Source organism: Clostridium sp. AT4 (assembly GCF_001517625.2).
GTDB lineage: Bacteria > Bacillota > Clostridia > Lachnospirales > Lachnospiraceae > Enterocloster.
In genome coordinates, this window is sequence record NZ_LN999827.1 from 1 (window position 1) to 230,686 (window position 230,686).

Sequence of the window (230,686 nt, forward strand, 5' to 3'; positions counted from 1 at the left end):
TTAAAACCGCTTCGCTCGACTTGCATGTGTTAGGCACGCCGCCAGCGTTCATCCTGAGCCAGGATCAAACTCTCATGTTTAAAGTTGATTCTTATTCAAGATTACTTAGCTTGGCTAATGTTATCTTAAACCGTTTTACTTGGTTTTTGTTCTGAATTTTCTCAAATCCTAAGGTCTAAACCAAACCTTTTGAATTGTTAGAATTTTCAGGGTTTTACATACTGTTTAATCTTCAATTTTCAAGGAACTTCTTTGTTGTTTGACTTTTCGTCCGCAACGGTTATTTATTATAACCGATCGTTTTTCATTTGTCAACAACTTTTTTAAATTTATTTTTTCTTTTTTTCAAACGCCCCTGCGCTCTCTCAGGCGCGAGATATATAATATCAAACATATCTTCATATGTCAACAACTTTTTTAAGATTTTTTATTTTATTTTTTCTCAACCAGGCGTTTCCCTGATTTGTGTGATCAAAAGCGAATATTTAGACAATTTCAGGCTTCCGAAGAAGCCTGAAACCCATCTGCGCCAAAGGCGTTTACAGAAGATATTTCTTTATATATCTCCCTGTATAGGATACCGGGCTTTCCGATACTTCTTCCGGCGTTCCCTTTGCGATCACCGTACCGCCCTTGTCTCCGCCCTCAGGGCCGATATCAATAATATAATCTGCCGTCTTGATCACATCCAGATTGTGTTCGATTACAACTACCGTATTCCCTCCGTCAGAAAGGCGGCGCAGAATCTCGATCAGTTTATGAACGTCAGCAAAATGAAGTCCTGTGGTAGGCTCGTCCAAAATATAGATGGTCTTTCCGGTTCCTCGCTTGGAAAGCTCTGTCGCCAGCTTGATCCTCTGCGCCTCACCGCCGGAAAGTTCTGTGGAGGGCTGTCCCAGACGGATATATCCAAGCCCTACATCATAAAGGGTCTGGATCTTTCTGGTAATGGAAGGTACATTTTCAAAAAACGTCAGGGCATCCTCCACTGTCATATTTAATACATCATAGATCGTCTTTCCCTTATACTTTACCTCCAGCGTTTCTCTGTTATACCGCTTTCCTCCGCAAACCTCACATGGCACATATACATCCGGAAGAAAATGCATCTCAATCTTGATGATCCCATCGCCGGAGCAGGCCTCGCAGCGTCCGCCCTTCACATTAAAGCTGAAACGCCCTTTGCTGTATCCCCTGGCTTTTGCATCACTGGTGGATGCAAACAGATCGCGGATCAGGTCAAATACTCCCGTGTAGGTGGCAGGATTCGATCTTGGAGTACGGCCAATGGGAGACTGGTCAATGGCAATAATCTTATCCAGCTGCTCTGCCCCCTCAATACACTTATGCTTTCCCGGTATGGTTCTGGCGCGGTTCAGCTTCTTCGCCAGAGCTTTATACAGAATCTCATTCACAAGGGAGCTCTTTCCGGAGCCGGATACACCAGTAACGCAGGTCATCACTCCCAAAGGGAAGGATACATCAATATTTTTCAGATTATTTTCCGCCGCCTTTCGCACTGTGATCCAGCCTGCTGGCGTCCGGCGCTTGTCCGGTATGGGAATACGGATGCGGCCGCTTAAGTAAGCCCCGGTAATCGAATCCGGATTTGCCATGATCTCCTCTGCCGTACCTACCGCTACGATCTTCCCACCATGTTCACCGGCCCTGGGACCGATATCCACAATACAGTCCGCTGCCCGCATGGTATCCTCATCATGCTCCACCACCAGAACACTGTTGCCCAGATCCCTCAAATGCAGCAGCGTCTTTAAAAGCTTGTCATTGTCCCTCTGGTGAAGGCCGATACTTGGCTCATCCAGAATATAGGCCACGCCTACCAGTCCGGAACCAATCTGCGTTGCCAGACGGATGCGCTGGGCCTCTCCGCCCGATAAAGTGCCTGTAGCCCGCGAAAGAGACAGATAATCCAGTCCCACATCAATAAGAAAGCTGATCCTGGCCCGGATCTCCTTTAAAATAGATTCTCCAATGGTCTGCTGCATAGGAGTCAGCTTCAGCTCATCCATAAACTCCTTAAACTTCACAATGGACATATTGGTGGCTTCATAGATATTCCTGCCTCCTACCGTTACTGCCAGAGATTCCTTTTTCAGTCTCTGTCCGCGGCACACCGGACAGGGCGTAATACGCATATATGTCTCATATTCCGCCTTGGACGCCTCAGAAAAGGTTTCCTTGTAACGGCGGCTGACATTTTCAATCAGCCCCTCAAAGGCCACATCATAGACGCCTTCGCCTCTCTGGCTCTTATAGCGTACCTTTACCTCATGTCCTCCGGTACCGTACAGCAGGATATCATGGATTTCCTTCGGATATGCCTCAAAGGGCGTATCCAGATCAAAGTGGTACTCTTTCGCCAGAGCATCAAGGATCGCCCTGGTAAAGCTTCCCTTATCCGTGCAGGACTGCCAGCCTAAAACCACGATGGCCCCCTGGTTAATGGACAGGGACGGATCCGGAATCATCAGGCTTTCATCAAATTCCATCTTATACCCCAAGCCAAAGCACTCCGGACAGGCGCCAAAGGGATTGTTAAAGGAAAAGCTTCTCGGTTCTACCTCATCGATACTGATATTGCAGTCCGGACAGGAAAAGCTCTGGCTGAAATTAACTGGCTCCCCTCCGATCACATCTACCGTCATCAGGCCGCCGCTTAAGGCCATAACCGTCTCAATGGAGTCTGTCAGACGATTTTCAATCCCTTCTTTCACTACCAGACGGTCTACCACGATCTCTATATTGTGTTTGATATTCTTTTCAAGATGAATCTCCTCAGAAAGCTCATAGAGATTTCCATCAATCCGTACACGCATATAACCGCTTTTTCTGGCCTGCTCCAGAACCTTTACATGCTCTCCCTTCCGTCCCCGGACCACAGGCGCTAACAGCTGCAGCCTTGTACGCTCCGGCATAGCCATAATCTGGTCTACCATCTGATCAATGGTCTGCTTGTGAATCTCCCTTCCGCACTTCGGACAATGGGGGATTCCCACTCTGGCATAAAGAAGCCTCATATAATCATAAATCTCTGTCACCGTACCCACCGTGGAGCGCGGATTACGGTTCGTGGATTTCTGATCAATGGAAATGGCCGGAGACAGGCCTTCAATGCTTTCTACATCCGGCTTTTCCATCTGTCCTAAAAACTGACGGGCATAGGAGGACAGGGATTCCATATAGCGTCTCTGTCCCTCTGCATAAATCGTGTCAAACGCCAGTGAAGATTTTCCAGAGCCCGAAAGGCCCGTCAAAACCACCAGCTCATCTCTGGGAATATCCACGGAAACATGCTTCAGATTATGTTCGCTGGCTCCCCGGATCTTAATGTATTGCTTTGCCATGGCGTAAACTCCTAAAATCATTTGATGCAATCAGTATATCACATCAAAGCCTGTTTTTCAAACATTTGTTCGATATTACAAAAAAGGAAATTCCTATCTGCACAGACATTCCCTTCCTTTAAAAACCTCGCACATAATTCCGGCTCCCAGACGAAATCCGTCACAGAAGGTCTGGCTTTTTTCTATATAAGTCAGCTCCAGATAATGCTCTAACAGCGCATCAAAACTCTTTCGGCTTTCATCGTCCAGCTTTTTTGAAAATTCCTCGATTTCCTGAACTGACTGTCTGCACAGCCGGTCATACTCCTCATTTCCCTGAATCACGTTTTCTGCCGGAGTTAAATCTCCCGCATACAGCTGCTCCAAAATACTGCTCATCTGTCTTACCTGCCTTTCTTAATTTAGTACATATGTTCGGGTATTTCATCATAACACAGCCCCGGAGCAAATGCAATCGAACAAAACCTTACGATTGCACCCGTCCGGGGCTGTAATCTTTCTTTTATTCTTCCTCTTTCAAGGTATTTTCCCCATCTGCGCTCTGTTTTTCAAAAATCTCCATAAACTCTTCCCCGGTGATCGTCTCCTTATCCAGAAGATAAGCCGCAATCTCATGGAGCTTTGTCTCGTTTTCCTTTAAAATGTGAATTGCCTTTTCATGCTGCTCCCGGACGATCTGAACTACCTTTTCATCAATCCGTTTGGCTGTTTCCGGAGAGCACATCAGAGAGGTATCTCCTCCCAGATACTGATTATTCACCGTTTCCATGGCAACCATGTCAAATTCATCCGTCATGCCATATCGCGTTACCATGGCTCTTGCGATCTTGGTTGCCTGCTCGATATCATTGGAGGCTCCTGTGGTAATAGAATGGAAAATAACTTCCTCTGCCGCCCGTCCGCCTGTAAAGGTGGCAATCTTATTTAACGCCTCATCCCGGCTCATCAGATACCGTTCGCCCTGATCAACCTGCATGGTATATCCAAGGGCTCCTGAAGTTCTTGGAATTATGGTAATCTTCTGAACGGGAGCGCTGTGGGTCTGACAGGCCGCTACCAGAGCGTGTCCCACCTCATGGTACGCCACGATCCGGCGCTCATCCGGCGGAATCACCGCGTTTTTCTTCTGGTAGCCTGCAATGACGGTTTCCACACTTTCCTGAAGATCCTCCTGGCACACCGCCTTTCTTCCAAAGCGCACCGCCCGCAGCGCAGCCTCATTGACAATATTTGCAAGTTCTGCGCCGCTGGCTCCTGCCGTAGCCCTGGCAATGGCATTATAATCTACATCATCGGACATCTTAACCTTCTGTCCGTGTACCTTTAAAATTGCCTCTCTTCCCTTTAAATCAGGCAGCTCTACCGGTACCCGGCGGTCAAACCGTCCCGGACGCAGCAGGGCCGGATCCAGGGATTCCGGACGGTTGGTTGCCGCGAGGATTACCACGCCCTTCTTTCCGTCAAAGCCGTCCATCTCTGTCAGAAGCTGATTTAAGGTCTGCTCTCTCTCATCATTTCCGCTCATACCGCCGCCGTCGCGCTTCTTTCCGATGGTATCGATCTCATCAATAAACACAATACAGGGAGCCTTTTCATTGGCCTGCTTAAAGAGATCTCTCACCTTGGCAGCGCCCATACCCACAAACATCTCTACAAATTCTGAACCGGAAATGGAAAAAAACGGAACATGGGCTTCGCCTGCCACAGCCTTTGCAAGAAGGGTTTTTCCCGTTCCGGGAGGGCCTACCAAAAGAGCGCCCTTTGGCAGATTGGCTCCGATATCCGCATATTTTTCCGGATTGTGAAGGAAATCTACAATCTCCTTTAAAGCGTCCTTGGCCTCTTCCTCTCCAGCCACGTCACGAAACGTAACGCCGGTTTCATTTTCCCCGTAAATCTTTGCATTGGACTTGCCAAAGGTCATGGCGTTTCCGCCGCCCATGCGCTTTGCCATCATCCGCGCCATAATCTGTCCGATGACTACAAACATCAGGATTGGGAAAATCCATGTCATCAGAAAATTAACCAGGGGGGATTCCTTGTGCGGGATCTGTTTGGTATAAACCTCCACCCCTGCCGCTGAAAGCTTGGCCTCCAGTTCATCTTCCGTAACCATATTTCCTGTCTTGTAGGTTATGGCAGACCACTGGGGTCTGGCTCCCTCCTCCGGCTTTAACGAATAAACAATCTCTGTATTGTCACTGCTTACATATGCCTCTTTGATATTTCCCGCATCCAGCTGAGCCGTAAACTCACTGAACGGCACCTCCATGGAGCGTTCCATCATAGACGGGAATACAAGTGCATTTAAAACCATCACGACCAGAAGGACGATGATGTAATAATAGAGAAACGGCTTTTTATTTCCGTCATCGCTGTTTTTTATACCCATACAGTTTCTTCCTTTCCCAGACCGGCTGCGCATATTTTACCACCGCCGCTGTATATAGCTAAGATAATACCAATTTTACCTTTTATCAATAGACTTTATCAAATATTCTCATAATTTATTGGAATTTAATCAAAAAATCCCGCAGCTGGCACATACAGCGCCGAAGCCGCAGGATTCCCTGTTTTATAATACCTTGCTTAAAAAACTCTTTAAACGCTCATTTTTAGGATTTGTGAAAAATTCCTCAGGAGCTGCCTCCTCCATAATATAACCGCCGTCCATAAACAGAACGCGGGTAGCTACCTCTCTGGCAAAGCCCATCTCATGGGTAACGACCACCATCGTCATCTTCTCTTCTGCCAGATCGCGCATAACGTTTAATACTTCTCCTACCATCTCCGGATCAAGGGCTGAGGTAGGCTCATCAAAGAGCATCACATCCGGCTTCATGCAGAGAGCTCTCACAATAGCGATTCGCTGCTTCTGTCCTCCGGAAAGCTGGCTGGGATAAGCATGGGCACGGTCTGCCAGCCCCACGCGCTCTAACAGCCGCATGGCCTCTTTTTCTGCCTCCTCCTGGCTGATTCCCTGAAGCTTTACAGGGCCGATGGTAAGATTTTTCATAATGTCCATATGAGGGAACAGATTAAACTGCTGGAATACCATTCCCATCTTCTGGCGATGCTTATCAATGTTTGTCTTTGGATCTGTGATATCGGTTCCCTCAAAGAAAATATGGCCTCTGGTGGGCTCCTCCAGACGGTTTAAGCACCGAAGGAAAGTACTCTTTCCGGAGCCGGAAGGTCCGATCACGAAAACCACATCGCCTTTATTGATATCTACACTGATATCCTTTAATACATCTACGGCTCCAAAGCTTTTCCCAAGACCCTGAACATGGATCAGCGCTTCTTCTTTCTTATTACCGCTCATTCTGACGCAGCCTCCTTTCCAGAATCTGGATCAGTTTTGTAAAGATCAATACAATCGTAAGATATACCAGCGCCACTGCGATCAAGGGCATAAATGCGCTGTAGGTCCTGCTTCGTATAATATCGCCGCCCTTGGTAAGATCCTGAATGGCAATATAACCCGAAACAGAGGTTTCCTTTAAAAGAGAAATAAACTCATTACACAGGGTAGGAAGCACAACCTTAAATGCCTGAGGCATAATGATGTAGCGCATGGTCTGAAAATAGTTAAAGCCAAGGCTTCGTCCTGCTTCCATCTGTCCCGGATCGATCGACATGATACCGCTTCGGAAGATTTCAGCTACATAAGCGCCGGAATTGATTCCAAAAGCCATAATCGCCACGATCACCTTGTCGATGCGTGCGCTGCCGAATACAACAAAATAGATGATCAGCAGCTGTACTACAACCGGCGTTCCGCGGATTACGGTCAGATAAATCTGACAGATCACATTGAGGAATTTAAGTTTTCCCGTTTTATCATGGGTGGAGCGGATCATTCCCACAATAAAGCCCAGCACAATACCCATAAGGCAGGCAAAGCAGGTGATGATCAGAGTTGTCTGCAGACCATCTGTAATATAACGCCACCGATCCTCAGATATAAAATTTAAATAAAATGCATTTGTAAAATTTTCCCACATTCCACTTTTCCCTTTCTTTTATGAATGTGTAAGCCAGAACAGTTCCTTCGTTCCGGAATCTGTCTCACCTCTGCTTGCTGCTCTGTGACGGGACGCAGACAGACAGCCGCCCGCAGCAGATTTCAGACAGGCTCCGGAAAAGACCCGGCCCGCACCTGGCGGACCGGATATTGGCTGATTCTTATTCTGCTGTGATGTATTTTGCTACGATCTCATCCAGAGTCCCCTCGGACTCTAACTCAGAAAGTGCGCCGTTGATCTTGTCAAGGAGTTCTGTATTTCCCTTCTTAACAGCAATCGCATATTCCTCCTCTGTAAAGGCCTCATCTAACATTTTGATGCCCTCAGTCTCAGCTACGAACGTCTTTGCCGGCTCGCCATCGATCACAACTGCATCGATCTTGCCCTGGCTTAATGCCTGAACAGCCTCAAAACCCTTGTTGTAACGCTCTACGGTCGTTCCCTCTGCCTCCAAATCGGAAACATAGATATCGCCGGTGGTTCCCAGCTGAACGCCTACTACAACACCCTTTAAGTCATCCGGGCCTGCAATCGCGCTGTCTTCTTTTACGATGATCATCTGGGATGCCTTTGCGTAAGTATCAGAAAAATCTACAGACACTTTTCTGTCCTCAGTTACGGTCATGCCAGCCAGACCCATATCGGCCTTTCCGGAAGTAATTTCAGGAATAACGGAATCAAATGCTACATCCTCGATCTCTAATTCCATGCCCATCTTATCTGCAATGGCTTTTGCGATCTCTACGTCAATGCCAACGATCTCGCCGCCGTCATGGTACTCATAAGGCGGGAACTCTGCGTTGGTTGCCATTACCAGAACACCGCCTGCTGCTTCGGTCTCTTCCTTAGCCGCTGTGGTCTCTTCTGCCTTTGGGTCCTCTGCCTTGGTATCCTCTGCTTTTGCCTCTGTCTTAGCTGCTGTGGTCTCTGCAGCAGAACCGCCGCAGGCAGTTAACGATGCTGCCATTAAAGCTGCTGTAAATGCAAGTACATATTTTTTCATAATGCTCTCTCCTCTTTCCGTTTTGCTTAATCATGCATATGTATGCATAAATATAAATTCAGTAACGTTTTATATTATAGACACTTTTTTCATTTTCGCAAGAGGTAATTTTTGATTCACCTCATTTTGTCCGGTTTTTACTGTAAAACATTGCTTCGGGCTGCCTGAATCAGATGCTTTGCCAGTACTGCAGTGGTTACGGCTCCTACGCCTCCCGGCACTGGTGTAAGGAGAAGGTTCCGGCTCTCCATGGATGCCTGATCCACATCACCGCAGAGTTTTCCGTTTTCGTCCACATTAATGCCCACATCGATCACCACCGCGCCATCTGATACCCAGCTTTCTTCCACCATTCCCGCCTTTCCTGCCGCAGCTACTAAGATCTCAGCCTGCCGGCAGATTTCAGGAAGCTCTTTGGTGCGCGTATGGCAGATCGTCACGGTAGCGTTTTCCTTAAGGAGCAGCATGGACAGCGGTTTTCCTATTACCATGCTCCGTCCGATCACTGCCGCACGCTTTCCTTCTATAGAAATGTTATTTGCTTTCAGTATCTCGATCACCGCCTCTGCAGTACAGGGTGCAAAGCCGGAAGGATCTCCTGAAAACACCTTTGCAATGTTTACCGGTGAAATACCATCCAGATCCTTTCCAGGATCGATCATGGCTTCAATCTCCTTCTCCTTTATCTGCCCCGGAAGCGGGCGCAGAAGCAAAATGCCCGTAACATCCGGATCCTTATTGATCTTCTGAAAGGCTTCTTTAAACTCTTCGTCTGAAATATCCTTCGGAAATACAAAGGTCTGCACCCTCAGCCCAAAGGCTTCCATCTTTTTTACAGCACTTCTTTCATAGGACATATCGTCCGGTTTTTCTCCTACCCGGATAATGGCAAGCTTGGGAACCGATCCCTGAAGCTGTTTTATTTCCTCCGCAGCCCACTCTCTGATGGCAGCAGAAACAGGAGCGCCCTTTAAAAATTCCATTTTCATTTCCTCCTCATGTTTAATGGTTCTGTGTCATCAGCCCTGAAGCTGCTTTACTATTTTTTCATAGATCCGATCCGCAGCGTCTGTCCCTTCTTTTGTAAGACGCTTCGCTTCACGGTTCAGTTCTTCTGCCCTTTTGCGATCCTTCATGGATCGGGTATTGATATACACGTTCATCACAGCCCCCAAAATGGCAGTACGGACAAACTGAACGCCTACTCCCACATCACTGACCGCCATAACGCTTCCCTTCTCTGCCAGCTCCTTTAAAATCCCCAGCATTTCTGCTGCCTTTTCCATGATTTCCAGAGGAACATAGCTGGCCTGTACAAGCCGTTCCTCCATTACCTTTTCCTTATATGCCTTTTCTTCCTCCGTTGATGAGGGGAGGCGGTAACATTCTGCCAGAGGGGCAAACACCTCTGCATCCTTATCTGCCAGCATCAGAAATTCCTGCTGAAGACGTTTCAGCTCTCTTTCATAGTTCAGCATATCCTGCTCTGCCTGCGCATACCTCTTCTTTCCCAGGGTCAGGTGTACCACCATCTGTCCCAGGCTGTCTCCCAGTGCGCCTGCAAGAGCAGAGGCTCCTCCGCCGCCCGGTACGGGGGCTTTAGATGATAATAATTCCAGATAATCTTTAATCTGTGCTTCTGCTGTCATGATCATATGCATCCTTTCTACTGTACTTTAATGCCTTAATCCTGTCCCCCATCATACCACGACCTGCCTCTGTGCCACAAGGACTTTTATACTTGAGTTTCCGCATTTTGCAGTGCGCTCTGGCATCTGGTGTTCAGGACGACTTTGAAGGCCATAAGAAAACCGGAGCCCTGAACACCAGACGCCGGAGTGCGGTGTAAAGTGTGGAAACTCAAGCTTTTATAAAAGAGATTTCCTTAAAAAAGCCCTCTGCGCAGTGTATCCACAACAGCCTTGGCAGACCGCTCTGCAGCCGGCAGCGTGAATCCCCGTTCGTTGATATGCTCCAGATAATGTGCGTCTGAATTACTGATGATGCGGCAGTGCTCCAGATAAGGGTGTTCCCGTTTCAGAGAATGAAGCTTCTTCATATCCTTCAGTTCCACAGTCTGAAAGGAGCTGTCCGGAGGAATAAAGCCCAGATTGGCAATGAGGCTGTTGGAATTTTTATCAATATGGGCCGGAAACATGACACCCCCGTAGGAAGCCGCCTTTTCCCACACCCCCTCAAAAGACAAATTAACGGCATTGATAAGCAGACAGGATTCTTCCCTGTAGACAGAATCATTTTCATCATAAATCTGCTGTTTTCCAAAAATTTCCGGGCGATTTTTTACCTTAATGAGACGGCTGTACACAAAGCGGTCAAATTCCATCGCCTGATAAAGCTCCGGAAACAGACAGACTGCGTGGACTTCCTCTGAAGTTGTCAGTTCCATCCCCGGAATCCCGATGATCCCGTATTCCTTCGCCGCAGCCAGGAACGCAGGGCAGTTTTTACAGCTGTTGTGGTCTGTGAGAGCCACTGCATCCAGCCCTTTTAACGCTGCCATTCCCGCAATATTGGCCGGCGTCATATCATCATCCCCACAGGGCGATAAGCAGGAATGGATATGAAGATCATATGCCAGCTCTGTCATTTTAACAGCTCCTTTACAGCCAGGGCCGTCTCAAATACCGGTTCCTCTGTCCGCAGCACCGTGATCCCCTGAAGAGCAGCCTTCTTCACAGCAGCCTCATCCAGCATGGCGCCCTCTGCCAGAATCACACAGGCCGCATCCGCAAGAGCTGCCACTGCCAGCGTATTTAAGTTTCCCATTACCGTAACCCAGGCACAGCCTGCCGGAGCCCGTCCCATGGCAATGCTTAAAAGATCGCAGCAAAAGGGCTTTGTGATGCTCCGGTCTGTATCGTCCCCTATATTAATCTCCTGAAAAACATTTTTATCAATCAGTTCCTGTACGGTCATTCTTCCTCCCCCTCTTCCCGGCTGTCCAGAGAAGACATCTCATCCGAAATCCGCCGTATGCACTCTTTTAATGTATTTAAGGTATCCTGGCTGCTTTTATCCTTGCTGTGAAGATCGTCTGCCAGTATGGCTACCTCCTCAGAAAGCCTGTGGAGATTTTCTCTCAGATAATACACGCAGTCGGTCTCACTGGCCTCTCCCCGGACAATGTCCTCCGCCAGGGCTTTACAGGTAGGAGCTCCGCAGGAACCGCAGTCCAGTCCCGGAAATTTCTTCACAAGCCGCTCCGCCTGATTTAAACGCAGAAAGCTTTCCATCATATTATTTCCCAGATTAAATACGGGTTCAAACTGGATCTGCGTTGTCCATTTTACCGCATCCAGCTCACCATCCTCCATATGGTTTCTGGCAACAGGCATATATTTGCGCAGGCGCTTTAGCTTCACCTCTGCCACATAGGGATTTTCCACCGTAAGCACACCGCCCACACAGCCTCCGTTGCAGGCGTTCAGCTCCACAAATTTCAGATTGGTAAACTTCTGATCTTCCATATCCTCTAACACACGGATCACATTTTCAATACCGTCCGCTGCCAGATAATTTTCCGTAAACAGCCCGCTGGCTTCCCCGCCGCTGTGCCCCCAGCTGATGCCGATTTTTCCGGAAGTTCCAATAGCTGGATAATCCTCTCCCGCTACCGACTTCATGGCTGCTAACAGTCTGGGATACACATCCTTGATAGCAAGCACCTTGTCCACCTGGCTCTTTTCCGTACCAAGAGGCGCTCTCACATAGGTTACCTTGGAGGGGCAGGGAGAAATAAACATAATTCCTATCTTCTCTCTGGGAAGCCCCGTTTTCTCCATGGCCCTTCTGGCCGCCAGAATAGCCGCTACCTCTACCGGGGGATTTAAAGGAAGCAGGTGAGGAATCAGGGATGGAAAACGCACCCGGATCAGCCGCACCACAGAAGGACAGGCGGTACTGATCAAAGGAAGCTGTTCCTCATGATCGGATATGTACTGTCTGGTGGCTTCACTGACCAGCTCTGCCGCCGCGCTGACCTCGAATACATCATCAAAGCCCATACGAAGAAGGGCCTTTAACACAATATTAGAGTCATCCAGATTGTTGAACTGGCTGTACAGAGACGGCGCCGGAAGCGCCACCGTATATTCGTACTGATTCATCGTATCCAGCTTATCGTAGGTTGCGTGTTTTGCATGATGAGGGCAGACGCGGATGCACTCTCCGCAGTCTATGCAGAACTTTTTATTGATGCTTGCCTTTCCCCCTCGGACGCGGATGGCCTCTGTAGGACAGCGCTTAATGCAGTTAATGCAGCCTTTGCACAGAGAAGGGTCAAGCCGCACGGAATGATAGAATTTATCCATTCCTCCACCCCCTCAGATATATACTGTCATGGTGATCTTTGTTCCCTCTCCGATCCGGGTATCGATCTCCATCTGGTCTGAATATTTTTTCATATTGGGAAGCCCCATCCCCGCTCCAAAGCCCAGAGAACGGATCTCATCCGGAGCCGTGGAATATCCGGCCTGCATCGCCAGCTCCACATCCTTAATCCCCGGCCCTTTGTCATCCAGGATCATATCGATCTTTTCCGGAGTAATCTCTACTGTAATCTCCCCTCCGTCTGCATGGATTACCATATTGATCTCCCCCTCATACATGGCGATGGCCACCTTCCGGATGGCCTCCGGATTCACCCCCATCTGCTTGAGCTTGCGCTTTACATCGCTGCTGGCTTCCCCTGCCCGTGTAAAATCCTCTCCGGATATGGGATATTTTAAAATAATTGCTTCTTCCATAGAAAATCTTTCCTTCCTGAATTTCCATATATCGTCGTATCAGCGCAGCACTCTCTAGATTGCCCCGCTGTTAAGCCCTGCCTGATAAAGCATTCCGCAGGAAGAAAACATCCTGTGTCCGGTGGCAAGAACCACAAGATCCCTCTCCCTTGCCATCTCAAGCATACTTTCATCCGGCTTTTTTCCTCTCACAAATATAATGCACACAATATCAAGCATCTCTGCTGTACGGATCACCTGGGGATTGCACAATCCTGTCAGCAGTACGGAATGATCCTTTGAAAATGCCAGCACATCGCTCATCATATCAGAGCCGCAGGCAGACCTTACCTCCCTGTCCAGATGCTCCTCTCCGGCCAGCACCCTGGCGCCTAATACCTCTCTTACATCTCTCACTGTCATACGCGTTCTCTCCTACCTGTTTGGTTCTGTGTTTCCGGCTACTGTCAGCATATCATTTATCCCCAATTCTTTCAATAAATATGTCTCTGTTTTTGCACATTTTATCCGCAATTCCACACAAAGTTTTTGACACATTTTCCCAGAAATGTAGATTTTTTTGACTATATGTGTTAGAATATTAACACATTGCATAATGTACAACGACGAGGAGGTAAAAACGATGGCGTGCAAAAAACAGACGGTTCCCTTTCGGGGAACACCTGAGCAGGAGGCCGCGCTGAAAGCGGTAATTGCTGATCTTAAAAGCCAGCCGGGCGCTCTGATGCCGGTGATGCAGAAGGCTCAGGAAATTTATGGATATCTTCCCATTGAAGTGCAGACCATCATCTCAGACGAGATGGAGGTTCCGTTAGAAAAGGTTTACGGCGTAGCGACCTTTTATGCACAGTTTGCCTTACAGCCCAAGGGACAGTATAAAATTTCTGTCTGTCTGGGAACAGCCTGCTATGTGAAGGGTTCCGGGGAAATCTTTCACAAGCTGGAGGAAATTTTAGGGATTACCAACGGTGAGTGTACACCGGACGGCAAATTCTCACTGGATTCCTGCCGCTGTGTAGGCGCCTGCGGACTGGCTCCTGTTATGATGATCAACGGAGAAGTTTACGGCCGTCTTACCCCCGACGACATTCCGGGCATTTTAGCCAAGTATAACTAGCCTATGATGCCGGAAATTTCCTTAAATATACTGGATGTAGCAGAAAATTCCACACGGGCAGGCGCCTCTCTTGTGACTATAAACGTCACAGCAGATACAGACGCCGACCGTCTGACCATACAGATCGGGGATAATGGCTGCGGCATGAGCGAAGAACAGCTTTCCCATGTAACAGACCCCTTTTACACCACCCGCACAACGCGGAAGGTAGGACTGGGCGTTCCTTTTTTTAAAATGGCTGCCGAAAGCGCCGGAGGGAGCTTTTCCATCCATTCCCAGATTGGAGAAGGCACAGAGGTGACTGCCGAATTTGGCTTATCCCACATTGACCGTATGCCTCTGGGGGATATAAACAGCACCATCCACAACCTGATCGTGTATCATCCGGACACGGATTTTTGCTATACATATACATACAACGGAGCTTCCTTTACCCTTGATACCAGGCAGATGAAGGAGATCCTTGGCGGTATTCCATTAAATACGCCGGAAGTATCCGCCTATATTTTGGAATTTCTGAATGAAAATCAGAAGGAAACCGACGGCGGCGCATCGCTGTGACCGCTGCCCCTTAGACAGAAGGAGGTTTATAACCCATGAAAACTCTTGCTGAATTACAGGCCATCCGCGAACGGATGCAGAGCCAGGTAAACCTGCGCGCGGAAGACCATAACCATACCCGCGTAGTAGTAGGCATGGCCACCTGCGGAATCGCCGCAGGTGCCAGACCTGTTCTCAATACCTTTGCCCAGGAGATCCAGTCCAGAGGCCTTACAGACCGCATCAGCGTAACTCAGACCGGCTGCATCGGGCTGTGCCAGTATGAACCCATTGTTGAGATCATGGAACCCGGCAAGGACAAAATTACATATGTAAAAATGAACCCTGACAAGGCCTTAGAGGTGATCGAGCGCCATCTGGTCGGCGGACACCCGGTTGAGAAATATACCATGGGCGCTGCAGGATTAAAATAAAGGAGGGACTATCTATGTATCGTTCACATGTGCTTGTCTGCGGCGGTACCGGATGTACCTCTTCCGGAAGCCCCCAGATCATGGATATATTAAAAAATGAATTAAAACGCCAGGGACTGGAGGAGGAAGTAGCGGTTGTAGAAACCGGCTGCCACGGCCTCTGTGCCCTGGGCCCGATTATGATCGTTTACCCGGATGCTACCTTTTATTCAATGGTACAGCCCGGAGACATCCCTGAGATCGTATCCGAACATCTCTTAAAGGGTCGTGTAGTAACCCGTCTTCTCTATCAGGAGACCGTAAGCCCCACTGGAGGCATCAAGGCCTTAAGCGACACAGACTTTTATAAGAAGCAGCACCGTATCGCCCTTCGCAACTGCGGTGTTATTGACCCTGAAAATATCGAAGAATACATCGGAACCGGCGGCTATCAGGCTCTGGGAAAGGTTCTTACGGAAATGACCCCGGAGGATGTGATCCAGACCCTTTTAGACGCAGGCCTGAGAGGCCGCGGAGGCGCAGGCTTCCCCACCGGCTTAAAATGGAAGCTCTGCCGTCAGAACGACGCAGACCAGAAGTATGTCTGCTGTAATGCAGACGAGGGCGATCCCGGCGCATTTATGGACCGTTCCGTGCTGGAGGGCGATCCCCATGCAGTGCTGGAGGCCATGGCCATCGCCGGCTATGCCATCGGTGCAAACCAGGGCTATATCTACGTCCGTGCCGAATACCCCATCGCAGTAGAACGCCTGCAGATTGCCATCAAGCAGGCCCGCGACATGGAACTTTTAGGCAAAAACATTTTCGGAACCGGCTTTGATTTTGATATTGACCTCCGTCTGGGCGCAGGCGCTTTCGTCTGCGGCGAGGAAACGGCTCTTATGACCTCCATTGAGGGAAAACGCGGTGAGCCAAGGCCCCGTCCTCCATTCCCGGCGCAGAAGGGCTTATTCGGAAAGCCAAGCATCTTAAATAACGTAGAAACCTACGCCAATATCCCTCAGATCATCTTAAACGGTCCAGAATGGTTTGCTTCCATGGGTACGGAAAAGTCCAAGGGCACCAAGGTATTTGCCCTGGGAGGCAAGATCAACAACACCGGTCTGGTAGAGGTTCCCATGGGAACCACCCTAAGGACCGTAATCGAGGAAATCGGCGGCGGCATCCCCGGCGGAAAGAAGTTCAAGGCCGCACAGACCGGAGGACCTTCCGGCGGCTGTATCCCGGCTGAACACTTTGATATCCCCATTGACTATAACAACCTGATTGCCATAGGTTCCATGATGGGCTCCGGCGGTCTGATCGTTATGGATGAGGATGACTGTATGGTAGACATTGCCAAATTCTTCCTTGAATTTACTGTGGAGGAATCCTGCGGCAAGTGTACTGCCTGCCGTATCGGCACCAAACGTATGCTTGAAATCCTCACAAAGATCACCAAGGGACAGGCCGATATGGCTGACCTGGATAAGCTGGAAGAACTCTGCTACTATGTAAAGAACAATTCCCTCTGCGGCCTGGGACAGACAGCCCCCAATCCGGTGCTGTCCACCCTGCGCTATTTCCGCGACGAGTACGAGGCCCATATCAAGGAGAAGCGCTGTCCTGCCGGCGTCTGCAAGGCGCTCTTATCCTACAACATTGACCGTGACAAGTGCCGCGGCTGTACTCTGTGCGCCCGCACCTGTCCTGCCGGAGCAATCATCGGCTCTGTAAAGAATCCGCACATTATTGATCAGAACAAGTGCATCAAGTGCGGTGCCTGCATGGAGAAATGTAAGTTCGGCGCAATCTACAAAAAATAAAAGGGAGGGAATAGACGATGGAAACGATCAAACTGAAAATCAACGGCATTGAAATCACTGCTCCCAAGGGCTCAACCATCCTGGAGGCAGCAAGACTGGCGCATATCGAGATCCCTACCTTATGCTTCTTAAAAGAGATCAACGAAATCGGCGCCTGCCGCGTATGTATTGTCGAATTAAAAAATGGAAAGCTGGTTACTTCCTGCGTATATCCTGCGGAAGACGGAATGGAAGTATTTACCAATACTCCAAAGGTCATGGATTCCAGAAAAAAGACCATCCAGCTTTTATTATCCAACCATAACCGCTCCTGCCTGTCCTGCGTACGCAGCGGACACTGCGAGCTTCAGGAGCTGGCACGAGAGCTTGGCGTAGAGGATGAGGGCTATTATGACGGCGAGACCACACCCTCTGAGATCGATACCTCTGCCGCCCATATGATCCGTGACAACAGCAAATGTATTCTCTGCCGCCGCTGCGTGGCAGTCTGCAGCGAGGTACAGGGGATTGGCGTCATCGGCGCCAACAACCGGGGCTTTGCAACTGAAATCGGCTCTGCCTTCGGTATGGGCCTTGGCGAGACCTCCTGTGTATCCTGCGGCCAGTGTATTGCCGTCTGTCCTACGGGAGCCCTTCAGGAAAAGGACTGCACGTCCGAGGTATTTGCAGCCATTGCAGATCCTTCCAAGCATGTGATCGTACAGACTGCTCCTGCTGTCCGTGCCGCTTTAGGCGAAGAATTCGGCCTTCCCATCGGCACCAATGTGGAAGGAAAGATGGCTGCCGCCCTGCGCCGTCTGGGATTTGATCGCGTATTTGATACAGACTTTTCCGCTGACTTGACCATCATGGAGGAGGCACATGAATTTTTAGACCGCGTGAAAAACGGCGGTGTCCTGCCTATGATCACCTCCTGTTCTCCCGGCTGGGTTAAATACTGTGAGCACTATTTCCCGGATATGACGGAAAATCTTTCCACCTGCAAATCCCCTCAGCAGATGTTCGGAGCCATTGCCAAATCCTACTATGCTGAGAAGATGGGCATTGATCCAAAGGATATCGTATCTGTCAGCGTTATGCCCTGTACGGCAAAGAAGTTCGAGATCGGAAGAGAGGACGAGGCGGCAAACGGCGTTCCGGATGTGGATATCTCCATCACCACCAGAGAGCTGGCCCGGATGATCCGCAAGGCAAGGATCCGCTTCCTGGATCTGCCGGATGAGAGCTTTGACGAGCCTTTAGGCCTTGGCTCCGGTGCAGGCGTGATCTTCGGCGCTACGGGAGGCGTTATGGAGGCTGCATTAAGAACTGCAGTTGAGACACTTACCGGCGAAGAGCTTCCAAAGCTTGAATTTCACGAGGTCCGCGGCACTGCAGGCATCAAGGAAGCCACCTATCATGTGGCAGATATGGATGTAAAGGTAGCGGTCGCCTCCGGCCTTGGAAATGCCAGAGAGCTGCTTAAAAAGGTAAAGTCAGGAGAGGCAGATTACCACTTCATCGAGATCATGGGCTGTCCCGGCGGCTGTGTCAACGGCGGCGGCCAGCCTCAGCAGCCGGGTTATATCCGCAACACGGTGGATATCTGCGGCTTAAGAGCTAAGGTTCTCTATGACAGCGATGAGGCAAATACCATCCGCAAATCCCATGAAAATACGGCGATTAAGGAGTTATATGCCACCTATCTGGGCGAGCCCGGAAGCGAAAAGGCGCACCATCTGCTCCATACCAGCTATGTAAAGAGAAGTATTAATCAGCACTGATCGGAACTAAAAACAGAGATGCCGGCGTCACTCCGGCATCCCCTTAAATAAAAAGCTTCCCCGCAGGACGAACCATCTGATCGTCTGCGGGGAAGCTTTTATTTATGGTTCATCCGTTTCCTTCTCTTCTTCCTGTTCCTCTAACATCTCATTTTTTTCAGGATCCCACCAGGTAAATGAGGCCGGAACCGGCGGACGTGAACCGGAAGGCTGCAAACCAGAGGGCTGCGAACTGACGGGCTGTACATCCGAAACCTGTGGATCAACAGGCTGCAAATCTGAAACCTGTGGATCAACAGGCTGCAAATCTGAAACCTGTGGATCGACAGGCTGCAAATCGGCAGATTTTAGGGGATCGGCTTCCTCCACCGGTTCCCTATGGACGGGAGGTTTTTCCATCTTTTCCTCCTTCCAGCGGACGGTAACCTTAAAGAGGTCATCCTCTGCTTCCAGCTTCATCGTACCGCCCTGGGCCTCAGTAAAGCTTCTTGCAATGGCAAGCCCCAGGCCGGAGCCTTCCGTATTGCGGGATTCATCCCCCCGTACAAAGCGCTCTGTGAGCTCATCCGGGGATACCGTTAATTCATGTTCTGAAATATTTCGCATAGAAACAGCCACATAGCCGTTTTCCTCCCGCCTGATCTGGATATAGGCTCTGGTTCCCTTCATGGCATACTTTGTAATATTTACCATGAGGTTTTCAAAGATACGGCAAGTTTTCTGGCCGTCCAGATGAAGGTATATTTTTTCCTCCGGCAGCTGGAAACGGAAGTCCACACCGCTCTTTTCAATCTTGTCGGCCAGCTCGCAGCGCACCTGCTTTAACAGGCTGACAATCTCCACCTCTTCCAGGTGGAGGGTCACGGTACCGCTGTTTGCCTTACTGACCTCAAAAAGATCTTCGATCAGCTCCTTCAAGCGCATGGCTTTGCGGTCCAGTACCTGGATATAGGAACTGCGCTCCTCTTCTGACAGATTTTCCTGCTTTAAGAGATTGATATAAGTGATAATCGCCGTCAAAGGCGTCTTTAGATCATGGGACACATTGGTGATCAGCTCCGATTTGGTATGCTCGCTTTTTACCTCCTGGGCCACTGCTTTTTTAAATCCGTCCCGGATATGGGAAAGCTGTTCCTTGAGAGGCTCAAAAATCCCCAGATCTTCATCAAACTCCACATCCAGATTTCCCTCTGCCATGGCATTAATGCCCTTTAAGAGAAGCTGATATTTTTCTTCCATTTTTCCCCAGTATTTCTTAAAAAGGAAAAACAGTACCAGAGAGTAGATTACTAACGCCCCAATCCCCCAGAACCACAGGCAGGAAATGAGAGCCAGAATAATAAAATTGGCAATCACAGCCTTTCCAATGATCCGCGTGGACTTTCCTTCCCAGTCTGTATTGGAAAAGAGATCCAGACCCTTCAGAGTCCAGCGCTTGCAAAAGCGCAAAAATCGTCCAAGCCAGGTGCGTTCCTTAAAATAGCGCCACAGTCCCAGAGTAAATACGGCCCGTATACAGGTAATTCCCCAGTAAAGAATACCGTAAATGATGATCCAGAACATGACATTGATCAGCAGCGTCATCATATGCGCCGCTCCATCTGTAAATCCGGCCTGCAGCCACTCTCTGGATAAACGGCCTTCCATGGTTGCATGGATCAGATCTACCGGAATACTGCTGATCACAGTAGCGAACCACAGCGTTCCACTGGCACATAGGGGTTCAAAGGACAAACGGCACAGTGCGCTGCGTCCTATCTCCAGGGAACGGATTCCCGGAAGTGCAAGAGCTGTGAGCGTAATCACTGCCGCGATCGCACATACAACGGAAAAATATCCGCCTCCGCTCTGGTAATCCCAGCTTCTAACCCCTGTTTCCTCTATATCACTGCCATAAAAACTGCTGCCCGCATTGGATAGATCACAGATAAAATGAATCTTCATATCCTTTGGCCCCTGAAACTCCACTCCGCTGCTGCGGTACTGGCTTCCCAGACGGGTCTCAATAGGATCATAAAACTCATAGGAGGTCATTGACTGGAACATACGGCTGCAGCTGTCCCCATCTCCCGCTATATCGGAAATACTTAATCTGCCTCCGGAAGCAAATTCCGCCGTAAACCGGATTTCATTCGCCCCGATTCCCCTTGAAAACACACTTTCTGCATCAATTACATTGCTGCGCAGACACTGTCCGTCAGGGCCTGTGACCATGTAACGGATCAGAGTTCCATTGTAGCGTTCATACATCTCTTCCCAGCGCCGTCCCAGTTCTTCGATCTGAGACTGGGCTTCATGCATCATTTCCAACTGATCCGTCTGCTCCGGGAGCTCATACTCACCCTCATAAGTGATGTCTTCTTCCATGTATGCGTCTTTCTCTGCTTTGGCTATCTTTTCATCCAGTCCCGGCAAAAAGGTCTGGGAATAGGTCAAAATCCCGCCCTTTTCCTCCTGCTTTTGCTGATGCCAGATCACATAGCTGAAATTCATAACCTGTGTTGCCAGATTGTCAAAGCGTCCGGTGTCATTTTTCCATTCCTGCCGGCTTAGGCTGCTCTGGTTTACAGCTTTTTGTTTCATATAGGGATAAAATCCCACAGTTGCTGCCGCAGATACGATTACCAGTATCACGATCAGCAGTACGCCGATCCAGTGCCTGCTACGGCTGTTTTTCAATCTTGTATCCAACTCCCCACACCACCTTTAAATATTTTGGTTCTTTCGGATTTACTTCTATCTTTTCCCGGAGATTGCGGATATGAACCATAACCGTATCCGTATTGATGGCCCGTTCGTTCCACACCCGTTCATAAATCTCATCTGCCGGGAATACCCGGCCCGGATTGCGTATCAAAAGCAGAAGGATCTTAAATTCGATGGGCGTTACCTTTACCGGCCGGTCATCAATGGTAACGCCTACCGTATCCTCATTTACCTCCAGGCCTCCGGCCCGGTAAATCCGTGCGCTTTCTTCTGCCCTTGAATGTAAACGGTCCATAAAGCGGTGATAACGTCTCAGATGGGAATTCACTCTGGCTAAAAGCTCCATTGGCGTAAAGGGCTTTGTAATGTAATCATCCGCCCCCATGTTCAGCCCCAGTATCTTATCTACTTCCTCTGATTTTGCAGATAGGAAAAGTACTGGAAAGTCGAAACTTTCCCGCAGTCTTGCTACCATGGTAATACCGTCCATCCGCGGCATCATCACATCTACAATTGCAAGATCGATGGGCTGATTTTTAAGGATTTCCAGGCCCTCAAGGCCGTCGGCTGCCTGAAAAACCTCATATCCCTGGCTTTTTAAAAAGATTTCCACACCTTCCCGTATCTCTTTATCATCCTCCACTAACAGGATCCGATCCCCACTCATATCTGTTTCCTCCTTACATCCATATGATAAAATATAAAAACAAAAATAAGGTGTATAAAATATAAAAGACTTTCTAAAGATTGATTGTAGCATTTTAAAAGGACAGAGTCACCCCCTAAACAGGGATTCTCTGTCCTCTTTTTATGGTTTATTTTCTCTCCAGAAGTCCGTTTAACAGGAGGGAACCATCCTCTGCCCGTTTCGGCATCACAGTAGTATCCAGGGATACGAACCAGTCGTCCGTTACCTTCTCTCCCTTGCTGTTTTCGTAGGCCTTCGTGTCCTCATGATAGAAATAATTGGTTTCGCTGTAAATGCTGCTTGCATCCTGACCCTTCAGCTGAATGTCCTCACTGTGGCCTTCCCCTGTGCCATAGGAAATATTCCCCTCTGCCACATAGGCCGTATCTGCCCGGTTGGCGGTATAGATGGCAATATTAGGGCCTTCATTGTTGAAAGAAACATTATTGTAGATTTCAATATCCGGACAGCTGTTGGAATCAATGCCCTTTGCTTTGTTTTCGTAGGTAATGCTGTTTTTTAACACATGATGGCCGCTGATGCCGCTGCCTCCCATTTTAAATCCGTTTCCGTTTCCTGCATCGATCACGCTGCCGGATTCATCATACACATAACCGTTTTTAAATGCCACGCAGTCCTCAATGGTCACTGCTCCGATTTTTCCTGTGGCGATCTTGGCAAAGAGATCCCAGCCGTCATCTGCATTATAGGCAGCAATGCAGCCTCGGAACACATTTCCTTCTCCGCAGGTCAGCTTGGCTGCAAAGCCATCTGCATCCTCCATGGCTTCATCGCAGTTATTATAGGAGGTACAGTTTAAGATCAGGTTGTCCGAAGGCCACATATCAATGGTCTCCTCGGATGTTCCGCTGACCTGAAGGCCGGTGTTTCCGTTATTATAGGTCTTAATTCCCTCTAAAATATTGTGATGGCCTGAAAGGCGGATTCCACAATTTCCGTCGGAGGCATTGCATACGTCAATATTTTTAATATGCCAGTAATCCCCCCAAAGCTGAAGGCCTGTGCCTTCCTTTGCAAAGTCCAGAACTGCCCTTTCTCCCTCTGCCGGAGCCAGAACAATGGGCGCATCCTCTGTTCCGTCTACGCCGCGCAGAACGGTCAGCCCTTCCTTAAAGGTATAGGTACCTCCTTCCATTACAAAGCTCTGTCCGGGAGCCCCATACCGGAACGCCGTTGCCAGATCAATGGGAGCTTCCTTTGTTCCCGTCCCATCGGGTGTGCCGTCTTTGGAAATAAAGATGGTATCACCGGATAAGATACGGCAGCTTACTGTCTCATCAAAAGAAACAGTTCCGTAATTTGCAAGCTCTGTATATTCATTGATCTTATATCCCTCTTTGGGAGTAAATGCGATGATAAAATGATTTTCTCCCTCTTTTACCGGATAGGAAGCCTTTACCGGAACCTCTGCCTTTACTTCCAGAGTATCCAAAGCATTTCCTTCTTTATCGGAGATCACAGCCGTACCGTCTGCATTCGTCTTAAAGGAAAGGGGATACTCGCTGGAACCGGACGTATTGGAGGAAAGGAAGGTAAAGCTTACATTTTCCTTTTCTACAGGACGTTCCTCTGCAGGCGCATCTTTTGCCGGGTCTGTTACCTCAAATTCAATGTTGTTAAAAGTGGCATTGCAGCCTCTGGCTACAGCAAATCCTGCATAAACTGAATTATCAATTACATTCAGGTTCTCAGCACCATACAGGGTGCGGGAATATTCATTTCCCTCTTTGTCATAATAAGCTGCCTCATAGCCTGTATTGGTCTTTCGCAGCTCCATGGTGTAGGTTTCTCCCGCTGTCAGCAGTGTTTCCTTGTCAAATGCCTCTGAATCCAGAGTCAGCTTTCCTGCCTCCGGCGGCGTAGTGTCCGATTCTACTCCTGTGATCATCCGGTATCCGATGCCGTCCTTCATGGAGGTCTTTGTGCCGTCCTCATCATAATAGCTTAAACTGCTTCCGATGACTGCCGCGGAATTTGTAAAAAAGGAGCAGTCTGCCACTGTATCCTCACCAATACTGTCTCTGGCAATAATGGCTACTCCCTCCTGGCCGTCCGGCTTGGGATTGATATAGTCAATGGTTACGTCTGCCTTTAAACGGAAATTCTCTGTTTCAGGGTCAATGACTGTATAATAAAAGGAAATGCCGTCATAGCCTTCTCCTGCTGCAAATTTTCCGCCTTTTTTGTCAATGCTTCCGTCTTCCTTTACCGTACAGGAGGTAAGAGAAATCCCATTTTTCAGGCTTCCTCCCTCTGCCATGGTATTTGACTTTTCGTTGGTAGATGTGCCGAAATATGTAAACTGCCAGGTGTGCTCTTCTGCTGTTTTCGTTTCAGAAGCTGCGTCCGTTTCTGCCTCTGTCTGTACCTGTGGTTTCTCTACGTCTGCCGCTGTTGTTTCCGCCGTCTGGCTGCAGCCCTGAAGGCCCGCAGCTGCCAGACCTATGAGTAGAAGCTTTCCTATGTCTCGTCTTTTCATGTCCTGTTTTCCTCGTACCCTGATGTCCTGTTTTATTTATCCTGTTCTAAAAATGCTCCAGCCATTTTTCCGCCAGAACGATCCAGCTCTGGCACTGTGGCTCTATATTGCTCTCCTGCCCGTCTGCCGTTTCCTCCGTCGCCAGGGCAAGTCCGTGGCGTCCAACGGGATAAAGGTGAAGCTCCAAAGAAACGCCGCTCTTTATCAGGGCCTCTGCCAAAATCAGAGCGTTTCTCACCGGAACCGTCTGGTCTGTTACGGTATGCCATAAAAACACAGGAGGCGTATGGGAACCGACCTGCTTTTCAAGAGAAATCAACTCTCTCAGCATTTCCTTTTCTTCCGTCCCGCGCTCCGGGATCATCTGCTCCTCTTCCGTAAGCATCTGTCCCCACAAGAGACGTTCCACCGAGCCTCTGTGGCAGCCTTCTCCTGCCGTCACTACCGGATAGCAGAGGATAAGCCCATTAGGGCGGATCTGCTCAGGCGTTAATCCCAGAGGCCCTGACAGCCATTCCTTATCCCAGTGAACCCCCAGGCTCAAAGCCAGATGGCCTCCGGCAGAAAAGCCAGATACGATGATTCCCTCTGAATCAATCCTCCATTCGTCTGCATGCTCCCGTATCTTTGCCGTAAGCAGAGCCAGCTCCCTTAAGGCTGTGGGGAATCGCTCCGGAGCCAGACTATAGTGAAGCACAAACACATGATAGCCCATGGCCAGATATTTCATGGCAATGGGTTCTCCCTCTCTGGGAGAAAGATGCTCATATCCGCCTCCCGGACAGATTATCACTGCTTTTCTCTTCTTTTCCTGTGTTTTTCCGGATTTTCCCAGAATCCAGGCTGTGTAGCTGGCCGGTTCCTTCTGCAGACGTTCCTTCCGCAGTTCTTCCGGCAGTACCAGATCCTCTGTCCACATGTTCATGGGTGTACCTCCTGTGTATGGATTCAGTGTTTTCTAAATATTCTGTATTGTAAGCGCTTACCTGAACTATCTTATATTTTTTTACATAAAAAGGAAACTGGTATCCTGCACAAAGATATGTTCTGTTTTTTGAGTATTTTGCCGGTAAGAAAAGACTTGACTTTAGAGATTAAAATGTTTCATACGTTCCCTTTACAAGCAGTTCTCCTGCCTCCATCATCACCCGCCCTCTGGCAATCACCGTATCCAGAGCAAGGGCTTCTCCCATTAAAAGCAGATCTGCGTCCGCTCCCGGCGCGATACAGCCTTTTTTCGGGAACAGCTCCAGGGCCTTTGCAGGATTGGAAGTGAAAAAGGAGAGAGCCTCTGAAAGTACAAACCCTCCGTTTAACACCAGCGAACGAAGCTGGGCATACATATTTCCCACATCCGTAACCCCCATTTCCACCAGGTTTCCATATTCGTCATAATTGGACCAACTTCCCTGTCCGTCTGAGCTTAAAGTCATCCGCTCCATGGGAACACCGGCCCGGCGGGCTTCCTCCAAAAGGCCGATCACAGGATCCTTTCCGTCTTCGATCAAACCATGAGGGAAATCCTCACAGGTCAGATCAATGGTTCCCCCAAGCTTCGCCAGCTTAAGGCTGTCCAGAAACAGCTCATGATTGCGGTTTACATGGGTGGGCTGAAAGGTTTTCACGGGAATCTCCGTCTCCTCCAGTGCCTCAAAAACCTGACTCAGCATCTTTTTTCCATCCCCCATATGAAGCACCACACAGCCGCACTTTCCGCTGATCATGCCTGCAGTCCGCACATCGCTTGCCAGACGGATCAGCTCCTCTGTGGAAATATTGGGTGCTCTGTGGTCGGAGACTGCCAGCTTTAAACCCAAAATCTCATCAATAAAGGCAATATCCTTCTTTATGCTTCCTGTAATGGCAGGGGAAGGCACACCATAAGCGCCGCAGAGGGCATACGCTGAAATTCCTTCCTCCTTTAAGGCCTTTACCTTGGCGATCAGATCCTCCGGCGTACGGCTTACATCATCTGTTCCCAGAAGGCCCACCAGAGTCGTGATCCCAGCTCTTATAACAGATGAAAGCTGTATCTGGGGCGTACGGGTATGAAAACTTCCCTCTCCGCCTCCTCCGGTCACATGGACATGGCGGTCAATCAGTCCCGGCGTCAGCTTTTTTCCCTCTGCATCTATGATCCGGCAGCCGCTTCCTCCTTCCAGACCTTCTCCCACCGCCTCAATCTGTGCTCCGCATATCAGCACATCCTTAATCCCCAGATGCTCCGGTGCATATACGTCTGCATTTTTTATCAGTATCATTCTGCATCCTCCTTTGATTCCAAATCAGCGAACTTTTCCGGTTCAGGCGCCTCCGGCTCCGGGTGCAGCTCACTCCATATCTCATACCAGTCCATGCAGGCCTGATGCCACTTCTCCCACAGAGGCGCTATATCCTCCAACGGCTGGGCTTCCAAAGCGGAAGCTGGCTGCTCCTCGGCCTGCTCCCACAGACGTTTCAGACGGTTCTCCTCCCATACCTTGATCTGCTCCTCTGCCTGCCCTGCCGCCTCTTTCATGGCATCCTCTGCCATTTTAAGCCTCCACTGGTCATAGGCTTCTTCGGTGGGAATCTCTCTCAGTCTGTGGCGTTCCGCCCTGGGAACCGCCTTTAAGCCGGCGATCAGAGCCTGCTCCTCCGCCTGAATCCGTGCTGCCGGTGAAAGTCCTTCTTTTTCCTTTTCCAGCCGTTCCAGATAGTGCTCATACCCAAAGGGGTAATACATAGCCCTTGCGCCCTCAAATATAAGCACCGACTTTGCCACCTGCCGGATAAAATACCGGTCATGGCTTACAAAAAGAATGGTTCCCTGATAAGCCTGAAAGGCAGATTCCAGAGTTTCTCTTGCCTGTATATCCATATGGTTGGTGGGCTCATCCAGAATCAGGAAATTGGGGCGGCTCTGCAAAAGCTCTGCCAGCACCAGTCTGGCCTTTTCCCCGCCGGACAGGGAGCTTACTTTTCTGGATGCCTCCTTTCCCGGAAAGAGATAGGAGCCCAGGATCGTCCGCACTTCCTTCTGGTTCAGGGACGGGAAAAGCTCTGAAAAATGCTCCGCTACCGTTTGTTCCGACTCAATGGCTGAGGAATACTGATCAAAATAACCGATGGTAATATTATTTCCAAGGGAGCAGACTCCATCCACCGGAGGAAGGAATCCGGCGGCTGTCTTTAAAAATGTAGTCTTTCCCGCTCCATTTTCCCCTAAAAGAGCGATCTTCTGCCCCTTTCTCATCCGTAGGCTCAGTTCCAAAAGCGGATGGCCTTCATAACCGATCTTTAAATGCTCCGCCTCAAGAACCCATTTGCTTCCGGGCACCGCAGGAAGGATCTCTCCGGTAAAAATGTGTGCCGTATCCTCTCTGGGCGCTTCCACCCGTTCCATGCGCTCTAACATCTTTTTTCTGGATCTGGCAAAGGAGGCCTTGGCCGGTTTATTCTTAAACCGGCGGATCAGCTCCTCCTGCCGGGCAATCTCCTCCTGCTGGCGGATATAGGCCTTTTTCTGAAGCTCGTAATCCTTTCGTTTCTTCTCTCGGTAGGCTGTATAATTTCCCGGATATTTTGTAAGCTTCCTGTCCTCCAGCTCGTATACGATCTGTGCCGTACGGTCTAAAAAGAAGCGGTCATGGCTTACCATAACCACCGCCCGATCATAATTTCTTAAATACCCTTCCAACCACTGAACTGTTTCCATATCCAGATGGTTGGTTGGCTCATCCAAAAGAAGGATATCCGGTTTCTCAAGAAGCAGTCCGGCCAATGCAGCCTTTGTCCGTTCTCCTCCTGAAAATGTGCTTAAAGGCCGCTTTTTATCTTCTTTTTTAAAACCAAGTCCTGTAAACAGGCAGTCATATTCCCGTTCGTATTCGAACCGCTCCCTGTCAAAAAGCCCTTTTGCCGGACAGCGGCTCATCAGGTATTCCTCCACGGTGCGCTCCTCATGGAGCAGCGCCTGCTGATGAAGCATTCCTATGGTCAGCGTTCTGGAGCAGCAGATTCCCGGCCCCTGGCGCCTGTCATCCCGTTCCAGCTCCAGCTCTCCTGCAATCAGGCGCAGAAGAGTGGTTTTTCCGGCTCCATTCCGTCCTACGACCGCAACTTTCTGCGCGCCCTGTATCTCAAAATCAATATGGGAAAGCACAGTTTCCCCACCCGGGGCAGCCGTCCCGTCTATTATCTGGTATTTCATATCGGTTCTCCGTTTACAAACTCTCCTGCTGCCTTTCCCGCAGCCTGTCCCACTTCATTGTAGGCCTTCTGATAGTAATGAAATTCGTCCTTCATCAGCCCACGCTCCTTCATGGTGTGAAACGCATCGCAGACCAGCTTCACTCGCGGATCCTGCTGTGCCAGTTCCAGCTGCGCCTGACGGATCCGGCTGTAGTCATATCCCTTTTCTCCATTATACTCACCAATCGTAATCAGAAAACAGGTTTTAATTCCATTCTCTCCCAAAATATCCAGCATATGGGTAAAACAGGTCTTGTATTCTTCCCCGGATGTTCCCAGATCGCCGTCCGTTTCTCCCTGACACCACAGCACAAACGGATGCGCAGGAACCATCTGCCTTCGTTTCAGATATTCCTGAGCCCGTTTAAGGCGCATCAGGGCATCTGTAAGATAATCCTCATTCCCCTGCCACTGGCCGATGGATGAACCGCCCTTGCTGGCGGAAACTCCGATCACACTGCGCCCGGAAGCCGCATAATACGCATTAACAAACGATGTTACCATGGAACCCGTTTTCATCCCCGGCTCAAAAATCCCCCCTGGATGATTCTCCGCCGCCCCAAAGGGCTCTTCTATTTCATGCAGCTGCTCCGGATCGGAAATTGCCCGGTATTCATATCCGGCTCCTGAAGCAGCCTTCGGCGCAGGCTCCGGCCACTGAGGCGACGTAATGCCCCGGCCCGCCATATTAGACTGTCCCATAAACAAAAATAAATCGTAGATCTTTTCCATTATCATTCTCCTTTTTCCCCATTATACAATGACTCAAACCATTGTCAAGAAGCCCGGACAAACAAAAAGAGCCCCTCTTTCCTGTCTTTCGGCCGGGAAAAGAAGCTCCTTTTGCTGTCTTTTTATCTTTTTTGTCTTTTATCAGTTAAATATGCTTTCTAAGTTTACGTCCTTCGTTCAGCCTGTAAATGTCAGGCCTTGGGGAAGATACGGCTTCCGTATCTGGCGGCAAATACCGTTCCGTTTTCATCTCTGAACGCGGTCAGATATACGTCGCTGTATTTCTTTCTTACCATTCCCTGCCATGGATAAACGGACTTCATCTCAATGGGCGTGCCGTTTACTTCCATGGAGAGCTCACCGTTTTCCAGCTCTTTGATGCTGAAACGGTCGCCTTCTCCGGAAATGTAATCGCCTGCAAGCTCACGTTTCTCCTCTTCACTCCAGAACCGTGGCATATGCTCTGTCCGCTCTGCCTCTAAAGGTAGGCCGCAGTACAGGCGGAGAGCCATAGTTCCGATGGAGTACACCGGCACATCCATAGTATTGCACAGTACGATCACTCCGATGCCCTTCTGGGGACAGAAGCACAGGTTTGAGGATACGCCCGGAAGGCTTCCGCCGTGCTCTACTAAAACCATGTCCTCCATCTGGCTCATTTCCAGACCGTATCCGTAGTAAACGCCCGGCTTTACGATCTGTCTGGGACGGCACATTTCCTCAATGGAATCACGGTCAATGACCTGGGTTCCGTCCTGGCTCTTTCCCTCGTTTAAGTACATGGAAACATACTTAAGCATATCGCCCAGAGCGGACTTTAAGGCGCCGCCTCCGTGGAGCACAAAGGCATCGTTTTCATAATCATGGTCTGCCCGCCATGTTCCATCCTCCAGAGTGTAAAGCGTGGCCGCATTTTCATCCAGAGAATTGCGCAGAAAGCTGATATTGCTCCGCTCCATGCCAAGGGGCTTAAAGATACGCTCCTTCAGATATGCGCTGAAGGAACCGTATCCGGAATGGCGGCGTACAATATCGGACAGAAGGCCGAAGCCATCGTTGCAGTAGCTCATGCGCTGTCCGGGACGGCCGGTAAAATGGGTCTGGCTGTCCAGACGGCCTGCCACCCTGCGGATTCCTTCCTCCGCAAAGTCTTCTCTGTCCACCAGTTCCTCTTCCAGACTGTCTTTTATCCCCATTTCCTGAGCAGTTTTATCCACAACGATTCTTGGAAGGGGGAAGTAGCCGCCACTGTGGCTCATCAGATGGCTTAATCGCACTGGCTCCTTCTGGTTTTTATTGGTAAATTCTGGAATATAAGCAAATACTGCGTCATCCACGGACAGAATCCCGTCTTTTTGCATCTGCATGATGGAAAGAGCAGTAAAAGACTTTGTCACAGATGCCATTCCGAAAATAGTATCCCGGTTAATGGGAAGCTTCTTTTCCTCATCCCGGTAACCAAAGTATTTCTCATAAAGGATCCTTCCCGTCCGGTCTACCACGCCTACGGCAATGCCTCTGGCCTTTGCCTCCTCCATGATCTGGGCGGTATGGGCTTCCAGACGGCTGATCCCCTGTGTCATTTCTTCCTCTGTCACTGCCCTGCTCATTGGAACATTTCCTCCTTTAAGCGGACAAGTCCCAGTCCTGGATTCTCGGACAGAACCAGATCTTTTGTATTTTCAATGGTAAATCCACCCTCATAAGGAAGCGCCTTTAAAGAGAAGCTTGCATCCAGGTCTGCTCTTGTGATGTTGCCGAGAGCTGCGCCCAATGCCGCTGCTGCATTGATGGCGATTCCGCTCTCCTCTGCCATACAGCCAAGCATGATTTCTACGCCTGCTGCTTCAGCAATATTTACGATCTTCTTTGCTTCCCACAGGCCGCCGCACTTCATCAGCTTGATATTGATGAAATCCACTGCTCTCTCAGAGACAAGACGGAGGGCGTCCTTAGAGTCCCAGCAGCTCTCATCTGCCATAACAGGCACAGGGCTGTTGGCAGTTACATACTTTAAGCCTTCAAAATCAAAGCGGCGTACCGGCTGCTCTACCAGCTCAATATCGTATTCGTTAAGGCGTTTTAAAAGTTCTACAGCCTCCCGTGCATGCCATCCCTGGTTTGCATCCAGACGGATTTTCACATCATCGCCTACTGCCTCACGGATGGCCTTTACTCTGGCAATATCGTCTGCGATATTCGTTCCAACCTTGGTCTTTATCACACGGAAGCCTGCAGCCACATGCTCCTTTGCGGCAGCAGCCATAAGCTCCGGAGTATCAATTCCCACGGTCATATCCGTTTCAATGGTATTGGAAAGTCCTCCAAGAAGCTTGTAAAGAGGAAGACCAGCTGCTTTTCCCAGAATATCGTGGCAGGCAATATCCACTGCCGCCTTTGCAGTTCCCGCATAAGCAACCGCACGGTTCATCACAGCATTGATTCCCTCAATGTCTCTTGGATCCATTCCGATGAGCTTTTCACGGAACACACGCAGGGTCTCTACCGTCCCCGGCAGGTTTTCGCCTGTGATCAGAGGGCCTGGAGAACCTTCGCCGTATCCGGTGATCCCTGCGTCGGTCTCAATCTCCACCAGGCAGCTCACCGCATGGGTAATTACACCCAGAGAAATGCGGAAGGGACGAACCAGGGGAACCTGCATCATGTGAACCTTCATGTCCGTAATCTTCATAACTGTTGCCTCCTTCTTTGATCCGGCCCGTGCTTCCTGCTTCGGGTCGGTAATTTACATCATTTACAGCTTAAATCCATTTTATTTCTGGCATCCCCCGCAGAAATGACAGGCGCACATATGGCCGCCGCCGATATCTTTAAGCTCCGGCTTCTGCACAGAGCAGATTTCCTGAGCCATAAAGCATCTTGTATGGAACACACAGCCGGAAGGCGGATCTGCGGGACTTGGAAGATCGCCCTGAAGCAGGATCTTCTTTCTGGTGCTGTGGCGCTCCGGCATAGGAATTGCTGACAGCAGAGCCTGGGTATATGGATGGGAGGGATTGTCATATAACTGGTGTTTATCAGCCAGCTCCACCACATGACCCAGATACATTACCATCACACGGTCGGAAATGTGGCGGATAACGCTTAAGTTATGGGAAATAAAAATATATGCCATTCCCATGGACTCCTGCAGATGGCGCAGAAGATTTAATACCTGTGACTGAATGGATACGTCCAGAGCGGAAACCGGCTCGTCACAGACAACTAAGGACGGCCCTAGTACAATGGCTCTTGCGATACCGATTCTCTGGCGCTGGCCGCCGGAGAACTCATGAGGATAACGGTTGTAATATTTCGGGTTTAAACCTACGACCTCCATCACCTCTAAAACATGGGCTCTCATCTCTTCCTTTGAAGCGAAACGCTTCTGGATCTTTAAGGGCTCCTCGATAATTTCACCGATGGTCATACGGGGATTTAAGGATGCGTATGGATCCTGGAAAATAATCTGCATTTCTGCACGCATTTTCCGAAGCTCCTGACCGGACGCCTTTTTAAAATCCTGCCCCTTATAGATGATCTCACCATCTGTAGGCTCGATCAGACGCAGTACGGAACGTCCCATGGTAGATTTTCCGCATCCGGACTCTCCTACCACACCAAGGGTTTCTTTTGGGTTTAAGGTAAAGGAAACATCATCCACAGCCTTGATAAATGTCTTTTCTCCGGACCGGAATGTCTGTTTCACCGGGAAAAGCTTTCTTAAATGCTTTACCTCCAAAAGGGGCGTTTCATTTATATGTTCGCTCATTTGGCGCTTTCCTCCCATCCTTTCATATATTTAAAGCAACGCACCCTGCGTCCATTTACTTCCTCTAACTCCGGCATCTGCTTTCGGCAGATTTCCTTTGCATAAGGACATCTTGGACAGAAGGCACAGCCCTCAGGCATATCGTCAAAGCTTGGCACCATGCCCTCGATCACACTTAATTCCTTTGTGTCATCGCCGTCCAGTCTGGGGATACAGCTCATAAGGCCTGCGGTGTAGGGATGCAGCGGTTCATCAAAGATCTGATCGCAGGTAGCATGCTCTACTACCTTTCCCGCATACATTACCATTACATCATCCGCAACCTCGGCAATTACGCCCAGATCGTGGGTAATCATCATAACAGAGGTGCCTGTCTCTTCCTTCAGCTCATTGATCAGATCCAGAATCTGAGCCTGGATGGTAACATCCAGAGCCGTAGTAGGCTCATCGCAGATCAGAAGCTGGGGATTGCAACATAAAGCCATGGCGATCATCACTCTCTGGCGCATACCGCCGGAAAGCTGATGGGGATACTCGTCAAAGCGCTTCTCTGCCAGAGGGATCTTAACCTTTTTAAGCATCTCAATCCCCTTTTCTCTTGCCTGCTGCTTTGTAACATTTTCATGGAGCAGAATGGCCTCCATCAGCTGCTGGCCGATGGTGAATACAGGGTTTAAGGAGGTCATGGGCTCCTGGAAGATCATAGCCACCTTATTGCCTCGGATCTGACGCATCTGATCCTCATTCTTCTTTAACAGATCCTCTCCCTCAAACAGGATCTCTCCTCCTGCATGGATTCCGGGAGGCGTCTCCACCAGTCCCATAATGGAAAGAGAAGTGATACTTTTACCGCAGCCGGATTCTCCTACGATCCCCAGGGTTTTTCCCCTCTCAACGGAAAAGGTTACGTCATTGACCGCCTTTACCAGTCCGGCATCGGTACGAAAATATGTCTTTAAATTTTTAACTTCCAGTATTTTATCTGCCATTGGGTCCTCCTTCATCAGTTTTTCAGCTTGGGATCTAATGCATCTCTTAAGCCGTCACCGAAAATGTTAAATGCGATTACCGTGATCATGATTGCCACACCAGGCATAATGCTGTAGACCGGACGGTAGCTGATAAAGGTCTGAGCTGCAGAAATCATATTTCCCCATGAAGGTGTAGGTGGCTGGATACCAATACCAAGGAAACTTAAGGATGCCTCATACATGATCGCATTGGGGATACCCAGAGTAACTAAAACAATGATGGTAGAGAGGCAGTTGGGAACCAGTCCCTTGGTGATGATCCAGAAGGTAGATGCTCCGCAGGCGCGGCTGGCCTCTATGTACTCCTTTTCCTTTAACTGCATCACAGAGCCGCGGATCATGCGGGCTGTGCGCACCCAGGTTAAAAGTCCCAGTGCGATAAACAGGTTTAAAACACCCTTTCCAAGGAAAGTCATAATCGCCATAGCAAAGATCAGATCCGGGAATGCCTGGAAAATTTCCATAATACGGGAAATCACACTGTCAATACGGCCGCCGTAGTAGCCTGCAACAGCACCCAGGGTAACTCCTACAATGGAAGCCACGATCTGAGCTACAATACCGATACTTAATGAAACACGGGAACCGTAAATAATTCTGGAAAGAATATCACGGCCGTATTCGTCGGTTCCAAAGGGATGAGCCATGCTGGGCTCTGCCAGTACGGCAGAATAGTCCTGATAGGTTGGGTCATAGGGAGCAATGACAGGTGCAAAAATAGCAACCAGCACTAAAAGCACCAGTATTCCTGCACAGAACATAGCCATTTTATTCTTCTTTAAGCGGCGGAGGCTGTCTCCGTAAAAACCGGAGGAATACTGCATCCCCTGCTCCATCATATCCTGTTCAAACTGTTTCTGTTTATTAAAAAAACGTATCATCGCTTACTTACGCTGCTCCTTTCCCATATCGAATTCTTGGATCCAGGAATGCATAGGAAATATCTACCAGCAGATTCACGATTACGAATACGAACGCAATATACATAACCGTTCCCTCAAGAAGAGGAAGATCGCGGTTTGACATAGCGTCAACTGCCAGCTTTCCGATACCCGGAATTGAGAATACCTTTTCAATCAGCATGGATCCTGTCAGCATATAGCCGAAATCCGTTCCCACCAGGGTAACAATGGGGATCATTGCATTCTTTAATGCATGCTTGAGGATAACAGACCAGCGCTTTGCGCCCTTTGCCCTGGCGGTACGGATGTAATCCTGATTTAATACCTCCAGCATACTGGTTCTTGTGATCCTGGCCATACTTCCCGCATATCTGGCGCCTAAAGCCACGCTGGGAAGGATATAGGAAGCAGCAGAATCAAAGCCGGAAATAGGAAGGATGTTCAACTTTAAGCCAAACACGATCTGAAGAATGATCGCTACCCAGAAGGCCGGAGCAGAAACTCCTACGATGGAGAGGATCATCACTGCCGTATCAATGCCCTTTCCTCTCTGTACTGCGGAGAAAATTCCGCAGGGAATACCGATCACTGCTGCAAATGCAAAAGACATGCAGGCCAGCTTCACTGTCACTTTAAAGCAGCGAAATAAAGCGTCTGAAACGACTTCTTTTGTAAAATAGGAAGTTCCGAAATCAAAGCGGACCGCTCCCTTTAAGAAATTAAGGTACTGGACATGGTAAGGAAGATCCAGTCCCAGTTCGTGGCGAACCTTGGCGATAGTCTCGGGATCCGCACGTTTCTCCAGCATCATGGCAACCGGATCTCCCGGAACAACCTGCAGCAGGATAAAGGTAATAAGACTGATACCCAGAAGTACGAAAATGGTCTGGGCCAGACGTTTTGCCGTATACGAAAGCATAATTTCCTCCTGATATAAAAAATAGGGGGCGGGAGCATATTACGCGCTCCTTTTGCCCCCCTGTTTCACATGGATTACTGCTGAATATCCGCATTCTTCCAGAACATACGGAAGGTAGCATCCATCTTAAAGCCAGTGATCTTCGGATTTAAAAGATAGAACTTTGTTTCATTGTACAGAGGTGTGGTTGCCCAGTCCTCTCTTGTCATGATGTGTTCTGCCTTTGCGTAAATCTCCTGACGCTCGGCCGGATCTGTAGTTGCGATTCCATCTTCCAGAAGCTGATCAAATTCTGCATTGTGCCAGAAGCTGGAGTTGGAATCTGTCTTAGTCATCGGATAAAGCATACTCTCAGGATCGGAGTAATCTACATACCAGTTGGCAATACCGCAGTCAACACCGCCGTTCTTCTTCATATCAGACCATGCAGCAGAGTCAACCTGCTCAACCTCAACCCGGATGCCGGCTGCCTTTGCCTGCTGCTGGAATGCAGTAACGATTGCAACGTTACCCTGATACTTGGTATTTACAGTCACACGCAGATCAATTCCGTCCGGATAGCCGGCTTCCGCTAAAAGAGCCTTTGCCTGCTCCGGATTATACTCGAACTCAGGAAGAGTCTCGTCATGTCCGATGATGCCTGCCGGAATGTAGGAAGTAGGAACGGTTGCTGTTCCGTGAAGGATGCTCTCACAGATCGACTTGCGGTCGATAGAAAGAGCGATTGCCTGTCTTACCTTTGGATCCGGGAAGGTCTTTGCATTTAAGGTCAGAGTATAGTTTCCGGTAGGCTGGAAGCCGTGCATCTGATCCTTGATCTGGGGATTACTGGAGTATACGGGGTAAATGGAAGGATCCACATCTACATAATCTACATTGCCCTTCTGGTATTCCAGTACCTGTGTATTTACATCTTCGATAAATTTGTAGTCCAGTCCGTCTAACTTCACAGCGCCGCCGTGGTAATCATCAAATCTTGACAGTACAACGCCTACGCCGCTCTGATAGCTGTCCATCTTGAAAGGACCGGTTCCGTATAATACCTGCATACCCCAGGTATCTCCTGCTTCCTCGCAGGCTGCCTCAGGATAAATCGCACAGTATCCGGTAGAAAGAACGGAAGCGAATGGCGCGTATGGCTTAACCAGCTTGATGGTAAAATGAGTATCATCCTGTACCTGAATACCGGACATCTCCTCAGCTGCGCCGTCAGCCAGTTCTTTATAGCCCTCTACATTCTCCATCAGAGTTGCCATCTTTGTAAGCTTTACCAGACGCTCAAAGGAATACTTTACATCAGAGGCCTTTAAAGTCTCCCCATTGTGGAACTTCACATCGGGAAGCAGCTCGAAGCTGTAGGTCATGCCGTCCTCGGATACCTCCGGAAGAGCGGTAAGAAGATTAGGCTCCAGACTTCCGTCTTCCATCGTAGTAATCAGAGACTCTGTTACATTGTCTGTGATCTTCATAACAATACTATAGGTATACTGCTGGGGATCCAGCGCTACCTGTGGGTCAACTGCAGCGACTCTTACAACCTTGCCGCCGGCCGGTACTCCTGCTGCTGGTGCCGCAGTAGTGCTTTCTGCTGCTGCCGTTGTTTCCGTCTGACCGGAACCGCCGCAGGCTGACAAAGAAAGTGCAGTTGCAATTAAACATACGGCTGCCGCAAATCTCTTTTTCATAATTACATCCTCCTGTGCTTTTGTATAAACATTCGATTTTACACTTTTTTTAGTATAATATTTCACTGACCGTTTGTCAAGGACATATGTTGCAGAAACAGCGACAATTCTTTTTATTAAAAATTTCCATTTCTCACAAAAAATCTCCCAGGAACTTCACCAGCCAGGGAAGCATAAAAAGGGCGCCGCAGATCAGGCTGGCTGCCAGACTGCATACAGTCCGCTCCTCTTCTGATAATTCCTCATAGGACACAATATGCTCATCTGCAAAATCCACAATGTCCGTATAGCTTTTTCTCACCAGCTTCTTTTTCTTCCGCTCCTCCAGCATATAGTGGATTGTTACCCCGTCCAGATGGAGATAGGAAAACCAGGCCATACAGAAAAATAAAAGCCCTGCCGTGAGACAGCCGTCTCTAAGCAGCGAGAACCGCCCCGCTGTATTTATAAATCTGTCCCACAGAAGAAGGGCAGTTACAGCAAGGGCGGCTCTTGTTACGCATTTGTATAAAACGGGCCGTATCATATAAGTTTTAAATAACGAACCTTTTTTATTCATTGCATTTTATCCTTCGATCTCTTTCCGATATCCTTCCAGTTCTCTCTGATTGCCCCAGACAAAATGGCCAGGCAGAATTTCTTCCCAGACAGGCTTATCTGTGCTGTAATCATGGATGGACGGATCATAAACCAGAAGCTTCTTTTTCTTTTCCAGTTCCGGATCCGGGATCGGCACCGCCGACAGCAGCGCCTTGGTATAAGGATGGAACGGATGAAGGAACAGTTCTTCTGCCTCTGCCAGCTCCACGATCCTTCCTTTGTGGATAACCGCAATCCGGTCGGAAATAAACCGTACCACGGAAAGATCATGGGCAATGAACAGATAGGTCAGGCCTCTGGTCTGCTTTAAATGATTTAACAGGTTTAATACCTGAGCACGGATGGATACGTCCAGAGCGGAAATCGGCTCATCCGCCACCACAAATTCCGGTTCCATGATCAACGCCCTGGCAATACCGATACGCTGGCGCTGGCCGCCGGAGAATTCATGGGGGAAGCGGGAAGCAAACTCCGGCAGAAGTCCTACCTCACGGAGCGCATGCTCTACCTTTCTCTTTCTGTCAGTTTCATCCTTGTAAAGATGGAAATTGATCAGTCCCTCTGAAACAATGTAGTCTACCTTGGCCCGTTCATTTAAGGAAGCCATAGGATCCTGGAAGATCATCTGGCAGGACTTAACCACCTTGCGGTCCAGTTCCTTTGAAATTTTTCCGCTGATGCGCTCTCCCCGGTAAAGGATTTCTCCGCCGGATACAGGATTGATCCGGGTAATAGCTCGTCCGATGGTAGTCTTTCCAGATCCGGACTCGCCTACCAGCGAAAAGGTCTCTCCCTTATAAATGTCAAAGTTTACATGGTCAACAGCTACAAACTTCCTTTTGCCGCTTCCGAAGGTAATCTGCAGGTCTTTGATTTCTATCAGTTTTTCTTTCTCTGCCATTGCGTCTTACCCTCTTCCTTTCATTTTTTCACGGAGTTTGCGGATGGAATTCGGCTGTTCGATCTTCGGAGCCCTTGGATCCAGATACCAGGTCTTTGCCTTGTGGGTAGGACTCACATCGAAAAATGGAGGCTCCTCCTCAAAATCAATGGCAAGCGCCATACGGTTTCTGGGAGCAAAGGCGTCTCCCTTGATCTCATTAAACAGGTTTGGCGGCGTTCCCTCAATGGTTGGAAGCTCCTCTCCCTTGATACCCAGCTGAGGCAGGGCGGAAAGAAGCGCCCAGGTATATGGATGCCATGCATCATAAAATATCTCATCCACCTTACCATACTCTACGATCTGTCCTGCGTACATAACAGCCACACGGTCGGCCACATTGGCAACTACGCCCAGGTCATGGGTAATGTAGATAACCGTCATGTTCAGTTCCTTCTGCAGATCGCGGATCAGGTTTAAGATCTGTGCCTGAATGGTAACATCAAGAGCCGTCGTCGGCTCGTCGCAGATCAGGATCTGAGGGCGGCAGGCAGCGGCTATGGCGATCACCACGCGCTGTCTCATACCGCCGGAAAATTCGTGGGGATACTGCTGATACCGGCGCTCCGGATCCGGGATCCCTACTTTCTTCAGCATCTCCAGAGCCATCTTCTTTGCTTCCGGCCCCTTGATGCCCTGATTTAATTCTATACTTTCCTCAATCTGACGGCCGATCTTTTTAAGAGGGTTCAGTGAGGTCATAGGATCCTGCATAACCATGGAGATTTTCTTTCCCCGAATGGTCATCCAGTCCTTTTCTGTCTTATATTTTGCCAGATCCTTTCCTTCAAACAGGATGGAGCCGCCGGTAATGGAACCGTTGGCATCCAGCATTCCCAGGAAGGATTTGGTAAATACCGATTTGCCGGAGCCGGACTCACCTACAATGGCAAGCGTCTCCCCCTGGTATAAATCCAGGGAGCATCTGCGGATAGCATTTAACTTTTTGCCCCGCAGGCTGAAGGAGATCTCTACGTCTCTGGCAGATAAGATCGGTTCTCTTTCCATATTTGCCATGAACATTTCCTCCGTTCTATACATGATTTCTTGGATCTGCCGCATCTGAGAAGGCGTTGCCCACCAGATAGAAGGTGATTGTAATAAGAGATACGATCACCGCCGGGAACACAAGAAGGTATGGATACTGAAGGAAATAGTTTCTGGCATTTCTTAAAAGAATACCTAAAGAAGGCGTATTTACATCCAGTCCCAGGCCCAGATAGGACAGTGTGGACTCAAGAGCAATGGTCTGTGGAATGGACAGGGCCAGACGAAGAATTACCACACTGATCAGATATGGGAAAATGTTCTTAAGCAGAATTCTCCATACGGGAGTGCCAAGACATCTGGAAGCCAGATTATATTCCCGGTCACGGTACATGAGCACCAGGTTCCGCACGTTTCTTGCCATTACCAGCCAGCCGAAGGCAATCATGGCAAGAGCCATATTGCGGAAGCTCTGTCCAAAGACAAGGGCTGCCAGAGTCATGTAAATAATAATCGGAATATTGTTAATTACATTGTAAATCTCGGTAAAGATGCGATCCAGGCTGCGCACATAGCCCCAGATACAGCCGATGATTACGCCGATGACGCACTCTCCTGCTGCAACGATCAGAGCCAGCTTAATGGAAACCTGAGCCGCATACCATACCTGACACCAGTAATCACGGCCCAGATTATCTGTTCCAAACCAGAATTCGCTGTTTGGCTTTGTAAATGCCAGAGACGAATTTGCCATGATCTGAGCCTCAGAGTAGTTATACTTTCCAATGCTCAGCGCAATAAAGGAAAAGATTACCAGTGCAAAGAAGACACCCGCCATAACAACGGCGGATTTCTTCTTGAAAAAGTTCTGAAAAACAGACTTCCAGTAGGAGTAATCGGAATAGCCGATTCGCTCTGCCGCATCTGCGGAATATTCCACAAACCGGAATTTATCCTTTTGTGTATCGTTGTTCATCAACGGCTGCCTCCTTTGTCTGTCAGTTTAATTCTCGGGTCCAGGGTCATCATCAGAATATCGCCCAGGAATACACCGATAATTCCCAGAGCGGCATAAATAATAACCAGAGTCTGAACTACATTTAAGTCGTAGCGTGTAATGGCGTCTGTCAGCAGGGGACCCATACCCGGAACAGAGAAGAAACGCTCTACCAGGAGAGAACCGCTGATGGTCAAAAGGAAAGACGCCGGAATATACTGTACCAGAGGGACAAAGGCATTTTTCAGAACATGTTTTACCATAATATTCTTAGAGGACATACCCTTGATCCTGGCAAGCTTAATATAATCCTTATTCAGCTCGTCTACCATATATCGTCTGGTCCACAGCGCATAGTGGGCAATGGAGGTTAACGCAAGGCATACGATCGGAAGGATGCTGGAGCGGGTGGCATTTCTGGTGGAATACAGCGCCGGAAGGTTCAGCAAATTGGCGCCAAAGGCCAGCACCAGCGAGTAGGATACCAGCGGCGGAACAGCATTTACAAAAACCGTGTACGCCGTTCCCACATGATCCAGCATCCGGTCCTTATTTCTGGACTGGATAATACCCATGGTTACGCCGATTAAAAGAGCAATCACCAGGGCAATACACCCCAGACGCATAGATACGGAAAATTTAGTTCCGATTACCTTAAGAACAGGAGCGCCGTTCTGAATTCTGCGGGATGTACCGAAGTCCAACCGCAGAAGCTGCCCATAAAAACGGCCCAGCTGCTGTTCCATCGGATCTAACAGGCCGGCTGCCTCCAGCTGCGCGTTCTTCTGCTCTTCCGTAAGCTTCATTACCTGATCCTCTGTAAAGTAGTAATCTGTGGGAAGCATACGCATAAGCAGGAACACGATGGTGGCGACAACCAGCACTGTAATCAGGGACTGAAGCAGTCGTTTGGCGGTATATTTTACCATATATTATTTCGCCTCAGATGCTGCCTGGAATTCCTTGTACTGTTCTGTAGTATAGGCGTCTACAGAAGTCTTCCAGTTCTTATACGTGTAGTTCTGAATACCGTACATGGCGTTCATCTTGGAGTAATCGTTGATCTTGGTCAGCTGCCACTGAATCTCATACTCCATAGGAATCGTAAGCGCATGCTGTAAGAGATAAACCTCAGCGTCTACATATGCATCATAACGCTTGTCAGGTTCATCATAGATAGCACCTGCTGCCTCTGCCAGAGCGGAGAACTCCTTGTAGGTTGCAATCAGGTCTTCATCCGTTGCATTATTAATTCTGGAATAGTTGTTGGAGTAGTAAGCGCCGTCATAGCCGTAACGTTCCTGGTCAATGAAGTTTGCAGGATCACCGTAGTCAGCTCCCCAGCCGCTGATATAGAAGGAGCCCAGACCAGGCTGTACGACCTCCTTGGTCTGACTGGAAACAAAGGTTTTGATGTTTAAGTTCACATACTCTGCTCCCAGGCACTCAGCGAAGGTCTGCTTTAATACGGTTGCCTTATCAAGAGCATCCTGATTGCCTGCGATGATGTAGTAATCCATCTCTACCGGGAAGGAAACGCCCTTAGCAGCCAGTTCTTCCATCGCCTGCTTCTTATACGCTTCTGCCTTTGCAGCATCGAAACGTCTTGGGTTCTCGCCGTCAGAAGGGGCAAATCCCATCTTCTCCTCTACCTTTGCAGCATAATCGGTGCCGTCAGAGTAATACAGGAGACCCTTCATAGTGTAGCCCACATTCTCGCAGTGAAGAGGCTCGATAAAGTTGGTTCTTGACCAGTAGTTTCTCAGATCCAGTCCGTAGTATAAAGAAAGGCGGAAGGCTTCGTTTGCAACTGCCTTGTTCCAGTTTTCATCTGCTGAACCGTCATCCTTGAACTTGTCAAAATTAAAGTGCATCTGGTAGGAATACTTTTTCGGTCTTGTCTCGCTCAGATAGGGCTTCCATTCATTGCTGTCATCATTGTAAATCGTTCTTAAGTCAGCCTCTGCCAGAGCGATGTTGTCCAGCTCGCCGTTCTGCCACAGCTGATATAACTGAGTGCCGTCTACCATACGGACGGTAACTGTATCAAACAGCTTTGCATCCTTATCAAAATAATTTTCATTCTTTGTAAGGATCTTTTCGTTGTTCATGGTAAAGGTTGTCTCAAAATAGGGACCTGTATACCACATGGTTTCGTTTGTCATGCCGACCATGTTATCAACGCCCAGCTCATCAATCAGAGCCTGGGAGATAGGATACATGCAGGCTGATGTACATACGGTATCAAAGTAAGGAGCGTTGAGCGCACAGTGATAGATCAGGGTATAATCATCCGGAGCCTCAATGCCTACCATCTCCAGCATCTTGGATGTATCAAGAGCCTTGGCCTCTTCTGCGGAAAGCTCCTTGGTATAATTGTAATAATCCTCAGCCCCCTTAATCAGAGCCAAAGGCATCGATGTGTTGTTGGATCCGTTCTTGTGGAAGTTTAATACCCACTCCATTGCGGTAATCCAGTCCTGAGCTGTACAGTCAGCCTTTACATTGCCGTTGATATCAACCCACTTAACATCGTCTCTCAGCTTAAAGGTCCAGGTAAGGCCGCCGTCCTCCGTTCCCCATTCCTTGGCAACTGCCGGTCTTAATTTACCGTTTTCATCTACCTCGATAAGTGGTGCATAGAGATTACAGAGTATATTTAAGTCAGCTGCCTTCTCTGTATTCAGAATAAAAAATCCTTCCTGCTCTCTATTTGGAGCTTCATAGGTTACCAGATCCTTAATTGCATTCTTATCACTTTCCTCTGCCTGAGTACTGCTTCCAGAACCTGCATTACCTCCGGCACTGGTGTTTCCCCCACCATTTCCAGTGCTCTGTCCGCCGCCGCAGGCTGTAAGAGCCATCGCTGCGCCCAGCATAAGAGCTGCAATTTTTGCTGCATTTTTTCTCATAGTGCATATTCTCCTTTCATAGATAAAAGACAAGGAGCCGTGTTCAAAAACTGTCCAAAACAGTGTGACCCTCTGCCATCTAGTGAAGTATTTTATCATTAAACACCGTCTTGTGTCAAGCACCGGCGTACATTTGACCGCGTACTATTTACCATCACAGACATATTCACGAAAACCGGCCTTTTTTTACCATTTTTGTTGTTCTTTTACCACAATAAGCGAATAATACCCTGCCTGGTCCGGAATTTGCTCCGTTCCCCTGTAAATCGTTTCATTTTCCAATCCGCAGTTTTCCACCATAACTGCCCCTGCTTTCTGTTCCAGCAGCGTTTTTTTCACCACGTCCATTTTAGAGGCTGCCTTCATAAGCACCTTTGTACCGGGAAGAGCAAGAGCCTCTTCCACGCCATAGGCGGAGGGGATGATATGGAGCTGCTCGGAGCGGTCCGCAAGGCTGTCCCCAAGACGGGCGCTGACCGCGCAGAAGGAAGGAACGCCGCTTATGATCTGCGTTTCGTAGCCCCTGGCCTTTATGATACGGTGAAGATAAATATAGGTACTGTATACCGTAGGATCGCCCAGAGTCAGGAAAGCTACATCCCTTCCGGCTTTTAACTGCTCCTCTGCCAGATCCGCGGCCTGCTCATAAGCTGCATCTAAAACGCTCCTGTCCTTTGTCATGGGAACTGCAAGGGCAATACACTCCTTTTGATCCAGCTCAGGCAGAAGCCCTCTGGCAATCTGGTAACTCACTGCCTGCTCTCTTGTCCGGGCAGGGACAGCCAGAACCTCACATTTTTTTATAGTGTCTGCCGCAAGAAAGGTCATAAGCCTTGGATCTCCCGGTCCTACGCCTACGCCGTATAAAATTCCATGCATAAATAATCATTCTTCCTTTCTCTTGTTTTTATTCTTTTAAAAAATCAAAATCCGGGAAGCATATCCGCCTCCCGGATTTCTTTTTAATGTCTGTGCATAGAGAACTGATCCATGGGATATTTCTTCAGATTTTCCAGAATTCTTCTGTCATCTGCCTCTCCGATCAGCTGGTCTCTGGCCTTCTTTGCCTCTGTCTCACCCTTATGCTTGCTGGGGCCACCGACACAGCCCCCTGCGCAGACCATGCCCTCGACAAAGTCCTCAGGCAGACGGCCTACCTTCATGAGAAGAAGCGCCTTTTTACACTCGGCTCCTCCGTTGCAGCGAAGTACCTTTGCGTCAAAGTTTTCTTCTCTCTCCTTCATGCACTCTAAAACAGCCGCCGTTACGCCTCCGCCGTTTCCAAAACGCTTTCCGAATACAGAGCCTTCCTGATACTCGTTCGTTGCAGGCTGCAGTTCTACGCCCTTGGCGCGCATCATGGCGCGGATCTCTCCAAAGGTCATAACATAGTCTGCATTTCCCTCGATATTCAGATCCAGGCTCTCGCTCTTTTTCGCAATACACGGGCCGACAAATACTGTCACTACGTCATGGTCCTGGCTCTTTAACATTCTGGATACGGCGCACATGGGAGATACGGTCGTAGACATATTGTCAAGAAGCATCGGAAAATGCTGCTTGATCATATTTACAAAGGCAGGACAGCAGGAGGTCGTCATCTTCTTTCCCTCTTTGTAGGCCTCTGCCCACTCCTCTGCCTCATAAGCTGCCGTCATATCGCCGCCCAGAGCCACTTCAACCATGTCTGCAAAGCCCAGCTGCTTTAAAGCCACGCGCCAGCTCTCCATAGTGATATCCGAGCCGAACTGTCCTTCTGTCGCAGGCGCCACCATGGCGACTACCTTCTTTCCTGCCTTGATCAGACGGATCACGTCTACCATAAAGGTCTTGGAACCAATGGCTCCGAACGGACAGCTGTGAATGCAGGCGCCACACTGGATGCACTTCTTTTCATCGATCACACAGATACCGTGCTCGTCATATGTAATCGCATCGACCGGACAGACCTTTTTGCAGGGGCGCTCCAGATGAGCGATCGCATTATACGGACAGGCCTGGGCGCACTTTCCGCACTCCTTGCACTTATTTGGATCAATATAGGCATGGTCGTGACCCATGGTGATGGCTCCAAAATTACAGGAATTCTGGCAGGCCTTTCCCATACACTTACGGCAGTTATCCGTAACAATGTAGGACGCAATGGGACACTCCTCACAGGCTGCATTAATGACCTGAACCACATTGGCACTGTCTCTGCCTGTAGGGCACTTGCCCTCTGCCAGACGGACTCTCTGCTTAATGATCTCACGCTCTTTGTAGATACAGCAGCGGTAGCTGGCCTGAGGGCCGGGGATCATATCATAGGGGATCTCATCCCTTTTTTCCTCCAGATTTCCCTCCCATGCGGCTTTCGCGACCTCATAGAGCACGTCATGTTTCAGGCGCAGGATCGTTGCATCATTTGTTACCATTTTTCATTTCCTCCATTCATAATCCCGGACGCCTGTTTTAAGCGCCCGGACAGCAAATATATATCTTGGAAGGCCCAAAGGGCCCATTGCCAACTTAATAATAGGTGATAACCACCTTTTTTCCCATATCCTCGATCAGATGGCGCAGCTGCTCCACCAGATTCTGACGGATTCCCAGATCGAACGGAAGGCCCGGATTCTGATAGGCACTGTTGACGGCCTTTCCCACATACAGATGAACCTCCGTACAGTCCTCGATCAGGATCTTTGCCACCATGGAGCCGCCATTGGGCTTATCCAGTTCCTCAAAAAAATCCTCCGATACGGTTTCATTCTTTACATACCGCCGCAAAAGCTGCAGCACGCGGTTCAGCGTAAGGACGCCTTCTGTCACCAGATCTACCCCGTCCATATAGGCAATGGGCGGAATCTCCGGATCCACATAGTCCAGCGATACATCCAGCTTCCGGTTCAGAACCCGTGACACAATGGTAGCGCTGGTGCCGCCGCATACAATGGTCGTGGCATTGGGATCGGACATAAAATCCTCTACCATGGCTGTATCATCCTCTGGATTTCGGGCCGGACCAGTCATCAGATGAACCGGCTTGCTGTTTATGATGCGCATACAGGCCACTGTGGTATCGTCTCCCGGATGAAACTGGTACAGCTCATCACAGGCACGGCTGATGGATGCAGCCAGACGCATGGCGGAAACGGTGATCTGATACTGGCGCACCGCATAGTCCGCTATATCCTTCCACAGCCAGCCAAAGTTTAAAAGATCGCCAACTCCCGCATGAATGGTGCCGTCGCTCATAAGGATCAGAGCGTCTCCCTTCTGCACCTTAAAGCGGTATTCATTGATCCGTTTTCCCTGAAGTTCCCGGATATTCTGAGGAATTTCCATCAGCTTTCCGTCCCGGATAAAGATGCAGCCCGGATTGTCATACTCCACCAGATAGGCATCTCCATTATGGAAAACCTGCAAAATACTGAAGGTAGAGTAGGCCACCTGGCGCACCTGGCAGATCGGAAGGGTCTCACTGATGGTATCCACACATTCCTCCAGAGTAGCCCCGTTTAAAAACATGGTTCCCAGGATTTTTGAGGTAAGCGTGGATAAAATATTGGCTTTGACCCCGCTTCCCATACCGTCGGCCAGAATCATAATATTGGAATCCTCTGTCTGAAGAATTTCCACCTTGTCGCCGCAGAGGATCTCACTGTACTTGTTCAGGCTTTTGTAAGCAACATCTACCGTTATCTCCATGCGCTACCTCCCAAAGCCCGGAGGCTTAGGCCGGATGCTCCCCAGATGGACATAGCCCGCCGGCTTCTCTGCCGTTTCAGAGCTGTCCGCCTTGGAGGCGGATGCTCCCGATGCTCCCGGCCGTATACCCGTCGCTCCTGAAATGACAGCCTGTGCTCCTGCCTGCCTTGGAGCACCGCCTCCCAGGGAATCCCTTGTCATCACACCGCTTAGGGGAACTGCCCCGCTTCCCATATGGACATTTCCCACAGGCGATTCCATTTCATCCTCCTCATGGAGAGAGGAATCGTCTAACAGAGAACGGCACAGTTTGCTTAAGGTGGTTTTTGTTTCCGCCGTTGTTTCTCCCAGAAGGCCTGCAATCTCCTGAGCCACCATCATCTGCTTGTGGATTACCTTCTGAGCCAGATCAATGGTTTCCAGCTTCTTCTCATAATCCTCCTGAGCCAGTTCCTCCTCACGGGTGATATCAATAAAGGTAGCAAGCACTGCATTTTCCTTTTCTATGTATACAATGTTCTGGAGTGTGGACAAATGGTACTCCGGATAGCTGACCCGCTTTCCATGGATATTCTGATGGGTATCGAATACCCACTGGAAATCCACCGGATCAATAAATTCATACAGATACATCTCAAGAGCCTCTGAGCGTGTCTTTCCAAAGTATTTCTCTCCCACATCGGAATACTCTAAAATCCGCATATCCGGCCCTACAATGAGCACAATATTGGGAGAAGTTTCCATTACCAGATTAGACATGGATTCTGCCTTTTCATGCATATAGGGAATGCACATGGAAACCTCTGCCTTGTGCTGGAATACGGCGATTGCCTTTTCCCGACAGGTAGGATAACCGCAGGCCCCGCAGTTTAACTCATCCTCCGGCTTAAATTTATTCGTCATGCGCAGGATCTGGCGGATCTGCTCCTCCGTCGGCATAGGATCTTTGGGCGAACGGTCTAAAAACTCTTTTCTGAAAGAAACTGCCTCAACCGCATGCTCCATCTGGGAACGGTCGGCCGGCTCCCTGCAGATCCGTTCCTCCATATCCAGCTTTACTTTAAAGCGTGAAATAAACTCCTCATCATCCACCGTCGGCCCCTTAATACAGCCGCCGGCGCACATATTCATTTCAATAAAGCACCCTTTGATCTCTCCCCTGGCCATGCTCCTGCACAGGTCAATACAGTTTGTCTCCCCATGGACATAGAACTTGCGGTAGCCGTCTCCCCTGCTTTCTTCCTCAGCCAGTACCGAATTTACCACTCCGTTTGTAACAGGATACAGGCGGTTTACCTTGGGATCAAAGGCCGTAAAGGGCATATCCTCACAATCCTCAATGGAAATTTCCTCCTGATCCAGCCATTTTTTCATATCCCGGAAATTCAAGACCGCATCAATGCAGTTATCATGGCGAGGATCGTTTGCCTCCTTCTTTTTTGCAATACAGGGGCCTAAAAATACTATCTTCACCTCACGCCCCAGTTCTTCCTTTAAAATGCGTCCGTGGGCGATCATGGGAGATACCACCGGCGCAAGGTATTTTACCAGCTCCGGATAGTAAATCTCGATCAGGTCATTGACACTGGGGCAGCAGGTGGTAATGATATTTTCCATCTGATGCTCCTTAAGCAGTCTGGCATACTCTGCCGTCACATAGGCAGCGCCCTCGGATGTTTCCCTCACATCCTCAAACCCCAGACGGATCAGTGCCCCACGGACCTGGCCGATGGTCTTATATTTTAACAGACCCATATAAGAGGGTGCAATGGAAACCACTACCCTCTCGCCGGCTGCGATCCAGCCCTTCACCAGCTCCAGATCGCTTCTGAGCGTCTTTGCAGACTGCGGACATATCTTCAGGCAGTGGCCGCAGAGAATACATTTATCAGGCATGATCACGGCTCGTCCATCCTTGACCTGGATGGCCTTTACCTCGCAGTAGCGGACGCATTTATAGCAGTGCTTACATTTTGTGGCCTTGAAATCAATGATTTCCATGCCCATAATCACAGTCTCCCTTTGATCTCGTTTTCAAAAAACGCTTCTGTGTCCTCCGGCTTCAATGAATATAACTCTCCGTCCACAGTCACACATACGCCGTGGTCGCAGTTTCCGGAGCAGAAAGCTCCGTTTAAGTCAACCTGTTCCGACAGGCCGTTTTCATTTACAAGCTTCTGAAGCTTTTCAATAATCTCTCTGGAACCCTTTAAATGGCAGGCGCTTCCAATACATATTGTTACTTTCATTTTCACTTCACCCTCCGTTATTCGTTTCACTCTGTCTGTATGTTCTTTATCCTTTATACAGGGGTCTCCCCACATGTAATGCCATTATCTCATATTGTCATATTTTTATCAATAATATTTCTGCAAAAACAAAGGTTTTCCGATGGAAAAGTGTGGTATACTGGATATATTTCAAACGATATGCCTGCCGGACAGAACCGCCCGGCAAAGCCAAATGGAGGAATCAGAAAATGGAACAAAAGACAGGACTTGTGCTGGAAGGCGGCGGAATGCGCGGGATCTATACAGCCGGCGTGCTGGATCTCTTTATGGATCAGGGAGTAACCTTTGACGGAGTGATCGGAGTATCCGCAGGAGCCATCCACGGCTGCAGCTTTCTTTCCGGACAGCGCGGGCGGAACATCCGATATTATAAAAAATACTGTCAGGATCCTCGCTTTATGAGCGTTAGAAACCTTATCCTCACCGGAGACATCGCAGGAGAACGGTTCTGCTACCACACGCTGCCGGAAAAGCTGGATCCTTATGACTATACAGCCTTTAACAATAATCCGGCCGAATTTTATGTAGGCTGCAGCAATGTAGAAACAGGAAAACCGGAGTATCTGCATCTGACCGACATGAAACAGCAGATCGACTATCTGCGGGCCTCTGCATCACTGCCTCTGGTATCAAAAATCGTACATACCGGAGGGAAAAAGCTGTTAGACGGCGGCTGTACGGACAGCATCCCGGTAAAAGCCTTTATGGAGCTTGGATACCCAAGGAATGTTGTTGTCCTTACCCGCCACAGGGGTTACCGGAAAAAAGCAGAGGGAACCCGGCTTACCGAACTGTGCTACCGCCATTATCCAGCCTTTGTAAAAACCATTAAAAACCGGCCATCCGTGTACAACCGGACGCTGGATGAGATCGAGTCTCTGGAAAACAGCGGCCAGGCCTTTGTGATCCGCCCCAGCAGGCCTCTTACCATCGGACGAATGGAAAAGGATCCGCAAAAGCTTCAGCTTGTTTACGAGCTTGGGTATCAGGACGCAGCCAGATGCCTTTTAGACCTTTTATCCTGGAAACAGGGACCGGCCAGATGACCGGTCCCTGTTTCCATTCAGAAGTTTACCTGCTGCAAATTCTAATTGCAGCCGCCGCTGTCTCTTCCGCAGCAGCTTCCTTCTCTTTCACAGGTGCTCCCCTCTCTGCCATTCCGGCCCCAGACAGCATCATTCCAGCCCTGCCAGTACCCCCAGTTCCAGCCGTCGCGGTATCCCTGACGGTATGCCCGGCGTTCCCTGTCCGCTTCCTGTGTTCCGCCGCAGCCGCAGGAATCGGTCGTTCCGGTACCGCCAGACCCCGTATTGCAGTTTCGGCAGCCGCAGCAGCAGCCGGAAATTCTGCATCCGCAGCCGCATCTGTTTTGGCATCCGCAGCCACATCTGTTTTGACATCCACAGCCAGAGCCATTTCCATTCTGTTCTGCATTTCTGCATCCATTATTACAACAGCATAAAAGACAACACATAATCTCTACTCTCCTTTTTTAATTGGTTGTACCATATCATATGGGACAGTGAGACAAAGTGTTCCTGCGCAAAAACCGTCACCTGTTATGTATCTCTTCATAAAATAATAAAGAAAGAATAAAAAGGAGATTTCAAACAATGGAAGCATATATGGATGCAAAAGCTTCAACCTGCAGCTGCGGATGCGGATGCAGAAGCCGTGTCGTTCCCGGCGTATCAGACAGACCGGCCGCACAGCCGGAATATTCCGGACCATCCCCCCAGATGTGGCCCGGATGGGATATGAATCAGTCCCTTCCTTATGGGGAAGCCGGATATCCCCAGACAGGATATCCTCAGATAGGAACAAATATGAATCAGGGAAGTACCGTATGGCCCATCGTGAACTGCCCGGATACCACAGCCGGTTATCTGGAGCAGCATCACCCCGTAGCTATGGCCTATGTACCGTGGCAGCAGTGGCAGACTGCCTATGCACCTGAACGCGGCCTCATGCAGGGAACCATCTTCCCTGACCTGGATCTTCCATTTAATTACGGGAGGTGCGGACGATGACAGAACATCTTCAGAACCCATCAAGAGGAGCCATGCTCCAGGCAGTAAACCAGACCAGCTTTGCCGTGGTGGAGGCCAATCTCTATCTGGACACTCATCCCTGTGATATGGAAGCTCTCTCCTATCTCAATCAGATGATGGAAGCCTACAAAAACGCAAAAGCCGCCTATGAGGCCCAGTTTGGCCCCTTAAATGCGGGCAATGTGACTGAAAATGCCTACTGGACCTGGGTCAGTGATCCCTGGCCATGGGAAGGAGGGAATTTATAATGTGGATTTATGAAAAACGTCTCCAGTTTCCGGTAAATATTAAGGAGCCGAATGCCAAACTGGCGCAGTTTATTATGAGTCAGTACGGCGGCCCCGACGGCGAGATGGGCGCATCCATGCGCTATCTGTCCCAGCGCTACGCCATGCCTTATAAAGAAGGCAAGGCTGTTTTGACCGATATCGGCACAGAGGAATTGGCACATCTGGAAATGATCGCCGCCATTGTCCATCAGCTGACCCGGAACCTCACAGCCGAGCAGCTGGTAGAACAGGGCTTCGGACCCTATTATATTGACCATGCCACCGGAATCTGGCCTCAGGCCGCAGGCGGCATTCCCTTTAATGCCTGCGAATTCCAGTCCAAGGGCGATGTGATCACAGACCTTCATGAAGATATGGCAGCAGAACAAAAAGCCCGGAGTACCTATGACAACATCCTCCGGGTAGTAACAGACTATGACGTATGCGAACCTATCAAGTTCCTGAGAGAACGTGAGATCGTCCATTACCAGCGGTTCGGTGAAACCCTCCGAATCACCCAGGAAAAACTGGACAGCCGCAATTTCTATGCCTTTAATCCGGCCTTTGATCCGGATCAGGCGCCCCAGCCCCGATAAACAGCCCTTAATCCAGCTGTATCCGGACTCCGCCAAGGAGCTTTACGTCTTCCTCCTGATGGGTTGTGATCAGGAGGAAGCGGTTCCGGCGGTTTTCCAGAATATAGCGGATCACCTCCAGTTTAAGGGCCTCATCAAGCCCGGTAAAGGGTTCGTCCATTACAAGCATATGGGAAGGCGCAAGAACGGCCCGCAGGATGGCGGTGCGCCGCTTCATCCCTCCGCTCAAGGTGGACACGGGGCGGGTAAGGCATTCTTTAGGAAGTAAGCAGGTCATGGCCTGGGCCAGTTTTTCTTCCTTCCATTTTTCTTTTAATGCCATCTGCACATTTTCCATAGGGGAAAAGGAAGGACAGAGACGATCCTCCTGAAAAACTGCAGAAATCCTCAAAGGCCACCTAGGCCCATCCTGAGTAAAAATCCTTCCGCTGTCAGCCGTTTCAAGCCCCATGAGGATCCGAAGAAAGGTTGTTTTTCCTGAGCCTGAGGGCGACATCAGGCAATAACAGGCATCCTGCTCCAGCGTCAGGCTCAGATCCCGAAGGACCTGCAGTTCTCCGTATTTTTTAGAAAGATGCTCGATGCAAAGCTTCATACAACCTCCTCATCAGTGGCGTACCCGCATAAGCAGGCTCAGAAAAAAGCGCTCAAAGACAGCGCTGATCACAATAATGGCAAAGGTCCAGGCAAACAGGCCCGCTGTATCCAGATAGAGCTTGGAATAGTAGAGCTGCTCTCCGATCGACGCCTGAGGTATGCCGATCACCTCTGCCGCAACTCCTGATTTCCAGCTCATCCCAAGAGCCGTACGGCAGCTGCTTAAAAGATAGGGGTGAACGGCCGGAATATATATATATCGAAGGCGTTTGAAAAAGGAAAACGAAAAAACTCGGCTCATTTCCAAAAGCTCCCTGTCCGTATGTTCCAGACCGGTCAGCGTTCCCGTATAGATCATAGGGATCACAACCAGAAATGAAATAAACACGGACAGGCCGTCAGAGCCGATCCAGATCAGTGCCAGGATCACAAAGGAGGCCACGGGAACGGAACGGATCAGCAGCATGGGAGGTTCCAGAGGATCCTTTACAAAGGAACAGGCGTAACTGGCCCACCCCAGGAGAATCCCCAGAACAAAAGCCATGAGAAAGCCGGCGCTGATCTTAAAAAACGAATGAAGCAGCGTCTGCCAGAAGGAAACTTCCGGTAAAAGCTGCCAAAGGGCCCCAAGCATATCGAAGGGCCCCACAAAAATCACATCATTCTGGATGGCTAAGTGGGCGGCCTGCCAGAGAACCGCCCAGAAAAGCCATATCATATATGTTTTTAAACGCGAAGATATTTTCATGTTTTTCATTATGGCAGATAGTAGAAGTCATCTCCGGGAAGCGTTCCGCCGATGGACTTGGCATCCTGTCCGGAAAGCACCTCCAGATAGCCGGAAAGGGCCTGTTTCATTTCTTCACCGGTAATGCATACAATATTGCAGAGAGGCATCGCTTTCTGGGCCATAGCAGCCTTTTCTACGATCCCAATATCAGCTACCAGCTGTGCGGCCTTTTCAGGCTCAGCAGATGTATACTCCGCAGATTCTGCATGATCCTTTAAAAACTGCTCCACAGCAGCCTCATGCTCCTCTAAAAATCCGGTGCGGACAATGGTAACTCCCGTAACCATGCGGCTCTTTCCTTCCTTATTTAAAAGATCCCACTGCTCGGTCAGATCCATCACTGTTTTCAGCTCCGGATTCTGCATACAGGCCGCTGAAGCAAAGGGCTGAGGGAGCACGCCGATGGCAGACGGATCTTCCTTTAATATAGAAGCAACCTCTGCAGCCTCGGATTTAAACTCCATGGTTACATCCCCGGAGCCAAGGCCGTTTTCAGCCAGAAGATAATTCATGGCAAATTCCGGCGTGGTTCCTTTTCCTGTCATATATACGGTTTTACCCTTCAAATCTTCCATTGTGGAAATGGAATCATCCGAAGCCACTACATACAAAACTCCCAGTGTATTGATATCAATGACCTTTACCTGCCCCTGCGTCTTATTGTAAAGCACGCTGGCTACATTGGCAGGCACCAGCGCAATATCCAGGCTTCCGTTTGCAATATTTCCTACCAGCTCATCTGCCTTCCCTGCCATGGTAAATTCATATGTATTGGCAGTTTCTCCGTTTTTGGCAGTTTCCATCAGATAGGCCAGTCCCATAGAGGTAGGTCCCTTTAAGGAGCCCACACGGACAGCGGCTGCGCCGGAACCTTCCTTCTCCTCTTCTGAAACCGCCTCAGATCCGGTCTCTGCCCCGGTACTTTCTGCCTCAGTGGATTCTGCCTCTGAATGTTCCGTTTCCTCTGGAACCTCCTGAGAAGCTGCCTTGGAAGAAGCGGAAGGAGCCGCGTTATCGCCGGATGCGCCGCAGCCGGTTACAGCGAAGGCTGCTGCAGTTAAGAGTGCAGTCAATACAGAAATTTGTTTTTTCACAGTACATTCTCCTCTCCGGCACCCTCTGGATGCCATCCCTTACTATAGCACATTTTTTCCTGTTTTTCCATCCTCACCGCCGGAAAAACAGAATCGACCCCAGCGTTCGAACAGCTCAAATCCATAAAAACGGACGGCCCTCAACGGGATTCCGTCCGTTTTTCTTATTTTCTTAAATACTCATTTTTCCCCTGGATCATTTATGCGCCTGCCTGAATACCGGTCTTTCCCACGCTCTTTTCCCGAACCTCCTTTTTCCGAAACAGCTCACGACCGGAGGTATACACGATGATCACACCGAGAACCATTAAAAGAGCGGCAATGATCAGCTGCAGTCCCTCTACCATAAATACGGCGCTTCCTGCGCCAAAAGCATGAACAAGTGCAATGGAACGCTCAATTAAAGCGGTAAAGGTAACGCAGAGCATGATAATAAGCGGAGGGAACAGCGTTCTGTTTTCTCTGCCCGTAACCTTTAAAAAGACGCACAGAGTAATGAGAACCAGAGCACTCAAAAGCTGATTGGCGCTTCCAAAAAGAGGCCAGATATTGGAATATCCGATTTTTGTCAGGATAAAGCCGCAGGCTAATGTGATCATAGTTGCAAAATATTTATTGCATACCACCTGCCTCCAGTGCTCCGCCTGTTCCATATCATCTGTACTGAACAGCTCCTGAAAGGACATACGGCCGATTCTTGCAACGGAATCAAGGCTTGTAAGAGCCAGAGCTGATACACACATGGTCATAAAGCACTGGGCTGCATACATAGGAATTCCAAACATTTCCAGAAATCCTGCCACACCGGCTGAAAAGATCTGGAAGGGAGTACCCACAGCAGGCGTTCCGTCTGCTCCTGCAGCAGCGCCTGCCACACACAGGGCCAAAACTGCCAGAAGACTTTCCAGAACCATTGCTCCATATCCCACTTTCAGCATATCCTTTTCATTGGAAATGGTCTTGGATGAAGTTCCTGATGATACCAGGCTGTGAAATCCGGATACAGCTCCGCAGGCTACCGTAACAAACAGAATAGGAAACATATCTCCCATGGATGCATTTTTAAAGCCTGTGTATACAGGGAGGTTCATGGACGGATGCGCCACTGCCAGACCCGCCGCAGCACCAATGATCATGCCGGCAAACATAAAGGTTGTCATATAATCCCTGGGCTGCATCAGAAGCCACATAGGAAGCACGGCTGCCATGAAGATATATGCAAAGGTCAGATAGGACCAGGTATCCTTTCCTGCTGCCAGCGGAAATGCCATTCCAATCCCAAGAGCAGCCGCCGTACAGGCCAGTCCCGCTGCCGTTTTCTTCCAGCCCTTTAACTGTAGTTTTTTCTGGATCACTCCAAATATCATCGCAAATACAATAAACAGAAGGGAAATACTTCCTGCCGCTCCATTGGTCTGTGCGGCCGGAGAAAGAACTGCCGCTCCGTCAGCCATGGTATATGCGTTAAACGTACCTGCCACCATATCTGCAAAAGCTGCGATTACGATCAGGGTAAAGAGCCAGCAAAATAAAAGAAACAGTTTTCTCCCTGTCTTTCCAATATACCGCTCGATCAGAAGCCCCATGGACTTTCCTTCATTCTTTACACTGGCATACAGTGCTCCGAAATCCGTAACTGCTCCAAAGAAAATGCCTCCCAGGATCACCCACAAAAGCACGGGCAGCCATCCAAAAGCAGCGGCCTGGATCGCTCCGGTCACAGGGCCGGCCCCCGCAATGGATGAAAACTGGTGGGCGAATACCGTCCATCCGTCTGTAGGCACATAATCCTGTCCGTCTTCCAGTGCACAGGCAGGCGTTTTGGCCTTGGGATCTATGCCCCATTTTTCTGCCAGCCACCGGCCATACAGGGTATATCCCGCCAAAAGACATACCGCTGCAATCATTACAATTACAAGTGTGTTCATACTCTTATCTCCTTCCTTCTGGAATAACTGTCATTATAATCCCTTTTATTCGGAAGTCAATCAGATAGAACATACCGTATTTTCATATTTTTTATTCTTTCAGGTTATGTTTGTGCCATAATCTCATAACTGCCAGACATATTTCCGCCAGACCGGAAATACCATTCCAGCCCCAGGCTGGCTGCCATGGCGCGGTCCACACCGCCCATCTGCCGCCGGTCCAGGTGCCCTATGTATTCCTTTAAGCGGCTGCGGTCAATGGTGCGGATCTGCTCTGTAAGCACCGTAGAATCCTGTTTTAATCCGCACAATGTCTTATCCAGGCTTACATGGGTAGGAATCACCGCCTTGGTGGTCCGGCTGGTAATGGCAGCTACGATCACCGTCGGGCTGTGGCGGTTTCCCGTGTCATTCTGGATGACTAAAACAGGCCGGATCCCTCCCTGCTCCGATCCCTTGACCGGTGAAAGGTCTGCATAAAAGAGGTCTCCCCGGATCACCGGGCGGTACGTCTGTCTATTTCCATTCCAGTCTGAATTTCGTTCCATGGCTTGTCTCCTTATTTTGAGTTTCATCACTTCATTCATACACTCATAGGATTCCCAATTCCGGAGATTTCAAACATTTCCTGAAAAAAACATGAAAAAGCCCCATCCTCAGAGGACAGGGCCATTCATTTTCCTTTATTCTGTTTTGCTTTAAAACCGCTTGATTTTTCCTGCGGCTGTCCGTTCAAAAGGCACTCCTCTCACGATCAGCCTGGCAATGCGCTTATAGACAGGCATAGACCCATTCAGGCGGTCAACCAGCTCCTGAAGAAGCAGCTCTGGCTCTGTAATCGTATGCTTTTCCATATATTCCGGATCCGGGAAGATCTCTGCCTCGATGACCTTCTCATGCTCGCGCACCAGAATCTCTTTTACCAGATCATTGCGTCCCAGCTCATTTTCCAGCTCCTCAGGAGATACATTTTCTCCATTTGCAAGGATGATCAGGTTCTTTCTGCGGCCGGTAAGGAATACAAAACGATCCTCGTCCACATAGCCTAAGTCTCCTGTCTTTAACCAGCCGTCCTCCAGAGCGGCAGCCGTTTCCTCAGGCATCTTGTAATATCCCTGCATCACGCTGCTTCCCCGTACCCAGAGCTCGTAATCCACGGTCTTTGCCTCGCAGTTTGGCAGAAGTTTTCCTACGGATCCGATCTTATTTTCCCACTCCAGATTGGTGCTAATCACAGGAGAACACTCCGTCATGCCGTATCCCTGAAGAATGGTGATGCCAAACTCCTTAAAAAGACGGATACAGTCCGGATCGAGGTAAGCGCCTCCGCTGCAGATGGTCTTAAGCTTTCCGCCGAATATGGCCGCTGCAGCCTGTTCCTTTGGAACAGACGGATCGATCTCCTTTAATTTTCCTGCCAGCGATTCGATGATCATAGGCACCAAAAGCACGATTTCCGGCTGGAACAGCTTTAAATTTCTCTGGAACCGCATGATCGAATCATTGATGCAGATGATCATTCCAATGGAAATGCCCTTTATAATGTCCATGGTCAGACAGTACACATGGTTAATGGGAAGAACGGTCAGGGATACGGTTCCCTGAGGGATCTTCATATCCAGACACAGGGCATTGTCCGCCAGATTCCGGTGGGTCAGCATAACGCCCTTGCTCTTTCCTGTGGTTCCTGAGGTAAAAAGAATGGTACACAGATCCTCCGGTTTTACCTCACAGTGAAATTCTCCCCGGTATGCCTCTAAAAGCTCGGGCAGAGACTGGATGGAAAGAAACTCACGGATCTTTGGACAGGAAGAAGCGGCCGCCTCTGCCACATCCATCCTCACCTCATCAAACACCAGCATTTCCACATCTGCCCGGTTTAGGAGCTCACAGACTGCCTCTGCAGGAAGCTGTACATCAATGGGAACTGCCACACTTTTACTATTTGCTGCGCCAAAATATGAAGTGATCCATCCATAGCTGGTAGGGCCGATGACAGCAATATGCTTTCCTCTCATCCCCTTTTCTTCCAGCATACGGCCAAAGGCCATGGTATCCCTGGGCAGATCTTCATAGGTCTTTTCCTCAAGCTCCCGCTTTACTTTATAGCGGAACGCGGTCTGGCTGCCGTAAGAATCAGCCGCCCGGCTTATGATCTCCTGTAATGTATTTGCTTCCATTCCTTCTCCTTCCTCTTTCCCGCCTCAGACAGCCTACTGCAGGGACTGGATATACTCCATGGCGTCCTTTACTGTCTTTACATTGACCACTTCCCGCTCGTCCACTTCAACGTCCCAGTGCTCCTCGATCTCTCCGACCATACTCATAAAATCATAGGAATTAAAGCCCAAGTCCTCCACAAAACGAGAATCCTCCCGGATTTCTCCCGGTTCTACATCTACATACTCACAGATCATCTCTTTTAACTCTTCAAACATATCCTTTTTCTCCCTCTTTTTATACCATGTCAATAATCTCTCCTACCGTCCTGCTGCAGTCCTCCACACCTCTGAAAATGATCCTGCACAGATAGTAGTATACCTCTTCCAGTTTCTGGGGCGTCACAATACCGGTCTGGTACTCAAAGCAGAAATCCAAACCATCGTCCAGAGCGCGGTGGCTCACAGTCAGATACAGCGGCTGTCCTGCCACACCATTGGAGTAACGGGCTGTATCATAGCGGATCCCGCCCATCTTATCAAGGCCCGGCCCCTCATATTTCATAGCCAGAGGCTGATAGGTCAGAGCCAGGGGCTCATAGGTCAGGCCGTCTTCCAGGTTATAAAATTTCTTTCTGTAATTAAAATACTCCGTAGGGCTGTAGCTTGCGTGCCGGAAATACTGATTCTGTGTATCCCGGATGATCTCCATTCCCTCTAAGAAGGTCTTGTCCCGTGAAATAATGGTTCTAAAGGGGAAGCAGTGGATCCTGGTACCGCCGCATCGCTTCTCGGTCAGAGTGGCCCTTCTTGCAATAGTGGTCGTAAGAGAAACATCCTCATTTCCGTTCTGCTTCTGAAGATAGGTCCTAAGGCCCATGAGCAGAAGGCAGGTCATGGAGATCCTGTGTTCCTCACAGAACGTTAAAAGCCGTTCCGACGGCTCCGGTTCCAGCCGGAAAGTGGTAATATTGGCTGATACATCCTCCGGAATGGTGCGGGCCGCCCTCTGATCCGGGTTGCCGGAAGCCTTTCTCTGCTGTTCAAGAAGCCCTGGACCGTAGATGCTGTTAAAGATCGGCTCCGATGTGCCGATCAGCTTTTCAAAAAATTCCCGGTCTCTCTGGCTGGATGTACTTCCCGCCTCATAAGCCAGATCCTTTTCCAGCTGCTTTATGTAAGAGGTCATGGCCTTTGGATAAGCAATCACCTCGTCTCCAAACATCTTATGGCTGTAGATTTCAATGATATCCCTGTAAAACAGGATCAGGGACTGGGCGTCCATGGTCATGTGGTCTACGCACACATAGGTTCCCTGAAAGCCGTTTGGAAGGCGGATCATCACAATGCGGTGCATGGGAGAATCGTAACGCTCAAAGGGAAGCTCGGTCCACTCCCTCATCTTCGCCTCTGCGTCCTCCATTTTCCATCCGCAAAAGTCAAAGTGTCCGATCTCAGAGTGATCCTCCTTTACCACATACTGGTACTCTTTTCCCTCTTTTTTGTCATGGGCAAAACGGATCCGCATTCCCTCGCAGCGGGAAATCGCTTCCTTAATGCTCTCCCGCAGCACCTCCCAGTCCAGATCGATCTCAATAGTCAGGCTGGAGCCGATATTTAATACCTGCTTTTTGGGACAGTATTTCAGACAGTAAAAATGCAGCTTCTGCGCCTCGGTCAGCGGATATACCTTACAGCCCCTTCTCGTTTTCATTCCTCACATACCCCTTTCGTAAATGCACGTTCCATCAGTTTCCTTACAGCCGCCTCATAAGCCGGACGATCCTTATAATATGCCTCTGCATGGGAAGCTCCCTCTATAATCAGAAGATCCTTTGGAGCAGCGCAGGCTTCGTAGAGCTCATGCACCATAGAGCAGGGCACAAAGGTATCCTTTGATCCGTGGATAAACAGCATGGGGATCTTAGACTTTTTTACCTCATCTCTGGCATTGCACTCATCCAAGCCATATCCGGCTTCCTTTTTTGCCATCCGGTCGGACAGATCCATTAAGGGAAATGCCGGCATATGATAGGTTGTCTTAAGAACAGAGGTAAATACCTCTTTGGCAGAGGTAAAGGCGCAGTCGGAAACAGCCCCCTTTACCTGCGGCGGAAGCTCAAGTCCTACTGCCATATCCACCGTAGCGGCTCCCATGGAAATGCCCTGAAGCAGAAGCTCACAGTCCTCTCCCAGACGCCCTGCCATGTATTCCATCCATTTTTTTGCGTCCAGACGATCCAGACAGCCAAAACCGATATAGGTACCCTCGCTGTCTCCATGGGCTCTCTCATCCACCGTCAGGACGCCCAGCCCGCAGCCCATATAAAACCGGGCCAGGGACGGGTAATCATTCAGTCCCCGGCTGGTATAGCCATGAAAGCAGATCACGGCCCGTTTGGGATCCTTTCCCGGAAAGTATGTTCCATGAAGCTTTAAGCCATCCTCAGACTGTATGTATACATTCTCATGGGGCTGGCTTAAAAACCACTGGCGGTTTTCCTCCATAAAGGGCAGATAGACGCTCCAGTCCGTACCTGCCATTTTCTGGGTCCGCTTATTATCCGCCTTTCCCCGCATCAGCGTCCGGCGCAGAAAATAGCGCGCCAGCGCATACTCTCCCGCAGCAAGCAAAGCTGCCGCTCCGGCTCCCATTCCCAACATCCACTTTATTTTCATCCTGCCGCTCCTTTTTTATCCGGATCCGTATCCCTCATACAGACCCCTATATGATACGCATCTCCCAGCTGGGCCTCAAAAAAGCGCCAGCCGGGGATATCTGCTGTAAAACCGTGGCGATCTCCCAGATCCAGAGGAAGTTCAAAGGAAGCTGTCCCATAAAAAATACACTCCGGCTCTCTTTCCAGCCTGTTTGCAAATGAAATCTGCCGAAAGGGAAAGGCAAGTCCCCTGCCGTCTGCCTTTGCATAGCTTTCCTTTAACGTCCACAAACGGAGCGCAGTTTTCTCTGCCTCTTTCTCCTTCTTTTCACAAATCCATCTATATTCTTCCGGAGAACATATCCTCCTGACCAGCCCTTTGCTGCAGGGCTTTCGGACCTGGATATCAATCCCTACTGGATGGCTGCAGACCGCACAGACGGCTATTCCCTCTGTATGGCTGATACTAAAAAAAACTCCTGGATTGTCTTTTAGAAAGGGTTTTCCATTTTCCGGAGCTATCACCTCCCAGGTTCTCCCATATTCCTGCAAAAGCCCCCGCTCAAGAAGCCTTCTTCCCAGGATATGTTCTCTGGACCGGTCGCATTTCCTGCCCTCCGGCCGGTATGCGGCTGCGTAGATCATACTCCCCCTCCTGCTGCGTTCCCATGGTTTTCCCTGGTTTTTCCGTGTTTTCGACCGCTAGTCGAATCGTTTCTGCCTTACAATATCATATTTTCGACCAGCGGTCAAGTGTGGATTTTTTATATCACATATGCTATACTCGAACCATTCTGAAAACCATCCATATGACACTAAAAGAAAGCAGGAACATCATGCAGTATCTGAATAAACGCGAAAAAATCCTGGATGCCATGCAGCAGCTGATGACAACCGCTGATACCCGTTCCATTACGGTCAGTGAGATCGCTCAGAAAGCCGGCATTGGAAAAGGAAGCATCTATTATTATTTTCCCTCTAAAAATGATATTCTGGACGGAGTCATTGAGCGGGCCTATTCCCGCGTTCTGGAAAAGGGAAAGGCTCTGGCCGCTGCCTCAGACATAGATGCCTTCTGTAAAATGGAGATCATCTATCACGCCTGTCTGGAAGCCTCTAAGGAGCTGCGCCGTCAGGAGTCCTTTAACGCCGCCCCCGACGGCCAGGAGCGGGCCTTCATCCATCTGAAATTTGCCAAAGCCATTATCACCCATTTAAGACCTATTCTTGCAGATATCCTCCGGCAGGCTGTGGCAGAAAACGGTGCGGTCTGCGAATATCCGGAGGAAACAGCCTATATCATCCTTCTGGTATTAACCGCCACTCTGGACAACCGTCTGGTACCCATGAAGGAAAGCGACGTAAGCCGGATTCTCACTGCATTTACCCAGATGCAGGGCCAGGGGCTCAATATTCCGCCGGAGGTTCTGCATTTTCTGATCCGGGAGGTATAGCGCCATGAATATTAATAAGAAGCAAAAACTCCAGACTCCCGGCTCACGCCGCCGTCTGGTTACGGCTCTGGGAATCACCGGCTGGCTTTTTAAAGGAGTTCTTTCTGTCTTTACCACTGCCTTTCTTATCATGACGGCAGCAGGACTGATCCTCTACGCAGCAGTCAAACCGGAGCTTGACAAATGCCGGGAGATTGCCTATGACAAGCTTGCTCAGATGGACCGTTCCGATTTTTCCATGCTGTCCGATACAGTAATCTACGATAAGGACGGAAAACAGATCGGTCTGATCAACGCGGGTCACTATCAGTATATGGATATTAACCACATCAGCATGAACCTGCAGAACGGTTATATCGCCCAGGAGGACCGGAGATTTAAAAACCATAACGGCGTAGACTGGATCGCCACCTTCCGGGCCGGTCTTGCCCTGATCAAGCATGGCGGGGAAGTGACTCAGGGCGGCAGTACCATTACCCAGCAGGTGATCAAAAATACATATCTGACCCAAGAGCGCACCTTTACCCGCAAGATTGTGGAAATCCTGCTGGCTCCCGAACTGGAAAAGAAATACTCCAAAGCCGATATCATGGAGTTTTACTGCAACACGAATTTCTACGGGCACCGCTGCTACGGTGTTGAAGCTGCCAGTCTGTATTACTTTGGAAAACACGCCGAAGATCTGGCACCTGAGGAAGCGGCTGTGCTGATCGGCATCAGCAACAGCCCCTCTGCCTATGACCCGGTTTCCCATCCGGACGCTTCCAAAAACAAACGGGATGATGTCTTAAAAAGCATGAACGAGGTAGGGTATCTGTCAAATGAAGACTATGAAAAAGCCGTCTCCTCTCCTTTAAAAATCGTACAGAAGGAAACAGAGGGCACGGATGAAAATTATCAGAGCAGCTATGCCATTCACTGCGCTGCCCTGGAGCTGATGAAAATGGACGGTTTTGAATTTCAGTATACCTTTGATAACAAAGAAGATTACACCCTTTACTCCGAACGCTATACTGCAGCCTACTCCGAGCAGTCAGACCGGATACGGGCAGGCGGATTTCAGATCTACACCTCCTTAGACAGCGGACTGCAGGCTGTGCTCCAGACGCAGATCGACGCCAGTCTTTCGGGCTTTACAGAGCTTCAGGAAAACGGAAAATTTGCCCTTCAGGGAGCCGGTGTGATCGTAGACAACAAGACCAACTATGTAACGGCCATTGTAGGAGGACGCGGGGCGGATGATCCCTTTAACCGGGCCTATTTAAGCGCCAGACAGCCCGGAAGCACCATTAAGCCCCTCATTGACTACGGACCCGCCTTTGACACCGGGGAATACTATCCCACGCGCATGGTCAATGACCACAAATGGGAGAAGGGTCCTTCCAACAGCGGCAGGCGCTACTTTGGCAATGTTACCGTAAGAGAAGCCTTAAACCGCAGCTTAAACACTGTGGCCTGGCAGATCTTAGAGGATATCGGCATTGATTTCGGTCTGAGCTATCTGGGAGAAATGGAATTTCAGAAGCTGAGCTATGTGGACAATCAGGTGCCCTCCTTAAGCATCGGAGGCTTTACCAACGGCGTCCGGGTAGTTGATATGGCAAAGGGCTACAGCACACTGGCAAACGGCGGAGTATACAATGACCGCACCTGCATCGTGAAAATCCTTCATGAAAAAGAGAGCGAGCTCACAAAGGATATGACGCCTTTTGCAAAGCAGGTTTACCGCAGCGATTCTGCCTTTATGCTCACAGACGTCTTAAAAGGCACATTTACCTCCCCCTACGGCACCGGACGGGGACTTGGCCTGGAAAATGATATGCCCGCTGCCGGAAAAACGGGAACCACAAACAGCAGCAAGGATACCTGGTTCTGCGGCTACACCCCTTACTACACAGCCGCCGTCTGGGTGGGTTACGATATCCCCCGTAATATGCCGGGAATCTACGGAGCCACCTACGCAGGAAAAATCTGGAAAAATGTAATGGACGAAATCCACCAGGGGCTCCCCCCTCTTGACTGGGAACAGCCCGATACCGTAGAGCGGCGTTCAGATGAAACCAATGGGATCGAAGATTATTTCAGCACCACGGCTCAGTTCCGGGCTCAGCAAAGCCTTCATGAAAAGGAACAGGCTGCGCTTTTAGAAGAGCTGACCCAGGAAGCAGAGGCGTTCTGTGCCAGAGAAATCCGTTCTGTGGAAGATACCTATACGGTAAAGGATGAATATGCTTCTATCACTTCCCGTCTCCCCCTGTTGGACGACGGAGAGCAGCGGGCACTGCTCTTAGAGCAGACGGAACAGCGGTATGATTACTTTGTCTCCATCATCAGCCAGATGGGTGATGAAATCCGGCGCTATGAAGAGCAGAAAGCGGCCGAAGAGAAAAAAGCCAGAGAAGAAGCTGCCAAAGAGGCAGAGAAGCAGCGTCTGGAAGAAGACAAGGCCACCAAAAAGAACAGCTTCCTTCTGGCCCTTGAAACGGTAGAGGAGCTGGAATACCAGAGAGAGGACGCGGAACGCCTGGTAAACGATGCCATTGACAAGCTTTCCCTCATTGCAGGAGATCCGGAAGCAGATGCTCTCTCCGACCGGCTTCAGACAGCCATCAGCCGCATTTCCACGCTTCCCACCGCAGAAGAATGGGAAAAGCTTCAGGCACAGGAAGCCGAACAGGAGGCGAAAAAGGAACAGGAGACCCAGCTGGAAATCCAGTCCAGCCAGGCCCGTCTCCGTTCCTCCTTAAGCCGGGAACGCTTTAAGTGGAACAATATGGAATACTATGGACCAGGAGGACGGGGCGATGAATAAACATAACACAGCTTCCATGCAAAACGGCAAAAAAAGGCCCTCATTTTCCATTTTACCGGAAAAACCGGACGGGGCTGAGGACTGGTTCTATACCTTTATGTGCATGAACATCCCCTTCTACGGATGGCGGTACCTAAAGCAGCTTGTTTATCAGGAGCCCAATGACAGCCCCAAAAGCCAGTTTGCCAGAGCGTATCTGTACTATAAACGGGTATTTCTCAGGATTTCTCTGGCAATCGCAGCCCTGCTTGCTGTAATAGGCTTTGCCGGGCTGCATCTGCTGATCCGATATATGGAAATGCTGTAGCACAAAAACAGGCGGCAGACTGCCGGAGCCCTCTTCTAAAAGGCCCGGCGTCTGCCGCCTGTATGTATATACTATAAAATCATTTCTCCAAAGCAGCCTGCAGCTTATCCTGATCCATCATTCCCTCAATGACCCGGCGAAGTTCATCCACTGTATCTCCCGGCGTCTTTCCCGCCTCGTCGATAACAATATCCGCATATTTTTCATACAAAGGCACCCGCTCATTATAGAGATCTCTGAGCGTAAATCCCGGCTTTAAGGCAACGCCCCTGTCCACTACATTTCCGATGCGCCGTTCCATTTCCTCGTAGCTCATCTTTAAGTAGACCACCTCGCTGATCTCCTTTAAATGCTTCATGGCTTCTTCCCCGTAGATCACGCTGCCTCCGGGAGCGATCACGGAAAGCCGTACATCCAGCCCCGCATTGATCCGGTTTTCTACCTCTAAAAAGCCGTCCATTCCTTCATCTGCGATGATTTCCTTTAAAAGGCGTCCTTCCTTTTCCTGGATCACGATATCTACATCCACAAAGGAAAAGCCCAGACGCTTGGCAAGCAGCACGCCTACAGTACTTTTACCCGATGACGGCATTCCGATCATAGTAATATTGGGTTTCATCCTGCACATCCTCCTGTTCTTCAGCGCTTCTTCTTTTTCACCGGTTTTTTTACAGAATATCCGAAGCTTCCCAGCTTCTTTCCCAGTTCAAAATATTCACCGTGGGAATAGGATACCAGACCGGAGGAATTTAAGTTAAATTTCCCCTTTGCATCCATGTACTGATTGTCAATGGTTACTCCCACTACCTGAGCCAGAAACAGGTCATGGCTTCCCAGTTCCTTTACCTCAGTTACCTTACACTCAATATTTACCGGACTTTCTGCGATCCCCGGAGCCTTGATATATCGGGAGGGCTGAGGCGTCAGACGCATTTCCTTAAACTTATCCACATCCCGGCCGGACTTTACGCCGCAGTAATCCGTCGCCCGCACCAGAGGGCGGTTTACCAGGTTGATCACAAACTCCCCTGTATCCTTAATGATCCTATGAGAAAAACGTTCCTTTCGCACAGAAATCGATACCATGGCAGGATCAGAACAGACCGTGCCTGCCCAGGCTACGGTGATAATATTGGGAGTTTCTCCCTCCCTGGCGCAGCTCACCATCACTGCGGGCACCGGATAAAGCATATTGCCCGGCTTCCAGTATTCTTTGCTCATAAAAATACCGTCCTTTCCTTTACTCCTGCTCTGCCAGCATCAGCGCCGGGATCAGCTGCTTCTTTCTGGATACCACTCCCGGCAGACGTACCAGAGGCTCTGTCTGTTCTCCGGACTCATCCGGCTCTGTATGAAAGGCCTTTTCCGCCAGCTGCAGCGCTCCGTTTCCTTCGCAGATCAGGTCTGTCGATTCGGTTAAAATATTTGTCAGCATGAAAAATACAAGATCCAGACTGTTTTCCTGTCTGGCATTTTCCATATAATGGATAACCCTTGGGCGGATGCTTTCCAGCTCATCTCCATTTAAAGAGGTGATCTGTCCAACGCCGATAGCAATCTTTCCTGAAGTAAAGCGCTTAAAGTCCTGATAAAAGATCTCCTCGTCGCTCTTTCCCTTCAGATTGCTTCCCGCACCAAACATTTCCATGGCGTATTTTTCTATCTCAATTCCCGCAATCTCTGCCAGCGATCTGGCAGCCATCTCATCCATAGGCGTACAGGTAGGAGAACGGAACAGCAGGGTATCGGACACAATGGCGCTGCAGAGAAGTCCTGCGATCTTTGGCTCCACCTTTACTCCGGCTTCCTGATACATCTGATAAATAATGGTAGCCGTACAGCCTAAAGGCTGATTGCGGAAAAATACAGGAGACATGGTCTGAATGGTTCCCAGCCTGTGGTGGTCAATGATCTCCATAATCTCTGCATTTTCAATTCCGGCCACTGCCTGGTTCTTTTCATTGTGATCCACCAGCACAACCCGCTTTCCCTTGGCTCCCAGCAGGTTTCTTCGGGAAATCATACCCAGATAACGGCCATCCTTATCCAGGATCGGGAAATCCCGGTGACGCTTATTCGCCATGACGTCACGGATCTCATCAATATAATCATCGCTCTCAAAGGTAATCAGGTGCTCTCGCGTCATAAAGTAGCTGATGGGCATACTCTGGTTAATGAGACGGGCTGCCGTGTAGGTATCATAGGTTGTGGCAATAATTGTACAGCCCCGCTCCTGAGCAATCTTTTTGATGGTCATGGACACTCCCGCGCCTTCGCAGACAATGATGCAGTCCGCGCCCATTTCAATGGCGCAAAGCTGGGATTCATACCGGTTTCCCAGAATCACCAGATCATGGGGCTCGATGTAAAACTCCATCAGATCGGGATTTGCCGCCGCGATCAACACCTTTCCCTGGCTGAAATAGGCATCGGCCGTACCGATCACCAGATCTGCCTCCAGTGTCTCAATAATATTGGAATACTGGGTATTGGCCTTAGACAGAATGCTGCTATCATAAATATTCATGTAGGTCTTTGTAATATCGCCTACCGTAATCAGTCCCTCCAGAGTGCCGTCCTCCCGCACCGCCGGAATGGTGACTACATTATTTTCCTGCATGATATTCCAGGCCCGCTTTAAGGAAATATTGTCCGCAACGCCCTTTGTCTTTCGGATTTCAATGTCTCTTACCTGCGTCCGTACGTCCTCCACCAGAGCAGGCTCCTCCATGCCGAAATAATCCAGCACGAACCTTGTTTCCCCATTCACATGGCCCGCCCTGGCAGGAATGTACTCCTCTCCTGTTACTGCCCGTTTCAGATTGGCATAGCATACAGCCGAGCAGATCGAATCCGTATCCGGGTTTCTGTGGCCGATCACCAGCGTCTTTCTCTTTAATTCCTGATCCATCTTCTCTCCCTCTTTACCCCAGGGATTTCCTTTAAAAAATCCCCTTTGATTCATAATCTATTTACATTTAGTTCACAATCCGTTCATATCTTTTTCTTATACTTTTTATATAAACAAATCATGTTTTTTGCATTGCTTACTGGTATATTTGCACATAGATTTTTCATAATTGCCCCGGCTTAAAACAGCCGGGGTCTCCTCATTTTTAGAGCAATTTAAATCCGGAAAGAGCCGCCGCAGCGGGCGGCTCTTTCCGGATTTATTTATATTTTTTGTGTATCAAGTATAGCAGATGAGGATATGTTTGGCAACCTCTTTATCTCACATACGATATCTCCCAGCCTGCTGCCGGAAGCGCCGCCGTCTCTGCCTTTCTCATCTTATCCTCTGTCTGGATCCGCCCCTTTTCATCCGCCGTCCAGATCCTGTCTCCGATCTTAAAGGACGCATAGCCGGTTCCTTTCGGGGCAGCCGCCAGAAGGCCGTTATAATAAAGAAAGCCGTCCTTTTCTCCGTTTACCCCGGTTCCCTTTAAGGAGCCTGAGGTTTCTGCACAGAAGGCAAATGTTTTGCCGTTTTTATCCTTTACGGCTTCTGCTTTTCCTGTCAAAAGGACGCCGTCCTTATCCGGATCAAACCAGGCCGTCTCGGTTTTCCCTCCTGAGGTCATGCGGATCAGCCCGCTCTGCTGTACCCCGTAGGAATCAAAGAAATAATAGGCTCCATCCAGCTTTGTCACTGCATCCCAGATCTGCACGGCATCTGCTGATAAAAAAGCAGGAGTACCGTCATGCTGCAGATAGAAACGGCGTGTCATATCTTCCTTTGTCTGTGCCGTCTCGGAAGCATTTTTAGTACGGCGGGCTTCTTTTGATAAGGCCTGCTCCCATTCCGGGCTGTCCCAGGGCCGTTCCTCTGTTTCAAGCCACTGGCTCTTAAGCATCCCTTCGTCTTTTCCGCCCAGATACACAAAACGGCTGATCCCTGTGCCGTCTCCAGGCTTTGCCTGTTCCCTTACGCAGCGCCATCCGGTCGCCATCACGCCGTTGGCATCAAAATAGTAACGATGGCCGTCAATCTCGCTTTCCTTATAGGAGCCCACCTCTGCCCGTCTGGCCTTTCCCGAAGAGTTAAAATAATACCACTGTCCTCCGGGTTCTCCGGGAGCCAGCGCTTTGGAAACAGAGCCTTCTGCCGGCCCCTTCTTCCCGTCGCTTTCCAGATAACGCCAGCCGATCTGGGTATATCCCTGGTTTTCATCTCCCAGATAATAGATATCCCCATTTTCATAATGCCAGCCTGTGCGCATCCGTCCCTGGCTGTCAAAGCTGTACCGGACATCTCCCAGTTTTTTCCAGTCATTCTTTTCTGCTTTTCCACTGGGGCCCAGATAGTACCAGCCTTTCGCCATCTGGGAGGAACCATCCTCATAGATCCATGTTTCCTTTTCCATGGCTCCTGTTTCATCTACGTGCCAGGTTCCCTGGATCCAGGCGTCTGCTGCGATCTCACCGTTTTCATCCAGGTAATAAGAGTTTCCGTCCCGGTGTTTCCACTGCTCCGTAACGATGCTGCCAGTCTCATCCACATAGCGCTCTGCTCCGTCCACCATCTGCCAGCCTTTTTCTGCTCCCAACGCTCCAAAGGGGAGGGCAGCTGCCAGAAGAAGGCCCGCTGCTGCTCCTAAAATAAAGCGATTCCGTCTGATATAGCATCCTGTTCTTTTTACATTCGTTTCCTTCTTCATAGCCGCCACCTCCTGATTATTCTTATCTTTATTTTATCAGAAAATGACACAAAATCCATGAATTTTTACCGATTATAATCAGAAGATTTTATTAATTCAACTGTTTTTTGCCAGTCTTCCGTAAATCTTTGCCAACCTGCGGCATTTTTCAACCAAGGTCTGATCCACTTCTCCCGGAAGCAGCCTCCATTTCCAGTTTTTCCCTAATGTGGAAGGCTCATTGATCCGGGCTTCTGTGCCGAGGCCCAGATAATCCTGAATGGGGATCACAGCCAGTCTAGCAGGGCTTTCCAGAGCCAGACGGATAAACTGCCAGTGAAGCTCCTTCTTTGGAACCCGGCGACTTCCCATGTACTCTCTGGCAAAGCTCCGGTTCTTTTTGCTCATGGAGTCAAACCAGCCTGCAAGCGTATCATTGTCGTGGGTTCCCGTATAAACTACACAGTTTTCCGTATAATTATGAGGAAGATAGCTGCTTTCCTCTGAATCGTCAAAGGCAAACTCCAAAACCTTCATCCCCGGAAATCCTGTTTTCTCCAAAAGTTCATAGACCTCAGGGGTAAGAAATCCCAGATCCTCTGCGATCACCGGAAGCTCATCCCCAAAGTGCGCCTCCAGCGCCTGAAACAGCGCCATTCCCGGCCCCTTTTCCCAGTGTCCGAACTCTGCTGTCGCATCGCCGTAGGGAATGGAATAATAGGCTTCAAAGCCTCTGAAATGGTCGACCCGCACTACGTCATACATCCGAAGGCTGTATTCCATCCGCCGGATCCACCATTCATAGCCGGTTTTCTCATGATATCCCCAATCATAAAGAGGATTTCCCCAAAGCTGCCCCGTCTCTGCAAAGGCATCCGGCGGACAGCCCGCTACTGCCTTTGGCAGATTTTCCTCATCAAACTGAAACAGCTCCGGATGGCACCAGCTGTCCGCGCCGTCAAAAGCTACATAGATGGGAATATCTCCGATGATCCGGATCCCCTGTTTATTGGCATAATTTTTTAACGCTGTCCACTGCTCTTCAAATTTCATCTGCTGAAACTCATAAAACCCGATCTCATCGGTGAGAAGGCTGCCGTAGGCTTTCAGCGCCTCCGGCTCCCTAAGACGGATCCCGCGCTCCCAGAGATTCCAGCTTTTTGACTGGAAATGATCCTTCAAAGCCATATAAAAGCAGTATTCCCTTGTTTCCGGCCCAAGAGTTTCAAGGGCCAGACCGTGAACCTGCTCCAGAACGCCGCACGTATTCTCTGCAGATTCTTTCCCCGCAGTCCCCTTCCGAGCCAGCCCATCCTTCCACCGATCATAGGCCTTTCTAAGCAGCGGAAACCGCTCCCTGTAGATCCGGTCATAGGAAATATACCGCCTGGAATCCCCAAAATCAGCCTTATCACACTCTTCCTTTGTCAAAAGGCCCTCCCGGATCAGTTGCTCCAGGTCGATAAAATACGGATTTCCTGCAAAAGCGGAAAAGGACTGGTAGGGCGAATCCCCATAGCCCGTAGGGCCAAAGGGAAGCACCTGCCAAAAGCCCTGTCCCGCCTGCTTTAAACGGTCAATCCATTCATAGGCTTCCTTTGAAAAGGCTCCGATGCCATACCGTGAGGGCAGGCTTGCCACAGGAAGCAAAATTCCACATTCGCGCATAAAATAACCCCCTTTTTTCAATCCACATCATTATACGGAAAAACGGAGACAAAATCAATCGCTTTGGACTGCCGGCCTTAAGACTCCCGATACTCCTTCGGGGTCATACCGTACTTTCTGCGGAACAGACGGTTAAAATAGGACAGATTATCAAAACCGCACCGGACTGCAATCTCCGTCACCGTGTCTCCCGTGGTTCTTAAAAATCCGCCTGCACGGGAAAGACGGTAATCGTTCAGATAGCTCACAAAGGGCTGTCCCGTATACTGCTTAAAATATTTCATAAAATGAGACTGGCTGTAAAAGCACATCCCGGCGGCCTGGCTGATATCAAACTCCTCTCCGTAATGCTCCTCAATGTATCCCAGCACCTGCTTAATCCGCTCCCTGGCCCGTCCGGGCCGTTTTTCCCACAGCGTCAGGCCGGACTGAAAGGCCAGATAAAGGAAGGTATAAAGCTGCCCCTTCACTGCCAGCTGATACCCGGTTCCCCTCTCCTCCGATACACAGTCCAGCGCCTGAATGCATCCTGCAAACGCCTCATATCCCTCCATTCCTCTCCGTTTAAAAAGCGGCTCCCTCACCTGCTCTCTGGCAAGAGGAAAAAGGAACCGTTCCGTACAGAGGTCCTCCTCTGCCCCCATGAGAAGTGACAGGCTGAAAATGATATTTTCGTAATCCATTCTCTGATCCTCAAATCCGTAAATTGCATGAAGCTGGCCGGGAAAGACAGCCATCACATCCCCTTCCTCCACCTCATAAACCACCCGGTCTACAACCACGTTGCCCCGACCCTTTTTTATGGAAATGATCTCCATTTCCTCATGCCAGTGGAGAGCCACATTCTGAAAATCCCCCGGAATGGAACAGGGATAGATATTAAAAGGGAATTCGCGCAGTCCGTGCTTCTTGGTTTCATGGTACTTTTCCTGCCTTATCATATCGCCTTTTTCCATGCTGCCTTCCACCTCCTTTTGATCGTATTGTACTATATTCTCCCATCATTCTGCAAGATTTTTTCCAAGCCACCTGATAGAATAACTGTAATATAAATAACTCCTGCACCGAGCAGAAAGGATGGATCTGATATGACAAAAAAAGAACTTGAAACAGCACTGTGCACCGCCTGTCCCAAGGCGATCGCCGACTGTACGGATAAAGAACTCTATACAGCCCTTCTTGCCATTTCCCAGCAGGCCGCTGCAAAAAAGGAAGAAAACGCCGGAAAGAAAAAGCTGTACTATATCTCTGCTGAATTTCTCATCGGAAAGCTTCTTTCCAACAACCTGATCAATCTGGGCCTTTATGATGACGTAAAGACGATTCTGGAAGAAAATGGCAAATCTCTGGCAACAGTCGAGGAAGCAGAACCGGAGCCATCCTTAGGAAACGGCGGCCTGGGACGTCTGGCAGCCTGCTTTCTGGACTCCATTGCCACTCTTGGCTTAAACGGTGACGGCATCGGGCTGAACTATCACTTCGGCCTTTTTAAGCAGCTCTTTAAGAATAATAAACAGGAGGAGGCTCCCAATCCCTGGATTGAAAACACCTCCTGGCTTACAAAAACCGGTGTGACCTATCAGGTTCCCTATAAAAATTTCACCCTTACCTCCCGCATGTACGATATCGCGGTAACAGGCTATCACGGCCGTACCAATCATCTCCATTTATTTGATGTGGAATCCGTGGACGAATCCATTGTAGAGGACGGTATTTCCTTTGACAAAACGGATGTAGCCAAAAACCTGACTCTATTCCTCTACCCGGATGACAGCGACAGGGAGGGACGGATCCTTCGCATCTACCAGCAGTATTTCATGGTAAGCAACGCCGCAAGGCTGATCCTGGAAGAGGCTGCTGCAAAAGGCTCCAATCTCTATGATCTGCCCGACTATGCTGTCATCCAGATCAATGACACCCATCCTACTATGGTAATCCCTGAGCTGATCCGCCTGCTGACCACAGAGCATGGCATGGAAATGGACGACGCCATTGAAATCGTCAGCCGCACCTGCGCCTACACCAACCACACTATCCTTGCTGAGGCCCTGGAAACCTGGCCCATGGAATTTTTCAAGGAGGCGGTGCCCCAGCTGATCCCCATTATGGAGGTGCTGGATGACAAGGTACGCCGTAAATTTGACGATCCTTCCGTCTATATCATTGATAAGGACGACCAGGTTCACATGGCCCACATTGATATCCACTACGGCTTCAGCGTAAACGGAGTTGCCGCTCTGCACACCGATATTTTAAAGGAAACGGAGCTGAACCATTTTTACAAAATCTATCCTGAAAAATTTAATAACAAAACCAATGGGATCACCTTCCGCCGCTGGCTCCTCCACTGCAATCCACAGCTCTCTGATTTTATCACCAGCTTTATCGGGGAAGGCTATAAAAGGGATGCAGATGAACTGAAAAAACTGGATCAGCCTGCCATTTCCTGCAATTTAAAGCACCTGTACCGCCTGCTTTCCATTAAGGATCAGAAAAAAGCAGAGCTGGCACAGTATTTAAAGGAAACACAGGGACTGGAAATCAATCCCAATTCCATCTTTGACATCCAGATCAAGCGCCTTCACGAGTACAAGCGCCAGCAGTTAAACGCCCTGTACCTGATCCACAAATATCTGGAGATCAAAAAAGGCCATAAGCCCACTACTCCCATCACGGCCATCTTCGGTGCAAAGGCTGCGCCTGCCTATGTGATCGCCAAAGACATTATCCATCTGATCCTCTGCCTGCAGCAGATCATAAAGGAGGATCCTGAGGTAAGCCCCTGCTTAAATGTAGTGATGGTAAATAATTACAACGTGACTCTGGCAGAAAAGCTGATCCCGGCCTGCGATATCTCCGAACAGATCTCCCTGGCCTCCAAGGAAGCCAGCGGCACGGGAAATATGAAATTCATGCTGAACGGAGCCGTCACCCTGGGAACGGACGACGGAGCCAATGTGGAGATCCACGAGCTGGTAGGCGACTCCAACATCTATATCTTCGGCGACTCCAGCGATACGGTCATCCGCCGCTATAAGAGAGGGGACTACCATTCCAGATCCTACTACGAAAACTCCCCTGCCTTAAAGGAGGCCGTAGACTTTATCATCAGTAAGAAAATGCTTGCTGTGGGCGATAAGGAAAATCTGGAACGCCTTTACAATGAGCTTTTAAATAAGGACTGGTTCATGACCTTCCCTGATTTTGCTGCCTACTGCCGTACCAAGGAAAAGGCCTTCTCGGACTATGAGGACCGGGCCTCCTGGGCGAAGAAAATGCTGGTAAATATCAGCCGGGCCGGATACTTCTCCTCAGACCGGACCATTGAGGAGTATAACAGGGATATCTGGAAGCTGTAAATAAAAACGCCCCCTCACAGCCGGGGTTCCGATTCGTTCGGAGCCGGTTGGGAGGGGGCAAAACTAATCTCCATACACCTCATAATTCCCGCAGAAGCCCATACCGCCTTTCAAACATACCTTTATACTCCGGCAGCAGCCCAAAAATACCTTTCGGGATTTCGCTGATCTGATTCAGCCCAATCTTCTTTACTGCCTGAACTGCAGCCTCTTTCTGCGTCATTTTTTCCCCAAATACAGTCTGACAGTTTGCTCCATCCAAAGTATCATATGAATAAAATGCACGGTTAAAATCCATCAGCTTGTGAAGCTTCACAGGACGTATTCCCTGTCAAATAATCCATTATATTCATCATGTAATAATTGTGGGAGTCTAATGACAAAATACATTTCTTTAAATCACGATCATGATTTAAGACATATATATTAAATGCCTCTGCCGATGCAATAGAAAATGCCTTTGATGTAATATTGTCGCTGATACTGCTGGCAAGAATTTCCCTGTTTACCGCATCCTCTCCTCCGTCTTTCAGCAACCTGAACCTATGGTCAGACCGCTGCCATGCCTTAGGAAAACAACCATTGGTAGAAAGATCTCTTGCCAGATATTCATTCTGCACAGTATATTGTCTTCCTCTCAATGCAATATCCATAAAGGTATTGCTGAGATGATTATCATATAAATTGATCTCATCAAATTTAACCCTCTCGCCCTTATATCTGACCCAATATACATCTGTTAAAGACGCACAGCGGTATGACAATGCGGCTCTTTCTACGGATAATCGTCATTCTGGCATCGGTTGTATTTTACAAACAAATTCCATGGCAGCCGCAATCACTCCCAGCTTCTCTCAATCTTCTTTGTAATCGGATCTGCGCCCTTTACTCTACCGTAACAGATTTTGCCAGATTTCTCGGCTTATCTACATCCAGTCCTTTTGCCACACTGACGTAATATCCAAGCAGCTGAAGAGGGATCACTGCCAGACTGGCAAAAAAATGTTCATCGGTTCTGGGCACATATACCGCAAAATTTACCGCATCCTCTATATCATATTTTCCATAAGAAGTCAAGCCCATCAGATAGGCCCCCCGGCTTTTGCACTCGGCCATATTGGACAGCGTCTTTTCATAAAGCTGGCTCTGTGTGAGCACTCCGATCACCAGCGTACCGTCCTCGATCAGGCTTATGGTTCCGTGCTTTAACTCCCCTGCCGCATAAGCCTCCGAATGAATATAGGAAATCTCCTTCAGCTTCAGGCTTCCCTCCAGGGAAACTGCGTAATCAATCCCTCTTCCAATAAAGAACGCATCCTTTGCCATTGCGTATTTCGATGCAAACCACTGGATCCGTTCCTTATCCTCCAGGATTTTTTCCATCTTCCCAGGCAGAGACTGCAGCTCTGCGATCAGCGCTGCACACTTTTCCTCTGAAAGCTTTTTCCTCACCAGGGCAAACTGGAGAGCCAGACAGTAAACGGCGATCAGCTGGGTGCTGTAGGCCTTTGTCGTTGCAACGGCAATCTCCGGCCCCGCCATGGTGTAAAACACATGGTCTGCCTCTCTGGCAATGGAAGAACCGATCACATTTACAATCGCAAGGGTCTTTACCCCATATTCCTTCGCTTCCCTGAGAGCGGCCAGACTGTCCGCCGTCTCTCCGGACTGGCTCACTACGATCACCAGCCCATTTTTATCCAGAAGAGGTTTTCTGTAACGGAATTCGGAAGCCACATCCACACGGACCGGGATCTCTGCCAGATCCTCCATCACATACTGAGCCACCACCCCCACATGATACGCAGAGCCGCAGGCCACAATATAAATCTGGGATATGGCGCAGATCTCTTCTTCTGTCAGCCCCATCTCCGTCAGATCCAGACGGCCGTTTTTCAAAACAGAATTCAGGGTATCTGAAACTGCTTTCGGCTGCTCATGGATCTCCTTCATCATGAAATGCTCAAAACCGCCCTTTTCAGCCGCTTCTGCATTCCATTCGATCTGCGTCATCTCCCTGGTTATCTCATCCCCATCCAGGTTATAAAAGGTAATCTGCCCTTCCTTCAGGCGGGCCATCTCCATATTTCCGATATAATATACATTTCTCGTATATTTTAAAATCGCAGGCACATCAGAAGCCACATAGCACTCGCCGTCCGTGACTCCCAGGATCATGGGGCTGTCCTTTCTGGCCACATAAATTTCTCCCGGATACTCCTTAAACATCACTGCCAGAGCATAGGATCCCCGAATCCGCACCATAGAATGATTGATCGCATCAACGGGAGTTCCCTCATACTTTTTATAGTAATAGTCAATCAGCTTTACAGCGACCTCCGTATCGGTTGAAGAATAAAAGGTATATCCTTTTTTTACCAGCTTATCACGCAGCTCCTGATAATTCTCAATAATTCCGTTGTGGACGCCTACTACATTTCCATCATCCGAGCAGTGAGGATGAGCGTTGGTTTCCGAAGGCTCTCCATGAGTCGCCCATCTGGTGTGTCCGATACCGCAGGTGCCCTTTAAGGCCTCTCCGTCATTCGTCTTCTCTGCCAGCGCCTTCAGACGCCCTTTTGCTTTTACGATCTGAACCGGGGCGTCTCCATCCCGGACAGCCAGACCTGCCGAATCATAGCCTCTGTATTCCAGTTTTGATAATCCGTCCAGAAGGATCGGGGCCGCCTGATGATTTCCTATAAATCCAACGATTCCACACATATTTCTTTCTCCTTAATTGACACTGAAAAGCATCCTGAGCTTTCATTTTTTATGTTTTGACTGCCATTTGCATGCGCATATTTTAAACCTCAGCCTTCGTATTGTCAAATAGAAAGCTCCTCCTAATATTCCACCTGTCGTATTATAGAAAAGATCTGAAAACTGGAATGTTCCGCGTTTCAGTAACAGCTGCACTGTTTCAATGGTCAAAGACATGAAGAAACCGCTGAGTGCCAAATACCGGAAAGATGATCCCGGCGAATACTTTTTCCACCGTTTTCTCAAAAGTATCCCCAAAAGAAACGTAAACGGGAAAAGAAGCATCACATTTTCAATCGCCTCTGTGGTAAGGTTTCCTTTTTCGGTATATAAGCCCCAGCCTCCAAATATCTTGTCTAACGGATCTTCCCAACGTTTCCTTGCAATCCAGGTACGAAACAATACCATATATGTGTAAAAGATAAATATCGCAGTCCAAACGCCCTGATAAACCATACCGGAAACACCCGAAAAATTTTTTGACCTGTTTTTATGCAGACTAAAAAACAGCCGGAGCACCATATAGCTTATAAATGCCAGAAAAGAAACAATACATGCCGATGGAAAGGATGCAGAAATTGTTGAGCAAATACTTTTTTCAATGCTTCGGTAAATACAGTATAGTTGATCCATGTATGCTCCCTTGTAAAAATATTTCTGCTGAATTTCTTCTTTTTCTCATAAAATATACGCAGAACAGATTCAATATATCACAAGTCGGAAAATAAATCAGCCCTGTACACTCCTTTTTCTAACTTTTTTCTCCTTTGCTCGTCATCATCGTTCCTTTCCATGTGCAGTCTTTTCTACATTTATATTACAGAGTATGCGTGACGATTTGACTGCTACTTATCATGTAGCACATTTCATGTTTTGCTACATAGCAGGCAGCAAAATGGGCTAAGACCACACATTGTAGAGACGTTCGTCATGAGCACATGCGTTACGGTAGAGTGTCAACACCTGTAATATAGCCATATTATGATGGTGTATAAATAAAGTTGACCCCCTATTCTCAAGGATTTTGATATATAATCATAATCAATACGAGAACAGGAGAAAAACCTATGGCACAGAATCAAAAATCTTATGACAATGAATTTAAAGCACAGGCGGTAAAGCTTGCCCAGGAAATCGGCGGTCATAAAGCTGCTCAGGAATTAGGGATTCCAAAGGGTACTATGTACACTTGAATAAAAGCCTTCAAAGAGGGGCGTCTCAGTGCAAATGAAGCAGTTCATACGCCCAAGAATGCTTTATCCCTCAACGATGAGCTTATTGAACTCAGAAAGCGTGTAAAAGAGCAGGATAAGGAAATTCGTCGCTTAAAAGAAGAAAACGAATTCCTTGAGCAAGCAAGTGCTTTTTTCGCAGCCAGCCGTCGGAAGTCAGCAAAAAACAGAGATTAATGTTTATTGCAATCAAAACGGATGACGGCCGGATTAAGGGTAAAATTTCTTTTTATTGCAAAGTGCTTCATGTTTCAAGGCAGGCATTCAACAAATTCCTAAAAGCAAAAGATACCCCTTGGAAATATCAGGCACTGGCAGATGCAATGCTTGATATTTGCAGCGAAGATGAATGCAATGACACTTATGGAAGAATCCGTATGTATCAGGCCTTACAGCTCAAACAGCCTGAGGGAGTACATATTCCCGGTGAGAGAACTGTTTATCGTGTCATGGCAGAAATTGGTCTTAATCATAAACCAAAACGTAAGCCGAATGGTATTACCAAAGCTGATAGAGAAGCCAGTAAATCCGACGATTTAATCAAGCGTGACTTCGCTGCTGAAAAGCNCTCTTGAAAAGTGCATGACCGATATGACTGAAATAAAGGCTTCTGACGGGAAGCTCTATGTTTCAGCTATCTTTGACTGCTATGATTTAGCAGTATTGAGACTTGCTATGGATACAAATATGAGAGCTACCCTATGCGAACAAACCTTAGAGAATGCTTGCAAAGCTTACCCGATGCTCCGTGGAGCTATTCTTCACAGTGACAGGGGAACCCAGTATACCAGTGAGCTATATCGTAAAGCTATCAACAGATATGGCATTGTTCAAAGCATGAACAGTGCCGGTGGCAGATGCCATGATAATGCCAGATGCGAAAGCATGTGGGCACGCTTCAAAGAGGAATTACTTTATGGTCGTTACGATCCTACCTCAATGACCGTAGAGCAGTTAAAGACGCTCATCTGGAGATACTTCATCAGCTACTGGAATAATCGGAGGATCTGCTCTGCTAATGGTGGACTACCTCCAATGGTTAAGCGACAACAATACTATGCTTCGCTACAGGAGGCAGCATAAGGTCGAACATTCTTGAGAAAAAAGTGTAAACCAATATTGACAATATCGATTTGGTATGGCGCAGGTTTTCGATAAAAGTCACTGCCCGGTCAGCCTTGGCCGCATCGTAGTGGCAGGTCGGAAGCATGAATCGGCTGGGCTTATAGTCCTTCAGTTTCGGATATTTTTTCGGTCTGCACTCTGCCATCAGCTTCCACCTCCTCCCAGCAGATTCTCCATCTCATCGGCTGCATCCGCAGAACCACCGTCCGAAGCAATGATCCGGCTTCGGGAGGACGGGGTCAGACCGAACTGCTCTGCAAACTTGTTCATGATCTTCAGATAGGTTTGTGCGATGGACACCTGCGGTACCTGCTGCCAGTAGCCGGACGGAGTCTTGACGATGGTGCCATGCTGGGTGATAAACTCCTCAGCCTCCTTCCATCGGGCATAGGCCTGACAGTAACCGGCAAAGGCAGCCATATCCACTTCGGTCAGGATGCCGATGGCTTCCATCTGTTTGGCCAGTCTGCGCCACTCTTTCTTTGCTTCCGGCTCCAGCCACTTCGGACAGGCCGGTGCTTTCTTATTGGGCTTCGGTTCGCTGGTATTCAGCGGATGCTTGCCCGGATAGCCTTCCAGTTCCTTCATGGCGGTCGGCTTTGGTTTTCTGCCTCTGGTAGCCATTGGCTTCCCCTCCCTTCTGCAAAAATAGGTAATAGGCATTTGCGAAACGCCAGAACCCGCATAAATATGCAATGTCATTAACTTAAAGTGATTATTCCGGAGCTCTCTGGTTCTTCCGCAATTATCCGTAAATGGAATTGAAACAAAAGTGCTAAAATGATAAAATTGTCTTAGGAATTTTGTCATTATGGAAGGAATTGAAACAGATGAAAGATACTCTTGAATTACAAAAATTTTACCCGGAAGAAATAGGCATCACAGAAGTAACTCAAAACGAAAAAGAAATTTATATCCATGTTTCTGTGCAATCAAAAAATTGTACATGTCCCAAGTGTGGAGTGACTTCAGAACATAAACATGGTACTTATAAAAGAAAACTTCAAGATCTTCCGATCTTAGGTAGAACCACGTATTTAATCGTAAATGCTTACGAGTATCAGTGCGACAATTCTTCCTGTGATGTTACAACCTTTGTTGAGAATGTAGATGGTTTTTTGAATTATTACAGCCGTATGACAGAGCGTTGTGAAGATTTTATATGTACTTTGGCATTGGAAACAAGCTGTGAAGGTAGTGCCCGTATCTGCCGTTCTATGAATCTGAAAACCAGTGGTGACAGCATTATCCGATTGTTAACGAAACGATATGTAGCACAACCGGAAGTTCCATGTGGAAGCATTATTGGAGTGGATGATTTTGCATTTAAGAAACGGCATACTTATGGGACAATTATTGTAGATGAGGCAACACATAAACCAGTGGCAATTTTAGATGGACGTGATGGTAAAACACTAAAAGAATGGTTAAGTAAAAATAAACATGTAAAAGCGGTGACACGAGACCGGGCAAGTGCTTATTCAGCAGCCATAAAGGAAATATTGCCCGATGCTATGCAGATTGCTGACAGATTTCATCTTCATCAAAATTTATTAGAGGCCATAAGAAATACTATAAGTTCTGTATTGCCCGTTGATATCAGAATTCCATCTGATTCTAACAGCATTGCAGAACCATCAGTTGAAAACGATAGTAAAAAAAATGCCATACAATGTGGATAACCTTAACGAATATAATCAAAAAAGGGTACAACTGTACACTGCGATAAAGGAATATAATTCTGCTGGATACAGTAAACGCCAAATTTCTAAAGTATTACATTGCAGCAGAAATACCGTAACAAAATATCTCAATGGAGAATATGAAGCACTTTGTAAAAAAGATTTTCGTAGCAGAATGGATCAGTTTTATGATTATATTGTCAAAGCTTTAACTTCTGGCATCAGTCGAAAAGATGTATATCGCAATGTTATTGAAAAAGGATATAAAGGCGGTCAATCTGCAGCATATGACTATATGAATAAAATCATAGAACGATTCCAAATTGATGTTGCAATTTACAAAAGTTCTTCACCTGAAGCAATCCAAAACAAAAAGGCATTACAAAAATATGACCACCTTTCACGAAACAGCATATTCCGTTATCTTTGGATGGGGGTGGAACTTAGCGAAAACCATAAGGCATATATTTTACAGAAATATCCCAAACTCAGAGAATTGATGCATTGTGTTCGAGAATTCCGTGAAATATACGAAAAGAAAAGTATGCCTCTATTGTATTTGTTTATCGAACGGTACAAAAACTCTGATTTAAAAGAGATATCCCGGTTTGCAAATGGATTAGAAAAGGATATAGAAGCTGTGGAAAATTCTGTTGCCAGTGAACTTTCAAATGGTTTTGTTGAGGGAACAAATAGTAAATTAAAAATGGTAAAACGTACTATGTATGGGAGATGCAGCAAAGCACTTTTAGCAGCAAAACTAATGTATGCGAAGGGTGAATGATACGGATAATTGCAGAAGAACCCCGTTCCTTCGGAACAGGGGTACATTTGAACCGTAATATTCACGCTCTGTGTCTAATATGATATCTTCGGCTAAATTGCTCAGATATATAGTGCTGTATATATCTTGTAATAACAGAATGGGTTTTGTACCTGTAAAATTTTCTAACTGCAACCGACTCTTTAGTGTTTCATACGCAGTCTCTATTCCCCACCTCATATGATATAATTCTTTGATTTCTTCTGTATGAAATTCAGTTTGTGGAAGATTTGTAGCTAAAACTTCTAAACTTCCGTTTTCTAATAGGATTTTTACCATACGCAATGAAATTTCACCGAGTTCTTTCATACGTTCTCCATCCGGTGTCCCCTCGTAGTGTCTGATCCTTGACTTATCAAATTTTATTTTAACTAGCTGGTCATTTTCTGCTAAACTGCTTTGCTCTTTTTTGTAATCACTGCTTTTTAAACGTACGATAAATTTAATATCCTTATCCATCATATGTATAAACGCTGGCGTAGAAGGATAGCCTCTGTCCATGATAATAATGTAAGGAATATTGCCTATTGTTTCCGGTATTCGCTCCATCTGTTTTTCGGCCAGGCGCATTTCATCAAATTTCACCTTATTACAGTCACTCTCCAGTATCATACGATTCATTACATCATAAATACAGCCTAATCCTATTTGAGCTTGGGGATTTGTATTTTTTCGGCTTGCAGAACCATACAGTTTCAGTGTTTCAGCAGTGGTAGGAATATTAATATCTGAGCCGTCAGCGGCTAATATTAAATGATCTTTGTAAGTTGAAAAGATGGAATCTGCATAAAAGTTACGGTTATGATATTTATATAATTCTAAAAAAGCATCTGGATTAAGTTTCATACGCTGTTTCAGATATCCTGGTTTTGAAATAGACACACTAGGATGAGCAAGTTTCATATAATTTCTCAGTTCCATGCCAACGTCATCCCCTTTCTGTTTATCATTGTGAAAAGAAGATCCTGAAGAGGCATTTTTCGAATTCTGATAAAATGATTTTTATTACCTGATCGGCAAAATGCCTTAAATTCATCAGAACTCATTTTTTCTATATCCATGAATGTACGTTTCTGAGAATGTTTCATGTATAATCACATCCTTTTTTGAGCAGGTTCATGGCTTCTTTTTACAATATAAGCATATCAAAAAAAGCAGGAGATATCTAATCCTTTTAGGAATAAATATCTTCTGCTTTTAAGTTAATGACATTGGGAAACAACAAGGTTCTCACCCTGTTTGGTGTACTATTATTGCTTCTGCTCGCCATCCTTTCAACTCTTCCATATATCCACTTGACCGGAATCACCGAGAGAAAGCTATAAATTGCTTTTTTCATGCCTGTCTCATTAACTTTTCCTACACGAGAATACAATATTTTCCTTAGAAAGAAGCACCATAAATCTTGTAGTTCCATTCCGAGCACACTTTTGGGGCAATCATCAAGAACAACAATGTCTATAAAGACGCCGGTTTTTCCTTTCATGTGTTCCTGTCCTGCTCGGACAAATGAAGTTCCGGTCCTACGCAATTTTCCATATTGCCAAAGATATTCTGGATCATTATAGTGATCTTGAAAGTAGCAAACAGAAGCATCCATTTCATCCGCAACTGCCCTGAATTTCTCATACTCTTCCCGAAGCATTGCAATATCTGCATCGTCATCCCATGGAATATAACCTTTGTGCCTAACAGCACCTAGTAATGTTCCGCAAGTAATGCAATATTTAATACCATGCTTTCTACAAACACGATCGAACTCAATTAGCAAATCTAATTCTAACAACTGCATTGTTCTAAATTCTTGTGGTGTAAGTTTCTTAGCAACAGCCATCACGTTCTCCTCTCTATGCCCCCCCCCACGCCAAAAAAACAATATCAACAACTTCATTTGCACCATTATAAATGAAACACATAAAAAAATCTCAAAACAAAAATATAAACCAATCAATATCTATTTGATCGAGTAGGAGGCTTTCGCTGCCGACCTCCGTTCTACAAATTCGCGCATATCCATGTGACCAATATAAGCAGTTTCATATTTTCATCAAGCGAATGCAGACTTTAGCATTTTTTCAAAAAAATGTACCAGTGACTGGTCTCAGACAATTCTTTTTTATCAAGCTGTTCAAAATATCCTTCTTTTAATATTTGGACTCTGTTCATTAATCCACTCATTAATTCAAGATATTCTTTCCGGGTTCTATATATTGCATCATAATTATCCTTTAAGCTATCAGACCAAATATGATCCAGAGTCAATCTCTCATTGACCCCTATACTTTCTTCTATATATACGATCGCTCCCTCATTTAGTATATCTGTCAAACTGTCATAACATTTTCTTAGATCCGCATCATTAATATACATAGAAATCCCTGCAATGATCACTGTATCAAATTTCCTGCCGATTATTTTCTTGTTTTTAAATATGTCCTGAAACGAAGAATTAATAAATACTGCATTTGAATATGATTTAAAACGTTCTCCAGCCTGCTTTATCATTTCATCTGAAAAATCCGTTCCTATGTATTCTCCGCAATGATCTATGATATTCTCTGCCCATCTTCCTATCCCACAGCCAATATCCAAGACTTTTTTATCCGAACCAACATTTAAATGCTGTACAACCTGCTTCTTTTCAAATTCATGCCATTCTGCTCCATAATCCGGTTTATTATCACCAAGTAGTACAGATGTATATTGATCTACCTCTCCTGCTGCAAATCTTTTTGCCCTATTGTTAAAAAAGGCTTTTATATTTTCATCGTCTACGTTTACTTTGTCATTGTATACTCTATTATTCATAGTACTTCCTCTCTTAAAAAGAATATTTGTTTTCCGTACATTTCACAAATCCATCACCACATTCATCAATGTCTACAGAATTATTGTTGCTTCTGCTCCAAGCAATATCTGTCCGGATCACGCGTGCCGGATTTCCTGCAGCAATGCAGTTATTAGGTATTTTTGCTTTTACCAGACTCATTGCTCCAATAATACTTCCATTTGAAATATCCGTATTATACAAAATACAGGCATTCATTCCGACCCATACATGATCCCCAATTCTGATATTCCTGCTTTCACATAATTCATCTGTTGAATTTATATTTTTTCCCGTCTTCACATCAAAGATCACATGTCCATCATTGGTTCTCATATTTAAATTGTAAGAAAACATACAATCATTGCCAATGATAATAGAAGATTTTCTGGATGCACGTATCACATAGCCGCTCTCTGTTGTAAGATCATTTCCGATCCTGATATCAGCTGCTTCAATTTCCAGCAATCCTTTTGCAAATATACATCTTTCCCCACATTGAAAGTGGCTTTGGTCAAAAATACTAAAGTTTCCATTCAGCCATGTTCCATTTCCTATTTCAACTGTGCATTCATCTGTTATCAGCAAATGGAAATCCGGACTAACTACACAGTCATCGGAAATCACTACACGGGAATTAAATCCATTCAAGGTGATCTGTGACCGCAATTTTCTGTTCATTATCAGTTGATTTCCGTAATTATCTTCAAAATAACCGTCCTCATCCCGTAAAACACAATATTCAATATCTCCCAGATACACATAGTCATTTTGACTGAAATATCCAAAAGAATGTAGTTTACAGATAATATCTAAACGATTAGGCATTCCGACGATCACATAAAATTCATCCGATCTTCCATCTAAAATCCTGCTATCATAAACCCCAGGCTTTTTATTTTGGTAAAGAGAGTGATCTACAAAAAAATCTATTTTCATCCCTTTACCAGCAAGTCTATTCTTGATCCCCCGGGTTTTTTCATTGTAGCCATAAAGGAGTATCTTTCGTCCGTTTGCAAATTTTCTGGTAATATCAAAAATATAATCTATACGATCCATAGTGTTCTGTTCTCCATTGCTGACTGTATTGTAAATTCCTATAATTATATATGATACCGGATTACTACGTGCTTTGCACTCTCACAATTCATTTGATAATTTTCCTGCTTTTAACAAATTTCTCCACGATTCCTGTTATTGAAATAGACTCTTCTGCCGTCAGCTTATATGACTTTTCGCCAAATCCCCTGATTTTAGCTATAAATTCACTGATTTCATATCTTAGTCCATCCCCCACAAACCTGGGCTCATAGTGTTCAACAATGGTTTCATTTTCGTATCTTACATCAAATTTTTCAGTCAACCACCAGGGTGACTGAGCTATCACATATCCCTCTGTTCCTGCAACAACAAGCTGTCCTTCTGACTTCACCGCCATTCCCACTTTGGCTGTAGCCATAGCATCTTTATATCTGATCTGAATTTTGGTATAATCATCTGTTCCAAGTTCATTATCAAGACTGTCAAATGTGACCGACCGATAGTCTGTTCCAAGTATTTTTATAATCGGCATTAGAACATTTCCACCATATTCAAGAAAAGCACCTCCATACATCGGGTCTGTTCTTTCTCGCGAATGAATATTTGCAATTCTGGTAAAGCTGGCCTCCACATCTTTTACTTGTCCTATTCTGCCACTCTGAACTACGTTTAACAACTGTTGAAAACCCGGACAATATGCTGCTTTTATTGCTTCCATCAAAACCACATGTTTTCGCAGAGCCAGATCATACAATTCCATGCTTTCTTTCTTTGTAAATGCTAAAGGCTTTTCACATAAAACACTTTTTCCATGAGTCAATGCCTGTTTTGCATATTCGTAATGTGTTTCATTGGTAGATGCGATATATATTGCATCTACCTTACTTAAAAACCTTTCGTAATCCTCTGTTTCTATAGTAATATCATATTCTGAAAAATTTTTTTTAAACTGACTGACACTTTCTGTTTCAGGATTATATGCATCAGAGACCTCAATACCACTTGCATATCTGGCTTCGGAAATAAACCTGCCTGCAATACGCCCCGTACCCACAATACCTGTTTTTATGAGTTTATAGGCATTTCCACGAAGCATGGTAGATGATATATTAGGAGTTCTTTCCAGATATACAACCTTGCAAAATGCATTCAGATAATCAAAGGTTCCGATCCAGTCTGAGCCAACTGTAAAAATATCTATACCATATTTTTGAATATCCTCAATTTTCTGGCCCTCATGATCTTCCACGATTATCATGTCAGCAAAGCCCGTATTTTTTACATTCTCAATCCGCTTCAAAATCGGATCTACAACATTCAGCTTTCCACGGCATTCATCAAAATGCTCCGTTGTCACCCCGACTATTAAATAGTCTCCCAGCTCTTTTGCTCTTTTTAACAATCTGTAATGGCCTTCATGAAACAAATCATAGGTGCCGTATGTTATTACTTTTTTCATTTGTCAACCTCAATAGTGATTGATTTCAGATGTATTAAATCATGCATTTTTGGCCTGTAGTTTCTATGATAAATATCTTCCATTCCAAAATATATTTATGTTGTATAAAAATCCACCAGAGCTTCTACTGTTTGAATTCCATTGATCTGTGGAATAGCTGTTTCCATTATGTCTTTACCAAAAGACCCGTCTTTCTGAAAATATTCTTTGCCAGTCATACGGAAATACCAATCCAGCACATAGTCTATGGTCGGAGTCTCTACCCCCACAAACTGTGAGAGTGCTTTGATAATACACACTCCATTGGGAATATCCTCTGTATAAAAACGCGAAGAGAAATCAGGAATAAAACCATGTCCCCCCCCCCCCTCGTACCTTTTTCATAGGAAGAAGCAACGCATTATATGATGGAATCTCATGGAACTTTCGTGTCAGATCCTTTGGTGTTGGTGATTCATAATACTTTTGAATAGACTCTACCTCAGTAAGATCGATAGGAAGCTTTTCACATACTTCCATCATCTCATCGCTGAATCTGCAAAGAAATTCTGAACATTCATCGGTCCATGACTGGTAATAATAAATCTGTTCTGGAAACATCTGCCCTTTCTTATAATTATCTAAATATACAACAGAACCACTTGTATGAAGAAGAGGATTTCCTGGAAGAAGTGTTGCAGCCATGTAATTTTTAAGACGGACACACTTCATTAAGAGCATATCCTCCAGCATATCTGCTACTTCATCTGTTCTATCATGGGGTAGAGCTGCCACTAGTATTTTATTTTTTTTTGACATCAGACCGGCAATTTTTCCCGGTTCTTTTGTTCTTGCAACGTAAGGCACTTTCTGAAGTCCAAATACAGTCATGCCTTTTTGTATAAGTTCGCTACAATAAAGTTCTGCCCCACCATAGCCTGGGAAAAAACCAAGTGCTGCTTTTTTCTTAACAAACGGCATCATTTTCTGAATGAATGTCTTTCTTAAATTAGACGGTAATGTACATAAAATTATATCTGCATCAGAAATCGCATATTTTATATCATATGTGGCTATAATTTCTCCCGACGAAAACGTAATTCCTTTCTCATCATCTGCCACTGTGATCCGTTCTCCAAACAACTCTGACTTTGATGTATAAATTTTCACATGATACCATTTTATACGTGAAATTTCCCCAGCAAGGCACATTCCAATATTTCCCCCGCCAATTATTGTTACATTCATTCTTTTTCCTTTCTTATCCTTATATCAGAAAATTTCCATAGTCTGCGACACGCTTCATCCGTCTTCACTTTAAAATCCCACGCTTTTGCAGGTCATGAAGCGCCTGTATCAGTTTCTGGTTGTCTTCAAAAGTAAGACAGCCAATGTGACCTACACGGAAAACTTTATCAGCCAGTTCTCCTCCATTTGGGCAAACCCAGATACCATATTCGTCTTTCAATACAGTGAAAATATCGTATGCCGAACAATTTCTTGTTGCCAAAGGTGTAACTGCATTAGATAGTGATTCAGAGCATATATCCACTGGAAGATCTTTGATCTTATTGCGAAAATCTGCTGCTAACGCAGCAATCCTCTTTAGTTCCTCTTTCACTCCGCCTTCCTGTTCAATCTCTTTTAATCTTGCATTTATCTGGAGCAGGATACCAACAGCTGGTGTAAACGGCGTCTGACCCCTTTCTCCATTTTTAAGGGCATTTTTAAGGTCAAAATACATGGATCTTACATTTCTGTTATTTACCCGTTCTACAGCTCTTGGTGAGAGAACGATCAGCGAAATTCCGGGAGGACACGCAAGTGCTTTTTGTGAGCCAGTGAGCATAATATCCACACCAAGCTCATCCATCTGGAATTCATCAGCTAAAAAAGAACTGATAGCATCCACTACCAGAAACATATTATTTTTCTTACAGAAATTGCTGATCATCCATGGATCATAATATACCCCCGTTGAAGTCTCATGAATGTTAACAAGAAATCCCGTATATCCTCGTCCAGAATATTCTCCTAGCATATCTTCTGTAAGTGTTTTTCCCATTTCTACTTTAATCTCTGTATATGGTATTCCATGAATCGCACAGATTTCTGCAAAACGCTGTCCAAAGCTTCCCCCATTTACCACAAGAACCTTATCATTCTCATCAAAAGCATTTATAACTGAAGCTTCCATAGAAGCTGTTCCTGACCCAGTTATAAAAACTACTCTTGCTGCTTCATCAGCACCGGCAAACTGCCGCACAAGTCTTTCATTCTCCAGCATAACAGCCGAAAACTCTGGCGTTCTAAAATAAGGAACATTTTCAGCCCCGATCAGTTTCACTTTTTCTGTGGACTGTACCGGGCCAACAGTAAAATTGATCATTTTCTCACCTATTTTCATCAATATACCACCCAAATAATTAATATACTTTTACGATCATATTATCCGACCGGCATGTAACTTTTCTCTTACATTTTTACTATCCACATTAAAATTAAAGCTGGATACAGTGGCATGGGGATACCGTTTTTCCACCGGAGGAGGTGTCATATAGTCATAATAAAAGAATGTTAAAAAAGCATCATAATCCTTTGTCCCATAAAATTTATATCCTTCAAAATCATATTCCGCACGCTCTAAAAACCAGCTTTTGGGTATTCCAAAATGATCTTTCCCATGATGATAATTCTTCATTGTATCAAAAAGCGGATATAATAAAGACCTCACCCTGTTTGGAGTACTGTTACTGCTCTTTTTTGACATCTTATCAACCTGTTTATATACCCAGTCTACCGAGATCAGATCAAGACACTTATAACAGAGTTTTGACAGGCCTTTGGCATTTACTTTTCCTACCCGGGCATAGAGGATCTTTCGCAGAAAGAAGCACCAGATATTCTGAAGTATCATTCCGGATAAGCTTTCCGGGCAGTCATCCATTATAAAAATATCTACAAATACACCTGTCTTTCCTTTCATATGCTCCTGACCAGCACGGACAAAGGTTGTTCCTGTACGCCGCAGCTTCCCATGTTGCCATAGATACTCTGGGTCATTAAAATGATCCTGAAAATAACAGATAGAAGGATCAAGTTCATCTGCTACCTTACGGAATTTTTCATATTCCTCCCTGAGCATGGCAATATCAGCATCGTCATCCCAGGGGATATATCCCTTATGTCTGACAGCTCCCAGAAGTGTTCCATAAGAAATGCAATATTTGATATCATGCTTTCTGCATACCCGGTCCATTTCTTCCAGCATATCTAATTCTAACAGCTGTATGGTCCTGAATTCTTCTTGAGAAAGTTTTCTCGCTTTACTCATTTTTTCCCCTATCTTATGTAATTAAGCCCGCAATAGATAATATAATATCATCTGCTGCAGGCTCAATCTATTATTTATTCTTTTTAAACTACAGTCTTAATATTTATCATTATCATTGTAAGAAATCATGGATGGCTGTTCTGATACATCCATGTTTTTCCTGGCTGGCTGTGCTGTCTGTGATACAGGATCTGCAGAACCATCCTTTAATGTGAATTTGCCTACCAATTCCTTTAAAAGCTGTGCCTGGCTGGAAAGTTCCTCACTGGCTGCAGCACTTTCTTCTGCAGTTGCAGAGTTGCTCTGTACAACGCTGGAAATCTGGCTGATTCCTTCATTTACCTGTTTTACTGAAACTGCCTGTGACTCGCTGGCAGAAGATATCTCCTCAATGGTCTGTGCAACCCCCTGAACGCCTTCTGTCAGTTGCTGCAATGCCTGGGCTGTTTCATTTGCGATCTTAGTACCACGGCCAACTGCATGGAGAGATCCTTCAATAAGGGCAGAAGTGTTCTTTGATGCCTCTGCTGATTTTCCTGCCAGGTTGCGGACCTCGTCAGCTACTACTGCAAAGCCTTTTCCTGCTGCGCCTGCACGAGCTGCCTCTACTGCCGCATTCAAAGCAAGTATATTTGTCTGAAATGCAATATCTTCAATTGTCTTAATGATCTTGCCGATCTCACTGGAGCTATTGCTGATATCAGTCATTGCTGAAAGCATTTCCTGCATACGCTGGCTGCTTTCCCCAGCCTGCTCTCTTACATTATCAGCCATATCACTGGCTGACTTTGCATTCTCGGCATTCTTTTCAACATTATTGGAAATTTCATTAATGGTCGCCGCCAGTTCTTCTACGGAAGAAGCCTGCTCGGTAGCACCCTGGGATAATGCCTGTGCTCCGGAGGATACCTGATCGGAACCTGCTGCCACCTGATCAGCTGACTGAGTAACACTCGAAAGCGTACTGCTTAAATTATCTCTCAGAAGAACCATAGCGTTATAAATCTCAACATAGCTTCCTACATAATCCTTTGACATAGAAGAATAAACATTAAAGTTTCCGCGACTCATCTCTGTAAGGATATTTGTCTCATCTGCCACTACCGCTTTCAGGAACGCTACTACAGACCGCAAATCATCGGAAAGATTTCCAAGTTCATCTTCTGCCTTGTACTCGATATCAATATCCATATTACCGCGTCTCATTTTTTCCATAGCTTCCTGTAACTGTTTTACCGGCTCTACTACGGAACGTATCAGGATCGTTGCCATAATAATTGTAAGGATCAGGGCAGCGATAACAATTATGATCCCTACAATAAACAGGGTGCTTCTGGTCTGCATGGAAGAATTGAATTCCTGTTCAGAATCGGCATTTACCTGGCTACTAAACTGATCCAGCGTCTGTGTCAGGGTATCCACTGCCGGCTTGTACTCATTGATAAGTGTTGTCTGTGCCTGTGTTCGTGCATAATCTGCCCCGATTTTCAGCTGATCCTCTATCTTATTCTGAATAGTTAAAGCATCCTGAAGCTGTGACTGGAACTGATTTACCAGTGTCATATCTCCCTTATAATGTTCGGTAAACCAATCTGTGTCATCCTGAAGCTTAGAAGCATACTCATCTGCACTTGCAAGATATTGTTTTGTATTTGTGGCATCGTTGTCGATGGTAGCCATCAGCATATTCTGGATCGCTGTTTCCATATTGATCTTTACCTGGTTTACATGTACGATCGCTTCATGGCTGTTTTTATAGAACTGGTTATAATGTACACTGATGTTGAACATTCCATAAAACAGTGCGCCAACTGTTATAAAAAAGCAGACAACTACTACTCCAAAAGCAATCGTGATCTTTTGCTTCATCGTACGGTTTTTCATGTTCCTTCCCTCTCTTTGTTATTTCTTTCGTGGAATATTGTGGAATTTAATCCCTATTTTTATTATTCGGCAAGTACAGGAAAATCATAAGGGATGTTTGATTTTTTCATTTTTCTTTTCTGCGGTTCATTTTTCCCTTTTTCTTCCGGTGTTTCTTTCATTTCTGCAGATCCTTTTTTATTATGCGCATCTATAAATGCACAAAACTCTTTAAATGACACAGGCTTTGAGATCAGATAACCCTGAAGAAAATCACAGCCCATATCCGAAAGTTCTTTCGCCTGGAGCTGGTTTTCTATCCCCTCGGCCGTGATCTGGATCCCATATTTGTGCAAAAAATATATGATCTCCGAAATAAGATCTTTTGAAAAACTCGTTGTATCTATAGCCCAGACAACTGCCTTGTCTATTTTCAACACAGAAAACGGCATCTGCATAAGCCGCAGGAGATTTGACTCTTCTTTTCCAAAATCATCAATAGCTACGTGGCATCCTCTTTTCATCAGTTTTTCTGCCAGCTTAATGACCTGCTGCATATCCTGTATTTGATTACTTTCTGTGATTTCAAAACATATAGCAGATTTATCTGATGTACATTCATCTAGTATGGCAAAGAGACCCCTTTCTGCTTCCACGCTGGAGCATGTGACCGAGGACAGATTTACATTTATTCTTTCAATGTTTCTTTTTTTCAGCTCTGGCAGCTGTTCTAACACTTTATTTAAAACCCACAGATCAAAACAGCTGACACAGCCCATTTCCTCTGCTTTGCGGATCACCTGTTCAATATTCTGATGGTGTCCGTCATCATACCGTAAAAGTGCTTCTGCAACATTCAACTTTTTTTTATTTAAATCGTAGATCGGCTGATAAAAAACCTTAAGATAAGGCAATGCATTTTCAAAATAGCTTTTCATGATTCTTCTCTCTTCATCCATTTGCAAGCTTGCTTTTTACATAGTCCTTGATCATTTCACCGCTGTGTCTATCATCTGGTACTGGCATATGGATCCGGTCACAGAGAGAAAGCCATTTGTCCAGCGTAAGGACTTCATTTTCCCCCTCTACATAATACAGATCTGTAGGAAGGATATCCTTACAAACTGCTACTGACGGAGAATTCCATTCCTGATATTCCTGCTCTGTAAAACGGATATCACAGTTTTTTTCTCCTTCTGTAACTTTCCTAAATCTGCTGCCTAATACGGTCTTTTCTTCTTTCCGTTCCTTTCTCCAAACCACTGTTCCATCCAGACAAAGCTTTAAATAAGTTCCTGATCCCAGATCATCTGCGATCACTTCATTTTCGGATACTGCATATAGCTGTATTTCGTTGCTGTCAATATATAAAAGCTCTTCTATTTTTCCCTCTTCTCTGGTTTCTTTCAGGATACATCCTGTTCTGGCATCGAAAAATACCAGCGTATCACCACAGACTGTAACTGAAGTGATTTCCCTCTCCTGGTCTGCAAAACTGCACCAGGATACTTTTCCTGTATCCGTGTTCAGGATCAGCCACCTCATTTTGTAAGTCTGCGGACATAAAATGTTTCTGCCTATGGAAACAGCCCCACCAAATACCCCCGGAATACCACGTACCCTATTCTTATCCGCCATTGTATAGGTCACATGTCCGGAAGTAAGATCTATGCAAAGGATGCTGTTATACCATGCTGGCATACAATATAGTACATTACCTCGCTGAAAGCCTTTCAGGAATAACGGCTGTTCTATAAAATGCTCTGCATCACGGATCTGTATGGATTCAAACTGATCCCTATCTATATGGTATATGGCCAAGTTTCTGGCAAAATATGGGATAAGATACAGTCTGTCTTCTACCCGTACAACAGAACGGAACAGATCTCCCTTAAATGCCAATTCTCCCGGAATCTTTCCTATGCAGGAAAGTCTGTCCATTTGTTTATCATAATGAAACAGCAGGTTTACTTTTCCGTGAACAAACCACACTTCTTTTTCATCTTCCCAAAAAGCTCCCGGCCAGCATGGGATCTTATATTCTTTTTCTCTTACCAGGGAATCCTGATATAAAACCGGTTTTCCTGTTTCCCAGAACAACTGGGCTACAGAGCTGTAATCCCCGTAATAGCAGTCGCAGGAAGCAATGGCAAGATCAAGATCGTATCCGCGGTCCAGGATTCCCCAGCCTTCTTCTTCATAAGAAGCCAGAAGTTCTCTATATTTCTGTAAAAGCTGGGGCCGCATCACCTTCAGTGTCTGTTCATACAGAGGATGAGGTCGGAACCACAAAGCTAGATCTTTTCTGTTTCTAAAATATTGAAGTACCTCTTCTATCTTCTGCATCATATCCGGCTGGTTCAGAAGTGCCCCTACAGACAGGCTGTAAAATACGGTCTTTTTCCTGGCTCCGTCAGGCCTGTAAAGACATTCCCTCCATTTCTCTGGAAGAGAACTGTCCTGTCTTTTCGTACTTCGGGCACGTTCAATCTTTGGTGATCCAAAGTTCTGCACTTTCTCTTCCCATTGCTCTGTTGGAACTCCTTTAAGTCCGGAACACAAAATATTGATAAACAGTTCTCTTTCCTGCTCTGTTGCTGTAACAATGCAGTCTGCATTAACAGCTCCCGGCTCAATGACAAAGCCAGCACTTCCCGCCTGGCGTTTCGCAGATTCTACGTTTCCAGTACTTGCTGTAGTATAATAAGGAAGATATATCAGCTGGTCTGCATACTTTTTCAGCCTGCTGCTGTAAAAATCCGGGTGGACACTGGTCAATCTATTGTTCTGGTCATAGGGATTGTGGATAAACACCGCATCCGGTTTTTTATCTTCCAGGCGGAATGTGCGGTAATCTGTGACCGGAACATCTGGTGGATATTGATCTCCCTCGTAGTGCTCTACTGCCAGATTCCCTTCCTGGTCTTTATCAAAATATGGGATCGGTACAACATAGGCATCACAATCCGGATCCTTATCTGCCGCTTTCCAGACGGTTTCCATAGAATCCCACATAGACATTTTATATGGAAGAAAGACAAAACAGAGACGGTCTGTTTCGATCTCGTTCTCTATATGATCATATAAGAGTTTCAATTCTTTCTTTATTTTTTTGTACAGCTTCGCCATCTGTTTTTTACTGTGAAGGTTCTGGCTCATGACATAGAGATCTTCACAGTACGTTTCCAGAAGCGGGACCAGGTCTGCCTTTCCTGTATTTTCCAGCTCTGTTCCCAACAAAAGGGCTGTTTCCTGAGATTGTGAAAGAGCATCGATCATCACTTCTTCTGTATTCTGACCGAATCCCATGAACACTCTTTCATTTGCCCGCATTAAGAGAGCCGCTGTCTGCAAAAGCCTTCTTTTTTCTTTTCTTTTAATCGCCATTTTTACGGTTTCCTCCGAAAATGATCATATAGTTTGTTTCACACAGATTATCGGCTTTTTATTGTTTTTAATAACTGCTTTATCAACTCACTGTTTCTTTTTTTGAAATCCCCTTATCCATTTTCAACCACTGCCGATAAAGTTAAAAGAAATACTATTCTGATTATTATGAAAAAAGGCGGTGTACAATATGAGCAGTGGTATGGACAGCAGTATTCTGGATGCATACCTTTATGAAGAAAACAATCTTTTAGACCAGTTGGACGAAATGCTGGTTGCTGATGAGAAAAACGGTGATTTTTCCACCGATGACGTAAATGAGATCTTCCGTATCATGCATACGATCAAAGGCTCTTCTGCAATGATGGAATTTAATTCGATTTCCACGATCGCCCATCGTATTGAAGATGTATTTTTTTATATCCGTGATAAAGGGATCGAAACTCTGGATCCTGAGCATAAGAAAGAGCTTTTCAACCTGATGTTCCGTTCGGAAGATTACTTAAGGAGCGAGATTGAGAAAGTAGAACAGGGCGTACCTCTTTCTACTGATATAGATGCGTTCTCCAATGAGATCAATTCTTTTTTGAAGAAGATCAGTGGTGCTGCTCCTGCAGCACCGGAAGCTTCACAGGCTGCTCCTGCAGCTTCTGGTGCTGCTGCTCCTTCTTCTCTTCCTGATGATAAGGATGCAGCCTGCTTTTTCCATGTTTTTCTGGAAGAAGGCGTGGGAATGGAGAATCTGCGCGCTTATATGATCGTAAATGCAGTAAAGGAATGTGATGTAAACTTCCGTTTTTACCCCAGTGATATGGAAACAGATCAGGATACTTCCCAGACGATCGCAGAAAATGGCTTTTTCCTTGCCTTTAACTCCAGGGAAGATGCTTCCAAAGCTGAAGGGATCTTAAAGACACAGAACCATATCCGTTCTTACGAGCTTGTAGATGCCACAAAAGCAGCTCCGGCTCCGACAGTCGAAACAAAAAAAGTTTCCCCTTCCAAATCACCTGCATCAACAGCTTCATCCCCGGATACAGCTGCAAAAAAAGCGGCTCCGCAGCTTACTCATACCCCGGTCAAGCAGAATCTGATCAGTGTCAACCTGATGAAGCTGGACAGCCTGATGGATATCGTAGGTGAGATCGTGATCACAGAATCTATGGTCACATCTTCCCCTGAATTAAACCTGCTGCCAAGGGACAACCGGGATAATTTTATGAAATCAGCCCGTCAGCTGCGTAAACTTACTAATGATCTTCAGGATATTGCCATGTCTTTACGTATGGTCCCTATTTCCGGTGTATTCCAGAAAATGAACCGTATTGTACGCGATATGAAGCAAAGCCTAGGAAAAGACGTCCGTCTGACCATTGTGGGCGAAGATACTGAGGTAGATAAGACGATTGTAGATAACATTCAGGACCCGATCATGCATATTGTACGCAACAGCATGGATCATGGTATTGAAGAAACGGCCCAGGAACGTATTGATGCCGGTAAGGATCCCCAGGGTGAGATCGTTCTTTCTGCTTCCCATACCAGCAGTGAGGTTGTCATCTCTGTAAAGGATGACGGATATGGCATGGATCCCCAGAAGATCCTTGAAAAAGCCCAGGCAAAGAATATGCTTACCAAGCCTGCTTCTGAATACAGCCAGAAGGAAATCCTTGGGCTGATCATGCTTCCCGGATTTTCCACCAATACAGCTGTAACTGAATATTCCGGTCGCGGCGTGGGAATGGATGTTGTAAAGAAAAATGTAGAATCCTTAGGCGGTATCGTTTCTGTATCCAGTACCTACGGTGAAGGAACTACCATTTCCATGAAGATCCCGCTGACTCTGGCTATTGTTGACGGCATGAAGGTAACAGTAGGTGATTCTATTTTTACTATACCTATCGCCAATATCCGTCAGTCCTTTAAAGTAAAAGCAGATCAGGTGATAAAGGATGAATATGGCAATGAAATGGTGGAACGTGTGGACCGCTTTTATCCAATCGTCCGGCTTCATTCCTTCTATCACCTTCCTACTGAAGTTACCCAGATGGAAGATGGTATTCTTTTGTGGGTGGAAGCAAATGATCGTTCTTATTGCCTGTTTGTAGATGATCTGATCGGTGAACAACAAGTTGTCGTAAAGCCTCTTCCTGCTTTTCTCAGTGAATTTAACCTGAAAGACCACGGCATCACCGGCTGTACTATTATGGGTGATGGCAATATCAGCATCATTCTTGATATCCTCAGCTTATATTCCATAGCTGTAGAGAATGCGTAAACAGGAGGTTTTAAAATGGCTGAAGTAACAGAAACAAATATCCAGACAGACGTACTGGCTGAAAACCAGTCCGTTGAACGCTGTCTTACTTTTGAGTCGGGAGATATGACTCTGTTTTTGAGTATCAATAACGTAACGGAGATCATCAATGACTGTGCGATCACTCATATTCCACTGGTACCTGATTATATTAAAGGAATCATCAATCTGCGTGGTCAGATCCTTCCGGTAGTAGATATACGGCTCTATATGGGCAAGCCTGCTTTGGAATACAACAGTAAGACCTGCTTTATCGTTTTAAATGTAGACGATCTTCCTGTATGTATTGTTGTAGATTCCGTACAGCAGGTGATCGACATTGACCTGCAGGATGTACGTCCAATCCCTATCAAACGCAGACAGAAGCTGTTAGATGGTATGATCACACTTGAAAATGGTACTGTGCTCATGTCTTTTGACTGCAAGTCCCTGGTCAGTCCTTAATGTTCTCCCACAATCTTTCTGTACCTGATTTTGTGATAAAATTTTTCGTCAACCACAAAAGCTGGTGCTGGAAAGACTTCTGGAGTAGATCCAATTCCTAAGGAGGTCATACAATGCTTACATTAAGTGACGGGGATTTTAACCGCCTTTATACCTATATCCAGCAGCGCTATGGTATCAACCTGAGCCACAAAAAACAGCTGATCACCAGCCGTCTTACTAATATGCTGCAGCAGAAAGGATTCCATAGTTTTACAGAATACGTAGATGAGATCATCTCCGGCAAAGATCCGGAGATGGTCTCTGTTATGTTGAACAAGCTGACTACCAATTATACCTACTTTATGCGGGAAAAGGAGCATTTTGATTTTCTCCAGAAGCATATTCTTCCCGAGCTTGCAAACAAGCATTCTATGGATCGTTCTATTGCTATCTGGAGTGCGGGCTGCTCCTCCGGTGAAGAACCTTATAACATTTCTATGTATCTGAAAGAATATTTTTCCGCTATTCCCGGAAGCTGGGATACCCGTATCCTTGCTACGGACATTTCCCAGCGTGTTCTGGATTCTGCCATGGAGCCCAGATATTCCCTTGAAAGCTTAAAAGAACTTCCGCCTTCCTGGCAGGAACGCTATTTTGTTCCCATAGGAGATAAAACCTATACTGTTTCAGATGCTTTAAGGAAAAATGTGATCTTTCGTTCCTTTAACCTGATGGATCCCATCCATTTCCGCAAAAAGTTTGACCTGATCTTCTGCAGAAACGTGATGATCTATTTTGACCATCCTACGAAGGCGGCACTGGTAAGGCGCTTTTATGATGCTACCGCTCCGGGAGGCTACTTATTTATCGGACATTCTGAAAGCCTGGATAAGGAAAGCTGCCCGTTTTCCTATATTGAACCGGCTATTTACCGAAAGATCTGATCCCGTAGGTTATCTCATACGTTGTTACAGTTATCTTATTAAGGAGGCATTATGATCATGGATCATAAATTAAAATTAATGGTGGTGGATGATTCACCCTTGTTCCGCACCTGGCTGATCCGTTCTCTCTCTGCGGATGACCGTTTCCAGATTGTAGGATATGCAGTAAATGCCCTTGACGCCCAGGAAAAGATCCCGCTACTGCAGCCGGATATGCTTACCCTGGATATTGAAATGCCGGGAATGTCCGGCATTGATTTTTTAAAGCAGCTTCTTCCGGTCCACCCTATACCGGTAATCCTGGTATCTTCCCTGAACCTGAGGGTTTTTGATGCCTTGGAAGCCGGAGCTGTGGATTTTGTGCGGAAACCGGATGAAGCCAATGGACTGTCTAAAGAGATCTTTCTTTCTATGCTCCGTTCCAAGCTTCTGGTGGCTGCTGCTTCCCATGTACATCTCCCATCCGTTCCTGCCAGTCCACAGGCAGCAAAAAAACGGATAGTCTCTCCTTTAACTGCGGCAGGTAATCCTTTTCTTAACAGACCAAAGACTTCTGCGGCAGCTTCCCAGGAAACCGTGATCGCCATCGGGGCATCTACCGGAGGTACAGAGGCCATTCTTGAAGTAGTAAAGAATTTTCCAGAAAACACCCCAGGTGTTGTGATCACCCAGCATATGCCTGCAGGTTTTACAGCTATGTATGCAGAGCGCTTAAACAGGATCTGCAAAATGGAAGTACGGGAGGCGAAAAATGGGGACCGGATCCGCAAAGGTCTTATGCTTTTAGCTCCCGGAGGTCTGCAGATGCGTGTGGTACCTCTTGGAAACTCCTATGCAGTCAGTGTACAGGAAGGAGAAAAAGTAAACGGACACAGACCTTCTGTGGATGTGCTTTTTGACTCAGTTGCATTACATGTGCGGGAACACGCCATCGGCGTTCTTCTCACAGGAATGGGAGCAGATGGAGCTGCCGGTCTTTTGCGTATGCGCAAAAACGGCGCCTATACCATCGGACAGGACAAGAACAGCTGTGTTGTCTACGGCATGCCTATGGAAGCATATAAGATTGGCGCTGTATGCCAGCAGTGTCCTTTAAATACAATTGGTCAGACTGTCCTGGCCCGTGTATCCCTTCGTTAACGGATAAGAAATGAATGGATAAAAAATGAAAGATAGAACTTTAAAGAATCAAAAAAAACATATAAATAAAACCTTGAAACAGTTCCGGCTTGCGAAAACGATGATCCAACTTTCCATTACCGGTACAGTTTCGGTGATCACTGCCAGCCTGAGCTTTTATTTTTGCCCAGGCTTTTCTTCCCAGGTCGTAGATAAGGCCAGATCTGGCATTTACTTTGTACAGACTGCCAGCCACCGTAAATTTCAGGAGCTGGAAGACTTTCTTAAAAAGCAGACCCAGCCAAAACCAGAAATCCAGAAACAAACAGAGCTTTCAGAGGATACTTCCGGGACACAGGGGATCCCAGATACATCTTCTGTCACCTCAAAGACCTCTCTGGTAATCCTTGGTAAAGCAGAAAACCTGGATATGGAAGCAAAACCGGGATCAGATGGCAATTCTTATGATGCTGCCATCCTGGATACCAGTATGGGCCCGATGTACTACTATAATCAGGGGGATACCCGCTGGAGCAGTTATCTCTACGGCGGTTCAGATCCCATGCTCCAGTATGGATGTGGTCCTACTGCTGCAGCCATGCTCATCTCCAGCTTCACAAATGACGGAGAAGCCATTACCCCGGTAACTATCGCAGACTGGTCTGCTGCCAATGGCTATTATGCCCCCCAGGGAGGTTCCTATCACAGCCTGATTCCTTCTGTCCTTGCAGCCTATGGCTTCCAGGTGGAATCTGTAACAGACCATTCTCCCCAGAATGCAGCTTCCCTTCTTTCTTCCGGTCATATCCTGGTCGCCCTTATGGGTAAGGGAAGCCTGACGCAAAACGGTCACTTTGTCCTGATCACAAAGCTCCTTCCTGACGGAAATGTTTCTATCGCAGATCCTAACAGCTTTGATAACAGCACCTGCGAATGGGAGCTTCCTCTTCTTATGGGAGAGTTGAAAAAAGTCTATGACAGCGGTGCCCCGCTCTGGGCCGTTTCCATGGCTGCATCAAACTCTTCCCTCTCCTGAGGAAGGAGGATTCCCCTGAACATCCGCTCCAGATCCTTTCTGCCCATTGCCATAGCCACCCGCAGAAGGATCACCTTGTCTTTTATATCAGAATAATCATAAATCTTCCCTAAAAACTGGACTACCTCTTCTGCGCTGACATTGCTCTCTGTAAAACAGTTGATCAGAGTCAGCAGCGCATTCATATCTTTGTGGTCAGTATTCAGTACGATCACGCAATAACGGACCGCTTTCTGGTAATCTCCCAGCCTTCTGCAGCCTTCTCCCAGACACTCATACATCTGGATCAGCATAGAGGTGGTAATGATCCCCCTGTTCACTGTTCCATAGGTTTCCAGCTTTGCTATAGCCAGTTCATACATCTGTACCGCTTTTTCATATCGCCCCTTTCTCCAGTACCAGTCCCCCATAACACAGTCAAAATCAGGCTCTTTCGGAAGCTTTTCCACTGCTTCTTTATAAATAGCTTCCACCTCAGCTTCCGGTGCGTTCAGGCACTGGGAGACCCTTAACAGGTTTGTATAGGTATAAGAACTTCGCTGATCATATACCTCCAGTTTTTCCGGCATGGCTGCCACCGCCTTTTTGTATGCATCTCTTGCTTCTTCATTTTTTCCATCTGAAGAATAGGTATCTCCCAGATATCCAAGATAATCACAATTTTCAGGATCCTGCTTCAGGATCTCCAGGATAATGTTCAGATTCCTTTCAAATTTGGACTTATCCTTCTTCTCCTGTTCCTGGTAACCGGTATGGAGGAAAGCCAGCTGCTTTGTAGCATCTGTCAGATGCAATCCGGATCTTCCTTTTCTGACCAGGTGTTCATGTATTTTTCCTACATAGCGCAGGTCCGGCCGGTTTACAAAAAAGCGGATCATAGTACCGCCGCTTGTGATATTGTTATTTTCATCCAGATCTACGATCCCTGTAAGAAGACCATCTACATCGTCTCCAACATATTCCAATATCTCCGGAATCTTCTTTGTATCCTCCGGTGTAAAGCTTTCATCCGCATCAAGAAAGGCGATCCAGTCTCCTTTTGCCTGGTCAATGGCAAAATTTTTGGCAGCAGCAAAATCATTGATCCATGGGAAAAAAAATATCTTTGCCCCCATTTCCCTGGCAATCTCCACGGTACGGTCACTGCTTCCTGTATCTACCACGATCTGTTCACACATAATATCCTTCCCCCATGAAAGAGCGCGTCGGATATTTTTTTCTTCATTTTTCACGATCATACATTGTGATATGTTTTTTTTCATCATCTGTTACCTTCTTTTTATGTTCCAAAATATATTATAAAAAAGAATCCTGCTTGCAGGATTCTCCGCCTGCGGCGGGTCGCTTTAGCGACACTCTTCCACTCCGCCGCAGTGCGATCCTTAGCGGAGCGTTTTTTTGTCATAGGACGAAGTTTCCTATGACAAAAAAAGGGGAATCTGCATAAAGCAGATCCCCTAAAAGATGCAGAATCAATTTCAAGATTACTGCAGCATGCTTAATACACCCTGAGGCATAGCGTTGGACTGGGAAAGCATAGACTGAGCAGCCTGTAAAAGAATATTGTTCTTTGTATAAGCTGTGATCTCATCTGCCATATCAGTATCACGGATACGGCTTTCCGCTGATGTAATATTTTCAGAAGTTACCTTCAGGTTGTTTACCGTATGCTCCAGACGGTTCTGGGCAGCACCAAGGTTCGCACGGTAAGTAGATACTCTCTCAATTGCAGCATCTACAGATGCCATTGCCTTGAATGCATTCGTTGTAGAATCAACTTTGATCTTATCAATAGTTAATGCTGCCGCTGTCATAGTCAGCTGTCCAACGGTCATTGCGTTGGTCTTATCTGCAGTAGCACCGATGAAGAAAGTCAGGTTCTGCCCTTTCTTCGCAGGATTTAAAGGTTTCTCACCGTTGAACTCTGTAGTAGTAGCGATACGGGTAATTTCTTTATTCAGTGCATCAATCTCAGCCTGAATGTTACCTCTTGCAGTTGTGGTATAAGTACCATTTGCTGCCTGGGTAGTCAGAGTCTTCATACGCTGAAGCATGGAGTGGGTCTCTGTCATAGCACCTTCTGCTGTCTGGATCAGACCGATCGCATCGTTTGCGTTGTTTACAGCCTGGTTTAAACCATTGATCTGGGAACGCATGGTCTCGGAAATAGCCAGACCTGCTGCGTCATCGCCTGCACGGTTGATCCTATAACCGGAAGACAGCTTCTCTAAGTTTTTGCTCAGTGCGCTCTGGTTGGTGCTTAAGTTTCTGTAAGAATTGATCGCTGCAATATTATGCTGGATTACCATAATGAATTCCTCCTTATATAAAAGAAAATATGGCAGTGGACTCCTTTCCTCTGTCTTCTATTGTCCCAAGGGCCCTTTCTGGAACAGCAGAATTTTCTTTCTATGTATATATATCGTCTTATGTTAAAAAAACATAAGCCTGTTTTTCATTATTTCTTTCATTTTTATTTTAAAAGTTCAAGTATGGTCTGAGGGAGATTATTTGCATTTGTAAGCATCATATTAGAGGACTGGAGGACGATGTTACTGCTGGTATATTTTGTGATCTCTTCTGCCATATTGGTATCACGGATCTGGCTTTCTGCCGCCTGCATGTTTTCACTTGTAACGCTTAAATTATTGTGGGTGTGATCCAGATGCATATAAGCAGCTCCAAAGGATGCCCTGACTTTAGAAACAGCCTCTATTGCATCTTCAATGTATCCTACAGATTTTTGTCCCTTTTCTACAGTGGAAAAATCTGTCTGATCCAGCTGTAGTTCCCTGCTTCCTATATAATAGCGTTCTACATCCAGAACCTCTCCAGCCTGAGTAGAACCGCCGATCTGGAGCGGGATCGTATCGTCCAGCTCTGGCGGCTGCCAGAGCTGTGTATTTGCATTGGCATCTGCCCTGGAAAACAGGGAGATCTCTCCAAATTTAGTGGTAGAACCAATCCTGTCAATCTCCTCAAGGATCTGGTCTTTTTCCATGTTCAAGGTTTCCCTGTTGGATTGATCGTAAGTTCCATTTGCAGATTTTAAAGCCAGAGTCTTCAGTCTCTGGAGCATGGAATGAACCTCTGTCAAAGCGCCATCTCCTACATTGGTAAGTCCGATGCCGTCATCAATGTTTCTCATTGCCTGGTTCAGGCTGTTTATCCTGCTGCGCATACCTTCCGAGATCGTCAGGCCAGCTGCATCATCTCCTGCACGGACGATCCTAAAGCCGGAAGACAGCTTTTCAAGGGACTTTTTCAGCTTTCCTGTTTCGATCCCCTGATTTCTGGCAGCATTTATGGATGCTATGTTATTCTGCACCTGCATGATGTTTCACCTTCCTTAAATAACCATTTGTTTTTATTATCGGCAAAATGCCTTATTTTATTGATACCAGGGTCAAAAGGCCGAAATTGCGAGAGTGCAAAGCACGCAGCAATCCGGTATCTGTCTGTCAGATCAGCGTACCCGTATCCTTACCCATATTCATCATCATCTGAAGACGGAGGATCTGCACCATATTAGACCAGTCTTCCCCGGAAAGGTTCTCTCCCTTTCCTGCTGCCAGAAGTGTACCAAGGCTGCTTCCTGTAAGGCCACTTCCTATAAGGCTGCTCACTGCTGTACTGCCGGATGTTTTCCCATATGTCCCGGTACTCACCGTACGTCCTGCCAGGATCGTATTGTTTCCCGTATAATCTGCCATGATCTTTTTTACATAATTCTGGGTTTCTTTATATGGTGGGATGCCTCCGTATTTGGTCACACTGCCCGGTCCAGCGTTATAGGCTGCCAATGCAAGGCTTACGTCTCCTCCGAACCGGTTCAGATTTTGTTTTAAGTATTTTGCCCCTCCAAGGATATTTTGTCTGGCATTGTAAGGATCGCTTACTCCAAGAGAACGGGCTGTTCCCGGCATCAGCTGCATCACGCCCATAGCCCCTGCTTTGGATACAGCCTTTGGATTAAACCCTGACTCCGCCTTTGCCACCGCCCTGAGAAGTTTAGAAGGGATCTGATATAAAGCAGAAGCTTCTTCAAAAATAGAATCCATATCTTCTTTTATGGTATTCAGCCCATTTTTCAGTATCCCCTGAAATTCCTGGACCGGTGTTGTCTTCTGTGTCTGATCCGCTGCCTGTGCAGCTAACTTTCCCCCATCTCCTGTTATCGGTGCTAAACTCATATTTCTTACTCCTTTCGGCCTGCGCCGTCTGCTCCCAGGTACCAGCCATCCTGAGAACAGTTTACTGCCATAGATCCATCGTTATTTAAATAATACCAGATATTTTTATCATACAGCCAACCGGTCTTCATATCCCCATCCGGGTTTAAGTAATACCATTTTCCGTTTCCTGTGTTCACCCATCCGGTCTTCATACATCCATTTCCATCAAAATAATACCATTTTCCACCATACAGGAACCAGCCCCTGGTTCGGTTTCCTTCAGCATTAAAGTAATACCATATACCTCCCACCAGCTTCCAGGTATTGACTGCCAGAGTACCATCCGGCATAACAAAGTTGTCTCCCTTTAGAGAACCTGCTGCGCCTGGACCAGTACTGCAGCTCTGGGAAGTTGCTGCATGTTTTTTTTCTTTCTCCTCTTCCTCACTGTCATCTATATCCTGTTCCTGTGATGTAACAAATTCCCCTTCTTTTAAGTATTTTTTCTGTTCTGCCGTAACCGGGACCGCTTTTACCTGATAATAGTAGATCTTGTCCGGATCTGTCATGTACTCCTTTAAGCTGACAGAGTTACCTGTAACTGTCATCCGTTTCACCACTTTATCATTTCCATATAAAGTCAGGGTATAGCCCGGAGCATAGTCTACCTTCTTCCACACTGCCTTTTCTGAGTCAAGTGAACTCCAGCCTGCTAAAGCTGTGTCACCCAGAACAGTGACCGGCGTATAGTCCACCTTTACCTGCATGGTGGTATTATCCAGGGCTTTCGCCGATACAAGATCCGCCCCGGTCACACGGCATTTGGATCGTCCAAGGGACACAGGGAAATACTTTCCCTGTGCAGCATCCACAGTGATCTCCATCCGTACCTTTTTACCAGGTTTCCAGTTTTCATACTCTGTTTTGTAATAAATATCCCCAATGGATACCCCTGATCCGCTGATGGTGATCTGGGGCTGTGGTATTTCCTCCGGATCTCCAAAAGTGGTGTTAAATGTAATACTCATGGTCTCGATGATGCTGCTGTCTGCCCCATAAGCTGTATACACTGTGTACATATGAAAGATTCCCCCTGGTACAGACTGTAAACTTCCTGTTCCAAGCAGCAGTCCTGTTCCGGCACAAAGGAGTATTTTTCTGATCATTTTCATATCCATTCCTCACATATCTTTACCTGTACCAGATCCCGTCCTCATTAACATAGAATCCATTGATATACTGGTTTTTTGCCATTTCACCTGAATCCGGCCAGAAATAATACCAATTGCCGTCAACCTGATACCAGCCGGTAACCATAACTCCGTCAGCATCCAGGAAATAAGTTTTCCCTTCCCGGATCAGCCAGCCGGTAAACATGGCTCCCTGAAGGCTGTTGTCAAGTGTGTTTAAGTAATACCAGGAACCATTCTGTTCCAGCCAGCCGGTATATAAGGATCCGTCTTCTCTGAAAAAGTAATAATCCGCCCCTATGATCTTCCAGCCTCCATAAGCCATGGTTCCCTGTGTATGCCCATTTTCCGTTAATGGCCAGAAATAATACCACTGTCCATTGATCTTTGCCCATCCGACCGCCATTTCCCCGGTATCATACAGGTAATACCAGTCATTTGCTACCTTCTGCCAGCCGGTAAGCATCGTGCCATTAACATCAAAATAATACCAGTATCCGTTGACCAACTGCCATGCCCCCCGACATATAGAGCCATCCGGAAATCTGTAATTCCATACATTGTCTTTTTTTACCCAGCCTACTGTATCTGTGGTTCCGGACTTTGCCGAAGGATTTTTTGACTGCTGTCCTTTACCATCTGATACATACCGGTCTGTAATGGAAAGCTCCCCGGATTCTGCCCATTCACTTTTTCCACCATATTTTTTCTGGGAATCTGTTCCCGGTACTGTGCGCACCTTAAAGGTATACTCTCCTGTTTTTGTCATATATGGATAAAAATTATACTGGACCGCACTGGTCTGGGAGACGCTGTAAACTTTTGATTTTCCTCTGTAAAGCTGTACCTCGTAATAACCGGAGGTGTTATCCGGTTTTTCCCATTTAGCCTGTCCCAGGCTTTTTTCATTCCACCAGGCATCTTCCGGAGCAGCATAGTCTCCTTTGATCCCGTTTACCCGCAGGGTAACTACAAGATCATCCCCGTCTCTCCTGGCAGACACAAAGGTTCCCCCGCTGATCTTTACATTGGCTTTTTTGTAGCTGGAAACAAAATAATCTTCGCTGACATCTTCCGGTTCCAGGGTGACTTTCATCTGAGGTTCTTCAGAAGCCTTCAGTTCATTGGAGCTTTTATCCGTCCATTCAGCCTCAGAAACGCTGTATTTACTTCCCCCTGCATCTACTGCCACTTCTCCATCTGAAACTGTGGTCGTTTCCAGTTTTATATCCGGAAGCTTGCTGCCTGCTTCCAGCTTGGATGTAACACGGATATTTACTGTTTTAATCTCTTTTGCTGCTGCAAAAGCATCTATCTTTCCCCACTGAAACAGCAGGGCTCCTGAAAGGAGGAGCAGAAGCATTTTATGTCTGTGTCTGAACTTTCTGTCAGGTATTTTCGGATTTTGTTTCATTCTCTTTTTCCTCCGGTGACGGCACATATCCTAAAAAGTAAATATAGATCTCTATGATCGCCTGATATAATTCTTCCGGCACAGCCGCTCCCAGCTGTAACCTGCTTAAAAGGGTTGCAAGGGAATCATCCTCATAAACCGGAACCCCAGACTTTCTGGCTGCTTCCGTGATCTTTTCTGCCATATATCCCATTCCGGAAGCAACGATCACCGGGGCGCTGTCCTTTTCCGGTGAATATTGAAGTGCAACTGCTTTTTGTTCTAATAACCGCTCAAACGCTGACATTAATACCATTCTCCTTTTTTCTTATCTTTGGGAAAACATCCAGCAGACGGTAATGAGCTTTCCTTTCCTGCACCTGCATCATTTTCACGCGCATCCCGTTTCTGGTACATATTTCCTGAAGCTTTGCCTGTATCTCTCCGGCGCCGGCAGAAAGATTTTTCGGAACTCCCAGCTCTATGGATATTTTATGATCCTGGAGATCTGCCAGAAGCTGGAAATCTCCCAATCCCCTGATCTCAAAGTCCACCAGAAGGCGTATTTTCCTGCCTCCATCTTTTTCTTCTTCTTTTTTCTCTGCATCCGGATCAATCCAAAATTCAGATACAGCCTCTTTTCCCTGATATTGGAAAGGAAGGATAAAATGATTTACAGGCATATATACGCTTTCGTTTACCAGCATCCCACGCATCAGCTGGTAAAAATCCTGTACATGTTCCAGCCCGGCTTCTCCTTTGGCCCCTCTTTCCACAAGTGAGCCAAAAAGATCTCCATAAATATTTCTTTTTTTTCCTTCCTGGCCGGTAAGTACAGCATACAGTTCTTCAGGCTCTGTTTCAAAAAAACGTTTAAAATCCCTATTAACTGCCATTTGTTCAAAAAGACTCCTTAGAAGGGCACTGCTTCCGTTTTCATAACGCGCCCCATAAAGGATCAGCTGGATCACGCTGCTTCTTACATTGCCATAATCATGGGTACGGGAAATATATCTTGAAAGAAAGGGGACCAGCTTCTGAAACAGAACCTGGGAATTTTCCTTCGTTTCCCCATTTTCTGCCTTCCAGTCCAGCTGATCCAGAATCGATGCGTATTCCTGTCTTACAGAGGTGTAAAGCATTCCTTTTATTTCATCTGTCAGTTCCTGCATCTGCCCTAAAAGATGCTCACCGCTGGAATAATTGTTGAATACCTGAAGGAATTTAAGGGCTGTTTCCTGCAGGCCTCTGTTTCCTTCCTGCTGTAAAAGAGTTCTCAGGTTTTCAAAGAAAGTACCGGAAAATTTTGTCTGTCCCTGCATTTTTAAAAAATCCAGCAGCTGGCCAGGATCTTCAAACCTGGCAGAATCCAGCAGCTGCTGCACCATTTTACCCAGATCTTCATCGCCTTTAGCGATAAAGGCTCCATCCCAGAACAGGATCCGGCCCAGGGAATCCTTTATTTCATTTTCCTGCCCCAGCTTCTGAAGAAAGTCAGTATAATTTCCATTATAATTGCGGATGCCGAAGCCACTTTCACTTTCCTGGTCACCAGCGGTGCCGCTTTTCTGTCCATCTGCCCGCACTACACGAGATGGGTCAGAAGGATTCTGGATCTGGGAACTGTTCAGGGCGCTTTGCTGCTCCTCGCCTGTATGGACATTTCTATTATTATCTATATATCTAGAAGGATCTGTTACCTGTAATATATTAGACATGATTTATTCCTTTTCTTTTTGATTCTATAATATTAATATAGGTTTATCCTGCATACCTCCATATGTATATTTAATCGGCGTTTTCCCGTTTTTTATAATTATTATTTTTCTTATATTTTCAAGAAAAAAGACGATAATTTACATAGATTCAGTAAGCATGTGAAAATCACAGGATACTTTTGTGGTCCTGCCGTTTTATTTTAAGGGGAGGAGTAATTATATGAAAATTCAAAATTTTATCCAGGAGCAAATATATATGGAACATGTATCAATGAGACAAAGCAATATTGCTTTGTCTGATAATATTTCTGCAAAACCGGCTGATCTTGACCGGGCCAGTTTTGAATACACCGAAGGTATTTCGGCGGATGAAACACTTTTCGCACGCTCTCTGGCCCACAGCATTACAGAAGATGTCTGCCGCGATAGGGGCGTTTCTGTTGAAAAGGTTGCCCAGCTGAAAAAACAGGTTGAGGAAGGAACCTACGAACCGGATCCCATGGCCATTGCAAGGGCCATGTATGATCTATGAGGGCGCCTGAAAGCCTGATCCCGGTATTAGAACAGCTGTGTACTGTATTAGAACAGCTATGCCAGGTTGAGGCTGATAAACTAACTATTATTTCAGCTGATCATCCCGACCAGCTGGAATCTCTTTTAAATGATGAAAACATGCTTTTACTGCAGCTGCGCGGACTAGATAAAAAACGAAGTGATCTTCTTCGCAGGTCGGGTCTTGAGGGGCTTACTTTCCGCCAGATTTTGATGCAGGAGGACAGCGAGGAGGCTGTGGCACTTCTCTCTCCGATCTTGGAACGGTTATCCAGCCAGGCTGAAAAGCTGAAAAAAGTAAAAGGTGGCACAGACCGTCTGATCCGGATCCGCATGAAGCAGTTAGAACAGCGCCTTGCCGGTGCGAAGCAGAGCGATCCTCATGTTTATGACAAATATGTCTGATAAAACTGTGGGGACTGCAGGATATTTATATTTCGGAGGTAATAACACTTTATGGTAAGAGCAACTTTTTCCGGTTTTAATACCGCTCTGTCCGCTCTCCAGGCCAACCAGAAACGTCTGGATATTACAGGACAGAATTTGTCAAATATGAATACTGCCGGATATACCAGGCAGCAGTTAGAGGCATCCAGCCTTAATTATACGAATCCTGTTTCCCATTATTCTAATGGGAATGAAACTGCAGTAGGCTTTGGGGTAAGCATGGACCGGGTCTCACAGATCAGAGATCCTTATCTGGATATCCAGTACCGCAACCAGTCTGCTGACTGCAGCTATACCAATCGTTTACAGACTGCCCTTAATTCCCTGTCAAAGGTACTGGACGAAACAACCATTTCCGGCATCCGTAAGGCATTTGATGATGTCCAGTCTACCCTTACAAGCATGCAGGATCCTGCAAAGGTATCCGATCCCATCTATGAAAGTGAGCTGCGAACTAAAATGCAGTCTGTATGTAATCTTTTTAACCAGGCATCCAGACAGATCACACAGGCCGAACAGAATGAATTTCAAAGGCTCACAGGGGAAGGCAGCAGTGAACAGGGCGATGTGCAGAAGATCAATGACATCCTCCGTCAGATCGGCGACCTGAACGTGCAGATCAAACGTAACCAGGTTGCCGGTCATCCTTCTCTGGAACTGCAGGATGAACGTAATCTTCTCCTGGATGAGCTTTCCGGTTATATTCCTATTGAAACCAGATATTACAAGGATGATGCCCATTCCGGGAATAACGCCTATGACTATGATGCAAATGGTGCTGTGATCGGCAAGAAGGATTGGCCTGATGACCTGGAAGTGAGCATGGATTACATTGATGCCCAGGGAAAGAGCCAGAAGCTGATCCTGGTAAACGGATCTGACCTTGGTGCTAACGGTCTCACAAAAAACTACGGTCAGTTAAGTGTGTTAAAAGGCGATCACCAGACAGCTGCTTCTGTTTCTGATCCTGCAGACATTTCCATCAAGTTTGAAAAAGCCCCCAGCTATAAAGGAAACGGACCGGCAGCTACCAATGATGTATACGCAGAGTTAAAAGGGATCCGTTTTGAAGGCGGCTCTCTTCAGGCAAGCCTGGATATGCTCCAGAAAACAGGTACCGGCAAGGTGATAAATGGATCTACTGCTGTGGATGATGTCCGTGGATACCAGTATTACTCAGAAAAACTGGATCAGTTAGCTTCAACTTTCGCAAAATCCATGAATGACATCAACAATGGCAAAAACCACACGGATCAGAATCTTTTATCTAATTCCACCAATGACTCAACAACTGGTATAACAGCCGGAAATATTGGTATCAGCAAAGGCTGGACCAGTGGAACGATCCATATTTCTACAGACGGCACCAACCGCACAGATACAATCCTTGATATGATCGCAGCTATGAAGGATACCACGAAATTGAATGGGAAAACATTTGCTGATTATATGAATAACCTTTCCACCCAGCTGGCCTCTGATTCCAGTTCCAACCAGACCGTATTAAAAACAGGCACAACTGTTTTAAACAGTATCCTGGACTCCAGGGATTCTCTTTCCGGTGTCAGCTTAGATGAAGAAGCAACCAATATGATGGCCTACGTTTCAGCCTATAATGCTGCTTCCCGGCTGATGACTGCCCTTGATGAAGTGTTGAATACCCTGATCAGTAATACTGGTGCATAAATATAAGGAGGATTAATAAATTATGAGAGTTGTACGTTCATCTGTTTACCGCAGATATACTTCTTCTTTAAATGATCTTCAAAGCAATCTGAACAAAAGCATGAACAAGGTTTCTACCGGCGCTGCTTATGAAACAGCTGCTGATAATCCTCTTGCTTATTACCAGGGAAAGAAAATGGATCATTTATATCAGGATGCAAAGAGTAAAAGTTCTATTTTAGGTGATATTAAAAACCGTCTGTACCAACAGGAGCAGGGCGCAAGGGATATCCAGAAGACTTTAAGCAACAGTAAGACTTCCATGCAGTATGTGCTGGATTCCTCCCACAACAGCTCAAAAACTTCTGTCCAGACAAAAAGAGATGCTCTTCTTCAGGATGTGCAGAGCATGGTCAGTAATCTGAACAGTCAGTATCAGGATTTTTATATTTACGGCGGAAATGATATTACAACAGCTCCGTTTTCTTTAAGCGGAGATGGAAAAACCCTTACTTATACCCATAAGTATTCAGACGGTACCACAAAGACGGTCAATATGACCATGGCTTATGATAAAGATAAAAATACTTACAGTTATCATTTAAGCGATGATGACCTGAACAACCTTGTGACAGCTATGAGAGAACAAGGCCGGGTAGATATCGGTTATGGCGATATTTCCAACCGCCAGTCTCTTTTAGATACCTATACAGGAGGACTGAATATGCTTACGGGACTTACTTCAGATTCCTTAAATGCCATGTCTGATGCGGATGCAAGGGATGCGGTCAAAGCTGCCCTGGAAACAACTCCTGTGGCACTTCTCAGCCGTTCGGTTATGGCCTGTGATAATTATATCAATGATACTACGACCGTTGATCAATTTACAGATACTATGGGCAGTGTACTTAAAGATGCAGCTAATACAGAGCATACCATCAGCACCATTTACAGCGACCTTGGCAATAAATATTCCCTGGTAGAAACTACAAAAACCCGTCTTGATACTTTAAGCGACAACCTGACAGAGGAATACAAAGACATTCTCGGAGCTGATCCTTATGAAGCCATCACAGAAATGTACTCTTACCAGTATTCTTATTCTGCTGCTTTAAAAATGGGGTCAAACCTGATGCAGTCATCTCTTTTTGATTTTATAAAATGATACCGGTACATTGTTTACAAAAAACAAGCAAAAAAATAACTTTCCATTTTCAGGTCTGAAGAAGGTGAAGATATATGAAACCTGTGATTGAAGCAAATTTTAAACCTTTTGAATCTGTCCGTTTCCGTCAAAATGCCAGGCTGGTTTCAAAGGACCAGCTGGCAGCAAGACAGCATCAGGCTATTTCCCAATACCGCCTGAAAGCACGTCAGGCTCAAAATTACGGGATCAGTTCTCTGGAAAGCATGACCTGTATCCAGAATATCAGACAAGCTTTTGATCTCCAGGATACTGTCCAAAGAGTACATGGCACAGCAAACGTTTCTGGATCAGGAAACAGCTTTGGTGATCCATTTTCTGGCAGCCCTGACAATAATGGGTTGTATACCCTTCAGAGAGGTGAATTTGAATTTCGTGTGGCATCTGGCGATCTGGAATACATACCAGCCCTGGAAATGACCATCATAACCTCTTACCCTGAAGTAGAATTTATATATACCGGCACCCCCAATTATGTTCCACCAAAAAAAGAGCCGGATTCCCCTGCTCTTAATGTTACCATATAAAAACTGACCCCGGAGGCTTATACAAGCATGAAGATTGATACAAAATATTACGGCGAGATGGATTATACGAAAGACGAGCTGGTTGTATTTCCAGATGGTTTATTTGGTTTTTCCCAGTACCATGACTATCTTCCCCTCGCTATGGAGGAAGATGACAGCTCCATGCTGATACTCCAGTCTGTAGACGAACCGTATGTGGCATTTTTCCTCATTGATGCAGCCACGCTCTTTCCTTCTTATTCACCGGTTCTTCTACCGGAAGAATTATCCTTTCTGGAAGTAGATTCCAGTGATAAATTATCCTATTATGTCATATGCACTGTAAAGAAGGATTATCTGGATGGAACCGTCAACCTGAAATGTCCTCTTGCTATTAATCCGGATACCCGCAAAGGGATCCAGGTGATCTTGTCCAACGCTGACTATGATTACCGCCATACCTTACGTTCTCTTCTTGGTAAAGAGATAAAGGAACAGGACGCTAAAAAGGAGGTAAATAGCCATGCTGATACTGAAACGGAAAAAAAATGACAGCATCCTGATCGGGAATGACATACGCATCACTGTACTTGACTGCGACAATGGATCTGTCAGCCTGGCTATAAATGCCCCGAAGCATATTTCTATTTTGCGGGAAGAACTGACAGAAGCAGAGCGCAGCAACCTGGATGCCCTATTATCTGATACAGATTCACTGCACTCTATAGAAAAAGAACTGAATTCTTATATAAAAAAATAGACCATAAGCTTAATGACCAGCAAACGGGTGAATACTGATAAAATGACTCTTATCGGCTAAACAAAATATCATATAGCTCTTTCAGTTGCCGGTGTACGAGAGAAAAAAACTCTCTCAGACGCCGGTAGAATAATGCTCTTTTTTCCATGCGGTCTTCCCGCTCTTCTTCTTTTAATATGTCTGATCTAAGATCCAGCGCCTGTTCATCTGCTTCCGGCCCAAATTTCCCTGTCATGCCGTAGAATACATTTTTCTCCAGTATATCAAATACCTGCAGTTCTTCTTCCTCTGTCTCCATGCTGACACATTCTTCCCGTGTTCCAAACCACATATAGCTTAAATGCAGAAGCTTCTGCGCCAGTATATTTACTTTAAATTCCTTTAACCGGTTCTCAAGCTCCTGAAGCTGGTCTTCTGCTGCTGCTTTTCTGTAAAATACATATAAGTCTGCCAGATGGCGTATCTGCAGATGTCCTGTTACATATAGGTAAGCAGACTGGATCATAAGATAGACTAGCTGGTCTATGGCATTCCATTCATAAATGTAGTTATCATTTTCTTTCAGGAAAGTACGCTGGAGCAGCTTTTCCATCCCCCTCTGGTATACCTGGGTTTTAAAAGGAAAGCTATCATAGATCTCCACAGAAAAACGGCCTGGTATACGCATCTTTTCACCCACTCCCGGATAGAGAGTATCCGTTTCGTAGCCTATATTGACCAGATACCCTTTTGCAAAAAGATAATCTTCCGGGTCAAGAAAAAAAAGCTTCAGAGAGCTTTCCCCCGCCATTTCCTCTCTTGGATACAGCTGTCTGCGGCTGCTGGAGGAAAGGACGAGTACCGGGATTTTTTTTAATTCCAGAAGGACCAGTATCTCCCGTTCTCCTTCTGTGCAGCTTTCGTTGAATTTCAGAATATCACTGTAGCGCTCATAAAAGCGTGTTTTCCACCGTTCAGGCATTTTTTCATTATTTCCCAGGATTGCAAGATAGATCAGGTTTGAAATTTTGTTATAATCTGCAACCCGGAACAGCTTTTCCCAGTCCAGATTTCCATGAAGCGGCTTAAAATCATCCTGGCGCATAACAGATGCAGCCATATTTACCAGCATGCGGCCTTCATAAAAGTTTTGATTTTCCATTTAACTTCACCTGTTTTTTGATATTCTTCTGTTAAGTCCCCCATCGATCCTGCGTATCTTATCTAAAAGCTTTTCTGTGCGGCAACGCAGATCCTCAATACGCTTCTCCAGCATTCTTTCGCTCTCTGTCTTTCCTTTAAAACAGCTTTTTATATTCTTTAATGGACCTTTTGCCAGATTGCGCAAATACCGGGCCTGAAGGCTATTTCCCACAGTCTGCAAAATGATCTGTTCTTCACAGTCTGCATGGCGCTGCAGCTGTTCTCCCCTCATATCTAAAAGAAGAGAAGCGGAGACTGTGTCGCCGCGCTCCACTGCCTCCGCCAGTTCTTCCGTCAGACTACAAACTTCTCTTAATATATTATATCTCCTTTGAAGATATATCACAATTGTTTCCAAGTCTGTACTCATGTATTCTCCTTTAACCGAAAACACTTCGTTCTCTCACAATGTGCTGATCACCGGAAATCTTTCCCGCCTGGTTAAATGCATCTCTTAATTCAGAAAGTATGTGGCTGATCCTTGGGATCTCTTCTGCCCTGCGTTCCCTTCCTGCTTTAACACGGCTGATATCATAGATCAGGTACTCATAGATACGTTTCAGATCCTTGCTGATGGGATACTGCATATCCAGTATCTGTATTAAATACCGGACGATCCGTCCTGTTTTTTCAAGATATTCTTCAAAAGTCTCATATTTTTTGTCCTCAAGTGCAATCTGTGCCATTTTCAGGCGCTTCACTGCTTCATCATACAATAAAAGCAACAACTCCAGATTGCTCATAGAATAGATCGTACTTTCCTTGTACTGCTTAAACTTTTCATACATGTTTCCTTACCCCCATCAGCCACCTAACTGTGACAGGTAGCTGGACTGTGAATTCATCTGATTGATCAGCGTTTCCATCTGCGTAAACTGGCTGATATAACGATCCTGCTCAGTTGACAGCTGGGACTGCAGGTTTGTGATGGTTTCCTGCATATCCTTTAATTCTTTATAAATACTGTTGTTAGTCAGGGTCAGGCTTAGTTTTTCAGATCCTGCCTCTTCAATAAGCACACCATAGGAATTTCCATTCTTGCTTGCATATCTGGTGGCATAAGTAGAAAGAGTACTGTCTATGGTGTTTACAATACCATGCGTGCCTGTGAACAGGTCTGATACCTTTTCCGGATCACTGTCCATGGCAGTTTTAAACTTTTCTTCATCAAATACGATCTTTCCACCTGCTGTGTAATCATCTGAGAAGGAAATTCCGATCTTTTCAAGATCGTCATAAGAAACACCATTCATCATCATTGAAGAGAAAATGCCCTGGGTAGCATTGTCCAGATCTTTTAAAGCGCTGCTGTTGTACAGAATACCCTCTTTTGCCTTATCCTCCCAGTTTTTAATGGAGGTTTCATTCATTTCATTTTTCTGGTCTTCTGTCAGAGGCCCATAATTGCTGTCCGGCTTGGTGGTTACCTGGGTGCGGACCTCATCGATCATGGCATTATAAGCTTCAATGAATTTCTTTACAGTCTCTGTCACCTTTTCTGTATCTGCTGAAGCAGTAAAGCTAACACCGCCTTCTGCTGTTGCAGAGCCTGTATCAAATGTATTGGTGGCTTTAATATCCAGACCGTCAATGGAGAAGGTATTGCTGCTGCTGGTAATGGTGGTCTTTACACCATTATAGAGAATACTCATCTCACCATCTGTACCATCATGGCTTTCCTTCTTATCACCGCCGAAAATGATATTTGCTGCATCAGTAGTATCTTTTGGATCTGCACCAAGACTGATTTCACGGCCCTTACCTTTTTCATTGGAAGAAAGAACAAATTTGTTTGCACTTCCCAGATAGGTGGCAGTTACTCCTGCATCTTTATTATTATTGATCGCAGTAAGCAGTCCGTCTACTGTGGTATCTGCAGTAATATTATCTATTTTTGTACCATTGACTGTAAAGTTCTCTAATGCTTTGTTTAACTTTTCTTCTGTATCGTACTTTTCCAGTCCCAGTTTGGCCCTGTTCTCCCACAGGCTGCTTCCTGTACTGATCTTGTTTGACTGGGTAGATGTGATACCCAGGGCATTCTGGAGTTCCTTTGAGTCTGCGGATATCTGTAATGTCTGTCTGCTGTCTGTTGCAGTAAACGTCAGTCTGCCCTTTGAATCCTTTGAATCCTTACCTACAGTAACCTTTCCTGAACCGAAGGCTTTATCCATTTTTGCCTGTAAGCTGGACTGAAAAGCTGAAAAATCTTTTATCTCTTCCTTATCGCCGATCAGTTCAATATTCTTTATCTGTCCGCCATAAGAAACAGAAATTGATTTTCCCTTAAGATAGCCGGAAAGGGGCTGCTTTGTTATAGCTGCAGCCTCGAATGAAGATGTATGGCGGTTAAATTCATCAAGTGAAATGCCGTTATCTATATCATCCTTATTCATGTTGCCGGAATTAAAGCCAAGACTCTTTAAAGCAGATGATGTTTCCCTGATCACACAGCTTTTTCCTTTATCGGTAATACTGTCTGTCTGGCTGATCTGGATCTTATCACCATTCAATGTAAATTTAATGCCGCTCTTTCCATCTTTTCCGAGAAATTCCTGGGAATCAAGGGCTTCATTCAGCTGGTCTACTATATCTTTAGAACTAGCAGCTGTATAATCAATGGTGACTGTCTCTGTTTTTCCACCGTCCACCTTTTTTTCATAACTGGTGGGGAACGTAAAGGTTGCTTCCTCTGTGAATTTCTTATCTGTAATACTGTAGGTTCCAAATGTCAGCTTCGTTCCGGAAAGATTGGAGGTCTTTATTTCTTTATTGCTAAAATCAGATTCACTGATGCCGCCTAAGGTAATAGCTGAATCTGTTTTCTTTTCGCCGGAGATCAATGTGGCAGATGTTGCTAATTTGTTTACTCCCAGAACTGATACTCTGGATGCAGTGTCTGCATTTCCTGTCGCTGATATATATTTTGTATAATCAGGATCCCCCTGTACACTGACCTGGTTTTTTGCAAAGAAATCACTGTTTTTTAAACTCTTTGTTGCTGAATAGCTAAGGTAATTGTCCTGAAGATCTATGATCTTATTGCTGACAGAACGATATGCATCCCTTTTCCATTCCAGTTTGGTCATAGCCTTCTTCTTGGCTGTGATCTTGGATGTTGTTCTTGCTGTCATCTGTTCGATCAGTGCATCCCTGTCAATACCGGAAGCTAAACCACCATATCCTCTTAAAGCTGTATTTCCAAGACTGCTGCTTGTACTTGATACACTTGACATATCTGCCGCTCCTTTCAGTCATGTGATGTCGCGGTGTACATAAAATGCGCCGCTTCTATATATTTTATCCCTGTGATCCTATAGATTCTATATACATATTTCGGCGCAGCATGAAAATTTATAAGATATGGCGTGGACGTTCTTTTACATCCATACAAGCTCTTATGGACTGACTTAAAACAGCCACACGGAATTTATTGTGGTAATAGGTTAACAGCATCGGGACTGCCGTATTATCTGCTACAATATATTTAGGTGGTAGCCTGGTAAGCATCAGTGCCTTCACATCTGCCTGACAGCGGCTACAGGTACAGGTATCATTACTTTTCAGTGCGTCAAGGATCAGTTCCGGAGTAAGGATCTCCTCCATGATATTTACGACCCGGTAACTTGGACGATCTTCCTGCTTCTGCTCTTCCTGTTGTTCTGGTTCTTTCTGTACAGGTGTCCCTGCGTTTGTTTGGGGCTGCTCTGTCTGCTCTTGTGTCTGTTCTGCCTGCTCATTTGGCTGCTCTGTCTGTTCTTCTGATCGTTCTGTCTGTTCTTCTGACTGTTCTTCCTGCTCCCTGGGCTGTTCTGCCTGCTCTTCTGTCTGTTCTTTTTCCAGCTCCCGGATCAGATTCTTCTGGATCTCTTCTGCCAGCTTTCCTTCTTCTCTTGGATCAACTACAGTTACATTAGCGGAAGGTACTCTTACCGGTTCTTCAGCAGCTGAGCCTTCCTGCTGTGTTTCGCCAGAAGGCGCAACTGGCGGCTGTGAACCTGTGATCAGGCTCAGAACATGTGAGGTTTTATTTGTTTTTTTTGCCATATTATTTCTCCCTGAAACCTATGATCTTTTCTACCTCATCTAAAAACTTTACATAATCCTTTACAGCTGATGATCTTGGACTGTACTCAAAAATACTTTCTCCATGGGCCGGTGCTTCTGCAATAGCCACTCCGGACCTTATTTTTGTGTCAAATACCCGGGTTTCCAGCTGCCCGGCCAGCTGCCCGGCCATTTCCAATACATCCCTGCAAAGACATGTTCTTGGATTAAAGCGGTTTAGCAGAATACCCATGATCTTAAGGCCGGGATTGATCTGTATGCGGACAGATTCTACGGTTTCCTTTAACTGTGACAGACCAACCAGACTGAGGATATCCGATGCCATTGGTATAATGAGATAATCAGAAACTGCATATGCATTAACTGTAAGAAGATTTAATGCAGGCGGAGTATCGATCACAATATAATCATAAAAATCAATTACCGGCTTTAAAACATCTTTCAAAATGGATTCTTTTTCTTCTCCCTGCTTATATTCCAGGCCGCTGCTGCTTAAAGTAATATCGGAAGGAAGGATATCGATCCCGTCTGTGCGGCTGATAGCCTTTTGTATGGATACATCTCTTTTTAATACATCCAATATAGTAGATCCTCCTTCGGTATCCAGACCAAGGCAGAATCCAAGATTTCCCTGTGGATCCAGGTCTATGCACAGAACTTTTTTACCTGCCATCGAAAATCCTGCCGCCAGCGCTGCTGATGTTGTGGTCTTTCCCACACCGCCTTTTTGATTTGAAACCGTAATGACCATTTATGTATCTCCTTTTATCCTCTCTTCTGCATACAATATTTTCTGAAAGATCTCCCTGTATTATTTACCAAGGCGCTCCATAGATTCCTCTACCTGTTTTACCAGTTCCTGGATCTCCTGATACACAGCGGCTGACTCATTTGCCATACGTCCGATCTCATCTGCTACAACACCAAAGCCTACACCTGCTTTTCCGGCACGGCCTGCTTCAATGGCTGCATTCAGGGAAAGCATTTTTTCCATCGTAGCCGTCTGCTCCAATCCCTTTGCCTTATACTTGATCTGTCCTACTGCATCCCGTACTTTCTTTTCCTCTTTTGCAAATGCTTCTACGCTGTCTGCATTGCTCTTCCGGTAATAAAGGGCATTAGCCCACAGATTCAGCATCTCAGCTAAAAGCTGTCCACTGGCACTTACTACTTCCTGGCTCGGGGCTGAATCACCCGGGTAATCTCCAAGGACGATACCTCCGATCACTGTACCTGCACGGAATCCTCCTACTGTAAGATCCTGGGTAAACTCACGCAGTTCATTGTGTTTTCCACTGGTATAACGGCTGTAAAAACTGGTAAAGGAGCTTCCTCTTATAATATATTTTCCCTTCATATCCACTACTGCTGCTGTCATGCCTGTAGCCGTTAAAAACAAATCCTGGATCCTCTGAAGCTCTTTCATATCCAGGATCTGACGGATATCCAGATTTTCTGTACTTTCATCTTTTGTAACGGTATCCATATAGGAAGTTTTCCCTGATACAGCTGATCCTGTTGCCTCTTTAGAAGCTGTAACTTCATTTTTGGCTCCATTCTGGATCCACTGGGCCAGCTTGCGGTCTGTTTCCCGGATATGCTTAACCAGCACGCTTACCATATAGTTGATCTCGCCCAGAGAATTGATCGTCGGGCCTTCCTGCTCCAGCTTTATAATGGCATCACCCAGTTTCTGTTTATACCATTCATGAAATTTATGATGTTCGGTATATTCCGGATATTTTGACTGCTTCTGGAGATCCTCCTCATCTGAAAAGTGTTTCGTTACATATTCAACAAGAAATTCTCCCAGACTTGAGATCTTTTCTCTTCCATTTCCTTTTGAGCATGCATCCAGAAGGGTATTGACTTCGTCAAAAATCTTCCTGTGCTCACTGTCGATCAGTTCATTTCCTGTTAAAAGATCCTGTGTTAATACATATTTTTCCATCCTTAGAGTCCTCCTTACTGCTGACTGTGCTGTTCTTTGAAACGGGCAAGCAGTTCATCCATTACTGCGATCAGATGCCCGATCTCCGGCTTTGAAAGCTGCTCATCTGCCCCTAATTCTTTTCCCTTCTGCCTCATCTGATCATTGATCAGGGAAGAGAAGATGATAACCGGGATTTTCTTTAAATGTTCGTCATCTTTGATCAGCTTTGTTAGCCTGTGACCATCCATTTCCGGCATTTCGATATCTGTAATGACCAGATTGACCTTATCATACAGATCAGAATCATTATGTATTTGTGAAAGATAATCCCATGCCTCCTGGCCATTGGAAAAATTCTTTATATTGGTAAATCCGGCCCTTTCCAGGGAATCATCGATCATTTTACTTAAAAGAATGGAATCTTCCGCGATCACAATAGGACTGTTGCAGATAGGGCGGTCTCCCATCTTATCTACATCTGTCACCTGTATAGTTGTTTCCGGTGCAATCTCTGCCACGATCTTTTCAAAATCCAAGATGATCACCAGTTCTTTTCCGCACTGGGCAATACCGGTAGCAACACTGTCAGCTCCATTTGCAATGGTCTTATCTGGCTTCTGTATATCTTTCCATGAAATCCTGCTGATACCTTCGATACTGTCTACCCTGAAAGCGACCGTCATTTTATTAAAATTTGTTACGATAAACAAATCTCTTGGCCCATTTTCCCGGTCATTTCCTGTAAGATATTTTGCCAGGTTGATCACTGTGATCAGCTCATCCCTTGGTTTAAAGATGCCTTCTACTGCCGGGTTTGCATGAGGCATCGGTTTTACCTTTTCACTCATGATGATCTCCTGGACTTTTGCCACATTAATGCCATAAAATTCACCCATAACTGTGAATTTCATTACTTCGATCTCGTTTGTTCCTGATTCTAAAAGAATCCCTTCTTTTTCATTTTTGACCATGATCTTCTCTCCTTTTTTCTGTAAACAGGCATGTCACCTGATGGTGACACCACCATAAATGAAAGCCCTGGCTATAGATGGCGTTCCGGTCGTCCCACTGTACGCACGATCACATCACCTGTTGCAAGATCTAAAAGCATGGTACGGGCATAATTTCCTCCTGTATCCTCTGCCGAGATACAGATTCCTTCCTGGGCCATGACTTTTTTCACACTTTCCGCATTTCTCTGCCCAATGTTTCCAAAGCTGCTGTTTCCGCTGATCTCAAACATCTTGGCTCCCCCTGCTATCTTGACTACCATCCGGCTTTTTACCATACCGAATATTTTCAGCTTTCTGAGAGTTTCCCTGATGCCGCTGTCTGCAAATTTAAATGGATTGGAATCCCTTCTTTCAAACTGGGCCGGAAGCATGATGTGCAGAAGTGCTCCCAGGCGGGTGACTGGATCATAAAAGGTTATCCCGATGCAGGAGCCCAAAGCATAGGTTATGATCCTTCCTTCCCCTCTTGAAAACTTCATATCACCGATTCCCACTTTTAATTCTGTGCCTCCGATCATTATGAAACTCCCAACCTCTCTAAAATATCGTTTAGAGAACGAATATCCGGCAGCATGAGCAGCCAGTCAGAAAGTGCTTTTCCGCCGATCACAAAATCTGCATTGCAATACATCAGTTTATCTGTTTCATATCCATACTCAGCAATAGGTACCATTAAGATCCCACCCAGCATATTGATGGTAGCACTTGGAACAGACAGTTCCACATCTACATTTACCAGCTGTGAAAAAGCATTGATATAAGAACAGATGATGATGTTTCCCACTTCTACCAGCGCGGATCTGACCATTTCGTCCATATCCAGAAAGGACTTATAACGGCTTCCAAGCAATTTTTCCAGCACTTCGTTAGCAAAATCCAGATCAAAAAGGAACAGCATCAACCCTTCAATGTCCCCTGACATTTTTACAAGAGCTGCAGCAACGAGCTCCTCCGCATCACCGATCCGGTTCATGGCATCATTGTATCCCAGGATATTCACAGATGGGATCGAGATCCGGACTTCTTTCTGAAGGAGCTTTGAAAGAGCAGTTGCTGCATGACTGGTACCGATACTGCCGATCTCCCGCATTACATCCAGTGCCTGCAGGTCCATATCTTCATATCGCTTTATTTCCATTTTTTACCTTATCCTCTCAGTGAATTGATCGTTCCTTCTATATCATCTGATGTAGTGATCATTTTTACAGCATAAGAAAAGGCTCTCTGACATTCGATCACATGAACCATTTCTTTTGCCATATCTGTGCCTGAATTCTCCAGTGCACCTTTTTGCAGGGCTGCATCTGATTTTAGGGACGCTTCCATTCCATCCTGTGTTTTGTATTCATTATCTCCTACGCTTAAGAGACGGCTGGGATTTGAAAATGTGTATACACTTACCTTAGGAAGGTCAGTATCATTCTCTGTGTCATCTGTATCATCAGTATCGTAGTCATTGTCTTCTGACTCTGATTCCTCCTGCAGCTTCTCTACATCTGTTACCTCCAGTTTAAGAGGCTGCTGGTTCTGGTCCAGCACCAGCTTGCCATCTTCTGTTGTAAGATAAAATCCATCTTCACGTTCTCCCCTGTGAAAATGACCGTTTCTTGTATAGGTGATCTCACCTGATGTAGGATCCTGTATCATAAAAAATGCATTAGGCTCCATAATTGCATAATCATATTCTTTTCCGGTCTGAGTAGCACCGGCTGTACTAAAATCCGTCCATGTGCGTTCTACCCTGGCTCCTGCACCTGTCTGCAGCTCTGTCTGGGCATTTTCAGAATCATTGAGATTATAGTGGATCAGTTCAGAAAAAGCCGCTGTTTTAGGTTTAAAGCCTGTATTGTTGATATTGGCCAGATTATTGGATACAACTGACAATTTTTTTGTAAACTGTCCGGCTCCTGCTGCTCCTGTATAAAATGACATATTCATTTCCTTATCCTCCTTACAGCTTACCGACATCTGACACAGACTTACTCATGATCTGATCATACATTTTCAGTGACTGGGCTGCGCTTTGAAGCGCTCTCTGAGATGACATCATAGCCGTCATCTGCTCCACCATGTCTACATTGGATTTTTCCAGCATTTTCCACTGAACAGTTGTATCTGCAGGTGTTGTTTCTGCCTGCGCAGTAGAGAAAAGTCCATTATCCTCTGCATGAAGCTGCCTCTGATCTGGAAAATCCACTACTTTCAAAGTTCCATAATCCTCTATGGTAACTTCCTGGCTGCCGCTTTCTTCACCATCAGACTGATTTGTAATAGCAGCAGTAATATGTCCTCTGGAATCTACTGTAAAGTTCTCATTTTTGATCTGGACAGGCTGTCCTTCTTTGTTTAAGACTCTGCCTGCCTGGTTTAAAACCAGATATCCATCTTTATCTACTGAAAATGAACCATTTCTTGTATACCGGATGCCCTGTGATGTCTGGATGCAAAAAAAGCCATTTCCATTTAAGGCAAAATCATAAATTCCATCTGTCTGTTCCAGACCGCCCTGGTCATAATTGGTATAAACCTGCTTTGCTGTCTTTATTTTTGAAACAGAGGCTAGCTGGGTTGGATTTTCTTTGTTATATTGTCCTGTACGGTAAAGCATTTCCTCTTTAAAAGTACTGCTTACCATTGTCTCGTTCTTATATCCAGGAGTCTGAATATTCACCATATTATTGCTGATGGTATTTAAGTTCCTGCTCTGGGTCAGCATGCCTGACGCCAGATTATAAAATCCCTGATACATCTGACTTTATCCCCTTTCCGTTTTTCTTTTCTATAAACTGGCGCAGCTTACGCAAGGCGATCGTGTGGATCTGGGATGCCCTGGGCTGGCTGACACCTATGACCCGGCCTACCTGTTCCATTTTCAGTCCCTCCATATAATGTAGTGCCAATGTTTTCTGCTCTTTCTCATTTAACTGGGCTATGCCTTCTGCAAGCACCCGCATATCCTCTTCCCACAAGCATGCATCCTCAGGCTGTGTCTGGGTTTCATTGTTTACATTGTTTATGATCTGGACTCCCTTAGTTGTATTATGGTTTTCCAGCAGAAGATCAAGAGACTGGATATTTCCCCTGTTTTTCATAGAAATGATTCTCTGGCAGCGTTTTTTTTCTATTCCAAGATGCTTTGCCAGCTCATCAACTGTTGGTGTTCTTCCTAATTCCAGCTTCATGTCCTCGCATGCAGATTCTATAATACCCAACTGCTTGTAAAATCCCCGGGGCATCCACTCCTGTTTCCTTACATAATCCAGCATTGCTCCTCTTACCCGCGTTGTGATGTATGTGGAAAACTTAATATTCTTATCCGAATCATACATATCGATCCCTTTTATGATTGCCACCACACCTTCGTTCACTGCATCTTCCATCTGCATGGTGGTAGAATAAAGATCATATAGTTTCGTTGCCATGGTTCTTGCTATGTACAGATACCTCATGGTAATCTCTTTCTTTATTTCCGGATCTTTCGTTTTTTTATAAAGCGCAAATAACTCCTTCTCTGTCTTTTCCTGCTTATCTTCCATAACTTTACTCACTCCTGTTATCTGCTGTTTATATCATTTGCTCGTGCACTTATGATCCCTTTTTCATTGTACTTATATTTCCAATTGACTGGATCTGCACATTATTTGCGATCTCATTAAATGAAAGCACCCTGATATTAGGATAAAAGGGTTCTACCAGATGGTAAAAATGGATCCTCATAACCTGTGAAGTCAGGATCACCGGGTTCTGTGATAAACCACTGAACTTTTTTATCTGCTCTGCCAGCTGCCGGATCACATGCTGGAGCATTTCCGGGTTTAATGCCAGATATAAGCCATTTTCCCCTTTTGACAAGGATGCGACCATTTCCCGTTCCAGCTGGGCATCCAGTGTGATCACTTTCATGCATCCATCTGTACAGTACATGCGGGTAATGGTACGTTTAAGAGCTGTCCTGATCTTTTCTACTGTCTGGTCCAGCTCTCTTGGAGGAAGACCTGTTTCTGAGGCTGTCTGCATCAGATTCTCTACAATGGTCTCCAGGTCACGGATCGGGATCCCTTCTTTTAGAAGATTTGTAAGGACTCTCTGGAAATAACTGTAGCTGATCATCTGTGGTATTGCCTCTTCCACCAGCTCAGGAGCTGTTTTTTTCAGATTTTCCGTAAGCCTTACCACTTCCTGTCTTGTAAGCAGTTCGTATGAATGCTGCCGGATCACTTCTGAAAGATGCATGAGCAATACAGACAGAGGATCAATGACCGTATAACCATATAATTCAGCCCGATCTCTGTTTTCAGGCTTGATCCACCTGCTGGGTATACCGTATGCCGGTTCAATGGCCTCAATACCTTCAATTTCTTCTTCCACCTCCTCTGGTTCCAGAGCAAGGAAATAATCAATCAGGATCTCTCCTCCTGCAATTTCTTCTCCTTTTATGCGGATACTATACTGACTTGGTCCCAGGGAAGAACTGTCCCGGAGCCGGATGGATGGGATCACAAATCCCATATCCTGGGCATATTGGCGGCGGAATATAACGATCCTGCTGATCAGCCTTCCGCCTACTGACTCATCTGCCAGAGGGATCAGACTATAACCAAACTCGATCTCCACTGGCTCCAGTGTAAGAAGGCTGTATACATTATTTACATCTTTAAAATATTCTTCCTCACTTACCTCCTCTTTTGCAGCAGCTGCCTGGGCCTGTGGGGAATCCTGAAGCTGGGTAGAAGGATCCATTGCCATTTGTGACAATGCCTGTGGCTCTTTTTTTATCTTTCCGGAAAGATAAAATCCGCTTCCCATAAGACATGCAGCCACAACCAGAGTCCTTACTGCCGGCATTCCAGGTATCACAGCCATAACCGCCACTGCTGCACCACTAACGATCATAGCATGAGGCTGGGCCAGAAACTGCTTTGATACATCTTCATTTAAGCTGCCTTCTGAAACAGCTCTTGTAACGATCATTCCTGTTGCAGTAGAAATAAGAAGAGCCGGTATCTGGGATACCAGACCATCACCTACTGTCGCAATGGAATAGGTACTCAGCACAGCTGAGATGCTGCTGCCGGACTGTACAATACCGATGATACTGCCGCCGATCAGATTAATGGCAGTTGTGATAAGTGACATAACTGCATCGCCCTTTACGATCTTAGTCGCACCATCCATTGCACCATAAAAATCTGCTTCTCTCTGAACCTTGGCACGCCGTTCCTTTGCCTGTGTTTCATTGATCAGGCCAGAACTAAGGTCTGCATCAATAGCCATCTGTTTTCCCGGCATGGCATCCAGATTAAATCTGGCTGCTACCTCGGCAACTCGTTCTGCACCTTTGGTGATAACGATAAACTGCATCAGCACGATGATCAGGAAGATGATCAGACCTACTACTACATTCCCTCTTAAAACGAAATCACCAAAGGCTGCAATGACACGGCCTGATGAACCTCCCTTAGAAAGGATATTTCTCGTGGTTGAAACATTGATGCCCAGACGGAACAGCGTGGTAATAAGTAAAAGAGAGGGGAATATGGAGAATTCCAGTGGCTCCCGAATGGTCATGGTTATTACCAGGATCATCATGGAGAGTGACATATTCAATATGATCGCCACATCCACCAGTCCCGCCGGAAGAGGAATGATCAAAAGCAATATGATCGTGATCACAAACATAACCACTGAGTAACTCAATAACCGTTTCATTCGTCCATTAATCTCCAACTATTATTTTCTATCTTTATTTTTCCCGTTATCCTGTTTATACAGATATACAAGGATTTCTGCTACTGCTGTATAAAATTCTGATGGGATCGGCCTGTCCAGTTCACAGGAATTGTACATAGCCCGTGCAAGTGGTTTATTTTCAATGGTATAAACATTGTTTTCCTCCCCCACCTTTACGATTCTTAACGCCAGTTCATCTAATCCCTTGGCAAGTACTACCGGAGCATTGTCATGATCCGGATCATATTTTAAAGCAATGGCCACATGGGTAGGATTTCGTATGATCACATCTGCCTGGGGAACCTTCTGCATCATCCTGCTGGATGCCATCTGACGCTGCAGGCTTTTGATCCTGTTTTTAATCTCAGGATTACCTTCTGTCTGTTTATACTCATCTTTTACTTCCTGCTTTGTCATACGAAGCTCTTTTTCGTATTCCCAGCGCTGATACAGATAATCGCCAAAAGCAATGACCGTAAAGGCAATACATACACGTACCAGCAGATCAAATAGCATTTTCATCATATAGGCTGCAGATGCTGCAGGATTCATATCGATCATTGATGCCATAGGCTGCAGATCCCGTTTCAGGATGTTATAAAGCAGTACCAGAAGCAGTGTTATCTTGATGGAGTTTTTTACCAGTTCCACTATGTTTTTCATGGAGAACAGCCGTTTTATACCTGAAAGAGGGTTAAGCCGGTTCCATTTCGGCCGGATGGATTTAAAGGATACATTAAAACGTGTTTGTACTCCATGCGCCACAATTCCAAGTAAAAGGGCTAAAACCAACAGAGGAAGCGCACATTTTAAAAACACAGACAGTGTAACAAAAACAAGGCTGGCTGACAGCATATCTTCTGAGGATCTGGTCGCACCATCTATGACCCAGGTCATATAAGTTTTCAGCTGTCCGTATATAAAGGGAATCCATATGCGGATCCCGGAAAATACGCCTGCCAGGATCAATACCGTAGCTATATCCCTGCTTTGAAAGATATTTCCTTCTTTTCTGGCATCCCGCCGTTTTTTGGCGGTAGGCTGTTCTGTTTTCTCCTGACCACTCTGTCCCATCTTCTGTTACACTCCCTTCAGACTGGTTTCATATTGCTTAAAAGCTTCCACATCATCTGATACATATATGTAAAGATGGTATCTATATAATCTGCCATTGGCGAAAACAACAGAAGCATCATCAAAAGCCCCATTATGATCTTTACCTGGAAATTTACTGTAAAAACATTGATCTGGGGAATGATACGCATCAGGATCCCCATTGCCAGTTCTGTCACAAGCTCAATTGCTATCATTGGAAATGCAAACTGCATACCAGTAAGGATCCCCTGGCAAAATCCATCTGTGATCACATAGACCAGCATGGGATTAAATGTCACTTTTCCAAAAGGGATCAGCTGTACTGACTGGTAAAACAATGCTAACAGCCGTAAATGACTGTTGCTGGCAAAAAAGAGCAGTACCATAAATCCATAATAAATACCGGAACTGACCGTTGACTGGGTTCCATACTGGGGATCATAAACCTGGGCCATGCTAAGTCCCATTGAATAATCCATAATGGAAGAAGCAAACCGGATCGTAAGGAACGCCAGTTCCATTGCAAAGGCTAACACTGCCCCAAGAAAAAGCTCTCCTGCAAGCATCAGGATGTATTCTGCCATTGACTCCGGATATGCTATCTTGGTCTGGTCTGTACACAGATACAGGAGCAGGGCCAGGGCAAAAACAAAATATGCCCTTATTTTTACAGGAAAATTACTTTTTCCAAAAAGTGGATTGAATCCGATGGCTCCGCTCATACGCATCACTGCCATTGAAAATGTGATAAACATAGATCTTTTTTACCCCTTTGCGATCAATTCCACTATGTATTGAAAAAATTCCTGAAGCATAACCAGCATAGAACTTCCTAAAAAACCTAAAAGCACCATAATAGCCAGCAGTTTGGGTACAAATGTCATCGTCTGTTCATTAATCTGTGTAGCTGCCTGAAATACAGCAATAACCACACCTACGATCATACTGAGCAGAAGAAACGGAAGCGACAGCTTCATTGCCAGCTGAAATGCTTCATACATGATATCCAGGATCTGTACTTCTGTCATATTTTTACCTCTTTCCTACCGGAAGCTTTGTACCAGACTGGAAAATAAAAGTTCCCAGCCATTTACTGTAATAAATAAAAGTAACTTAAAGGGAAGAGAGACCATAGTTGGCGGAAGCATTACCATACCCATGGACATAAGGGTGGTAGACACCACTATATCTATAAGCAGGAATGGAAGATAGATCAGAAATCCTGCCAGAAACCCTTTTTTTAATTCGCTGGTCATAAAAGCTGGTACAACAACTGTAAGCGGATATTCTTTCACATCTTTCTTAACTTCCTGTTTTGACATCTGTACAAAATGATCCAGCGTATCCTTCTCTGTATTGCGAAGCATGAATTGCTTCAGTGGATCTGCCATACGGCTTACTGCCTCTTGCTGCGTGATCTCCCCATTTTTATAGGGCTCGTAGGCAACCGTATTGATCTGGCCTATAACCGGACTCATAATATACAGTGTCAAAAAAAGTGCCATTCCTGTCAGGACAATATTCGGCGGCGTCTGTTGGACTCCCATTGCATTTCGCGTAAAGGAAAGTATGATTATGATACGCATAAAGGAACTCATCATAACCACAATGGAAGGAAGCAGTGCTGCAAAGGTGAGCAGCATGATAATGTCCAGTGCTGGAACATTTCCTCCATTTAAGCCTGTAATCAGTTCATTCATGATCATTCTCCTCCTTAAGCCGTTCCAGAACCTGTATCCCTGTCTGACTGGTTCCAAGCAGATATTGGGTTTCATCCAGCTTAAGAAGGATAACGTACTGATCGTTCCCTACTTTCAGCTGTTCCAGTATCTGCATTCTTCCCCCTTTTTTTCCATAGGAGGCATTTTTTCCCAGGTAGCGGCTTGCCTGCCATGCCAGAAACAAAATGACCACAAAAGCAAGCAGCATACCTGTTGTAGAAACAATATCTGTTATCATATTAAAGGCTCTCCGGATTGATATCCCTGGTTACAATATCGGTAATACGGATACCAAAATTATCCTCTACTACTACAATATCTCCCCTAGCAACACACTGTCCATTTACATACAGGTCTGCCTGTTCTCCTGCCATTTTATCCAGGACTACAAGAGATCCCTGGGTAAATTCCAGAATATCCTTTACCAATTTCTTAGTGCGTCCTATTTCCACTGATATCTCCAACGGCACCTTCATGAGCATTTCCTGGTTGGCATTTTCTTCTCCATTTTCACTTCCAGAAGATTCAAGACCAGGTGCATTGGCCGGCCGGATCAGGGCAGGTTCCCTGGATTCCTTTTTCTCTTCCTGTTCCCTTTTTTCCATATCCTGCATCAGCTGCATCATCTGCACCTGTGACTGCTGCATCTGATACAAAAGCTGTAAAATAGCCGGGTTCATATCTGCGGAAATACCAGCTGGAATCTGGGAATATACAGGCTGCGATGTAGGTGCTGGCTGCGGTGCCGGTGCTGGTTGCGGGGTCGGTGCTGGTTGCGGGGTCGGTGCTGGTTCTGGCTCAGGCCGCGGTTTTTCTTTCTCTGCTGCCTCTTCTATCACCTTCTCTGCAGCTTCTTCTGCTGCCTTTGATCCTGACTCCTTATTTTCTGCCGGGATCTCTGCGGCTTCTTCCAGGGATATCTCAAATGGTTCCAGTAACCTTTTTGCAAGCTTTTCCGGCATGATATTTAAAAACTCACTTTTCAGTTTTCCTTCGATCTCAAGGATAAAGGAAATGACTACCATAGGAGTTGCTTCCGGGAAATACTTGTTTTTAAAGCTTTCTGCGTCTGTGATCTCAAAAGAAACCGGTGTGGATATATTAACTGTAAATTTCAGAAACTCTGAAAGTGCCGTCGCTGATGCACCCATCATCTGGTTCATTACCTCACAAATAGCACTTCTGTTGATCTCATCCAGTTCAAATTTATCATCTGGTATCTCTTCTCCCAGAAGGGTTCCTACTATGATGCGCACGTCATTTCTGCTGAACATCATAATATTGCTTCCTTCCAGTCCTTCTACATAAGCGATCTCTACTCCTACTGCCGGTTCCAGCTTTTTAAATTCAAACTGATCCCTTGTAAGGATCTTTACCTTTGGAGTCGTAATGTGAACGGTAGATCCTAAAAGTGTAGACATTGCTGTCGCTGATGCTCCAAGGCTGATATTCATCATCTCCCCAAGAGCATCTATTTCCATCTCATTAAAGCTGAGTGCACCCATTCTTATTTTCCTCCTGTTTTCTACTTACCGATTTCCAGTGCTTTCTGAGCCATCAGCTTAATTGCGTTCAATGCTGTTACATTTGCTTCATAAGACCGGGTCGCTGACATACTGTCTACCGTTTCTTTCAGCACATCCACATTTGGCATAGTCACATAGCCGTCTGCATCCGCATCCGGATGATCCGGATCATAAACTTTCTTAGCTTCTCTGTCATCTTCCACAATGCCAGAAACTCTTACTCCTGCATGACGGCTGGTTATTCCTTTTCCTCGTGCTGCATTTTCCATTGCCTGGGCAAAAGACGTATCTGAATAGCTTTCAAGAAGTACATTTTTCCTTCGGTATGGACCGCCTGACTCCGTCCGCGTTGTATCCATATTTGCTATATTTTCTGCTGCAATATCCATCCTGACACGCTGTGCGCTCATTCCAGAGGCGCTTATATCAAATGAACCTAAAAACGCCATAACAGTTCCCTCCTTACGGATCACTTTCCTAAAATATCATTTACAGTTTTTACGATCCTCTGTGCATCAAAAGGCTTCACCACAAAATCACGGGCACCTGATTTGATCGCATCAACAACCATGCTTTCCTGTCCCATTGCTGTACACATAACAACTTTGGCATTTGGATCACCTTCACGAATTTTTTTCAAAGCCTGAAGCCCATCCATATTTGGCATGGTGATATCCATAATTACCATGTCCGGTTTTTCTTCACTGTATTTTTTTACTGCTTCTGCCCCATCCTGTGCCTCGATAAAATCGTTATATCCACTTGCACTAAGAGCTTTCTTGATCATCATCCTCATAAAAGCAGCATCATCTACCAGCATTATCTTAGCCATTTCTTATTCCTCTTCTTCTTTCATTCTTATTTATACTCCCGTATTCCGGAGCGTATTTATCCTTGTTCTTTTACAGATCCGTCACTGTTATCAGGATCTTCTTCCTTCTGCGGCATTATATCCGTTTTCTTTTCTTCTATTTGTGACGCAATGCATTTTTCAATCTTCACAGCCACATTTTTCTTATAACATCCCATTTGTCCTGTAAACCAAGGCTGACGTCCTACAAAAAGTCTGACCGGACTGTCTTTTGGCTTTCCAAGATCGATCACATCTCCTACCTGGATCTGATAAAGTCCTTTCAGATCCAGCTGTACCGTGCCAAGCTGTCCTGTAATAGGCAGTTTGGAGTAACGGATATTATCCATGATCTTCTCTTTATTATCCTGATAAGAAAATCCTCTTGCCAGGTGCTTACGGTTGTCAATACTGTGAAAGATCACCGTAAGAAGATTGCCCGGGAGGCAGATCTTTAATTTTTCCTGTGCCTGTCCAGATATGTCAACATTTAAAATGATAATGGCTACTGTTTCATCCAGACCTACATCCTGGACCATGGTTGGATTTTCTTCTACATGTTCTACGGAAAAATCAATGCTCACATAATTTGAAAATCCATCCTTTAAGGCACCTGTCATATATTCTACAATCCGCTTGTACAAAGCACGTTCCACGTCGGAATACCGGTAATCATCCTCTACTGCTACAACATCTTCGCCCCCCAGCATATGGTTGATCAGTGTGATCACCATACCCGGAGTTACAAACAGCATCAGTGGAACACTCATTTTTTCTTCTCCTGCTATTGATGCGTCTATCATTGTCATGCAGTCGTTTTCGTGAAGGGCATTTACGTATTCGTAATACCTTCTTTCCTGTACATCCAGCACCGTTATGTCCGTCATCACGCGGAAAATACCGTTGATCTGAGAAGTAAGAATACGTGCATAATTCTCAAATACACTCCTGAGGATCTTCATTTTTTCTTTTGTGAATTTCCTCGGGCTGAAAAAGTCGTATTTAATATAGTTCTTTTCTTCTGGTGACAGAGGCTGTACAGATTCGGTTTTCGTTTCCTGTGCTGGTGCATCTGCACTCATGGATTTTAAAAGTGCATCTATCTGGCTTTGTGATAAAACATCTGCCATTCTTCCTGACCTCTCTTATTCACTGGTATTTTGCATTTCCTCCACAGGCCCTGTTTCTGCTGCTGTTCCTGCATCTGCTGCACCTGTATCTACAGTTCCTGCATCTGCTGCACCGGTATCTGCCGGTGTCTCTGTATCTGCCGGTACGGTTTCACCACCCTGGGAAGAGCTTTGTGACTCCCCTACTGTTACCACTGTAGTATTCGTATATTCACCGCTCTTAAACTCTTTATAATACTCATCCAGGTCTTTTTCTTTTGCCCCATTATCTAAAAGCAAAAATTCGATCCTGCGATTTTTTATCCTTCCTTCTTCTGTGGAATTATCTGCTATAGGGCGATATTCACCATAACTTATATCCACCAGCTTCTCCGGCTTTATTACATTCTGCTGCTGAAGATAAATACATACTTCTGCAGATCTCATCGCCGAAAGGATACGGTCTTTTCGTATAGTCTGTGGATTGATCTGTGAATTATCTGTTACTTTCGCAGTGTGGGACATGATATTAACCTGTTCAATCCCACCTGCTGCAGGAGCTATGGCTTTTGCAAATGTATAGAGGACTGCCTGTCCTTCCCGTGTAAGCACGGAGCTGTTTGCACCGAAAAACACATTATTTGCAAAAGAAACATAAGTATAATCATCTCCCCTGATGACCGTAGCATCCTTTACACCCGCCTGATTCAGGCTTTCAGCGATCGTAAGATACAGCTTATTTATATCTTCTGTCTGCAGATCTTCCTGGGCACCCTCCTGACCGTTCTCCTGACCTGTGCTATCCGCCTCTGGTGTATCTGACATCTGGGAATTGATGGTAATATTCTCTGATCCCTGATTCTGTATGCTTGGAATGCTTTTCACAAAAACACTCCATTTTTGTGCATCCAGGTTAGACATGGAATACAACATGATAAAAAATGTAAGCAGTAATGTTACCATGTCTCCATAAGTATCCATCCAGCTGCCGCCGCTGTCTGCGGGACGATTTTTCTTACTCATTTATCTTCCTGTTCCTTTCCCTGGGAACCTCCATCTCCTGCTTTTGCAAGAATCTTCTGCTGCTGTGACTGTTTAATCGATGCAAGAAGATGTTCTCTCAGGTATTTTGGATTTTCTCCTGCCTGTATGGCAATGATCCCTTCAATGATAGTAGAACAATACAGTTCTTCCTCATCCTGACGGATCCTCAGTTTCTTTGCAATCGGATTAAAAATAACATTTGCAAGAATACATCCGTAAAAGGTTGTGATCAATGCTACTGACATGTCGCTTCCGATACTAGATGAACCGCCTGCATCCATATTCATTCCTTTTAACATGTTGATCAGACCGATCAGAGTACCTATCATGCCAAAGGATGGTGCATAAGATGCTGCTTTTTCATAAAGACCTGCTGCCTGGTCGTGGCGGACCATCATATTATCCAGTTCTCTTTCCAGAACCAGCCTTACCTTGTCCGGATCGTTTGCATCTACGATCATCAGGACACTCTGCTTAAAGAAAGGATCCTTGATCTCCTCCGCCTTATCCTCCAGCGCCAGAAGACCGCTCTGCCTTGCTATCGTTCCCAGATCTACAAGCTGTTCGATCAATTTGGGAACATTATAGCGGTTTCCTCTTATGAGTACTGCAAAATGTTTCGGGATATCCTTTAATATCCCTAATGGATAGCTGGACAATGTTGCTGCCAGCGCCCCACCGATCACAATGACCATACTTGGGATATCAATAAAATTGCCAATCTTATCAAAACCGATTCCGTTTACAATTAAAGCAAAACCCAGGATTATACCTAGTAATGTTGTAGGATCCACCTGCTTTTCCTCCTAAATCTGCTTCTCTTTTTTTATGCTGACACACCTTTGAAAGAACCCGGTCACCTGATCTTTGATACTTTCTACACTGTCTTTTACCAGATAGTAATCTCCATTCATCATACGGATCTTTGTTTCCGGGATCTGTTCGATCAATTCAACCTGAAGCCAGTTCAGATATAAAATCTCTCCGTTAAGCCGTTCTACACAGATCATATTACTTACCGCTTCATGTTGATCAGGTCAGAAAGGATCTCATCACTGACTGTTATGATCTTTGAATTGGCCTGAAAACCTCTCTGTGTTGTGATCATATCGGAAAATTCCTTTGCAAGATCCACATTGGAAGCCTCCAGATATCCGGTCATTAAAGAAGAGGTGCTTCCTCCTGGGATCGTAGCGGAAGCACTACCACTGTTATCGCTTTCTGCTGCCCCATAGTAAAAAGACCCCTTTTTGCTTAAGCCCTCCGGATTCTGGAAGGTAGCAATGGCAACCTTACCGATGCTGACGGTTTTTCCATCCTTAGCCTTGTCCGTTGACTTTACTGTACCAGAAATCTCTCCCAGACTGTTGATCTTTACATTTGTCAGCTGCAGCGAATCATTACCAAAGTTTGCGCCTGTTACATCAGAAGGAACCTTGATAGCTACAAGGTCTCCATCAAATCTCGTTGGATTATCTACCGCATCCGGACGGAAACCATAAACAAAATTTCCGTTGGCATCTGTAAGATATCCATTTCCGTCAATATTGAACTGACCAACTCTGGTATAATCAAAATCCGTTTTCTTCATATCCGCTACTGCAACATCTCCTGTGCTCTTTGGAAATGTAATAAAGAAGCCCTCTCCGTCTACACTTGCATTAAGGCCACCTACATAGGTTGGTGTAGATGCACTCATATCCGTACTGATGGAACCCATCATGGAACCATATCCATACTGGGCTGCATTTACACCACCGGCATTCTCGCTTCCCTTTGTGGAAGTGGTTGAAGTCTGGTACATTGCCTCTTTAAAGCTGTAACTCTGGGACTTAAAACCAAATGTATTTACGTTTGCAATATTGTTGCCGATGACATCCAGTTTGTTCTGATGTGCCCTAAGACCTGATACTGCTGAATCCATTGCTCTTAACATATTCTTTTGCTCCTTTTTACATTTCTTCTGTTTCTGTATCTTCAGATCCTGTGTCTTTCAGATCTGCATTTGCTAACTGTCCTGTGATCTTATCTGTTTTTTCAGATCCCCTGTCAGGATCTTTTTCACCTGCTGCCTCTGACTTATCTGTTTTATCCTGTGTGTCCTGAAGCTTTCCTACTCCCAGGACACTGGACATCTTATAACCAGTATCATCACCTTCCAGACGTACTACCGGATCTCCCTTGGTAAAATCAACAGAAACTACCTTTCCGTATTTCACGCCATTTGCTGTCCCGGTATCAGGATCTGTAACTGCCACAGTTACCTCCTGACCGATCAGGCTGCCTGCATACGTCTGTGTTGTAACAGCAGCTGATGTATTTAATGACTCTGTCATGGCAGTAAGTGACTGGACCATTGCCATATTTGTCATCTGGGACATCATTTCGCTGTTATCCATAGGGCTTGTCATATCCTGATTGGAAAGCTGTGCTGCTAACAGCTTGATAAAGCTGTTTACATCCATCGTGTTCTTGCTGTTGGATCCGGCACTGTAAACACCTGCCTGATACGGGTTTGCAGTGCTGCTGACTGTTATATTATCTGCCATATCACTTTAATCCTCCTTCTAGGCCAGTCCCAGCCTTAGCTGTTGGGCAAAGCTGTCATCCTGCTTCTGGCGCTGCTCTTTTGGGTCCTGCCTGCCGTTTCTGCCATGACCGGGATCCTGATCCATATTTTGCCTGTTTTCAGTCTGTTCCGGTGTATAAATAACGGTAGGGGTTCCTGTTTTTTCTTCCAGGATCTGTGCCAGATGACCAGCTTCTTTGCTTAATATCTCCAGTGTTTTTGCACTGGTTGAAAAAATAGTGACCTCTGTTTTTCCTTTTTCATACTGCAGCCGGATAGTCAGCTTTCCAAGCCTTTCCGGCTCCAGGGAAAGCTCCAGCTTTCCTTTTTTTTCACTGATCTTTGTATCCAGGTAGTTTCCCAGATCCTCTGTCAATGTGTCCTGGGCTGTTGCCAGCCGGTCTGCCGGTCCTGTATCAGCAGCGGCTGGTTTTTCTGCTGTGCCAGTTGAACTTTCAACAGTTCCTCTATAACCGGACGATGCCAGGGCTGTCATTTCCTTTCCGGAAATATGTTCCTTTCGGCCTGGTGTTTCTTCTTCCCGGTTCATTTTGGCAGTTTGCTTTGACTGCCCGGCTTCTTCTGCCTCTCCTGATTTTTCTTTCTCTCCAGTCTGGTCCAATCTATTCCGGAGCTTTAAGTCATCTGCATGGACAGCTGTTTCTGTGTGGGGGGATTCTGTCTGCTGTATGGTACTGACAGCTGCCGTCTGGTCCTCCATTCCTGTTTCCACCGTTGTCTGTACAGCCAGATCTTGTATTTCATTTATTTCATTGTTGTAAACAGCAGGCGCTTTACTATTTTCTGCTGTTATCTGTACAAAGGTTCTGTAGCAGGTTTCAGAAGCATAGGCAGCTGTCAATTCCTGATCCTGCTCTATTTCTCCATCCTGACTGTTCTTTCCGTCCTGTATATCCGTTACTTTTATTTCTGCTTTTATTTCAGCTGTTTTTTTATTCTTTCCGGACTGACTGCCATTAACCTGTTTTCCATTTTCCCCACTTTTGGTTTCTTCTGGCTGTGTTTCTTTATTTTTAGTTTCCCCTGTTTCTGCTCTTTTTGTTTCGTCATCCTGGGCTGCCTTTTTCTTGTATTTTGTCAGCATCGATGCAAAATCTGACCCATTCTCCACTTTTTCTTCTGGGTTCATACCTGACTTTACAGAATATCCTGTTTTTATCTGACCAGTATTTTCAATCCTGTTCAACCTAGATTACCTCCCTGTTTTGAGAATATCTGGCTGTTCTTGAAGCATATTCTTCTATAAACAGCTCCTGTGCCTTTTTAGCAGCTTTTTCATATTCATTCTGTCGCCTGTCCTTTAACTTTTCATAACGGGACGTATCTATCTTTGCAGCGATCACCTGCTCTTTCTTTTTCTCTTCCTGCTGCTGCAAAAATTGTAACTGTTCCTGTTTTTTCTGGATCTGATCTTCCATTTCGCTGATATACATACCATAAAGGCAGATATCCTTTATCTGTACATCCTGTTTTTTCAGATCATCTATCTTATCCTGGGCAGATACCAGTTTTTCCTCCAGATTCTGTATCTCTCTTTCTTTTTTCCGGATCTGTGCCAGAAGTGTTCCATGTTCTGCCTTAATGCTGTCCAGAATCTGTTCCTTATAATGAAGTACATTTTCAAGACTGTATTTAAATCTCTTCATCTTAAGTATCATCTCCTATAACTGCTAACCCACGATTTTTTCCATTCTCCTTATGCTTTCCTCATAAGGGATATTTTCATTTGTTTCCTGTTCCAGAAATTTATTCATATCCCCTATACGGTCAACTGCTTCATCCAGAGCACTGTTTGCACCTTTTTTGTAAGCGCCAATGGAGATCAGGTCTGCATTTTTCTGATAAAGACTTAACATGTTCCTGAACCTTGAAGCTGCTTTCTTGTGTTCTTCCCCGGCTATATCATTCATAAGACGTGAAATACTTGCACTGATATCAATAGCCGGAAAATGGTTTGCATTAGCCAGCTGCCTGCTTAAAACAATATGACCATCCAAAATACCTCTGACTGTATCAGCCACCGGCTCATTGGTATCGTCTCCCTCCACCAGTACCGTATAAATCCCGGTAATGGAACCTTTTGCAAAATTCCCGCTTCTTTCCAGAAGCCTTGGAAATTCTGCATAAATAGAAGGTGTATAACCTCTGGCTATAGGCGGTTCTCCAATAGCAAGACCGATCTCCCTCTGTGCCATGGCATATCTGGTAAGAGAATCCATCATCAGCAGCACATCTGCTCCCTGATCCCTGAAATATTCAGCGATCGTTGTTGCAACCAAGGGACATTTCATACGCAGCATTGCCGGCTGGTCTGATGTGGCTACAATAAGGACAGAACGTTTCATGCCCTCTTCTCCCAGGTCCTTTTTAACAAATTCCAGAACCTCCCTGCCTCGCTCTCCTACCAGAGCGATCACATTGATATCTGTTTTTACATTCCGGGCGATCATTCCCATCAATGTACTTTTTCCAACACCGGAGCCTGCAAAAATCCCCATTCTCTGACCTTTTCCAATGGTATTTAAACCATCAATGGCCTTAATCCCAAATTCCAGATGTTCCCTGATAGGAGGACGGTTAAGAGGGTTGATATAGGCACTGTCTACTGTATAAAGCTTCCCCGGCGGAAACTCTCCTTTTCCGTCAATAGGATGTCCCAGCGCGTTGATGATGCGCCCTTTCAAAAAATCTCCTACTGGTATCTGAAGACGGCTTCCTGTATTGCGGACAAAGCTTCCTGCTGTGATGCCGCTGATATTTTCATAGGTCATTAGCTGTATTTTGCCATTTTTGAATCCTACCACTTCCGCAGGAACCTGACAGTTCTCAGCTTCGTTGTAGATCATAACAATATCACCAACACCAGATCTGCCTCCGGAAGCTTCCATTGACATTCCCACTACGTTTTCAATTTTTCCAATGCGGTCTGCTGTTTCTGCCTGCTGTATTAACTTCAGGAGATTTTCATACATGGTTTTCACCTCTGTGTACTTTATGTATCCATAAAATCTTTATGTATTGGTGTTTTCTACAAGTCTGTGTATATTTTCAAGCTGGGTATCTACACTCATATCTATGATCCCGTCCGGCATTTCGATGATACAGCTTCCGCATTTTCCGTCCTCCATTACTATAAATTTGACGTTGTCAGAGAGCCGTGACAGTTTCTCTGCCAGATGTCCATCTGCCTGAACCATGGTCTCATAGTCTTCTTTTTCCATATAGATCTTGACCCAGTCCGTTTTCTGCAGTTTTTCTGTTTCAGCTTCTATCATCCTGCTTATAACAGAACCGCTGGATCTCAGGCTGATATGGACCACTTTTTCAGCCACTGCCACAGCAATATCTTTTAATTCTTCCAGATATTCCCTGAGGCATTTTTCTTTTTCTTTGCTGATCTCTGTTAAGGCTTTTTCCAAGCTTTCTTTGAAAAACCGCTGATTTTCATGATGTTTCGCCTCATTTTCCTCTTCTGCCCGGATCAGTCCCTCTTCATAGCCTTTTTGTCTGCCTTCTTCAAAGCCGTTCATCTGGGCTTCCTTAAAGATCTGTTCTGCCTTTTCGTTTGCTTCCTGTTCAATGGCTGCCGCTTCTTTTCGGGCTTCTTCTAATATTTTTTCTTTTTCCCTGAGCACCAGCTCTATTTGTTCCTGACTGCATTCCTGACCATTGTATGTATCATTGCCTGCGTTTAAAGAAGCTTCCGTTTCTCTTTTATTCTGCCTTTCTGTTTCTAGTTCCTGTGCATCCGGTGCTGTAAATACCTGTAAGGGAAGCTCCCGGACTCTGGCTTTATTTTCAAAGCCTGTATCCTGATCAGACAACAATGTTATCGTCATCTCCTCCCTTATTGATTATTACTTCTCCTGCATCTTCCAATTTACGGATCAGATTAACAATACGCTGCTGTGCCTCTTCCACTTCCTTAAGCCTTACATTGGTAGTGATCTCCAGGTCTCCCTTGACTGTTTCTGCCATACGTTTGGACATATTTGCAAAGAATACGTTCTTCATATCCTCTGATGCAGTCTTTAATGCATATACGATATCCTTGGAATCGCAATCCCTGATAAAACGCTGTACAGATCTTGGATCCATATCGATGATATTCTCGAACATGAACATCTTGTCCCTGATGCTCTTTGACAGTTCCGGATTATCTTTATCCATTTCATCAAATATCTGTTTCTCGTTACCTCGGTCTACATGGTTCATTACATCTGCCACATAATCAATACCGCCCAGGTTCATATTATCCTCACTGGTAATGATCGTAGCGAATTTCCGCTTCATTTCCTCTTCCACAATAGCTATTGCCTCAGGAGATACACGGCTCATATTTGCCATGCCTTCAAGCACCGGTATCCTTTTTTCATTTGGAAGCTGTTCCAGTATCTGTGCAGCCTGCTGAGGGTCCATATAAGACATGATCAAAGCGATCACCTGGGGCCGCTCATGCTGGAGCAGGGCAAGAAGAGATTTTGGATCTCCCTTTGTAAAAAAGTTAAATGGCTTGGACTGGAGAGTCTTGGATACTTTTTCCAGGAGATTTCTGGCTGTGGTTTCTCCAAATGCTTTTTCCAGTACGCTTCTGGCATAATCCAGGCCTCCATCTGTCATCATCTTGTGGGTAAGGCACATTTTATAAAACTCATCTAATGCGTTCTCCACCTGGGCATTATTTGTTTTTCCCAGCTTTGCTACCTCATAAGTCAGGTCTTCAATCTCCTGTTCACTGAGATATTTATAAATCTGGGAAGCACGGTCTGCTCCCAAAGACACAACTACCACTGCTGCTTTCGCCCGCGCATCCATTTTATCCCGTTCGGATCCCCCGGTAATATCTGTTATCTTACTTTCCTCTATTTCTGCCATCGTTTCCTCCACCAGTAAGCAGCCAGTTCTGGATCAGTTTTGCTGCGATCTGTGGATTTTCATCCACAAAGGAGCCGATCTCCTGTTTTAATTTCAGGCTGTGCTGCATTTTCAGATTTAAAATTTCTTCATTTTTCTTCAATTCATCATCTTGCCCCTGAAGTACCGACTGTTCTTCTGCAGTTAGCAGGGACGTATTCAGATTATCTTTTTTATTGTCGGCGGAAATAGTATTTTTTGAACTATCATTGACCGTGCCTCCATCTGGCATCTGTTCCAGAAGCGCCTGTCTTTCTTCTTCTGACGCTTTCAAATGCTGCCTGCTAAGTATCAGCAAAGCAATCAGCAATACCAGAAGCACCCCACCTGCCCCTATGGCGATCAAAAGAGGCAATGGAAGCTTTGCTTTCTGTGCCGGTGCTGTTACCGGCGCTGTGTCTGTGTTTTTACTGGCTGCTGAAAGAGCTCTTATAACCGTGATCTTTGAAGAAGCGTCTTCCTGGGTAATACCTGCTGAATTAGCTACAAGACTGACCAGATCTGCGTCTGCAATAGATGTATCATCTGTATCAATGGTAACGCCTACTGTTGTGTTTTCCAGAACACCCGGATCGATCTGGCGCTGCTCTTTTGTGGAATTATACAGCCACTCTCTTACTGCGCTGTTGTTGGAATATGTATCTGAACCTGCCTGTGTACCTGTCTGGTTCGTATAACGGGGCGTATCTGCATTGGCATCTGCACCTGCAGTACCTCCATTTCCTGAAGATGCACTTCCTGTATTTTCCCCTGCTGTTTCTTCTTTTTCCAGCAGTCCTGTCTTATCATTCTGGTCGATTTTATCCGGTGTGTTATACTGTACTGTTTCCTGGATCAGTTTTTGCATATTCAGGGTGCCTTTTACAGAAACTGCAACTTTTCCCTGTCCATACATTAATTCCAGGACCCGGCGCACATTTCCTGCTATATTTTTTTCTACCTGACTGGTAAGCTCTGCTACATCTTTACCTGTTCCCGTAGTACTATCTGCTTCATCTTCACCGCCAACCTCCGTCATGGTGGCAGCATCAAATACAGAAACATTGGTAAAATTCATTCCCTTTACAGCTCTTGCGATCAGGTTCTTGATAGCAGCCGCCTTCGTATCTGTCAGTTCCTGTCCAGGATCCATTGTCACCACAACAGAAGCTGATGCATCTGTCTGCTGTGCATCATCCAGTGCATATTTCTGGGTTCCGCCCTCTGCTATAGTCACCTTGGCATCTCGTACCCCGTCAAACAATCCGATCTGGGCACCCAGACGATCCTGAAGCTCATACAATGTATATTTTTCCTTATCCTTTTCAGTGCTCATGATTCCCGCATTATTACGGTACATATCATAGGTAAAACCACTTTTAGGATACCCTTTGCTTAGCAATTCCGCCCTGGTCTTATCCACTGTATCTGACATTACCTGGACAGAGCCATTTTTATCGTTATATCTGTAGGCAACACCTTCATCCTGAAGAAGGCTTACAACAGCCTGCGCATCTTCTGAATTCATCCCTGTAAACAAGGTACTATATCCTTTTTTCGTACCCATATTCAGGACCAGAAGTCCAGCTGCCGCCAGGATAATCGTCCCGGCTGCAATGACTGCGATCATTTTCTTTGTTTTCCCTGGCATCTTCTGCCATGCTTCTTTTAAATTCTGCACTGTTCCATTCATCCTTTGCATTTCCATATATAGCAAATATTAAACATTAGCTGCTCATTTCCATGACCAGCAGCATTACACACTCATCTTCAGAATTTCGTTATATGCTTCTATTGCTTTATTTCTAAGAGAGATCATAACTTCCAGGCTCAGTTCTGCTTTCGCCTGGGCGATTGGAAGACTATGTGCATCTTCTAACTGTCCTGTTGCCAGAAGATACTGTTTCTGTTCTACATCCTTCTGTGTGTCGTAAACATTTTGTATTGTATCTTCAAGCACTGACTGGAACACAGATTTTGTGCCATTTTCTGTTCCGGTTATCTTTCCATCATTCTTTCCAACAGCATCCCATTCTTTCATGGGGGTAATAAACCCATTCACCTGTTCAATCATTTTATATTTTCTCCTTAGCCGTACAATTTATATGATTTAAAAATTTTTAGCTGCGCTACGCAGACGTGAAAGATCGCTGCTCACAGAGCTGATCATAAACTGGTATTCGTAAGCTGTTCTTGCCAATTCAACCTGTTCCTGATCCATATCCACATTATTCTCATCCAGCCTGGTTGATTCATTTAAGGTGGTATGGACAGACGGTCTCATATTTTCAATCCCTCTTGCCACATTTTTCATAGAAGTCTTCTTCACAGACAGAGCTGATTGGATCTTCCGTGCCAGTTCATTCTCAAAGGTCATATATTGTGACTTAAAACCTGGCGTATCAACATTTGCAATGTTGTTCATAGTCAGGTTCTGTCTCATCCATAAGCTGTCCAGGGTTTTTTCTCCAAGTAATAATCCATTTCCATACAAGTCCATCATAAATGTTCATCCTCCTGTGTGGCTGATATAATTTTCTTCAAAAAATACATGCCGTTAATATCCCCTGATGGAAAGGGTTATAATTTCCGTATTTTTAACTATTATCGACACATTCTGTATAATATATAATTTTTTTTTTTTTTTCAAGTCTTATGCTTTTAGCTGCCGCCTTACTTGTATTGGTAATTTGTTACAAAGTTTTTATAGCAATTTGCATTGTTTTTTATTATTATATCTATTTATTTTTTTATTTTTCCTATACAATTGCGATTTTGAATGCCCCCCCCCCCTATTTTGCGCATTTTAGACGTTATATTTTTGTCAATAAATATATTTTATTAAGTTTTTTTAATTTTGCTATTTTAACTGCAAATTCCGGCTCATCTGGGTTCTTCCGCAATTATCCGTATCATTCACCCTTCGCATACATTAGTTTTGCTGCTAAAAGTGCTTTGCTGCATCTCCCATACATAGTACGTTTTACCATTTTTAATTTACTATTTGTTCCCTCAACAAAACCATTTGAAAGTTCACTGGCAACAGAATTTTCCACAGCTTCTATATCCTTTTCTAATCCATTTGCAAACCGGGATATCTCTTTTAAATCAGAGTTTTTGTACCGTTCGATAAACAAATACAATAGAGGCATACTTTTCTTTTCGTATATTTCACGGAATTCTCGAACACAATGCATCAATTCTCTGAGTTTGGGATATTTCTGTAAAATATATGCCTTATGGTTTTCGCTAAGTTCCACCCCCATCCAAAGATAACGGAATATGCTGTTTCGTGAAAGGTGGTCATATTTTTGTAATGCCTTTTTGTTTTGGATTGCTTCAGGTGAAGAACTTTTGTAAATTGCAACATCAATTTGGAATCGTTCTATGATTTTATTCATATAGTCATATGCTGCAGATTGACCGCCTTTATATCCTTTTTCAATAACATTGCAATATACATCTTTTCGACTGATGCCAGAAGTTAAAGCTTTGACAATATAATCATAAAACTGATCCATTCTGCTACGAAAATCTTTTTTACAAAGTGCTTCATATTCTCCATTGAGATATTTTGTTACGGTATTTCTGCTGCAATGTAATACTTTAGAAATTTGGCGTTTACTGTATCCAGCAGAATTATGTTCCTTTATCGCAGTGTACAGTTGTACCCTTTTTTGATTATATTCGTTAAGGTTATCCACATTGTATGGCATTTTTTTTACTATCGTTTTCAACTGATGGTTCTGCAATGCTGTTAGAATCAGATGGAATTCTGATATCAACGGGCAATACAGAACTTATAGTATTTCTTATGGCTTCTAATAAATTTTGATGAAGATGAAATCTGTCAGCAATCTGCATAGCATCGGGCAATATTTCCTTTATGGCTGCTGAATAAGCACTTGCCCGGTCTCGTGTCACCGCTTTTACATGTTTATTTTTACTTAACCATTCTTTTAGTGTTTTACCATCACGTCCATCTAAAATTGCCACTGGTTTATGTGTTGCCTCATCTACAATAATTGTCCCATAAGTATGCCGTTTCTTAAATGCAAAATCATCCACTCCAATAATGCTTCCACATGGAACTTCCGGTTGTGCTACATATCGTTTCGTTAACAATCGGATAATGCTGTCACCACTGGTTTTCAGATTCATAGAACGGCAGATACGGGCACTACCTTCACAGCTTGTTTCCAATGCCAAAGTACATATAAAATCTTCACAACGCTCTGTCATACGGCTGTAATAATTCAAAAAACCATCTACATTCTCAACAAAGGTTGTAACATCACAGGAAGAATTATCGCACTGATACTCGTAAGCATTTACGATTAAATACGTGGTTCTACCTAAGATCGGAAGATCTTGAACCTGAATTATTCACGACTTTGCCACGAATGTGGCTGAAAGCCACATAGTTACTGTATTTTAACTGAATATTGCTTTTCACCTATCAAGTGAATGAAAAAAGAGCATCCATTTGTGGTAAAATTAAGGTGTCTAATCAAAATAAATACCAACAAAGGAGCCCTTTATGAGTATTGTAAACACCTTATCACTAGAAAGCAATAGACAAATTAAAATAAATTTTGATGGAGGAGATTTATCCTCCGATGCAGGATTGCTTCTCATCAAAGAATTCGTAAGAAAACTTGGTATTGATAATCTTTTAGGCAAAGTTTTCAAGACCAACGATTCTGCATTATTCAGATATCATACAGATCAGAAAAACCTGCTCCAGATGATATATATGATCATTGCAGGCTACTTTGAAGATGATACTTCCGATGAACTTACAAATGATCCTGTATTCAAGTCTGTACTTGAAAAAGACACCCTTGCATCACAGCCTACGGTATCAAGATTCTTTAACCGTATGGATGAAGATACCTTAAACCAGTTACTTATGATTGGCAGAATACTCCGAAAGAGAGTTTATCGTATTCAGATGCCACAGGCTGTTATTCTGGATCTGGATTCCACTCTTCTTGATACATACGGCAAACAGGAAGGCAGAGCCTTTCACTTTCATTATCAAAGCAATGGATACCATCCACTTGTCTGTTATGATGGAATGACCGGAGATCTGGTAAAAATCCAGCTTCGTGATGGAACCGAGTATTCCTCTACCGGAGTGGTTGACTTCCTGCAGCCGATACTTGATGAATACCTGAATGATTATCCGGCGATCCGTATTCTGCTTCGTGGTGACAGCGGTTTCGCTACACCTGATCTTTATAAGCAGTGTGAGGAAAACGGCACAAGCTATGTGATCCGGCTGAAGGAGAATGGCATTCTCCGTAAAAAAGCATCCTATCTTGTGGATGAGCTTGATGAGATCACCAAAAATAATAAAGTCGATTATGCAGTAGCCTATGGCGAATTCATGTATAGAGCGTCTTGTGTTTTATAATGAGTTTTTATTGAGAATGCAAAAAGGATGCCAGTCAATGCTTCCCTGATCTGACATCCTTTACTGCTTTATTTATATTCTTCAGGCCTCTTTTCCCTTCAGATATTCATCAATCCCCTTCGCACCTGCCTTACCTGCCTCCATAGCCAGGATCACGGTAGCTGCGCCTGTTACGGCATCGCCGCCGGCGTATACGCCTTCCTTGGTGGTCTTTCCATTGCTTTCATCTGCAATGATGCATTTCCACTTGTTGGTCTCCAGTCCTTCTGTGGTAGAAGAAATCAGCGGGTTTGGTGAAGTTCCCAGAGACATGATCACCGTATCTACCTCGATGGTGTAGTCGGAACCTTCTACCTCTACTGGTCTGCGGCGTCCGGATGCATCCGGCTCGCCAAGCTCCATTTTCCGAACTACCATGCCGGTTACCCAGTCATTTTCGTCGGTCAGGATCTCTACCGGATTGGTAAGAAGGTCAAACTGTACGCCCTCTTCCTTTGCATGGTGAACCTCCTCCACACGGGCCGGAAGCTCTGCCTCGCTTCTTCTGTATACAACATGTACCTCTGCGCCCAGACGAAGTGCGGTTCTGGCAGCGTCCATGGCTACGTTTCCGCCGCCTACTACGGCTACCTTTTTGCCCAGGAAGATCGGTGTGTCATAATCGTCTCTGAATGCCTTCATCAGGTTGCTTCTGGTCAGGTACTCATTTGCGGAGAATACGCCGTTGGCATTTTCACCGGGGATTCCCATGAACTTGGGAAGTCCTGCGCCGGAGCCGATAAATACGGCCTTAAAGCCCTCTTCGTCCATCAGCTCGTCAATGGTTACGGACTTTCCGATGATCACGTCTGTCTCGATCTTAACGCCCAGCTTCTTTACATTTTCAATCTCAGGACGAACGACTCTGGTCTTTGGCAGACGGAATTCCGGGATACCGTAGGTTAATACGCCGCCCGGCTCGTGAAGTGCCTCAAAAATCGTTACCTCATAGCCCATCTTTGCCAGATCGCCTGCACAGGTCAGACCGGAAGGGCCGGAACCGATGACAGCTACCTTGATGCCGTTGGTGGTCTCAGGCTTTGCGGGAACGACGCCGTTTTCTCTGGACCAGTCCGCTACAAAACGCTCCAGCTTTCCGATGGAAACCGGCTCGCCCTTGATGCCGCGGATACATTTTCCCTCGCACTGGCTCTCCTGAGGACATACACGGCCGCAGACAGCGGGAAGGGCGCTGGACTCAGCGATGGTAGCTGCTGCATCCGCAAATTTGCCCTCTTTTACCTCTGAAATAAATTTAGGGATATTGATGGATACGGGACAGCCCTTTACGCACTGTGCGTTCTTGCAGTTTAAGCAGCGGGACGCCTCCTCCTGTGCTTCTTCCTGTGTATAGCCAAGGCAGACCTCTTCAAAGTTAGCTGCTCTTACCTTTGGCTCCTGTTCTCTGATAGGTACTCTCTTTAAAACGTCCATTATTCGTCACCTCCGCAGTTTCCGCAGCCGCCGTGATGGGTGGCTCCTTCCTGAGCCTTAAGGATGGCTCTGCCTTCCTCTGTCTTGTACATCTGCTGGCGCTTCATGGCCTGGTCGAAATCTACCAGATGGCCGTCAAACTCCGGTCCGTCTACACAGGCAAATTTCACCTCTCCGCCAACGGTTACACGGCAGGCGCCGCACATGCCGGTTCCGTCTACCATGATTGGATTTAAACTTACAATGGTCGGAATTCCCAGCTCCTTTGTAAGCTTGCATACGAATTTCATCATGATCATGGGGCCGATGGCTACGCAGACGTCATACTTCTTGCCCTGATTCTCCACCAGATCCTTGATCACGTCTGTTACCATGCCCTTGCGCTCATAGGAGCCGTCGTCTGTGGTCACATAGAGATTTCCGGCTACTGCCTTTAATTCATCCTCCAGGATCAGCAGATCCTTTGTCTTGGAGCCCTCGATCACATCCGCCTCAATGCCGTGCTCATGCATCCATTTTACCTGAGGGTATACGGGAGCAGAGCCTACGCCTCCTGCCACAAAGAGATACTTTCTCTTCTTTACTTCTTCGATGTCTTCCTTTACAAACTCAGATGGCTGTCCTAAGGGGCCTACGAAATCCTGGAAATAATCTCCGGCTTTTAATTCCGCCATGCGCTGGGTAGATGCGCCTACGGTCTGGAATACGATGGTCACCAGTCCCTTTTCTCTGTCAAAGTCGCAGATGGTCAGAGGAATACGCTCTCCCACCTCGTCAATCTTTACGATAACAAATTCTCCCGGCTGGCAGGCTCTGGCTACTCTGGGCGCCTCTACGTCCATGAGATAGATCTTGTCCGCCAGACATTCTGCCTTAACGATCTTGTACATGATTTTCCTCCTCTTTTTCACTCATACCCCAAAACCGCAGATGCGCTTCTAATGGCATGTGTATTTATAAGACTCAGCTCCTCGGTTCTATTCGATCCGGATGCTGTAGCTCTTCTCCCAGGTTCCCCAGGCTTCCAGCTTCTGGATGCCCGGCCGGTCTTTTAATTCTCCCTTATATCCGTCGGGAGCGCACAGGCCGTACCATGGCTCCAGGCATACAAATGGATGGGTTGCCTCGATGGTCCATACGCCCAGGTATGGAAAATCGCCGCAGTCTATGGTCACATAGGGCGTTTCGTCAACCAGAAGACCCACGCTTGAAATCTGCGCCCCGTCAAACATATAGGTAAGGATCTGGTCAAAGAATCCCTTTGTCACCGGAACCTGACCGTCCTTAAGCTTTAAGTTGCCGGTCTTTTCCTCCACCTGATATCCCTGGTCATTGGGCGCCAGATAGTGAAGCTCCTCCTGATGATTTCCCGCTTCTTTTCCTTCTTTATTAAATACCAGCGTATAATCGTAAATGGTCTTTCCCTCAGGTACCTGAAAGGCCGGATGGCCGCCGATCATAAAAAGAAGCTCCCCGGAATCGGGATTTTTTACTCTCCACATCACTTCAATGGTCCGCCCCGTAAGCCGATGCCCTATCTCCAGCTCAAAATGGAAGGGGTAAACCCCATAGGTATCCGGAGTATCCTTTAACCGGAACCAGCATTCATCCATATCGCAGAGCAGAGGTTCAAATTCCATATCTCTGGCAAAGCCGTGGGGCGTAATACCATACTCTTTCCCCTCATGGGTATATTTTCCCTCAAAGCTCTTTCCTACAAACGGGAAAAGTACAGGCGCATGGCGGTTCCAGACTGCCGGATCTGCTCCCCAGAGAAGCTCTCTGCCGGCCTTTTTGTCATAAATCCTTGTAAGCTCTGCCCCGTGACGATCCACGGTGATCAGCAGTTCCTCATTTTCAAGTGTAAATACGGTTCCATCATTCTTCATAAGTCATCCCCCCTTTCTGATGTCTGCATCATTGAATCTGTCGTGAAAATGTATTGCTGCACAGACTTCATATTATCATTTTCCAATGAATGTTACAACTGTTTTTAAGGATTTTGTCACATCCCGGTTCTCACATAGCGGCAAAAGGTATAGCAGAGGTCAAAATAAGTCTGTTCTTCCCCCTCCTCTGCCAGTTTCCAGTCCGAAGCCTGATCCAGATCCACAGGGAAACGCAGATCTGCATCATAAACATAATCAATGGCAGTGAGATGAATGGTATCGCAGTAAGGCAGGAACTGCCGGTAAATGCTTTCTCCGCCCAGGATATAAATATCCTTTGGATCAAACTCCTCTAAATATGCAAGGGTCTCTTCCATACTGCGGCAGACCACAGCGCCTCTGGCCTTGAAGGACGGATCTGCGGAAAGAACCACATTGGTACGCCCTCCCAGAGGCTGGCCTCCAGGCAGTGTTTCCAGAGTTTTCCTTCCCATCACAACCACCTTCCCGGCGGTTTCCTTTAATAAAAGCTGGCGCTCCGCCGGAATATTTACCAGTGGGCGGCCATTTTTCCCGATCGACCAGTGTTTATCCGCTGATACAATAAGGTTCATCTGCTAAATCCCCCCTTTCCCGTCCGATACCGGCTGCTGCTCATACAGGCGGAATTCGTAGCGAATCCCATTGTCCTCTCCCGTTCCCAGCACTTTTGTCTGCTTCCATCCCGGCTCCCGATCCAGATCCGGAAATACCGTATCCGCAGGAAAGGTATGGAAAATGTGGGTAATATAGGCTTTTTTACAATAAGGAAGAAATGCTCTGTAGACCGTTCCGCCTCCAATGATAAAAACATCCTCGCTGTTATACTGCTTTAAAAGCTCCAGCGCTTCCTCCACACTGCCGCACAGAGTTACGCCCTCAGGAGCATAGTCCGTATTTCGGGTGAGCACAATATTAACCCTGTTTTTTAAGGGCTTTTTGCCCGGAAAGCTCTCCAGGGTCTTACGCCCCATGACTACCACCTTTTCCTTCGTGGTTTCCCTGAAAAATTTCATATCCCCCGGAAGATGAGCCAAAAGCCCCCCATCCCTTCCAATGGCCCAGTTTTCATCTGCTGCTGCTATCAAATTCATGCACATATCTCCAATCTGCCGTAATGTATCCATTCTATCACATTTGCCTAAAAAATACATAACAAAAATCTCCCAGAATCATCATCCTGAGAGATTTTATTATGTATTTTTCGATATGCCTGGCTTCTGGAGTCTGGTGTCCAGAGCGACTTTGAAGGCCATTAGAAAACCTTAGGGGATTAAATTTTTCGTTAAAAGCCATATCAAACCTGTCTGAGCGCAGCGAGTTTTTGATATGGCTTTTGCTTTTAGAAAAATTTCAGCCCCTTAGTTTTTCTTATGGCCGGAAACCGGAGCTCTGGACACCAGACTCCAGACCTCGATGCTATTTCAAAGCACTCCCTTTGCCCTCTTTTCCTCATAATCCTTCAGAGAAGCCAGCGCTTCTCCTGCCATAGGATACAGAGCGATCAGATTGAAGATCGTCATCAGGCCAACACCTACGTCGCCCAAATCCCATACGATGGTGTAAGCAGCCAGTCCGCCGATAAAGAGCATCACCAGCGCCAGAACCTTATAGGCGGTCTGGGCGGCCCAGCTGTCTCCGAACAGATAGGAAACATTGCTGCGGGCATAGTACAGGATTCCAAGGAAGGTGGAAAAACTGAACAGCCACAGGATCACTGCGATAAAGATCACACCGAACTTGCCAAGATGATATCCCATAGCAGCCTGTAAAAGATCCATTCCTGCCAGAGAGCCGGTAATCTCATCCGGAGCTAAGAGCATTAAGAATGCGGTACAGCTGCAGATTACAATGGTATCAATAAATACGCCCAAAGCCTGAACCAGTCCCACCTTGGCAGGATGATCGGTCTTTGCGGTAGCTGCGGCGCAGGGAGCAGAGCCGGAACCGGCCTCATTGGAAAAGAGGCCGCGCTTTACACCATTCATGATCACTGCGCCGATTCCGCCGGCCACTGCCTGGCGCAGTCCAAAGGCCTCTGAAAAGATGCGCTCAAGCACAGCCGGAATCTGGCCGATATTTAACAGAATCACTCCCACTGTGATCAGCAGATACAGACCGGCCATTACAGGCACAATGGCATCCAGGGCTTTTACCGTGGCATTTTTACGAAGAACGATCACAGCGCCCAGGATCACCAGTACAATGGTGCTGTAAAGAGGCGGAATGTTAAATGCATTTTCAAAGGAGGAGGCCACTGAATTGCTGATTACCTGGCTGATGCCGCACCAGCAGATCAGGCCTGATATTGCAAAGAGCACAGAAAGAGGGAACCAGCGGGTCTGCTTCTTATTTTTCTGGAAAAATTTATGCATATAGTAGGCAGGACCTCCCCGGTAACCGCCGTAAAGAGGATCCTCTTCCTTATAAAGCTGAGCCAGCGTAGCCTCAATAAAGGCGGTAGTGGAACCCAGAAGGGCTGTGACCCACATCCAGAATACGGCTCCGGCTCCGCCTGCGGAAATCGCAGCCACAACGCCTACCAGATTTCCCATTCCTACACGAGTGGCAGTGGAAACTACCAGCGTCTGACAGGCAGAAAGCGCAGTTGTTTCTCCATCCTTCCGCTCCAGAGTAACCCTCAGCATATCCTTAAATAAACGCAGGGAAAGGAAACGGGTCCGCAGAGTAAAATAAACACCTGTAGGGATCAGCAAAAGCACCAAAAGAGAAAAGCTTATGCCTGCGCCCCCAGGCAGAGGCAGGGTGATCAGATCTCCCCACAGAAACTGATACACCGTTTGAATTAACGTAACCATAGTTTTAGACACTCCTTCTATATAGAACATAGATTTTTTCTGTGTTCCAGTATATAATAGTTATTATCATTTGTAAAATTGATAGTTTAAATCTCAACTATCTACATTTTCGATTGTTAGCAGGATAAAGTACAGGAGCGAAAGAAATGAACATAGATACGAAAAATATGGAAACCTTTATTCAGGTAGCGGAACTGTGCAGCTTTACAAAAGCTGCCAAAAAGCTGGGCTACTCCCAGTCTACCGTGTCATTCCAGATCCGCCAGCTGGAAGAAATGCTGAATGTGCGGCTTTTGGAGCGGATCAATCATACGGTCGCACTGACAGAGGCCGGCCGGAAGGTGCTCAATTATGCCCATCGTCTGGAACAGCTGACAGTGGACATGGAAAAAGAATTAAGGCCGCAGCCCTCTGTAAGCGGCCATGTGCGCATGGCTCTGGCAGATTCCCTTGCCTGCTGGATCCTGCGAGAGCACTATGAAAATTTCCGTGCTGCCTATCCGGGAATTACTCTGAAAATGGCAACTGCAAGCACGGAGGAGCTGTTCCGGATGCTGAATCAAAATGAAACAGACCTGGTCTATACGCTGGATCATCATGTTTACAACAGCGACTATATCATCGGTGCGGAAGAACGGATCCAGGCTCATTTCGTGGCATCTCCCGGCTTTCTTCCCTTTTCCTCTCTGACTGTACCGGTCCGAGAACTGATCACCTTTCCATTTCTCCTGACAGAAAAGGGGATGAGCTACCGCCGTCTGATGGACGAGCATCTGGCCCGGTTCTCCCTGGAGGTACGCCCGGTTCTGGAATTTGGCAGTGCAGATCTTTTATGTACCCTTGTGACTCAGGGCGCCGGAGTGTCATTTTTGCCTGATTATGTAACAGAAGCCGCCCTAAAAAGCGGGCGGCTGGTACGGCTTTCTGTGCCGGAATTTAAGCCGGAGCTTTGGAGGCAGCTTCTCTACCACAAAGACAAATGGGTATCTCCGGCCATGCAGACGGTGATCGAATATTTTTCCGGCCTTTCCCCGGCACATACGGATGCTTCCGATCATATGCTGTTGTAAATGGCACTTTCAGGAGATTTTTATGAATCAATCTGAATCCTCCACCCCCGGCGACCGCTTCGCCCAGATCCTGCAGTTTCAGACACCTGCGGCTCTGGCCTGGATCCGCGGAAACACGCCCTATGCTCCCGGCTTAAGCGGTATGGTGCGTTTTTATGATACGCCTTACGGCGGTGTTTTGATCGAAGGGGAATTTTTCCGGCTCCCCAATAAGGGAATTTCCAGCTCCACCGACTTCTACGCCCTGCATATCCATGAAAATGGAGACTGTTCCGCGGGATTCACACGAACAGGCGGCCACTATAATCCCACAGGCACATCACACCCCTGGCATTCCGGCGATCTTCTGCCTGTTATGGGAAACAGCGGGTATGGATGGCTTGCTTTCTATGACAAGCGTTTTACAGTAAAGGAAATCATGGGACGGTCTGTGGTCCTCCACAGCGGACTGGATGACTTTACCAGCCAGCCGTCCGGGAATCCTGGGGTTGTGATTGGGTGCGGGGTGATCAGGGAGAGGTAGGCTTTACCTTCACCATACACCGCTTCCGATAAAATGCGATCCCATAACAGATCACGGTACTGTAATCCTCAGCAAATTCTTCCCCATACCGTCTGACATCAATCTGCTTTATGGCTCTTTCACAGTCATAGGGCAGATCCTCCAGGCGGCGGGAATATTTTACCTCAAATACTGCAATCCTGTTTCCATCGTAGTCCTGAACTACAACATCACTGCGGCCGTCTCCATGCTCTCTGTTTGATTTTACGATATATCCGGCACCGGCAAAAATCCCCGCCAGAAAAACATGGTAAAAATCTTCTTTGTAGTCATGGTAGCTGATTGTTTTTCTAAGAAGCTTTGTCATCTCCTCTGTCAGCTTCTCTTCATCACGCTCCCATACTGCATGAAAAAGAGCCTTTCTTTCCCATAAACGGGCACTGTCATGGAACCATTTTATCACAGTATCTTCAAAAATTTCACGAATCTCCAGATTGGGAATCCATAAATTCCATTCCTGGCGTCCCTCCTCTTTTTCAGTTCCTGTAAGATATCCCGTTAAATACAGAATACTCCAAAGATTTTCTGCAGATGCATGAAGATAATCATAAGTAAGATCTTCCTCTATTTTCTGAGAAATTTTGTCTCCTGAAAGCAAGATTTCAAATTGTTTTATAGTATCATTTTCTGCCTGATCAATAAAAGAACGGATAATAGCATTGTCGCTTGTATTGCGCCAATAGCTCCTGGGCATAGCCTGAGGATCCAGGCATAATGCATTTATATGGTTCATCACATCCCAGGGCGAGTACACATCTATGCTTCCAAAACGATATCCATCATACCAGTTTTTGATTTCCTGACTATGAGAAGTATTTTGAGTATCTGCAAGAATCCTGTCTACTTCTTCCTGCGTAAAGCCAAAAAATTCATCCAGACGATTATCCGATATTGTATCTGTAATAAAGTTATTTGTTCCCGTAAAAATGCTTTCCTTGGCAATCCGAAGACAGCCTGTCACAACCGCCAGATGCAGGAAGGAATTATCCTTCAGAGCCTGAAGAATACCGCGGATCACATACAGCATTTCCTCATAATATCCCTTATCACTGGCCTTAGCAAGAGGCACATCATACTCATCTATCAGCAGAATCACCGTTTTTCCATAATATTGTCCCAACAGCCTTGTAAGAAATAGAAGACTGTTTTTAATTTCTTCCCCAGAAGCCTTTTTTCCTGCAATACGATCAAATATTTCTCGATCATATACCATCATTTCAGGGTTTTCCAGTAAGTAGATATGCTGCTTATAAAGCTCTGCGATCACAGCCTCTATCATGGAATAGGCATCCTTAAAACAGCTTCCGAATACAGATCTGAATGTCACATGGATGACCGGCCATTGGTTCATCCACGCCTCGCAAAGTTCCTTATTATCTGCTATTTTCAGCCCACTGAATATGGGGCGGCTGTCCTTTCTGATATCAAAAAATTCTGCCAGCATACTCATATTCATAGTTTTTCCAAACCGCCGGGGCCGGGTAATCAATGTAACCTTGATTCCCGGTGTTTTTAATAATTCCTCGATCAATCCTGTCTTATCAACATAATAGTAATTCCCTTTGCGGTATTCTGCAAAGTCGGAGCTTCCTACTGAAATTTTAGGCCAGGCCATACTTTCGATCCCCCTTTCTATCTCCCTATAAATAAAAACCTGCCGACAAATGCCTTTACCTATGCATTTCCCAACAGGTCCTTATTCTCTAAAAATACTTCTTGCTTCCCCAAAGATTACTCTTCTTCAGATCCAGATATTCATTATAGGCCTTTTCAAGGATCTGCTTTTCATTGGAGAATTTCAGCAGATGGTAGGCTTCATAAAATTTGTAATATCCGGAATCCAGAAAGTACTCTTCCCGCTGTGGTTTGCTGTAATAGCTGTCGGCCATCATCAGATACCAATGTACATCCTTTTCCACAACATCCTGTGGGGTATTGAAGGTATACTGGCTTTTTCCGATATATTTGATGATGGAGGCGCTGACCCCGGTTTCTTCCTTGACCTCTCGCAGCGCCGTTTCCTTATATTCCTCTCCAGCTTCTACGGTTCCTTTGGGAAGAACCCAGCCCTCGTACTTGTTTTTGTAATTCTTGTACAGCACCAGGATCTTTCCTCGAAATATAACCACACCGCCGCAGCTCGTTGCTTCAATCATTGCAATCCCTCCTGGTTTTGGTGTGAACCTGGCTGCCCTGCGCAGCCGTGACTGGTTTTAGTATACAACGTTTGGAAGGGATATGCAAGAATTTTCACTTTCCCTGTTATATCTGTTCTAATACCTCCTGCAGGTCCAGCGTCTTCATTCCATTTTCAAGTTCAAAATAGGGCACTCCGATTTTTCCCTCTTTCTTTGGCCCGTCAAACAGAGCCTCCTCATCCCTGATCTTTAAAAATGCCTTCATTTCCGTCAGGCTGGCTGAGATATTTCTAAATTCCAGGTCTGCTCCCTTATCCTCCAGCTTGTAAATTGCATACAGTGTGTCTTTGCAGAGATGGGTTCCGTACATGATTACTTTCATTGTTGTGCTCCTTTTTATCTCATTTTTTCATAATGTAACAGCTGTCCTATTATCTGTCAATAGTATCTGAAGGAGCAATACATCCCCGGCTAGTTCCCTCTTGACAAAATCCGCTTTCGGATTTATACTCTCCTATACAAAAACCGAAATCGGATTATCAATTTGTAAAGGAGACTCAGCCATGTGCAGCAGCCATACCGCAAAAGAATTAAATCTTAAATTTAACCAGTTATACCGCCGTCAGTGCAATCTCTACCACACCTATGCAGCGGCCTGTCATCTTTCTGATACTGCATTTTCCATTCTTTACTGCCTCTGTGAAACAGAAGCAGATGAACATACCACACCATTTACTCAGCACGAGCTGGCTGAACTTTGCAGCCTGCCCCGCCAGACAGTGAACTCTGCCATCAGTGGTCTGGTAAAAAATGGATATGTAAGTCTGGAGCAGTTAGCCGGAGCCGGCAATACCAAGGCAGTATACCTGACAGAAAAAGGGACTCAGCTCTGCCGGCAGATTGTAATCCCCCTGATTGAGGCGGAGCAGCATTCTCTGGCACAGATGACCGCAGAAGAGGTAGAGCTGTGCCTGAAGCTGTCTGTCCGCCAGTTAGACTTGTTTGAGGAGGAGCTGGCTTTAATCCTTCCGAAAAAGGAACACCCCTCCGGGGAATAAAGGAGAATTTGACATCATGCAATATTTTATACGATTTCTGAAACCTTACCGAATGACCTGTGTCCTGATATTCTTTACCGTGCTTTTAGATGTGGCCGGAGCCCTTCTGGTGCCTACGGTAACCGCCAAAATGTTAAATCTTGCCGCAGCAGGCGCAGGGCTTATGCCGATCCTTCACGAGGGTCTTATCATGCTGGCTATCTCCCTGATGGCCGGTTTCGGCGCTTTGTGGGGAAGCTTTCTCTGTGCGCGCCTGTCTGCCAGGCTGGGCCGGGACATGCGTGTGGCTGTCTATGAAAAAAGCCTGAGTTTTTCCGCAGCGGATTTTGAGCGGTTCGGAACAGCTTCTATGGTAACCAGAACTTTAAATGACATTAACTCTATCCAGACTGCCTTTGTCATGTGTATCCAGATGGTTCTTCCGGTTCCGATCATGTGTATCCTGGGCATCATTTTTGCTTTTCGGATCCATCCTTCTATGGGATATCTGGTTACAGCCGTAGTAATTTTTCTGCTGACAGCAGGCTTCTTTATTATCCGCAGGGCGGCCCCTATCTTTGAACGGCTTCAGCGGTTTTTAGACCGGGTGAATACGGTTCTCAGAGAAACAATCACCGGTGTGCGCGTGATCCGGGCCTTTGGAAAGGAACACCATGAAGCGGGACGGTTAAACCGTACCTTTTCTGATTATGCTGATTCTGCCATCCGGGCCAACCGGCTCTTTGCAGCACTGGACAGCATTGCCAATGTATCCATCAACCTGACGGTCGTTGCAATCCTGTATATAGGCGGCAATCTAACCGGAGCCGGGGCCATGGAAATCGGCGGCATTACGGCTGTGACCGAATATGCGATCTGGATCCTGTTCTATATCATGATGGCCCAGATGGTTATCATTATGGTACCCAGAGCCCTGGTGTGTATTGAGCGAATGGCTGAGATCCTGTCACTGGAACCGGAGATACAGGATAAGCTTCCGGTTCCGGCTGAAACTGAAATCGTGAAACCTGATCCCCATACATCTGAGGCACTTGATTTTGGGGGCGCTGCCTCCTCCCACGCTCTCCTGTCCTTTGACGACGTTACCTTCCGCTTCCCAGATGCGGATGAGAATACCTTAAGTCATCTGGCCTTTCAATGTGAGAAAGGCACTACAACTGCCATTATCGGCGGTACGGGAAGCGGAAAATCCACCATTGCAAAGTTGATTCTGCGCTTTCACGATGTTACCTCCGGACGGATTTGTCTGGATGGAACCGATATCCGGGAACTTCCCCAGAAAAAGCTTCGTGACGCAGTATCTTATGTACCCCAGAAAGCCTGGCTCTTTTCCGGCACCATTGAAGAAAACCTGCGGTATGGAAATCCCAACGCCTCGGAGGCGGAGCTGCGGACAGCTCTGGATACAGCTCAGGCGGGCTTTGTATATGACCTGCCGGATGGCCTGGCTTCCCATACAGCTCAGGGGGGCACGAATTTTTCAGGCGGACAGAAGCAGCGCCTTTCCATCGCCAGGGCACTGGCAAAAAAAGCCGCTGTTTATATCTTTGACGACAGTTTTTCCGCTCTGGACGCAAAGACAGATGCAGCTCTCCGCCATGCTTTAAAGGATGCCACGAAAGATGCGGCTGTCATCATCATCGCCCAGCGTGTAAGCACCATTCTTCACGCGGACCAGATCCTGGTGCTGGATGACGGGAAAATCGCAGGACTGGGCACTCATTCCTGGCTTTTGGAGCACTGTCCGGTATATAAGGATATTGTGCGTTCCCAGCTTCGTGACGCCTGATTTTGTCATATTTTAAGGGAGGTTCATTGATTTTATGGAAAATGACCAGAATTATTTTGATACAGAAGTATTTGAAGCAAAGCATATGAAAAAGACCATTCTGCGCTTTATCCGCTCTATGGGGAAGCAGAAATGGAGACTGACCGTTGTATTTATCTGTATTGCCTTTTATACCTATTTTACGGTCATGGCGCCCTTATACAGTGCAGATGTGGTAGACCTGATCTGGAACCAGATGAAGGAGGCAATGCAGACCGGACAGCATTTTCAGATCACCTGGGAGTTTGGCGGAAGGCAGCTTTTCTCCCTTCTTCTCATGTTTTTAGCCTGCGGTATCTTCTATTCCCTCCAAAGCTTTCTTATGGCAAACTTTGCAGAAAAATTGAATCTGCAGCTGCGGGGGGAGATCAGTGAGAAGTTAAACCGTCTTCCCTTGTCCTACTTTGACCGCCAGCAGCCGGGAGCCATCATGAGCCGGGCCACCAATGACCTCGAAAAAATGTCCGAGGCTCTTCAAACGGGACTTCTGCGCCTGTTTATGGCTGTTGGAACCATCCTGGGTTCTCTTTCTATCATGGCTTACTTTGACGGATTCCTCACTGCGATCTTTTTGTTCTTCACCGCAATTTCCCTGCTGGCAGCCAAAGCCGCTTCACAAAAGACCCTGCGCTATGCGGCCAGACGCCAGGACTGCACGGGAAAACTCAACAGCCTTATCGAAGAATCATACAGCGGCCGTATGCTGATCAAAGCCTTTAACCGGGAAGAGGAAAGTCTGGCCCAGATCCACCAGGCCGCTGTGGAGCTGGCAGACGCTTCCGAAAAAACAGATTGGATCATCAATGCCATTAACCCCGGAATCCGCGTTATCAACCGGTTCGGACAGGTTGCTGTGGCTGTTTTAGGAGGTGTTATGCTCTTAAAGGGCCACCTGACCCCGGGACGGTTCCAGGCGTTCTTCCAGTATGCCAATCAGGCCGGAGAACCCATTACCGAGCTGTCCTATATGATCAATTCCCTCCAGTCTGCCCTTGCATCGGTGGAACGGGTCTATGAGCTGCTGGACGAAGAAGAAATCCTACCGGATCCTGAGCATCCGGCCTGTCTTCCCGCCCCAAAGGGTCATGTGGACTTCTCTCATATCCGTTTCGGCTACACTCCGGAGCGCACCCTCATGTCTGATATCAGCTTTTCCGTAAAAGAAGGGCAGAAAATCGCTATCGTAGGCGCTACGGGTGCGGGAAAAACCACGCTGATCAATCTGCTGATGCGTTTCTATGAAATCGGCGGCGGAACCATTTTACTGGACGGCGTAGACACCCGCTCTTTAAGCCGGGCCGGCCTTCGCCAGGCCTTCGGCATGGTACTGCAGGACACCTGGCTTTTTGAGGGGACCATTGCGGAAAATATTGCCTATGGAAAGCCGGATGCTTCCAGAGAAGAGATTATTGCTGCTGCAAAGGCAGCCAGAGCCGACTTTTTTATCCGTACGCTGCCTAAGGGATATGATACGGTTCTTGGAAGCGATGCGGAAACTATTTCCGCAGGACAGCGCCAGCTCCTTACCATCGCCAGGGTCATGCTCTGCGATCCTGCCATCCTGATCCTGGATGAGGCTACCTCTTCTGTGGATACCCGGACGGAAATGGAGATCAGCCTTGCCATGAACACACTGATGAAGGGCCGTACTTCTTTTGTGATCGCCCACCGTCTGTCTACCATTGTGGATGCGGATCTGATCCTGGTAATGCAGAATGGTACGATTATCGAGCAGGGGAATCACAAACGCCTCCTGGAATCAGGAGGCGCTTATGCGGAACTGTATAACAGTCAGTTTGCTTAATTTAATTACTGATTTAAACCATTAAATATCTTTTCAGCCGTAATCGGAAGCTCTCTGATCCGGACGCCGACTGCATTGTATACTGCATTGGCAATGGCCGGGGACGGAGTATTGATTACGATCTCACCAATGGACTTGGCGCCAAAGGGGCCTGTCGGCTCATAGCTGCATTCCAGCTCTACCTGCACCCTGCCAATGTCCAGACGGGTGGGAAGCTTGTACTGCATCAGGGAATTCTCGCAGACATGGCCGTTTTTCAGATAGGTTACATCCTCGTAAAGAGCCATTCCGATGCCCTGTACCAGTCCGCCCTCTGTCTGTACTCTTGCCAGATTTTCATTTAACGGCGTACCGCAGTCAACGGCTGATACAAACTGGATCAGATCGATCTGTCCGGTTTCCATATCTACCTCTACTTCTGCCGCACCTGCCATGAACGGAGGCGGAGATACGGGAGATGTACAGGATTCGGTTGCCTGAAGTGCCTCGTTATTAAAGCACATAGCTCTGTTTCCGATATCCAGAAGAGAAATCTCATTTTCAAATCCTGAGCCTTCGGGCACCGGAGTGAGACGCTTTACGGATTTTCCGGTAAATTCCAGTTCATCCTCGCCGCAGCTTAAGTATTCTGCGGCCTTCTTTATAATCTTTTTCTTTAAGGTCTCGCAGGTCTTAACCACTGCGTTTCCGGTCAGGTAGGCCGTACTGGAAGCATAGGAACCGGAGTCATAGGGAGAAATATCCGTATCTACGCCGTAGACAACGATATCATCCATCTCACAGTTCAGACACTCTGCCGCTACCTGCGCCAGGGTGGTATCGCAGCCCGTTCCCATATCGGATGCACCGATGGTCATGGAATAAAAACCGTCATCATTTACCTTGATGGTTACAGAAGCCACATCTACCTTTGAAATAGATGAACCCTGCATAGCCATGGCAATTCCTACGCCGCGGACCTTTCCATTTCCCATATCCTTTCTGGGATACTTCTCATCCCAGCCGATCATTTCCTTTACACGATCCACACAGCGGTCCAGCGTGCAGCTTTCTGCCGTTTCTCCGTAATATGCAGGCATTACCTGTCCTTCACGGATCATATTTTTTTCACGCAGCTTAACCGGATCCATATGAAGCTCTGCAGCCAGCTCGTCAATGGCAGACTCTACGGCAAAAATACCCTGGGTCGCACCATAGCCGCGGTATGCGCCTGCAGACATACGGTTGGTGTAGACTACATCATAGGCAAAGCGGAAGGCCTTTGGAGTTCCGTACAGAGGAATAGATTTGTGTCCGGAAAGTCCTACGGTCGTCGGCCCGTGCTCGCCGTAAGCGCCTGTGTTGGACAGGGTGTAAACGTCGATTGCCTGTAAAATACCTTCGTCGTCGCAGCCTAATTTTACCTTTACTTCCATCTCATGGCGGGGAGAGGAAGCAATCTGGGACTCGTAGCGGCTGTAAACGATCTTTGCGGGCTTTCCTGTCTTCATGGTAACGATGGCAGGGTAAACCTCTGCGATTACAGTCTGCTTGGCTCCGAAGCCGCCGCCGATCCTGGGCTTGATCACACGGATCTTTGACTTTGGCACATCCAGCGCATGAGCCAGGATCCGGCGCACATGGAAGGTAACCTGGGTAGATGCGGTTACAACCAGTCTTCCGTAGATATCCATATAGGTGAAGGCCCGGAAGGTCTCCATCATGGCCTGCTGATTTGCCTTTGTATGGTAAACACGTTCAATTACATGGCTGCTGCCTGCAAATGCGGCTTCCAGGTCTCCGGCCTCATCCTTACCACAGGCACAGAGATTGCGCATATTGTCAGCGCCAACGGGACAGAGGGCCTTCCAGTCCTCCTCAGGATGAACTAAAATATCTCCGTCCTTTGCATCATGCATATCAAGAACAGGCTCTAATACCTCATATTTTACCTTGATTAAACGCATGGCCCGGTCTACGCAGGCCTCATCCTCACCTGCTATAATAGCTACTGCATCGCCAACGAACCGCACTCTCTGATCCAGGATCAGACGGTCATAGGGACTGGGCTCAGGATAGGTCTGTCCTGCCATGGTAAAGCGCTTCTTCGGCACATCCTTCCAAGTGAGGATACATTCGATTCCCTGTACCTTGGAGGCTACGCCGCAGTCGATCTCGCGGATCAGCGCATGGGCATAGGGGCTGCGCAGAACCTTTACGATCAGGCAGTCCTTCATGGCAAGGTCATCCGTATACACCGGCTTTCCCGTCACAAGAGCTTTCGCATCTCTCTTGATCAGGGGTGCGCCTACTACACGCAGTTTTTTGGCCTCAGCGGGCCGCTTCTGTGAATATGCCATCAGTCCCTGCCTCCTTTCTGCTTTGCATCCAGATACTTTTTAACTGCACGAAGCTGGGACATATATCCGCTGCAGCGGCAGAGATTTCCGGCTAAATACTCCTTGATCTCCTCCTCTGTAGGATCCTTTAACTCCCGCTCCATGGCCAGTACGTTCATAATAAAGCCCGGGCTGCAGAAGCCGCACTGCTCTCCGCCCTCAGCGGCTAAGAACATGCCAAATTCCTCTGCCTCCTTCTGAAGTCCCTCCAGAGTAGTTACATGACGTCCATCCGCTCTGAGAGCCAGAGTGGAACATGACAATACGGGCTTTCCGTCCAGCCAGACAGTACACAGGCCACAGTTTGCTGTTTCACAGCCTCTTTTTACGCTGTAGCAGCCCAGTTCACGCACCAGATCAAGAAGCACCGTATCCGGACGCACCTCTGCCTGAACCTGTTTTCCATTTAAACGAAAGCGAATCTCCATTACCGGCTCACACTCCTTCCCTTTAAGCGCTCCATGAGGCGTCTTACATACACAACTGCCAGGCTATGGCGGTACTGTCCGCTGCCTCTTGTATTATCTCCATAGGAAACTGCGTCTGCTGCCTGCTTTGCCATTTCCTTTATGGTGTCAAAATTATCTTCTGTAAATTCTACTAACGCTGCCTTTGCCGGTCTGGCTCCGATGGATACGAACCACTGGTTGCCCAGATTTGCAGCGCAGACTGCAAGCAGCGGGAAATCCGTACTGGAATTTCTCTGGCTGATATAGGCAGCCTTTCTTCCGTCCTTTTTGATCACCACACGGACAAGGATATCTCTGTCATCCCTGTGAACCGGACGGGCTGCGAACTCTTTGATCGGCACCATGCCGCCGTGGTACAGCTCTACATAGGCGTCAAGAGCCAGCAGGCAGGTAATGATATCGGAAAATCCGAAACGGGCATATACGCTTCCGCCTACAGTTGCGCAGTTGCGCATCTGAACTCCTACGATATGTCTGGTGCACTCCTTAAAAATGCCTCCGAAATATGTATTCAGTCCTTCATGAATTTCCAACTGTCTCAGGCTGCACATGGCTCCTATGGAAAATTCCTCTTCATTTTCTTCAATCTGGTCCAGCCCAAGACCGGATAAGTCGATGACCATACGCTTTGTCACGTTTGTCATTTTCAGCCACACCATGCCTCCTACTACCAGGCTGCTGCGTTTCTGGCACAGCTCGTATGCCTCAGCCAGGCTGGTTACCTTAACATAATCATCTGCTCGAAACACCTGATCGCTCCTTTCGTCATTTGCAACGTTTCCTTTTGTATCAGACAAACAGAGGCATTATAGCACGAAATACCGCTGTTTTCTACATAGTTCGCTATTTTTTCAAAAGATATGCGTCAAACATGGCCCTGGCAACAGGCCCTGCTATCTTTCCTCCGCTTCCCGACTCCTCCACCAGCACCGTAATTGCAATCTTTGGAGCTTCTGCCGGGGCAAAGCCCGTAAACCAGGCATGCGTTTCCTTTCCGGTTTCAAATTCCGCAGTTCCTGTTTTAACTGCAGCGGTGTAATCCTCTGTACGGACCGCAGAGCCTGTGCCCACATCCGTCACAGCCTTCATAAGCTCTGTGAGCTTTCCCGCCTCATCTGCCGTCATCATGGAACCATAGGCCTCCGGAAGAAACTTCTTAACCTCTTCCCCGCCTGCACTTACTACCCGGTCTAACAGATAAGGCTTCATCAGCGTTCCCCCATTAGCCACAGCCGAGGTGATCAGGACACTGTGCAGGGGCGTGATCAGGGTAGTTCCCTGTCCGATGGAGGTCTGCAAAATCTCCCAGATATCGGCTCCGGCTTTCATATTGAAGCTGCTCTCTTTATAAGGAAAGCCGGAAAATGGCAGCGGCCGGTTATATAAAAGTTCCTCTGCCGTAGCTGCAAACCGGTTTAAATCCAGCTCCAGCCCCATGCTTGAAAATGCTCCGTTGCAGGAATTGGCAAAGGCCTTTACAAAATCCTGGCTGCCATGAGCCTCGCTGTGAAAGCATTTGATGGAATACTCTCCATTGTGATATACGCCATTGCAGTCAAAATGAAAGTCTTTGTAATTGTCCGGATGCTCCCTGATATATTCCAGGGCAGTCAGGATCTTAAAGGTAGAACCGGGAGCATACAGCCCCTGGGCCGCGCGGTTTAAAAGCTGGCTTTGGGTATTGGCGCTGTCTGTGAGAGCAGCCCAGTCCGTAAGCAGCGTATTGGGATCATAGTCCGGCTTTGACACCATCGCTAAAATCTTTCCCGTGTCCGGCTCCATGGCGATCACCGCTCCTCTTCGGTCTCCCAAAGCGGAATAGGCGGTCTGCTGAAGATTGATGTCCAGAGTGGTTACCACATCATCTCCCAGATTTTTCCTTCCGCTTAATTCATTTACCGCCTGCTCGATGAGATTTACATGGGATGTAAGGAGATAAAAATTTGCCAAAGACTCAATTCCTGTCTTTCCCTTGGTGGAATACCCTACTACATGTGCAAATACATCCCCATGGTCGTAAACCCGCAGCTCATTTCCATCCTCATCCTCCTCATTGTGAGCCAGAACCGTACCGTCAGACGCCAGGATCTTCCCCCTGTGAACCCGGTCGGAAAAACGGTCCAGACGGGCATTGTAGGAATTATTGATCACCTCCGGTCCCTGTATCTGTATAAAATACCCTACATATAAAATAAGTGCCAGAAACAGCAGGGCAATTCCATAGGTAATCCTGAGGATACTGCGGTTTGCAGGAGATTCCCCTGTCTGTTTTTTTCCTTTTTTTGCCATCAGTCCTCAGCCACCCCCATCTCTTCTTCGTCATTTCGTTTAATAATATACAGTCCCTGGATCATGGCAAAGAGCATAAAGGTGCTCACAATGGAACTGCCGCCATAGCTTACAAAGGGAAGAGTCACGCCGGTAGACGGGATAAACTTCGTCACGCCGCCTACAGTTAAAAATACCTGCGTCACATACTGGATTCCCAGCCCAAAGGCAATCAGCTTGTAAAACATGGCCTGCATCCGGGAAGCGATCATCATAAACTGGATAAAACAGCCCAGACAGATTAAAAGCAGGCAGACGGCAAAGATGCCTCCAAACTCCTCTCCTATGGCCGCAAAGATAAAATCCTTTTCCACCACTGGGATTTTTCCCGGCATTCCCTGGCACAGCCCCATGCCAAACCACCCTCCTGTACCGATGGCAAACAGCGACTGGGTGATCTGATAACCCGTATTGTCAATATCCGCCCAGGGATTTTTCCAGGCAGCCACTCTGCGCTTTACATGGTCAAACAGGCCAAAGGCAGCAGCGGCCGCTCCGCAGCCAAGTCCAATCCCGCCAAACAGATACAGCTTCTTTCCCGTGGCGATAAAAAGCATAAGCACATAGCTTACAAACAGGATCAATGCTCCTCCCAGATCCTTTGACAGAACCAGGATCAGCACATGGGCCGCTGCGGCGGCAGTTGTAATACAGACTTGTTTCAATTCCGTGGACTGGTAAAACATGGAAGCCGTAAAGAGCACAAAGGTCAGCTTTACAAATTCCGAGGGCTGGATGGAAATTCCTCCAATGGTAAAGGAAAGCTGCGCTCCAAAGCTCTCATCCCCTCCGATCCAGACCGCAAGAAGAGCCAGGATCCCCACCGCGGCGTAAATCCACTGGAATTTATAAATCTGCCAGAACCGCTCCATGATCCACGGGATCAGCCAGGAAACAACGGCTGCCCCGCAGATAATTACAAACTGCTTTAGAGCCTTATCTAAGGGATCTGCACGAAACATGGACAAACGGCTCAGCATAATCAGGCCTACGGCCAGAAGCATACAGGTGTTATTTACCAGAATCCGTGAAACATTCCGGTAAAAACGCCGCGTAAGGAAAATATAAACCAGGAAAAACACAGCCTGGGCTGCATAAAAGGCGGCTAAAAGCCCCGACGTCTTTTCATCCTCTGCCTTTAAAAACAATATCATATAGGCCAGAAAATGCATAAAAAACATTACATGGTTCTGTCTGGCGCAGAGCCTTAGCTTCCGTTCCCGGTCCGGGAAGGAAAAATAGCGGAAATTCGCCCAGGTGTAGACAGCCATGAGAAAAATCATCACATATTTGGACAGTTCCAGGATCAGATTAACCATACCCTATTCTACTCCCCGCCTGAAATGGCCTCTGGTAAATTCTGTAAATGGAGGCTCTGCGTTTTCTCCTCTGATAAACTCTGCTGCAAAGGCATTTAATACTGCCTTTGTCTCCTCCCCTGTTTCTATTGTAAAGCACAGGCGCAGTCCCTCAGGAGCCAGACGCTTTACAGAATCTGCGCAGCCGTGAAGGGACACGGGAAGAGGATTTAAAATCGTATTATAACAGAACGCACAGTGATTCTGAACCGGCAGCCGTGCTCCGGTTCTGTCCTTCATCCACAAAAGAGAGGGACATTTACTGCAGCCTTTTACGGTCTTTGTAATGCACTGGGCCGATACCATCATGGGCGCTCGGCCATAAACGATCAGCTCTGCCGGAAGCCCCTCTCTGCGGCAGGCCTCAAAAACAGGCTCCAGCTCTCTGCTATTCAGTTCCCATGGCGCAGTGATAAAAGCAGCCTGCTCCTCCTTCAATGTGTGTACTGCCCCATGATTCCATGCATAGACGGAGGCGTCAAAGGAAGCAGAAAAGGAAATCTGCTCCTCTCTCATCCACTGTATTTCTTCAAAGGCACGGATTAAAAGGCCGTCAAAACCTGCCTGCTCCAGACAGGAACGGTATGTTCGGAAAAATCCTATGGCATGGGTCCTGAAAATGTGCGGGAGGGTAAGATAGCACTCCTTTCCGGCCTGATGGATCAGCTGCACAAGTTCTGCCCAGCGCTCCGGCTGAAAGGATGAAGCATCCAGACAGATCCTCCTGACCTCCGGCACGGCAAGCGCTGCAGACAGCTGATCCCCGGTTTCTGCGGATACCGTAAGATACATCGGTCTTTTACCTGCACTCTCATCCGGGACAGGACCGGCGCATCCAGCCGCCCGGCTGCTTTTCTCACCGGAATCTGCACCGTTCTGAACTTCTCCCGCCTCCGGCGCCTTTCTTCTCCACTGATTCTGGATCGCCTCTGTAAGCGCCTCAAAGCCCTCTCTGCGCAGTTCATTTAATGCCTGAACGGGAAGAAACAGCGCTCCGCATACCTCTGCCTCAAGCTCTGTAAATTCAAAAGCCGTAGCCCCTGTTTTCCCCAGCTGGCGGATCACCTTTTCTCTGGTCATTGGCTGGTTTTTCGCAGCCTGAGGCTCCTGTCCGGAAACCGTCACAGAAATATCCCCGCAGGTCAGCGTAAGCACGGACGGAAGTCCCTCCGCCAGATATGCATACCCCTCCACAGGCTCTTTCTTCTCTGTTTCCACATATTCCCGGTCCAGAAAGTCAAAGAGTTCTTTGTTCGTTTCCCGAAATTCCGGCTTTTCCTTTAAAGCGATCATGTCGCGGCCATTATGTCTGGTGTAGTAGCCGGAGGTAAAGCCTCCCCGGTCAAACAGATCCAGAAGCTCTTTCTTATCCTCCGGCTCCACATAATACCCTTCTGAACCGTATTCCAGATACCGGTCCAGATACTTCCGGTAAATCCGCACTACCCCGGCCGTATATCTGGGGCTCTTCATCCTTCCTTCAATCTTCAGTGAAAATACACCTGCTTCCAGAATCTGGGGCAAAATATCCAGCGTGCACAGATCCTTCATGCTGAGGACACATTTCTGATCCTCTTTATTAACAGCTGTTCCGTTTTCCTGCCCATATACCCGGTAGGGAAGACGGCAGGGCTGGGCACACCGGCCCCTGTTTCCGCTTCTGCCCCCGATCAGGCTGCTCATAAGGCACTGTCCGGAATAGCAGTAGCACAGCGCCCCGTGGACAAAGGTTTCAATATCCATTCCCGTCTCATCATAGATCCGGCGGATCTCCTCTAAGGATACCTCTCTGGCCGGCACTACCCGGCAGCAGCCCAGACGCTTCAGCTCCTTTGCCCCGTAAACACTGGTAATGGTCATCTGGGTGCTGGCGTGAAGTTCTATTCCCGGAAAATGCTCCCGAATAAAGGACAGGGCTCCCAGGTCCTGAACGATCACACCGTCCAGTCCGGCTTTATAATAGGGAAGCAGATACTCATATAATTCTCCCAGCTCATTCTCCTTAAAGAGCGTATTTACGGTCATATAAAGGCGGCAGCCATGGAGATGGGCGTATTCAATGGCTGCGATCATCTCATCCTGATCTGCATTTTGAGCATAGGCTCTGGCTCCAAACCGCGCTCCTCCCATATATACAGCGTCAGCGCCCGCTGCCACTGCTGCCTTTAAGCTTGCAAAGGAGCCTGCCGGAGCAAGCAGCTCTGCTCTTTTTTTCTCTTTCATGTTATTTCCGCCTTTCCTGGTCTTTTAACGGATCCAAAACCACATTTCTCCCCCGTTCTCTTCAGGGATAACGAAAGGATGCCCCATACGAATCCATGAGACATCCCCCCGATGCTGTCTTTTTTGTATCCTTCTATCTGCGGCCTCTGTGAAAGCCTGCCTTTCTGGCTGCCTGAAGCGCTCTTCTTGCCAGCTCTTCATCGGAAACAGGCCGAACATCTTCTTCAGGAGCAGCCGCCGGTTCAGAAACCTCCGCTTCTTCATTCGAAACCTCTGCCGCTTCCTCTTCTCCTGTCTCTTTTCCAACCTCAGGTTCTTCCTCCAAAACAGGCTTTTCCCCAACAACAGGCTCTTCCCCAACCTCAGGCTCTTCCTCAACAACAGGCTCTTCCTCAGAAGCAGCCGCTTCTCCCACTGCCCGGAGTTCGTTCTCCTGATGAAGCATAAGGGCTTTCATCTGCTCCGCCTCTGTCACTGCCTCAGCCCGCTCCTGAGACAGCCTTTCATTCTGGCGGGTAAGATTTCTGTTTTCCCGTTCCAGCTTCGCTAAATGTGAAGCCGTCTCCTCCAGCTGCACCTGGCGCTCCTCCAGATCCTTAAGCACAGCTTCCAGCTTCATCTGAGTGCTTACCAGCTCATGCTTTAAGCTGTAGCTCTCCTTTTCCATCCGGTTGCGTTCCTCTTCCATCTGTTCCGAATGATCCAGCGCCTTAAAATAATCGTCTGCAATATTTAACTGGATCATAACCTGCTGATAATCCGCACTCTGCTTGGAGAAACCCGGAATCCCGCGCAGCTGCATATTCTTTTCATTTACATAGCTGGCCGTCCGCTGAAGATAAGCCTCGTCCTCGCTTCCGCCCAGAGTATATATTTTTCCGTCGATTAAAACCTGTGTATAATTCTTTGTTTCCATACTTCACTCATTCTCCTGTCTGATCCGGGGAAACGTTCTTTCCCTCTAACAGAAGCTTACCACATTTTCATCCCATTTCCAAGCCCAAATGACGATAAGCGCTCTCTGTGGCCATCCTTCCTCTGGGCGTGCGGTTGATCAGGCCGTTCATCAGAAGATAGGGTTCGTACACATCCTCTAAGGTTCCGGCGTCTTCCCCCAGAGCCGCAGCCAGCGTATCAAGCCCTACAGGGCCGCCGGAAAACTTCTCAATGATCATAAGCAGGATATTTCTGTCATTCTGATCCAGTCCCAGCTTGTCCACATCCATGATATCCAGAGCAAAATCCGTCACTTCTTTCGTGATCGCTCCGTCATATTTTACCTGAGCGAAGTCTCTTACCCTTTTTAAAAGGCGGTTTGCCAGTCTGGGCGTACCTCTGGACCGTCTGGCAAGCTCTAATGCCCCTTCCGGATCGATCTTCACTCCCAGCACCCCTGCGGAATGCATGATAATGGTCTTAAGCTCCTGGGGCGTATAAAATTCCAGACGCTGAACCACTCCGAACCGGTCTCTTAAAGGAGCCGTAAGAAGGCCGGCTCTGGTAGTAGCGCCCACCAGAGTAAAATGGGGCAGCTCCAGACGGATGGAGCGGGCCGAAGAATCCTTTCCCAGCATAATATCTATGGCAAAGTCCTCCATGGCCGGATAAAGTACCTCCTCCACCTGACGGTTTAAACGGTGGATCTCATCCACAAAGAGCACATCCCCCTCCTGAAGGTTATTTAAGATCGCAGCCATCTCCCCAGGCTTTTCAATGGCCGGACCGCTGGTTACCTTCATCTTCGTTCCCATCTCATTTGCAATAATCCCAGAAAGGGTGGTCTTTCCAAGGCCAGGGGGGCCGTAAAACAGCACATGATCCAGCGCTTCCCCTCTGGATTTGGCTGCCTCAATATAGATTTTCAGAGTGGATTTGATCTTCTCCTGCCCAATATAGTCCTCAAGGCACTGAGGACGCAGCGTAGTCTCAATACGCACATCCTCCTCTGTTGCCTCTGTTGTTATGATCCTGCGTTCCATAAGTCCCTCATCATTTTCCAATTATTTCCTTTAAGTTCTTCCCTTACAGAAAGGTCAGAAATTTTAAAGAAGCCTTAAGCACATCCTCTGAATTCATTCCCTCTGTCATTTCCACGCGCTTTACCGCCCTGGAAGCCTCTGCCCCCGTATAGCCAAGGGCCGTAAGGGCCTCCACAGCTTCTTTTGCAGCTGATGCCAGCCCGGAAAGTTCCTCGGTCCGGACTGCACTGCCGTTTCCGCCCCCAAAGCCGGAAATCACCTCTTCCAGATCCACCTTATCCTTTAAATCCAAAATCAGCCTCTGGGCCGTTTTGGGGCCGATACCGGGTGCCCTGGAAATGGCCTTGGCGTCGCCGCTTACAATAGCCGTCCGCAGGTCGTCGGGCCGCATAACAGACAAAATCCCCAGAGCGCCTCTGGGGCCGATGCCGTTTACGCTGATAAGCTGCTTAAACATCTCTCTGTCCTGCCGGTTAAGAAAGCCATAAAGTGTCATGGAATCCTCACGGACCTGAAAATACGTATGAACGATCACCGGAGAGCCCAGAGACGGAAGCTCTTCTAAGAGGGACAAAGGCACACGGATCCCATAGCCAATGCCTCCTGTTTCCACTATGATCATGTCCTCTTCCACTGCTTCCAGGGTTCCTTTTATATATGATATCATCGATCCAGTTCCTTTTCTCTGTGCGTTCTGCCGCTTCCGGCAGCTTTTATTTCTGACCTTCATCATAACATACCGCCACACGCAATGCAAGTGGTGTATCGAACGTATTTTCTGTTTTTAAAATACACCTTTGACAGATGCTTGCATATTTCCCTATTTTCCGCTAAACTGTCCTCAGTAACTATATCAGAAAGGAACACCATGATCACCATTAAGCATCCCATTGATTTTCCGGAAACCTATCCCCTGGACCGGATCGGGCCAAAAGAACAGCTGCTTTTCTTCGATATTGAAACAACCGGATTTTCCGGAGACACTTCCCAGCTCTACCTGATCGGCTGCGTGTACCATGACGGCTTTGGCTGGAAGCTGATCCAGTGGTTTGCAGATACCAGACAGGCGGAATCAGAACTTTTAGATGCATTTTTTGCCTTTATGAAACGTTTTAAAACCCTGATCCACTTTAACGGCGACCGGTTTGACATTCCCTATCTGGAAAAATGCTGCTGCAGGCTGGGTCTTTCCCACAGCTTTGAAGGCATGGAAAGTATGGATATCTACAAAAAAATCCGTCCTTACCGGAAGCTTCTGGGATTAGAAAGCATGAAGCAGAAGGCCATTGAGCAGTTTTTAGGCATTTCCCGTGAGGATAAGTACACTGGAGGACAGTTAATTGAGGTCTACCGCGATTATCTGCACACCCATGAAAAATCGCTCTATGATCTGCTGATCCTTCACAATGAGGATGATTTAAAGGGAATGCCCGCTATCCTTCCCATTTTAAGCTATGCAGATTTCTTTTCATCCCCTCTTTTCCCTCAGGCTCCTGAATTATGGGAGGGTGACTGTACAGAGCCCACGGACACGCCCCTTCTGCATCTTATGGGTACCGGCTCTGTTTCTGTTCCCGTTCCGCTGGAATATTCTTCCGGTCCGGTGAGTCTGGAGCTATATGAAAATAAAGCCGTCTGCACCATCCGCCTCTGCCGCGGCTGCCTTAAATATTTTTATCCCGATTATAAGGATTACTACTATCTCCCCTTTGAAGACACAGCCGTCCATAAAAGCGTAGGGGAGTATGTAGATCGGTCTGCCCGGAAAAAGGCCACTGCCCGAACCTGCTACACAAAAAAAGAGGGCCTGTTCCTCCCTCAGTTTGGCCCCTTTAAGGAACCTTCCTTCCGGGAGGATTACAAGTCCCCTCTCACCTATGTGCTTTATGATGACTCGCTGTTTTCACAGCCCCAGGCCGCAGATACCTACTTCAGTCAGCTCTTTTGCTGGCTTTTGGAACAGTAGGGCTGAAAACATTACGGGTGATGAAAAATCCCCTCTAACAGAGCTCCGGCTGCGGTAAAAAGAAGCAGAAGAAAAAAAGCTGCCAGATGAAGACGGTGTTCCCGTCCTCCGGCCCAGCCTGCAAGGACTGCCCAGGTAATCCCATAAATCACCCCCTGTGGAAACAAAAGCCAGAGAAACACTGGAAGTCCCCAGACGCCCTTTTCCAATGTGAGAAAAGCCAAGGCCCCGGAAAGGCACATTCCGCCCCAGCAGGTAATGCAGCCAAAAAAGAAGGGGCTGCAGATCGTTAGACCTGCCACCCATCCTGCAGTCATCTGAAGCAGCCGCTTTGCCAGCAGACTCACAACGCCGGCTTCCTTCATTGCCTGTTCCAGCCCCCCATCTTTCAATGTCTCTGTCAGGCAGGAAATCATCCCCTTCCCCCAGAGGTCCTCCCTGCCTTCTCCTGCAAGCAAGCCCCTTCCCAGTGCTCCTTCTCCAAATAAAAGCACAACGGCTGTTCCCCCTATGATCCCGGCTCCAAAGCAGAATATAAGCCAGTCCTCATAGGAAAAACGCCGCTGTCTGAAAGCTGTCACCGTTCTGGCTGCCAGCGCCATTTTTTTCCCTCTGATCTTCATTCCCGTTTCTCCCTGTTTCCCCTTAAAACAGGTGTATGCGGCCGGAGGGATCCGTATGTATCAGGGAGTCTCCCAGTACAGGATTCCGTTTCGGTTCTCTCTTAAGGCAAAGTCCTCATCATAGAGGTATTCCAGACAGGAAAATACGAATTTCATCCACACCGGCTCCCGTGCTGTACAGTTTCACTTCATAAATTCCCGGCGCACGTTCTTCCATCCTGCTCACCCTTCTGTTTTATACAAACTCGTCCTTCTTATCCACACTCCGGTACTTACGTCCGTAAGCCATAATGGCGGCAATGGTCTTTCCGTCTGTGATTTTTCCCGTAAAGATCAGCTCCTCTAAATCCTTAAGCTCCCAGGCCTCTACTTCTATGACCTCATCCTCATCCAGATGCTGATGGCTTGGCACCAGATTGTGGGCAACAAAAATATCAATGGCCTCATCGCAGAAGGCTACCGTAGTATTAACACTGATCAGATATTCCAGTTTTTCTGTCTTAAAGCCCGTTTCCTCCTCCAGTTCCCGGTACGCACACTCAATTTTGGGTTCTTTGGGATCATCCAGCTTTCCTGCCGGGATCTCCAGAGTAAAACGATCCAGTGCGTTTCTGTACTGGCGCACCATGAGGATTTTTCCTTCATCCGTTACCGGCAGCACTGCCGCAGCTCCGTCATGGTGGATATAGTCCCAATGGGCCTCATGGCCGTTGGCAAGAACCGTATCCTCGTAAATCTTTAAAATATTTCCCTGATATTTTAGCTGCCGGTCCAGACGAATCACCGGCATTCCTTCATTTTCTGGTTTCTGTGCCATGTTTTTTCCTCCCCTATTTCATTTTCTGGCATTTTTCATAGCAGGCGTCTGCCGCTTTGATCACTGCATTGCGAAATCCAAATTCTTCCAGAGCAGATACTCCCGCAATGGTGGTTCCGCCCGGAGAGCAGACCTCATCCTTTAACTGCCCCGGATGCTTTCCCGTTTCCAGTACCATTTTCGCGCTTCCAAGAACGGTCTGGGCTGCCATTTCACAGGCTGTTTTACGGGGAAGCCCATATTTCACACCGCTGTCTGCCAGTGCCTCGATAAACATGTATACAAAGGCCGGAGAGCAGCCGCTGACGCAGCCCACAGCCTCCATCTGGCTCTCCTCTATCAGCTCCACGCCGCCACAGCTTTTAAAGACCGCGCAGATCTGCTCCTTTTCCTCCTCTGTAAATGGATCAGTGCCAAAGGCGATCCCCGTCATTCCCGCTCCCAGCATAGCCGGAGTATTTGGCATGGCCCGCACCACACGGATCTCATCTCCCAGCCGCTCCTTTAAACTGGAAATGGTCTGTCCCGGAGCCAAGGAGATCACCACCTGATCCTCCTCTAATACCTCGCGGATCTCATCAAATACTACATCAAAATACTGGGGCTTAACCGCAAGGATCAGATATTTGCAGCTCTGCGCGCAGGCCCGGTTGGACTCTGCATGAGGCACGCCGGTAGCTTCTGTAACCGCAGCCATCTTTTCTGCATGAGCTGCCGTAAAAATAAATCTTCCCGGCTCACAGGTCTTTAAAAGACCGTGCAGGATCGCCAGGCCCATATTTCCCATTCCGATAAAACCGATCTCAGCCATTTTAAGACCTCCTTATTCTGCATCCTTTAGTATGTTACAAAAATCAAAGGTAGCGAAGTAATCCTTTGGCGTCTCTGCCCTCCGGATCATTTCTGCCGAGCCGTCTTCTTTTAAAAGAAGCTCTGCTGATCTTAATTTTCCATTGTAATTATATCCCATGGCAAAACCGTGGGCTCCAGTATCATGGATCACCAGCAGATCACCCTTTTCAATCTCAGGCAGCATCCGGTCAATGGCAAATTTATCATTATTTTCGCACAGGGAACCCACTATATCATACATATGGTCACAGGGTGCATTTTCCTTTCCCATCACCGTAATATGATGGTAGGCGCCGTACATGGCGGGACGCATCAGGTTTACCGCACAGGCGTCTACACCCACATACTCTTTATGGGTATGCTTCTCATGGATGGCCTTTGTAACCAGACAGCCATAGGGGCCCAGCATAAAACGGCCCAGCTCTGTGCACAGCGCTACATCACCCATACCCGCAGGCACCAAAACCTCCTCATAGACCTGCCGCACCCCTTCGCCGATGGCGCGGATATCATTAGGCTCCTGATCCGGACGGTAAGGAATGCCGATACCTCCGGAAAGATTGATAAAGGAAATATGAGCCCCCGTTTCCTCATGGAGGCGGACTGCCAGCTCAAACAGGATCTTTGCCAGCATGGGGTAATACTCATTTGTCACCGTGTTGCTTGCCAAAAAGGCATGAATGCCGAAATTCTTTGCTCCCTTGGCCTTTAAGATCTTAAATGCCTCAAATATCTGTTCCGTTGTCATACCGTACTTGGAATCGCCGGGATTATCCATAATATCATTGCTGATCTTAAAAACACCGCCGGGATTAAAGCGGCAGCTGATGGTCTCAGGAATATACCCCAGCGTCTGCTCCACACACTCAATATGGGTAATATCATCCAGATTGATGATCGCCCCCAGCTTTGCAGCATAGGCAAATTCCTCCAGAGGCGTATCATTGGAAGAAAACATGATGTCGTTTCCGGAAAAACCGCAGGCCTTTGACATCATAAGCTCTGTCATGGAGGAGCAGTCCGTACCGCAGCCATACTCCTTTAAAATATTTAAAATAAAGGGATTAGGCGTAGCCTTTACCGCAAAGTATTCCTTATATCCCTTATTCCATGAAAATGCCTCCTTTAACTGTCTGGCATTTTCCCTGATCCCTTTTTCATCATACAGGTGAAACGGCGTTGGATACGTCTTTGTAATCTCCTCCAACTGCTCTTTTGTAACAAATGGTTTCTTCTCCACAGCAAATTTCCTCCTTCGTCCGCTTTGCTCCAAAACTGTAAAAAGTCTGTCTGAAAGCACAATGTCCTTGCCAAACATTGTACTCCCGGGCAGACTTCTTTGTCCAGTTCAATTTTTAGTTAATTTCTACCACACGCATGATGTTGGTCTGGGCAGCCTCCTCATGGCGTCTCGCATAGCTTACCACACCGGCAGTCAGTACAGCCAGCTTTCCGCTTTCCACGAAATTCTTTTCCTTAAGCTCCTCAATGGAATTTTCGATCAGCTCATCGGTAGAATCTGCGCGGCGGGACCATACGGGAGTTACGCCCCACTGAAGCTGCATCTGACGTACCGTAGACATACTTGGGGACATTCCCAGGATACGGGCAGCCGGCTTCCACTTGGACAGCATCATAGAGGTAAAGCCTGTAATACTTGGAACAATGATATAATCAGCGCCGATATCATGGGCAGTGGAAACAGAAGCGCAGCATACAGCGTTAGAAACGTTCTTCATGTTCTCTGCGCTTACCTTACGCTGGCGGTATGCAGTGTAATCCAGATAGCTTTCTGTCTCCTCAACAATGGAACTCATCATCTTTAACGCCTCAACCGGATACTTACCCATGGCAGTCTCGCCGGAAAGCATCACGGCGTCTGTACCGTCATACACAGCGTTTGCAACGTCTGTTACCTCTGCACGGGTCGGTCTTGGGTTACGGATCATGGAATCCAGCATCTGGGTTGCAGTAATAACAGTCTTGCAGGCCACATTACACTTGCGGATGATCATCTTCTGAATATTTGGAACCTTCTGAGCCGGGATCTCAACACCCATGTCGCCACGGGCAACCATGATGCCGTCAGCCTCAGCGATAATCTCATCCAGATTCTCAATTCCCTCTGCATTCTCAATCTTTGCAATTACCTTTATGGAAGAGCCTGCCTCATCCAGCATAGCCTTGATCTCCCGGATGCAGTCTGCCGTGCGGACAAAGGAAGCTGCAATAAAATCAAAGCCCTGCTTGATGCCGAAACGGATATCTTCCTTATCCTTCTCAGTCAGAGCCGGAAGCTTGATGCTTACGTTAGGAACATTTACGCCCTTTCTCTCGCCAAGCTCGCCGCCGTTTACAACGGTACATACGATATCTGTATCATTTACCTCATTTACCTTTAACTCGATCAGGCCGTCATCGATCAGAATGGTGTTTCCTGCAGAAACGTCCTCATTTAAGCCGCTGTAATTGATATGGCCGATGGTATCATCGCCAACGATTTCTCTGGTAGTCAGCGTATAGATCTGTCCCTCTTTTAAAGTGACCTTCTTTCCGTCCTTTAAAATGCCGGTACGGATCTCCGGTCCCTTTGTATCCAGAAGGGCTGCAACCGGAATATCCAGTTCCTTGCGCACTTCCTTTAAGATTTCCAGACGTCCCAGATGCTCTGCATAATCACCATGAGAAAAGTTAAAGCGGGCAACGTCCATGCCATTCTTTGCCAGCCCCAGCATAACATTCTTGTCATTGGTATTGGGACCCATGGTACAGATGATCTTTGTCTTTTTCATTTTAATCCTCCATTATTAAACGTAAGTTGTGTAAAGCGATCCGGCGCAGGCTTTAATATGTGGGGAAGCTGCTTCCGGGAATTTATGGAAAGAAGCAAAACCCGGACTATTCCTCAGGTTTTTCTCCTTTTTTGACATGTTTGTGCGTGTATAAATGATCCATGCAGTACTCATAACTGCCTTCGCATTTGGAACAGTAGCGGAATTCCATCCCAGGGCTGTCCTCTGAGGTGCGTCCGCAGACTGCACAGCGGTGGGGATTTTTCACCACCCGGATCTTCTCCGTCTTTTTCTGGAACTCTCTGGAACGCTTTTTCTGATAAACCGGGCCTTTTTTTCCAAAGGTAAGCCATCCAAAAAAGATACCCATAAGAGCGATGCTTAACAGAATCTCTATCCGGTCGATCAGGCTGCCTCTCACAAAAGAATAGATATACATTACCCCTTCAAATACGGCAATCCAGCTGGACTTTAAGGGAATAAGCATCATAAAAAGCACCTGCATATCCGGAAACATCAGTGCGAACACAAAGAAGAATGAGTACACCAGATAATTGGGGAACAGCGGCAGAGGCATACCTGTGATCAGGTAGATCAGCACGGAAACAGCCGCATGAAGCAGTACGCCGGATATAATATAACAGTTAAACTTAAACCGTCCCCAAACCTGCTCTACCAGCAATCCAAAAAGCCGGACACAGTAAATGCCAATGGCATTAAAAATAACAAAGCTGATCGCATCTCCACCCGTAACTGCCGGCGGATATGCAAGAAACGTTACAATTCTCCAGATCTGCCCCCGGACAACCAGCGCAGGATTCAGGATCAGATAGCCAAAAAACTCCGGAGAAAGCAGATATGTCACAACGCCCAGGATCTGCAGGCCGCATACGATGTCAATGATACTGCCTCCCATCATACGCCTCAGACTGCGCTTTGCATTATTTACAAAATGATTCATTTAAAATCCCCTCATTTCAAAACAGATCCTTCTTATTAAAAATATACGCCACAATTAAGGACAGGGCCACTGCAAATCCCAGGACGATCCAGAATCCATAGGGGCTGTCTGCAAAGGGCATCCCCTTTGGCAGCACATTCATGCCGTAAAAGCTCGCTACCATAGTCGGGATGGACAGGACAATGGTCACTGTGGCCAAAAACTTCATAACAATATTCAGGTTATTGGAAATAACGGAAGCAAAGGTATCCATAGTACCGCTTAAAATTCCATTATAAATACTCGTCATCTCCATGGCCTGCTTGTTCTCAATGATAACGTCCTCCAAAAGATCTGTATCCTCCGGATATTTCTTGATCTTGTCAAGCTTTAACAGACGCTCCAGCACCACTTCATTGGAACGGAGAGACGTGGTAAAGTATACCAGTGATTTCTGCAGCTCCAAAAGCTCGATCAGCTCTTCATTTTTCTGAGCCTGATGAAGTTTGTTTTCGATCACTTCGCTCTTCTTGTCAATGATCCTCAAATACTGCAGATACTGAGTGGCATTTTTATAAAGAATCTGCAGGATAAATCTGGTTTTCATAAATGTATGGAAATCCCTCACCCTGCCGTCCATAAAAGCGCTTAAAATGGGCGTTTCCTCCAGGCAGACCGTGATCAGCACATCCCTGGTAGTAATGATCGCCATAGGGATCGTAACAAACCAGTCTTTCCCGTTTCGCTCCTCTATAGATGGTATATCCACCAGGATCAGAGTGTATTCATCCTCTGCCTCAATACGTGAACGCTCTTCTTCATCCAGAGGCGCTTTTAAATGATCCGGATCAATGCGGCAGGCATCCGCTACATCTATGATTTCAGAAGCGGTAGGGTTCGTAAGAGCGATCCAGCTTCCGGGCTGCATCTCTTGCTTTTCATGAATCGTACCATCTTCGGTTTTAAAAATCCGTATCATGCGAACTCTCCCCCATTCTGAAATTTTACCCCCCTAATTATAGTGACTGCCTACGATTTTGTCAAATGGATTAGAACTCCATTTTACATAAAACGCAATTTTTACAAACATCCTACAATTTATTAACGTTTTTTTAACGTTCTTCCCTGATTGTATTTGCCTTGGATTTGTGCTACACTTTAGCGTGAACATTTTTGTCTGTTGCTTTTGTCACAGTTTTTATACGAATTTTATTATAAAATATACGCCGAACCAGTGCAGCCCATGTTATTTGGGGCTGCCTCTTTCATACAGAAGAGTCCTGGATCAGACTACAAAGGAGGGCAGGGTCAAAACCCGTATCTATGAATCAGATGAGTACAACTTACCGTTTAGGTGTCGATATCGGCTCCACCACCGTAAAGGTGGCTGTGCTGGATCAGGAAAACCGTATCCTTTTTTCCGACTATGAACGCCATTATGCCAATATTCAGGAAACTCTGGCAAAGCTTTTAAAAAAAGCGGTATCACAGACCGGAGATATTCTTGTTATTCCTGTGATCACCGGCTCCGGCGGCCTGACACTCTCCTCCCATCTTCATATCCCCTTTGTACAGGAGGTCGTAGCCGTTGCCTCCTCTCTTCAGGATTATGCGCCCCAGACTGACGTAGCCATTGAGCTGGGCGGTGAGGACGCAAAGATCATTTATTTTACCGGCGGAATCGATCAGCGCATGAATGGCATCTGTGCGGGAGGCACCGGCTCCTTCATCGACCAGATGGCCTCCCTGCTTCAGACGGACGCCTCCGGCTTAAATGAATATGCCAAAAATTATCAGGCGATCTACCCCATTGCAGCCCGCTGCGGTGTATTTGCCAAATCGGATATCCAGCCCCTGATCAATGACGGCGCTACCCATGAGGATCTGGCAGCTTCTATTTTCCAGGCAGTGGTAAACCAGACCATCAGCGGCCTGGCCTGTGGCAAGCCTATCCGGGGAAACGTGGCATTTTTAGGCGGTCCCCTCCACTTCCTTCCGGAGCTGAGAAAGGCATTTGTCCGTACCCTTCACCTGACGCCGGAGCAGACCATTGCCCCGGAGCACTCCCACCTGTTTGCTGCGGTGGGCGCCGCTATGAACCCTAAAGAAGATCAGACGCCCCTTTCCATAGCGGATCTGATCAAAACCCTTTCCTCCGGGGTGCAGATGGATTTTGAGGTAAAGCGCATGGAACCTCTTTTTAAAAACCAGGAAGAGTATGATGCTTTTCTTGCAGACCATGCTCACAATCATGTAAGATCCTCGGATCTTTCTTCCTATGAAGGGCTTTGTTATCTGGGTATTGATGCCGGCTCTACCACTACAAAAGTGGCCCTTGTAGGCGAGGACGGCTCCCTTTTATACCGTTTTTATGAAAATAACAACGGAAGCCCTCTTGCAGCAGCCATCCAGGCGGCCAGAGAGATAAACGAGCAGATGACAGACAAGGCAAAAATCGCATGGTCCTGCTCCACGGGATATGGAGAAGCCCTGTTAAAAGCCGCTTTTTTGCTGGACGAGGGAGAAGTGGAAACCATTTCCCATTACTATGCGGCCGCCTTCTTTGATCCTGAGGTAGACTGCATCCTGGATATCGGAGGCCAGGATATGAAGTGTATCCGCATCAAGGACGGCACCGTAGACAGCGTACAGCTAAACGAGGCCTGCTCCTCCGGCTGCGGTTCCTTCATCGAAACCTTTGCCAAAAGCTTAAATTACAGTGTAGCGGATTTTGCAAAGGAAGCACTTTTTGCCAAAAATCCCATCGATCTTGGCACACGCTGCACCGTATTTATGAATTCCAATGTAAAGCAGGCCCAGAAGGAGGGAGCGACCGTAGCAGATATCTCTGCCGGACTGGCCTACTCTGTGATTAAAAACGCTTTATTTAAGGTAATCAAAATCACAAATGCCTCTGATCTTGGAAGCCATGTAGTGGTGCAGGGCGGAACCTTCTACAATGACGCCGTGCTCCGCAGCTTTGAGCGGATCTCCGGCTGCCGGGCTGTCCGTCCTGATATCGCAGGCATCATGGGCGCCTTCGGAGCAGCCCTGATCGCCAGAGAGCGCTACCACCTGGGCGGTGAAAAAGAAACCTCTACTATGGCTTTAGACAAGATCATTTCCTTAAAATATACCACCTCCATGGCCCGGTGCAAGGGATGCAATAACCACTGTGTCCTGACTGTGAACCAGTTTGGAAGCAGCCGCCGGTATATTTCCGGAAACCGCTGTGAACGTGGCCTTGGAATAGAAAAAGCCAAAAAGGAAATTCCGAACCTTTTTGACTATAAATACCGCCGGATGTTTGACTATGAGCCCCTTCCCATGGATGAGGCAGACCGGGGCTGCGTAGGGATCCCCAGAGTTTTAAATATGTATGAAAATTTCCCCTTCTGGGCTGTATTTTTCCGTAAGCTGCGCTACCATGTGATCCTCTCTCCCCAGTCCACAAAGCAGATTTATGAGCTGGGTATTGAATCCATTCCCAGCGAATCGGAGTGTTATCCTGCCAAGCTGGTCCACGGCCATGTATCATGGCTCATCCGCCAGGGTGTGAAGTTTATCTTCTATCCCTGCATCCCCTATGAGCGCAACGAAAGCCCGGAGGCCGGAAACCATTATAACTGCCCCATGGTCACCTCCTATGCGGAAAACATTAAAAATAACGTAGAAGCCCTGGAAGAGGAACAGGTTCGCTTTATGAACCCCTTTATGGCATTTACAAACGAAAAAATCCTTACAGATGCGCTGGTAAAGGAATTTTCCAGTTCTTTCCAGATCCCTGCGGCTGAAATCCGTATGGCAGCCCATGCTGCCTGGCAGGAATTAACCACCTCCAGAGAGGATATCAAGAGAAAGGGCGAAGAAACCCTGAAATGGATGAAGGAACACGGCAGACGCGGCATTGTTCTGGCAGGACGTCCCTACCATGTGGACCCGGAAATCCACCACGGAATCCCGGATGTGATCACCTCCTACGGCTTTGCGGTGCTCACGGAAGATTCTGTTTCCCATCTAGGAAAGGTAGAACGGCCTTTAGTGGTAACAGACCAGTGGATGTACCATTCCCGCCTCTATGCGGCAGCCAGCTTTGTAAAAACCCAGGACAATCTGGATCTGATCCAGCTCAATTCCTTTGGCTGCGGTCTGGATGCCGTTACCACAGACCAGGTTTCCGACATCCTCACACGATCCGGGAAACTTTACACTGTGCTTAAAATCGACGAGGTGAATAACCTTGGCTCTGCCCGTATCCGGATCCGCTCCCTCATTGCGGCCATCCGTGTGAGAGACCAGCGCCATTATGAGCGCAAAATCATTTCCAGCGCCTATAACCGCGTGGTATTTACAAAGGAAATGAAGAAGGACTACACCCTTCTCTGCCCCCAGATGTCGCCCATCCACTTTGATCTGGTAGAGCCCGCGATCCGGGCCTTTGGCTACAATATCGAAATCCTTCAGAACCACAATAAAAATGCAGTAGATGTGGGGCTTCGCTATGTGAATAACGACGCCTGCTATCCCTCTCTCATCGTCATTGGGCAGATCATGGATGCACTTCTGTCCGGAAAATACGATTTAAACCGTACAGCCATCTTTATGACCCAGACCGGAGGCGGATGCCGCGCCTCCAACTACATAGGCTTTATCCGCCGTGCCCTTGAAAAAGCCGGCATGAGCCAGATTCCTGTGGTTTCCATCAATGCAAACGGCATGGAAACCAATCCGGGCTTTTCCATCACCCTTCCTCTGCTTACAAAGGCTATGCAGGCGGTGGTATACGGCGATATCTTTATGCGGGTTCTCTACGCGACCCGACCTTATGAAGCAGTTCCGGGAAGCGCAGATGCGCTCCATGAAAAATGGAAGAAACGCTGTATCGCCTCCCTGTCCAAGCGCTCTGCAGCTATGATGGAGTTTGGCCGGAACATCAAGGGAATCATCCACGATTTTGACCGTCTGGAGCGAAGGGATATCAAAAAGCCAAAGGTAGGAATCGTAGGAGAAATCCTTGTCAAATTCTCTCCCCTGGCAAATAACCATATCGTAGAGCTTCTGGAAGCCGAAGGAGCGGAAGCCGTGATGCCGGATCTGATGGACTTCCTGCTTTACTGCTTCTACAACAACAATTTCAAGGCAGAGCATCTGGGCAAGAAGAAGTCCACTGCCCGGCTGTGCAATGCGGGAATTGCCCTTTTGGAATACTTCCGCCGGACGGCCAGAAAAGAGCTGGCTGCAAGCAGACATTTTGCACCTCCCGCAGCCATCAATGAGCTGGCTGATATGGCAAAGGGCTTTGTATCCCTGGGCAATCAGACCGGAGAAGGATGGTTCCTTACAGGAGAAATGCTGGAGCTAATCCACAGCGGCGTGAAAAACATCGTCTGCACCCAGCCCTTTGGCTGCCTGCCAAACCATATCGTAGGAAAGGGCGTGATCAAAGAGCTTCGCAGGAATTATCCCGACTCCAATATTATTGCCGTAGACTACGATCCCGGTGCCAGCGAGGTCAACCAGTTAAACCGCATCAAGCTTATGCTGGCAACGGCGCATAAAAATCTGAAAAAAGAGATGGAACCGAAGGTTCAGGTGTAAAATTAAAGAGGATCTGCCGCACCCGATGGATATGGCAGGATCCTCTTTTTCTTTTGTATGTTAATCTTTTATTTTACCCTTCATACAGCGGATACTTATCGCAAAGTTTTGCAACCTCCGCCTTAATATACTCCTTCTTATTTTCAAAATCCGTTGCAGTCAGCCAGATACATTCTGCGATCTTTTCCATGTCCTCTTCCTTTAAACCTCTGGTGGTGACAGCCGGTGTACCGATGCGGACGCCAGAGGTAACAAAGGGGCTTCTGGGGTCATTGGGAACGGTATTTTTATTCAATGTAATGCATACATCATCACAGCGGTTCTGAAGCTCTTTTCCGGAAATATCCAGACCGCGCAGGTCAACCAGCATCAGATGATTGTCCGTACCGTCGGTTAAAAGTTTGAAGCCCTGCTTTTTAAGAGCCTCTGCAAGGGCCTTTGCATTTAAAACAACCTGATGGGCATATTCCTTAAATTCAGGCTTTAAGGCTTCGCCCAGACACACTGCCTTGGCTGCGATCACATGCTCTAAGGGACCGCCCTGGGTTCCCGGGAAAATGGCCTTATTAAAGTTAAACTTCTCTGCCGCCTCCTTATTTGCCAGGATCATGCCGCCTCTGGGGCCTCTGAGCGTCTTATGGGTGGTAGTAGTCACTACGTCTGCGTATGGAATGGGGCTTGGATGCTCTCCCGCTGCCACCAAACCTGCAATATGGGCCATATCCACCATCAGATAGGCGCCTACCTCGTCCGCAATCTCACGGAAGCGCTTAAAGTCAATGGTTCTTGCATAGGCGCTGGCTCCCGCCACGATCAGCTTTGGCTTCGATTCCCTGGCCTTGCGCTCTACCTCGTCATAGTCAATGAATCCCTGATCGTCTACGCCGTAGGGTACAATATTAAAATAAAGGCCGGAAAAGTTTACAGGACTTCCGTGGGTCAGATGGCCGCCGTGATCCAAATTCATACCCATAACCGTATCTCCCGGCTTTAACATGGCTACAAATACCGCCATATTGGCCTGTGCGCCGGAATGGGGCTGTACGTTGGCGTAATCACAGCCAAACAGCTTCTTTGCACGTTCGATTGCCAGATCCTCCACTACATCCACACACTGGCAGCCACCGTAATAGCGCTTTCCTGAGTATCCTTCCGCATACTTATTTGTAAGAACTGTTCCCATTGCCATCATTACCGGCTCCGAAACAATATTTTCAGAAGCGATCAGCTCCAGATTCTGTCTCTGGCGTCTGCACTCCGCCTGAATCGCCTCGCCCACTTCCTTGTCATAGCCTGTAATAAAATCCATAACTGTATTTACCATTGCAGCCTACCGTCCTTTCCGCTCTTTTCTGCGATTATAACCTATCTGATTATAAAATGCAATACTCCCTGATACGGACACATTTTCGGTTTTGTCTGCAAAATAACTGTCAATTCTTAAATTTCCATGCTTTTATCACTACCTGAAGGCTCCGGTTTCCATTATATTCATTTACAGTGGGATAATAAATAATGTCAATCTGACGGTTTGAACCCATTTCCTCCATAAAGGCATCTCCATCCCCGAACACAATCCCATCCATGGAAAAGCCCCGTTCATTTACAAGAGAAAGACGCACTACATTGCGGTTTTTTCCCATTACACGGGCGCTTCGTATCCCCATGGCCTTCTGAGCAAACTGGGGCTTTTCATTGCCCTGTCCAAAAGGCTCAAGCCGTTCCAGATCGCAGATCAGCTCCTCCGAAATATATTCAAAGGGCATTGCCACATCAATCCATACTCTGGGGATAAAATCATCAGGCGTAAGCTTATCTGCCGCATTTTCATTGAGCCGTCTGCGGAATTCTCCTACATCTGCTTCTTCCAGCGAAAAACCGGCCGCCATGGGATGGCCTCCGAATTTCAGCAGCAGATCCTTTACCTCTATCAGGGCATGGAACATATGGTAGGCCTCGATAGAACGGCCGGATCCCTTGGCGCATCCTTCTGCCCTTGTAAGGACAAAAACAGGCTTATTGTACCGCTCTCTGATCCGTCCGGCTACAATTCCAGCCAGGGACTCATGGCAGTCGGGCAGAAAGACCACTAAAACCTTGTCATCCTTAAGCTCTGTTTCCACCTGAAGCGCCGCCGCATCCACATTCTCCTGCGTCATAGCCTTTCTCCGGTCGTTTAATTCCTTTAATTCCTCTGCAATAGAATCCGCCCTTGCAGTATCTTCGCACAGCAAAAGCTCCATGGCCAGTCTGGCTGTCTGAAGCCGTCCGCTGGCATTTAAACAGGGCCCCAGGACAAAACCAATATGGTACGCACTGATATTTGCCGGATCCAGCGCATTTTTATAAATCAGGCTTTTAAGGCCCGGATTTCCGGTCACAGCCAGACGCTTTAAGCCCTCCTTTACCACAATCCTGTTTTCATCCTTCAGCTTCATCACATCTCCCACCGTAGCAATGGCAGCAAGCTCCAGAAGTTCAAGCCATTCCTTACGGCTGATGCCGTATGCTTCATAGAGAGCGCCAACAAGCTTAAAGGCCACCATGGCTCCGCAGATCTCCGGCCACGGATACCGGCTGTCCCTGCGCTTGGGATTTACAATTACATCTGCGGGAGGCATCAGGTCTTCCCCTGTTTCCTCATTGGTCTGGATATCGTGGTGATCTGTAATGATCACCTCCAGCCCCAGCTCCTTTGCCAGGGCAATCTGGCTGATGGCGGCAATGCCGTTGTCACAGGTTACAATGGTCTGTATCCCATCTGCCGCCGCAGCCTCAATGATATGCTCGTTGATGCCGTAGCCGTCCCGGATCCGCTCCGGGATCACATAATCCGCACAGGCTCCAATCCGTTTGAATCCCTTATATAAAATAGCAGTGGAGCATACGCCGTCGATATCATAATCCCCCACAATCCGCAGGCGCCGTTTTTCCTGTACTGCCCGGCAGATCCGCTGAACCGCCTCCTCCATATCGGGCAAAAGCCCGGGGGAATAAAGATCCTCCAGGCTTCCATTCAGATAGCGGTCAAATTCCGCTTCGCTTTCAATATCCCTGTTTCGTATAATTCTGGCTGTCACCGGACTGATGTGAAACCGTCCTGCCAGCGCATTAAAATCTGCTTTCTTCGCATGAAGCATCCAGATTGATCCTGTCATCCTGCTGTCCTTTCTCTTATGTCATTTCTGGGGATTTTTCTTACCCCTGCCCATCCCCCGTTTCATTTCCTCCGGGAATCATCCTTCCAAGCAGCCCGCCAATCACAGCCGGCAGCAGCCATCCAAGACCGGGAGCATAGCCTGGAAGATGCCTCATACCTTCCGTTATGCCCGGAATCGCAAGAGCTGCCTGATCCATGGTCCAGACAACGCCTACCGCCGCCGTAAACAGGATTGACAGACGGTACACCCAGATCCTGCGCCCTGTAAACCGCTCCATAAAAGCTAGAGCAATGAGAACAATCGCGATCGGATAAACGGCATTTAAAACAGGAACGGAATATTTCAAAATACGGTCCAGTCCCGCGCTGGAAATCAAAAGGCTGATAACTGCAAAAACCACCGTCCATATCCGATATCCAACGCCTGGCGCCAGAGTAGAAAAAAACTGGCTGCAGCAGCAGATCAGTCCCACACAGGTATTCAGGCAGGCGATAAAAAAGATAATCCCCAAAATCACCATTCCCGAAATACCAAAAAGATCTCCGGCCACAAAGGTCAGGATTCTGGCCCCGTTGGCGCCTGTTCCCGCCTGCTGTCCTACAGGGCCTCCAATATAAGCCAAAGCACCATAGACCAGAGATAAAAGGATCCCCGCCATAAGTCCGGCCTTTATCGTTTCCCGGATTACGGAATCCTCTCTGGAAATCCCCTTATTTCTTATATTAAGAGAAATGATAATGCCAAAATTTAAAGCCGCAAGTGTATCCATGGTCTGATACCCTTCCATAAAGCCTCTCACCGAAGCTCCTGCCGCAAATTCTGCCGCTGTCTCGCCCACCCCCTCCATGGGCCAGATCAGCCTTCCCGTAAATAATACTGCAATCAGGATCAACAGTGCCGGACAGGTCACCTTGCCCAAACGTTCTGAAAGGGTTTCCGGATGAACGGACAAAAGAAGGGCAATGGCAAAAAACACAAAGGAATATCCCAACTGAGCCCAAAACTGAACCGTCATGCCCGTATGGCCCAGATAATCTCCAAGCTGGACTCCCGCACCGCTGAGAACGGGAAGCAGCGTCATCTCAAAGGAAGTGCTTGCAGTTCTGGGAATCGCCAGGAAGGGGCCGATCGCCAGATACGCGGTTAAAGTAAATAAAAGCGAAAATCTCCCGCCCACTTTTCCCGCCAGCTTTTCAAGTCCTCCTGAAACAGCCACCGCAGCCACTCCCAGAACCGGAAGCCCCACTGCGCTGATCAAAAAGCCGGCCATAGCCGGAATCACCTGAGCACCTGCCCGTGCAGCCAGATCCGGAGGAAAGATCAGATTTCCCGCACCGAAAAACATCGAAAATAAAGTAAATCCTACCAGAAGCAGATTCTGGATGGAAAGCTTTTGTATTGTCATAAATCTCCACCTGTTCTGTATCCGATTGCGTCATTTTTTATCGCCGCTGCCTGCAAAAATATCTGCAGAGCTTCTTATCATCATACCATATTCCGGGGCAGGTTTCAACTGCGGCAAAATTCCTGCAGGTAAAATTCCTACACAGTTTTTACACAATTCTGTCACAGTTTAAGCGTATTCTATTCTGGTATATGAACTACATTAAAGTGAGGGAACACCAGATTATGACCAATGAACAGTATTACAGCCTGATCCAGTCCTATGAGGATGCCAGAAAAATCCTGATTTCCCGACTGGAAATACTGGATCACAGCCTGTATGGGAACCATACCGAAAGCGGGCCTGTCCATACCATCCAAAGCCGGATCAAGTCAAAAGACAGTATTGAGGAAAAGCTTAAGCGCTCGGGAAAAACAAACAGCATTGCCAATGCCAGAGATTATCTGTTAGATATCGCCGGAATCCCGGTTTATTGCCTTGATACAATGGAATATTTTCCCGTAGAGGTTCAGCTGCGCACTATGTCCATGGACTTCTGGGCCAGTATGGAACACCGTATCTGTTACAAAAAGAATCCTCATGGCCGGGAACAGCTGAGCCGGGATTTTAAAATTTATGCGGATATTTTGGAAGAAATCGAACGACAGCTGGAAGGCTACAGTGATATAAAGAAAAAGATAGAATAATTGCAAAAAACCTCGTAAGCAAAACACCTACGAGGTTTTTATCATGCGCCAGAGAAGATTCGAACTCCCGACACTACGGTCCGTAGCCGTATGCTCTATCCAGCTGAGCTACTGACGCATCTTTCATTACTTTGGCTTGTCTGCCTCAGCAACGTAGATTATTATATGCGATAAAACTCAAAATGTCAACTACTTTTTTCATTTATTTTATTTTTTGTTTTTTGTCAGTTTTACATCTCCATAAAAAGTTGTTTTCCGACAGCTGCAGCAGATATTTTCTTTCATTTGATTTATTTTGACACAGAATCTTTATTTACATTCTTTTCTGAATCATTTATAATTTATTTATATTTTTTTTAATATTTTAAGGAGGGTTTCTTATGGTACTGCAAACACAAGCTCTTATTATCGTAGCTGCCTATCTGATCGGCATGCTGTTGGTTGGCTTCATCGTGGGGAAACTGAAGATCAAAGACAGCAGCGACTATATGCTGGCCGGACGGCGTATGGGACTTTTTATGGTGGCATTCTCATTGTCAGCCAACAATATCGGCGGCGGTTCTACTACAGGACTGGCGCAGAAAGCCTACGGCGAATGGGGAATGAGTGCGATCTGGTATGTACTGACCGCATCCATCGCTATGATCCCATTGGCTTATTTCGCCCCGAAGATCCGCAAAACCATGGCTGTGACCATTCCTGAGGTTGTAGGACGCAGATTCGGAAAAACATCCAGTACTCTGACTGCGGTTTTGAGTATCCTGTCCCTTTTCTGCCTTACCTCATCCCAGATTGCAGCCTCCGGCACTGTAGTAGCCAGCCTGACCGGAATTCCTACCAATGTAGCTCTGCTGATCGCAGGCGCTGTAGTGATTCTCTATACTACCTTTGGCGGCATGATCGCAGACCAGATTTCAGATTTGGTCCAGTTCGGCATCATACTGATCGGTCTTGCTGTTGCCACCCCCATCGTAATCCACGGATGCGGCGGATGGGACGCCATTTCTGCGGCTCTTCCTCCTGCTCATTTAAGCTTTACGAAAATCGGCTGGGTAACGATCATCGGATACATCTTCAACTATTTCTGCACCTTCCTCGCAGGCCCTGAGATGGTATCACGTTTTGAAACTGCAAAAAGTGAAAAGGTCGCAAAGGAAGCCGCCTGGCTTTCTGCTGTACTGATGGCGGCCATGTCCATTTTCCCGACACTTCTGGGCCTGGCAGCTCTGGCTACCATGCCGGAACTGGCCGACGGCGGAAAAAATGCCATGATGGCCGTTACCTCCGCCCATGCTCCCGGAGCCATCGTCGGCATCATCTCTGCCGCTATCATCTGCGCCACCATGTCCTCTGCGGACTCTAATCTGTTATGTATGTCCACCATGCTGATGAATGACCTGTATCTGAAATACGGCGGCAAACAGCTTAAGGATAAGCAGGTTATCGCCTACACCCGTACCTGCAACGTTGTGGCAGCAATCATTGCCATGATCATCTCCATGGCAGGAATCCCCATCGTAACTATGAACACCTTTGCCTTTGGCATCCGGTGCGCGGGCCCCTTTGCAGCCTACGGACTTGGCCTGATCGTACCAAAGGCGACTAAAAATTCCGGTATTCTCTCTTTGATCGGCGGAACGATCGGTTTCTGCTTCTGGCAGTATCTCAGCGGCGGAGGCTTTAAATTTGGCATTCTTCCTGTGGTATTCGGCTGTGCAGTCAGCGTAGCTGTATTTTTCCTTGTAAATGCCATCGAATGGAGCCGCGGTGTAGAACCCGCCCCCTCTGCCTATATGGATGAGAAATAATCTGTTCTGAAACCAGAATTACAAAAAGCGCCGTCGCTTCCTATCTGCTACGGAAACTACGGCGCTTTTTTACTGGGCTGGCGGGATTCGAACCCTCGTATGCAGGAGTCAAAGTCCTGTGCCTTTACCGCTTGGCGACAGCCCATTATATTAAAAAATCCTCTTCTCATCATCACGAAAAGAGGAAAGGGTGAGTAGAGGGATTCGAACCCTCGGCCTCCAGAGCCACAATCTGGCGCGATAACCAACTTCGCCATACCCACCATATATCATTCAATTAGAGCTTACGCTCAATGAGCCTGAAGGGATTCGAACCCCCGACCCACGGCTTAGAAGGCCGTTGCTCTATCCAGCTGAGCTACAGACTCATCCGTGATGCTTGCCGCATCAACGTGTTATACTTTATCATACTTTATCAAGAAATGCAAGCACTTTTTTTATATTTTTTTAGTTTTTTTATTCTGAAATTTTATCCCGCTTTTAACCGGGATTTCACTTACATGTCTCCACATATTTCCCGGTCTGCGCTATGGATCATACAGCTGATCCTCTTATATACCAGGGCAGTCAGAAGAGAAACGATCACTCCTTTTAATAAATTAAACGGAGCTACACAGAAAATCGCCAATCCCCACACACTGCTTACCGCCGGATTAATTGCAGCCCCCGCTTCCAGGATATTATCCAGAGGCATGAACCGGGAATAAAACGGAATCATTACAAGGGCATTGATCATCGCCCCCACTGTAGCCATTAAAATAGTCCCCACTGCCATTGCCTCAATTGCTCCTTTTTTCGTCTTACGGAGACGGTAGATCATTCCTGCAGGCACGACCATAGAACAGCCGATCACAATATTAGCAAACTCTCCCACAAAACCGGTAGAAGTCGGTTTGAGAAGGAGCTTTACCAGGATCTTCACTCCCTCCATCACAGCACCTGCTACAGGTCCCATAGCAAAAGTTCCCACAAGTACCGGAACTTCAGAAATGTCAAGGCCGTAAAAACTGGGAGCTATAAAAGGAAGAGGCACCTCAAACAGCATCAGAACTGCCGCCAGAGCTCCAAACATTCCCATCAATACTACCTGCTTTGTTTTCATCTTCATTGTCAGATCCTCCTGTTTTGATGTAATCTGCCGGGGTAAAGAATGCCAGCAGCAGGCTTAACCAAAACATCTCCGCTTTCTCTCCCACTGACAAAAAAATCCCGGCTGATCTTGGATCCTCCGGGATAAAATACGCATTTTATACAGCAAATCTGCATCCAGGTCTGCTCTGCCCATCTTCTCTCATCCAGACTGTAACTGTCGGTTCCGGAATCACACCGGATCAACCGCATATGCGGGTCGCGGACTCTACCGCCGGTAGGGAATCTCACCCTGCCCCGAAGAATGTATCTGATGTCAGTATACTCCCGTCAGGGCATTTAGTCAAGCTGTTTTTAGGCGCAAAAAAAGCAGGTGATGGGAATCGAACCCACGTATCTAGCTTGGAAGGCTAGTGTTCTACCATTGAACTACACCTGCACGAACAAGAAGTATTATAAAACAGGATGAGGGAATTGTCAACTGTTTTTTCAAAATTCCCTCATCTTTACCAGAAATAAACCAAAAAGAAAAAATCTTTTTTCAATTTCTCACGTTTATCTATGGCTAGTCTGAACTGTTACTAAATTCACGCAAAAACAGGCGGGTAAGGTCTGCGGCCTCCTTTCCTGCCTGTTTTTGCAGTGCTGCAACTGAACTATAAATTTATGTATCTTACAGCATAATGTACTTCCCGATAAACAGCACCGCCAGCACATACATCAGCGGGCTGATCTTCTTTTCCTTCATTTTTCCGGTCACTACATTGATTACAACGTAGGAGATAACGCCCATTGCAATTCCTTCGGAAATGCTGTACATGAAGGGCATTGCGATGATGGCAACGTATGCGGGAATGGCTTCTGTGAAGTCATCAAAGTTAATCTTTGTAATAGAGGTCAGCATCAGAAAGCCTACTACTACCAGAGCCGGAGCCGTTGCAAAGGACGGGATGGCCAGGAAAATAGGGGACAAGAACAGGGACAGTCCAAAAAGGATTGCAGCTACAACTGCGGTAAGTCCCGTACGTCCGCCCTCTGCCACGCCGGATGCACTCTCTACAAATGTGGTAGTGGTGGAGGTACCAAGCATAGCGCCTACAGAGGTTCCGATGGCGTCGGATAACAGGGCGCCGCGGATCCTTGGGAGCTTTCCATCCTTATCCAGCATATCTGCCTTGGAAGCCACGCCAATGAGGGTTCCAAGGGTATCAAACAGGTCTACGAACAGGAATGCAAACATGACTACAAAGAAATCCAGGGATAAAATACCGGAAAAGTCCATCTGCATTAAGGTAGGCGCCAGACTGGGAACGCTGATTCCATTGGAAAAATCAGGCAGCAGACTGTACATGCCAATCTCAGGATTTACCTGATAGATTCCAAGAAGCTGGCAGAGAATGCCAAGACCCCATGTGATCAGGATACCCCAGAGGATGTTTCCTTTTACGCCCTTTACAACCAGAATACCTGTAACCAGAATACCCACCAGAGCCAGAACGACTGTGATCCCTTCACTGTTAAACAGACCATTTGCTACGGAGCTTTTAAAAGAATACACGCCTACCAAAGTCGCGCTGTCTACTACAATATGCGCATTCTGCAGGCCGATAAATGCAATGAAAAGTCCGATACCCACAGATACCGCATGTTTTAAATTCATAGGGATGGCATTGAAAATCGCCTCGCGTACATTTGTCAAAGACAGAAGGATAAATACGATACCTTCAATAAATACGGCTGCCAGAGCGGTCTGCCAGCTATACCCCATCTGCAAAACAACGGTATAGGAAAAATACGCATTTAAGCCCATACCGGGAGCAAGTACAAAGGGATAGTTGGAAAATGCCGCCATTAAGAGCGTCGCGATAAGAGCCGCCAGAGCGGTAGCGGTAAATACAGCGCCGCTGTCCATTCCACAGGCGCTCAGTACACTGGGATTAACTGCCAGAATGTAGGCCATTGTCATAAAAGTGGTAATTCCTGCGATGACCTCTGTTTTTACATCTGTCTTATTTTCCTTCAGGTGAAATATTTTCTCCAGATCCATACAAGTTTCCTCCTACTTTTTCATTCCATGTTCCGTTTTGCCGCTCTTTTATGAAAAAGAAACAGCCCGGATTTCCTGCAGCTGTGTATCTATCAGGCCACAGGTATTTAAACGCAGCTTTGGAATTACGGGAAGGCTTACAAATGCCAGAGTCATAAAGGGATCGATCCCCTCTCTGACACCCAGACCGGCCGCCAGTCTCTTAAGTTCCTCCAGCTTTTCATCTACTGCTTCTGCTGCCATTGGGTTCATAAGTCCGCCGATTGGAAGAGGAAGAAGCCCCAGTACCGCTCCGTCCTTTACTACGGCAATCCCTCCCTGCGCCTTTCTCACCGTCTCCGCGGCCAGAGCCATATCCCGGTCACTGACGCCGGCTACAATGAGGTTATGGGAATCATGCGCTACACTGGTCGCCACTGCTCCGGCCTTTAAGCCATAGCCTCCCAGAAATCCAATCCCCTTATGTCCGGTTCCTTTATGGCGTTCCAGAACAGCCAGCTTTATAATATCCTCCTGAGGATTTACCCCGGGAGCAAAGCCAGGAAGCTGTACCCAGGCTGCATTCCGCTCCTTTGTCAAAAGTTCTCCTGGTGTAAGCTCAATCACCCGACAGTAGGCCCCCTCCGGCTCCAGCCTGAAATCCTGCTCACAAACTTCCTTCATATGGAAGGAATGATGCACGCGGTCAAAGGACGGGCTTTCGGATTTCTCTCTGCGCTTCTCTTGTGAGATCAGCTCTCCCATCTGCGCCGCCAGCTTCCCGTTTTTATAGACCTGCACTGCTTTTATCTGCTCCAGATCCTCTAAAACCACCAGATCTGCCCGATAGCCCGGCGCTACTGCCCCATTTTCACGAAGACCAAAATACCGGGCCGGATGAAGCGTTGCCATCTGAATCGCTGTCACCGGATCTGCTCCCAGCCGGACTGCTTTTCGGATGATCCCATCCATATGGCCCTTTCTCTGCAGATCTCCCGGATGCTTATCATCCGTAACAAACATACATCGGTTTACATAAGGCTGCTTGCATAATGAAATAAGTCCTTCCAGATTTCTGGCTGCTGTCCCTTCACGCACCATGATCCACTGTCCCCGCCGCAGCTTTTCCAGCGCTTCCTCTGCTTCGGAGCATTCGTGATCCGAAGCCACTCCCGCAGCGCAGTAAGCATTTAACTGATATCCTGAAAGTCCGGGAGCATGGCCGTCAATCCGTTTTCCCCGGTCCGAACAGTCCTTAAGCTTAGCCAGAACGCCTTTCTCTGCCCTTACAGTACCGGGAGCATTCATCATCTCTGCCAGCCCCAGCACCCTGGGATTTTCATAGTAGGCTCTCAGATCCTCTGCACGGAGCACAGCCCCGGACTCCTCTAAATCGGCTGCCGGTACGCAGGATGGAAGCATAAAAAACACATCCAGCATCAGATTTTCTGTTTCATAAAGCATGTAATCGATTCCCTCTGTGCCTGCCACATTGGCAATCTCGTGGGGATCTGTAATCACTGCCGTGGTGCCGTGGGGCAGGACCGCCCGTTCAAACTCAGCCGGCCTTACCATAGAACTTTCCAAATGAATGTGGCCGTCTATAAAGCCCGGGCAGATAATCTTTCCTGACAGATCCACCTCCGTTTCTCCCTCATAGGAACCGACTCCTGCGATGTATCCAGCTTCTATTGCCACATCGGCTTCCTCCAGCTCCCCGGTAAATACATTCACTACCCTGGCGCCCTTTAACACCAAACCTGCCCTTTTTTCACCCGAAGCCGCCAGAATCCGCTCTCTTAAGGAGCTGCTGTCCTGTCTACTGCTCTTTCCTTCCATGAAGCTCTGTGCCTCCTTTCTGCGCTCTGAAACACCATTTTCCAGATTTTTACTCTCTATCCGCACAAAAAAACCACCGCTGCCTTCATGCTTTCACAGACGCTCCCGCTGTGAAAACTTATAGACAACTATTTGCGGTAGTTGGTAGAAACGCTCAACCAATTATGAGCATATATAAGCTTTGTCAAAATTCAACTATTCACGTTCCATTTCTTTTATTTTTTTAATCATATCACACAAGTATTGTATTGTCAACTCTTAAAAATACCGGAATTTTCCGTTTATTACGAATCATTCCGGTCGATTGACTGATTATCATTCCATCAGTCGGTCTGGATACAGAATATCATAGCTGACTGTCTGATAAAACCCTTTACAAATTGACGAATAATCCTTTCCATATACCCCCATAAGATGCATCATTTTTGTTACAGCCGACTCCAGAGTCATATCATACGTTTCAATCAATCCAAAATCCCTTTTTACCTACTTTATATACCTCCATATTGCTCCCCTCGTTTACAACCTGCGTTGCAATCACAACGATCTTTCCTTTTTGCCTCCAATGTCTCATCTGACTGTAAAATTCATCTCTGAGAGATTCTGGTATTCCTCCTACGCCAAAACTTTCAATAAGCAGGCAATCATACTGCTCGAATAAATATCCTAAAAGTGCAGGGCGACTCCCCGGAAGAAGCTTTAATATTGCAATGCTGTCATTCATGGCTTCATAAAAATGAACACTCAGGTTCTCCTTCTCCTGAAATACAAAACGTATAATTCTGCCTTCCCGAATAGATGCCATTATCGGAAAATTAACACTGGAAAATGCATCATAACTGTGAGCGCATGTTTTTTTTGCTCTTGTCCCTGCAATTACACATCCGTCAAAAACCACCGTCACCCCACAGGATTTTTCATCACACACATAATATATACTGTCTGTCAGATTAGTTTTTGCATCTGTTATATCCAGACAAATCGGCTTTTGAGAACCTGTGAGAACAATCGGCTTGGGAGAATTCTGTATCATATAGGAAAGCGCGGCAGCTGTATATGCCATTGTATCTGTTCCATGAAGAATAACAAAGCCGTCATATGAGTCGTAATTCTTCTTTATTGACTGCAGAATCATCTGCCAGTAAAACGGTGTCATATCCGTACTGTCAATATTACATACCTGCATAATCTTAATATCGCAGATTCTTTTAACTGATGGTATATACTTTAAAATATCATCTCCCTCTAATCCCGGAGCAAGCCCCTCTTTCCCCTGAGTAGAGGCAATCGTGCCGCCCGTACAAAGCAATAAAATTTTTTTCTTATCCATCTTTCACTTCCTCTATATCTATCGGCTTTTAATAAAATCCCCCATAAAAGTTTTCAGTAGGGATAACATTAATAATTGCCTTGGAGTCCATCCTGCGTACCACATCTGCAATATCCTGTATCTCATAAGCAGTGATTACTATGTGAAGCAAATTTAAATGCCTGTAAGCTTCCCGGTTCTTTTCATCTAAAAACATTCTGCCGGATTCCTAATGACTCCGGCAGAATAATATATTGCATTAGATATTTTCAAGCTTATAATGATCGCGCACGCCATCCAAAATCTTACTTCCCACTTTCGTGTGGAACAGAGGATCCTTGGGAATGTCCGGGTTAATTCCCAAGTCCTGAGGTGCAAGGCAGGCCACAATCTGCATTGGAATTATATATTCCCATGAAGAAAACAACGGATCTTCCACAAAATTACAAATCAGATTTTTACTGTTCTGCTCCACAATTCCCTCGGGAGATCCAATCAAATAATTGTGAGGAGTCCATTCCTTCAAAACCTCAATCAACCGCAGTGTTCTGGGCTTATAATCCCCTTTAGATGCCAGATAAAAAATATGGGTGCTTTCTGTTACAGAATTATAAATACCATGGAAAAATTCTTCAATATCATATCCCGTTACACCCTGACGTACGGTTTCAAGTATTTTTAATGCGCCCTCCAATACGTCGGCATACATGCCGTCATATCCCACAACAATGATCCTTTTTGCGGGAAGAAATTCATCCCTAATCCTTCCATACCATTCCACAGCTGCCTTTGTCACATTTCCCAGATTGTCAATTACACGGTACATACGCTCAAAATAAGCCTCTGCTTTCTCCTTAGATACAATACCTTTTTCCAAAGCCAGTTCTGTCAGCATCATCATCAGCGTAACCGTCGTACCTGCATATCCCTTGGTTTTAGCTCCGCACTGTTCATTTCCTACCTGAATTAATGTTCTGGTATCTGCGTGTTCAAAGATAAGAGCTGACGGATTTTCTGAAACAGCCGCTGTGTAAAGCCCCTGCTTCCTTGCGGCATCCAGACCAGCTACCGTAGACAGGCTTTGTCCTCCCTGAGACATACCAATCACAAGCGTGTGTTTATTAAATACTTTTTCACTACGTTCAAACTGAGTGGGATACATACAAAATACCTTCATCCCCAACAGTTCTTCCAGATAATTCTTTGCAGATAATCCTGCATGATAGCTGGTGCCGGACCCCAATACATAAATCTGCTGGATATCCTTATCCTTAGCATATGCTGTAAACTGCTCTGTGATTTCTTTACGATTGCAAATGATATTGCGAAGTACCTCCGGAGTTTCGCAAATATAACTGTACATTCTGGACTCACTCATTAGAAAATACCTACGACAGAACCAGCAATTCCAAAGAGAATAATTCCCCAGAGAACAGTGGTCGTCTTTATTCCTTTCTGTAATAATTTGTAAATAACAAATGTTAATCCTAACGGAAGAATATTTGGAAGAATGCTGTTAAATATATCCTGAATCACAACATCTGCTCCATCCATACTGATTACCAGAGGCGTAGAAAGCGCAACCATGGATGCACACATGGAGCCAACTACTACCAACCCGAGAATTTTAGCCACTTCTGTAAGAAGGGCAATTACTCCCCCCTGAGACATGTTCTCAAGAAAACTGACACCGCTCTTATATCCAAGCTTTAAGCCCTGATAGCGCACAAAAAGCTGTGGAATATTATACATCAGGAAAAACAATACAGCTCCCAATATGCTCCCCTGAGCTGCAAGGCTTGCTCCGATACCGGCTGCAATAATCCTGAGTGTTCCCCAGAAAAAAGAATCACCGATTCCGGCTAAGGGCCCCATTAAAGCAGTCTTAACTGCATTAATAGATTCTTCATCACACTCCTCCCCGTTTTCTCTGGCCTTTTTAAACTTTTCCTCCATAGCTATGGAAGCCCCTGTAATAAACGGAACCACACAGGGCGTTGTATTAAAAATAGCCAAATGCCGCTTCAGCGCTTTTGAAGCCTCCTCTTTATCCGGATACAGCTTTTTTAAAGCCGGCACCATCTGATAAGCGAAGCCAACATTCTGCATACGCTCATAACAAAAACATGCCTGAAGAGGGAATGTGCGCCAGAACGTCTTTTTAAATACCTCTTTAGTCATAACGGATTCCTGTACTCTTCCGTTCTCCTGATCTACATTACTCATCATAATTCACCCCCCAGATCATCTGACATTTCACAGCCGCCGTCCCCTTCTGCTGCCGCCAACGCCGTTTTTTCATTTTTTGTATACTGGAAAATAATATAGGCTATTGTCGTTCCGATCACAGCAGCTCCTACTGTATTAACGCCTATTAAAGATGTAAGAACCCATCCTACAAAGAAAAACGCCGCATTCTTTGTATTAAAGAGAAGCTGCATCAGTATTGCTATTCCCAGAGCCGGGAGCATACCGCTTGCAACTGATAAACCATTTGTGACACTTTCCGGAATCATTTCTACAAATGTTCCTATAACGGCAGATCCCAGTAATGCCCCTGCAAATACGAGTACAAAATAACTTGCAAAAAACAGGGCGGCGCCTCCCCAAAGAGCACGGTCAACACCTGAAAAATCTCCTCTTTCAGCCGCCTTATCTGCTTTGCTTACAAAAAATGCATTGGCCGTACGGTCCACAATCCCCACCAGCTGTCCAAGGGTCGCAATCGGAAGAGCAAGAGCTACCGCCGCGCTTATATCAAGTCCGGATGTAATAGCAAATGCCGTTGCAAGAATACTTCCTGATACTGTATCCGGAGGCGTAGCAGAGCCAATTCCTACAACACCCATCATAACCAGTTCAAGAGAAGCTCCAACAATAATACCTGTCTGTAAATCCCCTAAAATAATCCCTACCAAGGGCCCCAGTATTAACGGCCTTTCAATCATCCAAAGCCCAAAGACACGGCTGTCCCATATTCCAAATCCGCCAAGTATTCCCAACAAAACCGCCTGTACTATACTCATACCCTCACCTCACACTATTTGTTAAAATTCCTTCTGATTTCCTCGCTGTTCAATTTTCTGGAAGCTGGATCTGCCTGCATAAATATATTAATTCCCTTTTGTTCCATACGATCCATTACGCAGATATCATCTTCACTCATATAGGAATTCATATCTATCTGCTTTTTTCCCTCTCCACTTCTAAGGCCGCCCAACAGCACATCCCTTACAGCACTTCCTGTCTTTCCACACACATACTCTGCATCCTGCATGGTCTTGGTAATAACCATGATTGTCCGTTCTGCGTGCTTGGGATTATTGATCACTGCTACCGCTCCCTCCAGAGATTTCATGGAAAGGGTAATTCCCGGAGGTGTTGCCAGCTTAAATGCAATCTGCATGGTTTTATCTGTAATAACCTTATCGTTCGCTATTACAATAGTGTCAACTTTATAATAATTTGTCCACGCCACAGCTACCTGTCCATGTAAAAGTCTGTCATCCACTCGCAATACCTTTATCATTCCCGTCCCTCCTAAAGTTCTCCATCCTGATCTGGAAACTTTTGTTCATCCATATCATTCAAAAAAAGAATCGTATCCTTTGCCTGTGCTGCAATGCTTTTCAGAAGTTTTATATTTTCTTCTTTTTGATCGGTCAAATCAGTCATTAAAAGACCAATCAGAAGCCCCAGATTCAATCCGGTCAGCAGATACACATTTTCATATTCCGGAATAATCCTAAGCGCAGCCTGAGTTGTACTTCCCGCCGCCATATCCGTAACCACAATCACCTTTTGGTTTCCGAATGACTCAACTGCCTCTCTAAGCATATCGGCAGCCTGTTCCATACTCGTTTCCATCGTGATGCTCAATGCCTTCAAATCCGGCACATTTCCTAAAATAAATTCACAGGACTGTGCAATTCCCTTTGAAAATTCTCCATGCGTCAGCAGAACTACATGATTCATACTTACCTCCTGCTCTCTTTTGTAATGTATATACATTTAACTATAAAATAATATACATTTTATAGTTTGTCAATAGTGTATTGTATATTTTTTAAATATTTTTTACATAAGCAGCATCTGTACCCGCTTGACATTTGTTTAATATATCAGTAATATATGTATATACTTTTATTTGAAATATTGTATATGAAAGGGTAAAAATGAAAAAAACCGCTATATATTTACAGATTGCACAGAATATTATAGAAATGATTCAGGATGGCACGCTTCGTCCCGGCGATCAGTTAATGACTGAATCTCAATTATGCGAAAAATATAACGTCAGCAGGATGACTGTAAACAAAGCCCTTTCCACTCTGGTTGCCCAAAATTATATCAACAGAATTCCGGGAAAGGGAAGTTTTGTATTAGAAGCGAATGTATTGAAAAATATCGATGAAAGTGTACCCTCCAGTTTTTCAAGAGACATATTGTCCATTAACAAAAAACCCGGAGCAATTCTCGTAGAATACAGGGTTGTATATGCTAAGGAAATACCGGATGCAGCCCGGCAGCTCCTTCTTTCTGATAACGAACTGATTCACTTCATCCATCGCATCCGCACTATTGATGATATGCGTGTTGCACTAAGCTATACCTATATTCCGTGTAAATATCTTCCTGCTCTGGATGTAACTATTTTAGAGCAATCACTATACCGGTATCTGGACGAGGAATATAATATACATCCTTCTGCAACTGACTATACCTTTAAAGCCCTTCTTCCTACAAAAAAACAGCAGGCTCTGCTTTTAACAGAATCCTGTGCTCTTTTAAAGGTTAGCCATACAAGCGTAATCGATAATGGCGCTCTCTTTGAATATACAGAAACCTATTATGCCGGAAACCGGTATACATACCATTTTTCTAAAAAATAATAGAAGGCGGAGAAGTCCCATTACAGCTTCTCCGCCTCATATCTACAAATAATAATGCGCAAATCTCGCCTCTCCATCCTCTCCGATCTCCATAACCATATAGGAGGGCCGCCTGCCCTCCTGTCTGGGATAGGACAGGCTTCCGGGGTTGAGCACGATCAGATCCTTTTCACCTTCCCGCCGGTCAATCTCAAAAAAAGGCCGGTGGGTGTGACCGAACATAGCGATATCAAAATCTCTTGACCTTGCCTCTTCTTTTAAATACTCTGTGCTTAAAGACACATGATAGTAATGGCCATGGGTTAAAAGCGTTTTGTATTTTCCGATCATAAGATCCCGTTCCCGCTCCAGATGGGAAAAGAAGTCATTGTTTCCCAGAACCATCTCCAGTTCACAGCCCGGTTCTGCCCAATGAGCGATGTACTGTTCGCTTCCTTCGGCATCTCCCAGATGGATCAGCATATCAAAGGGCTTTTCCTTTTCCATGACCCACTGGAGATTTCCATCTTTTCTGTGCGTATCACTGACAATCAGTATTTTCATCCCCTGTTTCCTTCCTTTATCTTACGCCATTCTCCCACCTGTCACCGCAATCTCCTGCTTCAGCGCGCTCTTCATGGCCTCTAATGCCTTTCCTCTGTGGCTGATCCTGTTTTTCTCCTCCATGGTAAGTTCCGCAGAGGTTTTTCCAAATTCAGGAAGATACAGGATAGGATCATAACCAAAGCCGCCCGTTCCGGCAGGTTCCTTTGCGATCACACCTTCCATATATGCCTCTGTCTGGATCACTCGTCCATCGGGCAGCACAGCTGCAATATTGCAGACAAAGCGGGCGCTCCGCTCCTTTCCCTCTGCCCCCAAAAGCCGGTCTATGATATTTCTGTTTTTAATCTCATAGGAGGTATCCTCTCCCATATACCGCGCAGAATAAACGCCCGGCTCGCCGCCGATATAATCCACTGCCAGACCGGAATCATCTGCCAATACGATCCCGCCTGTATGCTCCCAGACAGCTCTGGCCTTGATACGGGCATTTTCGGCAAAAGACGTTCCATCTTCTGTAATATCCAGAGAAACTCCTGCCTCCTTCATGGACAGCACAGGAAGCCCCAGATCGGACAAAATGGCCCGGATCTCCCTCATTTTTCCCTGATTCCCTGTTGCAAAAATGATCTTCTGTTCCATAATCCTCTATCCTTTTGTATTGGTATATGCCTTCAGGCAGAGGTTGCATTTCTGAGTTTCCTCCACACGCTCCCAGAGACTGCCGTCATGGCTCAGATATCCTTCTCCGTCTGTAAGATCGACTCTGGCGATCCCGTCTCCGGCATCATATTCGATCGCTGCCGGATGAACGGTATCCGGAGTTTTTATTTTAACTATTATAGCAAATTTTTCTCCTGCATCCAATAGTATTTTTTCATCAAAAGGAACCGTATAATAGCCGGAATACATCAGTTTTCCCCTGGCTATGGGCCTTCGGTCATTCAAAGCCCGATCCATACGGGCGCTCTGGCTTTCCTTTTCAGCCCCGGAAATCCCCTCCTGTACTTCCGGCAGATATCTGGCCAGATACATTTCATACTCCGTATCGGATCCGGTCGCATAAAATCCGGCGGCTTCCAGTTCTTCCTTCTCACCTGCCCGGAAGGTATTGGCCGCCCAGACGGTATCCCGACCATAGCCGATCTGCCCTACCCAGCCGCACAGGTCGCTCTGATAGATCTTTTCATAAAGCCCGGCGGACTCTGCCCCGGTGTATACAATGTTGTGAACACCGATATTGGTATCGTAATAGGACACATAAAAATAGCCTTCATCACCAAAGTTTTCTCCCCAGCTGTTGGTACAGATAAATGCGCCGTCACCCTCCAGATCCATATTGAAATTTTCTTTTGGATAATCATCATCCCAGCCAATGATAACAGAATCATGGTTCGGCTCGTTCGTTCCCACATAGCAGTAGGAATTCGTATCCCGGTTGTAATACACGGATTCACTGTCATAATCCTGCATGGAAGTATAAAGGGAACTTTGAACTCCTCCCTCCAGATATACAGCCCTCTTGATCGCCTCATAATCCTTAGACGGAAGGATCTGGATTTCCTGTACATGAAGCCTGGGCTTCAGGCCGCAGGGGGAAACGCCGTCTCCATAAGGATCCTCGGATTCCCACACGGGTCCCTGCCAGCCCAGAAGATATGCCATGGACATGGTATATTCTCCGCCTTCATCCTGTCCCAGCGTATAATTATTATGCATGGACATATGATCCACTGAAAATGACTCATTCTTCTCAGGAAGAAGCGACGATTCCAGTGCCGTCAGGGAGGCAAAAGCCCAGCAGGTTCCAAGAGAGCCCTGATTTCCAATCTGGGGCGCACGTCCTTCCTCCCTGTAATCATAGGAATGGGGCAGAATTGTATCCTCAGGAAGCCCCCGGTTCCAAATCTGGCAGGAAGCATCCTTCTCTCCCACCTCCGGAAGGGCAGAAAGGCTCTGCTCCGTTTGTTCTGTTTCCTGCTCGCGGACATCTTCATATCCGAACGAACTATCTGGACTCCTTTTATCTGCCAAAACAGCGCAGCCTGCCGTCATAACAGCTATGCAAACGGCCAAAACAGCCCCCAAAGCCCTCCTATTCCTGTTTATCAATTTTCTTCTCCTGACTGCGTCTGGGAGGCTTCGGCCCCATAAACTGATAGAAATAGGTTTTCAGCATGCCGTTATAGATCTTTCGGTTCTTATCCGCCTTGCGCCCAATGCATTTTTCCGTATCCTCATAGGATGTGATCAGGTACATAGACCAGGCGTCCAGAGCGGCAAACCGCTCTCCGATTTCCCTGTAGAGAACCGGAAGATTCTTCTTCTCTTCAATCCGCTCTCCGTAAGGAGGATTAGAAATAATAAAGCCATATTTTTTCGGATGGCTTAAAGCGCTTACAGGCCGCTGCTGGAAATGGATCATATGGTCCACGCCTGCAGACTGGGCATTTAAGCGGGCGGCCTTTACGATATCCCCGTCAATATCATAGCCCTGAATATCGACCTGCACGCTGTCATCCACCAGATCGTTTGCCTCATCCATAGCCTCATACCAGCATTTGCGCCCGATAATATTTTTCCAGTCCTCTGCCAGGAAAGACCGGTTCATGCCCGGAGCTATATTGGCGGCGATCATAGCAGCCTCAATAGGGAAGGTGCCGCTGCCGCAGAAAGGATCTACCAGGATCCGATCCTTATTCCAGGGTGTTAAAAGGATCAGGGCCGACGCCAGTGTTTCCGTAATTGGTGCCTTGCTGGTAAGAGTACGATACCCCCTTTTGTGAAGGGAATCTCCGCTGGTGTCAATTCCAATGGTTACAATATCCTTGTACAGAAAAACCCTCAGAGGGAAGCTGGCTCCATTTTCTGGGAACCAAGTCACCTTATAATGGCTCTTCATCCGCTCTACCATGGCTTTTTTCATAATAGACTGAATATCGGAGGGGCTGAACAGCTTGCTCTTGATGGAAGACGCCTTTGCCACCCAGAATTTTCCATCTTCCGGAATCAGTTCCTCCCATGCAATGGCTCTGGTGCCCTGAAACAGTTCTTCAAAGGTTTCTGCCTTAAAGCTGCCCGCTTTCAATAAAATGCGTTCTGCTGTCCTTAAAAATACATTGGCTCTGCAGATTGCCTCGTCATCTCCGATAAAGGTTACTCTTCCATCTTCTACAGAAGCGATCTCATATCCCAGATCCAGGATTTCTTTTTTTAGTACTGCCTCCAGGCCGAAATGGCAGGGGGCGATCAGTTCATAGGTCTGCTTCAACTGGTTCTCCTCTCTTTTACAATTTCATTTCCTTAACCGCTTCACCGTCCAGTGTACGGATGGTAAATACGCCGTCCTCCAAAATACCATATGTATGCGGATTTCCTCCCTTGGGAATGGACACGGAACCGGGATTTAACACCCTGATCCTGCCGCAGTCTCCCTCTGTCTCCTCAGCCTTTAACAGATGGGTATGGCCGTGTATGAGAATATCACCTTCCTGCATAGGCGGAAGATTGTCCTGATTAAAAATGTGTCCGTGGGTAGCATAAAGGGTCTTTCCCTCCACAGAAAAAAGGGCATAATCTGCCAGAATGGGGAATTCCAGAACCATCTGATCGACCTCCGTATCACAGTTTCCCCGAACAGCATAGATCTGGTTCTTTAATGGATTCAGCATGGCAATGACTTCTTTGGGAGCATATTCCTTTGGAAGGTCATTTCTTGGGCCATGATACAGAATGTCTCCCAGCAGCACCAGCCGGGAGGCACCGGATTCTTTATAAATATCTAACAGTCTCCTGCAGTAAAAAGCAGAGCCGTGAATATCAGATGCGAACAATAATTTCATGAGATGATGGTTCCTTTCTTTTTTAGTAGTAAGGTGAGGCGTTTCAGGATGGGGCTTCTTGTCCGGCTGTGGGCCGGACAAGAAGCATCGAATGTTCATCCGATGTGAAAACAGGCGGGAACCCGTGCTTACAAGCGAGCTTGACGCACGGGCTCCCGCCTGTTTTCACGCCGTCCTGAAGTGTTTCCTCTATTTTAAATCCCACAGAGGTCTTCTGTCAACGTATTTCCCCCTGTAATCCAACATTCCTCCTGCCAGATCAGACACCTCATATCCCAGGCGCCAGAGGTCTCTGCAGACCACCATGCTCTTGGCGCCGCGGTCGCAGTAACATACGATCATGCCCTGTCTGGGAAACTCTTCCAAACGTTCTCTTACCTCTTCATATGGTATATTCACACTGCCAAAAATGCGGTTCTCACCATACATCCACGGTTCTCTCACATCTGCCAGGAGGCGGATCTTTCCTTCCTCCAGCCATTGATCAAGCTGTCTGTACGAGATCATCGGAAAATCATTCATCACTCCACCCCGCTTTCTGTTTTCCTTCTGTCTGTGGCGTGTCCTACTGTAGTATATGCGTCTGCTCCGGACAGGTTCCTCACGAAGAAGCCTAAAAAAACGGCATCTGCAAAAAGAGTTCTCTCTGCAGATGCCATTTTTATGCGAATGCCTATCTTTCTGATCTCAAAGATCAGTCGTTAGAATCGTTTCTTGCGTTGTTTCTTCCGCAGTTCTCGTACTTATTCTCAGCGGAATTCTTCATGTTGTTTTTAGAACGGCTGTTGGATGCATTGTTAGACGCGTTGTTGGAAGAGTTATTACGGCTGTTGTTCTGTGCGTTATTCTGGCTGTTGCTGTAGCTGTTCATGTTGTCATTTCTGCTTGACATTGCAAATACCTCCTGAAATGGTTTCCCTGACAGGCGAAACAGTTTCTGCCGCCGGGATGGTTTACGATACACCTTCTAGTATGGCGGAAAACTGTGGTTTTATACAAATTCCTCAAAGCGGTTGCTTTTTTGAAATTTTTGTATTATAAATGAGTATGAGGTAATGCAGTTTCCCTTAAGCTGCACCCTCATCCTTATTAATTATTTATACTCCCCTTTGAGAAAAGGCCAGGATAGCTCCCCTATCCCGGCCTTTCTCTCTATCTTTTTATCCTAATCCTTTGCACGGAATCCGAACCGTGCGTGGGTTTCCCCCGTAATCTACTCCATAATACTTCTGATCTTTACCGGATTTCTGTAATTCCAGTTGGAAATCGTAATGCCTGTGCGCTCCGTAGAAGCGTGGACGATCTTTCCTTCTCCAATATACATGGCAACATGGTCAATGTTGCTTTTGCTTCCGTAAAACAAAAGATCTCCCGGACGCATCTGATCTGCACTGATCTCTTTTCCCTGAAGAGCCTGTCCTCTGGAAGAACGGTTTAATGTAATGCCTGCACCGTGCTGATACACATATCTGGTAAAGCCAGAGCAGTCCACACCTGTATGAGGATCGCTCCCGCCGTATTGATAGGGGCCTCCTACAAACTGCAGGGCATAGTCTGCAAGCTGCTGTCTCTTATAGGAAGCGGATGACTCCCTGGCCTCCTTCTGGATCATGGCGATCTCGCCTTCCTCTGCCTCTTCCACCACTGCATTTTCAGAAACTGGAAGATATCCTTCTGTATCGTGAACCCGAACCTTCATCCAGCCGTCTCCGCAGTCCTCTAATACTTCATATGTACTGCCGACCTTCGCTGTAAAAAGAACCTCCTCGCTGTCGCGGTTCTTATTGATATTTACGCTTTCCGCTGTCACGGTCGCCACATACGTACCTGCTGCAAACCCTGGCCCAATGGCTGCCATAGAAGTAAGAGGAGCCGCAAATACCAGCATCCCGCACACAACACCTGTTCCAACCAGTTTCCTGAAAAAATTATGCATGTTCTTCGTCATCCCCGTTTATTACAAATCTGATTTGAATTGTTACATATTTGTTACGTTCATTACGGTTTTATTATAACATACATAAGATTTTCGTCAACCTGTTTATATTTTTTTAAGATTTACTCCAAAACACTTACAATCTTCACAGGCTCCCGGTAATTATAAGGAGACAGCTTAATGCCTGTTTCTTCTGTAGAGGCATGAACAACCTGCCCATTTCCCGCATACATAGCCACATGATTGATCCTGCCAAAGGGACTACTGTAAAAGATCAGGTCTCCCGGCTGCATCTCTTCTTCGGAAACTTCCGTTCCGCAGGCAGCCTGTCCTGTGGAAGAATGAGGAATCTCCACAGAAGCGCCATACTTCATGACATATCGTGTAAAACCGGAGCAGTCTACTCCCTTGTTCGGATCGGTTCCGCCGTATTTATATTCGCCTCCCAGAAACTGAAGAGCAAATTCCACTACTTCCCGCCGCTGTCTGGCCCCGCTGTCCACAGTCTGACGGTTTTTTTCTACCAAAGAGGCATTTCCTGCCGCAGAAATGTATCCCTCCCGGTTTCCCATGCGGATCTGTACCCAGCCGTCCTGTTCCTTTTTAAGCACCTCATAAGTCTGTCCTCTTTTTACCTGACCTACGGTTTTGGAATCCTTGCTTTTATATGTATATACATCCACAGATGGAGCCTCAATGGTCACCATATAAGAGGATCGGGTCTGCACCTCTGTCCTGGCCGCCGCCATGCTCTCCTGCGGATCCATCATCATAAGTCCTGCGAAAATAAATACTCCTGCTGCAGCCTTCACTGCAAGCCTGCGAAATACATCCAGCTTCAAATCTTAACTCCCCTGACTTTTAGAATACCTGAATCGGCTGTAATTGTTACAAAATTGTTACACAACGTAATAAAGTATATTCTTTCTGTCAGGATTTGTCAATGGAAAATGGTGGAATTACCTCTACTTTCCATCTATCTCCTCGGCCCTCTGAACATCCATATGATCATAAGTATCACAAGAACCGGCCAGATGTGGGCCAGTATAAAGCCGGCCAGGCCTACGATGCCGAAAAAGACGCTCATTATAAGAAAAATCACGCAAAATACTACAAGGCCTGCGCCCAGGCGCACATACCACTTACTGAAATCCAGAAAATGAATATGGCTGTGTCCGGTATAGGAGTTTTCCTGACCGTTTCCCTGACTGCCAAAGGGACTCCGGGAACCGGTGCCTGCTTCCCTCTCCTCTGCCGGACCGGAGCCGTATTCATCATAGCCGTCCGGACGATCCTCCGTATCATATGCCGCATCCACAATGGTTCTGGCAATAATCCTGGGGCCTCCCAGGCTTTCTGTCACTTCCTCTTCCGTACTTCCCTTTAACACCTCCTGAGAAATATAATCATCATAGTATCGGATATTTTCCTGAATGGCTGAATGGGTCACACGTCCCTCAAGCTCTTCCTTTAATCCCTGTAAAAATTCATTTTTGGTCATCTATTCTGCCCTTTCTTTTATTAAGCCTTCCCGGTATGCTGCCACCAGTTCTTTTAAATCCGCAATCTGTGCCTTGAGCTCCCGTCCCTTGTCCGTATCTGCCACCATAATCCGGCGAGGCATCCTCTCAACCATAGATACCTTGGGCGTACTGTCCTTTTTAGGATCAAAGGGCATATGCTCTGCCAGCGACAGCTGATGGGAATTATAAATCAGCGTATAGCCCGCAATGCCTGTGGTGCTCTGATAAGCCTTTGACAGCCCTCCGTCAATGATAAAGAGCTTTCCGCCTGCTTTTACCGGCTTTTCACCGTCCTTCAGCTTTACAGGCACATGGCCGTTGATAATATGGGAGCCCTCCACCGGGAGACCGAACTCCTCTAAAATACGGCAGCAGACCTCTTCGCTCTCGCTGAGCTTATAGTAAGGATTCATATTTTCCTTATGCGCTGCCTTATCTTCTACAAAATAATGTTCAAATGTGGTCATCTTATCCTTACCGAACACAGGAGACTTGGCTCCGCACCAGAGGTACCACATAAGATCCAGTGCTTCCTGCTTTTCCTGCTGTCCGTCCGGCATAAAATAGGCGTTGTGGATCTGACGGCCCAGGTAATCCATCAGTTCTTTTCCCCTGTATTCCTTTCCTCCAAAGGTAAGCCCTTCAAAGGTACCATCCTTTCTCATGGGAATACAGCCATGGTAAAGAAGGTTGGAATTGCAGCAGGTGTAAATGCTCCCGTGGGAATAGAGGAAGCGCACATGACGATGGAGAACCTCGCTGTGGCGGAAGGAGGCGGACAGCACCCGCAGAAGCTCCTTCTCCCCCCTTGTAAGTTCCAGCGGATTTCTTGGATCGATCGTCGGGAAATTGATATCCAGCATGGGATAGGCCCTTCCTCCGATCGTTACGGTTCCCATTTCATAATCCACAGCCGGAAGCAGGAGCCGGTCCTCCATCCCATACTCCGGATGGCGCATGATCATAGCTCCTTCCACCTTGAATTGAATGACAGCGATCGCCTTGTGCATCCTGGCAGCCAGTCCGGAATCCACTGCGTCGTAAAGATTTTCATCCAGGATCCTGGGCATAAAACGCTCGCACGGATCATCCTGATACACCCGCGCCGCAAACATGGAAAGTGGGCGCAGATTGATACCGTAGCCATCCTCCAGCACATCAAAGCTGTTGTAGCTTATAGCGATCCGCAGTACATTGCAGATACAGGCCAGATTGCCCGCAGCAGCCCCCATCCAGGAAATATCGTGATTTCCCCACTGGATATCCACATCATGGAAGCTCATCAGCTCCTGCATAATGATATCCGCCCTGGGGCCTCTGTCAAAAATATCCCCAATAATATGGAGATTATCAATGGTAAGATTCTGGATCAGCCGGCAGAGCGCTGCTATAAACTTATCCGCAATACTGGTGTCTATGATCGAATGGATAATCTCATTGTAATAAAGCTTTTTATTTTCATCATTTCCATCCACATGAAGCAGTTCATCAATGGTATATGCATATTCCTTCGGCATCTTTTTGCGGACCTTGGAACGGGTATACTTGGATGCCACCTCCCGGCAGATCTGTACCAGCCGGTAAATGGTGATACGCTGCCAGTCCTCCGTATATCTGCCCTGCTTCATCATCCTGGGCAGATGGCGCTCCGGATAATAGATCAGGTTTGCCAGCTGCAGCTGCTCCTCCTCCGGGATCACATATCCAAAAGTTTCCTTGATCTTCTCCCTGATAATGCCGGAGGAAGACCGAAGCAGATGAATAAAGGCTTCATATTCTCCATGAAGATCGCTGAAAAAATACTCCGTTCCCTTAGGCAGACTGCAAATTGCCATCAGATTTACAATTTCCCCTGTCGCTTCCTTCACAGAAGGAAATTCCCGCGCCAGAAGCTGCAGATATGCCACGTCTCTCATAATACATCCCCCCGTACGTCGATTGTTTGAGTTTCCGCATTTTGCAGTGTGCCCTGGAGTCTGGTGCGAAATGCGGAAACTCAAAACTGTACACTTATTGCAATTTCGCTAGGATTATAGTACCATATTTGTAGCATATTTTAAAGTTTTTCCCATAAAACATGATTTAAAAATTTATGACAAACTCTTTTGGAAAGGAAAATCTATGGAAAAATTATATGTATTCGGAACTGGAAACGCCCAGGCAGTGCACTGCTACAATACCTGCTTTGCCTTAAAAGATGAGGATGAATTTTTTATGGTCGACGCCGGAGGCGGAAACGGAATCCTTAAGATTCTGGAAGAAATGAATGTGGATCTTTCTCATATCCACCATATTTTCGTGACCCATGAGCACACGGATCACATTTTGGGGATCGTATGGATGATCCGCATGATTGCTGCTGCCATGAAAAAAGATGCCTATCGGGGACAGCTTCAGATCTACTGCCATCCGGATCTTACCGAAACTATTTCCACCCTCTGCCGCCTGACATTGCAGGGGAAATTTTACAACATGATCGGAGAACGGATTTTCCTTGTTCCTGTAGAGGATGGAGAAACCGTACACATTCTGGATTATGATGTGACATTTTTTGATATTCTCTCTACCAAGGCAAAGCAATTCGGCTTCACCACGGTTTTAAAAAACGGGAAAAAGCTTACATTCGCCGGAGATGAACCATTAAACCGCGAATGCGTATCCATTGTAAAGGGAAGCTCCTGGCTGCTCCACGAAGCCTTCTGCCTCTACAAAGACAGAGACCGCTTTAAACCATATGAAAAGCATCACAGCACCGTAAAGGAGGCCTGTGAACTGGCCGAAGAGCTTAAAATCCCCCATCTGCTTCTGTGGCACACCGAAGATAAACAGATCTCTGAACGCAAGGCGCTCTATACGGCAGAAGGACATACCTATTACCGGGGAGAACTGTATGTGCCGGATGACCGTGAGATCATCGCACTGTAAATCCGGCTGCAGGATCTCCTTGATACAAGTTACAGCAGCGAAAAAATGCTCCGGCAGTCTCATAAACTGCCCGGAGCATTTCCTATATCACTGTACGGTCTCACTCACCCATAGCCATCTCATAGATGCGGATCATGTCTTCCTCATCCAGTTCCCGGATGCCTGTCAGCCTGCGTGCTCCGCCTCCGGAGCATTTTTCTGCCATCACCTTAAAGTATGCAGGATCCACGCCCAGTTCCTTTAAGCTCACCGGCATATCCAGGGATTTAAAGTAATCTTCCGTTTCCCGGATACCGGCCTGCGCCGTACGCTCCGGATGTTCAAAATCCATCTCCTGATTCCATACATTCACTGCATACTGCGCAAAACGGTTCACATCATTCTGATATACATATCTGGCCCAGGAAGCCCAGAGCGCCGACAGGCCTGCACCATGGGCGATCCGGTCGTCCATTCCCGACAGTTCATGCTCTAACTGATGAACCGGCATAAATACCTGTCTTCCTGCTCCGGTCAGGTCATTGTGGGAAAGGCTTCCAGCCCACATCAGTGCCGCTCTTGCCTCATAATCCTCCGGATTTTCATGGACAATCCTTCCTGCTTCGATCACAGCCTTTAACAATCCCTCCGCCATACGGTCTGTAAGGCTTGTATCATGTCCCAGACTGAAATACCGCTCCAGAGTATGCATCATAATATCCACTGTGCCGCAGCCTGTCTGGAAGGCATTTACGGTATAGGTCAGCTCCGGGTTACAGATGGAAAATAAAGGCCTGTGAGTTACACTGTTAAAACCTCTCTTTAGGCCGTTTTCCTCGTTAGTGATCACGCAGGAGGCGCTCATCTCACTGCCTGCGGCAGCCAATGTAAGAATAACACCAACAGGGAGGGCCTTCTTCGGAACAGCTTCCTTCATATGGAATTTCCATACATCCACATCAGGATTCCCTACGCCGTCTGCTATGCACTTGGAGGAATCGATCACGCTTCCTCCGCCTACTGCCAGGATAAAATCTACCTGTTCCCTCCGGCACAGCTCAATACCCTTTCTTGCCATGGAAAGAACCGGATTGGCCTGAACGCCTCCTAGCAGCACATATCCGATCCCTTCTTCCTCCAATGACCTGCAAACCGTATCAAGAAGACCCGTCCGCTTCACGCTTCCTCCGCCAAAATGAATGAGAACCTTCTTAAAGCCATACTCCCGGATCAGCTTTCCCACCTTAAGATGGGTATCCTTTCCAAAAATCATCCGCGTCGGTGCATAAAATTCAAAATTTTCCACGTTTACTCCTCCTTGTCCTATGCCGCCTCATGCAACCCCACATGGCTCGCATTCTGTCCTTATTTTACCACATACGCATCATTTTCTCAATTTAATTTGGCCGTCTCTTCCCCACCATCATATTTTCCCATCCCGCCCCATAGACTGTTCTCAGGACCTTATTCTAAAGAGGTACTTTTGATGAAGCTTTTCCCTCATTTTATTTCCCATATTTCCAGTTTTTTCCACAAGCACTCCCAGGCGGTCATTTGGGCAGAGCTTGCAGCACTTGTATTTCTGTTCTCCGGCCTTTTTCCGGCCTTTCACCAAAAAGCCTTAAACGTTCTTTCCGGCCGCCCTTTGGCATCTTCCTCCGATGCCTCAAAATCCCCGGCAAAAAGCAGTATAAAGTGGGTGGATTTTAATGTAACAGCCGAAGCCTTAAATCAGGCCTTCCGCTATGATGTAGATACCGTTCAAAGCCCGATTCATCTAAACTGGGTCGATCTTCTTGCTCTCCTTGGCAGCCGGTACGGCGGAGATTTTTCCTCCTACCGGCCAAAGGATATGGAAGCCATGGCAGAAGCGGTATTAAAGGGTGAAACGACAATGGACACACTGAAAGAAAAATCGAAGAACTTTGACTACTACAGAGAAGCATACGGAGCCGTCCTGGACGGAATGGTAGGAGTATTTAAAGCGGAAATCCCTGTAAGCGAAGCCCCGCCGGAATATGTCTCTGAAAATCAGGATCAGGACTCTGGCACCATCTGGGTCACAAAATACGGCCTGAAAGCCTTTTCTCCCATCGCCAAGGGCTTTCCCTACAATGATTATGATGATTTCGGGGCAGCAAGAAGCTATGGCTTTAAGCGCCAGCACCTGGGCCATGACATGATGGGGCAGGTAGGAACACCCATTATCTCCGTAGAGTCCGGCTATGTGGAAGCCATTGGCTGGAACCCCTATGGCGGCTGGAGGATTGGGATCCGCAGCCTGGATCAGAAACGTTACTATTACTACGCCCATCTGCGCAAAAACTACCCCTACCAGTCCAATCTCTCTCAGGGTTCCTATGTCCAGGCCGGAGACGTGATCGGCTATCTGGGCCGCACCGGCTACAGCACTACGGAAAATACCAACAACATCGACACACCACACCTCCATTTCGGACTGGAGCTGATCTTTGACGAAGCCCGCCGCCAGGAGGGAAAGGAGGTGTGGATCGACTGCTATGGGCTGATCCAGTTTCTGGAACGCAGCCGCTGTGAAACAGTCAAGGTAGAGGGCACCAAGGAATGGATCCGCGTCTATGGCATGAAGGAAGCGGATCCACAAAGGGGCGGCAATCCCCCCGAAGAAGGCAGTTCCCCGGAAGAAGGCAGTTCTCTGGCTCCTTCTATGACAGGCGGTGGATAAACAGCCCGCTTCTGAGTTTTGGCTCAAACCAGGTGGATTTAGGCGGCATCAGCTGTCCTGCATCCGCCACCGCCAAAAGCTCTGTAATGGAAGTGGGATACATGGAAAATGCAAGCTTCATATCGCTGTCCGCTCTGCGTTCCAACTCCTTTAATCCCCGGATTCCTCCGATAAAATCAATTCTGCAGTCTGTTCTCGGATCACCGATTCCAAGAACAGGTCCTAAAAGCTGATCCTGAAGAATGGATACATCCAGCCCTGCGACCGGATCTTCACTCTCATATTCCGGCCTTATCTTCAGACCGTACCATTCTCCCTCCAGATACATTCCAAAGGTTCCCTTCTGATCCGGGGCAAAGGCCTCCTTTCCCAAAAGATGAATCTCAAATTTTTCTTCTGCTTTCTTTAAAAATTCCTCTTTTCCCAGACCATTTAAGTCCTTTACCACCCGGTTATAGGGCAGGATCATCAGCTCATCATCGGGGAACAGAACAGACAGAAAATAGTTAAAGGGCTCTTTTCCTGTGTAGTCCGGGTTTTCCTGCCGTCTTTTAAGTCCCGCCTTGACGGCTGAAGCCGCTCTGTGGTGGCCGTCTGCAATATAGGCCGCAGGAAGCTTCTCAAAGGCCTCCTCTACTACCTTTACCATCCCGGGATCACCTATTTTCCATACCCTGTGGCGGATACCGTCCTCTGATACAAAATCATACAGAGCCTTCTCCTTTTTTGCCTGCTCCACCAGGCGTTTTAATTCCTCCTGCCTGCGGTAAGCCAGAAAAATAGGGCCTGTATGGGCGTTGGTGGCATCCACATGGCGGATGCGGTCCTGCTCCTTGTCTTCTCTGGTATTCTCATGCTTTTTGATGACCCCGTTTATATAGTCATCCACTGCGCAGCAGGCCACGATCCCGGTCTGGCTGCGTCCATCCATGGTAAGCTCATACAGATAATAGGCAGGATCGGAATCTGTTACATATATGCCCTCTTTGATCTGGCTGTCAAGAAGCTCCCTGGCCTTTTCATATACCCGGTCATCATATGTGTCTACCTCTGCCGGAAACTGTGTCTCCGGACGGTCAATATTTAAAAATGAATATGGGTTCCCCTTGACGGCCTCACAGGCCTCCTGCCGATTATATACATCATAGGGGAGGGCCGCTGTACGGGCCGCCATCTCCCCCCTGGGTCTGATACAGATAAATGGTTTTACTGCTGCCATAATTTTTCTCCTCTTTCTATTCTCCCTGTCCGCAGAGGCCAGAGACTCAAAAAGCCCTCACAGCCATCCGGCTGATCGCAGAGACCAAAAAGCCTCCACAGCCGGCCGGCCATGAAGGCTCTTACAATTCACACTGCCGATGCCTTAACATCACAGGCTTCATTATCACTTATTTTACCTTGCGCACCCTGAGCACACCCTCGATGGCTTTTAATTTCTCAATGGTAGCCGCTTCCGGCTTATGCTCCAGATCCAGAAGCGTATAAGCATACTTATCACGGCTCTTATTTGTCATGTCCGTAATATTTACGCCCTGGGCTGCCAGAATTCCCGTAATCTGTCCGATCATATTTGGGATATTCATATGAAGCACCGCGATCCGGCTCTCTGCCTGGCATACACCCATATCGCAGGCCGGGAAATTCACGGAATTGCGGATGTTTCCATTTTCCAGATAATCCGTCAGCTCTTTAACAGCCATCACTGCACAGTTATCCTCAGACTCCTTTGTGGATGCTCCCAGATGAGGCGTCAGGATCACACGATCCATATTGGCTGCTTTGGGATTGGGGAAGTCGCTTACATAGCGGGCCACCTTACCGGATGCCAGCGCCTCTGCCATATCGTCATCATTTACCAGTGTGTCTCTGGCAAAGTTTAATACTACCACGCCATCCTTCATCATGTCCAGCTTTTCTTTATTGATCATGCCCTTTGTAGACTCCATAAGCGGCACATGAACGGTTATGTAATCACACTCCTGGAAAATGGTGTCCACATTGGTAATATGCTTTACATTTCTGGAAAGCCTCCAGGCGGCATTAACAGAGATATAGGGATCATAGCCATATACATCCATTCCCAGATGGGTAGCTGCGTTTGCCACTTCTGCGCCGATGGCTCCAAGACCGATGACACCCAATTTCTTTCCCTTTATTTCACAGCCTGCAAAGGCCTTTTTGCTCTTTTCCGTTGTCTTCGCAATCTGGGGATCTGCGGCATTTTCCTTACACCATGCAAGTCCTCCTGCAATATCTCTGGAAGCCAGGAAGAGCCCTGCCAAAACCAGCTCCTTTACGCCGTTTGCATTGGCTCCCGGAGTATTAAATACCACGATTCCCTTCTTGGCACATTCATCCAGAGGGATATTATTCACACCGGCTCCGGCACGGCCTACGGCCAGAAGTCCTTCCGGAAGCTCCAGCTCATGCATGGAGGCGCTGCGCACCAGAACCGCATCTGCCTCTGCCATCTGATCGGTAAAGGTATAATCTGCCGGGAACAGCTCGGTTCCGCAGGCAGCAATTGGATTTAAGCACTGAATCTTTTTCATTTCCCCTGCCCCCATTTCTTCTCAAACTCATCCATAAAGGCTACCAGCTTCTCCACGCCCTCCATGGGCATTGCATTGTAAATGCTGGCTCTCATGCCTCCTACGGTACGATGTCCCTTTAAGTTTTCAAGACCCGCTGCCTTAGACTCCTTTACAAAAAGCGCATCCATTTCCTCATTTCCCGTGATAAAGGGAACATTCATAAGGGAACGGTCCTTCTTTTCCACTGTTCCCTTAAAGAGACGGCTCTGATCCAGGAAATCATAGAGAAGCTTTGCCTTCTTCTCGTTGCGCTTTTTCATTTCCTCCAGACCGCCCATTTCCTTTAGCCACTTAAATACCTTGCCGCAGATGTAAATGCCATAAGTAGGGGGGGTGTTGTACAGGGAGCCTGCATCCGCATGGGTCTTGTAGCGCAGCATGGTGGGTGTTCCATCCAGTACATCCTCTCGGATCAGATCCTCTCTGATAATGGCAATGACCGTTCCTGCAGGTCCTACATTTTTTTGGGCACCTGCAAAAATAAGGCCGTATTTCGTCACATCCACCGGCTCAGATAAGAAGCAGGAAGACTGGTCTGCCACCAGATCCTTGCCCTTTGTATTGGGAAGGGTCCAGAACTTGGTTCCGTAAATGGTGTTGTTCTCACAGATATACACATAGTCCGCATTTTCTGAAATGGGAAGATCGGAACAGTCAGGAATATAGGAAAATGTCTTGTCTGCACTGGATGCAACAGCATTTGCCTGTCCGTACATCCCGGCTTCCTTATGGGCCTTTTTCGCCCACTGTCCGGTGATAATGTAATCTGCTACCCGGTTCTTCATCAGGTTCATGGGAACCATGGCGAACTGCTGGGATGCGCCGCCCTGCATGAAAAGCACCCGGTAATTATCAGGAATCTGTAAAAGGTCCCGCAGATCTGATTCCGCAGCCTTGATAATGTCATCGTATGATTTTGAACGGTGGCTCATCTCCATCACTGACATTCCAGTGCCTCTGTAATCCAGCATCTCTGCTGCAGCTTCCTTCAGAACAGCCTCCGGCAGCACAGCCGGACCTGCGGAAAAATTATAAACTCTGCTCATCCTGTCTCCTCCTTATTCTGGGTGCCTTTCATTTTTTGCCCTGCATCTGTATTTATATATATGCAGACAGTTTTTCACTATGCAGACTGTCCGCCTATATTCGCTTTATCATGATGTAGTGATAATGCATTGAAAACACTATACTCCTTTTTTACGAAATTTTCAAGCATAAATTTCAGAATATTTTTCCTTTTCTCTTAGTATTTCCAAAAAAATACAGCCAGATCAGGAAGGCGACTTAATACCTTCCTGCCAGCTGTATATTTACTATCCAATTTTCAAATCTGTATCATCAAAGGCATCTGCAATGGGTGCTCCCGGAGATACCATGGGAAATACCTTATCATCACAGCCGATCTGACAGTCGATCACAACGGGAATATTCAGGCTGATGGCCTCTCTTAAAACCGGCTCCAGCTCCTCCTTCTGGGTCACACGGTACGCCTTTGCGCCCATGGCCTCTGCAATCTTTACAAAGTCCACTGCATCATTGAGCACCGTCTGGGAATAGCGCTTTCCGTAAAAGAGCGTCTGCCACTGACGCACCATTCCCAGCACATGATTATTTAATATCACCTGAATCACAGGGATATTGTAACGGGTGGCAGTAGCGATCTCGTTCATATTCATGCGGAAGCAGCCGTCTCCGGCAATATTGATCACCGTCTTGTCCTTACAGCCCATCTTGGCTCCAATGGCTGCTCCCAGGCCATAGCCCATGGTTCCCAGACCGCCGGAGGTTAAAAGGGATCTGGGATAGCGGTATTCATAATACTGGGCCGCCCACATCTGATGCTGTCCCACCTCAGTGACGATCACAGCGTCTCCCTTTGTCATCTCATTGATGGTCTGTATGATAAACGGCCCTGTAAGCACAGACTTGTCGTAACGCAGAGGATACATATCCTTCATCCGCTCAATATGGGCGATCCATTCGTCATGGTTGATGGGATCCAGCCTGGCATTGAGCTTTCTCAAGATGACCTTGGCGTCTCCGATGATCCGGGCATCCACATGGATATTTTTATTGATTTCCGCACGGTCAATATCAATCTGGAGAATTTTGGCATTTTTTGCAAATTTGGAGGCATTTCCCGTCACGCGGTCGCTGAAGCGTGCTCCCACTACGATCAGCAGATCTGCCTCTGTGATACCGAAATTGGAGGTTTTTGTGCCGTGCATGCCTACCATGCCTGTATAAAGCTCATCGGTGCCGTCATAAGCACCCTTTCCCATCAGGCTGTCCGCCACTGGAGCCTGTATTTTTTTGGCAAATGCCCGCAATTCCTCCGATGCATTGGAGATCACAGCTCCGCCTCCTACAAAAATAAAGGGCTTCTGAGCTTTGCGGATCATGGAAATAGCCTGCTCCACATCCTCCTCTAAAATGGAATCGCTCTGACGCACAATAGGCTCCGGAGCCTGAGGCTCATATTCACATACAGCCGCAGTCACATCTTTTGTGATATCGATCAGCACCGGGCCGGGCCGGCCGGTCTGGGCTATCGTGAAAGCACGGCGAATCACCTTTGCTAGCTTATTTATATCTTTTACAATGAAATTGTACTTGGTAATGGGCATGGTAACGCCTGTAATATCAATCTCCTGGAAACTGTCCTTTCCCAGCAGGCTGTTAGCTACGTTGCAGGTAATGGCAACTACGGGAACGGAGTCCATATAGGCGGTGGCGATTCCTGTTACCAGATTGGTCGCACCAGGGCCGGAAGTAGCCAGACACACTCCTACTTTTCCTGTGGCTCTGGCATATCCGTCTGCCGCATGGGAAGCGCCCTGCTCATGAGAGGTAAGAATATGGGTAATCTCATGCTGATGCTGATACAGCGCATCGTATATATTCAGGATGGCTCCGCCCGGATAGCCAAACACCGTATCCACTCCCTGTTCCTTTAAACATTCAATAACGATTTCTGCCCCCGTCAATTTACTCATAGTCCTGTTACTCCTTCTCAAAGGGATTTTGATTTTATCTTCTTACTGCTTTACCTGAAGGATAGCGCCCTTGTCCGCGGAGGTCACAAGGGAGGCATATCTTGCCAGATACCCCGAGGTCACCTTCGGTTCTCTGGGCTGCCATTTTGCCCTTCTTGCTTCCAGCTCCTCACCGGATACAAGGACATTCAGGGAATGATTGTCAATATCAATGGAAATCCGGTCCCCTTCTTCCACCAGTGCAATAGGGCCGCCCACTGCTGCCTCCGGGGATGCATGGCCGATGGAAGCGCCTCTGGAAGCGCCGGAGAACCGTCCGTCCGTGATCAGAGCTACCGTAGAGCCCAGTCCCATTCCTGCAATAGCGGAGGTAGGATTGAGCATCTCTCTCATACCGGGGCCGCCCTTGGGGCCTTCATAGCGGATCACAACTACATCTCCCGCAACGATCTTTCCTCCCTTGATGGCTGCAATAGCATCCTCCTCACAGTCAAAGACTCTGGCCGGACCTTCATGCTTTAACATCTCAGGCGCAACGGCAGAACGCTTTACCACGGCGGAATCCGGGGCCAGATTGCCCTTTAGGATGGCGATGCCGCCGGTCTGGCTGTAGGGATTTTCTACCGGGCGGATCACCTCTGGATTTAAGTTTGGACAATTCTTTATATTTTCTCCCACGGTCTTTCCCGTTACGGTCATGCAGTCCAGATTTAAAAGTCCCTTCTTGCTGATCTCGTTCATCACCGCATAGATGCCTCCGGCCTCGTTTAAGTCCTCCATATAGGTAGGGCCTGCAGGAGCCAGATGGCAGAGATTCGGGGTTCTGGCGCTGATCTCATTGGCAATATCCACGTTTAAATCCACGCCCGCCTCATGAGCAATGGCCGGAAGATGGAGCATACTGTTGGTGGAGCAGCCCAGGGCCATGTCCATAGTCATAGCATTCATAAAGGCTTCTTTTGTCATAATATCCCTTGGTCGGATATTTCTGCGGTACATCTCCATAACCTGCATGCCGGCGTGCTTTGCCAGCTTAATACGTTCGGAGTAAACAGCCGGGATGGTTCCGTTGCCCTTAAGCCCCATTCCCAGAACCTCTGTTAAGCAGTTCATGCTGTTAGCTGTATACATGCCGGAGCAGGAGCCGCAGGTAGGGCAGGTTTTTCTCTCGTATTCTTTTACGTCTTCCTCGGTAATGGTTCCGGCTGTATAGGCACCCACTGCCTCAAACATGCTGGAAAGACTGGTCTTGTGTCCCTTTACGTGGCCTGCCAGCATGGGGCCGCCGCTGACAAATACGGTAGGCACATTGATCCTGGCTGCAGCCATCAGAAGCCCCGGCACATTTTTATCGCAGTTGGGAACCATAACAAGGGCGTCAAACTGGTGGGCCAGCGCCATGCACTCTGTAGAATCTGCAATCAGGTCTCTTGTTACCAGAGAATATTTCATGCCGATATGACCCATGGCAATGCCGTCGCAGACTGCAATAGCCGGAAACACCACCGGAGTACCTCCTGCCATGGCTACGCCCAGTTTTACAGCCTCCACAATTTTATCCAGATTCATATGGCCCGGCACGATCTCATTGTAGGAGCTTACAATACCCACCATGGGCTTTTTCATCTCTTCTTCCGTCATTCCAAGGGCATTAAACAGGGAGCGGTGAGGCGCCTGCTGCATACCGGTCTTTACTGCATCACTTTTCATATGTCCGATCTCCTTTTATGGGGTTATTTCTGTATTTAAGCCTCTGTCCGGCAGATGCGCGCTGCAATCTGATCGCCCATTTCTCTGGTACCCACCTTTTTGCAGCCTTCAGCCATAATATCGCCTGTGCGGTATCCGTCCTCCAGCACCTGGCGGACTGCCTCCTCCACTGCATCAGCCTCCTGATCCATGTCAAAGGAATACCGCAGCATCATTGCGGCAGAAAGTATCGTCGCAATGGGGTTTGCAAGATCCTTTCCCGCAATATCCGGCGCGGAGCCGTGGCTTGGCTCATAAAGGCCGAAGCGGGTTTCATTTAAGCTGGCGGAGGACAGCATACCGATAGAGCCTGTGATCATGCTGGCTTCGTCGGAAAGAATATCGCCAAACATATTTTCCGTAAGGATCACGTCAAACTGCCCCGGATTCATCACCAGCTGCATGGCGCAGTTGTCCACCAGCATATGGGACAGCTCTACCTCCGGGTAGTCCTTTGCCACTTCCTCCACTACCTTTCTCCAGAGCCTGGAGGAATCCAGCACGTTGGCCTTATCCACGCTGGTAACCTTTTTGCGCCGCTTCATGGCGATATCAAAGGCTTTTACCGCAATACGGCGGATTTCCTTCTCATTGTAGGTAAGGGTATCCACGGCTGTCATAACCCCGTCCACCTCTTCTGTATGACGTGCTCCGAAATACAGGCCTCCCGTGAGTTCCCTCACGATCACCATGTCAAAGCCGTCTCCGATGATTTCTTCCTTTAAGGGACAGGCCTTTGCAAGCTGGCTGTA

Annotated in this window: 217 protein-coding genes, 5 tRNA genes, 1 rRNA gene, 1 pseudogene and 2 riboswitches (1 of these 226 cut by a window edge); of the genes and pseudogenes, 43 read left to right on the forward strand and 181 right to left on the reverse strand. The window is 46.8% G+C overall.

Annotated elements, in window-relative coordinates; genetic code table 11:
* The 14 genes from BN3656_RS03175 to BN3656_RS03240 form a co-directional block, all read right to left on the reverse strand.
* Window positions 1–80: ribosomal RNA gene (locus BN3656_RS03175) — 16S ribosomal RNA — on the reverse strand; the annotation flags it as partial.
* A 459-nt stretch (window positions 81–539) separates the two neighbouring features.
* Complete coding sequence (gene uvrA, locus BN3656_RS03180) at window positions 540–3,365, reverse strand: excinuclease ABC subunit UvrA (protein WP_066544053.1); 2,826 nt, start codon at window positions 3,363–3,365, stop codon at window positions 540–542.
* 93 nt (window positions 3,366–3,458) lie between these two features.
* Window positions 3,459–3,743, reverse strand: coding sequence for a DUF6809 family protein (locus tag BN3656_RS03185; protein ID WP_066544066.1), 285 nt, complete (start codon window positions 3,741–3,743; stop codon window positions 3,459–3,461).
* 124 nt (window positions 3,744–3,867) lie between these two features.
* Complete coding sequence (ftsH, locus tag BN3656_RS03190; RefSeq protein WP_081422828.1) at window positions 3,868–5,757, reverse strand: ATP-dependent zinc metalloprotease FtsH; 1,890 nt, start codon at window positions 5,755–5,757, stop codon at window positions 3,868–3,870.
* A 183-nt stretch (window positions 5,758–5,940) separates the two neighbouring features.
* Window positions 5,941–6,690, reverse strand: coding sequence for an amino acid ABC transporter ATP-binding protein (locus BN3656_RS03195; RefSeq protein WP_066544067.1), 750 nt, complete (start codon window positions 6,688–6,690; stop codon window positions 5,941–5,943).
* On the reverse strand, window positions 6,680–7,372 hold the full coding sequence (locus BN3656_RS03200; protein WP_066544068.1) for an amino acid ABC transporter permease: 693 nt from the start codon (window positions 7,370–7,372) through the stop codon (window positions 6,680–6,682). Before BN3656_RS03200 ends, BN3656_RS03195 begins: the two co-directional genes overlap by 11 nt.
* 181 nt (window positions 7,373–7,553) lie before the next feature.
* The gene (locus tag BN3656_RS03205; RefSeq protein ID WP_066544077.1) at window positions 7,554–8,396 is read right to left on the reverse strand and encodes a basic amino acid ABC transporter substrate-binding protein; all 843 of its coding nucleotides are present in this window, start codon (window positions 8,394–8,396) and stop codon (window positions 7,554–7,556) included.
* 137 nt (window positions 8,397–8,533) lie between these two features.
* Window positions 8,534–9,379, reverse strand: a complete 846-nt coding sequence (locus tag BN3656_RS03210) for a bifunctional 5,10-methylenetetrahydrofolate dehydrogenase/5,10-methenyltetrahydrofolate cyclohydrolase (RefSeq protein WP_179297072.1) — start codon at window positions 9,377–9,379, stop codon at window positions 8,534–8,536.
* Between the two features lie 36 nt (window positions 9,380–9,415).
* Window positions 9,416–10,045: a cyclodeaminase/cyclohydrolase family protein gene (locus tag BN3656_RS03215; RefSeq protein WP_066544082.1), complete on the reverse strand. Its 630-nt coding sequence runs from the start codon at window positions 10,043–10,045 to the stop codon at window positions 9,416–9,418.
* A gap of 236 nt (window positions 10,046–10,281) precedes the next feature.
* Complete coding sequence (locus BN3656_RS03220; RefSeq protein ID WP_066544085.1) at window positions 10,282–11,004, reverse strand: PHP domain-containing protein; 723 nt, start codon at window positions 11,002–11,004, stop codon at window positions 10,282–10,284.
* A complete protein-coding gene (locus tag BN3656_RS16595) occupies window positions 11,001–11,333 on the reverse strand; it encodes a hypothetical protein (RefSeq protein ID WP_066544087.1) in 333 nt (110 codons plus the stop codon). Before BN3656_RS16595 ends, BN3656_RS03220 begins: the two co-directional genes overlap by 4 nt.
* Window positions 11,330–12,727 carry a [Fe-Fe] hydrogenase large subunit C-terminal domain-containing protein gene (locus BN3656_RS03230; protein ID WP_066544089.1) on the reverse strand — a complete coding sequence of 466 codons (1,398 nt, stop codon included), beginning with the start codon at window positions 12,725–12,727 and terminating at the stop codon, window positions 11,330–11,332. The genes BN3656_RS16595 and BN3656_RS03230 overlap by 4 nt, the downstream gene beginning before the upstream one ends.
* 12 nt (window positions 12,728–12,739) lie before the next feature.
* Window positions 12,740–13,162: an ATP-binding protein gene (locus BN3656_RS03235; RefSeq protein WP_066544092.1), complete on the reverse strand. Its 423-nt coding sequence runs from the start codon at window positions 13,160–13,162 to the stop codon at window positions 12,740–12,742.
* A 54-nt stretch (window positions 13,163–13,216) separates the two neighbouring features.
* The gene (locus BN3656_RS03240; protein ID WP_066544094.1) at window positions 13,217–13,564 is read right to left on the reverse strand and encodes a DRTGG domain-containing protein; all 348 of its coding nucleotides are present in this window, start codon (window positions 13,562–13,564) and stop codon (window positions 13,217–13,219) included.
* Window positions 13,565–13,784: 220 nt separating this feature from the next.
* Here BN3656_RS03240 and BN3656_RS03245 point away from each other — a divergent pair, with 220 nt between their 5' ends.
* The 5 genes from BN3656_RS03245 to BN3656_RS03265 are packed head-to-tail and all read left to right on the forward strand — an operon-like array spanning window position 13,785 to window position 18,821.
* Window positions 13,785–14,279 carry an NAD(P)H-dependent oxidoreductase subunit E gene (locus tag BN3656_RS03245; RefSeq protein WP_066544096.1) on the forward strand — a complete coding sequence of 165 codons (495 nt, stop codon included), beginning with the start codon at window positions 13,785–13,787 and terminating at the stop codon, window positions 14,277–14,279.
* Between the two features lie 3 nt (window positions 14,280–14,282).
* Complete coding sequence (locus tag BN3656_RS03250; protein WP_066544098.1) at window positions 14,283–14,840, forward strand: sensor histidine kinase; 558 nt, start codon at window positions 14,283–14,285, stop codon at window positions 14,838–14,840.
* A gap of 35 nt (window positions 14,841–14,875) precedes the next feature.
* Window positions 14,876–15,253, forward strand: coding sequence for a (2Fe-2S) ferredoxin domain-containing protein (locus BN3656_RS03255; RefSeq protein WP_066544103.1), 378 nt, complete (start codon window positions 14,876–14,878; stop codon window positions 15,251–15,253).
* A gap of 14 nt (window positions 15,254–15,267) precedes the next feature.
* Window positions 15,268–17,058, forward strand: a complete 1,791-nt coding sequence (nuoF, locus tag BN3656_RS03260) for an NADH-quinone oxidoreductase subunit NuoF (RefSeq protein ID WP_066544112.1) — start codon at window positions 15,268–15,270, stop codon at window positions 17,056–17,058.
* A gap of 17 nt (window positions 17,059–17,075) precedes the next feature.
* Window positions 17,076–18,821: an NADH-dependent [FeFe] hydrogenase, group A6 gene (locus BN3656_RS03265; RefSeq protein ID WP_066544115.1), complete on the forward strand. Its 1,746-nt coding sequence runs from the start codon at window positions 17,076–17,078 to the stop codon at window positions 18,819–18,821.
* A gap of 102 nt (window positions 18,822–18,923) precedes the next feature.
* On the opposite strand, the gene BN3656_RS03270 is transcribed toward BN3656_RS03265, so the two are convergent.
* From BN3656_RS03270 to BN3656_RS03390, 25 genes are all read right to left on the reverse strand, one after another.
* Window positions 18,924–21,512: a histidine kinase dimerization/phospho-acceptor domain-containing protein gene (locus tag BN3656_RS03270; protein ID WP_081422829.1), complete on the reverse strand. Its 2,589-nt coding sequence runs from the start codon at window positions 21,510–21,512 to the stop codon at window positions 18,924–18,926.
* Window positions 21,484–22,194 (reverse strand): response regulator transcription factor, encoded by a 711-nt coding sequence (locus BN3656_RS03275; protein ID WP_066544119.1) that lies wholly within the window; start codon window positions 22,192–22,194, stop codon window positions 21,484–21,486. The genes BN3656_RS03270 and BN3656_RS03275 overlap by 29 nt, the downstream gene beginning before the upstream one ends.
* A gap of 148 nt (window positions 22,195–22,342) precedes the next feature.
* Entirely contained in the window at window positions 22,343–24,715 is a 2,373-nt protein-coding gene (locus tag BN3656_RS03280; RefSeq protein ID WP_066544122.1) for a right-handed parallel beta-helix repeat-containing protein, read from the reverse strand.
* Window positions 24,716–24,761: 46 nt separating this feature from the next.
* Window positions 24,762–25,640: an alpha/beta hydrolase gene (locus tag BN3656_RS03285; protein ID WP_066544125.1), complete on the reverse strand. Its 879-nt coding sequence runs from the start codon at window positions 25,638–25,640 to the stop codon at window positions 24,762–24,764.
* 169 nt (window positions 25,641–25,809) lie between these two features.
* Window positions 25,810–26,976 (reverse strand): beta-aspartyl-peptidase, encoded by a 1,167-nt coding sequence (iadA, locus tag BN3656_RS03290; RefSeq protein ID WP_066544128.1) that lies wholly within the window; start codon window positions 26,974–26,976, stop codon window positions 25,810–25,812.
* Complete coding sequence (locus BN3656_RS03295; protein ID WP_066544131.1) at window positions 26,973–28,907, reverse strand: ATP-binding cassette domain-containing protein; 1,935 nt, start codon at window positions 28,905–28,907, stop codon at window positions 26,973–26,975. The genes iadA and BN3656_RS03295 overlap by 4 nt, the downstream gene beginning before the upstream one ends.
* Window positions 28,904–29,680, reverse strand: coding sequence for a sialate O-acetylesterase (locus tag BN3656_RS03300; RefSeq protein WP_066544134.1), 777 nt, complete (start codon window positions 29,678–29,680; stop codon window positions 28,904–28,906). Before BN3656_RS03300 ends, BN3656_RS03295 begins: the two co-directional genes overlap by 4 nt.
* 191 nt (window positions 29,681–29,871) lie before the next feature.
* Window positions 29,872–31,290, reverse strand: coding sequence for a serine hydrolase domain-containing protein (locus tag BN3656_RS03305; protein ID WP_066544137.1), 1,419 nt, complete (start codon window positions 31,288–31,290; stop codon window positions 29,872–29,874).
* Entirely contained in the window at window positions 31,287–32,372 is a 1,086-nt protein-coding gene (locus BN3656_RS03310; RefSeq protein ID WP_066544143.1) for a dipeptide epimerase, read from the reverse strand. The genes BN3656_RS03305 and BN3656_RS03310 overlap by 4 nt, the downstream gene beginning before the upstream one ends.
* Before the next feature lie 81 nt (window positions 32,373–32,453).
* Window positions 32,454–33,452 carry a dipeptide ABC transporter ATP-binding protein gene (locus BN3656_RS03315; protein ID WP_066544145.1) on the reverse strand — a complete coding sequence of 333 codons (999 nt, stop codon included), beginning with the start codon at window positions 33,450–33,452 and terminating at the stop codon, window positions 32,454–32,456.
* The gene (locus BN3656_RS03320) at window positions 33,449–34,441 is read right to left on the reverse strand and encodes an ABC transporter ATP-binding protein (RefSeq protein WP_066544148.1); all 993 of its coding nucleotides are present in this window, start codon (window positions 34,439–34,441) and stop codon (window positions 33,449–33,451) included. Before BN3656_RS03320 ends, BN3656_RS03315 begins: the two co-directional genes overlap by 4 nt.
* 14 nt (window positions 34,442–34,455) lie before the next feature.
* Window positions 34,456–35,364, reverse strand: coding sequence for an ABC transporter permease (locus BN3656_RS03325; protein WP_096807389.1), 909 nt, complete (start codon window positions 35,362–35,364; stop codon window positions 34,456–34,458).
* Between the two features lie 7 nt (window positions 35,365–35,371).
* Complete coding sequence (locus BN3656_RS03330) at window positions 35,372–36,304, reverse strand: ABC transporter permease (RefSeq protein WP_066544151.1); 933 nt, start codon at window positions 36,302–36,304, stop codon at window positions 35,372–35,374.
* 74 nt (window positions 36,305–36,378) lie between these two features.
* Entirely contained in the window at window positions 36,379–37,989 is a 1,611-nt protein-coding gene (locus BN3656_RS03335; RefSeq protein WP_066544153.1) for an ABC transporter substrate-binding protein, read from the reverse strand.
* A gap of 133 nt (window positions 37,990–38,122) precedes the next feature.
* Window positions 38,123–38,548: a hypothetical protein gene (locus BN3656_RS03340; RefSeq protein WP_066544155.1), complete on the reverse strand. Its 426-nt coding sequence runs from the start codon at window positions 38,546–38,548 to the stop codon at window positions 38,123–38,125.
* 6 nt (window positions 38,549–38,554) lie between these two features.
* Window positions 38,555–39,490: an ATP-binding cassette domain-containing protein gene (locus BN3656_RS03345; RefSeq protein ID WP_066544157.1), complete on the reverse strand. Its 936-nt coding sequence runs from the start codon at window positions 39,488–39,490 to the stop codon at window positions 38,555–38,557.
* Window positions 39,491–39,496: 6 nt separating this feature from the next.
* A complete protein-coding gene (locus tag BN3656_RS03350) occupies window positions 39,497–40,537 on the reverse strand; it encodes an ABC transporter ATP-binding protein (protein WP_066545233.1) in 1,041 nt (346 codons plus the stop codon).
* A 25-nt stretch (window positions 40,538–40,562) separates the two neighbouring features.
* A complete protein-coding gene (oppC, locus tag BN3656_RS03355; RefSeq protein ID WP_066544158.1) occupies window positions 40,563–41,492 on the reverse strand; it encodes an oligopeptide ABC transporter permease OppC in 930 nt (309 codons plus the stop codon).
* Window positions 41,492–42,442, reverse strand: coding sequence for an ABC transporter permease (locus BN3656_RS03360; protein ID WP_066544161.1), 951 nt, complete (start codon window positions 42,440–42,442; stop codon window positions 41,492–41,494). The genes oppC and BN3656_RS03360 overlap by 1 nt, the downstream gene beginning before the upstream one ends.
* A 3-nt stretch (window positions 42,443–42,445) precedes the next feature.
* On the reverse strand, window positions 42,446–44,425 hold the full coding sequence (locus tag BN3656_RS03365) for an ABC transporter substrate-binding protein (RefSeq protein WP_066544163.1): 1,980 nt from the start codon (window positions 44,423–44,425) through the stop codon (window positions 42,446–42,448).
* Window positions 44,426–44,611: 186 nt separating this feature from the next.
* Window positions 44,612–45,304 (reverse strand): precorrin-2 C(20)-methyltransferase, encoded by a 693-nt coding sequence (gene cobI / locus BN3656_RS03370; protein ID WP_066544164.1) that lies wholly within the window; start codon window positions 45,302–45,304, stop codon window positions 44,612–44,614.
* A gap of 83 nt (window positions 45,305–45,387) precedes the next feature.
* On the reverse strand, window positions 45,388–46,839 hold the full coding sequence (locus BN3656_RS03375; protein WP_066544166.1) for a 4Fe-4S dicluster domain-containing protein: 1,452 nt from the start codon (window positions 46,837–46,839) through the stop codon (window positions 45,388–45,390).
* A 94-nt stretch (window positions 46,840–46,933) separates the two neighbouring features.
* On the reverse strand, window positions 46,934–48,112 hold the full coding sequence (locus BN3656_RS03380; RefSeq protein ID WP_066544168.1) for a SpoIIE family protein phosphatase: 1,179 nt from the start codon (window positions 48,110–48,112) through the stop codon (window positions 46,934–46,936).
* A 3-nt stretch (window positions 48,113–48,115) separates the two neighbouring features.
* Window positions 48,116–50,119 (reverse strand): [Fe-Fe] hydrogenase large subunit C-terminal domain-containing protein, encoded by a 2,004-nt coding sequence (locus BN3656_RS03385; RefSeq protein ID WP_081422830.1) that lies wholly within the window; start codon window positions 50,117–50,119, stop codon window positions 48,116–48,118.
* A gap of 2 nt (window positions 50,120–50,121) precedes the next feature.
* Window positions 50,122–50,361, reverse strand: a complete 240-nt coding sequence (locus BN3656_RS03390) for a (2Fe-2S) ferredoxin domain-containing protein (RefSeq protein ID WP_066545236.1) — start codon at window positions 50,359–50,361, stop codon at window positions 50,122–50,124.
* Between the two features lie 230 nt (window positions 50,362–50,591).
* Here BN3656_RS03390 and BN3656_RS03395 point away from each other — a divergent pair, with 230 nt between their 5' ends.
* Entirely contained in the window at window positions 50,592–51,449 is an 858-nt protein-coding gene (locus BN3656_RS03395) for a patatin family protein (protein ID WP_066544170.1), read from the forward strand.
* Between the two features lie 41 nt (window positions 51,450–51,490).
* Here the strand turns inward: BN3656_RS03395 and BN3656_RS03400 are convergent, their stop codons facing one another.
* Entirely contained in the window at window positions 51,491–51,877 is a 387-nt protein-coding gene (locus BN3656_RS03400) for a hypothetical protein (RefSeq protein ID WP_066544173.1), read from the reverse strand.
* A gap of 139 nt (window positions 51,878–52,016) precedes the next feature.
* Between BN3656_RS03400 and BN3656_RS17040 the strand changes: the two genes are divergently transcribed.
* The 3 genes from BN3656_RS17040 to BN3656_RS03415 are packed head-to-tail and all read left to right on the forward strand — an operon-like array spanning window position 52,017 to window position 53,319.
* A complete protein-coding gene (locus tag BN3656_RS17040; protein ID WP_066544181.1) occupies window positions 52,017–52,433 on the forward strand; it encodes a spore coat associated protein CotJA in 417 nt (138 codons plus the stop codon).
* Window positions 52,430–52,702 carry a spore coat protein CotJB gene (locus BN3656_RS03410; protein ID WP_066544183.1) on the forward strand — a complete coding sequence of 91 codons (273 nt, stop codon included), beginning with the start codon at window positions 52,430–52,432 and terminating at the stop codon, window positions 52,700–52,702. The genes BN3656_RS17040 and BN3656_RS03410 overlap by 4 nt, the downstream gene beginning before the upstream one ends.
* Entirely contained in the window at window positions 52,702–53,319 is a 618-nt protein-coding gene (locus BN3656_RS03415; RefSeq protein ID WP_066544185.1) for a manganese catalase family protein, read from the forward strand. The genes BN3656_RS03410 and BN3656_RS03415 overlap by 1 nt, the downstream gene beginning before the upstream one ends.
* A gap of 7 nt (window positions 53,320–53,326) precedes the next feature.
* Here BN3656_RS03415 and BN3656_RS03420 read toward each other — a convergent pair whose 3' ends face one another.
* The 10 genes from BN3656_RS03420 to BN3656_RS03465 all read right to left on the reverse strand — a co-directional run bounded on the left by BN3656_RS03420 (window position 53,327) and on the right by BN3656_RS03465 (window position 63,192).
* Window positions 53,327–53,914, reverse strand: a complete 588-nt coding sequence (locus BN3656_RS03420) for an ATP-binding cassette domain-containing protein (protein ID WP_066544188.1) — start codon at window positions 53,912–53,914, stop codon at window positions 53,327–53,329.
* 12 nt (window positions 53,915–53,926) lie between these two features.
* Window positions 53,927–54,664, reverse strand: a complete 738-nt coding sequence (locus tag BN3656_RS03425) for an ABC transporter permease subunit (protein ID WP_066545238.1) — start codon at window positions 54,662–54,664, stop codon at window positions 53,927–53,929.
* 8 nt (window positions 54,665–54,672) lie between these two features.
* Window positions 54,673–55,800: a PhnD/SsuA/transferrin family substrate-binding protein gene (locus BN3656_RS03430; protein ID WP_066544189.1), complete on the reverse strand. Its 1,128-nt coding sequence runs from the start codon at window positions 55,798–55,800 to the stop codon at window positions 54,673–54,675.
* Window positions 55,801–56,000: 200 nt separating this feature from the next.
* Window positions 56,001–57,728, reverse strand: coding sequence for a carbon starvation CstA family protein (locus tag BN3656_RS03435; protein WP_066544191.1), 1,728 nt, complete (start codon window positions 57,726–57,728; stop codon window positions 56,001–56,003).
* Window positions 57,729–57,832: 104 nt separating this feature from the next.
* A complete protein-coding gene (locus BN3656_RS03440; RefSeq protein ID WP_066544195.1) occupies window positions 57,833–58,276 on the reverse strand; it encodes a type II toxin-antitoxin system PemK/MazF family toxin in 444 nt (147 codons plus the stop codon).
* Between the two features lie 150 nt (window positions 58,277–58,426).
* Window positions 58,427–59,908, reverse strand: a complete 1,482-nt coding sequence (locus BN3656_RS03445; protein WP_066544197.1) for an AMP-binding protein — start codon at window positions 59,906–59,908, stop codon at window positions 58,427–58,429.
* A 33-nt stretch (window positions 59,909–59,941) separates the two neighbouring features.
* Complete coding sequence (locus BN3656_RS03450; protein WP_066545240.1) at window positions 59,942–60,166, reverse strand: acyl carrier protein; 225 nt, start codon at window positions 60,164–60,166, stop codon at window positions 59,942–59,944.
* A 19-nt stretch (window positions 60,167–60,185) separates the two neighbouring features.
* The gene (locus tag BN3656_RS03455) at window positions 60,186–61,601 is read right to left on the reverse strand and encodes a condensation domain-containing protein (protein ID WP_066544200.1); all 1,416 of its coding nucleotides are present in this window, start codon (window positions 61,599–61,601) and stop codon (window positions 60,186–60,188) included.
* A complete protein-coding gene (locus BN3656_RS03460) occupies window positions 61,598–62,566 on the reverse strand; it encodes an alpha/beta hydrolase (RefSeq protein WP_066544203.1) in 969 nt (322 codons plus the stop codon). The genes BN3656_RS03455 and BN3656_RS03460 overlap by 4 nt, the downstream gene beginning before the upstream one ends.
* Window positions 62,563–63,192: a 4'-phosphopantetheinyl transferase superfamily protein gene (locus BN3656_RS03465; protein WP_066544205.1), complete on the reverse strand. Its 630-nt coding sequence runs from the start codon at window positions 63,190–63,192 to the stop codon at window positions 62,563–62,565. Before BN3656_RS03465 ends, BN3656_RS03460 begins: the two co-directional genes overlap by 4 nt.
* Before the next feature lie 191 nt (window positions 63,193–63,383).
* Here BN3656_RS03465 and BN3656_RS03470 point away from each other — a divergent pair, with 191 nt between their 5' ends.
* From BN3656_RS03470 to BN3656_RS03480, 3 genes are read left to right on the forward strand one after another with little or no spacing between them, the layout of a single operon-like run.
* Entirely contained in the window at window positions 63,384–64,001 is a 618-nt protein-coding gene (locus tag BN3656_RS03470) for a TetR/AcrR family transcriptional regulator (protein WP_066544207.1), read from the forward strand.
* A 4-nt stretch (window positions 64,002–64,005) separates the two neighbouring features.
* A complete protein-coding gene (locus BN3656_RS03475) occupies window positions 64,006–66,813 on the forward strand; it encodes a transglycosylase domain-containing protein (RefSeq protein ID WP_066544210.1) in 2,808 nt (935 codons plus the stop codon).
* A complete protein-coding gene (locus tag BN3656_RS03480; protein WP_066544217.1) occupies window positions 66,806–67,120 on the forward strand; it encodes a hypothetical protein in 315 nt (104 codons plus the stop codon). The genes BN3656_RS03475 and BN3656_RS03480 overlap by 8 nt, the downstream gene beginning before the upstream one ends.
* 79 nt (window positions 67,121–67,199) lie before the next feature.
* Here the strand turns inward: BN3656_RS03480 and BN3656_RS03485 are convergent, their stop codons facing one another.
* The 6 genes from BN3656_RS03485 to BN3656_RS03510 all read right to left on the reverse strand — a co-directional run bounded on the left by BN3656_RS03485 (window position 67,200) and on the right by BN3656_RS03510 (window position 74,381).
* The gene (locus tag BN3656_RS03485; RefSeq protein ID WP_066544220.1) at window positions 67,200–67,739 is read right to left on the reverse strand and encodes a shikimate kinase; all 540 of its coding nucleotides are present in this window, start codon (window positions 67,737–67,739) and stop codon (window positions 67,200–67,202) included.
* 20 nt (window positions 67,740–67,759) lie between these two features.
* A complete protein-coding gene (locus tag BN3656_RS03490) occupies window positions 67,760–68,341 on the reverse strand; it encodes a flavin reductase family protein (protein ID WP_066544221.1) in 582 nt (193 codons plus the stop codon).
* A gap of 19 nt (window positions 68,342–68,360) precedes the next feature.
* Window positions 68,361–70,031: a putative manganese-dependent inorganic diphosphatase gene (locus tag BN3656_RS03495; protein ID WP_066544222.1), complete on the reverse strand. Its 1,671-nt coding sequence runs from the start codon at window positions 70,029–70,031 to the stop codon at window positions 68,361–68,363.
* Between the two features lie 316 nt (window positions 70,032–70,347).
* The gene (locus BN3656_RS03500) at window positions 70,348–71,778 is read right to left on the reverse strand and encodes a hypothetical protein (protein ID WP_066544223.1); all 1,431 of its coding nucleotides are present in this window, start codon (window positions 71,776–71,778) and stop codon (window positions 70,348–70,350) included.
* A gap of 96 nt (window positions 71,779–71,874) precedes the next feature.
* Window positions 71,875–73,425, reverse strand: coding sequence for a 4-alpha-glucanotransferase (gene malQ, locus BN3656_RS03505; protein ID WP_066544224.1), 1,551 nt, complete (start codon window positions 73,423–73,425; stop codon window positions 71,875–71,877).
* A 77-nt stretch (window positions 73,426–73,502) separates the two neighbouring features.
* Window positions 73,503–74,381: an AraC family transcriptional regulator gene (locus BN3656_RS03510; RefSeq protein ID WP_066544227.1), complete on the reverse strand. Its 879-nt coding sequence runs from the start codon at window positions 74,379–74,381 to the stop codon at window positions 73,503–73,505.
* A 132-nt stretch (window positions 74,382–74,513) separates the two neighbouring features.
* Here BN3656_RS03510 and BN3656_RS03515 point away from each other — a divergent pair, with 132 nt between their 5' ends.
* Complete coding sequence (locus tag BN3656_RS03515) at window positions 74,514–76,784, forward strand: glycogen/starch/alpha-glucan phosphorylase (RefSeq protein WP_066544229.1); 2,271 nt, start codon at window positions 74,514–74,516, stop codon at window positions 76,782–76,784.
* A 79-nt stretch (window positions 76,785–76,863) separates the two neighbouring features.
* On the opposite strand, the gene BN3656_RS17045 is transcribed toward BN3656_RS03515, so the two are convergent.
* The 4 genes from BN3656_RS17045 to BN3656_RS03530 all read right to left on the reverse strand — a co-directional run bounded on the left by BN3656_RS17045 (window position 76,864) and on the right by BN3656_RS03530 (window position 80,180).
* Window positions 76,864–77,100, reverse strand: a complete 237-nt coding sequence (locus tag BN3656_RS17045) for a hypothetical protein (RefSeq protein WP_066544232.1) — start codon at window positions 77,098–77,100, stop codon at window positions 76,864–76,866.
* Window positions 77,072–77,404: a hypothetical protein gene (locus tag BN3656_RS17050; RefSeq protein ID WP_347460581.1), complete on the reverse strand. Its 333-nt coding sequence runs from the start codon at window positions 77,402–77,404 to the stop codon at window positions 77,072–77,074. Before BN3656_RS17050 ends, BN3656_RS17045 begins: the two co-directional genes overlap by 29 nt.
* Before the next feature lie 265 nt (window positions 77,405–77,669).
* Window positions 77,670–79,508, reverse strand: coding sequence for a glutamine--fructose-6-phosphate transaminase (isomerizing) (gene glmS / locus BN3656_RS03525; RefSeq protein WP_066544243.1), 1,839 nt, complete (start codon window positions 79,506–79,508; stop codon window positions 77,670–77,672).
* A gap of 42 nt (window positions 79,509–79,550) precedes the next feature.
* On the reverse strand, window positions 79,551–80,180 hold the full coding sequence (locus BN3656_RS03530) for a VanZ family protein (protein ID WP_066544245.1): 630 nt from the start codon (window positions 80,178–80,180) through the stop codon (window positions 79,551–79,553).
* Window positions 80,181–80,614: 434 nt separating this feature from the next.
* Here BN3656_RS03530 and BN3656_RS16965 point away from each other — a divergent pair, with 434 nt between their 5' ends.
* The 3 genes from BN3656_RS16965 (at window position 80,615) to BN3656_RS17060 (ending at window position 81,862) form a co-directional block, all read left to right on the forward strand.
* Window positions 80,615–80,740 (forward strand): hypothetical protein, encoded by a 126-nt coding sequence (locus BN3656_RS16965; RefSeq protein WP_278283329.1) that lies wholly within the window; start codon window positions 80,615–80,617, stop codon window positions 80,738–80,740.
* Window positions 80,741–80,955: 215 nt separating this feature from the next.
* Window positions 80,956–81,354 carry an IS3 family transposase gene (locus BN3656_RS17055; RefSeq protein ID WP_347460582.1) on the forward strand — a complete coding sequence of 133 codons (399 nt, stop codon included), beginning with the start codon at window positions 80,956–80,958 and terminating at the stop codon, window positions 81,352–81,354.
* 16 nt (window positions 81,355–81,370) lie between these two features.
* On the forward strand, window positions 81,371–81,862 hold the full coding sequence (locus tag BN3656_RS17060; protein ID WP_347460583.1) for a DDE-type integrase/transposase/recombinase: 492 nt from the start codon (window positions 81,371–81,373) through the stop codon (window positions 81,860–81,862).
* Here BN3656_RS17060 and BN3656_RS03545 read toward each other — a convergent pair.
* Both BN3656_RS03545 and BN3656_RS03550 read right to left on the reverse strand, forming a co-directional pair.
* Window positions 81,819–82,049: a hypothetical protein gene (locus BN3656_RS03545; RefSeq protein WP_066544248.1), complete on the reverse strand. Its 231-nt coding sequence runs from the start codon at window positions 82,047–82,049 to the stop codon at window positions 81,819–81,821. The genes BN3656_RS17060 and BN3656_RS03545 overlap by 44 nt on opposite strands.
* Window positions 82,049–82,528: a phage terminase small subunit P27 family gene (locus BN3656_RS03550; protein WP_066544251.1), complete on the reverse strand. Its 480-nt coding sequence runs from the start codon at window positions 82,526–82,528 to the stop codon at window positions 82,049–82,051. Before BN3656_RS03550 ends, BN3656_RS03545 begins: the two co-directional genes overlap by 1 nt.
* A 206-nt stretch (window positions 82,529–82,734) precedes the next feature.
* Between BN3656_RS03550 and BN3656_RS03555 the strand changes: the two genes are divergently transcribed.
* Together BN3656_RS03555 and BN3656_RS03560 are read left to right on the forward strand one after the other, a co-directional pair.
* The gene (locus BN3656_RS03555) at window positions 82,735–83,586 is read left to right on the forward strand and encodes an ISL3 family transposase (protein ID WP_066544254.1); all 852 of its coding nucleotides are present in this window, start codon (window positions 82,735–82,737) and stop codon (window positions 83,584–83,586) included.
* Window positions 83,546–84,370 (forward strand): transposase, encoded by an 825-nt coding sequence (locus BN3656_RS03560; protein WP_179297073.1) that lies wholly within the window; start codon window positions 83,546–83,548, stop codon window positions 84,368–84,370. The genes BN3656_RS03555 and BN3656_RS03560 overlap by 41 nt, the downstream gene beginning before the upstream one ends.
* Here the strand turns inward: BN3656_RS03560 and BN3656_RS03565 are convergent.
* The 12 genes from BN3656_RS03565 to BN3656_RS03620 all read right to left on the reverse strand — a co-directional run bounded on the left by BN3656_RS03565 (window position 84,347) and on the right by BN3656_RS03620 (window position 98,299).
* Complete coding sequence (locus BN3656_RS03565; protein WP_066544259.1) at window positions 84,347–85,330, reverse strand: IS4 family transposase; 984 nt, start codon at window positions 85,328–85,330, stop codon at window positions 84,347–84,349. The two genes, BN3656_RS03560 and BN3656_RS03565, sit on opposite strands and share 24 nt — an antisense overlap.
* Window positions 85,331–85,583: 253 nt before the next feature.
* Window positions 85,584–86,243, reverse strand: coding sequence for a LicD family protein (locus BN3656_RS03570; protein WP_022344659.1), 660 nt, complete (start codon window positions 86,241–86,243; stop codon window positions 85,584–85,586).
* Between the two features lie 230 nt (window positions 86,244–86,473).
* Entirely contained in the window at window positions 86,474–87,217 is a 744-nt protein-coding gene (locus BN3656_RS03575) for a class I SAM-dependent methyltransferase (RefSeq protein ID WP_066544261.1), read from the reverse strand.
* Window positions 87,218–87,230: 13 nt separating this feature from the next.
* Window positions 87,231–88,295, reverse strand: coding sequence for an acyltransferase (locus BN3656_RS03580; RefSeq protein WP_022344661.1), 1,065 nt, complete (start codon window positions 88,293–88,295; stop codon window positions 87,231–87,233).
* 88 nt (window positions 88,296–88,383) lie between these two features.
* Entirely contained in the window at window positions 88,384–89,736 is a 1,353-nt protein-coding gene (locus tag BN3656_RS03585; protein WP_066544263.1) for a Gfo/Idh/MocA family oxidoreductase, read from the reverse strand.
* 95 nt (window positions 89,737–89,831) lie between these two features.
* Window positions 89,832–90,083, reverse strand: coding sequence for an NAD/NADP octopine/nopaline dehydrogenase family protein (locus BN3656_RS16970; RefSeq protein ID WP_081422831.1), 252 nt, complete (start codon window positions 90,081–90,083; stop codon window positions 89,832–89,834).
* Window positions 90,076–90,963, reverse strand: a complete 888-nt coding sequence (locus tag BN3656_RS03595; protein ID WP_066544270.1) for an NAD/NADP octopine/nopaline dehydrogenase family protein — start codon at window positions 90,961–90,963, stop codon at window positions 90,076–90,078. Before BN3656_RS03595 ends, BN3656_RS16970 begins: the two co-directional genes overlap by 8 nt.
* 64 nt (window positions 90,964–91,027) lie before the next feature.
* The gene (locus BN3656_RS03600; protein WP_347460584.1) at window positions 91,028–92,122 is read right to left on the reverse strand and encodes an aminotransferase class V-fold PLP-dependent enzyme; all 1,095 of its coding nucleotides are present in this window, start codon (window positions 92,120–92,122) and stop codon (window positions 91,028–91,030) included.
* 36 nt (window positions 92,123–92,158) lie between these two features.
* A complete protein-coding gene (locus tag BN3656_RS03605) occupies window positions 92,159–93,049 on the reverse strand; it encodes a LicD family protein (RefSeq protein ID WP_081422832.1) in 891 nt (296 codons plus the stop codon).
* 96 nt (window positions 93,050–93,145) lie between these two features.
* Complete coding sequence (locus BN3656_RS03610) at window positions 93,146–94,933, reverse strand: methyl-accepting chemotaxis protein (RefSeq protein ID WP_066544279.1); 1,788 nt, start codon at window positions 94,931–94,933, stop codon at window positions 93,146–93,148.
* A 62-nt stretch (window positions 94,934–94,995) separates the two neighbouring features.
* Window positions 94,996–95,871 carry an EAL domain-containing protein gene (locus tag BN3656_RS03615; protein WP_066544281.1) on the reverse strand — a complete coding sequence of 292 codons (876 nt, stop codon included), beginning with the start codon at window positions 95,869–95,871 and terminating at the stop codon, window positions 94,996–94,998.
* Window positions 95,864–98,299, reverse strand: a complete 2,436-nt coding sequence (locus BN3656_RS03620) for a hypothetical protein (protein WP_066544284.1) — start codon at window positions 98,297–98,299, stop codon at window positions 95,864–95,866. Before BN3656_RS03620 ends, BN3656_RS03615 begins: the two co-directional genes overlap by 8 nt.
* Before the next feature lie 190 nt (window positions 98,300–98,489).
* On the opposite strand from BN3656_RS03620, the gene BN3656_RS03625 reads away from it, so the two are divergent.
* The 5 genes from BN3656_RS03625 to BN3656_RS03645 all read left to right on the forward strand — a co-directional run bounded on the left by BN3656_RS03625 (window position 98,490) and on the right by BN3656_RS03645 (window position 104,141).
* The gene (locus BN3656_RS03625; protein ID WP_066544286.1) at window positions 98,490–100,577 is read left to right on the forward strand and encodes a chemotaxis protein CheA; all 2,088 of its coding nucleotides are present in this window, start codon (window positions 98,490–98,492) and stop codon (window positions 100,575–100,577) included.
* 15 nt (window positions 100,578–100,592) lie between these two features.
* On the forward strand, window positions 100,593–101,060 hold the full coding sequence (locus BN3656_RS03630) for a chemotaxis protein CheW (protein WP_066544288.1): 468 nt from the start codon (window positions 100,593–100,595) through the stop codon (window positions 101,058–101,060).
* Between the two features lie 113 nt (window positions 101,061–101,173).
* Window positions 101,174–101,986, forward strand: coding sequence for a protein-glutamate O-methyltransferase CheR (locus tag BN3656_RS03635; protein ID WP_066544290.1), 813 nt, complete (start codon window positions 101,174–101,176; stop codon window positions 101,984–101,986).
* 51 nt (window positions 101,987–102,037) lie between these two features.
* Entirely contained in the window at window positions 102,038–103,126 is a 1,089-nt protein-coding gene (locus tag BN3656_RS03640; RefSeq protein WP_347460585.1) for a chemotaxis response regulator protein-glutamate methylesterase, read from the forward strand.
* Window positions 103,127–103,226: 100 nt separating this feature from the next.
* Complete coding sequence (locus tag BN3656_RS03645) at window positions 103,227–104,141, forward strand: C39 family peptidase (RefSeq protein WP_096807398.1); 915 nt, start codon at window positions 103,227–103,229, stop codon at window positions 104,139–104,141.
* Here BN3656_RS03645 and BN3656_RS03650 read toward each other — a convergent pair.
* From BN3656_RS03650 to BN3656_RS03685, 8 genes are all read right to left on the reverse strand, one after another.
* Entirely contained in the window at window positions 104,078–105,406 is a 1,329-nt protein-coding gene (locus BN3656_RS03650; protein ID WP_066544295.1) for a glycosyltransferase family 2 protein, read from the reverse strand. The two genes, BN3656_RS03645 and BN3656_RS03650, sit on opposite strands and share 64 nt — an antisense overlap.
* 219 nt (window positions 105,407–105,625) lie before the next feature.
* Window positions 105,626–106,450: a flagellin gene (locus BN3656_RS03655; protein WP_066544297.1), complete on the reverse strand. Its 825-nt coding sequence runs from the start codon at window positions 106,448–106,450 to the stop codon at window positions 105,626–105,628.
* A gap of 164 nt (window positions 106,451–106,614) precedes the next feature.
* Window positions 106,615–107,475: a flagellin gene (locus tag BN3656_RS03660; protein ID WP_066544299.1), complete on the reverse strand. Its 861-nt coding sequence runs from the start codon at window positions 107,473–107,475 to the stop codon at window positions 106,615–106,617.
* A gap of 127 nt (window positions 107,476–107,602) precedes the next feature.
* Window positions 107,603–108,334, reverse strand: coding sequence for a lytic transglycosylase domain-containing protein (locus BN3656_RS03665; RefSeq protein ID WP_066544302.1), 732 nt, complete (start codon window positions 108,332–108,334; stop codon window positions 107,603–107,605).
* A gap of 5 nt (window positions 108,335–108,339) precedes the next feature.
* On the reverse strand, window positions 108,340–109,395 hold the full coding sequence (locus BN3656_RS03670; protein ID WP_066545243.1) for a hypothetical protein: 1,056 nt from the start codon (window positions 109,393–109,395) through the stop codon (window positions 108,340–108,342).
* A 112-nt stretch (window positions 109,396–109,507) separates the two neighbouring features.
* The gene (locus tag BN3656_RS03675) at window positions 109,508–110,920 is read right to left on the reverse strand and encodes an N-acetylmuramoyl-L-alanine amidase family protein (protein WP_081422833.1); all 1,413 of its coding nucleotides are present in this window, start codon (window positions 110,918–110,920) and stop codon (window positions 109,508–109,510) included.
* Window positions 110,895–111,206, reverse strand: a complete 312-nt coding sequence (locus BN3656_RS03680) for an EscU/YscU/HrcU family type III secretion system export apparatus switch protein (protein WP_066544304.1) — start codon at window positions 111,204–111,206, stop codon at window positions 110,895–110,897. Before BN3656_RS03680 ends, BN3656_RS03675 begins: the two co-directional genes overlap by 26 nt.
* Window positions 111,193–112,617: a hypothetical protein gene (locus tag BN3656_RS03685; RefSeq protein WP_066544306.1), complete on the reverse strand. Its 1,425-nt coding sequence runs from the start codon at window positions 112,615–112,617 to the stop codon at window positions 111,193–111,195. The genes BN3656_RS03680 and BN3656_RS03685 overlap by 14 nt, the downstream gene beginning before the upstream one ends.
* Window positions 112,618–112,873: 256 nt before the next feature.
* On the opposite strand from BN3656_RS03685, the gene BN3656_RS03690 reads away from it, so the two are divergent.
* The 7 genes from BN3656_RS03690 to BN3656_RS03720 all read left to right on the forward strand — a co-directional run bounded on the left by BN3656_RS03690 (window position 112,874) and on the right by BN3656_RS03720 (window position 117,751).
* Window positions 112,874–113,149 carry a flagellar biosynthesis anti-sigma factor FlgM gene (locus BN3656_RS03690; protein WP_167544856.1) on the forward strand — a complete coding sequence of 92 codons (276 nt, stop codon included), beginning with the start codon at window positions 112,874–112,876 and terminating at the stop codon, window positions 113,147–113,149.
* Window positions 113,146–113,574, forward strand: a complete 429-nt coding sequence (flgN, locus tag BN3656_RS03695) for a flagellar export chaperone FlgN (protein ID WP_066544310.1) — start codon at window positions 113,146–113,148, stop codon at window positions 113,572–113,574. Before BN3656_RS03690 ends, flgN begins: the two co-directional genes overlap by 4 nt.
* Before the next feature lie 51 nt (window positions 113,575–113,625).
* A complete protein-coding gene (locus tag BN3656_RS03700) occupies window positions 113,626–115,302 on the forward strand; it encodes a flagellar basal body protein (RefSeq protein WP_066544312.1) in 1,677 nt (558 codons plus the stop codon).
* A 22-nt stretch (window positions 115,303–115,324) separates the two neighbouring features.
* Window positions 115,325–116,446, forward strand: coding sequence for a flagellin (locus tag BN3656_RS03705; RefSeq protein WP_066544314.1), 1,122 nt, complete (start codon window positions 115,325–115,327; stop codon window positions 116,444–116,446).
* Window positions 116,447–116,520: 74 nt separating this feature from the next.
* A complete protein-coding gene (locus BN3656_RS03710; RefSeq protein ID WP_066544316.1) occupies window positions 116,521–117,012 on the forward strand; it encodes a hypothetical protein in 492 nt (163 codons plus the stop codon).
* A gap of 27 nt (window positions 117,013–117,039) precedes the next feature.
* The gene (locus BN3656_RS03715; RefSeq protein WP_066544318.1) at window positions 117,040–117,543 is read left to right on the forward strand and encodes a flagellar assembly protein FliW; all 504 of its coding nucleotides are present in this window, start codon (window positions 117,040–117,042) and stop codon (window positions 117,541–117,543) included.
* A complete protein-coding gene (locus BN3656_RS03720; RefSeq protein WP_066544324.1) occupies window positions 117,515–117,751 on the forward strand; it encodes a carbon storage regulator in 237 nt (78 codons plus the stop codon). Before BN3656_RS03715 ends, BN3656_RS03720 begins: the two co-directional genes overlap by 29 nt.
* Before the next feature lie 49 nt (window positions 117,752–117,800).
* Here BN3656_RS03720 and BN3656_RS03725 read toward each other — a convergent pair whose 3' ends face one another.
* The 38 genes from BN3656_RS03725 to BN3656_RS03915 all read right to left on the reverse strand — a co-directional run bounded on the left by BN3656_RS03725 (window position 117,801) and on the right by BN3656_RS03915 (window position 150,765).
* Complete coding sequence (locus BN3656_RS03725) at window positions 117,801–118,892, reverse strand: nucleotidyltransferase family protein (RefSeq protein WP_066544326.1); 1,092 nt, start codon at window positions 118,890–118,892, stop codon at window positions 117,801–117,803.
* Between the two features lie 6 nt (window positions 118,893–118,898).
* Entirely contained in the window at window positions 118,899–119,303 is a 405-nt protein-coding gene (locus BN3656_RS03730) for a hypothetical protein (RefSeq protein ID WP_066544328.1), read from the reverse strand.
* 10 nt (window positions 119,304–119,313) lie between these two features.
* Window positions 119,314–119,721, reverse strand: coding sequence for a flagellar export chaperone FliS (locus BN3656_RS03735; protein WP_066544330.1), 408 nt, complete (start codon window positions 119,719–119,721; stop codon window positions 119,314–119,316).
* Between the two features lie 15 nt (window positions 119,722–119,736).
* Window positions 119,737–122,169 (reverse strand): flagellar filament capping protein FliD, encoded by a 2,433-nt coding sequence (gene fliD / locus BN3656_RS03740; protein ID WP_066544336.1) that lies wholly within the window; start codon window positions 122,167–122,169, stop codon window positions 119,737–119,739.
* A 118-nt stretch (window positions 122,170–122,287) separates the two neighbouring features.
* Complete coding sequence (locus BN3656_RS03745) at window positions 122,288–122,980, reverse strand: late competence development ComFB family protein (RefSeq protein WP_066544339.1); 693 nt, start codon at window positions 122,978–122,980, stop codon at window positions 122,288–122,290.
* A gap of 1 nt (window position 122,981) precedes the next feature.
* Entirely contained in the window at window positions 122,982–123,752 is a 771-nt protein-coding gene (locus BN3656_RS03750) for a ParA family protein (RefSeq protein ID WP_066544341.1), read from the reverse strand.
* 60 nt (window positions 123,753–123,812) lie between these two features.
* Window positions 123,813–124,952 (reverse strand): hemerythrin domain-containing protein, encoded by a 1,140-nt coding sequence (locus BN3656_RS16790; protein ID WP_242962929.1) that lies wholly within the window; start codon window positions 124,950–124,952, stop codon window positions 123,813–123,815.
* A gap of 14 nt (window positions 124,953–124,966) precedes the next feature.
* Window positions 124,967–125,905: a chemotaxis protein gene (locus BN3656_RS03765; protein WP_066544348.1), complete on the reverse strand. Its 939-nt coding sequence runs from the start codon at window positions 125,903–125,905 to the stop codon at window positions 124,967–124,969.
* 71 nt (window positions 125,906–125,976) lie between these two features.
* Window positions 125,977–126,465 carry a chemotaxis protein CheD gene (locus BN3656_RS03770; protein ID WP_066544351.1) on the reverse strand — a complete coding sequence of 163 codons (489 nt, stop codon included), beginning with the start codon at window positions 126,463–126,465 and terminating at the stop codon, window positions 125,977–125,979.
* On the reverse strand, window positions 126,465–127,085 hold the full coding sequence (locus BN3656_RS03775; RefSeq protein WP_066544354.1) for a chemotaxis protein CheC: 621 nt from the start codon (window positions 127,083–127,085) through the stop codon (window positions 126,465–126,467). The genes BN3656_RS03770 and BN3656_RS03775 overlap by 1 nt, the downstream gene beginning before the upstream one ends.
* Window positions 127,086–127,093: 8 nt before the next feature.
* Window positions 127,094–127,885 (reverse strand): flagellar hook-basal body complex protein, encoded by a 792-nt coding sequence (locus BN3656_RS03780; RefSeq protein WP_066544358.1) that lies wholly within the window; start codon window positions 127,883–127,885, stop codon window positions 127,094–127,096.
* A gap of 13 nt (window positions 127,886–127,898) precedes the next feature.
* On the reverse strand, window positions 127,899–128,696 hold the full coding sequence (locus tag BN3656_RS03785; RefSeq protein ID WP_066544361.1) for a flagellar hook-basal body protein: 798 nt from the start codon (window positions 128,694–128,696) through the stop codon (window positions 127,899–127,901).
* Window positions 128,677–129,483 carry a sigma-70 family RNA polymerase sigma factor gene (locus BN3656_RS03790; RefSeq protein ID WP_066544364.1) on the reverse strand — a complete coding sequence of 269 codons (807 nt, stop codon included), beginning with the start codon at window positions 129,481–129,483 and terminating at the stop codon, window positions 128,677–128,679. The genes BN3656_RS03785 and BN3656_RS03790 overlap by 20 nt, the downstream gene beginning before the upstream one ends.
* 49 nt (window positions 129,484–129,532) lie before the next feature.
* The gene (gene flhA / locus BN3656_RS03795; RefSeq protein ID WP_066544367.1) at window positions 129,533–131,656 is read right to left on the reverse strand and encodes a flagellar biosynthesis protein FlhA; all 2,124 of its coding nucleotides are present in this window, start codon (window positions 131,654–131,656) and stop codon (window positions 129,533–129,535) included.
* A gap of 21 nt (window positions 131,657–131,677) precedes the next feature.
* Complete coding sequence (gene flhB, locus BN3656_RS03800) at window positions 131,678–132,751, reverse strand: flagellar biosynthesis protein FlhB (RefSeq protein ID WP_066544370.1); 1,074 nt, start codon at window positions 132,749–132,751, stop codon at window positions 131,678–131,680.
* A 17-nt stretch (window positions 132,752–132,768) separates the two neighbouring features.
* Window positions 132,769–133,527, reverse strand: coding sequence for a flagellar biosynthetic protein FliR (locus BN3656_RS03805; protein WP_066544373.1), 759 nt, complete (start codon window positions 133,525–133,527; stop codon window positions 132,769–132,771).
* Window positions 133,528–133,536: 9 nt separating this feature from the next.
* Entirely contained in the window at window positions 133,537–133,800 is a 264-nt protein-coding gene (locus BN3656_RS03810; protein WP_066544376.1) for a flagellar biosynthetic protein FliQ, read from the reverse strand.
* Between the two features lie 15 nt (window positions 133,801–133,815).
* Window positions 133,816–134,472 carry a flagellar type III secretion system pore protein FliP gene (gene fliP, locus BN3656_RS03815; RefSeq protein ID WP_066544377.1) on the reverse strand — a complete coding sequence of 219 codons (657 nt, stop codon included), beginning with the start codon at window positions 134,470–134,472 and terminating at the stop codon, window positions 133,816–133,818.
* Complete coding sequence (gene fliO / locus BN3656_RS03820; protein WP_066544384.1) at window positions 134,465–134,731, reverse strand: flagellar biosynthetic protein FliO; 267 nt, start codon at window positions 134,729–134,731, stop codon at window positions 134,465–134,467. Before fliO ends, fliP begins: the two co-directional genes overlap by 8 nt.
* Window position 134,732: 1 nt before the next feature.
* Window positions 134,733–135,998, reverse strand: a complete 1,266-nt coding sequence (gene fliY, locus BN3656_RS03825; protein ID WP_066544386.1) for a flagellar motor switch phosphatase FliY — start codon at window positions 135,996–135,998, stop codon at window positions 134,733–134,735.
* A 20-nt stretch (window positions 135,999–136,018) separates the two neighbouring features.
* Window positions 136,019–136,468 carry a flagellar basal body rod protein FlgC gene (gene flgC / locus BN3656_RS03830; RefSeq protein ID WP_066544389.1) on the reverse strand — a complete coding sequence of 150 codons (450 nt, stop codon included), beginning with the start codon at window positions 136,466–136,468 and terminating at the stop codon, window positions 136,019–136,021.
* A 20-nt stretch (window positions 136,469–136,488) separates the two neighbouring features.
* Window positions 136,489–136,851: a response regulator gene (locus BN3656_RS03835; protein ID WP_066544392.1), complete on the reverse strand. Its 363-nt coding sequence runs from the start codon at window positions 136,849–136,851 to the stop codon at window positions 136,489–136,491.
* Window positions 136,852–136,907: 56 nt separating this feature from the next.
* Window positions 136,908–137,999: a FliM/FliN family flagellar motor switch protein gene (locus tag BN3656_RS03840; RefSeq protein ID WP_066544402.1), complete on the reverse strand. Its 1,092-nt coding sequence runs from the start codon at window positions 137,997–137,999 to the stop codon at window positions 136,908–136,910.
* Between the two features lie 15 nt (window positions 138,000–138,014).
* Window positions 138,015–139,001 (reverse strand): flagellar motor protein MotB, encoded by a 987-nt coding sequence (locus BN3656_RS03845; protein WP_066544404.1) that lies wholly within the window; start codon window positions 138,999–139,001, stop codon window positions 138,015–138,017.
* On the reverse strand, window positions 138,998–139,816 hold the full coding sequence (locus BN3656_RS03850) for a MotA/TolQ/ExbB proton channel family protein (RefSeq protein ID WP_066544406.1): 819 nt from the start codon (window positions 139,814–139,816) through the stop codon (window positions 138,998–139,000). The genes BN3656_RS03845 and BN3656_RS03850 overlap by 4 nt, the downstream gene beginning before the upstream one ends.
* A 12-nt stretch (window positions 139,817–139,828) precedes the next feature.
* Window positions 139,829–140,032, reverse strand: coding sequence for a flagellar FlbD family protein (locus BN3656_RS03855; protein ID WP_066544408.1), 204 nt, complete (start codon window positions 140,030–140,032; stop codon window positions 139,829–139,831).
* A gap of 5 nt (window positions 140,033–140,037) precedes the next feature.
* Window positions 140,038–140,958 carry a flagellar hook-basal body complex protein gene (locus BN3656_RS03860; RefSeq protein WP_066544411.1) on the reverse strand — a complete coding sequence of 307 codons (921 nt, stop codon included), beginning with the start codon at window positions 140,956–140,958 and terminating at the stop codon, window positions 140,038–140,040.
* Window positions 140,959–140,974: 16 nt separating this feature from the next.
* Window positions 140,975–141,571 (reverse strand): flagellar hook capping FlgD N-terminal domain-containing protein, encoded by a 597-nt coding sequence (locus BN3656_RS03865; RefSeq protein ID WP_066544415.1) that lies wholly within the window; start codon window positions 141,569–141,571, stop codon window positions 140,975–140,977.
* Between the two features lie 18 nt (window positions 141,572–141,589).
* Window positions 141,590–142,798, reverse strand: coding sequence for a flagellar hook-length control protein FliK (locus BN3656_RS03870; RefSeq protein ID WP_066544419.1), 1,209 nt, complete (start codon window positions 142,796–142,798; stop codon window positions 141,590–141,592).
* A 1-nt stretch (window position 142,799) separates the two neighbouring features.
* Entirely contained in the window at window positions 142,800–143,258 is a 459-nt protein-coding gene (locus BN3656_RS03875) for a flagellar FliJ family protein (RefSeq protein ID WP_066544422.1), read from the reverse strand.
* 24 nt (window positions 143,259–143,282) lie between these two features.
* On the reverse strand, window positions 143,283–144,584 hold the full coding sequence (locus tag BN3656_RS03880; RefSeq protein WP_066544425.1) for a FliI/YscN family ATPase: 1,302 nt from the start codon (window positions 144,582–144,584) through the stop codon (window positions 143,283–143,285).
* 39 nt (window positions 144,585–144,623) lie between these two features.
* Complete coding sequence (locus tag BN3656_RS03885) at window positions 144,624–145,451, reverse strand: FliH/SctL family protein (RefSeq protein WP_081422835.1); 828 nt, start codon at window positions 145,449–145,451, stop codon at window positions 144,624–144,626.
* On the reverse strand, window positions 145,429–146,487 hold the full coding sequence (fliG, locus tag BN3656_RS03890) for a flagellar motor switch protein FliG (protein WP_066544430.1): 1,059 nt from the start codon (window positions 146,485–146,487) through the stop codon (window positions 145,429–145,431). Before fliG ends, BN3656_RS03885 begins: the two co-directional genes overlap by 23 nt.
* Window positions 146,465–148,198, reverse strand: coding sequence for a flagellar basal-body MS-ring/collar protein FliF (fliF, locus tag BN3656_RS03895; protein WP_347460586.1), 1,734 nt, complete (start codon window positions 148,196–148,198; stop codon window positions 146,465–146,467). Before fliF ends, fliG begins: the two co-directional genes overlap by 23 nt.
* Before the next feature lie 63 nt (window positions 148,199–148,261).
* Complete coding sequence (gene fliE, locus BN3656_RS03900; protein WP_066544432.1) at window positions 148,262–148,579, reverse strand: flagellar hook-basal body complex protein FliE; 318 nt, start codon at window positions 148,577–148,579, stop codon at window positions 148,262–148,264.
* 36 nt (window positions 148,580–148,615) lie between these two features.
* Window positions 148,616–149,008 (reverse strand): flagellar basal body rod protein FlgB, encoded by a 393-nt coding sequence (flgB, locus tag BN3656_RS03905; RefSeq protein WP_066544439.1) that lies wholly within the window; start codon window positions 149,006–149,008, stop codon window positions 148,616–148,618.
* Window positions 149,009–149,417: 409 nt separating this feature from the next.
* Window positions 149,418–150,242 carry a transposase gene (locus tag BN3656_RS03910; RefSeq protein ID WP_242962930.1) on the reverse strand — a complete coding sequence of 275 codons (825 nt, stop codon included), beginning with the start codon at window positions 150,240–150,242 and terminating at the stop codon, window positions 149,418–149,420.
* Window positions 150,202–150,765, reverse strand: a complete 564-nt coding sequence (locus BN3656_RS03915; protein ID WP_242962932.1) for a transposase — start codon at window positions 150,763–150,765, stop codon at window positions 150,202–150,204. Before BN3656_RS03915 ends, BN3656_RS03910 begins: the two co-directional genes overlap by 41 nt.
* A gap of 280 nt (window positions 150,766–151,045) precedes the next feature.
* On the opposite strand from BN3656_RS03915, the pseudogene BN3656_RS03920 reads away from it, so the two are divergent.
* Window positions 151,046–151,909: pseudogene (locus tag BN3656_RS03920) on the forward strand (IS1380 family transposase); the annotation flags it as partial.
* Between the two features lie 96 nt (window positions 151,910–152,005).
* On the opposite strand, the gene gltA reads toward BN3656_RS03920, so the two are convergent.
* The 6 genes from gltA to BN3656_RS03950 all read right to left on the reverse strand — a co-directional run bounded on the left by gltA (window position 152,006) and on the right by BN3656_RS03950 (window position 158,144).
* Window positions 152,006–153,397, reverse strand: coding sequence for an NADPH-dependent glutamate synthase (gltA, locus tag BN3656_RS03925; protein WP_066544448.1), 1,392 nt, complete (start codon window positions 153,395–153,397; stop codon window positions 152,006–152,008).
* Window positions 153,397–154,287, reverse strand: a complete 891-nt coding sequence (locus BN3656_RS03930) for a sulfide/dihydroorotate dehydrogenase-like FAD/NAD-binding protein (RefSeq protein WP_066544450.1) — start codon at window positions 154,285–154,287, stop codon at window positions 153,397–153,399. The genes gltA and BN3656_RS03930 overlap by 1 nt, the downstream gene beginning before the upstream one ends.
* Window positions 154,288–154,374: 87 nt before the next feature.
* Window positions 154,375–155,286 (reverse strand): aldose 1-epimerase family protein, encoded by a 912-nt coding sequence (locus BN3656_RS03935; protein WP_066544452.1) that lies wholly within the window; start codon window positions 155,284–155,286, stop codon window positions 154,375–154,377.
* A 116-nt stretch (window positions 155,287–155,402) separates the two neighbouring features.
* Window positions 155,403–155,900: a dihydrofolate reductase gene (locus tag BN3656_RS03940; RefSeq protein WP_066544453.1), complete on the reverse strand. Its 498-nt coding sequence runs from the start codon at window positions 155,898–155,900 to the stop codon at window positions 155,403–155,405.
* Window positions 155,901–155,903: 3 nt separating this feature from the next.
* The gene (locus BN3656_RS03945) at window positions 155,904–156,419 is read right to left on the reverse strand and encodes a dihydrofolate reductase (RefSeq protein WP_066545249.1); all 516 of its coding nucleotides are present in this window, start codon (window positions 156,417–156,419) and stop codon (window positions 155,904–155,906) included.
* A gap of 330 nt (window positions 156,420–156,749) precedes the next feature.
* The gene (locus BN3656_RS03950; RefSeq protein WP_081422836.1) at window positions 156,750–158,144 is read right to left on the reverse strand and encodes an alanine/glycine:cation symporter family protein; all 1,395 of its coding nucleotides are present in this window, start codon (window positions 158,142–158,144) and stop codon (window positions 156,750–156,752) included.
* A gap of 146 nt (window positions 158,145–158,290) precedes the next feature.
* Here BN3656_RS03950 and BN3656_RS03955 point away from each other — a divergent pair, with 146 nt between their 5' ends.
* Both BN3656_RS03955 and BN3656_RS03960 read left to right on the forward strand, forming a co-directional pair.
* Entirely contained in the window at window positions 158,291–159,214 is a 924-nt protein-coding gene (locus BN3656_RS03955; RefSeq protein ID WP_066544462.1) for a LysR family transcriptional regulator, read from the forward strand.
* A 22-nt stretch (window positions 159,215–159,236) separates the two neighbouring features.
* Window positions 159,237–159,737: a superoxide dismutase family protein gene (locus BN3656_RS03960; RefSeq protein ID WP_066544469.1), complete on the forward strand. Its 501-nt coding sequence runs from the start codon at window positions 159,237–159,239 to the stop codon at window positions 159,735–159,737.
* Here the strand turns inward: BN3656_RS03960 and BN3656_RS03965 are convergent.
* The 3 genes from BN3656_RS03965 to BN3656_RS03975 form a co-directional block, all read right to left on the reverse strand.
* Window positions 159,724–161,391 (reverse strand): AAA family ATPase, encoded by a 1,668-nt coding sequence (locus tag BN3656_RS03965; protein ID WP_066544472.1) that lies wholly within the window; start codon window positions 161,389–161,391, stop codon window positions 159,724–159,726. The two genes, BN3656_RS03960 and BN3656_RS03965, sit on opposite strands and share 14 nt — an antisense overlap.
* 88 nt (window positions 161,392–161,479) lie before the next feature.
* Window positions 161,480–161,932, reverse strand: coding sequence for an NUDIX domain-containing protein (locus tag BN3656_RS03970; RefSeq protein ID WP_066544480.1), 453 nt, complete (start codon window positions 161,930–161,932; stop codon window positions 161,480–161,482).
* Window positions 161,933–162,038: 106 nt separating this feature from the next.
* Window positions 162,039–162,296: a glutaredoxin gene (locus tag BN3656_RS03975; protein WP_066544481.1), complete on the reverse strand. Its 258-nt coding sequence runs from the start codon at window positions 162,294–162,296 to the stop codon at window positions 162,039–162,041.
* Between the two features lie 181 nt (window positions 162,297–162,477).
* Between BN3656_RS03975 and BN3656_RS03980 the strand changes: the two genes are divergently transcribed.
* Genes BN3656_RS03980 through BN3656_RS03990 form a run of 3 tightly spaced genes read left to right on the forward strand, consistent with a single transcriptional unit; the run spans window position 162,478 to window position 166,604 of the window.
* On the forward strand, window positions 162,478–162,972 hold the full coding sequence (locus BN3656_RS03980; protein ID WP_066544487.1) for a MarR family transcriptional regulator: 495 nt from the start codon (window positions 162,478–162,480) through the stop codon (window positions 162,970–162,972).
* Between the two features lie 16 nt (window positions 162,973–162,988).
* The gene (locus BN3656_RS03985) at window positions 162,989–164,761 is read left to right on the forward strand and encodes an ABC transporter ATP-binding protein (RefSeq protein WP_066544490.1); all 1,773 of its coding nucleotides are present in this window, start codon (window positions 162,989–162,991) and stop codon (window positions 164,759–164,761) included.
* A gap of 34 nt (window positions 164,762–164,795) precedes the next feature.
* Window positions 164,796–166,604, forward strand: coding sequence for an ABC transporter ATP-binding protein (locus tag BN3656_RS03990; protein WP_066544492.1), 1,809 nt, complete (start codon window positions 164,796–164,798; stop codon window positions 166,602–166,604).
* Window positions 166,605–166,609: 5 nt separating this feature from the next.
* On the opposite strand, the gene BN3656_RS03995 is transcribed toward BN3656_RS03990, so the two are convergent.
* The 9 genes from BN3656_RS03995 to ruvA all read right to left on the reverse strand — a co-directional run bounded on the left by BN3656_RS03995 (window position 166,610) and on the right by ruvA (window position 178,007).
* Complete coding sequence (locus BN3656_RS03995) at window positions 166,610–168,943, reverse strand: molybdopterin cofactor-binding domain-containing protein (protein WP_066544493.1); 2,334 nt, start codon at window positions 168,941–168,943, stop codon at window positions 166,610–166,612.
* A complete protein-coding gene (locus BN3656_RS04000; RefSeq protein ID WP_066544495.1) occupies window positions 168,943–169,410 on the reverse strand; it encodes a (2Fe-2S)-binding protein in 468 nt (155 codons plus the stop codon). Before BN3656_RS04000 ends, BN3656_RS03995 begins: the two co-directional genes overlap by 1 nt.
* Window positions 169,410–170,201: an FAD binding domain-containing protein gene (locus BN3656_RS04005; RefSeq protein ID WP_066544497.1), complete on the reverse strand. Its 792-nt coding sequence runs from the start codon at window positions 170,199–170,201 to the stop codon at window positions 169,410–169,412. The genes BN3656_RS04000 and BN3656_RS04005 overlap by 1 nt, the downstream gene beginning before the upstream one ends.
* Before the next feature lie 94 nt (window positions 170,202–170,295).
* Window positions 170,296–171,741, reverse strand: coding sequence for a penicillin-binding transpeptidase domain-containing protein (locus BN3656_RS04010; RefSeq protein ID WP_066544499.1), 1,446 nt, complete (start codon window positions 171,739–171,741; stop codon window positions 170,296–170,298).
* Window positions 171,741–173,099 (reverse strand): FtsW/RodA/SpoVE family cell cycle protein, encoded by a 1,359-nt coding sequence (locus BN3656_RS04015; RefSeq protein WP_066544502.1) that lies wholly within the window; start codon window positions 173,097–173,099, stop codon window positions 171,741–171,743. Before BN3656_RS04015 ends, BN3656_RS04010 begins: the two co-directional genes overlap by 1 nt.
* Window positions 173,100–173,102: 3 nt before the next feature.
* Entirely contained in the window at window positions 173,103–175,361 is a 2,259-nt protein-coding gene (locus BN3656_RS04020; RefSeq protein WP_066544503.1) for a DUF3656 domain-containing protein, read from the reverse strand.
* Between the two features lie 133 nt (window positions 175,362–175,494).
* Window positions 175,495–176,277, reverse strand: a complete 783-nt coding sequence (gene zapA / locus BN3656_RS04025; RefSeq protein ID WP_081422837.1) for a cell division protein ZapA — start codon at window positions 176,275–176,277, stop codon at window positions 175,495–175,497.
* A 67-nt stretch (window positions 176,278–176,344) separates the two neighbouring features.
* Window positions 176,345–177,340, reverse strand: a complete 996-nt coding sequence (gene ruvB, locus BN3656_RS04030) for a Holliday junction branch migration DNA helicase RuvB (protein WP_066545251.1) — start codon at window positions 177,338–177,340, stop codon at window positions 176,345–176,347.
* Between the two features lie 43 nt (window positions 177,341–177,383).
* Window positions 177,384–178,007, reverse strand: a complete 624-nt coding sequence (gene ruvA / locus BN3656_RS04035; protein WP_066545253.1) for a Holliday junction branch migration protein RuvA — start codon at window positions 178,005–178,007, stop codon at window positions 177,384–177,386.
* A gap of 201 nt (window positions 178,008–178,208) precedes the next feature.
* On the opposite strand from ruvA, the gene BN3656_RS04040 reads away from it, so the two are divergent.
* Window positions 178,209–179,306, forward strand: coding sequence for a ribonuclease H-like domain-containing protein (locus tag BN3656_RS04040; protein WP_066544504.1), 1,098 nt, complete (start codon window positions 178,209–178,211; stop codon window positions 179,304–179,306).
* Between the two features lie 11 nt (window positions 179,307–179,317).
* Here BN3656_RS04040 and BN3656_RS04045 read toward each other — a convergent pair whose 3' ends face one another.
* The 7 genes from BN3656_RS04045 to BN3656_RS04075 all read right to left on the reverse strand — a co-directional run bounded on the left by BN3656_RS04045 (window position 179,318) and on the right by BN3656_RS04075 (window position 186,309).
* Window positions 179,318–179,929 (reverse strand): hypothetical protein, encoded by a 612-nt coding sequence (locus tag BN3656_RS04045; RefSeq protein ID WP_066544505.1) that lies wholly within the window; start codon window positions 179,927–179,929, stop codon window positions 179,318–179,320.
* A gap of 235 nt (window positions 179,930–180,164) precedes the next feature.
* Window positions 180,165–180,746 (reverse strand): NUDIX hydrolase, encoded by a 582-nt coding sequence (locus tag BN3656_RS04050; RefSeq protein WP_066544507.1) that lies wholly within the window; start codon window positions 180,744–180,746, stop codon window positions 180,165–180,167.
* A 13-nt stretch (window positions 180,747–180,759) separates the two neighbouring features.
* Window positions 180,760–181,557, reverse strand: a complete 798-nt coding sequence (proC, locus tag BN3656_RS04055) for a pyrroline-5-carboxylate reductase (protein WP_066544508.1) — start codon at window positions 181,555–181,557, stop codon at window positions 180,760–180,762.
* A gap of 12 nt (window positions 181,558–181,569) precedes the next feature.
* Window positions 181,570–182,838, reverse strand: coding sequence for a diaminopimelate decarboxylase (locus BN3656_RS04060; RefSeq protein ID WP_066545255.1), 1,269 nt, complete (start codon window positions 182,836–182,838; stop codon window positions 181,570–181,572).
* Between the two features lie 115 nt (window positions 182,839–182,953).
* Window positions 182,954–184,390 (reverse strand): pyruvate kinase, encoded by a 1,437-nt coding sequence (gene pyk / locus BN3656_RS04065; protein WP_066544509.1) that lies wholly within the window; start codon window positions 184,388–184,390, stop codon window positions 182,954–182,956.
* A 106-nt stretch (window positions 184,391–184,496) separates the two neighbouring features.
* Entirely contained in the window at window positions 184,497–185,351 is an 855-nt protein-coding gene (locus BN3656_RS04070) for a hypothetical protein (protein WP_066544510.1), read from the reverse strand.
* A 16-nt stretch (window positions 185,352–185,367) separates the two neighbouring features.
* The gene (locus tag BN3656_RS04075) at window positions 185,368–186,309 is read right to left on the reverse strand and encodes a magnesium transporter CorA family protein (protein ID WP_066544511.1); all 942 of its coding nucleotides are present in this window, start codon (window positions 186,307–186,309) and stop codon (window positions 185,368–185,370) included.
* A gap of 353 nt (window positions 186,310–186,662) precedes the next feature.
* On the opposite strand from BN3656_RS04075, the gene BN3656_RS04080 reads away from it, so the two are divergent.
* Entirely contained in the window at window positions 186,663–190,928 is a 4,266-nt protein-coding gene (locus BN3656_RS04080) for a 2-hydroxyacyl-CoA dehydratase (protein WP_066545256.1), read from the forward strand.
* 73 nt (window positions 190,929–191,001) lie between these two features.
* Here BN3656_RS04080 and glyA read toward each other — a convergent pair whose 3' ends face one another.
* The 3 genes from glyA to brnQ form a co-directional block, all read right to left on the reverse strand.
* Complete coding sequence (gene glyA / locus BN3656_RS04085; RefSeq protein ID WP_066544512.1) at window positions 191,002–192,252, reverse strand: serine hydroxymethyltransferase; 1,251 nt, start codon at window positions 192,250–192,252, stop codon at window positions 191,002–191,004.
* Window positions 192,253–192,361: 109 nt separating this feature from the next.
* Entirely contained in the window at window positions 192,362–194,086 is a 1,725-nt protein-coding gene (gene recJ, locus BN3656_RS04090; RefSeq protein ID WP_066544515.1) for a single-stranded-DNA-specific exonuclease RecJ, read from the reverse strand.
* Between the two features lie 40 nt (window positions 194,087–194,126).
* Entirely contained in the window at window positions 194,127–195,494 is a 1,368-nt protein-coding gene (brnQ, locus tag BN3656_RS04095) for a branched-chain amino acid transport system II carrier protein (protein WP_066544517.1), read from the reverse strand.
* A gap of 224 nt (window positions 195,495–195,718) precedes the next feature.
* Here brnQ and BN3656_RS04100 point away from each other — a divergent pair, with 224 nt between their 5' ends.
* Window positions 195,719–196,180 (forward strand): hypothetical protein, encoded by a 462-nt coding sequence (locus tag BN3656_RS04100; RefSeq protein WP_081422839.1) that lies wholly within the window; start codon window positions 195,719–195,721, stop codon window positions 196,178–196,180.
* A 44-nt stretch (window positions 196,181–196,224) separates the two neighbouring features.
* Here BN3656_RS04100 and BN3656_RS04105 read toward each other — a convergent pair.
* Window positions 196,225–196,298, reverse strand: a tRNA-Arg gene (locus BN3656_RS04105).
* Between the two features lie 262 nt (window positions 196,299–196,560).
* On the opposite strand from BN3656_RS04105, the gene BN3656_RS04110 reads away from it, so the two are divergent.
* Complete coding sequence (locus BN3656_RS04110; protein ID WP_066544522.1) at window positions 196,561–197,988, forward strand: sodium:solute symporter family protein; 1,428 nt, start codon at window positions 196,561–196,563, stop codon at window positions 197,986–197,988.
* 72 nt (window positions 197,989–198,060) lie between these two features.
* On the opposite strand, the gene BN3656_RS04115 is transcribed toward BN3656_RS04110, so the two are convergent.
* The 14 genes from BN3656_RS04115 to BN3656_RS04175 form a co-directional block, all read right to left on the reverse strand.
* Window positions 198,061–198,133, reverse strand: a tRNA-Gln gene (locus tag BN3656_RS04115).
* A gap of 44 nt (window positions 198,134–198,177) precedes the next feature.
* Window positions 198,178–198,251 (reverse strand) — tRNA-His (locus BN3656_RS04120).
* Window positions 198,252–198,282: 31 nt separating this feature from the next.
* A tRNA-Arg gene (locus tag BN3656_RS04125) sits at window positions 198,283–198,356 on the reverse strand.
* Window positions 198,357–198,484: 128 nt separating this feature from the next.
* Window positions 198,485–199,096, reverse strand: coding sequence for an ECF transporter S component (locus BN3656_RS04130; protein ID WP_066544524.1), 612 nt, complete (start codon window positions 199,094–199,096; stop codon window positions 198,485–198,487).
* A 171-nt stretch (window positions 199,097–199,267) separates the two neighbouring features.
* A riboswitch (FMN riboswitch) is annotated at window positions 199,268–199,386 on the reverse strand.
* Window positions 199,387–199,445: 59 nt separating this feature from the next.
* Window positions 199,446–199,516 (reverse strand) — tRNA-Gly (locus BN3656_RS04135).
* Between the two features lie 234 nt (window positions 199,517–199,750).
* Window positions 199,751–201,124 carry an NCS2 family permease gene (locus BN3656_RS04140; protein ID WP_066544526.1) on the reverse strand — a complete coding sequence of 458 codons (1,374 nt, stop codon included), beginning with the start codon at window positions 201,122–201,124 and terminating at the stop codon, window positions 199,751–199,753.
* Between the two features lie 48 nt (window positions 201,125–201,172).
* Entirely contained in the window at window positions 201,173–202,942 is a 1,770-nt protein-coding gene (ade, locus tag BN3656_RS04145; RefSeq protein WP_066545257.1) for an adenine deaminase, read from the reverse strand.
* A gap of 101 nt (window positions 202,943–203,043) precedes the next feature.
* A riboswitch (purine riboswitch) is annotated at window positions 203,044–203,140 on the reverse strand.
* A gap of 262 nt (window positions 203,141–203,402) precedes the next feature.
* Window positions 203,403–204,272, reverse strand: coding sequence for an asparaginase (locus BN3656_RS04150; RefSeq protein WP_347460587.1), 870 nt, complete (start codon window positions 204,270–204,272; stop codon window positions 203,403–203,405).
* A 28-nt stretch (window positions 204,273–204,300) separates the two neighbouring features.
* Window positions 204,301–204,468: a DUF2179 domain-containing protein gene (locus tag BN3656_RS16405; protein WP_143331324.1), complete on the reverse strand. Its 168-nt coding sequence runs from the start codon at window positions 204,466–204,468 to the stop codon at window positions 204,301–204,303.
* A 42-nt stretch (window positions 204,469–204,510) separates the two neighbouring features.
* Window positions 204,511–205,614 (reverse strand): SIS domain-containing protein, encoded by a 1,104-nt coding sequence (locus BN3656_RS04155; RefSeq protein ID WP_066544528.1) that lies wholly within the window; start codon window positions 205,612–205,614, stop codon window positions 204,511–204,513.
* A gap of 14 nt (window positions 205,615–205,628) precedes the next feature.
* Complete coding sequence (locus BN3656_RS04160; RefSeq protein WP_242962933.1) at window positions 205,629–206,480, reverse strand: PTS system mannose/fructose/sorbose family transporter subunit IID; 852 nt, start codon at window positions 206,478–206,480, stop codon at window positions 205,629–205,631.
* Window positions 206,477–207,277 (reverse strand): PTS sugar transporter subunit IIC, encoded by an 801-nt coding sequence (locus BN3656_RS04165; RefSeq protein ID WP_066544529.1) that lies wholly within the window; start codon window positions 207,275–207,277, stop codon window positions 206,477–206,479. Before BN3656_RS04165 ends, BN3656_RS04160 begins: the two co-directional genes overlap by 4 nt.
* 14 nt (window positions 207,278–207,291) lie before the next feature.
* Window positions 207,292–207,780 carry a PTS sugar transporter subunit IIB gene (locus tag BN3656_RS04170; protein ID WP_066544531.1) on the reverse strand — a complete coding sequence of 163 codons (489 nt, stop codon included), beginning with the start codon at window positions 207,778–207,780 and terminating at the stop codon, window positions 207,292–207,294.
* Window positions 207,781–207,791: 11 nt separating this feature from the next.
* Window positions 207,792–208,226: a hypothetical protein gene (locus BN3656_RS04175; protein ID WP_066544533.1), complete on the reverse strand. Its 435-nt coding sequence runs from the start codon at window positions 208,224–208,226 to the stop codon at window positions 207,792–207,794.
* A gap of 200 nt (window positions 208,227–208,426) precedes the next feature.
* Here BN3656_RS04175 and BN3656_RS04180 point away from each other — a divergent pair, with 200 nt between their 5' ends.
* The gene (locus tag BN3656_RS04180) at window positions 208,427–209,143 is read left to right on the forward strand and encodes a GntR family transcriptional regulator (protein WP_066544535.1); all 717 of its coding nucleotides are present in this window, start codon (window positions 208,427–208,429) and stop codon (window positions 209,141–209,143) included.
* Between the two features lie 42 nt (window positions 209,144–209,185).
* Here the strand turns inward: BN3656_RS04180 and BN3656_RS04185 are convergent, their stop codons facing one another.
* The 11 genes from BN3656_RS04185 to BN3656_RS04235 all read right to left on the reverse strand — a co-directional run bounded on the left by BN3656_RS04185 (window position 209,186) and on the right by BN3656_RS04235 (window position 218,903).
* Window positions 209,186–209,686 carry a metallophosphoesterase gene (locus BN3656_RS04185; protein WP_066544537.1) on the reverse strand — a complete coding sequence of 167 codons (501 nt, stop codon included), beginning with the start codon at window positions 209,684–209,686 and terminating at the stop codon, window positions 209,186–209,188.
* Window positions 209,687–209,707: 21 nt separating this feature from the next.
* Window positions 209,708–210,328, reverse strand: a complete 621-nt coding sequence (rdgB, locus tag BN3656_RS04190; RefSeq protein ID WP_066544542.1) for an RdgB/HAM1 family non-canonical purine NTP pyrophosphatase — start codon at window positions 210,326–210,328, stop codon at window positions 209,708–209,710.
* Window positions 210,329–210,334: 6 nt separating this feature from the next.
* Window positions 210,335–211,798, reverse strand: coding sequence for a lectin like domain-containing protein (locus BN3656_RS04195; protein WP_347460588.1), 1,464 nt, complete (start codon window positions 211,796–211,798; stop codon window positions 210,335–210,337).
* Window positions 211,782–212,957, reverse strand: coding sequence for a class I SAM-dependent RNA methyltransferase (locus tag BN3656_RS04200; protein WP_066544544.1), 1,176 nt, complete (start codon window positions 212,955–212,957; stop codon window positions 211,782–211,784). The genes BN3656_RS04195 and BN3656_RS04200 overlap by 17 nt, the downstream gene beginning before the upstream one ends.
* A gap of 16 nt (window positions 212,958–212,973) precedes the next feature.
* On the reverse strand, window positions 212,974–213,528 hold the full coding sequence (yfcE, locus tag BN3656_RS04205; RefSeq protein WP_066544546.1) for a phosphodiesterase: 555 nt from the start codon (window positions 213,526–213,528) through the stop codon (window positions 212,974–212,976).
* 189 nt (window positions 213,529–213,717) lie between these two features.
* Complete coding sequence (locus BN3656_RS04210; RefSeq protein WP_066544548.1) at window positions 213,718–214,050, reverse strand: rhodanese-like domain-containing protein; 333 nt, start codon at window positions 214,048–214,050, stop codon at window positions 213,718–213,720.
* A 172-nt stretch (window positions 214,051–214,222) separates the two neighbouring features.
* The gene (locus tag BN3656_RS04215) at window positions 214,223–214,420 is read right to left on the reverse strand and encodes a hypothetical protein (RefSeq protein WP_066544550.1); all 198 of its coding nucleotides are present in this window, start codon (window positions 214,418–214,420) and stop codon (window positions 214,223–214,225) included.
* Between the two features lie 321 nt (window positions 214,421–214,741).
* A complete protein-coding gene (locus BN3656_RS04220) occupies window positions 214,742–215,464 on the reverse strand; it encodes an NlpC/P60 family protein (RefSeq protein ID WP_066544554.1) in 723 nt (240 codons plus the stop codon).
* Between the two features lie 122 nt (window positions 215,465–215,586).
* Complete coding sequence (locus BN3656_RS04225) at window positions 215,587–216,306, reverse strand: C40 family peptidase (RefSeq protein ID WP_347460589.1); 720 nt, start codon at window positions 216,304–216,306, stop codon at window positions 215,587–215,589.
* Between the two features lie 134 nt (window positions 216,307–216,440).
* The gene (locus BN3656_RS04230; protein ID WP_066544556.1) at window positions 216,441–216,965 is read right to left on the reverse strand and encodes a DUF1700 domain-containing protein; all 525 of its coding nucleotides are present in this window, start codon (window positions 216,963–216,965) and stop codon (window positions 216,441–216,443) included.
* On the reverse strand, window positions 216,966–218,903 hold the full coding sequence (locus tag BN3656_RS04235) for a fructose-bisphosphatase class III (protein ID WP_066544558.1): 1,938 nt from the start codon (window positions 218,901–218,903) through the stop codon (window positions 216,966–216,968).
* A 205-nt stretch (window positions 218,904–219,108) separates the two neighbouring features.
* Here BN3656_RS04235 and BN3656_RS04240 point away from each other — a divergent pair, with 205 nt between their 5' ends.
* On the forward strand, window positions 219,109–219,912 hold the full coding sequence (locus tag BN3656_RS04240; protein ID WP_066544560.1) for an MBL fold metallo-hydrolase: 804 nt from the start codon (window positions 219,109–219,111) through the stop codon (window positions 219,910–219,912).
* A gap of 100 nt (window positions 219,913–220,012) precedes the next feature.
* On the opposite strand, the gene BN3656_RS04245 is transcribed toward BN3656_RS04240, so the two are convergent.
* Window positions 220,013–221,197 carry an iron-containing alcohol dehydrogenase gene (locus BN3656_RS04245; protein ID WP_066544562.1) on the reverse strand — a complete coding sequence of 395 codons (1,185 nt, stop codon included), beginning with the start codon at window positions 221,195–221,197 and terminating at the stop codon, window positions 220,013–220,015.
* A gap of 180 nt (window positions 221,198–221,377) precedes the next feature.
* On the opposite strand from BN3656_RS04245, the gene BN3656_RS04250 reads away from it, so the two are divergent.
* Window positions 221,378–222,595, forward strand: a complete 1,218-nt coding sequence (locus BN3656_RS04250; RefSeq protein WP_081422841.1) for a M23 family metallopeptidase — start codon at window positions 221,378–221,380, stop codon at window positions 222,593–222,595.
* Here the strand turns inward: BN3656_RS04250 and BN3656_RS04255 are convergent.
* The 6 genes from BN3656_RS04255 to leuB form a co-directional block, all read right to left on the reverse strand.
* Complete coding sequence (locus BN3656_RS04255; RefSeq protein ID WP_066544565.1) at window positions 222,576–223,814, reverse strand: DUF1015 family protein; 1,239 nt, start codon at window positions 223,812–223,814, stop codon at window positions 222,576–222,578. The two genes, BN3656_RS04250 and BN3656_RS04255, sit on opposite strands and share 20 nt — an antisense overlap.
* 169 nt (window positions 223,815–223,983) lie before the next feature.
* Window positions 223,984–225,147: a phosphoglycerate dehydrogenase gene (locus BN3656_RS04260; protein ID WP_066544567.1), complete on the reverse strand. Its 1,164-nt coding sequence runs from the start codon at window positions 225,145–225,147 to the stop codon at window positions 223,984–223,986.
* A complete protein-coding gene (gene serC, locus BN3656_RS04265) occupies window positions 225,144–226,235 on the reverse strand; it encodes a 3-phosphoserine/phosphohydroxythreonine transaminase (protein WP_066544571.1) in 1,092 nt (363 codons plus the stop codon). Before serC ends, BN3656_RS04260 begins: the two co-directional genes overlap by 4 nt.
* 267 nt (window positions 226,236–226,502) lie before the next feature.
* A complete protein-coding gene (gene ilvB, locus BN3656_RS04270; RefSeq protein WP_066544572.1) occupies window positions 226,503–228,185 on the reverse strand; it encodes a biosynthetic-type acetolactate synthase large subunit in 1,683 nt (560 codons plus the stop codon).
* 42 nt (window positions 228,186–228,227) lie between these two features.
* Complete coding sequence (gene ilvD / locus BN3656_RS04275; RefSeq protein ID WP_066544573.1) at window positions 228,228–229,895, reverse strand: dihydroxy-acid dehydratase; 1,668 nt, start codon at window positions 229,893–229,895, stop codon at window positions 228,228–228,230.
* Between the two features lie 35 nt (window positions 229,896–229,930).
* On the reverse strand, window positions 229,931–230,686 hold the 3' portion of the coding sequence (gene leuB / locus BN3656_RS04280; RefSeq protein WP_066544574.1) for a 3-isopropylmalate dehydrogenase. Its footprint extends 342 nt past the window's final position; the window shows 756 of its 1,098 coding nt (coding positions 343–1,098); its start codon lies beyond the right edge, outside the window; the stop codon is at window positions 229,931–229,933.

Excerpts from the sequence above, each read along its gene's own strand:
- uvrA (WP_066544053.1), bottom strand. The coding sequence starts at position 3,365 with ATGGCAAAGCAATACATTAAGATCCGGGGAGCCAGCGAACATAATCTG.
- BN3656_RS03185 (WP_066544066.1), bottom strand. The coding sequence starts at position 3,743 with ATGAGCAGTATTTTGGAGCAGCTGTATGCGGGAGATTTAACTCCGGCA.
- ftsH (WP_081422828.1), bottom strand. The coding sequence starts at position 5,757 with ATGGGTATAAAAAACAGCGATGACGGAAATAAAAAGCCGTTTCTCTAT.
- BN3656_RS03195 (WP_066544067.1), bottom strand. The coding sequence starts at position 6,690 with ATGAGCGGTAATAAGAAAGAAGAAGCGCTGATCCATGTTCAGGGTCTT.
- BN3656_RS03200 (WP_066544068.1), bottom strand. The coding sequence starts at position 7,372 with ATGTGGGAAAATTTTACAAATGCATTTTATTTAAATTTTATATCTGAG.
- BN3656_RS03205 (WP_066544077.1), bottom strand. The coding sequence starts at position 8,396 with ATGAAAAAATATGTACTTGCATTTACAGCAGCTTTAATGGCAGCATCG.
- BN3656_RS03210 (WP_179297072.1), bottom strand. The coding sequence starts at position 9,379 with ATGGAATTTTTAAAGGGCGCTCCTGTTTCTGCTGCCATCAGAGAGTGG.
- BN3656_RS03215 (WP_066544082.1), bottom strand. The coding sequence starts at position 10,045 with ATGACAGCAGAAGCACAGATTAAAGATTATCTGGAATTATTATCATCT.
- BN3656_RS03220 (WP_066544085.1), bottom strand. The coding sequence starts at position 11,004 with ATGACAGAGCTGGCATATGATCTTCATATCCATTCCTGCTTATCGCCC.
- BN3656_RS16595 (WP_066544087.1), bottom strand. The coding sequence starts at position 11,333 with ATGACCGTACAGGAACTGATTGATAAAAATGTTTTTCAGGAGATTAAT.
- BN3656_RS03230 (WP_066544089.1), bottom strand. The coding sequence starts at position 12,727 with ATGGATAAATTCTATCATTCCGTGCGGCTTGACCCTTCTCTGTGCAAA.
- BN3656_RS03235 (WP_066544092.1), bottom strand. The coding sequence starts at position 13,162 with ATGGAAGAAGCAATTATTTTAAAATATCCCATATCCGGAGAGGATTTT.
- BN3656_RS03240 (WP_066544094.1), bottom strand. The coding sequence starts at position 13,564 with ATGACAGTGAGAGATGTAAGAGAGGTATTAGGCGCCAGGGTGCTGGCC.
- BN3656_RS03245 (WP_066544096.1), top strand. The coding sequence starts at position 13,785 with ATGGCGTGCAAAAAACAGACGGTTCCCTTTCGGGGAACACCTGAGCAG.
- BN3656_RS03250 (WP_066544098.1), top strand. The coding sequence starts at position 14,283 with ATGATGCCGGAAATTTCCTTAAATATACTGGATGTAGCAGAAAATTCC.
- BN3656_RS03255 (WP_066544103.1), top strand. The coding sequence starts at position 14,876 with ATGAAAACTCTTGCTGAATTACAGGCCATCCGCGAACGGATGCAGAGC.
- nuoF (WP_066544112.1), top strand. The coding sequence starts at position 15,268 with ATGTATCGTTCACATGTGCTTGTCTGCGGCGGTACCGGATGTACCTCT.
- BN3656_RS03265 (WP_066544115.1), top strand. The coding sequence starts at position 17,076 with ATGGAAACGATCAAACTGAAAATCAACGGCATTGAAATCACTGCTCCC.
- BN3656_RS03275 (WP_066544119.1), bottom strand. The coding sequence starts at position 22,194 with ATGAGTGGGGATCGGATCCTGTTAGTGGAGGATGATAAAGAGATACGG.
- BN3656_RS03280 (WP_066544122.1), bottom strand. The coding sequence starts at position 24,715 with ATGAAAAGACGAGACATAGGAAAGCTTCTACTCATAGGTCTGGCAGCT.
- BN3656_RS03285 (WP_066544125.1), bottom strand. The coding sequence starts at position 25,640 with ATGAACATGTGGACAGAGGATCTGGTACTGCCGGAAGAACTGCGGAAG.
- iadA (WP_066544128.1), bottom strand. The coding sequence starts at position 26,976 with ATGATACTGATAAAAAATGCAGACGTATATGCACCGGAGCATCTGGGG.
- BN3656_RS03295 (WP_066544131.1), bottom strand. The coding sequence starts at position 28,907 with ATGAAATACCAGATAATAGACGGGACGGCTGCCCCGGGTGGGGAAACT.
- BN3656_RS03300 (WP_066544134.1), bottom strand. The coding sequence starts at position 29,680 with ATGGAAAAGATCTACGATTTATTTTTGTTTATGGGACAGTCTAATATG.
- BN3656_RS03305 (WP_066544137.1), bottom strand. The coding sequence starts at position 31,290 with ATGAGCAGGGCAGTGACAGAGGAAGAAATGACACAGGGGATCAGCCGT.
- BN3656_RS03310 (WP_066544143.1), bottom strand. The coding sequence starts at position 32,372 with ATGAAGATTACGGACATGAAGGTTCACATGATGCAGGTTCCCCTGGTT.
- BN3656_RS03315 (WP_066544145.1), bottom strand. The coding sequence starts at position 33,452 with ATGAGCGAACATATAAATGAAACGCCCCTTTTGGAGGTAAAGCATTTA.
- BN3656_RS03320 (WP_066544148.1), bottom strand. The coding sequence starts at position 34,441 with ATGGCAGATAAAATACTGGAAGTTAAAAATTTAAAGACATATTTTCGT.
- BN3656_RS03325 (WP_096807389.1), bottom strand. The coding sequence starts at position 35,364 with ATGATACGTTTTTTTAATAAACAGAAACAGTTTGAACAGGATATGATG.
- BN3656_RS03330 (WP_066544151.1), bottom strand. The coding sequence starts at position 36,304 with ATGCTTTCGTATACGGCAAAACGTCTGGCCCAGACCATTTTCGTACTT.
- BN3656_RS03335 (WP_066544153.1), bottom strand. The coding sequence starts at position 37,989 with ATGAAAAAGAGATTTGCGGCAGCCGTATGTTTAATTGCAACTGCACTT.
- BN3656_RS03340 (WP_066544155.1), bottom strand. The coding sequence starts at position 38,548 with ATGAATAAAAAAGGTTCGTTATTTAAAACTTATATGATACGGCCCGTT.
- BN3656_RS03345 (WP_066544157.1), bottom strand. The coding sequence starts at position 39,490 with ATGGCAGAGAAAGAAAAACTGATAGAAATCAAAGACCTGCAGATTACC.
- BN3656_RS03350 (WP_066545233.1), bottom strand. The coding sequence starts at position 40,537 with ATGGAAAGAGAACCGATCTTATCTGCCAGAGACGTAGAGATCTCCTTC.
- oppC (WP_066544158.1), bottom strand. The coding sequence starts at position 41,492 with ATGAACAACGATACACAAAAGGATAAATTCCGGTTTGTGGAATATTCC.
- BN3656_RS03360 (WP_066544161.1), bottom strand. The coding sequence starts at position 42,442 with ATGGTAAAATATACCGCCAAACGACTGCTTCAGTCCCTGATTACAGTG.
- BN3656_RS03365 (WP_066544163.1), bottom strand. The coding sequence starts at position 44,425 with ATGAGAAAAAATGCAGCAAAAATTGCAGCTCTTATGCTGGGCGCAGCG.
- cobI (WP_066544164.1), bottom strand. The coding sequence starts at position 45,304 with ATGCATGGAATTTTATACGGCGTAGGCGTAGGACCGGGAGATCCAAGG.
- BN3656_RS03375 (WP_066544166.1), bottom strand. The coding sequence starts at position 46,839 with ATGGTAACAAATGATGCAACGATCCTGCGCCTGAAACATGACGTGCTC.
- BN3656_RS03380 (WP_066544168.1), bottom strand. The coding sequence starts at position 48,112 with ATGGAGATAACGGTAGATGTTGCTTACAAAAGCCTGAACAAGTACAGT.
- BN3656_RS03385 (WP_081422830.1), bottom strand. The coding sequence starts at position 50,119 with ATGGGCATGGAAATCATTGATTTCAAGGCCACAAAATGTAAGCACTGC.
- BN3656_RS03390 (WP_066545236.1), bottom strand. The coding sequence starts at position 50,361 with ATGAAAGTAACAATATGTATTGGAAGCGCCTGCCATTTAAAGGGTTCC.
- BN3656_RS03395 (WP_066544170.1), top strand. The coding sequence starts at position 50,592 with ATGGAACAAAAGACAGGACTTGTGCTGGAAGGCGGCGGAATGCGCGGG.
- BN3656_RS03400 (WP_066544173.1), bottom strand. The coding sequence starts at position 51,877 with ATGTGTTGTCTTTTATGCTGTTGTAATAATGGATGCAGAAATGCAGAA.
- BN3656_RS17040 (WP_066544181.1), top strand. The coding sequence starts at position 52,017 with ATGGAAGCATATATGGATGCAAAAGCTTCAACCTGCAGCTGCGGATGC.
- BN3656_RS03410 (WP_066544183.1), top strand. The coding sequence starts at position 52,430 with ATGACAGAACATCTTCAGAACCCATCAAGAGGAGCCATGCTCCAGGCA.
- BN3656_RS03415 (WP_066544185.1), top strand. The coding sequence starts at position 52,702 with ATGTGGATTTATGAAAAACGTCTCCAGTTTCCGGTAAATATTAAGGAG.
- BN3656_RS03420 (WP_066544188.1), bottom strand. The coding sequence starts at position 53,914 with ATGAAGCTTTGCATCGAGCATCTTTCTAAAAAATACGGAGAACTGCAG.
- BN3656_RS03425 (WP_066545238.1), bottom strand. The coding sequence starts at position 54,664 with ATGAAAATATCTTCGCGTTTAAAAACATATATGATATGGCTTTTCTGG.
- BN3656_RS03435 (WP_066544191.1), bottom strand. The coding sequence starts at position 57,728 with ATGAACACACTTGTAATTGTAATGATTGCAGCGGTATGTCTTTTGGCG.
- BN3656_RS03440 (WP_066544195.1), bottom strand. The coding sequence starts at position 58,276 with ATGGAACGAAATTCAGACTGGAATGGAAATAGACAGACGTACCGCCCG.
- BN3656_RS03445 (WP_066544197.1), bottom strand. The coding sequence starts at position 59,908 with ATGGAAGCAAATACATTACAGGAGATCATAAGCCGGGCGGCTGATTCT.
- BN3656_RS03450 (WP_066545240.1), bottom strand. The coding sequence starts at position 60,166 with ATGTTTGAAGAGTTAAAAGAGATGATCTGTGAGTATGTAGATGTAGAA.
- BN3656_RS03455 (WP_066544200.1), bottom strand. The coding sequence starts at position 61,601 with ATGAAAACGAGAAGGGGCTGTAAGGTATATCCGCTGACCGAGGCGCAG.
- BN3656_RS03460 (WP_066544203.1), bottom strand. The coding sequence starts at position 62,566 with ATGAAAATAAAGTGGATGTTGGGAATGGGAGCCGGAGCGGCAGCTTTG.
- BN3656_RS03465 (WP_066544205.1), bottom strand. The coding sequence starts at position 63,192 with ATGATCTACGCAGCCGCATACCGGCCGGAGGGCAGGAAATGCGACCGG.
- BN3656_RS03470 (WP_066544207.1), top strand. The coding sequence starts at position 63,384 with ATGCAGTATCTGAATAAACGCGAAAAAATCCTGGATGCCATGCAGCAG.
- BN3656_RS03475 (WP_066544210.1), top strand. The coding sequence starts at position 64,006 with ATGAATATTAATAAGAAGCAAAAACTCCAGACTCCCGGCTCACGCCGC.
- BN3656_RS03480 (WP_066544217.1), top strand. The coding sequence starts at position 66,806 with ATGAATAAACATAACACAGCTTCCATGCAAAACGGCAAAAAAAGGCCC.
- BN3656_RS03485 (WP_066544220.1), bottom strand. The coding sequence starts at position 67,739 with ATGAAACCCAATATTACTATGATCGGAATGCCGTCATCGGGTAAAAGT.
- BN3656_RS03490 (WP_066544221.1), bottom strand. The coding sequence starts at position 68,341 with ATGAGCAAAGAATACTGGAAGCCGGGCAATATGCTTTATCCGGTGCCC.
- BN3656_RS03495 (WP_066544222.1), bottom strand. The coding sequence starts at position 70,031 with ATGGATCAGGAATTAAAGAGAAAGACGCTGGTGATCGGCCACAGAAAC.
- BN3656_RS03500 (WP_066544223.1), bottom strand. The coding sequence starts at position 71,778 with ATGAAGAAGGAAACGAATGTAAAAAGAACAGGATGCTATATCAGACGG.
- malQ (WP_066544224.1), bottom strand. The coding sequence starts at position 73,425 with ATGCGCGAATGTGGAATTTTGCTTCCTGTGGCAAGCCTGCCCTCACGG.
- BN3656_RS03510 (WP_066544227.1), bottom strand. The coding sequence starts at position 74,381 with ATGGAAAAAGGCGATATGATAAGGCAGGAAAAGTACCATGAAACCAAG.
- BN3656_RS03515 (WP_066544229.1), top strand. The coding sequence starts at position 74,514 with ATGACAAAAAAAGAACTTGAAACAGCACTGTGCACCGCCTGTCCCAAG.
- glmS (WP_066544243.1), bottom strand. The coding sequence starts at position 79,508 with ATGTGTGGAATCGTTGGATTTATAGGAAATCATCAGGCGGCCCCGATC.
- BN3656_RS03530 (WP_066544245.1), bottom strand. The coding sequence starts at position 80,180 with ATGGATCAACTATACTGTATTTACCGAAGCATTGAAAAAAGTATTTGC.
- BN3656_RS16965 (WP_278283329.1), top strand. The coding sequence starts at position 80,615 with ATGGCACAGAATCAAAAATCTTATGACAATGAATTTAAAGCACAGGCG.
- BN3656_RS17060 (WP_347460583.1), top strand. The coding sequence starts at position 81,371 with ATGACTGAAATAAAGGCTTCTGACGGGAAGCTCTATGTTTCAGCTATC.
- BN3656_RS03545 (WP_066544248.1), bottom strand. The coding sequence starts at position 82,049 with ATGGCAGAGTGCAGACCGAAAAAATATCCGAAACTGAAGGACTATAAG.
- BN3656_RS03550 (WP_066544251.1), bottom strand. The coding sequence starts at position 82,528 with ATGGCTACCAGAGGCAGAAAACCAAAGCCGACCGCCATGAAGGAACTG.
- BN3656_RS03555 (WP_066544254.1), top strand. The coding sequence starts at position 82,735 with ATGAAAGATACTCTTGAATTACAAAAATTTTACCCGGAAGAAATAGGC.
- BN3656_RS03565 (WP_066544259.1), bottom strand. The coding sequence starts at position 85,330 with ATGGAACTGAGAAATTATATGAAACTTGCTCATCCTAGTGTGTCTATT.
- BN3656_RS03570 (WP_022344659.1), bottom strand. The coding sequence starts at position 86,243 with ATGGCTGTTGCTAAGAAACTTACACCACAAGAATTTAGAACAATGCAG.
- BN3656_RS03575 (WP_066544261.1), bottom strand. The coding sequence starts at position 87,217 with ATGAATAATAGAGTATACAATGACAAAGTAAACGTAGACGATGAAAAT.
- BN3656_RS03580 (WP_022344661.1), bottom strand. The coding sequence starts at position 88,295 with ATGGATCGTATAGATTATATTTTTGATATTACCAGAAAATTTGCAAAC.
- BN3656_RS03585 (WP_066544263.1), bottom strand. The coding sequence starts at position 89,736 with ATGAAAAAAGTAATAACATACGGCACCTATGATTTGTTTCATGAAGGC.
- BN3656_RS03595 (WP_066544270.1), bottom strand. The coding sequence starts at position 90,963 with ATGAATGTAACAATAATTGGCGGGGGAAATATTGGAATGTGCCTTGCT.
- BN3656_RS03600 (WP_347460584.1), bottom strand. The coding sequence starts at position 92,122 with ATGAAAATAGGTGAGAAAATGATCAATTTTACTGTTGGCCCGGTACAG.
- BN3656_RS03605 (WP_081422832.1), bottom strand. The coding sequence starts at position 93,049 with ATGAGTAAAGCGAGAAAACTTTCTCAAGAAGAATTCAGGACCATACAG.
- BN3656_RS03610 (WP_066544279.1), bottom strand. The coding sequence starts at position 94,933 with ATGAAAAACCGTACGATGAAGCAAAAGATCACGATTGCTTTTGGAGTA.
- BN3656_RS03615 (WP_066544281.1), bottom strand. The coding sequence starts at position 95,871 with ATGGATGAAGAGAGAAGAATCATGAAAAGCTATTTTGAAAATGCATTG.
- BN3656_RS03620 (WP_066544284.1), bottom strand. The coding sequence starts at position 98,299 with ATGGCGATTAAAAGAAAAGAAAAAAGAAGGCTTTTGCAGACAGCGGCT.
- BN3656_RS03625 (WP_066544286.1), top strand. The coding sequence starts at position 98,490 with ATGAGCAGTGGTATGGACAGCAGTATTCTGGATGCATACCTTTATGAA.
- BN3656_RS03630 (WP_066544288.1), top strand. The coding sequence starts at position 100,593 with ATGGCTGAAGTAACAGAAACAAATATCCAGACAGACGTACTGGCTGAA.
- BN3656_RS03635 (WP_066544290.1), top strand. The coding sequence starts at position 101,174 with ATGCTTACATTAAGTGACGGGGATTTTAACCGCCTTTATACCTATATC.
- BN3656_RS03640 (WP_347460585.1), top strand. The coding sequence starts at position 102,038 with ATGATCATGGATCATAAATTAAAATTAATGGTGGTGGATGATTCACCC.
- BN3656_RS03645 (WP_096807398.1), top strand. The coding sequence starts at position 103,227 with ATGATCCAACTTTCCATTACCGGTACAGTTTCGGTGATCACTGCCAGC.
- BN3656_RS03650 (WP_066544295.1), bottom strand. The coding sequence starts at position 105,406 with ATGATGAAAAAAAACATATCACAATGTATGATCGTGAAAAATGAAGAA.
- BN3656_RS03655 (WP_066544297.1), bottom strand. The coding sequence starts at position 106,450 with ATGGTAATCCAGCATAATATTGCAGCGATCAATTCTTACAGAAACTTA.
- BN3656_RS03660 (WP_066544299.1), bottom strand. The coding sequence starts at position 107,475 with ATGCAGGTGCAGAATAACATAGCATCCATAAATGCTGCCAGAAATCAG.
- BN3656_RS03665 (WP_066544302.1), bottom strand. The coding sequence starts at position 108,334 with ATGAGTTTAGCACCGATAACAGGAGATGGGGGAAAGTTAGCTGCACAG.
- BN3656_RS03670 (WP_066545243.1), bottom strand. The coding sequence starts at position 109,395 with ATGTACACAGTGTATACAGCTTATGGGGCAGACAGCAGCATCATCGAG.
- BN3656_RS03675 (WP_081422833.1), bottom strand. The coding sequence starts at position 110,920 with ATGAAACAAAATCCGAAAATACCTGACAGAAAGTTCAGACACAGACAT.
- BN3656_RS03680 (WP_066544304.1), bottom strand. The coding sequence starts at position 111,206 with ATGTCAGCGTTTGAGCGGTTATTAGAACAAAAAGCAGTTGCACTTCAA.
- BN3656_RS03685 (WP_066544306.1), bottom strand. The coding sequence starts at position 112,617 with ATGTCTAATATATTACAGGTAACAGATCCTTCTAGATATATAGATAAT.
- BN3656_RS03690 (WP_167544856.1), top strand. The coding sequence starts at position 112,874 with ATGGAACATGTATCAATGAGACAAAGCAATATTGCTTTGTCTGATAAT.
- flgN (WP_066544310.1), top strand. The coding sequence starts at position 113,146 with ATGAGGGCGCCTGAAAGCCTGATCCCGGTATTAGAACAGCTGTGTACT.
- BN3656_RS03700 (WP_066544312.1), top strand. The coding sequence starts at position 113,626 with ATGGTAAGAGCAACTTTTTCCGGTTTTAATACCGCTCTGTCCGCTCTC.
- BN3656_RS03705 (WP_066544314.1), top strand. The coding sequence starts at position 115,325 with ATGAGAGTTGTACGTTCATCTGTTTACCGCAGATATACTTCTTCTTTA.
- BN3656_RS03710 (WP_066544316.1), top strand. The coding sequence starts at position 116,521 with ATGAAACCTGTGATTGAAGCAAATTTTAAACCTTTTGAATCTGTCCGT.
- BN3656_RS03715 (WP_066544318.1), top strand. The coding sequence starts at position 117,040 with ATGAAGATTGATACAAAATATTACGGCGAGATGGATTATACGAAAGAC.
- BN3656_RS03720 (WP_066544324.1), top strand. The coding sequence starts at position 117,515 with ATGCTGATACTGAAACGGAAAAAAAATGACAGCATCCTGATCGGGAAT.
- BN3656_RS03725 (WP_066544326.1), bottom strand. The coding sequence starts at position 118,892 with ATGGAAAATCAAAACTTTTATGAAGGCCGCATGCTGGTAAATATGGCT.
- BN3656_RS03730 (WP_066544328.1), bottom strand. The coding sequence starts at position 119,303 with ATGAGTACAGACTTGGAAACAATTGTGATATATCTTCAAAGGAGATAT.
- BN3656_RS03735 (WP_066544330.1), bottom strand. The coding sequence starts at position 119,721 with ATGTATGAAAAGTTTAAGCAGTACAAGGAAAGTACGATCTATTCTATG.
- fliD (WP_066544336.1), bottom strand. The coding sequence starts at position 122,169 with ATGTCAAGTGTATCAAGTACAAGCAGCAGTCTTGGAAATACAGCTTTA.
- BN3656_RS03745 (WP_066544339.1), bottom strand. The coding sequence starts at position 122,980 with ATGGCAAAAAAAACAAATAAAACCTCACATGTTCTGAGCCTGATCACA.
- BN3656_RS03750 (WP_066544341.1), bottom strand. The coding sequence starts at position 123,752 with ATGGTCATTACGGTTTCAAATCAAAAAGGCGGTGTGGGAAAGACCACA.
- BN3656_RS16790 (WP_242962929.1), bottom strand. The coding sequence starts at position 124,952 with ATGGAAAAATATGTATTAACACAGGATCTTTTAACAGGAAATGAACTG.
- BN3656_RS03765 (WP_066544348.1), bottom strand. The coding sequence starts at position 125,905 with ATGGTCAAAAATGAAAAAGAAGGGATTCTTTTAGAATCAGGAACAAAC.
- BN3656_RS03770 (WP_066544351.1), bottom strand. The coding sequence starts at position 126,465 with ATGATCGGAGGCACAGAATTAAAAGTGGGAATCGGTGATATGAAGTTT.
- BN3656_RS03775 (WP_066544354.1), bottom strand. The coding sequence starts at position 127,085 with ATGGAAATAAAGCGATATGAAGATATGGACCTGCAGGCACTGGATGTA.
- BN3656_RS03780 (WP_066544358.1), bottom strand. The coding sequence starts at position 127,885 with ATGAATATGTCATTTTATACAGGAGCAGCAGGAGCCGGACAGTTTACA.
- BN3656_RS03785 (WP_066544361.1), bottom strand. The coding sequence starts at position 128,696 with ATGTATCAGGGATTTTATAATCTGGCGTCAGGCATGCTGACCCAGAGC.
- BN3656_RS03790 (WP_066544364.1), bottom strand. The coding sequence starts at position 129,483 with ATGGAAGATAAGCAGGAAAAGACAGAGAAGGAGTTATTTGCGCTTTAT.
- flhA (WP_066544367.1), bottom strand. The coding sequence starts at position 131,656 with ATGAAACGGTTATTGAGTTACTCAGTGGTTATGTTTGTGATCACGATC.
- flhB (WP_066544370.1), bottom strand. The coding sequence starts at position 132,751 with ATGGGACAGAGTGGTCAGGAGAAAACAGAACAGCCTACCGCCAAAAAA.
- BN3656_RS03805 (WP_066544373.1), bottom strand. The coding sequence starts at position 133,527 with ATGTTTATCACATTTTCAATGGCAGTGATGCGTATGAGCGGAGCCATC.
- BN3656_RS03810 (WP_066544376.1), bottom strand. The coding sequence starts at position 133,800 with ATGACAGAAGTACAGATCCTGGATATCATGTATGAAGCATTTCAGCTG.
- fliP (WP_066544377.1), bottom strand. The coding sequence starts at position 134,472 with ATGAATGAACTGATTACAGGCTTAAATGGAGGAAATGTTCCAGCACTG.
- fliO (WP_066544384.1), bottom strand. The coding sequence starts at position 134,731 with ATGATAACAGATATTGTTTCTACAACAGGTATGCTGCTTGCTTTTGTG.
- fliY (WP_066544386.1), bottom strand. The coding sequence starts at position 135,998 with ATGGGTGCACTCAGCTTTAATGAGATGGAAATAGATGCTCTTGGGGAG.
- flgC (WP_066544389.1), bottom strand. The coding sequence starts at position 136,468 with ATGGCGTTTTTAGGTTCATTTGATATAAGCGCCTCTGGAATGAGCGCA.
- BN3656_RS03835 (WP_066544392.1), bottom strand. The coding sequence starts at position 136,851 with ATGGCTAAGATAATGCTGGTAGATGATGCTGCTTTTATGAGGATGATG.
- BN3656_RS03840 (WP_066544402.1), bottom strand. The coding sequence starts at position 137,999 with ATGGCAGATGTTTTATCACAAAGCCAGATAGATGCACTTTTAAAATCC.
- BN3656_RS03845 (WP_066544404.1), bottom strand. The coding sequence starts at position 139,001 with ATGAGTAAGAAAAATCGTCCCGCAGACAGCGGCGGCAGCTGGATGGAT.
- BN3656_RS03855 (WP_066544408.1), bottom strand. The coding sequence starts at position 140,032 with ATGATCTGTGTAGAACGGCTTAACGGAGAGATTTTATATCTGAACTGG.
- BN3656_RS03860 (WP_066544411.1), bottom strand. The coding sequence starts at position 140,958 with ATGTTAAGAGCAATGGATTCAGCAGTATCAGGTCTTAGGGCACATCAG.
- BN3656_RS03865 (WP_066544415.1), bottom strand. The coding sequence starts at position 141,571 with ATGGCAGATAATATAACAGTCAGCAGCACTGCAAACCCGTATCAGGCA.
- BN3656_RS03875 (WP_066544422.1), bottom strand. The coding sequence starts at position 143,258 with ATGAAGAGATTTAAATACAGTCTTGAAAATGTACTTCATTATAAGGAA.
- BN3656_RS03880 (WP_066544425.1), bottom strand. The coding sequence starts at position 144,584 with ATGTATGAAAATCTCCTGAAGTTAATACAGCAGGCAGAAACAGCAGAC.
- BN3656_RS03885 (WP_081422835.1), bottom strand. The coding sequence starts at position 145,451 with ATGACGATAACATTGTTGTCTGATCAGGATACAGGCTTTGAAAATAAA.
- fliG (WP_066544430.1), bottom strand. The coding sequence starts at position 146,487 with ATGGCAGAAATAGAGGAAAGTAAGATAACAGATATTACCGGGGGATCC.
- fliF (WP_347460586.1), bottom strand. The coding sequence starts at position 148,198 with ATGAATGGAACAGTGCAGAATTTAAAAGAAGCATGGCAGAAGATGCCA.
- fliE (WP_066544432.1), bottom strand. The coding sequence starts at position 148,579 with ATGATTGAACAGGTGAATGGGTTTATTACCCCCATGAAAGAATGGGAT.
- flgB (WP_066544439.1), bottom strand. The coding sequence starts at position 149,008 with ATGATGGACTTGTATGGAAATGGATTATTACTTGGAGAAAAAACCCTG.
- gltA (WP_066544448.1), bottom strand. The coding sequence starts at position 153,397 with ATGGACGTTTTAAAGAGAGTACCTATCAGAGAACAGGAGCCAAAGGTA.
- BN3656_RS03930 (WP_066544450.1), bottom strand. The coding sequence starts at position 154,287 with ATGTACAAGATCGTTAAGGCAGAATGTCTGGCGGACAAGATCTATCTC.
- BN3656_RS03935 (WP_066544452.1), bottom strand. The coding sequence starts at position 155,286 with ATGAAGAATGATGGAACCGTATTTACACTTGAAAATGAGGAACTGCTG.
- BN3656_RS03940 (WP_066544453.1), bottom strand. The coding sequence starts at position 155,900 with ATGAACCTTATTGTATCAGCGGATAAACACTGGTCGATCGGGAAAAAT.
- BN3656_RS03945 (WP_066545249.1), bottom strand. The coding sequence starts at position 156,419 with ATGAATTTGATAGCAGCAGCAGATGAAAACTGGGCCATTGGAAGGGAT.
- BN3656_RS03950 (WP_081422836.1), bottom strand. The coding sequence starts at position 158,144 with ATGGTTACGTTAATTCAAACGGTGTATCAGTTTCTGTGGGGAGATCTG.
- BN3656_RS03955 (WP_066544462.1), top strand. The coding sequence starts at position 158,291 with ATGAACATAGATACGAAAAATATGGAAACCTTTATTCAGGTAGCGGAA.
- BN3656_RS03960 (WP_066544469.1), top strand. The coding sequence starts at position 159,237 with ATGAATCAATCTGAATCCTCCACCCCCGGCGACCGCTTCGCCCAGATC.
- BN3656_RS03965 (WP_066544472.1), bottom strand. The coding sequence starts at position 161,391 with ATGGCCTGGCCTAAAATTTCAGTAGGAAGCTCCGACTTTGCAGAATAC.
- BN3656_RS03970 (WP_066544480.1), bottom strand. The coding sequence starts at position 161,932 with ATGATTGAAGCAACGAGCTGCGGCGGTGTGGTTATATTTCGAGGAAAG.
- BN3656_RS03975 (WP_066544481.1), bottom strand. The coding sequence starts at position 162,296 with ATGAAAGTAATCATGTACGGAACCCATCTCTGCAAAGACACACTGTAT.
- BN3656_RS03980 (WP_066544487.1), top strand. The coding sequence starts at position 162,478 with ATGTGCAGCAGCCATACCGCAAAAGAATTAAATCTTAAATTTAACCAG.
- BN3656_RS03985 (WP_066544490.1), top strand. The coding sequence starts at position 162,989 with ATGCAATATTTTATACGATTTCTGAAACCTTACCGAATGACCTGTGTC.
- BN3656_RS03990 (WP_066544492.1), top strand. The coding sequence starts at position 164,796 with ATGGAAAATGACCAGAATTATTTTGATACAGAAGTATTTGAAGCAAAG.
- BN3656_RS03995 (WP_066544493.1), bottom strand. The coding sequence starts at position 168,943 with ATGGCATATTCACAGAAGCGGCCCGCTGAGGCCAAAAAACTGCGTGTA.
- BN3656_RS04000 (WP_066544495.1), bottom strand. The coding sequence starts at position 169,410 with ATGGAGATTCGCTTTCGTTTAAATGGAAAACAGGTTCAGGCAGAGGTG.
- BN3656_RS04010 (WP_066544499.1), bottom strand. The coding sequence starts at position 171,741 with ATGGCAAAAAAAGGAAAAAAACAGACAGGGGAATCTCCTGCAAACCGC.
- BN3656_RS04015 (WP_066544502.1), bottom strand. The coding sequence starts at position 173,099 with ATGGTTAATCTGATCCTGGAACTGTCCAAATATGTGATGATTTTTCTC.
- BN3656_RS04020 (WP_066544503.1), bottom strand. The coding sequence starts at position 175,361 with ATGAAAGAGAAAAAAAGAGCAGAGCTGCTTGCTCCGGCAGGCTCCTTT.
- zapA (WP_081422837.1), bottom strand. The coding sequence starts at position 176,277 with ATGGAAACAAAGAATTATACACAGGTTTTAATCGACGGAAAAATATAT.
- ruvB (WP_066545251.1), bottom strand. The coding sequence starts at position 177,340 with ATGGAACGCAGGATCATAACAACAGAGGCAACAGAGGAGGATGTGCGT.
- ruvA (WP_066545253.1), bottom strand. The coding sequence starts at position 178,007 with ATGATATCATATATAAAAGGAACCCTGGAAGCAGTGGAAGAGGACATG.
- BN3656_RS04040 (WP_066544504.1), top strand. The coding sequence starts at position 178,209 with ATGATCACCATTAAGCATCCCATTGATTTTCCGGAAACCTATCCCCTG.
- BN3656_RS04045 (WP_066544505.1), bottom strand. The coding sequence starts at position 179,929 with ATGAAGATCAGAGGGAAAAAAATGGCGCTGGCAGCCAGAACGGTGACA.
- BN3656_RS04050 (WP_066544507.1), bottom strand. The coding sequence starts at position 180,746 with ATGGCACAGAAACCAGAAAATGAAGGAATGCCGGTGATTCGTCTGGAC.
- proC (WP_066544508.1), bottom strand. The coding sequence starts at position 181,557 with ATGGCTGAGATCGGTTTTATCGGAATGGGAAATATGGGCCTGGCGATC.
- pyk (WP_066544509.1), bottom strand. The coding sequence starts at position 184,390 with ATGAAAAAGACAAAGATCATCTGTACCATGGGTCCCAATACCAATGAC.
- BN3656_RS04070 (WP_066544510.1), bottom strand. The coding sequence starts at position 185,351 with ATGAATCATTTTGTAAATAATGCAAAGCGCAGTCTGAGGCGTATGATG.
- BN3656_RS04075 (WP_066544511.1), bottom strand. The coding sequence starts at position 186,309 with ATGATACGGATTTTTAAAACCGAAGATGGTACGATTCATGAAAAGCAA.
- BN3656_RS04080 (WP_066545256.1), top strand. The coding sequence starts at position 186,663 with ATGAGTACAACTTACCGTTTAGGTGTCGATATCGGCTCCACCACCGTA.
- glyA (WP_066544512.1), bottom strand. The coding sequence starts at position 192,252 with ATGGTAAATACAGTTATGGATTTTATTACAGGCTATGACAAGGAAGTG.
- recJ (WP_066544515.1), bottom strand. The coding sequence starts at position 194,086 with ATGACAGGATCAATCTGGATGCTTCATGCGAAGAAAGCAGATTTTAAT.
- brnQ (WP_066544517.1), bottom strand. The coding sequence starts at position 195,494 with ATGACAATACAAAAGCTTTCCATCCAGAATCTGCTTCTGGTAGGATTT.
- BN3656_RS04100 (WP_081422839.1), top strand. The coding sequence starts at position 195,719 with ATGACCAATGAACAGTATTACAGCCTGATCCAGTCCTATGAGGATGCC.
- BN3656_RS04110 (WP_066544522.1), top strand. The coding sequence starts at position 196,561 with ATGGTACTGCAAACACAAGCTCTTATTATCGTAGCTGCCTATCTGATC.
- BN3656_RS04130 (WP_066544524.1), bottom strand. The coding sequence starts at position 199,096 with ATGAAGATGAAAACAAAGCAGGTAGTATTGATGGGAATGTTTGGAGCT.
- BN3656_RS04140 (WP_066544526.1), bottom strand. The coding sequence starts at position 201,124 with ATGGATCTGGAGAAAATATTTCACCTGAAGGAAAATAAGACAGATGTA.
- ade (WP_066545257.1), bottom strand. The coding sequence starts at position 202,942 with ATGGAAGGAAAGAGCAGTAGACAGGACAGCAGCTCCTTAAGAGAGCGG.
- BN3656_RS04150 (WP_347460587.1), bottom strand. The coding sequence starts at position 204,272 with ATGGATAAGAAAAAAATTTTATTGCTTTGTACGGGCGGCACGATTGCC.
- BN3656_RS16405 (WP_143331324.1), bottom strand. The coding sequence starts at position 204,468 with ATGTTTTTAGATGAAAAGAACCGGGAAGCTTACAGGCATTTAAATTTG.
- BN3656_RS04155 (WP_066544528.1), bottom strand. The coding sequence starts at position 205,614 with ATGTACAGTTATATTTGCGAAACTCCGGAGGTACTTCGCAATATCATT.
- BN3656_RS04160 (WP_242962933.1), bottom strand. The coding sequence starts at position 206,480 with ATGATGAGTAATGTAGATCAGGAGAACGGAAGAGTACAGGAATCCGTT.
- BN3656_RS04165 (WP_066544529.1), bottom strand. The coding sequence starts at position 207,277 with ATGAGTATAGTACAGGCGGTTTTGTTGGGAATACTTGGCGGATTTGGA.
- BN3656_RS04170 (WP_066544531.1), bottom strand. The coding sequence starts at position 207,780 with ATGATAAAGGTATTGCGAGTGGATGACAGACTTTTACATGGACAGGTA.
- BN3656_RS04175 (WP_066544533.1), bottom strand. The coding sequence starts at position 208,226 with ATGAATCATGTAGTTCTGCTGACGCATGGAGAATTTTCAAAGGGAATT.
- BN3656_RS04180 (WP_066544535.1), top strand. The coding sequence starts at position 208,427 with ATGAAAAAAACCGCTATATATTTACAGATTGCACAGAATATTATAGAA.
- BN3656_RS04185 (WP_066544537.1), bottom strand. The coding sequence starts at position 209,686 with ATGAAAATACTGATTGTCAGTGATACGCACAGAAAAGATGGAAATCTC.
- rdgB (WP_066544542.1), bottom strand. The coding sequence starts at position 210,328 with ATGGAACAGAAGATCATTTTTGCAACAGGGAATCAGGGAAAAATGAGG.
- yfcE (WP_066544546.1), bottom strand. The coding sequence starts at position 213,528 with ATGAAATTATTGTTCGCATCTGATATTCACGGCTCTGCTTTTTACTGC.
- BN3656_RS04210 (WP_066544548.1), bottom strand. The coding sequence starts at position 214,050 with ATGAATGATTTTCCGATGATCTCGTACAGACAGCTTGATCAATGGCTG.
- BN3656_RS04215 (WP_066544550.1), bottom strand. The coding sequence starts at position 214,420 with ATGTCAAGCAGAAATGACAACATGAACAGCTACAGCAACAGCCAGAAT.
- BN3656_RS04220 (WP_066544554.1), bottom strand. The coding sequence starts at position 215,464 with ATGCATAATTTTTTCAGGAAACTGGTTGGAACAGGTGTTGTGTGCGGG.
- BN3656_RS04230 (WP_066544556.1), bottom strand. The coding sequence starts at position 216,965 with ATGACCAAAAATGAATTTTTACAGGGATTAAAGGAAGAGCTTGAGGGA.
- BN3656_RS04235 (WP_066544558.1), bottom strand. The coding sequence starts at position 218,903 with ATGAGAGACGTGGCATATCTGCAGCTTCTGGCGCGGGAATTTCCTTCT.
- BN3656_RS04240 (WP_066544560.1), top strand. The coding sequence starts at position 219,109 with ATGGAAAAATTATATGTATTCGGAACTGGAAACGCCCAGGCAGTGCAC.
- BN3656_RS04250 (WP_081422841.1), top strand. The coding sequence starts at position 221,378 with ATGAAGCTTTTCCCTCATTTTATTTCCCATATTTCCAGTTTTTTCCAC.
- BN3656_RS04255 (WP_066544565.1), bottom strand. The coding sequence starts at position 223,814 with ATGGCAGCAGTAAAACCATTTATCTGTATCAGACCCAGGGGGGAGATG.
- BN3656_RS04260 (WP_066544567.1), bottom strand. The coding sequence starts at position 225,147 with ATGAAAAAGATTCAGTGCTTAAATCCAATTGCTGCCTGCGGAACCGAG.
- serC (WP_066544571.1), bottom strand. The coding sequence starts at position 226,235 with ATGAGCAGAGTTTATAATTTTTCCGCAGGTCCGGCTGTGCTGCCGGAG.
- ilvB (WP_066544572.1), bottom strand. The coding sequence starts at position 228,185 with ATGAGTAAATTGACGGGGGCAGAAATCGTTATTGAATGTTTAAAGGAA.
- ilvD (WP_066544573.1), bottom strand. The coding sequence starts at position 229,895 with ATGAAAAGTGATGCAGTAAAGACCGGTATGCAGCAGGCGCCTCACCGC.